At 69.9% G+C, this 219,559-nt stretch carries 218 protein-coding genes, 3 tRNA genes and 5 pseudogenes (1 of these 226 only partly in view); 74 read left to right on the top strand and 152 right to left on the bottom strand.

Features of this window, described 5'->3' with window-relative positions; all coding sequences use genetic code 11:
• Positions 1–50 precede the first annotated feature (50 nt).
• The 12 genes from lptB to HGN31_RS09635 form a co-directional block, all read right to left on the bottom strand.
• Entirely contained in the window at positions 51–815 is a 765-nt protein-coding gene (gene lptB, locus HGN31_RS09690; protein ID WP_168783895.1) for an LPS export ABC transporter ATP-binding protein, read from the bottom strand.
• A 47-nt stretch (positions 816–862) separates the two neighbouring features.
• Positions 863–1,384: a lipopolysaccharide transport periplasmic protein LptA gene (lptA, locus tag HGN31_RS09685; RefSeq protein WP_168783044.1), complete on the bottom strand. Its 522-nt coding sequence runs from the start codon at positions 1,382–1,384 to the stop codon at positions 863–865.
• Positions 1,385–1,457: 73 nt separating this feature from the next.
• On the bottom strand, positions 1,458–2,039 hold the full coding sequence (locus HGN31_RS09680) for a hypothetical protein (protein WP_168783043.1): 582 nt from the start codon (positions 2,037–2,039) through the stop codon (positions 1,458–1,460).
• Between the two features lies 1 nt (position 2,040).
• Entirely contained in the window at positions 2,041–3,000 is a 960-nt protein-coding gene (locus HGN31_RS09675; RefSeq protein WP_036705127.1) for a KpsF/GutQ family sugar-phosphate isomerase, read from the bottom strand.
• Between the two features lie 9 nt (positions 3,001–3,009).
• The gene (locus HGN31_RS09670; protein ID WP_036705129.1) at positions 3,010–3,624 is read right to left on the bottom strand and encodes a ribonuclease D; all 615 of its coding nucleotides are present in this window, start codon (positions 3,622–3,624) and stop codon (positions 3,010–3,012) included.
• A gap of 174 nt (positions 3,625–3,798) precedes the next feature.
• On the bottom strand, positions 3,799–4,722 hold the full coding sequence (locus tag HGN31_RS09665) for an SDR family oxidoreductase (RefSeq protein ID WP_168783042.1): 924 nt from the start codon (positions 4,720–4,722) through the stop codon (positions 3,799–3,801).
• Between the two features lie 90 nt (positions 4,723–4,812).
• Positions 4,813–5,892 carry an AI-2E family transporter gene (locus tag HGN31_RS09660; protein ID WP_052513036.1) on the bottom strand — a complete coding sequence of 360 codons (1,080 nt, stop codon included), beginning with the start codon at positions 5,890–5,892 and terminating at the stop codon, positions 4,813–4,815.
• Between the two features lie 178 nt (positions 5,893–6,070).
• Positions 6,071–10,636, bottom strand: coding sequence for a glutamate synthase large subunit (gltB, locus tag HGN31_RS09655; protein WP_036733513.1), 4,566 nt, complete (start codon positions 10,634–10,636; stop codon positions 6,071–6,073).
• Complete coding sequence (locus tag HGN31_RS09650) at positions 10,633–11,418, bottom strand: hypothetical protein (protein ID WP_211096282.1); 786 nt, start codon at positions 11,416–11,418, stop codon at positions 10,633–10,635. The genes gltB and HGN31_RS09650 overlap by 4 nt, the downstream gene beginning before the upstream one ends.
• 41 nt (positions 11,419–11,459) lie before the next feature.
• A complete protein-coding gene (locus HGN31_RS09645; RefSeq protein WP_036704382.1) occupies positions 11,460–13,019 on the bottom strand; it encodes an NAD(P)-dependent oxidoreductase in 1,560 nt (519 codons plus the stop codon).
• Between the two features lie 181 nt (positions 13,020–13,200).
• Entirely contained in the window at positions 13,201–14,001 is an 801-nt protein-coding gene (locus HGN31_RS09640; RefSeq protein ID WP_168783041.1) for an undecaprenyl-diphosphate phosphatase, read from the bottom strand.
• 18 nt (positions 14,002–14,019) lie between these two features.
• On the bottom strand, positions 14,020–15,006 hold the full coding sequence (locus HGN31_RS09635; RefSeq protein WP_043133303.1) for a complex I NDUFA9 subunit family protein: 987 nt from the start codon (positions 15,004–15,006) through the stop codon (positions 14,020–14,022).
• Positions 15,007–15,250: 244 nt separating this feature from the next.
• On the opposite strand from HGN31_RS09635, the gene HGN31_RS09630 reads away from it, so the two are divergent.
• Positions 15,251–15,335: transfer RNA gene (locus HGN31_RS09630), tRNA-Leu, on the top strand.
• A gap of 76 nt (positions 15,336–15,411) precedes the next feature.
• On the opposite strand, the gene HGN31_RS09625 is transcribed toward HGN31_RS09630, so the two are convergent.
• On the bottom strand, positions 15,412–15,861 hold the full coding sequence (locus HGN31_RS09625) for a YaiI/YqxD family protein (RefSeq protein WP_036733506.1): 450 nt from the start codon (positions 15,859–15,861) through the stop codon (positions 15,412–15,414).
• Positions 15,862–16,042: 181 nt separating this feature from the next.
• Between HGN31_RS09625 and HGN31_RS09620 the strand changes: the two genes are divergently transcribed.
• The 5 genes from HGN31_RS09620 (at position 16,043) to HGN31_RS09600 (ending at position 20,291) form a co-directional block, all read left to right on the top strand.
• Complete coding sequence (locus tag HGN31_RS09620) at positions 16,043–16,687, top strand: DUF1269 domain-containing protein (protein ID WP_168783040.1); 645 nt, start codon at positions 16,043–16,045, stop codon at positions 16,685–16,687.
• Between the two features lie 109 nt (positions 16,688–16,796).
• Complete coding sequence (gene mtgA / locus HGN31_RS09615) at positions 16,797–17,507, top strand: monofunctional biosynthetic peptidoglycan transglycosylase (protein WP_168783039.1); 711 nt, start codon at positions 16,797–16,799, stop codon at positions 17,505–17,507.
• Positions 17,508–17,612: 105 nt separating this feature from the next.
• Positions 17,613–18,293, top strand: coding sequence for an FtsZ-binding protein FzlA (fzlA, locus tag HGN31_RS09610; RefSeq protein WP_036705823.1), 681 nt, complete (start codon positions 17,613–17,615; stop codon positions 18,291–18,293).
• A gap of 67 nt (positions 18,294–18,360) precedes the next feature.
• A complete protein-coding gene (gene queG, locus HGN31_RS09605; protein WP_244961215.1) occupies positions 18,361–19,383 on the top strand; it encodes a tRNA epoxyqueuosine(34) reductase QueG in 1,023 nt (340 codons plus the stop codon).
• Between the two features lie 38 nt (positions 19,384–19,421).
• The gene (locus HGN31_RS09600; protein ID WP_231565779.1) at positions 19,422–20,291 is read left to right on the top strand and encodes a DMT family transporter; all 870 of its coding nucleotides are present in this window, start codon (positions 19,422–19,424) and stop codon (positions 20,289–20,291) included.
• Here the strand turns inward: HGN31_RS09600 and HGN31_RS09595 are convergent.
• The 6 genes from HGN31_RS09595 to HGN31_RS09570 form a co-directional block, all read right to left on the bottom strand.
• Complete coding sequence (locus tag HGN31_RS09595) at positions 20,288–21,190, bottom strand: sugar kinase (protein WP_342355762.1); 903 nt, start codon at positions 21,188–21,190, stop codon at positions 20,288–20,290. The genes HGN31_RS09600 and HGN31_RS09595 overlap by 4 nt on opposite strands.
• Positions 21,187–22,059, bottom strand: coding sequence for a carbohydrate ABC transporter permease (locus HGN31_RS09590; protein ID WP_168783036.1), 873 nt, complete (start codon positions 22,057–22,059; stop codon positions 21,187–21,189). Before HGN31_RS09590 ends, HGN31_RS09595 begins: the two co-directional genes overlap by 4 nt.
• 1 nt (position 22,060) lies before the next feature.
• Positions 22,061–22,996, bottom strand: a complete 936-nt coding sequence (locus tag HGN31_RS09585) for a carbohydrate ABC transporter permease (RefSeq protein WP_074826178.1) — start codon at positions 22,994–22,996, stop codon at positions 22,061–22,063.
• Positions 22,997–23,092: 96 nt separating this feature from the next.
• Complete coding sequence (locus HGN31_RS09580; protein WP_036703701.1) at positions 23,093–24,451, bottom strand: ABC transporter substrate-binding protein; 1,359 nt, start codon at positions 24,449–24,451, stop codon at positions 23,093–23,095.
• Between the two features lie 88 nt (positions 24,452–24,539).
• Complete coding sequence (locus HGN31_RS09575) at positions 24,540–25,598, bottom strand: ABC transporter ATP-binding protein (protein ID WP_168783035.1); 1,059 nt, start codon at positions 25,596–25,598, stop codon at positions 24,540–24,542.
• A 365-nt stretch (positions 25,599–25,963) separates the two neighbouring features.
• Entirely contained in the window at positions 25,964–26,815 is an 852-nt protein-coding gene (locus HGN31_RS09570) for an ureidoglycolate lyase (RefSeq protein ID WP_168783034.1), read from the bottom strand.
• A gap of 204 nt (positions 26,816–27,019) precedes the next feature.
• Here HGN31_RS09570 and HGN31_RS09565 point away from each other — a divergent pair, with 204 nt between their 5' ends.
• The gene (locus HGN31_RS09565; protein WP_269429257.1) at positions 27,020–28,750 is read left to right on the top strand and encodes a long-chain fatty acid--CoA ligase; all 1,731 of its coding nucleotides are present in this window, start codon (positions 27,020–27,022) and stop codon (positions 28,748–28,750) included.
• Positions 28,740–28,907, top strand: a complete 168-nt coding sequence (locus tag HGN31_RS09560; protein ID WP_156113502.1) for a hypothetical protein — start codon at positions 28,740–28,742, stop codon at positions 28,905–28,907. The genes HGN31_RS09565 and HGN31_RS09560 overlap by 11 nt, the downstream gene beginning before the upstream one ends.
• Here HGN31_RS09560 and HGN31_RS09555 read toward each other — a convergent pair.
• Complete coding sequence (locus tag HGN31_RS09555) at positions 28,904–29,836, bottom strand: DMT family transporter (RefSeq protein ID WP_211096281.1); 933 nt, start codon at positions 29,834–29,836, stop codon at positions 28,904–28,906. The genes HGN31_RS09560 and HGN31_RS09555 overlap by 4 nt on opposite strands.
• A 60-nt stretch (positions 29,837–29,896) precedes the next feature.
• Positions 29,897–31,348, bottom strand: a complete 1,452-nt coding sequence (locus tag HGN31_RS09550) for an aldehyde dehydrogenase family protein (RefSeq protein ID WP_168783033.1) — start codon at positions 31,346–31,348, stop codon at positions 29,897–29,899.
• A 215-nt stretch (positions 31,349–31,563) separates the two neighbouring features.
• Here HGN31_RS09550 and HGN31_RS09545 point away from each other — a divergent pair, with 215 nt between their 5' ends.
• Positions 31,564–32,223, top strand: coding sequence for a peroxiredoxin (locus HGN31_RS09545; RefSeq protein ID WP_168783032.1), 660 nt, complete (start codon positions 31,564–31,566; stop codon positions 32,221–32,223).
• A 73-nt stretch (positions 32,224–32,296) separates the two neighbouring features.
• Here the strand turns inward: HGN31_RS09545 and HGN31_RS09540 are convergent, their stop codons facing one another.
• From HGN31_RS09540 to rpmC, 12 genes are all read right to left on the bottom strand, one after another.
• The gene (locus HGN31_RS09540) at positions 32,297–32,584 is read right to left on the bottom strand and encodes an I78 family peptidase inhibitor (protein ID WP_168783031.1); all 288 of its coding nucleotides are present in this window, start codon (positions 32,582–32,584) and stop codon (positions 32,297–32,299) included.
• 227 nt (positions 32,585–32,811) lie between these two features.
• The gene (rpmD, locus tag HGN31_RS09535) at positions 32,812–32,997 is read right to left on the bottom strand and encodes a 50S ribosomal protein L30 (protein ID WP_036707523.1); all 186 of its coding nucleotides are present in this window, start codon (positions 32,995–32,997) and stop codon (positions 32,812–32,814) included.
• 4 nt (positions 32,998–33,001) lie between these two features.
• Entirely contained in the window at positions 33,002–33,619 is a 618-nt protein-coding gene (gene rpsE / locus HGN31_RS09530) for a 30S ribosomal protein S5 (RefSeq protein ID WP_036707525.1), read from the bottom strand.
• A gap of 118 nt (positions 33,620–33,737) precedes the next feature.
• Positions 33,738–34,097 carry a 50S ribosomal protein L18 gene (gene rplR / locus HGN31_RS09525; RefSeq protein ID WP_036707527.1) on the bottom strand — a complete coding sequence of 120 codons (360 nt, stop codon included), beginning with the start codon at positions 34,095–34,097 and terminating at the stop codon, positions 33,738–33,740.
• An 11-nt stretch (positions 34,098–34,108) separates the two neighbouring features.
• A complete protein-coding gene (gene rplF, locus HGN31_RS09520) occupies positions 34,109–34,642 on the bottom strand; it encodes a 50S ribosomal protein L6 (protein WP_168783893.1) in 534 nt (177 codons plus the stop codon).
• Positions 34,643–34,652: 10 nt separating this feature from the next.
• Positions 34,653–35,051: a 30S ribosomal protein S8 gene (rpsH, locus tag HGN31_RS09515; RefSeq protein ID WP_036703719.1), complete on the bottom strand. Its 399-nt coding sequence runs from the start codon at positions 35,049–35,051 to the stop codon at positions 34,653–34,655.
• Between the two features lie 10 nt (positions 35,052–35,061).
• Positions 35,062–35,367: a 30S ribosomal protein S14 gene (gene rpsN, locus HGN31_RS09510; RefSeq protein WP_036703720.1), complete on the bottom strand. Its 306-nt coding sequence runs from the start codon at positions 35,365–35,367 to the stop codon at positions 35,062–35,064.
• A gap of 18 nt (positions 35,368–35,385) precedes the next feature.
• On the bottom strand, positions 35,386–35,946 hold the full coding sequence (gene rplE, locus HGN31_RS09505; protein ID WP_168783030.1) for a 50S ribosomal protein L5: 561 nt from the start codon (positions 35,944–35,946) through the stop codon (positions 35,386–35,388).
• On the bottom strand, positions 35,946–36,251 hold the full coding sequence (gene rplX / locus HGN31_RS09500) for a 50S ribosomal protein L24 (protein WP_168783029.1): 306 nt from the start codon (positions 36,249–36,251) through the stop codon (positions 35,946–35,948). Before rplX ends, rplE begins: the two co-directional genes overlap by 1 nt.
• Positions 36,251–36,619 carry a 50S ribosomal protein L14 gene (rplN, locus tag HGN31_RS09495; protein ID WP_036703723.1) on the bottom strand — a complete coding sequence of 123 codons (369 nt, stop codon included), beginning with the start codon at positions 36,617–36,619 and terminating at the stop codon, positions 36,251–36,253. Before rplN ends, rplX begins: the two co-directional genes overlap by 1 nt.
• Positions 36,620–36,706: 87 nt before the next feature.
• On the bottom strand, positions 36,707–36,952 hold the full coding sequence (gene rpsQ / locus HGN31_RS09490; RefSeq protein ID WP_168783028.1) for a 30S ribosomal protein S17: 246 nt from the start codon (positions 36,950–36,952) through the stop codon (positions 36,707–36,709).
• A 13-nt stretch (positions 36,953–36,965) separates the two neighbouring features.
• Positions 36,966–37,172: a 50S ribosomal protein L29 gene (gene rpmC, locus HGN31_RS09485; protein ID WP_036703728.1), complete on the bottom strand. Its 207-nt coding sequence runs from the start codon at positions 37,170–37,172 to the stop codon at positions 36,966–36,968.
• 447 nt (positions 37,173–37,619) lie between these two features.
• Here rpmC and HGN31_RS16515 point away from each other — a divergent pair, with 447 nt between their 5' ends.
• Together HGN31_RS16515 and HGN31_RS09475 are read left to right on the top strand one after the other, a co-directional pair.
• A complete protein-coding gene (locus HGN31_RS16515; RefSeq protein WP_244960960.1) occupies positions 37,620–38,834 on the top strand; it encodes a Hint domain-containing protein in 1,215 nt (404 codons plus the stop codon).
• 339 nt (positions 38,835–39,173) lie between these two features.
• Complete coding sequence (locus HGN31_RS09475; RefSeq protein ID WP_168783027.1) at positions 39,174–39,800, top strand: MarC family protein; 627 nt, start codon at positions 39,174–39,176, stop codon at positions 39,798–39,800.
• 110 nt (positions 39,801–39,910) lie between these two features.
• Here the strand turns inward: HGN31_RS09475 and rplP are convergent, their stop codons facing one another.
• The 29 genes and pseudogenes from rplP to HGN31_RS09330 form a co-directional block, all read right to left on the bottom strand.
• Entirely contained in the window at positions 39,911–40,324 is a 414-nt protein-coding gene (rplP, locus tag HGN31_RS09470; RefSeq protein ID WP_036704908.1) for a 50S ribosomal protein L16, read from the bottom strand.
• Positions 40,325–40,336: 12 nt separating this feature from the next.
• The gene (gene rpsC, locus HGN31_RS09465; protein ID WP_036704909.1) at positions 40,337–41,062 is read right to left on the bottom strand and encodes a 30S ribosomal protein S3; all 726 of its coding nucleotides are present in this window, start codon (positions 41,060–41,062) and stop codon (positions 40,337–40,339) included.
• A 104-nt stretch (positions 41,063–41,166) separates the two neighbouring features.
• Positions 41,167–41,544: pseudogene (gene rplV, locus HGN31_RS09460) on the bottom strand (50S ribosomal protein L22); the annotation flags it as partial.
• A 5-nt stretch (positions 41,545–41,549) separates the two neighbouring features.
• The gene (gene rpsS / locus HGN31_RS09455; RefSeq protein WP_036704913.1) at positions 41,550–41,828 is read right to left on the bottom strand and encodes a 30S ribosomal protein S19; all 279 of its coding nucleotides are present in this window, start codon (positions 41,826–41,828) and stop codon (positions 41,550–41,552) included.
• A 3-nt stretch (positions 41,829–41,831) separates the two neighbouring features.
• Positions 41,832–42,671 (bottom strand): 50S ribosomal protein L2, encoded by an 840-nt coding sequence (gene rplB, locus HGN31_RS09450; RefSeq protein ID WP_168783026.1) that lies wholly within the window; start codon positions 42,669–42,671, stop codon positions 41,832–41,834.
• 91 nt (positions 42,672–42,762) lie between these two features.
• The gene (locus HGN31_RS09445) at positions 42,763–43,077 is read right to left on the bottom strand and encodes a 50S ribosomal protein L23 (RefSeq protein ID WP_036704918.1); all 315 of its coding nucleotides are present in this window, start codon (positions 43,075–43,077) and stop codon (positions 42,763–42,765) included.
• The gene (gene rplD / locus HGN31_RS09440) at positions 43,074–43,694 is read right to left on the bottom strand and encodes a 50S ribosomal protein L4 (RefSeq protein WP_036704919.1); all 621 of its coding nucleotides are present in this window, start codon (positions 43,692–43,694) and stop codon (positions 43,074–43,076) included. Before rplD ends, HGN31_RS09445 begins: the two co-directional genes overlap by 4 nt.
• Complete coding sequence (gene rplC, locus HGN31_RS09435) at positions 43,691–44,578, bottom strand: 50S ribosomal protein L3 (RefSeq protein WP_036704921.1); 888 nt, start codon at positions 44,576–44,578, stop codon at positions 43,691–43,693. The genes rplD and rplC overlap by 4 nt, the downstream gene beginning before the upstream one ends.
• Before the next feature lie 10 nt (positions 44,579–44,588).
• Positions 44,589–44,897, bottom strand: a complete 309-nt coding sequence (gene rpsJ, locus HGN31_RS09430) for a 30S ribosomal protein S10 (RefSeq protein ID WP_036704922.1) — start codon at positions 44,895–44,897, stop codon at positions 44,589–44,591.
• A gap of 204 nt (positions 44,898–45,101) precedes the next feature.
• On the bottom strand, positions 45,102–45,710 hold the full coding sequence (locus HGN31_RS09425; RefSeq protein WP_168783025.1) for a hypothetical protein: 609 nt from the start codon (positions 45,708–45,710) through the stop codon (positions 45,102–45,104).
• Positions 45,711–45,895: 185 nt separating this feature from the next.
• Positions 45,896–47,071 (bottom strand): elongation factor Tu, encoded by a 1,176-nt coding sequence (gene tuf, locus HGN31_RS09420; RefSeq protein WP_036703025.1) that lies wholly within the window; start codon positions 47,069–47,071, stop codon positions 45,896–45,898.
• 81 nt (positions 47,072–47,152) lie between these two features.
• Positions 47,153–49,276 carry an elongation factor G gene (gene fusA, locus HGN31_RS09415; RefSeq protein ID WP_036703026.1) on the bottom strand — a complete coding sequence of 708 codons (2,124 nt, stop codon included), beginning with the start codon at positions 49,274–49,276 and terminating at the stop codon, positions 47,153–47,155.
• Between the two features lie 9 nt (positions 49,277–49,285).
• On the bottom strand, positions 49,286–49,756 hold the full coding sequence (rpsG, locus tag HGN31_RS09410) for a 30S ribosomal protein S7 (RefSeq protein ID WP_036703027.1): 471 nt from the start codon (positions 49,754–49,756) through the stop codon (positions 49,286–49,288).
• Positions 49,757–49,767: 11 nt separating this feature from the next.
• A complete protein-coding gene (gene rpsL / locus HGN31_RS09405) occupies positions 49,768–50,139 on the bottom strand; it encodes a 30S ribosomal protein S12 (RefSeq protein ID WP_036707536.1) in 372 nt (123 codons plus the stop codon).
• A gap of 279 nt (positions 50,140–50,418) precedes the next feature.
• On the bottom strand, positions 50,419–51,249 hold the full coding sequence (locus tag HGN31_RS09400) for a glycosyltransferase (protein ID WP_244960959.1): 831 nt from the start codon (positions 51,247–51,249) through the stop codon (positions 50,419–50,421).
• Complete coding sequence (locus HGN31_RS09395; protein ID WP_168783024.1) at positions 51,249–52,193, bottom strand: DMT family transporter; 945 nt, start codon at positions 52,191–52,193, stop codon at positions 51,249–51,251. The genes HGN31_RS09400 and HGN31_RS09395 overlap by 1 nt, the downstream gene beginning before the upstream one ends.
• Before the next feature lie 382 nt (positions 52,194–52,575).
• Positions 52,576–56,799, bottom strand: a complete 4,224-nt coding sequence (rpoC, locus tag HGN31_RS09390) for a DNA-directed RNA polymerase subunit beta' (RefSeq protein ID WP_168783023.1) — start codon at positions 56,797–56,799, stop codon at positions 52,576–52,578.
• Positions 56,800–56,894: 95 nt separating this feature from the next.
• A complete protein-coding gene (gene rpoB / locus HGN31_RS09385; protein ID WP_036732065.1) occupies positions 56,895–61,049 on the bottom strand; it encodes a DNA-directed RNA polymerase subunit beta in 4,155 nt (1,384 codons plus the stop codon).
• A gap of 251 nt (positions 61,050–61,300) precedes the next feature.
• Entirely contained in the window at positions 61,301–61,678 is a 378-nt protein-coding gene (gene rplL, locus HGN31_RS09380; protein ID WP_036703039.1) for a 50S ribosomal protein L7/L12, read from the bottom strand.
• Positions 61,679–61,745: 67 nt separating this feature from the next.
• On the bottom strand, positions 61,746–62,261 hold the full coding sequence (rplJ, locus tag HGN31_RS09375; RefSeq protein WP_036703043.1) for a 50S ribosomal protein L10: 516 nt from the start codon (positions 62,259–62,261) through the stop codon (positions 61,746–61,748).
• Between the two features lie 300 nt (positions 62,262–62,561).
• Positions 62,562–63,260, bottom strand: a complete 699-nt coding sequence (gene rplA, locus HGN31_RS09370) for a 50S ribosomal protein L1 (RefSeq protein ID WP_036703045.1) — start codon at positions 63,258–63,260, stop codon at positions 62,562–62,564.
• 5 nt (positions 63,261–63,265) lie between these two features.
• Positions 63,266–63,718 (bottom strand): 50S ribosomal protein L11, encoded by a 453-nt coding sequence (gene rplK, locus HGN31_RS09365; protein ID WP_036703046.1) that lies wholly within the window; start codon positions 63,716–63,718, stop codon positions 63,266–63,268.
• Between the two features lie 73 nt (positions 63,719–63,791).
• The gene (nusG, locus tag HGN31_RS09360) at positions 63,792–64,331 is read right to left on the bottom strand and encodes a transcription termination/antitermination protein NusG (RefSeq protein ID WP_036703047.1); all 540 of its coding nucleotides are present in this window, start codon (positions 64,329–64,331) and stop codon (positions 63,792–63,794) included.
• Between the two features lie 188 nt (positions 64,332–64,519).
• Positions 64,520–64,711 carry a preprotein translocase subunit SecE gene (gene secE / locus HGN31_RS09355; RefSeq protein WP_036703048.1) on the bottom strand — a complete coding sequence of 64 codons (192 nt, stop codon included), beginning with the start codon at positions 64,709–64,711 and terminating at the stop codon, positions 64,520–64,522.
• 252 nt (positions 64,712–64,963) lie between these two features.
• A complete protein-coding gene (locus tag HGN31_RS09350) occupies positions 64,964–65,386 on the bottom strand; it encodes an RrF2 family transcriptional regulator (RefSeq protein ID WP_036703049.1) in 423 nt (140 codons plus the stop codon).
• A 599-nt stretch (positions 65,387–65,985) separates the two neighbouring features.
• Entirely contained in the window at positions 65,986–66,942 is a 957-nt protein-coding gene (locus HGN31_RS09345) for a hypothetical protein (protein ID WP_168783022.1), read from the bottom strand.
• Positions 66,943–66,994: 52 nt separating this feature from the next.
• A tRNA-Trp gene (locus tag HGN31_RS09340) sits at positions 66,995–67,070 on the bottom strand.
• A gap of 103 nt (positions 67,071–67,173) precedes the next feature.
• Positions 67,174–67,548: a hypothetical protein gene (locus tag HGN31_RS09335; protein WP_211096280.1), complete on the bottom strand. Its 375-nt coding sequence runs from the start codon at positions 67,546–67,548 to the stop codon at positions 67,174–67,176.
• Between the two features lie 113 nt (positions 67,549–67,661).
• Positions 67,662–69,554: an ABC transporter ATP-binding protein gene (locus HGN31_RS09330; protein WP_168783021.1), complete on the bottom strand. Its 1,893-nt coding sequence runs from the start codon at positions 69,552–69,554 to the stop codon at positions 67,662–67,664.
• Between the two features lie 156 nt (positions 69,555–69,710).
• Between HGN31_RS09330 and HGN31_RS09325 the strand changes: the two genes are divergently transcribed.
• Positions 69,711–70,211, top strand: a complete 501-nt coding sequence (locus HGN31_RS09325; RefSeq protein ID WP_036704681.1) for a DUF892 family protein — start codon at positions 69,711–69,713, stop codon at positions 70,209–70,211.
• A 73-nt stretch (positions 70,212–70,284) separates the two neighbouring features.
• On the opposite strand, the gene HGN31_RS09320 is transcribed toward HGN31_RS09325, so the two are convergent.
• The 7 genes from HGN31_RS09320 to tuf (HGN31_RS09290) form a co-directional block, all read right to left on the bottom strand.
• Positions 70,285–71,376 carry a Hint domain-containing protein gene (locus HGN31_RS09320; protein WP_168783020.1) on the bottom strand — a complete coding sequence of 364 codons (1,092 nt, stop codon included), beginning with the start codon at positions 71,374–71,376 and terminating at the stop codon, positions 70,285–70,287.
• Positions 71,377–71,672: 296 nt separating this feature from the next.
• Positions 71,673–72,098: a GFA family protein gene (locus tag HGN31_RS09315; protein ID WP_168783019.1), complete on the bottom strand. Its 426-nt coding sequence runs from the start codon at positions 72,096–72,098 to the stop codon at positions 71,673–71,675.
• The gene (locus HGN31_RS09310) at positions 72,095–72,493 is read right to left on the bottom strand and encodes a VOC family protein (protein WP_168783018.1); all 399 of its coding nucleotides are present in this window, start codon (positions 72,491–72,493) and stop codon (positions 72,095–72,097) included. The genes HGN31_RS09315 and HGN31_RS09310 overlap by 4 nt, the downstream gene beginning before the upstream one ends.
• Positions 72,494–72,565: 72 nt before the next feature.
• Positions 72,566–73,183: a CatB-related O-acetyltransferase gene (locus tag HGN31_RS09305; protein WP_168783889.1), complete on the bottom strand. Its 618-nt coding sequence runs from the start codon at positions 73,181–73,183 to the stop codon at positions 72,566–72,568.
• 47 nt (positions 73,184–73,230) lie between these two features.
• The gene (locus HGN31_RS09300; RefSeq protein ID WP_168783017.1) at positions 73,231–73,653 is read right to left on the bottom strand and encodes an HIT family protein; all 423 of its coding nucleotides are present in this window, start codon (positions 73,651–73,653) and stop codon (positions 73,231–73,233) included.
• Between the two features lie 99 nt (positions 73,654–73,752).
• Positions 73,753–74,826: a glycosyltransferase family 32 protein gene (locus HGN31_RS09295; protein WP_168783016.1), complete on the bottom strand. Its 1,074-nt coding sequence runs from the start codon at positions 74,824–74,826 to the stop codon at positions 73,753–73,755.
• A 192-nt stretch (positions 74,827–75,018) separates the two neighbouring features.
• A complete protein-coding gene (gene tuf / locus HGN31_RS09290) occupies positions 75,019–76,194 on the bottom strand; it encodes an elongation factor Tu (protein ID WP_036703025.1) in 1,176 nt (391 codons plus the stop codon).
• 312 nt (positions 76,195–76,506) lie between these two features.
• On the opposite strand from tuf (HGN31_RS09290), the gene HGN31_RS09285 reads away from it, so the two are divergent.
• From HGN31_RS09285 to HGN31_RS09275, 3 genes are all read left to right on the top strand, one after another.
• Positions 76,507–77,493: a DUF533 domain-containing protein gene (locus tag HGN31_RS09285; RefSeq protein WP_244960956.1), complete on the top strand. Its 987-nt coding sequence runs from the start codon at positions 76,507–76,509 to the stop codon at positions 77,491–77,493.
• A 129-nt stretch (positions 77,494–77,622) separates the two neighbouring features.
• Complete coding sequence (locus tag HGN31_RS09280; protein WP_036705484.1) at positions 77,623–78,084, top strand: c-type cytochrome; 462 nt, start codon at positions 77,623–77,625, stop codon at positions 78,082–78,084.
• Positions 78,085–78,094: 10 nt separating this feature from the next.
• Positions 78,095–78,718: a cytochrome b/b6 domain-containing protein gene (locus tag HGN31_RS09275; RefSeq protein WP_168783014.1), complete on the top strand. Its 624-nt coding sequence runs from the start codon at positions 78,095–78,097 to the stop codon at positions 78,716–78,718.
• A gap of 23 nt (positions 78,719–78,741) precedes the next feature.
• Here HGN31_RS09275 and parC read toward each other — a convergent pair whose 3' ends face one another.
• The gene (gene parC, locus HGN31_RS09270) at positions 78,742–81,069 is read right to left on the bottom strand and encodes a DNA topoisomerase IV subunit A (RefSeq protein WP_168783013.1); all 2,328 of its coding nucleotides are present in this window, start codon (positions 81,067–81,069) and stop codon (positions 78,742–78,744) included.
• Between the two features lie 227 nt (positions 81,070–81,296).
• On the opposite strand from parC, the gene HGN31_RS09265 reads away from it, so the two are divergent.
• The 7 genes from HGN31_RS09265 to HGN31_RS09235 all read left to right on the top strand — a co-directional run bounded on the left by HGN31_RS09265 (position 81,297) and on the right by HGN31_RS09235 (position 86,077).
• Complete coding sequence (locus HGN31_RS09265) at positions 81,297–81,620, top strand: SH3 domain-containing protein (protein ID WP_139305918.1); 324 nt, start codon at positions 81,297–81,299, stop codon at positions 81,618–81,620.
• Positions 81,621–81,626: 6 nt separating this feature from the next.
• Positions 81,627–82,445 (top strand): SDR family NAD(P)-dependent oxidoreductase, encoded by an 819-nt coding sequence (locus HGN31_RS09260; RefSeq protein WP_168783012.1) that lies wholly within the window; start codon positions 81,627–81,629, stop codon positions 82,443–82,445.
• Between the two features lie 32 nt (positions 82,446–82,477).
• Positions 82,478–82,678 (top strand): twin transmembrane helix small protein, encoded by a 201-nt coding sequence (locus HGN31_RS09255; protein WP_168783011.1) that lies wholly within the window; start codon positions 82,478–82,480, stop codon positions 82,676–82,678.
• Complete coding sequence (locus HGN31_RS09250; protein ID WP_036709804.1) at positions 82,678–83,250, top strand: cob(I)yrinic acid a,c-diamide adenosyltransferase; 573 nt, start codon at positions 82,678–82,680, stop codon at positions 83,248–83,250. The genes HGN31_RS09255 and HGN31_RS09250 overlap by 1 nt, the downstream gene beginning before the upstream one ends.
• A 141-nt stretch (positions 83,251–83,391) precedes the next feature.
• Complete coding sequence (locus HGN31_RS09245; protein WP_036702474.1) at positions 83,392–84,150, top strand: electron transfer flavoprotein subunit beta/FixA family protein; 759 nt, start codon at positions 83,392–83,394, stop codon at positions 84,148–84,150.
• The gene (locus HGN31_RS09240) at positions 84,150–85,079 is read left to right on the top strand and encodes an electron transfer flavoprotein subunit alpha/FixB family protein (protein ID WP_036733835.1); all 930 of its coding nucleotides are present in this window, start codon (positions 84,150–84,152) and stop codon (positions 85,077–85,079) included. The genes HGN31_RS09245 and HGN31_RS09240 overlap by 1 nt, the downstream gene beginning before the upstream one ends.
• Before the next feature lie 122 nt (positions 85,080–85,201).
• Positions 85,202–86,077 (top strand): 3-hydroxybutyryl-CoA dehydrogenase, encoded by an 876-nt coding sequence (locus HGN31_RS09235; protein ID WP_036702479.1) that lies wholly within the window; start codon positions 85,202–85,204, stop codon positions 86,075–86,077.
• A gap of 135 nt (positions 86,078–86,212) precedes the next feature.
• On the opposite strand, the gene plsY is transcribed toward HGN31_RS09235, so the two are convergent.
• The 5 genes from plsY to HGN31_RS09210 form a co-directional block, all read right to left on the bottom strand.
• Positions 86,213–86,839: a glycerol-3-phosphate 1-O-acyltransferase PlsY gene (gene plsY / locus HGN31_RS09230; RefSeq protein ID WP_168783010.1), complete on the bottom strand. Its 627-nt coding sequence runs from the start codon at positions 86,837–86,839 to the stop codon at positions 86,213–86,215.
• A complete protein-coding gene (gene pyrC, locus HGN31_RS09225; RefSeq protein ID WP_168783009.1) occupies positions 86,832–88,121 on the bottom strand; it encodes a dihydroorotase in 1,290 nt (429 codons plus the stop codon). Before pyrC ends, plsY begins: the two co-directional genes overlap by 8 nt.
• A complete protein-coding gene (locus tag HGN31_RS09220) occupies positions 88,118–88,699 on the bottom strand; it encodes a hypothetical protein (protein WP_168783008.1) in 582 nt (193 codons plus the stop codon). The genes pyrC and HGN31_RS09220 overlap by 4 nt, the downstream gene beginning before the upstream one ends.
• Positions 88,692–89,660 carry an aspartate carbamoyltransferase catalytic subunit gene (locus HGN31_RS09215; protein WP_036702488.1) on the bottom strand — a complete coding sequence of 323 codons (969 nt, stop codon included), beginning with the start codon at positions 89,658–89,660 and terminating at the stop codon, positions 88,692–88,694. Before HGN31_RS09215 ends, HGN31_RS09220 begins: the two co-directional genes overlap by 8 nt.
• A 125-nt stretch (positions 89,661–89,785) precedes the next feature.
• Positions 89,786–90,385, bottom strand: a complete 600-nt coding sequence (locus HGN31_RS09210; protein WP_036709795.1) for a YqgE/AlgH family protein — start codon at positions 90,383–90,385, stop codon at positions 89,786–89,788.
• Between the two features lie 165 nt (positions 90,386–90,550).
• Between HGN31_RS09210 and HGN31_RS09205 the strand changes: the two genes are divergently transcribed.
• The gene (locus tag HGN31_RS09205) at positions 90,551–91,339 is read left to right on the top strand and encodes a protein-disulfide reductase DsbD domain-containing protein (RefSeq protein WP_244960954.1); all 789 of its coding nucleotides are present in this window, start codon (positions 90,551–90,553) and stop codon (positions 91,337–91,339) included.
• Here HGN31_RS09205 and HGN31_RS09200 read toward each other — a convergent pair.
• Together HGN31_RS09200 and HGN31_RS09195 are read right to left on the bottom strand one after the other, a co-directional pair.
• Entirely contained in the window at positions 91,318–92,142 is an 825-nt protein-coding gene (locus HGN31_RS09200; RefSeq protein WP_168783007.1) for a uracil-DNA glycosylase, read from the bottom strand. The two genes, HGN31_RS09205 and HGN31_RS09200, sit on opposite strands and share 22 nt — an antisense overlap.
• 86 nt (positions 92,143–92,228) lie before the next feature.
• Complete coding sequence (locus tag HGN31_RS09195; RefSeq protein ID WP_168783006.1) at positions 92,229–93,191, bottom strand: L-threonylcarbamoyladenylate synthase; 963 nt, start codon at positions 93,189–93,191, stop codon at positions 92,229–92,231.
• A gap of 142 nt (positions 93,192–93,333) precedes the next feature.
• On the opposite strand from HGN31_RS09195, the gene HGN31_RS09190 reads away from it, so the two are divergent.
• From HGN31_RS09190 to HGN31_RS09175, 4 genes are all read left to right on the top strand, one after another.
• Complete coding sequence (locus tag HGN31_RS09190; RefSeq protein WP_036733821.1) at positions 93,334–95,025, top strand: acyl-CoA dehydrogenase; 1,692 nt, start codon at positions 93,334–93,336, stop codon at positions 95,023–95,025.
• A gap of 116 nt (positions 95,026–95,141) precedes the next feature.
• Positions 95,142–96,173: an MBL fold metallo-hydrolase gene (locus tag HGN31_RS09185; RefSeq protein WP_244961213.1), complete on the top strand. Its 1,032-nt coding sequence runs from the start codon at positions 95,142–95,144 to the stop codon at positions 96,171–96,173.
• Positions 96,174–96,305: 132 nt separating this feature from the next.
• Positions 96,306–96,506 (top strand): aa3-type cytochrome c oxidase subunit IV, encoded by a 201-nt coding sequence (locus tag HGN31_RS16715; protein WP_036702505.1) that lies wholly within the window; start codon positions 96,306–96,308, stop codon positions 96,504–96,506.
• Positions 96,507–96,548: 42 nt separating this feature from the next.
• On the top strand, positions 96,549–97,199 hold the full coding sequence (locus HGN31_RS09175; RefSeq protein ID WP_052171800.1) for a type 1 periplasmic-binding domain-containing protein: 651 nt from the start codon (positions 96,549–96,551) through the stop codon (positions 97,197–97,199).
• A 14-nt stretch (positions 97,200–97,213) separates the two neighbouring features.
• On the opposite strand, the gene HGN31_RS09170 is transcribed toward HGN31_RS09175, so the two are convergent.
• The 12 genes from HGN31_RS09170 to HGN31_RS09115 form a co-directional block, all read right to left on the bottom strand.
• Positions 97,214–97,546 (bottom strand): AzlD domain-containing protein, encoded by a 333-nt coding sequence (locus tag HGN31_RS09170; protein ID WP_036702508.1) that lies wholly within the window; start codon positions 97,544–97,546, stop codon positions 97,214–97,216.
• Positions 97,546–98,340 carry an AzlC family ABC transporter permease gene (locus HGN31_RS09165; protein WP_211096279.1) on the bottom strand — a complete coding sequence of 265 codons (795 nt, stop codon included), beginning with the start codon at positions 98,338–98,340 and terminating at the stop codon, positions 97,546–97,548. Before HGN31_RS09165 ends, HGN31_RS09170 begins: the two co-directional genes overlap by 1 nt.
• A gap of 207 nt (positions 98,341–98,547) precedes the next feature.
• Positions 98,548–98,874, bottom strand: coding sequence for a DUF1491 family protein (locus tag HGN31_RS09160; protein WP_168783005.1), 327 nt, complete (start codon positions 98,872–98,874; stop codon positions 98,548–98,550).
• Between the two features lie 3 nt (positions 98,875–98,877).
• On the bottom strand, positions 98,878–99,822 hold the full coding sequence (era, locus tag HGN31_RS09155) for a GTPase Era (RefSeq protein WP_168783004.1): 945 nt from the start codon (positions 99,820–99,822) through the stop codon (positions 98,878–98,880).
• A gap of 113 nt (positions 99,823–99,935) precedes the next feature.
• Entirely contained in the window at positions 99,936–100,634 is a 699-nt protein-coding gene (gene rnc, locus HGN31_RS09150) for a ribonuclease III (protein WP_036709779.1), read from the bottom strand.
• Between the two features lies 1 nt (position 100,635).
• Positions 100,636–101,427 (bottom strand): signal peptidase I, encoded by a 792-nt coding sequence (lepB, locus tag HGN31_RS09145; protein WP_168783003.1) that lies wholly within the window; start codon positions 101,425–101,427, stop codon positions 100,636–100,638.
• Positions 101,428–101,650: 223 nt separating this feature from the next.
• Positions 101,651–102,061, bottom strand: coding sequence for a holo-ACP synthase (gene acpS / locus HGN31_RS09140; RefSeq protein WP_036709776.1), 411 nt, complete (start codon positions 102,059–102,061; stop codon positions 101,651–101,653).
• Entirely contained in the window at positions 102,058–102,927 is an 870-nt protein-coding gene (locus HGN31_RS09135; RefSeq protein WP_168783002.1) for a hypothetical protein, read from the bottom strand. Before HGN31_RS09135 ends, acpS begins: the two co-directional genes overlap by 4 nt.
• Positions 102,928–102,946: 19 nt before the next feature.
• The gene (locus HGN31_RS09130; RefSeq protein WP_036709772.1) at positions 102,947–103,681 is read right to left on the bottom strand and encodes a pyridoxine 5'-phosphate synthase; all 735 of its coding nucleotides are present in this window, start codon (positions 103,679–103,681) and stop codon (positions 102,947–102,949) included.
• Between the two features lie 33 nt (positions 103,682–103,714).
• Positions 103,715–104,527, bottom strand: a complete 813-nt coding sequence (locus HGN31_RS09125; protein WP_036709810.1) for a 4-(cytidine 5'-diphospho)-2-C-methyl-D-erythritol kinase — start codon at positions 104,525–104,527, stop codon at positions 103,715–103,717.
• A gap of 23 nt (positions 104,528–104,550) precedes the next feature.
• The gene (locus HGN31_RS09120; protein ID WP_280529898.1) at positions 104,551–106,596 is read right to left on the bottom strand and encodes a tetratricopeptide repeat protein; all 2,046 of its coding nucleotides are present in this window, start codon (positions 106,594–106,596) and stop codon (positions 104,551–104,553) included.
• 517 nt (positions 106,597–107,113) lie between these two features.
• Positions 107,114–108,769, bottom strand: coding sequence for an electron transfer flavoprotein-ubiquinone oxidoreductase (locus HGN31_RS09115; protein WP_168783001.1), 1,656 nt, complete (start codon positions 108,767–108,769; stop codon positions 107,114–107,116).
• A 322-nt stretch (positions 108,770–109,091) separates the two neighbouring features.
• Here HGN31_RS09115 and greA point away from each other — a divergent pair, with 322 nt between their 5' ends.
• Positions 109,092–109,562, top strand: coding sequence for a transcription elongation factor GreA (gene greA / locus HGN31_RS09110; protein WP_036702885.1), 471 nt, complete (start codon positions 109,092–109,094; stop codon positions 109,560–109,562).
• The gene (locus HGN31_RS09105) at positions 109,555–110,514 is read left to right on the top strand and encodes a hypothetical protein (RefSeq protein WP_244960952.1); all 960 of its coding nucleotides are present in this window, start codon (positions 109,555–109,557) and stop codon (positions 110,512–110,514) included. Before greA ends, HGN31_RS09105 begins: the two co-directional genes overlap by 8 nt.
• 28 nt (positions 110,515–110,542) lie before the next feature.
• Here HGN31_RS09105 and HGN31_RS09100 read toward each other — a convergent pair whose 3' ends face one another.
• From HGN31_RS09100 to HGN31_RS09085, 4 genes are all read right to left on the bottom strand, one after another.
• Complete coding sequence (locus tag HGN31_RS09100; RefSeq protein ID WP_168783000.1) at positions 110,543–111,691, bottom strand: ABC transporter permease; 1,149 nt, start codon at positions 111,689–111,691, stop codon at positions 110,543–110,545.
• Positions 111,688–112,923, bottom strand: a complete 1,236-nt coding sequence (locus HGN31_RS09095; RefSeq protein WP_168782999.1) for an ABC transporter permease — start codon at positions 112,921–112,923, stop codon at positions 111,688–111,690. Before HGN31_RS09095 ends, HGN31_RS09100 begins: the two co-directional genes overlap by 4 nt.
• A gap of 4 nt (positions 112,924–112,927) precedes the next feature.
• Positions 112,928–113,947 (bottom strand): HlyD family secretion protein, encoded by a 1,020-nt coding sequence (locus tag HGN31_RS09090; RefSeq protein ID WP_168782998.1) that lies wholly within the window; start codon positions 113,945–113,947, stop codon positions 112,928–112,930.
• A gap of 214 nt (positions 113,948–114,161) precedes the next feature.
• Positions 114,162–114,626: an Lrp/AsnC family transcriptional regulator gene (locus tag HGN31_RS09085; protein ID WP_168782997.1), complete on the bottom strand. Its 465-nt coding sequence runs from the start codon at positions 114,624–114,626 to the stop codon at positions 114,162–114,164.
• 197 nt (positions 114,627–114,823) lie between these two features.
• Between HGN31_RS09085 and hppD the strand changes: the two genes are divergently transcribed.
• Entirely contained in the window at positions 114,824–115,924 is a 1,101-nt protein-coding gene (hppD, locus tag HGN31_RS09080) for a 4-hydroxyphenylpyruvate dioxygenase (protein WP_168782996.1), read from the top strand.
• Positions 115,921–116,295, top strand: coding sequence for a Rieske (2Fe-2S) protein (locus HGN31_RS09075; protein ID WP_168782995.1), 375 nt, complete (start codon positions 115,921–115,923; stop codon positions 116,293–116,295). The genes hppD and HGN31_RS09075 overlap by 4 nt, the downstream gene beginning before the upstream one ends.
• A gap of 54 nt (positions 116,296–116,349) precedes the next feature.
• On the opposite strand, the gene hmgA is transcribed toward HGN31_RS09075, so the two are convergent.
• Positions 116,350–117,702, bottom strand: coding sequence for a homogentisate 1,2-dioxygenase (gene hmgA, locus HGN31_RS09070; RefSeq protein WP_168783883.1), 1,353 nt, complete (start codon positions 117,700–117,702; stop codon positions 116,350–116,352).
• 107 nt (positions 117,703–117,809) lie between these two features.
• The gene (locus HGN31_RS09065) at positions 117,810–118,289 is read right to left on the bottom strand and encodes a MarR family winged helix-turn-helix transcriptional regulator (RefSeq protein ID WP_168782994.1); all 480 of its coding nucleotides are present in this window, start codon (positions 118,287–118,289) and stop codon (positions 117,810–117,812) included.
• Between the two features lie 310 nt (positions 118,290–118,599).
• On the opposite strand from HGN31_RS09065, the gene HGN31_RS09060 reads away from it, so the two are divergent.
• Positions 118,600–120,468, top strand: a complete 1,869-nt coding sequence (locus HGN31_RS09060) for an extracellular solute-binding protein (protein WP_168782993.1) — start codon at positions 118,600–118,602, stop codon at positions 120,466–120,468.
• A gap of 61 nt (positions 120,469–120,529) precedes the next feature.
• Here HGN31_RS09060 and HGN31_RS09055 read toward each other — a convergent pair whose 3' ends face one another.
• The 6 genes from HGN31_RS09055 to dapF form a co-directional block, all read right to left on the bottom strand.
• Positions 120,530–120,871 (bottom strand): hypothetical protein, encoded by a 342-nt coding sequence (locus HGN31_RS09055; protein ID WP_036702892.1) that lies wholly within the window; start codon positions 120,869–120,871, stop codon positions 120,530–120,532.
• 94 nt (positions 120,872–120,965) lie between these two features.
• Complete coding sequence (locus HGN31_RS09050; RefSeq protein WP_168782992.1) at positions 120,966–121,307, bottom strand: DUF2794 domain-containing protein; 342 nt, start codon at positions 121,305–121,307, stop codon at positions 120,966–120,968.
• A 71-nt stretch (positions 121,308–121,378) separates the two neighbouring features.
• Positions 121,379–122,236 carry a pantoate--beta-alanine ligase gene (panC, locus tag HGN31_RS09045; protein ID WP_168783882.1) on the bottom strand — a complete coding sequence of 286 codons (858 nt, stop codon included), beginning with the start codon at positions 122,234–122,236 and terminating at the stop codon, positions 121,379–121,381.
• Entirely contained in the window at positions 122,233–123,054 is an 822-nt protein-coding gene (gene panB / locus HGN31_RS09040) for a 3-methyl-2-oxobutanoate hydroxymethyltransferase (RefSeq protein WP_168782991.1), read from the bottom strand. The genes panC and panB overlap by 4 nt, the downstream gene beginning before the upstream one ends.
• 166 nt (positions 123,055–123,220) lie before the next feature.
• On the bottom strand, positions 123,221–124,471 hold the full coding sequence (gene mtaB, locus HGN31_RS09035) for a tRNA (N(6)-L-threonylcarbamoyladenosine(37)-C(2))-methylthiotransferase MtaB (protein WP_168782990.1): 1,251 nt from the start codon (positions 124,469–124,471) through the stop codon (positions 123,221–123,223).
• The gene (dapF, locus tag HGN31_RS09030; protein ID WP_036702899.1) at positions 124,468–125,307 is read right to left on the bottom strand and encodes a diaminopimelate epimerase; all 840 of its coding nucleotides are present in this window, start codon (positions 125,305–125,307) and stop codon (positions 124,468–124,470) included. The genes mtaB and dapF overlap by 4 nt, the downstream gene beginning before the upstream one ends.
• Positions 125,308–125,403: 96 nt before the next feature.
• Between dapF and HGN31_RS09025 the strand changes: the two genes are divergently transcribed.
• Positions 125,404–125,479 (top strand) — tRNA-Lys (locus HGN31_RS09025).
• Between the two features lie 171 nt (positions 125,480–125,650).
• On the opposite strand, the gene HGN31_RS09020 is transcribed toward HGN31_RS09025, so the two are convergent.
• From HGN31_RS09020 to HGN31_RS08985, 8 genes are all read right to left on the bottom strand, one after another.
• Positions 125,651–127,447, bottom strand: a complete 1,797-nt coding sequence (locus HGN31_RS09020; RefSeq protein ID WP_168782989.1) for a TniQ family protein — start codon at positions 127,445–127,447, stop codon at positions 125,651–125,653.
• Complete coding sequence (locus tag HGN31_RS09015) at positions 127,444–128,430, bottom strand: TniB family NTP-binding protein (protein WP_168782988.1); 987 nt, start codon at positions 128,428–128,430, stop codon at positions 127,444–127,446. Before HGN31_RS09015 ends, HGN31_RS09020 begins: the two co-directional genes overlap by 4 nt.
• Positions 128,427–130,598, bottom strand: coding sequence for a Mu transposase C-terminal domain-containing protein (locus tag HGN31_RS09010; RefSeq protein ID WP_168782987.1), 2,172 nt, complete (start codon positions 130,596–130,598; stop codon positions 128,427–128,429). Before HGN31_RS09010 ends, HGN31_RS09015 begins: the two co-directional genes overlap by 4 nt.
• Positions 130,595–131,287 (bottom strand): hypothetical protein, encoded by a 693-nt coding sequence (locus HGN31_RS09005; protein WP_168782986.1) that lies wholly within the window; start codon positions 131,285–131,287, stop codon positions 130,595–130,597. The genes HGN31_RS09010 and HGN31_RS09005 overlap by 4 nt, the downstream gene beginning before the upstream one ends.
• Before the next feature lie 210 nt (positions 131,288–131,497).
• Positions 131,498–131,743 (bottom strand): helix-turn-helix domain-containing protein, encoded by a 246-nt coding sequence (locus tag HGN31_RS09000; protein ID WP_168782985.1) that lies wholly within the window; start codon positions 131,741–131,743, stop codon positions 131,498–131,500.
• A gap of 300 nt (positions 131,744–132,043) precedes the next feature.
• Positions 132,044–132,442: a hypothetical protein gene (locus HGN31_RS08995; protein WP_036709458.1), complete on the bottom strand. Its 399-nt coding sequence runs from the start codon at positions 132,440–132,442 to the stop codon at positions 132,044–132,046.
• Positions 132,439–133,212 (bottom strand): hypothetical protein, encoded by a 774-nt coding sequence (locus HGN31_RS08990; protein WP_168782984.1) that lies wholly within the window; start codon positions 133,210–133,212, stop codon positions 132,439–132,441. The genes HGN31_RS08995 and HGN31_RS08990 overlap by 4 nt, the downstream gene beginning before the upstream one ends.
• A gap of 58 nt (positions 133,213–133,270) precedes the next feature.
• Positions 133,271–133,783: a hypothetical protein gene (locus tag HGN31_RS08985; protein ID WP_036709452.1), complete on the bottom strand. Its 513-nt coding sequence runs from the start codon at positions 133,781–133,783 to the stop codon at positions 133,271–133,273.
• A 114-nt stretch (positions 133,784–133,897) separates the two neighbouring features.
• On the opposite strand from HGN31_RS08985, the gene HGN31_RS08980 reads away from it, so the two are divergent.
• Together HGN31_RS08980 and HGN31_RS08975 are read left to right on the top strand one after the other, a co-directional pair.
• Complete coding sequence (locus tag HGN31_RS08980; protein ID WP_036709450.1) at positions 133,898–134,161, top strand: helix-turn-helix domain-containing protein; 264 nt, start codon at positions 133,898–133,900, stop codon at positions 134,159–134,161.
• A 214-nt stretch (positions 134,162–134,375) separates the two neighbouring features.
• A pseudogene (locus HGN31_RS08975) lies at positions 134,376–135,309 on the top strand (IS5 family transposase).
• Between the two features lie 496 nt (positions 135,310–135,805).
• Here HGN31_RS08975 and HGN31_RS08970 read toward each other — a convergent pair.
• Both HGN31_RS08970 and HGN31_RS08965 read right to left on the bottom strand, forming a co-directional pair.
• Complete coding sequence (locus HGN31_RS08970) at positions 135,806–135,934, bottom strand: multicopper oxidase domain-containing protein (RefSeq protein ID WP_164194636.1); 129 nt, start codon at positions 135,932–135,934, stop codon at positions 135,806–135,808.
• Positions 135,935–135,990: 56 nt separating this feature from the next.
• Positions 135,991–136,335: an ArsR/SmtB family transcription factor gene (locus HGN31_RS08965; protein ID WP_036708219.1), complete on the bottom strand. Its 345-nt coding sequence runs from the start codon at positions 136,333–136,335 to the stop codon at positions 135,991–135,993.
• 56 nt (positions 136,336–136,391) lie between these two features.
• Here HGN31_RS08965 and HGN31_RS08960 point away from each other — a divergent pair, with 56 nt between their 5' ends.
• Entirely contained in the window at positions 136,392–137,147 is a 756-nt protein-coding gene (locus HGN31_RS08960; RefSeq protein ID WP_244960950.1) for a cation efflux transmembrane domain-containing protein, read from the top strand.
• On the opposite strand, the gene HGN31_RS08955 is transcribed toward HGN31_RS08960, so the two are convergent.
• From HGN31_RS08955 to HGN31_RS08945, 3 genes and pseudogenes are all read right to left on the bottom strand, one after another.
• Positions 137,134–137,973, bottom strand: a complete 840-nt coding sequence (locus HGN31_RS08955) for a metalloregulator ArsR/SmtB family transcription factor (RefSeq protein WP_036702652.1) — start codon at positions 137,971–137,973, stop codon at positions 137,134–137,136. The genes HGN31_RS08960 and HGN31_RS08955 overlap by 14 nt on opposite strands.
• A gap of 128 nt (positions 137,974–138,101) precedes the next feature.
• Positions 138,102–138,230: pseudogene (locus tag HGN31_RS08950) on the bottom strand (arsenical resistance protein ArsH); the annotation flags it as partial.
• Between the two features lie 241 nt (positions 138,231–138,471).
• Entirely contained in the window at positions 138,472–140,835 is a 2,364-nt protein-coding gene (locus HGN31_RS08945) for a heavy metal translocating P-type ATPase (protein ID WP_211096278.1), read from the bottom strand.
• A gap of 100 nt (positions 140,836–140,935) precedes the next feature.
• Here HGN31_RS08945 and HGN31_RS08940 point away from each other — a divergent pair, with 100 nt between their 5' ends.
• The 5 genes from HGN31_RS08940 to HGN31_RS08920 all read left to right on the top strand — a co-directional run bounded on the left by HGN31_RS08940 (position 140,936) and on the right by HGN31_RS08920 (position 142,884).
• Positions 140,936–141,217 carry a metal-sensitive transcriptional regulator gene (locus HGN31_RS08940; protein WP_036702648.1) on the top strand — a complete coding sequence of 94 codons (282 nt, stop codon included), beginning with the start codon at positions 140,936–140,938 and terminating at the stop codon, positions 141,215–141,217.
• Positions 141,217–141,540: a hypothetical protein gene (locus HGN31_RS08935; RefSeq protein ID WP_136650133.1), complete on the top strand. Its 324-nt coding sequence runs from the start codon at positions 141,217–141,219 to the stop codon at positions 141,538–141,540. The genes HGN31_RS08940 and HGN31_RS08935 overlap by 1 nt, the downstream gene beginning before the upstream one ends.
• A gap of 94 nt (positions 141,541–141,634) precedes the next feature.
• Positions 141,635–142,114, top strand: coding sequence for a DUF411 domain-containing protein (locus HGN31_RS08930; protein ID WP_036702647.1), 480 nt, complete (start codon positions 141,635–141,637; stop codon positions 142,112–142,114).
• A 3-nt stretch (positions 142,115–142,117) separates the two neighbouring features.
• The gene (locus HGN31_RS08925; RefSeq protein WP_168782983.1) at positions 142,118–142,573 is read left to right on the top strand and encodes a c-type cytochrome; all 456 of its coding nucleotides are present in this window, start codon (positions 142,118–142,120) and stop codon (positions 142,571–142,573) included.
• A 38-nt stretch (positions 142,574–142,611) separates the two neighbouring features.
• Entirely contained in the window at positions 142,612–142,884 is a 273-nt protein-coding gene (locus HGN31_RS08920; protein ID WP_101459775.1) for a hypothetical protein, read from the top strand.
• A gap of 28 nt (positions 142,885–142,912) precedes the next feature.
• Here HGN31_RS08920 and HGN31_RS08915 read toward each other — a convergent pair whose 3' ends face one another.
• From HGN31_RS08915 to HGN31_RS08900, 4 genes are all read right to left on the bottom strand, one after another.
• Complete coding sequence (locus tag HGN31_RS08915) at positions 142,913–143,563, bottom strand: L,D-transpeptidase (protein WP_168782982.1); 651 nt, start codon at positions 143,561–143,563, stop codon at positions 142,913–142,915.
• A gap of 81 nt (positions 143,564–143,644) precedes the next feature.
• On the bottom strand, positions 143,645–144,097 hold the full coding sequence (locus HGN31_RS08910) for a DUF305 domain-containing protein (protein ID WP_211096375.1): 453 nt from the start codon (positions 144,095–144,097) through the stop codon (positions 143,645–143,647).
• A gap of 93 nt (positions 144,098–144,190) precedes the next feature.
• Entirely contained in the window at positions 144,191–144,808 is a 618-nt protein-coding gene (locus HGN31_RS08905) for a DsbA family protein (RefSeq protein ID WP_232844894.1), read from the bottom strand.
• A 10-nt stretch (positions 144,809–144,818) separates the two neighbouring features.
• Positions 144,819–146,315, bottom strand: coding sequence for a multicopper oxidase family protein (locus tag HGN31_RS08900; protein WP_036702641.1), 1,497 nt, complete (start codon positions 146,313–146,315; stop codon positions 144,819–144,821).
• A 654-nt stretch (positions 146,316–146,969) separates the two neighbouring features.
• On the opposite strand from HGN31_RS08900, the pseudogene HGN31_RS08895 reads away from it, so the two are divergent.
• Together HGN31_RS08895 and HGN31_RS16775 are read left to right on the top strand one after the other, a co-directional pair.
• Positions 146,970–147,158, top strand: a pseudogene (locus HGN31_RS08895) (Arm DNA-binding domain-containing protein); the annotation flags it as partial.
• A 41-nt stretch (positions 147,159–147,199) separates the two neighbouring features.
• Positions 147,200–147,343 carry a hypothetical protein gene (locus HGN31_RS16775; RefSeq protein ID WP_161596428.1) on the top strand — a complete coding sequence of 48 codons (144 nt, stop codon included), beginning with the start codon at positions 147,200–147,202 and terminating at the stop codon, positions 147,341–147,343.
• 332 nt (positions 147,344–147,675) lie between these two features.
• Here HGN31_RS16775 and HGN31_RS08885 read toward each other — a convergent pair whose 3' ends face one another.
• Entirely contained in the window at positions 147,676–148,107 is a 432-nt protein-coding gene (locus tag HGN31_RS08885) for an Lrp/AsnC family transcriptional regulator (protein WP_036702640.1), read from the bottom strand.
• Positions 148,108–148,267: 160 nt separating this feature from the next.
• Here HGN31_RS08885 and HGN31_RS08880 point away from each other — a divergent pair, with 160 nt between their 5' ends.
• The gene (locus HGN31_RS08880; protein ID WP_168782980.1) at positions 148,268–149,425 is read left to right on the top strand and encodes a type III PLP-dependent enzyme; all 1,158 of its coding nucleotides are present in this window, start codon (positions 148,268–148,270) and stop codon (positions 149,423–149,425) included.
• Positions 149,426–149,500: 75 nt separating this feature from the next.
• On the top strand, positions 149,501–150,556 hold the full coding sequence (locus HGN31_RS08875; RefSeq protein WP_244960948.1) for a DUF2235 domain-containing protein: 1,056 nt from the start codon (positions 149,501–149,503) through the stop codon (positions 150,554–150,556).
• A gap of 496 nt (positions 150,557–151,052) precedes the next feature.
• Here the strand turns inward: HGN31_RS08875 and metF are convergent, their stop codons facing one another.
• Positions 151,053–151,919, bottom strand: a complete 867-nt coding sequence (gene metF / locus HGN31_RS08870; RefSeq protein WP_168782979.1) for a methylenetetrahydrofolate reductase [NAD(P)H] — start codon at positions 151,917–151,919, stop codon at positions 151,053–151,055.
• Positions 151,920–152,004: 85 nt separating this feature from the next.
• On the opposite strand from metF, the gene HGN31_RS08865 reads away from it, so the two are divergent.
• The 3 genes from HGN31_RS08865 to HGN31_RS08855 all read left to right on the top strand — a co-directional run bounded on the left by HGN31_RS08865 (position 152,005) and on the right by HGN31_RS08855 (position 154,944).
• The gene (locus tag HGN31_RS08865; RefSeq protein WP_168782978.1) at positions 152,005–152,916 is read left to right on the top strand and encodes a LysR family transcriptional regulator; all 912 of its coding nucleotides are present in this window, start codon (positions 152,005–152,007) and stop codon (positions 152,914–152,916) included.
• 103 nt (positions 152,917–153,019) lie between these two features.
• Complete coding sequence (locus tag HGN31_RS08860) at positions 153,020–153,811, top strand: inositol monophosphatase family protein (protein ID WP_168782977.1); 792 nt, start codon at positions 153,020–153,022, stop codon at positions 153,809–153,811.
• Between the two features lie 143 nt (positions 153,812–153,954).
• Positions 153,955–154,944: a DMT family transporter gene (locus tag HGN31_RS08855; RefSeq protein ID WP_168782976.1), complete on the top strand. Its 990-nt coding sequence runs from the start codon at positions 153,955–153,957 to the stop codon at positions 154,942–154,944.
• Here HGN31_RS08855 and HGN31_RS08850 read toward each other — a convergent pair.
• Positions 154,904–157,318, bottom strand: a complete 2,415-nt coding sequence (locus HGN31_RS08850) for a lytic transglycosylase domain-containing protein (protein WP_168782975.1) — start codon at positions 157,316–157,318, stop codon at positions 154,904–154,906. The genes HGN31_RS08855 and HGN31_RS08850 overlap by 41 nt on opposite strands.
• Before the next feature lie 132 nt (positions 157,319–157,450).
• Between HGN31_RS08850 and dapA the strand changes: the two genes are divergently transcribed.
• Positions 157,451–158,326, top strand: a complete 876-nt coding sequence (gene dapA, locus HGN31_RS08845; RefSeq protein WP_168783879.1) for a 4-hydroxy-tetrahydrodipicolinate synthase — start codon at positions 157,451–157,453, stop codon at positions 158,324–158,326.
• A gap of 35 nt (positions 158,327–158,361) precedes the next feature.
• Here the strand turns inward: dapA and HGN31_RS08840 are convergent, their stop codons facing one another.
• The gene (locus tag HGN31_RS08840) at positions 158,362–159,483 is read right to left on the bottom strand and encodes a pyridoxal phosphate-dependent aminotransferase (RefSeq protein WP_168782974.1); all 1,122 of its coding nucleotides are present in this window, start codon (positions 159,481–159,483) and stop codon (positions 158,362–158,364) included.
• Between the two features lie 132 nt (positions 159,484–159,615).
• Between HGN31_RS08840 and HGN31_RS08835 the strand changes: the two genes are divergently transcribed.
• A complete protein-coding gene (locus HGN31_RS08835; RefSeq protein ID WP_168782973.1) occupies positions 159,616–160,032 on the top strand; it encodes a hypothetical protein in 417 nt (138 codons plus the stop codon).
• 910 nt (positions 160,033–160,942) lie between these two features.
• Here HGN31_RS08835 and HGN31_RS08830 read toward each other — a convergent pair.
• Both HGN31_RS08830 and HGN31_RS08825 read right to left on the bottom strand, forming a co-directional pair.
• Positions 160,943–162,598, bottom strand: coding sequence for a thiamine pyrophosphate-binding protein (locus HGN31_RS08830; RefSeq protein ID WP_168782972.1), 1,656 nt, complete (start codon positions 162,596–162,598; stop codon positions 160,943–160,945).
• A 66-nt stretch (positions 162,599–162,664) separates the two neighbouring features.
• The gene (locus tag HGN31_RS08825; protein WP_052171907.1) at positions 162,665–163,138 is read right to left on the bottom strand and encodes a potassium channel family protein; all 474 of its coding nucleotides are present in this window, start codon (positions 163,136–163,138) and stop codon (positions 162,665–162,667) included.
• 106 nt (positions 163,139–163,244) lie between these two features.
• Between HGN31_RS08825 and smpB the strand changes: the two genes are divergently transcribed.
• The 3 genes from smpB (at position 163,245) to HGN31_RS08810 (ending at position 165,871) form a co-directional block, all read left to right on the top strand.
• Positions 163,245–163,718 (top strand): SsrA-binding protein SmpB, encoded by a 474-nt coding sequence (smpB, locus tag HGN31_RS08820; protein ID WP_036736105.1) that lies wholly within the window; start codon positions 163,245–163,247, stop codon positions 163,716–163,718.
• A gap of 114 nt (positions 163,719–163,832) precedes the next feature.
• The gene (gene sseA, locus HGN31_RS08815) at positions 163,833–164,687 is read left to right on the top strand and encodes a 3-mercaptopyruvate sulfurtransferase (RefSeq protein ID WP_036703445.1); all 855 of its coding nucleotides are present in this window, start codon (positions 163,833–163,835) and stop codon (positions 164,685–164,687) included.
• Positions 164,687–165,871 carry an amino acid aminotransferase gene (locus tag HGN31_RS08810; protein WP_168782971.1) on the top strand — a complete coding sequence of 395 codons (1,185 nt, stop codon included), beginning with the start codon at positions 164,687–164,689 and terminating at the stop codon, positions 165,869–165,871. The genes sseA and HGN31_RS08810 overlap by 1 nt, the downstream gene beginning before the upstream one ends.
• Positions 165,872–166,000: 129 nt before the next feature.
• Here the strand turns inward: HGN31_RS08810 and HGN31_RS08805 are convergent, their stop codons facing one another.
• Together HGN31_RS08805 and HGN31_RS08800 are read right to left on the bottom strand one after the other, a co-directional pair.
• Complete coding sequence (locus tag HGN31_RS08805) at positions 166,001–166,192, bottom strand: DUF1127 domain-containing protein (protein WP_036703447.1); 192 nt, start codon at positions 166,190–166,192, stop codon at positions 166,001–166,003.
• Between the two features lie 340 nt (positions 166,193–166,532).
• Positions 166,533–167,249: a 16S rRNA (uracil(1498)-N(3))-methyltransferase gene (locus HGN31_RS08800; RefSeq protein ID WP_036736100.1), complete on the bottom strand. Its 717-nt coding sequence runs from the start codon at positions 167,247–167,249 to the stop codon at positions 166,533–166,535.
• A 14-nt stretch (positions 167,250–167,263) separates the two neighbouring features.
• Between HGN31_RS08800 and ubiA the strand changes: the two genes are divergently transcribed.
• The 3 genes from ubiA (at position 167,264) to HGN31_RS08785 (ending at position 171,495) form a co-directional block, all read left to right on the top strand.
• Positions 167,264–168,208, top strand: a complete 945-nt coding sequence (gene ubiA, locus HGN31_RS08795; protein WP_168782970.1) for a 4-hydroxybenzoate octaprenyltransferase — start codon at positions 167,264–167,266, stop codon at positions 168,206–168,208.
• 62 nt (positions 168,209–168,270) lie between these two features.
• Positions 168,271–171,147 (top strand): OmpA family protein, encoded by a 2,877-nt coding sequence (locus HGN31_RS16665; RefSeq protein WP_168782969.1) that lies wholly within the window; start codon positions 168,271–168,273, stop codon positions 171,145–171,147.
• A 90-nt stretch (positions 171,148–171,237) separates the two neighbouring features.
• Entirely contained in the window at positions 171,238–171,495 is a 258-nt protein-coding gene (locus HGN31_RS08785; protein ID WP_168782968.1) for a hypothetical protein, read from the top strand.
• On the opposite strand, the gene HGN31_RS08780 is transcribed toward HGN31_RS08785, so the two are convergent.
• Complete coding sequence (locus HGN31_RS08780; protein ID WP_168782967.1) at positions 171,492–172,406, bottom strand: 50S ribosomal protein L11 methyltransferase; 915 nt, start codon at positions 172,404–172,406, stop codon at positions 171,492–171,494. The genes HGN31_RS08785 and HGN31_RS08780 overlap by 4 nt on opposite strands.
• Positions 172,406–173,080: a peptide-methionine (S)-S-oxide reductase MsrA gene (gene msrA, locus HGN31_RS08775; protein ID WP_168782966.1), complete on the bottom strand. Its 675-nt coding sequence runs from the start codon at positions 173,078–173,080 to the stop codon at positions 172,406–172,408. The genes HGN31_RS08780 and msrA overlap by 1 nt, the downstream gene beginning before the upstream one ends.
• A gap of 174 nt (positions 173,081–173,254) precedes the next feature.
• Here msrA and HGN31_RS08770 point away from each other — a divergent pair, with 174 nt between their 5' ends.
• Positions 173,255–174,229, top strand: coding sequence for a P1 family peptidase (locus tag HGN31_RS08770; RefSeq protein ID WP_168782965.1), 975 nt, complete (start codon positions 173,255–173,257; stop codon positions 174,227–174,229).
• 97 nt (positions 174,230–174,326) lie between these two features.
• Here HGN31_RS08770 and HGN31_RS08765 read toward each other — a convergent pair whose 3' ends face one another.
• Positions 174,327–174,998 carry a DUF1236 domain-containing protein gene (locus tag HGN31_RS08765; RefSeq protein WP_036705561.1) on the bottom strand — a complete coding sequence of 224 codons (672 nt, stop codon included), beginning with the start codon at positions 174,996–174,998 and terminating at the stop codon, positions 174,327–174,329.
• A 238-nt stretch (positions 174,999–175,236) separates the two neighbouring features.
• Here HGN31_RS08765 and HGN31_RS08760 point away from each other — a divergent pair, with 238 nt between their 5' ends.
• Positions 175,237–176,709 (top strand): NAD-dependent succinate-semialdehyde dehydrogenase, encoded by a 1,473-nt coding sequence (locus HGN31_RS08760; RefSeq protein WP_168782964.1) that lies wholly within the window; start codon positions 175,237–175,239, stop codon positions 176,707–176,709.
• A 58-nt stretch (positions 176,710–176,767) separates the two neighbouring features.
• Here HGN31_RS08760 and HGN31_RS08755 read toward each other — a convergent pair whose 3' ends face one another.
• Entirely contained in the window at positions 176,768–178,930 is a 2,163-nt protein-coding gene (locus HGN31_RS08755) for a M10 family metallopeptidase C-terminal domain-containing protein (protein WP_168782963.1), read from the bottom strand.
• A gap of 123 nt (positions 178,931–179,053) precedes the next feature.
• Positions 179,054–180,214 (bottom strand): thiolase family protein, encoded by a 1,161-nt coding sequence (locus tag HGN31_RS08750; RefSeq protein WP_168782962.1) that lies wholly within the window; start codon positions 180,212–180,214, stop codon positions 179,054–179,056.
• A gap of 91 nt (positions 180,215–180,305) precedes the next feature.
• On the opposite strand from HGN31_RS08750, the gene HGN31_RS08745 reads away from it, so the two are divergent.
• Positions 180,306–180,701 (top strand): STAS domain-containing protein, encoded by a 396-nt coding sequence (locus HGN31_RS08745; RefSeq protein ID WP_168782961.1) that lies wholly within the window; start codon positions 180,306–180,308, stop codon positions 180,699–180,701.
• A complete protein-coding gene (locus HGN31_RS08740; RefSeq protein ID WP_168782960.1) occupies positions 180,698–181,597 on the top strand; it encodes an ATP-binding protein in 900 nt (299 codons plus the stop codon). The genes HGN31_RS08745 and HGN31_RS08740 overlap by 4 nt, the downstream gene beginning before the upstream one ends.
• A gap of 665 nt (positions 181,598–182,262) precedes the next feature.
• Here HGN31_RS08740 and uvrC read toward each other — a convergent pair.
• The 7 genes from uvrC to HGN31_RS08705 all read right to left on the bottom strand — a co-directional run bounded on the left by uvrC (position 182,263) and on the right by HGN31_RS08705 (position 192,317).
• Entirely contained in the window at positions 182,263–184,278 is a 2,016-nt protein-coding gene (gene uvrC / locus HGN31_RS08735; RefSeq protein WP_168782959.1) for an excinuclease ABC subunit UvrC, read from the bottom strand.
• Between the two features lie 301 nt (positions 184,279–184,579).
• The gene (locus tag HGN31_RS08730) at positions 184,580–185,311 is read right to left on the bottom strand and encodes an SDR family oxidoreductase (RefSeq protein ID WP_244961211.1); all 732 of its coding nucleotides are present in this window, start codon (positions 185,309–185,311) and stop codon (positions 184,580–184,582) included.
• A 164-nt stretch (positions 185,312–185,475) separates the two neighbouring features.
• Positions 185,476–186,291 carry a S49 family peptidase gene (locus HGN31_RS08725; RefSeq protein ID WP_168782958.1) on the bottom strand — a complete coding sequence of 272 codons (816 nt, stop codon included), beginning with the start codon at positions 186,289–186,291 and terminating at the stop codon, positions 185,476–185,478.
• Between the two features lie 137 nt (positions 186,292–186,428).
• Entirely contained in the window at positions 186,429–187,286 is an 858-nt protein-coding gene (locus HGN31_RS16500) for a cytochrome c1 (RefSeq protein WP_425325337.1), read from the bottom strand.
• Positions 187,287–188,038: 752 nt separating this feature from the next.
• Positions 188,039–189,364, bottom strand: coding sequence for a cytochrome b (gene petB, locus HGN31_RS08715; protein WP_168782957.1), 1,326 nt, complete (start codon positions 189,362–189,364; stop codon positions 188,039–188,041).
• A 9-nt stretch (positions 189,365–189,373) separates the two neighbouring features.
• Positions 189,374–189,952 (bottom strand): ubiquinol-cytochrome c reductase iron-sulfur subunit, encoded by a 579-nt coding sequence (petA, locus tag HGN31_RS08710; protein ID WP_425325316.1) that lies wholly within the window; start codon positions 189,950–189,952, stop codon positions 189,374–189,376.
• 742 nt (positions 189,953–190,694) lie between these two features.
• The gene (locus HGN31_RS08705; RefSeq protein ID WP_168782955.1) at positions 190,695–192,317 is read right to left on the bottom strand and encodes an MORN repeat-containing protein; all 1,623 of its coding nucleotides are present in this window, start codon (positions 192,315–192,317) and stop codon (positions 190,695–190,697) included.
• Positions 192,318–192,544: 227 nt separating this feature from the next.
• Here HGN31_RS08705 and HGN31_RS08700 point away from each other — a divergent pair, with 227 nt between their 5' ends.
• Entirely contained in the window at positions 192,545–194,203 is a 1,659-nt protein-coding gene (locus tag HGN31_RS08700) for an NAD+ synthase (protein WP_036734514.1), read from the top strand.
• On the opposite strand, the gene HGN31_RS08695 is transcribed toward HGN31_RS08700, so the two are convergent.
• Together HGN31_RS08695 and rpsU are read right to left on the bottom strand one after the other, a co-directional pair.
• A complete protein-coding gene (locus HGN31_RS08695) occupies positions 194,200–194,622 on the bottom strand; it encodes an META domain-containing protein (protein ID WP_168782954.1) in 423 nt (140 codons plus the stop codon). The two genes, HGN31_RS08700 and HGN31_RS08695, sit on opposite strands and share 4 nt — an antisense overlap.
• 194 nt (positions 194,623–194,816) lie before the next feature.
• On the bottom strand, positions 194,817–195,023 hold the full coding sequence (rpsU, locus tag HGN31_RS08690; protein ID WP_011748553.1) for a 30S ribosomal protein S21: 207 nt from the start codon (positions 195,021–195,023) through the stop codon (positions 194,817–194,819).
• 100 nt (positions 195,024–195,123) lie between these two features.
• Here rpsU and HGN31_RS08685 point away from each other — a divergent pair, with 100 nt between their 5' ends.
• Entirely contained in the window at positions 195,124–195,795 is a 672-nt protein-coding gene (locus HGN31_RS08685) for a COQ9 family protein (RefSeq protein ID WP_168782953.1), read from the top strand.
• Positions 195,792–196,781, top strand: a complete 990-nt coding sequence (locus HGN31_RS08680; protein ID WP_168782952.1) for an NAD(P)H-quinone oxidoreductase — start codon at positions 195,792–195,794, stop codon at positions 196,779–196,781. Before HGN31_RS08685 ends, HGN31_RS08680 begins: the two co-directional genes overlap by 4 nt.
• An 84-nt stretch (positions 196,782–196,865) precedes the next feature.
• On the opposite strand, the gene HGN31_RS08675 is transcribed toward HGN31_RS08680, so the two are convergent.
• Entirely contained in the window at positions 196,866–197,531 is a 666-nt protein-coding gene (locus tag HGN31_RS08675) for a ribonuclease T2 family protein (protein ID WP_168782951.1), read from the bottom strand.
• Positions 197,532–197,699: 168 nt separating this feature from the next.
• On the opposite strand from HGN31_RS08675, the gene HGN31_RS08670 reads away from it, so the two are divergent.
• Positions 197,700–198,446: a DUF1013 domain-containing protein gene (locus HGN31_RS08670; RefSeq protein WP_036703010.1), complete on the top strand. Its 747-nt coding sequence runs from the start codon at positions 197,700–197,702 to the stop codon at positions 198,444–198,446.
• 18 nt (positions 198,447–198,464) lie between these two features.
• On the opposite strand, the gene mutS is transcribed toward HGN31_RS08670, so the two are convergent.
• Complete coding sequence (mutS, locus tag HGN31_RS08665; RefSeq protein WP_168782950.1) at positions 198,465–201,101, bottom strand: DNA mismatch repair protein MutS; 2,637 nt, start codon at positions 201,099–201,101, stop codon at positions 198,465–198,467.
• A gap of 185 nt (positions 201,102–201,286) precedes the next feature.
• Here mutS and HGN31_RS08660 point away from each other — a divergent pair, with 185 nt between their 5' ends.
• Positions 201,287–202,129 (top strand): 2-keto-4-pentenoate hydratase, encoded by an 843-nt coding sequence (locus tag HGN31_RS08660; RefSeq protein WP_036710361.1) that lies wholly within the window; start codon positions 201,287–201,289, stop codon positions 202,127–202,129.
• 20 nt (positions 202,130–202,149) lie between these two features.
• On the opposite strand, the gene HGN31_RS08655 is transcribed toward HGN31_RS08660, so the two are convergent.
• The 3 genes and pseudogenes from HGN31_RS08655 to HGN31_RS08640 form a co-directional block, all read right to left on the bottom strand.
• Positions 202,150–202,902, bottom strand: a complete 753-nt coding sequence (locus tag HGN31_RS08655; protein ID WP_168782949.1) for an amino acid ABC transporter ATP-binding protein — start codon at positions 202,900–202,902, stop codon at positions 202,150–202,152.
• Positions 202,899–203,549: an amino acid ABC transporter permease gene (locus HGN31_RS08650; RefSeq protein ID WP_168783876.1), complete on the bottom strand. Its 651-nt coding sequence runs from the start codon at positions 203,547–203,549 to the stop codon at positions 202,899–202,901. Before HGN31_RS08650 ends, HGN31_RS08655 begins: the two co-directional genes overlap by 4 nt.
• Positions 203,550–203,727: 178 nt before the next feature.
• Positions 203,728–204,465, bottom strand: a pseudogene (locus HGN31_RS08640) (amino acid ABC transporter substrate-binding protein); the annotation flags it as partial.
• A gap of 178 nt (positions 204,466–204,643) precedes the next feature.
• On the opposite strand from HGN31_RS08640, the gene HGN31_RS08635 reads away from it, so the two are divergent.
• On the top strand, positions 204,644–206,923 hold the full coding sequence (locus tag HGN31_RS08635) for an NADP-dependent malic enzyme (RefSeq protein WP_168782948.1): 2,280 nt from the start codon (positions 204,644–204,646) through the stop codon (positions 206,921–206,923).
• A 26-nt stretch (positions 206,924–206,949) separates the two neighbouring features.
• Here HGN31_RS08635 and HGN31_RS08630 read toward each other — a convergent pair whose 3' ends face one another.
• The gene (locus tag HGN31_RS08630; protein WP_036734501.1) at positions 206,950–207,645 is read right to left on the bottom strand and encodes a Crp/Fnr family transcriptional regulator; all 696 of its coding nucleotides are present in this window, start codon (positions 207,643–207,645) and stop codon (positions 206,950–206,952) included.
• A 199-nt stretch (positions 207,646–207,844) separates the two neighbouring features.
• On the opposite strand from HGN31_RS08630, the gene HGN31_RS08625 reads away from it, so the two are divergent.
• Together HGN31_RS08625 and HGN31_RS08620 are read left to right on the top strand one after the other, a co-directional pair.
• On the top strand, positions 207,845–209,287 hold the full coding sequence (locus HGN31_RS08625) for an aldehyde dehydrogenase family protein (RefSeq protein ID WP_168782947.1): 1,443 nt from the start codon (positions 207,845–207,847) through the stop codon (positions 209,285–209,287).
• A gap of 13 nt (positions 209,288–209,300) precedes the next feature.
• Entirely contained in the window at positions 209,301–210,050 is a 750-nt protein-coding gene (locus tag HGN31_RS08620; protein WP_168782946.1) for an SDR family oxidoreductase, read from the top strand.
• 19 nt (positions 210,051–210,069) lie between these two features.
• On the opposite strand, the gene HGN31_RS08615 is transcribed toward HGN31_RS08620, so the two are convergent.
• The 3 genes from HGN31_RS08615 to HGN31_RS08605 all read right to left on the bottom strand — a co-directional run bounded on the left by HGN31_RS08615 (position 210,070) and on the right by HGN31_RS08605 (position 212,532).
• The gene (locus HGN31_RS08615; RefSeq protein ID WP_168782945.1) at positions 210,070–211,287 is read right to left on the bottom strand and encodes an extracellular catalytic domain type 1 short-chain-length polyhydroxyalkanoate depolymerase; all 1,218 of its coding nucleotides are present in this window, start codon (positions 211,285–211,287) and stop codon (positions 210,070–210,072) included.
• Positions 211,288–211,311: 24 nt separating this feature from the next.
• Positions 211,312–211,698 carry a CopG family transcriptional regulator gene (locus HGN31_RS08610; protein WP_168782944.1) on the bottom strand — a complete coding sequence of 129 codons (387 nt, stop codon included), beginning with the start codon at positions 211,696–211,698 and terminating at the stop codon, positions 211,312–211,314.
• Positions 211,699–211,818: 120 nt separating this feature from the next.
• Positions 211,819–212,532: a glutathione S-transferase C-terminal domain-containing protein gene (locus HGN31_RS08605; protein ID WP_168782943.1), complete on the bottom strand. Its 714-nt coding sequence runs from the start codon at positions 212,530–212,532 to the stop codon at positions 211,819–211,821.
• 104 nt (positions 212,533–212,636) lie between these two features.
• On the opposite strand from HGN31_RS08605, the gene mscL reads away from it, so the two are divergent.
• On the top strand, positions 212,637–213,113 hold the full coding sequence (gene mscL, locus HGN31_RS08600; RefSeq protein WP_052171927.1) for a large conductance mechanosensitive channel protein MscL: 477 nt from the start codon (positions 212,637–212,639) through the stop codon (positions 213,111–213,113).
• A gap of 75 nt (positions 213,114–213,188) precedes the next feature.
• Here the strand turns inward: mscL and ald are convergent, their stop codons facing one another.
• Positions 213,189–214,307: an alanine dehydrogenase gene (gene ald / locus HGN31_RS08595; RefSeq protein WP_168782942.1), complete on the bottom strand. Its 1,119-nt coding sequence runs from the start codon at positions 214,305–214,307 to the stop codon at positions 213,189–213,191.
• 135 nt (positions 214,308–214,442) lie between these two features.
• Between ald and HGN31_RS08590 the strand changes: the two genes are divergently transcribed.
• The 3 genes from HGN31_RS08590 to HGN31_RS08580 all read left to right on the top strand — a co-directional run bounded on the left by HGN31_RS08590 (position 214,443) and on the right by HGN31_RS08580 (position 215,595).
• The gene (locus tag HGN31_RS08590) at positions 214,443–214,907 is read left to right on the top strand and encodes an Lrp/AsnC family transcriptional regulator (protein ID WP_036703609.1); all 465 of its coding nucleotides are present in this window, start codon (positions 214,443–214,445) and stop codon (positions 214,905–214,907) included.
• A gap of 126 nt (positions 214,908–215,033) precedes the next feature.
• Positions 215,034–215,333, top strand: coding sequence for a type II toxin-antitoxin system RelB family antitoxin (gene relB, locus HGN31_RS08585; protein WP_036734747.1), 300 nt, complete (start codon positions 215,034–215,036; stop codon positions 215,331–215,333).
• A complete protein-coding gene (locus HGN31_RS08580) occupies positions 215,320–215,595 on the top strand; it encodes a type II toxin-antitoxin system RelE/ParE family toxin (RefSeq protein ID WP_168782941.1) in 276 nt (91 codons plus the stop codon). The genes relB and HGN31_RS08580 overlap by 14 nt, the downstream gene beginning before the upstream one ends.
• 49 nt (positions 215,596–215,644) lie before the next feature.
• Here the strand turns inward: HGN31_RS08580 and pncB are convergent, their stop codons facing one another.
• A complete protein-coding gene (gene pncB, locus HGN31_RS08575) occupies positions 215,645–216,967 on the bottom strand; it encodes a nicotinate phosphoribosyltransferase (protein WP_081962786.1) in 1,323 nt (440 codons plus the stop codon).
• A complete protein-coding gene (pncA, locus tag HGN31_RS08570) occupies positions 216,964–217,560 on the bottom strand; it encodes a bifunctional nicotinamidase/pyrazinamidase (protein WP_168782940.1) in 597 nt (198 codons plus the stop codon). Before pncA ends, pncB begins: the two co-directional genes overlap by 4 nt.
• 188 nt (positions 217,561–217,748) lie before the next feature.
• Here pncA and HGN31_RS08565 point away from each other — a divergent pair, with 188 nt between their 5' ends.
• Positions 217,749–219,410 (top strand): SLC13 family permease, encoded by a 1,662-nt coding sequence (locus HGN31_RS08565; RefSeq protein WP_211096276.1) that lies wholly within the window; start codon positions 217,749–217,751, stop codon positions 219,408–219,410.
• Between the two features lie 41 nt (positions 219,411–219,451).
• Positions 219,452–219,559 carry the start of an oxygen-dependent tRNA uridine(34) hydroxylase TrhO gene (gene trhO, locus HGN31_RS08560; RefSeq protein WP_168782939.1) on the top strand. The gene runs 795 nt beyond the window's last position, so 108 of the gene's 903 nt are visible here — the first part of the coding sequence; it begins with the start codon at positions 219,452–219,454; the stop codon falls past the right edge of the window.

Genomic DNA, 219,559 nt, shown 5'->3' with positions numbered 1-219,559 from the left:
CCCGCCGGGGCGTCACGGCGCGTGCGCAACGGCGCCCGCGTTCCCCCGCGTCAGCCCATCGAGAAGCCTTCGCCCAGATAGACCTCGCGCACCCGCGGGTCGGCCACAATTTCGGAGGTGGTGCCCGACATCAGCACCGCGCCGTCGTGCAGGATATAGGCCCGGTCCACGATCCCCAGCGTCTCGCGGACGTTGTGATCGGTGATCAGCACCCCGATCCCGCGGGTCTTGAGGTCGTGCACCAGCCCCCGGATCTCGCCCACGGCGATCGGGTCGACCCCGGCGAAGGGCTCGTCCAGCAGCAGGAAGGCGGGGTCCGCGGCGAGGCAGCGGGCGATCTCGACCCGCCGCCGCTCACCGCCCGAGAGCGCCAGCGCGGGCGCCTGCCGCAGATGCCCGATCGAGAAATCCCCGAGCAGCTCCTCGAGCCGGTCGCGGCGGCGGTGCCGGTCCGGCATCGCCACCTCGAGCACGGCGAGGATGTTCTGCTCGACCGTCAGGCCGCGAAAGATCGACATCTCCTGCGGCAGGTAGCCGATCCCGAGTTGCGCGCGCCGGAACATCGGCAGCGCCGAGGCGTCGCGCCCGTCGATCAGCACCCGTCCCGCGTCGGGCATCACCAGCCCGGCGATGCAGTAGAAGCAGGTCGTCTTGCCCGAGCCGTTCGGCCCCAGCAGCGCCACCACCTCGCCCCGCGCCAGCCGCAGCGACACGTCGCGGATCACCGGCTTGTTGCGATAGGACTTGCGCAGCCCCTCGACGTCGAGCCCGTCCTGCCGCCCGTCGCGGGGCGATGCCTCGGTGCGGGGGGTCATCCGCGCGCCCGACTGCGCGTCCCGCGGCGCCAGCGTCGCACCCTGCATCAGTTGCCGCCGGGTTGCAGGACCGAGCGGACGCGGCCCGCGACATTCGCGGTGCCGTCGGTCAGGTTGACCTCGATCCGGTCGCCGGCGAGCACGCTCTGGCCCTGGGTCACGATGGCGTTGCCGGTCAGCACGATGTTGCCCGAGGGGACGTCATAGACCGCCTCGGCGGCCTCGGCGGCGTCGGGGCCGTTGACGAGCGTGACCTTGCCCTTGGCGTTCAGCGACTGGATCTTCTGCTGCCCGCCCGCCGCATAGGTCACCGTGACCGTCTCGGCCGACAGCCGCATCTCGCCCTGCCCGATCAGCACGTTGCCGGCAAAGGTGGCCTGCCCGGTGGACTGGTCCACGCGCAGGCTGTCGGCCGTGACCTCGACGGGGGCCGAGGTGTCGGCCTTGATGCCGCCGAAGGCCACCGTCTGGGCGGCTGCGGGCAGCGCGCCGAGGGTGGCGGCCAGCACGACGCCGAGCAGCGAGGCACGACGGGAAACGAGGGCGCGGCGGGGCAGGACTGGCAACATTCGTGTCTCCCGAAGCCCCGGGGTGCGGCGGCCTGCGCGGGCGGGACGCTCGCACGGGCGCGCGCAGGCGGGGTCAGGGGCGGTATAGCAGACGCACGCCCCGGTTCAATTCAAGAACCTGTCGGCCCTGCGGGTCGGCGGCATAGACCATCCCGCCCGCGGTCAGATCGCCGAAGGGCGCGGTCACGGCCACGCCCTCGTCGGCCACCACCCGGCTGGTGCCGGTGTCGGCGGCGATCCGCGGCGCGGTCAGCCGCCAGCCCGAGGACAGCGCCATGTCCACGTCGCCCGACAGCGTGATCGCCTGTCCGTCCTGCGCGGCCTCGGCGGCGGTCACCCGCGCCTCGACCCCGTCCCGCGCCCGCCAGTCCAGCGCCACCTGCTGCGCCCGCCCGTCCGAGCCCGAGGGGTCGGCGCGCGCGGCCGTCACCGTGACCGTCGCCCCGTCAGGGGTGACGGTCGAATACTCCGGCGCGGTGATGCCGGGACTGCGCGCGAGATCCTCGATCCGGCCCTCGGCATAGGGGATGCGCGCCTCGGGGTCGGGCGAGCGGCCGAGCAGGAACAGCACCGACAGGATCGCCAGCGCCACCAGCGGCAGGATCACCCGCAGCCAGCGGACGATCCGGGTGCGGCGGCCCAGCGCGCCGGGCATCTCAGACCATCCCGGCGCGCAGGCAGTCGTGGATGTGCAGGATGCCGGCCGGGCGGCCGTCCTCCTCGACCGCGAAGAGGCAGGTGATCTTGCGCGCCTGCATCTCGGCCAGCGCCGCCTCGGCCAGCGCGCCGGGGGCGATGGTGCGCGGCGCGCGGGTCATCACCTCGGCCGCGGAATGGGTCAGCAGCCCGTCCATGTGCCGCCGCAGGTCGCCGTCGGTGATGATCCCCGTCAGCCGCCCGTCCGGGCCGGTCACCCCGGTGACGCCGAAGCCGCGGGCGCTGATCGTCAGCAGCGCCTCGGCCATCGGCGCCGCTTCGGGGACCAGCGGCATGTCGTCGTGCATCAGGTCGCCCACCCGCGCCAGCCGCGCCCCCAGCTTGCCGCCGGGGTGGAAGTTGCGGAAATGCTCGGGCGTGAACTTGCGGTGCGCCATCAGCGCCACGGCGAGCGCGTCGCCCAGCGCCAGCGTCATGGTGGTCGAGGTGGTGGGCACGATGCCGGTGCCGCAGGCCTCCTCGGCCGCGGGCAGCAGCAGCGCCACGTCCGACTGGCGCAGCAGGGTCGAGCCGTCGCGCCCGGCGACCCCGATCAGCGGGATCTGGAAGCGGCGGGTGTGGGCCACGATGTCGGCGATCTCGGGCGTCTCGCCCGAGTTCGACAGCACCAGCACCACGTCGCCGCGCGTCACCATCCCCAGGTCGCCGTGGCTCGCCTCGGCGGGGTGGACGAACTGCGCCGGCGTCCCGGTCGAGGCGAGCGTCGCCGCGATCTTGCGCCCGACGTGGCCCGACTTGCCCATGCCCGAGACGACCACCCGGCCGGTGGCATCGAGGATCAGCCGCAGCGCCGCGTCGAAGGGCGCGGCCAGCGGGCCGGTCAGCGCCGCCTCGAGGGCGGCGAGCCCGGCGGCCTCGGTGCGGATCACCCGGCGGGCGGTATCGAGATGCGTTTCCATCGGCCTGATCTAGTGATGGAAGATGTCGCGTTCATCCCCCCAGCCCAGCAGGTCCAGCCGCGCCCGGGTGGGAAGGAAGTCGAAACAGGCCTGCGCCAGCTCGCTGCGCCCCTCGCGCGCCAGCCGCGCCTCGAGCGCGGCCTTGAGCGGGTGCAGGTGCAGCACGTCCGACGCGGCATAGTCGAGCTGCGCCTGCGTCAGCACCTCGGCGCCCCAGTCGCTCGTCTGCTGCTGCTTGCTGACATCGACGCCCACGAGGTCATTGAGCAGGTATTTCAGCCCGTGCCGGTCGGTGAAGGTCCGCACCAGCTTGGACGCGACCTTGGTGCACCACACCGGCGCGGTCGAGACGCCGAACGCACGCTCGAGCGCCGCGATGTCGAAGCGGGCGAAGTGAAAGAGCTTGAGCACCGCCGGATCGGCCAGCATCCGGGTCAGGTTCGGCGCCTCGGTCTGCCCTTGCGCGATCTGCACCAGATGCGCGTCCCCGTCGCCGCCGCTCATCTGCACGAGGCACAGCCGGTCGCGCCGCGGGTCGAGGCCCATCGTCTCGGTGTCGATGGCCACCACCGGCCCGAGGTCGAGCCCGTCCGGCAGGTCGCGGTGATAGAGATGGATGGTCATGGGGGCGTCCCTCGCAGCGCTCAAGCCCCGCGTTTGCCCCCGCGCAAGCCCCGCGTCAACTCGGGCGCGCCGCCGGGGCCCCGGCATGGGCAGGGCGCCGCCGGGCCGGGGTATCGGGGGCGGAAGGACGCGGGGACGCGTCCTTCCGGCCAAGCCACCCTGCGACGCGCCCCCTCAGCCCCCGGTGCCGCTGCCGCCGGTGGCGGCGTAGCACTCGCCGGTGATGTAGCTGGCCTCGTCCGAGGCGAGCAGCACGTAGATCGGCGCGATCTCGACCGGCTGGCCGGGGCGGCCCAGCGGGCTGTCGGCGCCGAACTCGGGCAGCTTCTCCTTGAACTGCCCGCCCGAGACCTGCAGCGCGGTCCAGAACGGCCCCGGCGCCACGGCGTTCACGCGGATGCCCTTGGGGGCGAGCTGCTTGGCCAGCGCCTGCGCAAAGGCCCGGTTGGCGGCCTTGGTCTGGGCATAGTCGAAGAGATGCGCCGAGGGCGAGAACGCCTGCACCGACGAGGTGATGATGATCGAGGCCCCGCGCTTCAGCGACGGCAGCACCTGCTGGGTCATCCAGAACGGCGCGTAGATGTTGGTCTTGATCGTGGCGTCGAACGCGTCCGAGGTGATGTCGGCGATCGACTCCTCCGCCTGCTGGCGGCCGGCGTTCAGGACCAGCACCTCGAGCCCGCCGAGCCCCTTTACCGCGTCGTCGACCACCTTGCGGGCGGCGGTTTCGTCGCGGAGGTCAGCAGGCAGGGCCAGTGCCTTGCGCCCCTCGGCCTCGATCAGGGCGATGACGGATTGCGCGTCGGACTCCTCGTCGGGGTGATAGCTGATCGCCACGTCCGCGCCCTCGCGCGCAAAGGCGATCGCCGCGGCCCGGCCGATGCCGCTGTCGGCGCCGGTGAGCAGCGCCCGCTTGCCGGTCAGGCGGCCGTGACCCTTGTAGCTCGTCTCGCCGTGGTCGGGCAGCGGGTCCATCTTCTCGACCAGCCCCGGCCAGGGCTGCTGGTCGTCGGAATAGGGGTTGAGCGGCAGCCGCGGGTCGCGGATCGCGCCCGAGCGATGCGGCGGCAGGACGGGCTTTGCGTCGTCAGAGGACATGGCGGCGATCCTTTCGCGGTGGGTCGGTTGCGCCGGGCCAACGCCCCTGCCCCGGCCCCGTTCCGCAGGCCAACCTTTGTCAGGCGCGCCTCAGTCCACCCGCGGCGGCGGCGGGGTGGCGGGGGTGCGGCGGCGGCGGATCGCGGCGCGGTACTCGGCGTCGAAGTAGCGCACCACCACCCCCAGCGCCGCCGCCAGCGGCACCGCGAGCAGCAGCCCGGCAAAGCCGAAGAGCGCGCCGCCCACCGCGAGCGCCAGCAGCAGCCCCACCGGGTGCAGCTTGACGCTGTCGCCGACGATCCGGGGGGTGACGATGTTGCCCTCGATCAGCTGGCCGAGGACGAACACCACCGCGACCCCGGCGACCCGCCACCAGTCGCCCCAGAACTGCACCACCGCCACCCCGGTGGCCAGCAGGAACCCCGAGAACGAGCCGAGATAGGGGATGAAGTTCAGCACCCCCGAGGTGATGCCGATCAGAAGCCCGTAGTTCAGCCCCATCGCCATAAGCACCGTGGAATAGAACGTGGCCAGCAGCGCCCCCACGATCATCTGCCCGCGCACGAAGCCGGTCAGCACGTCGTCGATGTCGCGGGCAATGCGGCGGATGGTCGGCGCCCGCTCGGGCGGCAGGCGGCGGTTGACCCCGGCCACCAGCCGGTCCCAGTCATAGAGCAGATAGATCGCCACCGCCGGCGTCGCGATGAAGACGAAGATCGTCCCCACCGCGCTGATGACAGTGGACAGCGTCCCGCCCAGCATCCCCAGCGCTGTCTGGCGCAGCCGCTCGAACGCGTCGGTGATGATGATCCTGAGGAAGCTGCCGTCCTCCATCAGCTCGGGGAAGCGCTCGTTCAGCAGATCGAAGCCCATCCGAACCGTGTGCGGCAGCGCCTCGACCGCCTGGCGCAGCTGGATGAGCAGCGCGGGCAAGAGCCACAGCGCGGCCGCCGCCAACGCCGCGAAGATGGTCAGCGCGATCACCCCCACCGCCCAGCGCCGGCCGAAGCCCAGCCGCTCGAGCCGGTCGGCCACGGGGTCGAGGAAATAGGCGATGGCGGTGCCCAGCACGAAGGGGGTCAGCACGCCGCTGACCCGGCTGACCAGCCAGACGAGAAGGGCGATCCCGAGGATCGCCCAGATCGTGCGCGGCCTGACCATCACCAGCATCTGACGCCCCCTCGGATCGGCGGAACGCTAGCCCAGCGCCTCGGGCCGGGCAACGGGGGACCGGGGGGGACCGGGGCCGTCCGGGGTCACCCCCGACCGGCCCGCCCGACTTGACTCTGGCCCCGAGACCCATCGGCCCGGCCACGCCGCCGCCCCGTCACCGGGGCGACGCGCCGCCTCACTCGGCCGGCACCGCCGCGAGGTCGCCCGTCTCGGCCAGCGGGTGCTTGAGATGCGGCAGCATCTCGCGCGGGCAGAGCTGGACGAAATGCGCCCGCTCGCGGTCCCAGTCGGCCAGGATGTCGGCCGCCCGGCGCGAGCCGGTCTCGGCCGCGTGCCGCTCGATCAGGCCCTTGAGCTGCGATTCCCAGTGCGGCGTCGTGACCGGGCAGGAGACCAGCGTCTCGGCGTTCACATAGTCGAGCGCCACGCCCTCGGGATCATAGAGATACGCCATCCCCCCGGTCATCCCGGCGCCGAAGTTGGCCCCGATCCGCCCGAGGATCACCGCGACCCCGCCAGTCATGTATTCGCAGCCGTTGGTGCCGCAGCCCTCGATCACCACGGTCGCGCCCGAGTTGCGGACCGCGAAGCGCTCGCCCGCGCGGCCGGCGGCGAACAGATGCCCCGCCGTCGCGCCGTAGAGGACCGTGTTGCCGATGATCGTGTTGTCGGCCGCGACCAGCGGGCTGTCCATCGGCGGCTTGACGACGATCACGCCGCCCGACAGCCCCTTGCCCACATAGTCGTTGGCGTCGCCCGACACCTCGATCTTCAGCCCCGGCGCAGCGAACGCGCCCAGCGACTGCCCGGCCGAGCCGGTCAGCCGGATCGTCAGGTGATCGGGTTGCAGGCTGTTCCGCATCCCGAACTTCTGCACGATCAGCGACGAGGTGCGCGTGCCGATGGTCCGATGCGTGTTCCGCACCGCATAGGACAGCTGCATCTTCTCGCCGTCCTCGAAGAACCGCGCCGCATCGCGGGCGATCTCGGCATCGAGCGTGTCGAGCACCGCGTTCCGGGGCTTCGAGCGGTCATAGACGATCTTGTCCGACCCATCGACGGTGATCAGCAGCGGGTTGAGGTCCAGATCGTCCAGGAACGCCGACCCGCGGCTCACCTGCGTCAGCAGGTCCGCCCGCCCGATCACCTCGTCCAGCGACCGCGCGCCGATCGAGGCGAGGATCTCGCGCACCTCCTGCGCGTAGAAGGTGATGAGGTTCACCACCTTGTCGGCCGAGCCGGTGAACATCGCGCGCAGGCGCTCGTCCTGCGTGCAGACGCCCACTGGGCAGGTGTTCGACTGGCACTGGCGCACCATGATGCAACCCATGGCGATCAGCGCCGCGGTGCCGATGCCGTATTCCTCGGCCCCCATCATCGCCGCCATGACGATGTCGCGGCCGGTCCGCAGGCCGCCGTCGGTGCGCAGCGTCACCCGGTCGCGCAGGCGGTTCATCGCCAGCACCTGATGGGCCTCGGTCAGCCCCATCTCCCACGGGAGGCCCGCGAACTTGATCGACGTCGCGGGCGAGGCGCCGGTGCCGCCGTTGTGGCCCGAGATCAGGATGATGTCCGCCTTGGCCTTGGCCACCCCGGCCGCGATGGTGCCGACGCCCGAGCCGGCCACCAGCTTCACCGTGATCTTGGCGCGCGGGTTGATCTGCTTGAGGTCATAGATCAGCTGCGCGAGGTCCTCGATCGAGTAGATGTCGTGGTGCGGCGGCGGGCTGATCAGCGTCACGCCCGGCGTCGAGTGCCGCAGCCGCGCGATCAGGCTCGTGACCTTCATCCCCGGCAGCTGCCCGCCCTCGCCGGGTTTCGCTCCTTGGGCGACCTTGATCTCCAGCTCCTCGCAGGCGTTCAGATATTCCGCCGTCACCCCGAACCGGCCCGAGGCGACCTGCTTGATCTTCGCGCACGGGTTGTCGCCGTTGGGCAGCGGGTGGCTGTGCGCCGGGTCCTCGCCGCCCTCGCCCGAATCGGACTTCGCCCCGATCCGGTTCATGGCGATGTTCAGCGTCATGTGCGCCTCGGGCGACAGCGCCCCCAGCGACATCCCCGGCGTCACGAAGCGCTTGCGGATCGCGGTGATGCTTTCCACCTCTTCGATCGGCACGGGCTTGCCCAGCGGCTTGATGTCCAGCAGGTCGCGGATGTGGATCGGCGGGTTCGCCCGCATCGCGGCCGAGAACTGTTTCCACACCTCGTAGCTCGCCTTTTCGCAGGCGAGCTGCAGCAGCCGCATGGTCGAGGCTTCCCACGCGTGCTTCTCGCCCGAGCGGCGGGCCTTGTAGAACCCGCCCACCGGCAGCAGCTCGGCGGCGTCGGTGTGCCAGCCCTTGTGGTGGATCTCTTCCAGCTTCGCCTGCAACCCGTGCAGGCCGATCCCCGAGATGCGGCTCTGCATCCCCGGGAAATACTCGGCGACCATCGCCCGGCTCAGCCCTACCGCCTCGAAGTTCAGACCGCCGCGATAGGACGACAGGACCGAGATCCCCATCTTGGCCATGATCTTCAGCAGCCCCTGGTCGATGGCGTCGCGGTAGCGCCGCATCGCCTCGACCAGATTGCCGGACAGCAGACCGCGCTCGATCCGGTCGGCGATGGTGTCCTGGGCCAGATACGGGTTCACCGTGGTCGCCCCGCAGCCGATCAGCACCGCGAAGTAATGCGGGTCGATGCACTCGGCCGAGCGCACGTTGAGCGAGCAGAAGGTCCGCAGCCCCTTGCGCGTCAGCCAGCTGTGCACCGCGCTGGTGGCAAGGATCATCGGCAGCCCGATCCGCCCCTCGTCCTGATGCTCGTCGGTCAGCACAAGCTGGCCGGCGCCCGAGCGCACGGCATCCTCGGCCTCGGCGCGGATGCGGGCCAGCGCCTCGCCCATCGCCTCGGGGCCCGCGCCGTCCGCGAAGGTGCAGTCGATCCGCGTCACCGCGTCACCGAACATCCGCTCGACCTCGGCCAGCTCGCCGGTGGCGAGGAACGGCGTCTCGAGCAGCGTGATGTCGGTGTGCTTCGAGCTTTCGTCGAGCACGTTCTTGAGGTTGCCGAACCGCGTCTTGAGGCTCATCACCCGCGTCTCGCGCAAGCTGTCGATGGGCGGGTTGGTCACCTGGCTGAAGTTCTGCCGGAAGAAATGGCTCAGCGGCCGATACTGGGCCGAGAGCACCGCGGGCGGCGTGTCGTCGCCCATCGAGGCCAGCGCTTCCTTCCCGTCCTCGGCCATCGGCGCGAGGACGTTCTCGATCTCTTCGACGGTGAAGCCCGCCGCGATCTGCCGGCGGCGCAGCGCCGCGCCGGTGAACATCACCGGCTCGGGCAGGTTCTCCAGCATCTTGCCGGGGGCGACGACCTTCTCAACCCAGTCCTCGAAGGGCTGGCTGGCGGCCAGGCGGTCCTTCATCTCGCGGTCGTGGTAGAGCCGCCCCTCGCGCATGTCGACGGCGATCATCTGCCCCGGCCCCAGCGCGCCCTTTTCGCGCACCGTCGATTCGGCCACCGGCACCATGCCGACCTCGGACCCCGCGATCAGCAGCCCGTCGCCGGTCACGACATAGCGCATCGGCCGCAGCCCGTTGCGGTCCAGCCCGCCGCAGACCCAGCGCCCGTCGGTCATGGCGAGCGCCGCGGGACCGTCCCACGGCTCCATGATCGAGTTGCAATAGGCGTACATGTCCGCCCAGGGCTTCGGCATGTCGGTCGTGGCCTTCGACCACGCCTCAGGCACCATGATCGTCTTGACCATCGGCGCCGAGCGGCCCGAGCGCACCATCACCTCGAACACCGCGTCGAGCGCGGCCGAATCCGACGACCCGCCCGGCACGATCGGCTTGATGTCCTCGGCCATGTCGCCGAAGGTCGCCGAGGCCATGCGGATCTCGTGGCTCTTCAGCCAGTTGAGGTTGCCCTTGAGCGTGTTGATCTCGCCGTTGTGGGCGAGCATGCGGAACGGCTGGGCGAGCCACCACTGCGGAAAGGTGTTGGTGGAATAGCGCTGGTGATAGATGGCGAAGGCGCTTTCGAAGCGCGCATCCTTGAGGTCGGGGTAGAACTCGGCCACCTGCTCGGCCAGCATCATCCCCTTGTAGATGATCGACCGGCACGACAGCGTGCAGAGATACATCCCGGCGATCTGCGCGGCGATGGCGGCGCGCTCGATCCGGCGGCGGATGATGTAGAGCTCGCGCTCGAACGCCTCGTCGTCGATGTCCTTCTCGCAGCGGATCAGGATCTGCTCGATCTCGGGGCGGGTGGCGTTGGCCTTGTCGCCCAGCACGGCGGTGTTCACCGGGACGTGCCGCCAGCCGTAGATATAGTGCCCCATCCGCAGCACTTCGGTCTCGACGATGGTGCGGCAGCGTTCCTGCGCGGCAAAGTCGGTGCGCGGCAGGAACACCTGTCCCACGGCGATCAGCTTGTCCATGTCGGGCTCGTGCCCGGTCCGGCGCACCTGGTCATAGAAGAACGGCACCGGGATCTGGACGTGGATGCCCGCCCCGTCGCCGGTCTTGCCGTCCGCATCGACCGCGCCGCGGTGCCAGACAGCCTTCAGCGCCTCGATCCCGTGCTCGACCACCTTGCGCGAGGGCTTGCCCTCGATCGAGACGACCAGCCCCACCCCGCAGGACGAATGCTCGTCCTCGGCCCGGTACAGGCTGTGGGCGTCCATCCAGGCGCGGCGGGTTTCCTCGGCCGCGACCCATTCGCTGGCCGGGACGTCGATCTGGTCACGCTGGGTCATGCCTGGGGTTCCTTGCTGACGGTCCCGCGGGCCGCGCCCGTGGGGGAGTGTTCCGGGGCGGCGCGCACCATCTGCGCATCGCAGTCATATTGCGGCTCGACCGAGCCGAAGCCGGGCTGGCCGGGGCGGATGAAGCGGACGGGGGAATCGTTGCTCTCGCCGCGTTCGCCCTGCCAGTCCACGGTCGTCTCGGCCCCGCCGTAGAAGCGGCGGTTCTCGCGGTCCACGAACTGCCCCCCGGTCCGGGTCGAGATCAGGTCGCCCGATTCCGCGAACAGCCGCAGCTCGAACCGCGTCGTGGCCAGCGTCACGCCGTCGATGACGGCCGTGCCGTCCAGCACGTCGTGGCCCACGAACCGCACCCGCTCGCCGCGGTCGGTGACGGTCCAGAAGTCATAGTCGTCGCGCCCGGTGTCGATGAGCGCGGTCAGGCTCGCCGGGTCGGCCTCGCTGTCCAGCGCCTCGGAGACGCCGGCCAAGAGGTCGGTCGATTCCATCCACCGCGTCTCGGCGTCGATGCGCGAGCGGTAGACCTCGCCCTCGCGGGTGAAATAGGTCACCCACTGGTCACCCGGCGCGTCGGCCGCGCAGGTGTAGTGCTGCGCCACGGTGCAGGACCGCTGCTGGACGGTCATCGTCAGCGTGCAGCCCTGCGGCGGGGTGAACACCCCGGCCGCGGCAAGCCCCGGCAGGCCGAGGATCAGGCAGCCCGCCTGACCCATCCGCCGCAGCGCGGCGGCGGTGCGTTCGGCCGGTCGTTCGCATGAACTGTGCATGAACATCGCATGAACCTTGCACGAACGCTGCATGGGTTTCAGATGCCTCACTCGGCGGCCATCCGGCTGGCCCCGGCCAGCTCGGCGGCGATGGCGTCGGCGGCCTCGCGCCCGTCGCGGATCGCCCAGACGACGAGGCTCGCGCCCCGCACGATGTCGCCCACGGCCCAGACGCCGGGCAGGCTGGTGCGGTGGGTGCGGAAGTCGGCCTTGATCGTGCCCCAGCGCGTCACCTCGAGCCCCTCGACCCCCCAGAGCCGCGGGATGTCCTCGGGCTCGAACCCCAGCGCCTTGATGACCAGGTCGGCGGGCTCGTCGTAATCGGCGCCCTCGATCGGCTCGGGCGACTGCCGGCCCGACACGTCGGGCGCGCCGAGCCGCATCCGCGTCACCCGCAAGCCGTTGACGCGGCTCGGGGTTTCGACCGGGACATGCGCGGGGGCGAGGGTCGGGTTGTCGCCCACTCCGTCGCCCGACAGATCGCCGCCGGCGTTCGCCACCGCGCCCTCGTCGGCCTTGCGGGCGACGCCCGGCGCGTGGCCGGCAAAGGCGTTCGGGGCCGAGAGCCAGACGAACTCCACCCCCTCTTCCTCGGCGTTCTGCACCTCGCGCTGGCTGCCCGGCATGTTGGCCCGGTCACGGCGGTAGAGGCACTTGACGCTGACAGCCCCCTGCCGGATCGCCGTGCGCACGCAGTCCATCGCCGTGTCGCCGCCGCCGATCACCACCACGCGCTTGCCCGCGGCGTTCAGCTCTCCATCCTCGAAATCCGGCACCTCGTCGCCCAGGTCCACGCGGTTCGAGGCGGTCAGATAGTCCAGCGCCCGCACCACCCCGCGCTCGGGCGCGTTGTCGATGTCGAGATCACGGGTCTGATAGACGCCGGTCGCGATCAGCACCGCGTCATGCTTGCCGCGGATCGCGTCGAAGCTGATCGTCTGGCCCACGTCGGCGCCCAGCACGAACTCGACGCCCCCCTCTTCCAGCAGGCGGTTGCGGCGCTCGACCACCGGCTTTTCCAGCTTGAAGCCGGGGATGCCGTAGATCAGCAGCCCGCCGGCGCGGTCGTGGCGGTCGTAGACGGTGACCTGGAACCCCATCCGCCGAAGCCGGTCGGCGGCCGCGAGCCCGCCCGGCCCCGCGCCGATGATGCCGACGCTCTCGGCCCGCTCGGCCGCGGGGCGGATCGGCTGGACCCAGCCCTCGTCCCAGGCGGTGTCAGTGATGTATTTCTCGATCGCGCCGATGGTGACGGTGCCGTGGCCGGACTGCTCGATGACGCAGTTGCCCTCGCACAGCCGGTCCTGCGGGCAGATGCGGCCGCAGATCTCGGGGAAGGTGTTGGTCTCCTGCGCGCGCAGATAGGCTTCCTGCGTGCGCCCCTCGGCGGTCAGGCGCAACCAGTCGGGAATGTTGTTATGAAGCGGGCAGTGGCTCTGGCAGTAGGGAACCCCGCATTGGCTGCACCGGCTCGCCTGCTCTTTCGCCTTGGCGTCGGCGAACTCGCGGTAGATCTCGTGAAAGTCTTCGGCGCGCTCGGCAGCCGTGCGCTTGTCGGGCATCTGCCGCGGCACGGTGACGAACTTGAGCATCGTTTGCGTGGCCATCGGCTGCGCCCCCTCGAATCATCCGAAGCCCCCTGTAAAGCAGGGATGAGGGGATAAAAAGTCAGCTCTGTTGACGTATTATGGAGTTTTCCCGATGAGCTGTTTCGTCGTGCCGTAGGGCGGCGGGAATATTAGGACCTATATGAAACCTAATGCCCGCCAACCCATTGGTCCCGTTGGCCTATGAAACGACCCCATACCAGCCGAGCGCCAACAGCAACCCGCCGAAGATGATCCGGTACACCGCAAAGATCGTGAAGCGGTTGGTCTGGATGTAGCCCAGCAGCCACTTGACCGAGACGAACGCGGTCACGGTCGAGACGACGAAGGCGATCCCGAGCGCCGTCCAGTCCTCGGGTGCCGCAGCGCCTCCCCCGCGGAGCCGGTCCAGCAGCTCATAGGCGCTCGCCGCATACATCGTCGGGATGCCGACCAGAAAGGCGAACTCGGTCGCCGCCGCGCGGTTCGAGGTGCCGAGCAGCATCGCCGCAAAGATCGTCGCCGCCGAGCGCGAGGTGCCCGGAAACACCCCGGCCACGACCTGCGCCACCCCGACCGCCACCGCCACCCGCCAGGTGATCGCGGCGCTGTCGGGCAGACGCGCGGCAAAGCGCTCGGCCAGGATCATCCAGACCCCGCCGATCACCAGCGCCCAGGCGATGGGGGTCACCGTCTCAGGCAGCTGGAACCCGGCCTTCTTGACCACCACCCCCAGCACCGCCGTGATCACGAAGGCGGTCAGCAGCTTGGCGAGGTAGTCGCGGCTGCCCGGATCACGCCAGCCTGTCGCCAGATCGGCCAGCCGCCGCCAGTAGATCAGCGTCACCGCGAGGATCGCGCCGGCCTGAATGACGATGTTGTAGGTGTCCGACCGCGCCCCCAGCCAGTGCTGGGCCAGAAGCAGGTGCCCGGTGCTGGAAATCGGCAGGAACTCGGTGATCCCCTCGATCACCCCGAGGATCACGTCGTTGAGATAGCTCACGTATTTCCCTTTGCCGGCTCAGCTTTCGCGCAGGTTCCGGGCCGAGGCCTTGATCGACTCGTACTGCCCCGAGGGGCGGAAGCGCCACAGATACTCGGGCACCACCGCCGCCGCCGAGGACGGCTCGATCCCCAGCTCGGCGAAGCCCATGACGCCGGTGCCGACGCGGTTCGGGCGGCGCATCTGCCGCACCTGGTCGCGGGTCAGCACGCGGTTGGTGACCAGCCCGCCGCTGGCCCACTGGACCGCGTCGAAGCCCCAGCCCATCAGGACGGCGAGGAACGACGGCACGCCCACGATGGCGCGGCGGCGGTCGGTGACGACCGCGACCATGCGGGCGATCTCGCGCATGGTCATCACGTCCGGGCCGCCGAGTTCATAGATGCCGGGCGCAGCGGTGCCCTCGGCCCCCATCATCGCGGCGCGGGCCACGTCCTCGACATAGACCGGCTGCAGCTCGGTCGCGGCGCCGGGCAGCGGCAGGATCGGGCCCAGCCGCATCATCCCGCCGATCTTGTTGAAGAACTTGTCGTCCGGCCCGAAGATCACCGAGGGCCGCAGGATCACCGCGTCGGGCCGGTGCGCCAGCACCGCGGCCTCGCCCCGCCCCTTCGAGGCGGCGTAGCGGCTGTCCGACGCCGGGTCCGCGCCGATCGCGGACAGCTGGACGAAATGCGTGACGCCACGCTCGGCCGAGATGCGGGCGATGCGTCCCGCGGCCTCGTCGTGGATGGCGTCGAAATTGTTGCGCCCCTCGCGCACGAGGATGCCGACGCAGTTGATCACCGCATCCGCGTCCATCATCGCCGCGGTCACCGACAAATCGTCGCGGACGTTGCAGGGCACCGGCTCGACCTGGCCCACGGCGCCATAGGTGCGCACCACCCCGGCCTGGTTCGGACGCCGTACGGCGACCCGAACGCGCCATCCCGCGGCCGCCATCTGCCGCGCGATCTGGCGCCCAACGAAGCCAGAACCCCCATAGATCGTGACCAGCCGTGCCATGCGCGCCCTCCGGGCCAACTCTCGAGCGGGGCGGTTTCCCCGTCCGTTTCGGGTGATAGCGAACCCTCAACGGCGCAGCAAGCGGAACGGGCGCGTCGGACGCACGGGCCGCAAGCGTTTCCGCGCGGCGCTGGCGACCCTGCCCGCGCCCCCTCACCGGCCCGTCGAGATTTTCGCAGCCGGTCCCCGAAAAGCCCGTTGACACCCCCCGCGACCGCCTCTAAATCCCCCCCTCACGCGACCTGCCCAGGTGGCGGAATTGGTAGACGCGCACGGTTCAGGTCCGTGTGCCGCAAGGCGTGGAAGTTCGAGTCTTCTCCTGGGCACCAACCGCATGAACAAACCCCGAGGGTCACTCCTCGGGGTTTTTCATTGTCCGGCCTCCGGCCCTCCCCTCGCCCCGGCTCAGCCCGGCCCGGCGCGGCGCAGGGCGAGGTCCAGCGCCTCGAGGAAGCGCGAGCGGTCGGCCTTGGCGAAGGCGCGCGCCCGCCCCTGCAGGAACGGATCGGCCGCGCGCAGGTCGGCCATCAGGTCGCGCGCGGCGAGGATCGGGCCGATGTTCGCCGCATCCAGCCGCTGCCCGTCGTGCTTGAGCACCTGCGCGCCCCCTTCGATGCAGCGGGCGGCGAGCGGGATGTCGCCGGTGATCACGATGTCGCCCGGACCGGCGCGGGCGGCGATCCACTTGTCAGCCTCGTCCGGTCCCTCGGGGACGATCACCGTCTCGACGAGGGGGTTGGCCGAGGGGCGGATGCCGCCGTTCGACACGATCACAAGCCTGTGCCGGTGGCGGGTCGCGGTCCGCTCGGCCTCGGCCTTCACCGGGCAGGCGTCGGCATCGACATAGATCGTCATTCCCGGGGCCTCCTTTGCTCGCTCCGCCCCGGTCTGCCCGCGGCGCAGGGGTCGCGCAAGCGCTGGCTTGCCGCCCGGCCGCCCCGTGGGCCCACCCCGGCCGACGCGGCGTCGGTTGAACCGCAGCGGCGGGGCGGGCGTTTCCCGCCCGGTTCACCCGGTCAACCAGATGGAGAACACCATGTCCCAACTCATCGTCATCGGCTTCGATTCCGAGGCGGACGCCTTTGCCCTGCGCGACGAGCTTGCCAAGGCGCAGAAGGAATACCTGCTCAAGCTCGAGGATGCGGTCGTGGTGACCCGCCCGACCGAGGGCGAGTACCAGCTGCACCAGGCGCTGAACCTGACCTCGGCCGGGGCGCTCGGCGGCGGGTTCTGGGGCGGGCTGATCGGGCTTTTGTTCCTCAACCCGCTGGCCGGGGCGGCGATCGGGGCGGGGGCCGGGGCGCTGGCCGGGTCGGCCACCGACTATGGCATTCCGGACGACTTCATCCGCCAGATCGGCAAGACGGTGCCGCTGGGCAGCGGCGCGGTGTTCATCCTCGCGCAGGACTTCAACCTCGACAAGCTGCTGCCGCGGCTCGAGAAATACGGCAGCCGGGCGCGGGTCATCCAGACCTCGATGAGCAACGCCGACGAAGAGCGGCTGCGGCACACGCTCGGCGCGGCAGGCTGGCCGGCGGCGAACGCGGCGGCGCACGGGGCCGGGGCTGCGAGTGGCGCGCCGGTCGGCGGCGCGGCGACGGTGGCGGCCGAGGCCGGGCCGATGCCCGACGTCGGCATGGCAAGCGCGGGCCATCACCCGGTTCCGCCTGAAAAGCTCTGACGTTCCGGACAAGTCAGCGCGGCAGCGATGCCACGCCCGGTCGGGCGCAGGCCGCGCGCCGCGCGGGCTTTCTTGACCGCGCGGCCCGCCGCGTGAGACGAGGGCGCCGATGTTCCGGGCGCCCGCCTCCCCCTCGCTGGACGATGCCGACGGCCGCCCGCGGCGCAGCCCGCTGGCTTGGGCCGTGCGCTACGCCGGGCGGCTGGCGGGGCGGGTGGGGCTCACGATGCTGGGGCTCGTGCTGCTCTACGGCTGGGTGGTGAACCCGCCGACAACGCTGACGATCCTGACCGAAGGCACAAGCCTCGACCGCCGCTGGACCCCGGCCGACGACATCGCCCCCGTGATGCTGCGCGCCGTCGTCGCGGCCGAGGACGCCAATTTCTGCCAGCACTGGGGTTTCGACATGACCGAGATCCGGCGTGTCATCGCCCGGGGCGAGACGCGCGGCGCCTCGACCCTCAGCCAGCAGACGGCCAAGAACGTGTTTCTGTGGCAGGGGCGAAGCTGGGTCAGGAAGGCGCTCGAGACGCTCTACACCCCGATGATCGAGGCGGTGTGGACCAAGCGGCGCATCCTCGAGGTCTATCTCAATGTGGCCGAGTTCGGGCCGGGCGTGTTCGGCGTCCACGCCGCCGCGGCGCACCACTTCCGCACCACGCCCGACCGGCTGAGCCCGGCGCAGGCGGCGGCGCTGGCCGCGGTGCTGCCGGCGCCGAAGTCCCGCACCGCGCGCCCCGGATCGAGCCGCGCCCGCGCCATCGCCGACGGGGCCGAGACGATCCGCCGCGACGGCCGCGCCGCCTGTTTCGAGCGGTAAGGCGGCTGAACCCCGCCCCCTCTGGCGGTTGTGCCGGGCGGGCGGGCCGCGTATCACCGACCGACCTCACCCGCCCGTTCCAGACTGCCCCGAAAGGCCCGTTCGATGACGACCCCCTCGACCCCGCGGCTCTATCACACCGCGCTTTCGCCCTATTGCCGCAAGGTGCGGCTGGTGCTGGGCGAGAAGCGCGTCGAGGTCGAGCTGGTCGAGGAACGCTGGTGGGAGCCGGGCTCCGAGATCCTGCGCCGCAACCCGGCCGGCAAGATCCCGGTGCTGCGGATCGACGGCCGGCTGCTCGCCGAGAGCCAGGCGATCTGCGAGTATCTGGACGAGACGATCCCCTCGCCCCCGCTGATGCCCACCACGCCGATCGAGCGGCACGAGGTGCGCCGCCTCTGCGCGTGGTTCGACGACAAGTTCAACGACGAGGTGACGCGCCCGATCCTGTCCGAGCGGGTGTGGAAGAAGGTGATGAAGGCGGGCTACCCCGACTCGCGGCTGGTCAAGTCGGGGCTGCGGGCGGTCAAGGACCACATCGACTATCTCGGCTCGCTGCTCGAGCAGCGGAAATGGCTGGCGGGGAACACGCTGAGCCTCGCCGATTTCACCGCCGCGGCGCATCTGTCGTGCCTCGACTACATCTCGGACGTGGACTGGGACCGCTCGTCGGTGCTGCGGGAGTGGTATGCCACGGTGAAATCGCGCCCGGCGTTCCGCAGCGTGCTGGCCGACCAGGTGTCCGGGCTGGCCCCGGCGCCGCATTATGCGCAGCTCGACTTCTGAGCCGCCCTCGCGCGGGGGCCCGGGGGGCGCTGCCCCCCGCCCGCCTGCGGCGGACTCCCCCCGGGATATTTTCGCAAGGAAGAAGCTGGTCCTCGACCGCGCGCGGGACGAGGGGTTTTCGGGGGTGGGCGTGACCACGCCCGACGCGATCCCGCAGGCGGCGGGGCGGCTTGCGGCGTTTCTGGACGCCGGGCGGCACGGGCAGATGGGCTGGATGGAGGAGCGCGCCGGCTGGCGCGGCGATCCGGCGGCGCTGTGGCCCGCGGCGCGTTCGGTGGTGATGCTGGCCGAGAGCTATGCGCCCGGCCACGATCCGCTGGACGACCTCGGCCGGCGCGACCAGGGCGCGATCAGCGTCTATGCGCAGGGCAAGGATTACCACGACATCGTCAAGCCGCGCCTGAAGCGGCTGGGGCGCTGGATGATCGAGCGCTTCGGGGGCGAGATCAAGGTGTTCGTGGACACTGCCCCGGTGATGGAGAAGCCGCTCGCGCAGGCTGCGGGGCTCGGCTGGCAGGGCAAGCACACCAACCTGCTGAGCCGGGATCTCGGCAACTGGTTCTTCCTCGGCGCGATCTTCACCACGCTCGAGCTGCCCCCCAATGCGCCCGAGGGCGAGCATTGCGGGTCGTGCCGGGCGTGTCTCGACATCTGCCCGACGGGGGCGTTTCCGGCGCCGTTCCAGCTCGATGCGCGGCGCTGCATCTCGTATCTGACCATCGAGCATCGCGGGCCGGTGGACCCTGAGCTGCGGGGGCGGATGGGCAATCGGGTGTTCGGCTGCGACGACTGCCTGGCCGTCTGCCCGTGGAACAAGTTTGCGGTCGCGGCGGCGGACCTGCGCTATCACGGGCCGCACCGGGCGCCGGCGCTGGCCGAGCTGGCGGGGCTGGACGACACCGGGTTCCGGGCGCGGTTCGCGGGCACGCCGGTCAAGCGGATCGGCCGCAACCGGCTGGTGCGGAACGCGCTCTATGCCATCGGCAACAGCGGCATCCCGGCGCTGCGGCCCGTGGCGCAGGGGTTGTGCGAGGACGCCGACCCGGCCGTGGCCGACGCCGCCCGCTGGGCCGTGGGGCGGCTGTCGTGAGCCCGCTCACGGGCATCGCGCTCAAGCTGGGCAGCGTGATGATCTTCACCGTCATGGGCGCGGTGCTCAAGGCCACCGCCGCGACCGTGCCCGCAGGCGAGCAGGTGTTCTTCCGTTCGCTCTTCGCCATTCCGGTGATCCTCGCCTGGCTGGCGTGGCGGGGCGAGCTGGCGACTGGCCTCAAGACCCGCGACCCGATGGCGCACGCCTATCGCGGCATCGTCGGCTCGATCGCGATGGGGACGAGCTTCGCGGGCCTCGGGCTCCTGCCCTTCCCCGAGGCGACGGCGCTGGGATACGCCATGCCGCTGCTGACGGTGATCTTTGCCGGGATGTTTCTGGCCGAGCCGGTGCGCGGCTTCCGGCTGTCGATGGTGGCGATCGGGCTTGTGGGCGTGCTGATCGTCCTGTCGCCGCGGCTGTCGGTCGGCGCCGGGTCGGTGACGATGGCCGAGTCGCTCGGCGCGATGCTGACCCTGACCGGGGCGGCGTTCGGGGCGCTGGCGCAGATCTTCATCTCGAAGATGGTGGCGACCGAGCGGACGGCAGCGGTGGTGTTCTGGTTCTCGGTGACGGCCACGGTGCTGTCGCTCGTCACCCTGCCGTTCGGCTGGGTGGTGCCGGACGCGCGGACCGCGGCGCTGCTGGTCAGTTGCGGGATTATGGGCGGGGCGGCGCAGATCATGCTGACCTCGGCCTATCGCTATGCGGATGCCTCGCTGGTGGCGCCCTTCGACTATGCCTCGATGCTGATGGCGCTGGCGATCGGCTGGTTCGTGTTCGGCGAGGGCGCCTCGGCCCGGATGCTGCTGGGCGCGGCGGTGATCATCGCGGCGGGCGTGGCGATCATCTGGCGCGAGCGGCAACTGGGCATCAGCCGCGCGCGGCGGGCGGGCACCCCGCGCTAGAGCGGCACCAGCGCGCCGCGGTGGGCGATGACCCTGAGGGCGAGGGCGTGGCCGGCGCGGATGGCGGCCTCGGGCGGCTGACCCTGCAGCGCCGCGGCGAGGTAGCCCGCGTTGAAGCTGTCGCCCGCGGCGGTGCTGTCGACCGGCGTGGCGCGCGGCAGGTCCGCCACCACCCCCGCGCCCGCGGCGCCGCCGTAATGCACCGGCCCGCCGCCGGCCTTGACCACCACCGTGCCCGCGCCCGCGTCGAGGTAGCGGGCGATGGTGGCCGGGGGCCCCTCGTCCCCGAACTGCGCGGCCTCGTCGTCGAAGCTGGGCAGGATCAGGTCCGAAAGCCCGGCGAAGCGGGTGATCTGGGCGCGCATCGTCGCCGCATCCTCCCACAGCCGGGGCCGCATGTTGGGGTCGAAGACGACCCGCGCGCCGCCCTCGGACGCGCGGGCCAGCGCCACCGCCAGCCGGTCGCGGCCTTCGGGCGGCAGGATCGCCACGGTGATGCCCGAGAGGTAGAGCGTGGCGGCCTCGGCGAACGCCCGGTCCAGCGCGCCGGCGTCGTCGGCCAGCCCGCGCGCGGCCGAGGCGCTGCGCCAATAGGTGAAGCTGCGCTCGCCGTCGTTGAGGTCGATGGCGTAAAGCCCGACCTCGCGCGCCGGATCGGTTCCGATGTGGTCGGGCACGATCCCCGCCGCGGCGATGAAGTCCCGCAGCCGGGTCGAGAACCCGCCCGTGCCCACGCGGGTCAGATAGCCCACCGCCTGATCCGCGGGCAGCAGGCGGCGCAGGTACCACGCGGTGTTCAGCGTGTCGCCGGCAAAGCCGAGGTGCCACAGCGCGGGGTCGGCGCTGGCCGACAGCTCGACCATCGCCTCGCCCAGCGCCAGGACCGTGAGCCGCCTCACTCCTTCACGGCCCCGGTCATGGACGAGACGTAGTAGTCCACGAAGAACGAATAGAGGATCACCACCGGCAGCGAGCCCAGAAGCGCCCCCGACATCAGCGCCCCCCATTCGTAGATGTCGCCGCGCACGAGTTCGGTCAGCACCCCCACCGGCACGGTCTTGTTCTCGGACGACGAGATGAAGGTGAGCGCATAGATGAACTCGTTCCAGCTCAGCGTGAAGGCGAAGATGCCGGCCGAGATCAGCCCCGGCACCGCCAGCGGCAGCACCACCTTGGTCAGGATCTGCCAGCGGCTCGCCCCGTCGACCAGCGCGGATTCCTCGAGCTCATAAGGGATCGAGCGGAAATAGCCCATCAGCAGCCAGGTGCAGAAGGGGATCAGGAAGGTCGGATAGGTGAGGATCAGCGCAAGGCGCGAATCGAAGATGCCGACCTGAAAGACGATGAACGCCAGCGGGATGAACAGGATCGACGGCGGCACGAGATAGGCGAGGAAGATCATCAGCCCGGTGATGCGCGAGCCGCGGAACCGCAGCCGCTCGATCGCATAGGCGGCCAGCACCGACGCGACGAGCGAGATCGCCGTCGAGGCCACCGACACGATCACCGTGTTCCACATCCAGCGCGGGTAGGTCGTCTCGAACAGCAGGTAGCGCATGTGGTCGAGCGTCGGGCCGACCACCCAGAAGGGGCTGTAGTTCCGGTAGTCGGTGAGCTGGTTGTCCGGCTTCACCGCCGTGATCGCCATCCAGTAGAACGGGAACAGCAGCACGAACACGAACACCGCCAGCGGCAGCCACAGCACGAGGATGCGGCGGGCGGGGGATTCGTACTGCTCGAGCCCGGTGGCGTTGTCCTCTTGCGCCATCTCAGTCGTTCCCTTGCTGCCATTTGCGGCGCTGGAGGCCGAAGAAGCTGAACAGGATCGCGGCCAGAAGGAACGGGATCATCGCCACCGCGATGGCCGCGCCCTCGCCCAGCTGCCCGCCGGGGATGGCGCGCTGGAAGCTGAGCGTGGCCATCAGGTGCGTGGCGTTCACCGGTCCGCCGCGGGTCAGCACGTAGATGAGCTGGAAGTCGGTGAAGGTGAACAGCACCGAGAAGGTCATCACCACGGCGATGATCGGCGTCAGTAGCGGCAGCGTCACGTGCCGGAACCGCTGCCACGGCGTCGCGCCGTCGATGGCGGCGGCCTCGTTCAGAGACTGCGGGATTGTCTGCAGCCCGGCCAGCAGCGAGATCGCCACGAACGGGATGCCGCGCCAGATGTTGGCGGCGATGACCGACCAGCGGGCGTTCCACGGATCGCCGAGGAAGTTGATCGGCCGGTCGATCAGCCCGAGCTGCATCCCGATCCACGACAGGATCGAGAACTGGGAATCGAAGATCCACCAGAAGGCCATGGCCGACAGCACCGTCGGCACCACCCACGGCAGCAGGATGATCGCTCGGAAGAAGTTCTTGAACGGCAGGTGCCGGTTCAACAGCAGCGCGAGCCACAGGCCCAGCGCGAACTTCGCCACCGAGGCGAAGACGGTGTAGAAGAGGGTGTTGAACACCGCGAGCCAGAACACCGGGTCATCGAAGAGCCACTGATAGTTCTCGAGCCCGACAAAGCTGCCCGGCCGCCCGATCTTGGTGTCGGTGAAACCCAGCCAGACGCCCAGTCCCAGCGGGTAGGTCAGGAAGAAGATCAGGAACGCCGCCGCCGGCAGCATGAAGAGAAAGCCCAGCCAGTTCCGGCTCTCGGCGATGCGGCCGAACAGGCCCTTGCGGGGCGGGGCGTCTGCGGGGTGGGTCGGCATGGCGCGGCCTCTCGCGGCAAGGGGTGCGGGCGGTGGCGGGCGTGACGGCGGGCGTCCGAGGGGGCCGGCGGTCACCCGCCGGCCCTCGACGCTTGCTCAGCGGTAGTAGCGGGCCAGCCGCCGCTCGGCGTTGGCGATCGCCTCTTCGGGCGAGCGCTGGCCGGTGACGGCCTCGGCGAACATGTCCACCAGCACGTAATCCGCCATCGCCCCCGCCGACGCCGGCCCCAGCGGCCCGGCGTAGCCGTTCACCCGCAGCGACTCGGACGCCTTGGAATAGGGCGTGTGGATCGGGTTCGAGGTCCAGACCGGGTTCGACGCGAACTCCTTGAGCGGCTGGCAGCAATAGGCCGAGGCGCCCTCGAGCCAGCGGTTGAAGTTGTCCGAGCGGAACATGAACTCGAGATAGGCCTTGGCCGCGTTCGGATACTTGCAGTGGTTGAAGATCGAGACGGTCGAGGTCTGGGCCAGCTCGACCGACTTCCCGACCGGCCCGATCGGCATGTTGGTGGTGCGGATGTCGTCCGCGATCGGCTTGAGCGCCGGGTCCTTCATCGCCGCGTAGTAGAGCGACACCCCGTTCGCCGTCAGCGACACCTCGCCCGCGAGGAAGGCGCGGTTGTTGTTGATGTCGAGCCAGCTTTCCGTGCCGGGGATGAAGGTCGCGTACATCTTGCGGGCATAGTCGATGGCGGCCAGCGTCTCGGGCGAGTTGATGGTGACCTCGCCCGCCTCGTTGACGGCCTGCCCGCCGTGCGACCAGAGCAGCCAGTGGGCATAGTTGTTGCCGTCGCCCACCGCCTTGCCGTGCGGGAAGCCCGCAGGCGTCCCCTTGGCCTTCAGCGCCTCGCAGAGCTTCAGGAACCCCTCGGTGTCCTTGGGGAATTCGTCGAAGCCCGCGGCCTTCACGTGGCTGTCGCGGTAGCAGATGGCGTTGCCGATCGCGCAGAGCGGGGTCGAGATCCACTTGCCGTCCTGCTGGCCGTAGGCGGCGAGGCCGTCGTACCAGCCGCCGTGCCGCTCACCCAGCATGGTGCAGAGGTCGGTCACGTCCACCAGCTTGTCGGGATACTGGAAGGGGTCGTCGAACCAGCTCATCACCATGTCGGGGCCCGAGCCGACGTTGGCGGCGACGGCGGCCTTGGGGCGGACGTCCTCCCAGCTTTCCTGGTCGATGGTCACCTGCACGCCGGTCGCGTCGGTGAAGGCCTTGGTGTTGGCGTTCCACGCCTCTTCCTCGCCCTTGACGAAGGGCACCCAGCGCAGCAGGCGCAGGCTCGCGCCGGCCTCGGGGGTGAAGGTCGCGGCGGGGGCTGCGCCCGCGGCCGGGGCGGCGCCGCCCGCGGGGGCTGCGGCCTGGGCCGCGGCGCTGCGGGCGCCGAACGGCCCGATCAGCGCCCCGGCCGCCGCCATCGCGGCCGAGCCGCGCAGCAGGGTTCTGCGGTCGATGGTCATGGTGGTGGTTCCTCCCCTACAGTCGGCGGTCGCTGCCGCCTGGTGCTTGGTCCGTCCCGCGCCCTCCCCGGCGCGGGCGGCCGGTCGTCTATGCCGTCAGGCGCTGGCCGGTCCCCTCGTCGAACAGATGCACCGCGCCCGGGTCGATGCCGATGTCGAGGACGCCGCCCGGCGGCACCGCCACGCGGTCGCGGAAGACGCCGGTGATCTCGGTCCCGCCCAGGGTGCCGACGACATAGGTTTCCGCCCCGGTCGGCTCGGTCACCTCGACGGCCAGCGGGATCGTCCCGCCCAGCCGCATCGCCTCGGGGCGGACGCCATAGACGAGCGGCTGCCCGGTCCGCGCCCGGCCGGTGTCGCCGACCGGCAGCCGGGTGCCGTCGGCGGCCAGGAACTGGCCGTCCTCGGCCAGCCGCCCCTTGACCATGCTCATCGCCGGAGAGCCGATGAACCCCGCCACGAACAGGTTCGCCGGCCGGTCGTACAGTTCGAGCGGCGCGCCGACCTGTTCCACCCGGCCGTCGTGCATGACCACGATCTTGTCGGCCATGGTCATGGCCTCGATCTGGTCGTGGGTGACATAGACGGTCGTGGTCCTGAGCCGCTGGTGCAGGTTCTTGATTTCGGTCCGCATCGTCACCCGCAGCTTGGCGTCAAGGTTCGACAGCGGCTCGTCGAACAGGAACACCTTCGGGTTGCGGACGATGGCGCGCCCCATCGCCACGCGCTGGCGCTGCCCGCCCGAGAGCATCCGCGGATAGCGGTCGAGCAGATGCGCAAGCCCGAGGATTTCGGCCGCCGGCCGTACCTGCTCGGCGATGCGCGCCCGGCTCTGTCCCGCGAGCTTGAGCGAGAAGCCCATGTTCTCGGCCACGGTCAGGTGCGGGTAGAGCGCGTAGTTCTGGAACACCATCGCGATGTCGCGATCCTTGGGCGGCAGGTCGTTCACCACCCGGTCGCCGATCAGGATCCGCCCCGAGGTGATGTGCTCGAGCCCGGCGAGCATCCTGAGAAGCGTGGACTTGCCGCAGCCCGAGGGGCCGACGAGGACGACGAACTGCCCCTCTTCAATGTCCACATTGACCCCGTGCAGGACTTCGACCGCGCCATAGGACTTGCGGACATCGTCGATCGTCACGGACGCCATGCACACCCCTCCCAAGGTATCCAGTGCGGCCATGCTAGGCACGGGGCCGGGCTTGGCGCAAGCGGTTTCAGTGTCGGGGATTGGGGATCGGGGGCGCGCGGAGGCAGGGGAACAATGTATACGTCCGCCTCACGCGGAGAGGCTGCCGAGCCTGCGCGCCGGACAGGGGTGACGCAGAGGGGCGCAAACGCACCTCGTTCGGCGCAGGGCACGGGTGCCCACGCCGATGCCGCGCCTGTCCGGGCGCGGCGTTTAGTTGTGAGGTTGGAAAGGCGACCCGAGCGGACGCCCCTCAAGCAGGTCACTCTCGCGCGAACCGCGAGCCCGCCCGCGCGCACAGCCTCGCGCGCAGGCGTGACGGCCGGTCAGGCCACGACGCGCTGGGTCTGGGTGCCCAGCCCCTCGATCCCCAGCCGCATGACCTCGCCGCCCTTCAAAAACACCTTGGGGTTCTGCCCCATGCCGACGCCGGGCGGCGTGCCGGTGGTGATCACGTCGCCGGGCATCAGCGTCATGAAGGTCGAGCAATAGGCGACCAGCTCGGCCACCCCGAACACCATCGTCCGGGTCGAGCCGTCCTGATAGCGCTTGCCGTCCACCTCGAGCCACATCGACAGCGCCTGCGGGTCCGGCACCTCGTCGGCGGTCACCAGCCACGGGCCGATGGGGCCGAAGGTGTCGAAGCCCTTGCCCTTGTCCCAGGTCGCGGTGCGCTCGAGCTGCCATTCCCGCTCGCTCACGTCGTTGACGACGCAATAGCCCGCGACGTGGTCGAGGGCGGCCTCGCGCGTGACGCCGGCGGCGGGCTTGCCGATGACGACGCCCAGCTCGACCTCCCAGTCGGTCTTGGTCGAGCCGTGGGGGATGCGGATGTCGTCGTCGGGGCCGACGATGCAGCTCGTCCACTTGTTGAACACCACCGGCTCGGACGGGACCGGCATCCCCGACTCGGCGGCGTGGTCAGCGTAGTTGAGGCCGATGGCGATGAACTTGCGGACCTCGCCCACGCAGGGGCCGAGGCGCAGCCCGTCCTGCGGGGTGCCCTCGACCAGCGGCAGGCTGGCGGGGTCGAGCGCGGCAAGGCGCGCCAGCCCCTCGGGCAGCAGTGCATCGTTGGCGATGTCGGCGACGTGGCCGCTGAGGTCGCGGACCCGGCCCTCGGCGTCCAGCAGTCCGGGTTTCTCGGACCCCGCGGGGCCATAGCGCAACAGTTTCATCGGGACTCCTCGCCAGCATTTCGTCGCCCGCGACGATAGGCCAGCGCGGGGCGGGGTGCAATCTGGCATACCAGAAATCCCCGCCGCAGAGGTCGCCCGGGTCGCCTGCCCCGCTGCGCCCCGATGCCGCAACGTCATGGCCCTTGCGGCCCCGCCGGCGGCGCGCAAGATGGCCCACCACACGGATGAGGGAGGGACGGCGCCATGCTTCTGGGCCGCATGATGCACCAATCGCTGTCGATCGGGTCGCTGATCGACCATGCCGCGCGCTATCACGCCGGGACCGAGATCGTGTCCGCCCTGACCGAGGGCGGGTTCGAGCACACCACCTGGGGCGAGGTCGGCGCCAACGCCCACCGCATCGGCTCGGCGCTGATCGCGCGGGGGATGGAAAAGGGCGACCGCATCGGGACGCTCGCCTGGAACAACCGCCGGCACCTCGAGCTCTACTTCGGCGTCCCCGGCATGGGGATGGTCTGCCACACGGTGAACCCGCGCCTCTCGCCCGAGCAGATGGCCTATATCGTGAACCACGCCGGCGACCGGATGCTGTTCATCGAAAAGACCTTCGTGCCGCTGATCGCCAAGCTCAGGGACCAGCTGACCACGCTGCGCGGCATCGTGCTGCTGGGCGGCCGGGACGAGGAGGCCGCGGCCGCGATCCCCGGGCTTCTGTTCCACGACGAGCTGCTGGCCGAGGGCGACCCGAACGCGCCCTGGCCCGAGCTGGACGAGACCACGCCGTCGTCGCTCTGCTATACCTCGGGGACGACGGGGAACCCCAAGGGCGTGCTCTACACCCATCGCTCGACGCTGCTGCACGGGCTCGCCGTGAACAACACCGACGGGCTGGCGATCGGCGCGGCGGATTCGGTGATGCCGGTGGTGCCGATGTTCCACGTCAACGCCTGGGGCATCCCCTATGCCGCCGCGGCGGTGGGGGCGCGGCTGGTGCTGCCGGGGCCGCGGCTCGACGGTGACAGCCTCGCGCATCTGATCGTGGACGAGGGCGTGACGATGGCCGCCGGGGTGCCGACGATCTGGCTGGGACTGCTGAACGCGCTGGATACCTCGGGGCTGAAGCCGGTGACGCTCAAGCGCACCGTGGTCGGCGGCTCGGCGCTGCCGCCGTCGATGCGGGCGGCGTTCCGCGACCGCTACGGGGTCGAGCTGATCCACGCCTGGGGGATGAGCGAGACGAGCCCGCTCGGCACGCTCAACGCGCCGCTGGCCAAGCACGGCGCCCTGCCCGAGGCCGAGCAGGACCGGATCGGCAACGGCCAGGGGCGGCCGCCCTACGGCGTCGAGCTGAGGATCGTCGGCGCCGACGGCCTCGTGCTGCCGTCCGACGGCCAGACCGAGGGCGAGCTGCAGATCCGCGGCCACTGGATCATCGACAGCTACTTCGGGCATGAAAAGCCCGCGCTGACCTGGGACGGCTGGTTCGACACCGGCGACATCGCCACCATCGACCCGGACGGCTACATGGTGATTCGCGACCGGTCCAAGGACATCATCAAGTCGGGGGGCGAGTGGATCTCGACCGTCGATCTGGAGAACATCGCCGTCTCGCACCCCAAGGTCGCCAACGCCGCCGCCATCGCGGCGCGCCACCCGAAATGGGACGAGCGCCCGGTGATCTGCTGCCAGAAGCGGCCGCAGTCGGACCTGACCGAGGCTGAGCTGCTGGCGTGGTATGACGGCAAGGTGCCGCGCTGGCAGAAGCCCGACCGGGTCGTGTTCGTCGAGACGCTGCCGCTGGGCGCCACCGGCAAGGTGGTCAAGGCCACGCTGCGCGAGGCGCATGGCGACGTGCTGTGGGACGAGGCGATGGCCGAGTTGCAGGCCGAGCAGGCGGCGCTGGCCGCCGAGGGCGCGGCGAACGCGGCCGCCGGGCCGACGGACGCCGGTCTGACGGACGCCGATGGGCGCTGATCCCGCGGCGCTCTGGAAGGCGGCGGCGATCCTCGTGGCCACCGTCGCGGCGCTGGCCAACCTGCGCCGCGCCGGGGCGACCGCGAACCCGACGGTGTTCCGGCTGCTGACCGTGGGGATGCTCGCCGTGGCCGTGGTGGCGGTGCTGGTGATCTAGCCCGTCGCGCGGGCGCGGCGCCGGGCGAGCGCCTCGGCCCGCATGGCGGTGAAGTTGGCGGCGAAGATCACCACCGCCCCGAAGAGCACGGCGGCGCTGATCGGCTCGGCATAGGCGAGCCAGCCGATCACCGCGATCAGCGGCACCCGCAGGAAGTCGATGGGGATGGCGATCGAGGCGTCCATCACCCGCAACGCCTGCGCCATGGTGTAATGCGCGCTGAGGGCGGTGAGCCCCACCACCGCGATCCACGGCAGGTCCGCTGTCCGCGGCGCCACCCAGCCGCCGGTCAGCGCGAGCAGCGCCAGTCCCATCGGCAGTTGCAGCAGCACCATCCACACCACGATCACCGCGGGCGAGGCGCTGCGCGTCAGCCGCTTGACGAACACCGCCGAGGCGCCATAGCCCGCCGCCGACGCCAGCACGAGCAGCGCCGCCGGGTTGATCATCCCCGCGCCGGGCCTGAGCACGATCAGCACCCCCATAAAGCTGACCGCGATGGCCGCGATGCGGATGCGGGTCACCCGCTCCCCCAGCGCGGCCCAGGCGAAGAGCGCGACCCAGATCGGCATGGTGAACTCGAGCGCGAAGACCTGCGCCAGCGGCAGAAGCGCTACGCCCAGCGTCCAGGCGTACTGGGCCGCGAAATGGACGATGTTGCGGGCGAGGTGCAGGGGAAAGTCGCGGTGCCGGCGCAGCTCGGGCCAGAGCCGCGGGGCGAGCAGCGCCGCCACCGCCAGCCCGACGAGCGAGCGCAGCACGAGGATCTGGACGATCGGCATCGCCGTGGAGAGCTGCCGCGAGGCGACCGCCATGCCGATGAACGAGGTGAGGCTGCCGAGCATCCACAGCACGCCCGCCGTGCTGATGGCGGGCGGCGGCAGGACCGGGGCGGCCTGCGCCGGACCCGCGGGGACGGGCGCAGGCATGGGGTCAGCCGCCCCGTCGGGGGCGGCTGGTCCGTCTGGCAGGGGTGACTGCGCTCAGGCTCACGCGTCCTTGTCCCAGCCCGAGATCTGCTTGGAGTCCATGAACTCCTCGAGCCCCCAGACGCCGCCCTCGCGGGCCCGGCCCGAGGCCTTGACCCCGCCGAAGGCCGAGCCGCGGCCGCGGCTGACGCCGTTCATCTCGACCATGCCCGAGCGCAGCTGCCGGGCGAGCCGGTTGCGGCGCGCGCCGTCCTGCGTCTGGACGTAGTTGGTCAGCCCGTAGATCGTGTCGTTGGCGATCCTGACGGCCTCTTCCTCGGACTCGAACGGGATCAGGGCCACGACCGGGCCGAAGATCTCTTGCCGGGCGATGGTCATGTCGTTGGTCACGTCGGCAAAGACCGTGGGGCGGACGTAGTAGCCGCGGTTCACGCCCTCGGGCAGGCCGGTGCCGCCGGCGACCAGCCGCGCGCCCTCGTCGATGCCCTTCTGGATCAGGTCCTGGATCTTGTCCCACTGCTGCTTGCTGACGACCGGGCCGATGTGCTTGCCGGCGTCATGGGCGCTGCCGACCGAGGTTTCCTCGGCCACCTTCTTCGCCGTCTCGACGGCCTTCTCATAGGCGCCGCGCTCAACCAGCATCCGGGTCGGGGCGTTGCAGGACTGGCCCGAGTTGTAGAACACGTGCCGAATGCCGCGCACCACGGCCTTGTCGTCGGCGTCGGCAAAGACGAGGTTTGCGCCCTTCCCGCCCAGCTCCAGCGCGACCTTCTTGACCGTGTCGGCGGCGGCCTTGGTGATGGCGATGCCGGCGCGGGTCGAGCCGGTGAACGAGATCATCTCGACATCCGGGTGGGTCGAAAGCTGCGTGCCGACCCCTGCCCCGTCGCCGTTCACGAGGTTGAACACGCCCTTGGGCAGCCCGGCCTCGTCGATCACCTCGGCAAAGACCATCGACGAGAGCGGCGCGATCTCGGACGGCTTCAGCACCACCGTGTTGCCGGCGAGGATCGCCGGGATCACCTTGAGCGTGACCTGGTTCATCGGCCAGTTCCACGGGGTGATCAGGCCGACGACGCCGATCGGCTCCCACGCGACCATGCTGGTGGGGGCGTGGTCGCCCAGCGGGCGGATGAACTCGAAGTCCCTGAAGCTGTCGATGAAGGTCTCGATGTGGAACGAGCCGGACCCGGCCTGATCCTCTTTCGACATGTCGGTCGGGGCGCCCATCTCGGTCGTCATCGCGGCGGCGATGTCGTCGTTGCGGCGCTTGTAGATCTCGAGGATCTTCTCGACGTATTTCAGCCGCTCGGCGGGCGGGGTCGCGGACCAGCCCGGAAAGGCCGCCTTGGCCGCGGCCACGGCGCGGTCGGTGTCGGCCTGCGCGCCGACCGAGATCACCGCCACCGGCTCTTCGGTCGTCGGGTCGATCACCTCGAGGTCGTTCGGCGTGGCGGGCGCCACCCAGGCGCCGTCGATGTAGAATTTCCGCTTGTCCGCGAGATCGGCCATCAGCGCGCTCCCCCTCATGTCGTTGGTCGGTGTGAACTGTCGGGGGCAGGGTCGCACCGGCGGCAAGGCTCTGCAAGGCCGGCGCGGCCGACGATCCGACCGGGGCGGCGGGCGGATCGACGGCGCGGCACAGGGCCGCCATGCCGCGGCCGGGGGTGGCATTCCGCGCCGGCGCGTCTATGTTTTCGCCTGACCGGCAGCCAAAGGAGCATGTCATGGCCCTGCGCATCAACGATACCGCCCCGGACTTCACCGCCGACACCTCGGACGGCGAGATCAGCTTCCACGAGTGGATGGGCGACAACTACGCCATCATCTTCAGCCACCCCAAGGACTTCACCCCCGTATGCACGACCGAGTTCGGTGCCGTGGCGCAACTCGCCTCCGAGTGGGAGAAGCGTGGCGTGAAGGTGCTGGGCGTGTCGGTGGACAGCGCCGACGAGCACCGCAAGTGGAAGCGCGACATCGAGGCGTTCGCCGGCACCCCGGCCAACTTCGCCATCGTGGACGACACCAGCCTCAAGGTCGCCAAGCTCTATGACATGCTGCCGGCGGACGCCTACATGCCCGACGGGCGCACGGCCGCGGACAGCGCGACGGTGCGGACCGTCTATATCATCGGGCCGGACAAGAAGGTGCGGCTGATGATGACCTATCCGATGTCGGTGGGCCGCAACTTCGCCGAGATCCTGCGCGCGCTGGACGCGGTGCAGGCGACCGACGGCGTGCCGATCGCCACCCCCGCCAACTGGGTGCCGGGGCAGGACGTCATCGCCGCGCTGTCGCTGTCGGACGAGCAGGCCGAGGCGAAGTTCGGCAAGGTGGACCGCAAGCTGCCCTACCTGCGCTACGTCAAGCAGCCCGAGCGCGCCTGAGCGACAGGCCCCCGCGCAATGCTAAACGCCCCGGAGCGATCCGGGGCGTTTCTCGTTTCCGAGGGGGGGGGTGTCAGCCGCAGGTGACCTTCACCAGCTTGCCGGTGCGGTCGTATTCGAAGTTCAGCCGCGACGGGTTCAGGTCCATCGTGACGGGGTCGCCGGTGCGGTAGTGGCGCACGACGGTGCCAGCGGGCACGGTGATGGCGGGCGACTTCTGGCCCACGAACTGCTGGAAGCGGTCGGCGATGCACTCGTTGGCCTGCGGGGTGACGACGACTGTGGTCGAGGGCGGCATCGGCTGGCAGGCGGCGAGCAGCGTCGTGCCACCGACAGCGGCGAGGATCAGGGGAAGGCGCATGGCAGGCTCCTAGGTTGCAAGCTTCATGCCCCGGCAACCACGATCGCCGGCCCCCGGTTCCGCCTTTCCCCTTGCCGGACAGACACATGGCCGCGAGCGGCGGGTGTGGACGGGTGATCTGCAAGGCAGGATGGCCGATGCAGGCGCCCTGCCCCGGTGCCCCCGGCGCGCGGACATCAAAAAAGGGCCGGGTTGCCCCGGCCCTTCGTTCGTCGATCCCGAGGGGATCAGTTCTTCTCTTCGACGATCTGCACCAGGTGCGGGATCGCGTTGACCATGCCGCGGACCGAGGGGGTGTCCTCGAGTTCGCGGGTGCGGTGCATCTTGTTCAGACCGAGCCCCTTCAGCGTCGCGCGCTGTTCCTTGGGCCGGCGGATCGGCGAGCCGATCTGCTTGACGACGATGGTTGCCATGGGATCAGGCCTCCTGCATCTGCGCCGAGGTCACGGTCGCGTCCGTGCCCTTCTGCGATTCCGGCTTGTGGTCGTGGGCCGGCAGGATCTCGGCGACCTTCTTGCCGCGGCGCGAGGCGACCGAACGCGGCGAAGCCTCGGCCTTGAGGCCGTCGATGGTGGCGCGGATCATGTTGTAGGGGTTCTGCGACCCCAGCGACTTGGCCACCACGTCCTGCACGCCCAGCATCTCAAAGACGGCGCGCATCGGGCCACCGGCGATGATCCCGGTCCCCGGAACGGCGGTCCGCATCACAACCTTGCCGGCGCCGTGGCGGCCCTCGATGTCGTGGTGCAGGGTGCGGCCGTCGCGCAGCGGGACGCGGATCAGGCCGCGCTTGGCCTGCTCGGTCGCCTTGCGGATCGCCTCGGGCACTTCCTTGGCCTTGCCCTTGCCGAAGCCGACGCGGCCGCGCTGGTCACCGACCACCACGAGCGCGGCAAAGCCGAAGCGCTTGCCGCCCTTCACGGTCTTGGACACGCGGTTGATCGCCACCAGGCGGTCGGCGAATTCCGGGGTTTCCTCGCGCTCGTCGCGGCGACGGTCGTCGCGGCGGTCACGGCGCTGTTCACGTTCTGCCATGCGGCATTCCTTTTCATCCGGCGCGTGTCCGCGCCCGTTGGATCCGATCCAGGTGGGCGGCCCGCTCAGGGGCAGCCCCCGGATCATCGGGGCGGCAGAGAACCCGCCGCCCGCATCATCAGAACTTCAGCCCGCCTTCGCGCGCCGCGTCGGCCAGAGCCTTGATCTTGCCGTGGAACAGGAAACCGCCGCGGTCGAACACGACCTCTTCGACCCCCTTGGCCTTGGCGCGCTCGGCAATCGCCGAACCGATCTTGGCAGCCGCCTCGACGTTGTTCTTGCCGACGACGCCCAGATCCTTCTCGAGGGTCGAGGCCGAGGCCAGCGTCACCCCGTTCGCATCGTCGATCAGCTGGACGCTGATGTTCTTGGACGAACGATGGACGGACAGGCGCGGACGGCCATTCGCCATCTCGCGCAGTTTGTTCCGGACGCGCAGACGGCGCTTCTGGAACAGCTCTCGTTTGTTCAGTGCCATGTGCGTGATCCTTACTTCTTCTTGCCTTCCTTGCGGAAGACCTGCTCACCCTTGTAGCGGATGCCCTTGCCCTTGTAGGGCTCGGGTTTCTTCCACTCGCGGATGTTCGCGGCGGTCTGGCCGACGGCTTGCTGGTCGATGCCCTCGACGACGATCTCGGTCTGCTTGGGGGCGTTGACCGTGACGCCCTCGGGCGCCTCGAAGTTCACGTCGTGCGAGTAGCCGAGCGCGAGCTTCAGCGTCTTGCCCTGCATCGAGGCGCGGTAGCCGACGCCCTGGATTTCCAGCTCGCGCTTGAAACCCTCGGTGACGCCGGTGACGAGGTTCGCGACCATCGACCGCGACATCCCCCACTGCTGGCGGGCGCGCTTCGACATGCCGCGCGGCTTGACGGTGACGGCGCCGTTGTCCAGCAACAGATCCACGTCGTCGGTCGCGGTGAACGACCGGGTGCCCTTCGGACCCTTGACCGAAATGGTCTGGCCCTTGATCTCGGCCGTGACGCCCGAGGGCAGTTCGACCGGCTTCTTGCCAATACGAGACATCATGCCCTCCTTAGAACACGGTGCAGAGGACTTCGCCGCCGACATTGGCGTTGCGAGCCGCTGCGTCCGACATCACGCCTTTCGGCGTCGAGACGATGGAGACGCCCAGGCCGTTGCGGACCGAGGGCAGCTCACGGGCGCCGGCATAGACGCGGCGGCCGGGCTTCGAGACCCGGGCCAGCTCGCGGATCACCGGAGCGCCTTCGAAGTACTTGAGCGAGATTTCCAGTTCGGCGTGACCGGCGTCGGTCGTCACCGCCTCGTAGCCGCGGATGTAGCCCTCGGCCTTGAGGACGTCCAGAACCCAGGCGCGCAGCTTGCTCGACGGGGTGCGGACGGTGGATTTTCCGCGCATTTGCGCGTTGCGGATGCGGGTCAGCATATCGCCGAGCGGATCGTTCATCGACATGAGTGCCCCCTTACCAGCTCGATTTCACCATGCCGGGGATCTGGCCGAACGAGCCCAGCTCGCGCAGCATGATCCGCGACAGTTTCAGCTTGCGGTAATAGGCGCGCGGACGCCCGGTCAGCTCGCAGCGGTTGTTCAGCCGGGTGGCCGACGAGTTGCGCGGCAGTTCGGCAAGCTTCAGCGTCGCCTTGAACCGCTCTTCCATCGGCTTGGACTGGTCGTTGATGACGTCGTTCAGAGCCGCGCGCTTGGCGGCGTATTTCGCCACCATCCGCTCGCGCTTCTTCTGACGTTCGATCATGGATTTCTTGGCCATATCAGGTTCCTCGCGCGATCAGCTGTTGAAGGGCATGTTGAAGTGCTTCAACAGCGCCTTCGCCTCGGCGTCGGTGTTCGCCGTGGTCGCGATGATGATGTCCATCCCCAGAACCTCATCGACCTTGTCGAAGTTGATTTCCGGGAAAACGATGTGCTCTTTCAGGCCCATGGCATAGTTGCCGCGGCCGTCGAACGCCGTGCCCTTGACGCCGCGGAAGTCGCGGACGCGCGGCAGCGCGATGTTGATGAGCCGGTCGAGGAATTCGTACATCCGGTCGCCACGCAGCGTGACCTTGGCGCCCAGCGGCATCTCTTCACGGACCCTGAAGCCGGCGATCGACTTCTTGGCCTTGGTGATGACGGCCTTCTGCCCGGCGATCAGCGACAGCTCGTCGGCGCCCTGCTTGACCTTCTTGGTGTCCTTGACGGCCTCGCCGATGCCCATGTTCAGGACGATCTTGTGCAGACGCGGGATCTGCATGTCGTTCTTGTAGCCGAACTCTTCCTTGAGCGCGGCCCGGATCTGGTCCTGATAGACCGCCTTGAGGCGGGGCGTGTATTTCGCGTCGTCCAGCATCAGATCACGTCCCCCGTGGTCTTGGCAAAACGGACCTTCTTGCCGTCTTCCATGCGGAAGCCGACGCGGGTCGCGTTGCCGTTCTTGTCGGTCAGGGCCAGGTTCGAGAGATCGATCGGCATGTTCTTGGGCACGCGGCCGCCCTGGCTGGTCTGCGACTGCCGGGTGTGGCGCAGCGCGATGTTCACGCCGTCGACGGTGGCCTTGTTCTCTTTCGGGAACACGGCGGTGATCTCACCCGTCTTGCCCTTGTCCTTGCCGGTCAGGACGACGACGGTATCACCCTTCTTGAGCTTGGCGGCCATCACAGCACCTCCGGCGCAAGCGAGATGATCTTCATGAAGTTCTTCGCACGCAGCTCGCGCACGACCGGCCCGAAGATCCGGGTGCCCACGGGCTCGCCCTGGTTGTTCAGGATGACGGCGGCGTTCTGGTCGAAGCGGATGGACGTGCCATCCTCGCGCTTCACTTCCTTGGCGGTGCGCACGACGACGGCCTTGCGGACGTCGCCCTTCTTCACGCGACCGCGCGGAATGGCTTCCTTTACGGAGACGACGATGATGTCGCCGACCGACGCATAGCGCCGGTGCGATCCGCCCAGAACCTTGATGCACTGCACCCGGCGTGCGCCGGAATTGTCAGCGACATCCAGATTGGTCTGCATCTGGATCATGATATGCTCCCGACCTTTGGGGACCGGTTGCAGTCCCGGCCCCAGGGTTTCGATATGTCAGCGGGCCGTCCTGCGGCCCGCCGGGCGTCACGCTTGCGCGGTCTCGTCCGTCAGGACGGTCCAGCGCTTGGTTTTCGAGATCGGCGCGCATTCGATGATGCGGACGGTGTCCCCGACCTTGAACTGGTTGTTCTCGTCGTGCGCCCGGTACTTCTTGGACGAACGCACGGTCTTGTGCAGCAGCGGGTGCTTGAAGCGGCGCTCGACCAGAACCGTGACGGTCTGTTCGTTCTTGTCGCTGGTGACTTTGCCCTGAAGGATGCGCTTCGGCATGATCCCGGCCCCCTTAGTTCGCGGCGGCCGCGGCAGCGGCCTTCTGGTTCATGACGGTCTTGATGCGGGCGACGTCACGGCGGACGGCGCGCATCCGCGCGGTCGATTCCATCTGGCCGGTGGCCTGCTGGAAGCGCAGGTTGAAGGCTTCCTTCTTGAGCGCGACCAGCTGCTCACGCAGCTGCTCGGGCGTCTTGTCTTTCAGTTCCGCGGCTTTCATGCCGTTGTCCTTTCAACATCACCGGAGGGCCCCTGTCGCGCAGGGAGACCCTGATTCCCGGTGGAGTTCGAGATGAAGGCCGTCCCATACGCGCAAACGCTGGTTGGCGCAACCCTGTTGTGGGCGGTGGGCCTTGAGGTGCGGGTCGAGGCAAGCCGGTCTAGCAGGCCAATTATCAAATGACGGCGCCCGGGTTTCCTTTTGCGCCCGGCTGCGGTATGAATGCCTCAGTTTCGCGCATCGACCACCGAGTCGCGCGGACCTTTCGATTTGGGGCATCCCCGAGTCTGTCACCGAGGTCACGACGCTGCGTCTTGCGCCAACTCTTTGACATTCTCCTGATCCCCTCCCTCGTTGCCGCGGCCCAGCGGCAGCGTTCTGGACGCCGCATAAGCGGCATCCCTGTCTGTAAGGGCCGCCTGAGGGTGGCGCGATAGGAGAAGAGAAATGGCGACGACTTATCCGCCCGAGACGTTAAACTGGGATAGCGTTACGAACACGAACGGCCGGATTGCGAGCGGCACCTCGGTGGATTCCGGCGAGACCAAGATCGTCATCACGACGACTCCGACGAGTGGCACCAGCTATATCGGGTCGACCACTGGTGGTGCGACGGACACCGGCCTGACCGGACGAACCTTCTTGTCGCACGCTACAGGCAGTACGCCCACCAGGACGACTTTCACATTTAACGACGACCCGGCCAATGCCGGGACGGTAAACACCGCTGAGTCGCTGCGGTTTACGCTGTACGGGATCGACAAGTCGATCAAACAGAACGGCTATACTGATGTCGTGACCATCAGCGCGGTGGATGCGGACGGAAACCCGGTGAGGGTCAACGTGACGGAGTCGAGCCCGAAGACGTACTCTGTTACATACAACGCCGACCACACGGTTGCCACCATCACTGGCACCAGTGCATTTTCCAACGTTTCCGCGTCGTCGGCCATCGTCTCCTTCGCGGGGCCTGTAGATAGCCTGACGCTCACGCATAGCGGCAGCGGCGGAATCGCAAATATCTACATGGGTCGGATGACGTTCATCCCCTCATCGTCCATCTGCTTCGTCGCCGGCACCCTCATCCGGACCCCGGCGGGCGATGTGACCGTCGAGACCCTCGAGGTCGGCGACTTGGTCATGACCCGCGACAATGGCGCCCAGCCGGTGCGCTGGATCGACTCGACCCGCCGCGCGCTGCGGGCGGGCAGCCGCCTCGCGCCGGTCCGCATCCGCGCCGGCGCGCTGGGGGACAACCTGCCGGAAGCCGATCTGCTGGTCAGCCCGCAGCACCGGATGCTCGTCCGCTCGGCCATCGCGCAGCGGATGTTCGGGACCGACGAGGTGCTCGTGGCAGCCAAGCAACTCCTGCAGATCGACGGGATCGACATTGCCGATGACCTGGACGAGGTGGTTTACGTCCACTTCATCTTCGACCGGCACGAGATCGTCTATGCGAACGGCGCCGAGAGCGAGAGCCTCTATACCGGCCCCGAGGCGCTGAAGACGCTGCGCCCGCAGGCGCGCGAGGAAATCCTAGCGCTGTTCCCCGAGCTGGCCGAGGACGCGCTGCCCGAGCCGGCGCGGGTGCTGGCCTCGGGGCGGCTCGGGCGCAAGCTGGCCGTGCGCCACGCGCAGAACGACAAGCCGCTGGTCGGCTGACCGGCTGTCCGGAGATCGGGACAAGGGCGGGCCGCGAGGTCCGCCCTTTTTCGTGTCTGCCGCGCCTCGGCATCTGCGCCGCGGGATCGTCAGCGGCGCCTTTTGCACGCCCGCGCGAGGCCAACGCAAATCCTCCGCTCCGCCGGGCGCCGAACGCTGCCCTTCGTTGTCGAACGTCAGCCACAGCGACGCGCCCCAACCGTCCCGCACGCCTGCGGTCTTCCACAGCGGCCACCCCCTCCCGGCAAAGCGTCCTACGGCTCTGCCCGTGGAGCCCACCGTTGCTCACCCGATTGCGGCGGTGTTATCGAGATCTCAGCCGCAGCAGAGACTCCCGCGATGACCGACCTCCCACTGTCGCAACTGGCGCTCCTGCTCTTCATGTCGATGGGGCCGTTCGGCGTCATCGTCAGCTTCGATGCGCAGACGCGGGACCGGCCGCCCGCCGCGCGGCGCCGCATCGCGGTTCAGGCGTTCGCGGTGGCGCTGATCGCGCTGGCGCTGGCGGTGTTCCTCGGCCGGTCGTCGATGGCGCGGGTCGGCACCTCGCAGGGGGCGCTGGTGATCTCGGCGGGGGCGATCCTCGTCGTCACCGCGATGCGGAGTGTGCTGTTCTCGGGCAGCGCGCCGGCCCCTGCCCCGGCACCGTCGCCCGAGGCGCTGCCCGGCTGGATGCCGGCGGTGATGCCGATCGCCGTGCCGGGGATGGTGCGGCCCGTGGCGGTGGCCATCCTCATCCTCTACACGCTCGGCTATCCGGCGACCGAGCAGCGGCTGGCGATCTTCGCCGTCGCCGCGTCCATCCTCGCCATGAACCTCATCGCGATGCTGGCCGCGCGGTCCTTCATGGCGCGGATCGGCATGGCCCCGCTGCTGGTGCTGGGCGCCGTGTTCGGCGTCTTGCAGGTCGCGCTGGGGGTCGAGATGCTGCTGGACGGGCTGCGGATTGCCGGAGTGATTGGGTAAGCCCGCGCATCGGTCGGACACCACAGGGTCCATCCGCCACTCACTCCCCACCACAACGAAAAACCCCGCCGTCTCCGGCGGGGTTCTCGTCGTCTCTGCGGGGACCGGGATTACCAGTCTTCGCGGTGCACGATGCGGGTCAGGACCGGCAGCTTCTGCGCGCCGAGGCGCAGGGCCTCGCGGGCGATGTCGTCCTCGACGCCGTCGATCTCGAACATGATCCGGCCGGGGTGGACGCGGGCCGCCCAGTAGTCGACCGAGCCCTTGCCCTTACCCATCCGCACTTCGGTCGGCTTGGAGGAGACCGGAACGTCCGGGAAGATCCGGATCCAGACCCGGCCCTGACGCTTCATGTGGCGGGTGATCGCGCGGCGGGCCGCCTCGATCTGGCGCGCGGTGACGCGCTCGGGTTCCGTCGCCTTGAGTGCATAGGAGCCGAAGTTCAGGTTGAAGCCGCCCTTGGCCTCGCCATGAATCCGCCCCTTGAACTGCTTGCGGAACTTGGTCCGTTTCGGTTGCAGCATTTCCCTGTCTCCTTAGCGCGCGTGGCGATCGTCGCGATCGCGGCGCGGGCCGCGCGGCGACGGACCGTCCTGGGCCTCGGCGGCCTTGCGGTCCCGCGCCTGCGGGTCGTGTTCCATGATCTCGCCCTTGAAGATCCAGACCTTCACGCCGATGATCCCGTAAGGGGTCGAGGCCTCCGACAGCGCATAGTCGATGTCGGCGCGCAGCGTGTGCAGCGGCACGCGGCCCTCGCGGTACCACTCGGTCCGGGCGATCTCGGCGCCGCCAAGACGGCCGGCGACGTTCACGCGGATCCCCAGCGCACCCATCCGCATCGCGTTCTGCACCGCGCGCTTCATGGCGCGGCGGAACGAGACCCGGCGCTCGAGCTGCTGGGCGATCGACTCGGCCACCAGCTGGGCGTCCAGCTCGGGCTTGCGGACCTCGACGATGTTGAGGTGCAGTTCCGAGTCGGTGAAGTTCGCCAGCTTCTTCTTGAGCGTCTCGATGTCGGCGCCCTTGCGGCCAATGATGACGCCCGGGCGGGCGGCATGGATCGTCACGCGGCACTTCTTGTGCGGACGCTCGATGATGACGCGGCTCACGCCGGCCTGCTTGGCTTCCTCGTGGATGAACTCGCGGATCTTCAGATCCTCGAGCAGCAGGTTGCCATAGTCCTTGCTGTCCGCGAACCAGCGGCTGTCCCAGGTGCGGTTGACCTGCAGACGCATCCCGATGGGGTTGACCTTCTGACCCATTACGCGAGCTCCTCGGCGGCGGCTTCAGGGGTGGTGGTGGCTTCGGCCTGACGGTTCGAAGCCGTGCGCTTCTGCGTCTTGGCGGCCTTCTTCGCCGCTTCGGCCGCAGCCACGTCGATCTCACGCACCGTGATGGTGATTTCCGAGAACGGCTTCATGATCTTGCCGAACCGGCCACGCGCCCGCGGACGGCCGCGCTTCATCACCATGTTCTTGCCGACCCAGGCCTCGGCCACGATCAGGCTGTCCACGTCAAGATTGTGGTTGTTCTCGGCGTTGGCGATCGCCGACTGCAGGCACTTCTTGACGTCGCCGGCGATGCGGCGCTTCGAGAAGGTCAGGTCGGCCAGAGCCTTGTCCACCTTCTTGCCGCGGATCATCGCGGCCACCAGGTTCAGCTTCTGCGGCGAGGTGCGAAGCATCTTGGTCTTCGCCATCGCTTCGTTCTCCGCCACGCGGCGCGGATTTTGTTCCTTACCCATGACGATTACTTCCTTTTCGCTTTCTTGTCGGCGGCGTGACCATAATAGGTCCGCGTCGGCGAGTACTCACCGAACTTCTGGCCGATCATCTCCTCGGACACGTTGACCGGGATGTGCTTGTGGCCGTTGTAGACGCCGAAGGTCAGGCCGACGAACTGCGGCAGGATGGTCGAGCGGCGCGACCAGATCTTGATGACGTCCGAGCGACCCGAGTCGCGCGCCTTTTCCGCCTTCTTCAGGACGTAGGCGTCGACGAAGGGGCCCTTCCAGATAGAACGTGCCATGGATTAACGCCCCTTCTTCTTGGCGTGGCGCGACCGCAGGATGTACTTGTCGGTCGACTTGTTGGAACGGGTGCGCTTGCCCTTGGTCGGCTTGCCCCACGGCGTCACCGGATGACGGCCGCCCGAGGTCCGGCCCTCACCACCGCCGTGCGGGTGGTCGATCGGGTTCATCGCGACGCCGCGGACGGTCGGGCGAACGCCCATGTGCCGCTTGCGCCCGGCCTTGCCGAGGTTCTGGTTCGAGTGGTCGGGGTTCGACACGGCGCCGATGGTCGCCATGCATTCCTGACGCACCAGACGCAGCTCGCCCGAGGAAAGGCGGATCTGCGCGTAGCCGCCGTCGCGGCCCACGAACTGCGCGTAGGTGCCGGCCGAACGGGCCAGCTGGCCGCCCTTGCCGGGCTTCAGCTCGACGTTGTGGACGATCGTGCCGATCGGCATCCCCGAGAACGGCATCGCGTTGCCCGGCTTGATGTCGGCCTTCTGCGAGGCGACCACGCGGTCACCGATCGCCAGCCGCTGCGGCGCGAGGATGTAGGCCTGCTCGCCGTCCTCGTACTTCACCAGCGCGATGAAGGCGGTGCGGTTCGGATCGTATTCGATCCGCTCGACGGTCGCCGGGACGTCGAACTTGGTGCGGCGGAAATCGACGATGCGGTAGAGCCGCTTGGCCCCGCCGCCCTTGTGCCAAATGGTGACGCGCCCGGTGTTGTTCCGGCCACCCGTCTTGGTCAGACCCTCGGTCAGGGTCTTGACGGGGCGGCCTTTCCAAAGCTCCGAACGGTCGATCAGTACCAGCCCGCGCTGGCCAGGCGTCGTCGGTTTATACGACTTGAGTGCCATGGTTTCTGTCTTCCGTTTGCCTTGGACCAAAGGTCCGTTTCAGTCGAATTGCCGAAGGGCGGGCCCGTCGCCGGGACCGCCCCCCTTGGGATCAGAGGCCGGTGTTGACGTCGATGCTGTTGCCAGCCTCGAGCATCACATAGGCCTTCTTCACGTCCGAGCGGACGCCGGGGCGGCCGCGGAAGCGCTTGACCTTGCCCTTGGTGATCGTCGTGTTGACAGCCTTCACCTTGACGCCGAACAGCGCCTCGACGGCCGACTTGATCTCGGGCTTGCTGGCCGACTTCGCCACCTCGAAGGTCACGGCGTTGGACAGTTCGCCCGCCATCGTGGCCTTTTCGGTGATGATCGGCTTGCGGATCACGTCATAGTGCTCCGGCTTGGCGCTGGTTTCACTCTTGCTCATTTCAGGCGAGCCTCCAGAGCTTCGACACCCGCGCGCGTGATCACCAGCGTGTCGCGCTTGAGGATGTCATAGACGTTGGCGCCCATCGAGGGCAGCACATCGATGCCGTCCAGGTTGCGGGCGGCGCGGGCGAAGTTCTCGTTCACCTCGGCCCCGTCGATCACCAGGACGCGCTTCCAGCCGTTTTCGGCCAGCGCCTTGGCGACGGCAGAGGTCTTGGCTTCGGCGAGATCCAGGTTCTCGAGGATCACCAGCTTCCCGCGCGAGGCTTTCGCCGACAGCGCGTGCTTGAGCCCGAGGGCACGGACCTTCTTGGGCAGGTCGAACGCATGGCTGCGCGGAACCGGGCCCTTGTAGACGCCACCCTTGCGGAAGATCGGCGCCTTGCGCGAGCCGTGGCGAGCGCCGCCCGTGCCCTTTTGGCGATAGATCTTCTTGGTCGAGTAGCTGACGTCGGACTTGCCCAGCGTCGCGTGGGTGCCCTGCTGCGCCTTGGCGCGCTGCCAGCGGACCACGCGGTGCAGGATGTCCGCCCGCGGCTCGAGGCCGAAGATGTCGTCGGCCAGCTCGATGTCCCCGGCCTTGCCGGAGGCGAGCGAGATCACGTCGAGTTTCATTTGCTCTCGTCTCCTTCGGGGGCTTCGGGGGCGGCGTCGGCGTTCGGATCGGCCGCGGCCTTGTCGGCCTCGATCGACGCGGCGGCCTCGGCCAGCGCAGCTTCCTGCGCGGCGGCTTCGGCTTCGGCCGCGGCGAGACGCGCGGCTTCTTCCTCGGCGGCGGCCGCGGCGGCAGCTTCCTCGGCCAGGCGCTTGGCCTCACGCTCGGCCGAGCGCAGCGCGGCCGGATAGATGGTCGCGTCGGACATCGGCTTCTTCACCGCATCCTTGATCGTGACCCAGCCGCCCTTCGAGCCCGGCACCGAACCCTTGACCATGATCAGGCCACGGTCGGCGTCGGTCTTGACGACCTGCAGGTTCTGGGTGGTGACGCGTACCGCACCCATGTGGCCGGCCATCTTCTTGCCCTTGAACACCTTGCCGGGGTCCTGGCACTGGCCGGTCGAGCCGTGCGAGCGGTGGCTGATCGACACGCCGTGCGAGGCGCGCAGACCGCCGAAGTTGTGCCGCTTCATCGCACCCGCGAAGCCCTTACCGATCGAGGTGCCCGCGATGTCCACGAACTGACCGGCAAAGTAATGGGCGGCGATGATTTCCTCGCCGACCGGGATGAGGTTTTCCTCGGCGACGCGGAACTCGACGATCTTCTTCTTCGGGGCCACGTTCGCCTTGGCGAAGTGGCCACGCATCGGCGCCGAGACGCGTTTGGCCTTGGCCTCGCCCGCGCCCAGCTGGACGGCGACGTAGCCGTCGGTCTCATTGGTGCGCTGCGCGACGACCTGGAGGTTGTCGAGTTGCAGCACGGTCACCGGCACCTGCCGCCCGTCCTCGAGGAACAGACGGGTCATGCCCAGTTTCTTGGCGATAACACCAGTACGCAGCATGGTCGCCCCCTCAGACCTTGATCTCGACGTCCACGCCGGCGGCGAGGTCGAGCTTCATCAGGGCGTCCACGGTCTGCGGGGTCGGATCGACGATGTCCAGCAGGCGCTTGTGGGTGCGGATCTCCCACTGGTCGCGGGATTTCTTGTCGATGTGCGGGCCGCGCAGAACGGTGAATTTCTCGATCTTGTTCGGCAGCGGGATCGGGCCGCGCACCTGCGCGCCGGTCCGCTTGGCGGTGTTGACGATCTCGAGCGTGCTGGCGTCCAGCACACGATAGTCAAACGCCTTGAGCCGGATACGGATGGTCTGGCTTTGCATCAAAGCATCCCTCGTGACGGGGATTTCAGTCGAGAGGCTGACCGCGCACCACGCGGGGCCAGCGTCGGACCGTGGCAGTATAAAAACCGCAAGGCCGCCCCCTTGGCGGGCGGCCTGCGCGGGTGCCTCCGATTCGATGTGACCGGAGGCGATGGGGGCTTATGGCGGCTGGGGGGCGGGGTGTCAAGCGGGAGCTCAATTAGTTTATAGGTCTCGTCGGCAGCAGTAACGCGCCTTCCTTCCACTCCCGCACGCGCAACCGCGGTTTCCAATTTGCCTCTTCCACTTGGCTCTAAGGCTTTCTAGCGCCTCGAAACCGATGTGACGCATATATACCTTTTCGACGTGTTTCAGATCCTCCTCGCCAGCAACCCCGTCGCTAACCATCCAGCCAACAGAGTTTTCCCTTGTTAGCCGGTAGTAGTTATCATCAATTTCATTATCAATGTGCGCGCCCTCTTGATCCGCAACGCTAAGTACTAGTTGCCACCGGCTAAATATTTCCCGATCAAACGCGCGGAGCACTGGCTCGTCTTTCCACTCCTGAAGCGGAAGTTCCCGCGGGATGGTTGGCCCAAGATCAAGTGCGGGTGCATAAGACACACCCATTGGCCCCATCTTTATCATAGCCAAACTATGCTCTGCTAAAAGGTTATTTGGGTTCAGAGGTTGAGCGTAAGAAATGTAGCCGCTGTCGTCGAGACCCACGGCATCGACAGCAGGGGAGGAATGCTTGGTCCGGTGTAGTAATACACGCAAGGCTACAGCAATTCTACGATACTCTTCAGTATGTCCTTGGTCGAATGATTCCATCGACGCTCTTAGAAATCGGAGTTGAGCCTCGAAGCTTTTTTCAAGGTCGGTCTGCGGAACGGCGCGTTTAGGCTTCTTCACTGTGGTCCCTCGGGATCGCCGGCTATCGTTGCGACAACCCCGCCCCCTTTCGGGGACGGGGCAGAACCGTCGGCTACTAAAGCAGGGTCGCCCCCTGCCCCGCCTTACGCGAGGATCTTCGAGACCACGCCGGCGCCGACGGTGCGGCCGCCTTCGCGGATGGCGAAGCGCAGCTTCTCTTCCATCGCGATCGGGGCGATCAGCTCGACCTCGAACTTCAGGTTGTCGCCCGGCATCACCATCTCGGTGCCTTCCGGCAGCTTGACGGTCCCGGTCACGTCCGTGGTCCGGAAGTAGAACTGCGGGCGGTAGTTCGCGAAGAACGGCGTATGGCGGCCGCCCTCTTCCTTGGTCAGGATGTAGGCCTCGGCCTCGAACTTCGTGTGCGGCTTCACCGAGCCGGGCTTGCAGAGCACCTGGCCCCGCTCGACGCCGTCACGGTCCACGCCGCGCAGCAGCGCGCCGATGTTGTCGCCCGCCTCGCCGCGGTCCAGCAGCTTGCGGAACATCTCGACGCCCGTGCAGGTCGTCTTTTTGGTCGGGCGGATGCCGACGATCTCGAGTTCGTCGCCCACGTTCACCGCGCCACGCTCGACCCGGCCGGTCACGACCGTGCCGCGGCCCGAGATCGAGAACACGTCCTCGATCGGCATCAGGAACGGCTGGTCCACGGCCCGCTCGGGCGTCGGGATGTACTCGTCGACCGCCTTGATCAGCGCCCGGATCGAGTTCTCGCCGATCTCGGGATCACGGCCTTCCAGAGCGGCCAGCGCCGAGCCCTTGATGATCGGAATGTCGTCGCCGGGATAGTCGTACGACGACAGCAGCTCGCGCACTTCCATCTCGACCAGCTCGAGCAGCTCTTCGTCGTCCACCTGGTCGACCTTGTTCAGGTACACGACCATGTACGGGATGCCGACCTGACGGCCGAGCAGGATGTGCTCGCGGGTCTGCGGCATCGGGCCGTCGGCGGCGTTCACGACCAGGATCGCGCCGTCCATCTGCGCCGCGCCGGTGATCATGTTCTTCACGTAGTCGGCGTGGCCGGGGCAGTCGACGTGCGCATAGTGGCGCGCGTCCGATTCGTATTCCACGTGCGCGGTCGAGATCGTGATCCCGCGGGCCCGCTCTTCCGGCGCGCCGTCGATCTGGTCGTAGGCCTTGAACTCGCCGAAATACTTGGTGATCGCCGCCGTCAGCGTCGTCTTGCCGTGGTCAACGTGGCCGATCGTCCCGATGTTGACGTGCGGTTTCGTCCGTTCGAATTTTGCCTTTGCCATTGCAAAGCTCCTTTTCAATGACGGTGCGTGAGATCACGCACCCTACGGGGGGTAGGGTGCGGGGGCTGGCCCCGCACCGCCTCAGGCGTATTTCTTCTGGATCTCGTCCGAGATGTTCTGCGGCACGGCCTCGTAATGGTCGAACTGCATCGTGAACACCGCCCGGCCCGACGACATCGAGCGCAGGTTGTTGATGTAGCCGAACATGTTGGCCAGCGGCACCATCGCGTCGATGACGTTGGCGTTGCCGCGGGTGTCCTGGCCGCGGACCATGCCGCGCCGCGAGGTCAGGTCGCCGATGATCGACCCGGTGTATTCCTCGGGCGTCACCACCTCGACCTTCATGATCGGCTCGAGCAGCTTCGCGCCGGCCTTCTTGAGGCCTTCGCGCATCGCGGCCCGCGAGGCGATCTCGAACGCCAGCACCGACGAGTCGACGTCGTGGAAGGCACCGTCGATCAGCGCCACCTTGAAGTCGATCACCGGGAAGCCTGCCAGCGGGCCCGAGTCCATGACGGACTTGATGCCCTTCTCGACGCCCGGAACGTATTCCTTGGGCACCGCGCCGCCGACGATCTTCGATTCGAACGAGTAGCCCTCGCCCGGCTCGGTGGGATCGATCTGCAGCTTGACGCGGGCGAACTGGCCCGTGCCGCCGGTCTGCTTCTTGTGAGTGTAGTCGATCTCGGCCGGTTGCGAGATGGTCTCGCGGTAGGCCACCTGCGGCGCACCGATGTTCGCCTCGACCTTGAACTCGCGCTTCATCCGGTCGACGAGGATGTCGAGGTGAAGTTCGCCCATGCCCTTCATGATCGTCTGGCCCGACTCGAGGTCGGTCTCGACGCGGAAGGACGGGTCTTCGGCAGCCAGGCGCTGAAGGGCGAGGCCCATCTTCTCCTGGTCGGCCTTCGACTTTGGCTCGACGGCGATCTCGATCACCGGCTCGGGGAAGGTCATGGTCTCGAGGACCACGGGCTTCGCCGGATCGCAGAGCGTGTCACCGGTGGTGGTCTCTTTCAGACCGGCCAGCGCGATGATGTCGCCCGCGAACGCCTCTTCGATTTCCTCGCGGTTGATGGCGTGCATCACCATCATCCGGCCGACGCGCTCGCGCTTGCCCTTGGTCGAGTTCATCATCTGGTCGCCCTTCTTCAGCGCGCCCGAGTAGATGCGCGTGAAGGTCAGCGAGCCGACGAAGGGGTCGTTCATGATCTTGAACGCCAGCGCCGAGAACGGCGCCGCATCATCGGCCTCGCGGGCGATGTTGCGCTCTTCGGTCTCGTCGTCCGGCGAGAAGCCCATCAGCGTCGGCACGTCGGTCGGCGCCGGCAGATAGTCGATGACCGCGTTCAGCAGGGGCTGCACGCCCTTGTTCTTGAACGCCGAACCCGCGAGCACCGGGAAGAACGACATCGACAGCGTGCCCTGACGGATCAGCTTGCGCAGGGTCGCCTCGTCGGGCTCGTTGCCCTCGAGGTACTGCTCCATCGCGTCGTCGTCCATCTCGACGGCCAGCTCGATCATCTTGCCGCGCCATTCGTCGGCCAGATCCTGCAGCTCGGCCCGGATCGGCTGGCGGATCCACGAGGCGCCGACGTCGTCGCCCTTCCAGATCCACTCTTCCATCTTCACGAGGTCGATGATGCCTTCCAGCGTGTCCTCGGCGCCGATCGGCAGGGCCACCGGGCAGGGGGTACCGCCGGTGCGGTCCTTGATCATCGTGACGCACTTGAAGAAGTCCGCGCCGATCTTGTCCATCTTGTTGACGAACACGATCCGCGGAACCTTGTAGCGGTCAGCCTGGCGCCAGACGGTTTCCGTCTGCGGCTCGACGCCGGCATTGCCGTCGAGCAGGCAGATCGCGCCGTCGAGCACGGCCAGCGAGCGCTCCACCTCGATGGTGAAGTCGACGTGGCCGGGGGTGTCGATGATGTTCAGCTTGTTGCGGGCCGACTCGTCGGCCGTGAACTCGGTGTCCTCATGGCGCTGCCAGAAGGTCGTGGTCGCGGCCGAGGTGATGGTGATGCCGCGCTCGGCTTCCTGCTCCATCCAGTCCATGGTCGAGGCGCCGTCATGCGTCTCGCCCATTTTGTGGTTCTTGCCGGTGTAGAACAGGATGCGCTCGGTCATCGTGGTCTTGCCGGCATCGATGTGGGCCATGATGCCGAAGTTGCGGTACCGCTGCAGCGGATATTCGCGTGCCATGATGGCTCCTTACCAGCGATAGTGGCTGAACGCCTTGTTGGCGTCGGCCATCTTGTGGGTGTCTTCGCGCTTCTTCACCGCGGTGCCGCGGTTGTTCACCGCGTCGGCCAGCTCGCCCGCCAGGCGCTCTTCCATGGTGTTCTCGTTGCGCTTCTTGGCAGCGTCGATCAGCCAGCGGATGCCGAGCGCCTCGCGGCGGATCGGACGGACTTCGACCGGCACCTGGTAGGTGGCGCCGCCGACCCGGCGCGAGCGGACCTCGACCGAGGGCTTCACGTTGTCGAGGGCTTCGTGGAAGACCTCGATCGGCTCGCGCTTGAGGCGGCCCTGAACGCGGTCGAGCGCGTTGTAGACGATCTTCTCGGCGACGGATTTCTTGCCGTCCACCATCAGGTTGTTCATGAATTTGGTCAGCACGCGATCGCCATACTTGGCGTCGGGCAGGACTTCGCGCTTTTCAGCGGCGTGACGACGGGACATCTCTCAAACCCTCACTTCGGACGCTTGGCGCCGTATTTCGAACGACGCTGACGACGATCTTTGACGCCCTGGGTGTCCAGAACGCCGCGCAGGATGTGGTAACGCACACCCGGAAGGTCTTTCACCCGGCCGCCGCGGATCAGCACGACGCTGTGTTCCTGGAGGTTGTGCTTTTCACCCGGAATGTAGCTGATGACCTCGAACCCGTTGGTCAGGCGCACCTTGGCGACTTTCCGCATGGCCGAGTTCGGCTTCTTCGGGGTGGTGGTATAGACGCGCGTGCAGACGCCGCGCTTCTGAGGGTTTCCTTGCAGGTGCTGCGACTTGGAGCGCTGCACCTTCGGCTGCCGCGGATTGCGGATCAGCTGCTGGATCGTCGGCATTCGGTTCCCCGTCCTGCGTTTGCGATACTCGCGCCCGGGCATGGCGCGCCACTTCTCGACAGCGCCTCGCGCCCATCGCGAAACGCCAAACCCATCCGGCCCCGGCGAGGCGGGGTAGGACGGGGCGAAACTCCAGAAGGATCGGGGCGCGCGGCCCCGGATCGTGACCGAGGGGGCGACGCCCGCGCGGTTCTGGCCCCCGGCGCTTTCGCGCAGGGGTGCGGGGGCTATAGGTCGAATCGTCGTCCCTGTCAACGTGAGGGTCAGGCGGGGTGAGGGTCAGGCGGGCCCGCCGCCCTCGCCCGCGGCGAGCGCCCGGCGCAGGCCGGGCAGGTCGATGCGGAACCGCCGCTTCATCAGCGCCGCCGGATCGTGGGGCGGGCTGGCCCAGGGGTAGTTCGGCCCCGGCGCGCCCGAGTCGTTGTCGGCGTGGAGGGTGCGCACGAACATCGGCCGGTCGTGGACCGCGACTCCGTTCATGTGGTGCCCGAGCCGCCAGTGCTCGAAGTCGATGGCCGAGCCGGGGTCGCCCGCCCTGACCCAGGTCACCAGCGCCACCCCCGTGGAGTGGACATGGCGCGGCAGCACCTCGACCCTAGCCCCGTCGGCGCGCAGGATCAGGCCCTTGGCATAGTCGCAGGACGCCCGCCCGTCGCGGTTCAGCATCGGGCGCACCAGCCGCAGGTCGCGCCGGGCGCTGGCCACGAAATCCACCGCCACGGCGTCGTCGTCGTCGTGCTTGACGTAGCCCACCACCTCAGCCTGCGGGTCGAGATGCGGCGCGAGCGCCCGGGCGCAGGCGGTGCGGTGATGGTCCATCGGCGGGACGGCCTCGACCACGATCTGCGGGGTCGCGGCGCTGAGCGCCCGCAGCCGCGTGAGGTAGGGCTCGGGCAGGTCCGGCCCGGTCATCACCACCAGCCGGAAGTCGGGGTCGGTCTGCGCCTGCCACGCCGGCAGCGCCACCCGCTCGAACCAGAACCAGCGCCGGGCGAGCCGCGCGGGGTCATAGAGAAACGCCCGCCGTGCCGCGAGCGAGCCATGCTCGACCTGGAACCCCCGGCCGCCGAGATAAGAGAACCGGCAGAGCGCGAGGATCTGCGCCCGCATCACCCGGCCCCCTGCCGCAGCTGCGCCTCGCGCCAGATCGAATAGATGCCGGCCGCCACCACCAGCGCCGAGCCGGCCCAGGTCCAGCCGTCGGGCCAGTCCCCGAACACGACCACGCCCAACAGGATCGCAAACAGCAGCGAGGTATAGCGGAACGGCGAAACGAACCCGACCTCGCCCACCCGCATCACGGCCACCGCGGTCTGGTAGCCGATGGTCAGGAAGCCGGTGGCGATGGCGAGCCCTGCCCACTCGAGCCCGGTGGGCCAGCGCCACGGCGCCTCGGACGGCAGCAGCGGCGCGAACAGCGTGACGCTGAGCGCGGCGGAAAAGGCGATGGTGCTGGTGCGGATCGCGGGCGAGACGCCGCGCGTGGTGATCTCGCGCACCACGATCAGCAGCACCGAGCCGAGGGCGACGAGCGACCAGACGCTGAAGGCGCTCGTGTCCGGCCGCAGGATCATCAGCACGCCGAGCAGGCCCACCCCCACGGCCGTGAGCCGCCGCCACCCCAGCCGCTCGCGGAACACCACCGCCGCGGCGAGCATTACCAAAAGCGGCAGCGACTGCATGATCGCCGACAGGTCCCCGAGCGCGAGATGCTGCAGGGCGAGGAGGTAGAGCACGGTCGATCCCACCTCGGCCACCGCCCGCCAACCGAGCAACCAGCGGTCGCGGGGGCGGTGCGGCCACCAGTCGATGCCCCCGTCGCGCTGCGCCATCACCCCCAGGATCAGGCAGACGGCGAGGCCGCGGATCAGCACCGCCTGAGGCAGCGGCAGGGTCTGGGTCACGTATTTGATCGCCGCGTCGTTGCAGACGAAGGCCGCCATCGACAGCACCATGAGCGCCGCCCCGCGCAGTTTGTCGCCGTCGCGGGTCCGGGCCGGCGGCTCGGACCGCGGCTTGACACGGCGGTTCACGGAGAGAAGGGGCGTGCGCATCGGACCTGGTGGGGCGGAGAGGCTTTCCCAGCGACTACCCCGGCGCGAGACCGGGGGGAAGGGCGGCGGGCGGCCCGTCCCGCTGGGCGGGATTGCCGGGCGCGCCCGGCAGCGTTGCGCCGGTGGCTCCGGGGTTTTGGGTATTTGGGCCAGAAAGAAGCCCTTGCGCGGCGGTGGACGGGGGCGCTCGTTTGTGGCGGTCAAACGAAGCCAATCGCGGTCGTGAGCGGATCGCCGGCCGGCAGCGCTGCGCTCCGCCTCGGGCGGTTTCCACACCCCCGCCGAAGTTCCCGGCTTGCACCACCGCGCCCGGACCAACCGCCCCCCCCAACGCAAAAGGCCCGGCGTTGCCGCCGGGCCCTCTGTTCGCATCAGCGCGCGATCATTCCTCGGGCGAGGTGATGATCTCTTCCGCGTGCTCGATCGGCGTCACCTCGGCGGCCAGCGCCGCCACGGCTTCGGCCTCGGCGCGGCGCATCTCGATGACCTCGTTGTCGCGGTCCTCGGCGATGCGCTTGATCCGCGCGGTGGCCCCGCCGGTGCCGGCCGGGATCAGCCGGCCGACGATGACGTTCTCCTTCAGCCCGACGAGCTTGTCGCGCTTGCCCTGCACCGCGGCCTCGGTCAGCACCCGGGTCGTTTCCTGGAACGACGCGGCCGAGATGAAGCTGCGGGTCTGCAAGCTCGCCTTGGTGATCCCCAGCAGCACCGGTTCCCCGGTCGCCGGACGGCCGCCGCGCGCCTCGATCTTGGCGTTCTCCTCGTCGAACTCGTCGCGGTCCACGTGCTCGCCCTTGAGCAGCGTGGTGTCGCCAGAGTCGAGGATCTCGATCTTCTGCAGCATCTGGCGGACGATCACCTCGATGTGCTTGTCGTTGATCTTCACGCCCTGCAGTCGATAGACGTCCTGCACCTCGTCGATGAGATAGTCGGCCAAGGCCTCGATCCCCATGATCCGCAGGATGTCGTGCGGCGCCGGGTTGCCGTCCATGATGTAGTCACCCTTCTGCACGAAGTCGCCTTCCTGCACCGGGATGTGCTTGCCTTTCGGCACCATGTACTCGACCGGCTCGAGATCCTCGTTCGTGGGCTGCACGATGATCCGGCGCTTGTTCTTGTAGTCCTTGCCGAATTTCACCGTGCCGTCGATCTCGGCGATGATCGCGTGGTCCTTGGGACGACGCGCCTCGAAGAGTTCGGCCACCCGCGGCAGACCACCGGTGATGTCCTTGGTCCGCGCGCCTTCGCGCGGGATCCGGGCCACCACGTCGCCGGCCTTGACCTCTTGCCCGTCCTCGATCGAGAGGATCGCGTCCACCGACATCGGATAGCTGATCGGGTTGCCCTGATCGTTGCGGACCGGCTCGCCGTCCTCGCCCATGATGATGATCTCGGGCTTGAGGTCGTTGCCTTTCGGCGCCGACCGCCAGTCCGTCACGATCTTCTGGGTCATGCCGGTCGCATCGTCGGTCTCGTCGCGGACCGAGAGGCCCGAGAGAAGGTCGACGAACCGCGCCACGCCCGCCTGCTCGGCGATGATCGGCAGGGTGTAGGGGTCCCATTCGAACATCTTCTGGCCGCGCGTCACCTTGTCGCCGTCGCGGACCATGAGCTTCGAGCCGTAGAACAGCTTGTGCGTCGCCAGCGCCGTGCCCTGGTCGTTCATGACGTGCAGCTGCATCGAGCGGCTCATCACGATCAGCTCGCCCGAGGCATTCTCGAGCACCGCCTCGTTCTCGAACTTCACCGTGCCGTCCTGGTTGGCGGCGATGAACGACTGCTGGCCACCCTGGGCGATGCCGCCGATGTGGAAGGTCCGCATCGTCAGCTGGGTGCCCGGCTCACCGATCGACTGCGCGGCGATGATGCCCACCGCCTCGCCGATGTTGACCAGCGTGCCGCGGGCGAGGTCGCGCCCGTAGCACAGCGCGCAGACGCCGTCCTCGGCCTCGCAGGTCAGCGCCGAGCGGATGCGCACGGTCTGCACGCCCGCCGCCTCGATGGCGTCGGCCTTGCGTTCGTCGATCAGCTCGTTGTGGCGCACCAGCACCTCGCCCGAGCCGGGGACGAGCACGTCCTCGGCCGCGACGCGACCCAGCACCCGCTCGGAAAGCGGCGCGATGACCTCGCCATCGTTGACCGCCGCCGAGGCGGTGATCGCCCGGTCGGTGCCGCAGTCATGCTCACGGATGATGCAGTCCTGCGCCACGTCCACCAGACGCCGGGTCAGGTAACCCGAGTTCGCCGTCTTGAGCGCGGTGTCCGACAGACCCTTCCGGGCACCGTGAGTCGAGTTGAAGTACTCGAGCACGGTCAGGCCTTCCTTGAAGTTCGAGATGATCGGCGTCTCGATGATCTCGCCCGACGGCTTGGCCATCAGGCCGCGCATCCCGCCGAGCTGCTTCATCTGGCTGACCGAACCCCGGGCGCCCGAGTGGGCCATCATGTAGACCGAGTTCGGCTCGGCCTCGGCCCCGTTCTCGTCGCGCTTGCTGGACGAGATGGTGGCCATCATGGCTTCGGTCACGCGGTCGTTGCACTTCGACCAGGCGTCCACGACCTTGTTGTACTTCTCGCCCTGGGTGATGAGGCCGTCGAGGTACTGCTGCTCGAACTCCTTCACCTGGTCCTGGACTTCCTCGACGATGGTCCACTTGTTGTCCGGCACCACCATGTCGTCCTTGCCGAACGAGATGCCGGCGCGGAACGCCTCGCGGAAGCCCATGCCCATGATCTGGTCGCAGAAGATCACCGATTCCTTCTGGCCGCAGTAGCGGTAGACGGTGTCGATGACGTTCTGGACGTCCTTCTTGCGCAGCAGGCGGTTGACCAGCTCGAACGGCGCCTTGGCGTTCTTGGGCAAGAGCGCCCCGAGCCGCAGGCGGCCCGGCGTCGTCTCGACGCGGCGGATGACCTCGTTGCCGTCCTCGTCGATCTGCGGGATGCGCGCGGTGATCTTGGCGTGCAGGTGCACCTCGCCGGCGGCGAGCGCGTGCTCGACCTCATCGACCGAGCCGAAGGCCATGCCTTCGCCCTTCATCCCCTCGCGCATCATGGTGGTGTAGTAGAGACCCAGCACCATGTCCTGCGACGGCACGATGATCGGCGCGCCGTTGGCGGGCGACAGCACGTTGTTCGTGGACATCATCAGGACGCGCGCTTCCAGCTGCGCCTCGAGGCTCAGGGGCACGTGCACGGCCATCTGGTCGCCGTCGAAGTCGGCGTTGAAGGCCGAGCAGACCAGCGGGTGAAGCTGGATCGCCTTGCCTTCGATCAGGATCGGCTCGAACGCCTGGATGCCCAGGCGGTGCAGCGTCGGCGCGCGGTTCAGCAGAACCGGGTGCTCGCGGATCACCTCGTCCAGAATGTCCCAGACCTCGGGACGCTCCTTCTCGACCAGCTTCTTGGCCTGCTTGACGGTGGACGAATAGCCCTTGGCCTCGAGCCGCGAGTAGATGAACGGCTTGAACAGCTCGAGCGCCATCTTCTTGGGCAGCCCGCACTGGTGCAGCTTGAGCTCCGGGCCCGTCACGATGACCGAGCGGCCCGAAAAGTCCACGCGCTTGCCGAGCAGGTTCTGGCGGAACCGGCCCTGCTTGCCCTTGAGCATGTCCGACAGCGACTTGAGCGGGCGCTTGTTGTTGCCGGTGATGACGCGGCCGCGACGGCCGTTGTCGAACAGCGCGTCGACCGATTCCTGCAGCATCCGCTTCTCGTTGCGCACGATGATGTCGGGCGCGCGCAGCTCGATCAGCCGCTTGAGGCGGTTGTTGCGGTTGATGACCCGGCGGTAGAGGTCGTTCAGGTCCGAGGTGGCGAAGCGGCCGCCGTCCAGCGGGACCAGCGGGCGCAGTTCCGGCGGGATGACCGGGATCACGGTCAGCACCATCCACTCGGGCCGGTTGCCCGACTCGAGGAACGATTCGACGATCTTCAGCCGCTTGATGATCTTCTTCGGCTTCAGCTCGCCGGTCGCCTCCTTCAGCTCCTCGCGCAGCTGGTCGGCGGTCGCCTGCAGGTCGATGGCGGCCAGCATCTCGCGGATCGCCTCGGCGCCGATGTTGGCGGTGAAGGCGTCCACGCCGAACTGGTCCTGCGCGTCCATGAACTCTTCCTCGGTCAGCAGCTGACCGTAGGTGAGGTCCGTCAGACCCGGCTCGATGACGACGTAGTTTTCAAAGTAGAGGATGCGCTCGAGGTCGCGCAGCGTCATGTCCAGCATCAGGCCGATGCGCGACGGCAGCGACTTGAGGAACCAGATGTGGGCGACCGGGGCGGCCAGCTCGATGTGGCCCATGCGCTCGCGCCGGACCTTCTGCAGCGTCACCTCGACGCCGCATTTCTCGCAGGTCAGGCCGCGATACTTCATGCGCTTGTACTTGCCGCACAGGCACTCGTAGTCCTTGATGGGGCCGAAGATGCGCGCGCAGAACAACCCGTCACGCTCGGGCTTGAACGTGCGGTAGTTGATCGTCTCGGGCTTCTTCACCTCGCCGAAGGACCAGGCGAGGATTTCCTCGGGGCTGGCCAGCGAGATCTTGATCTCGTCGAACTGGCGCGGCGCCGGGACGGGATTGAACGGATTGGTGGAAAGTTCCTGGTTCATGTCGGATTCCTCGTGGGGACGCTGCGGGGAAGGAAAGGCGGTGCGTGGGGACCACGCACCCTACCGCGCGGTAGGGTGCGTGCTGGCACGCACCGTCACTCATCCTCCTCCGCGTCCAGCAGCTCCATGTTGAGGCCCAGACCCCGGACCTCCTTGACCAGCACGTTGAACGATTCCGGCACGCCGGCCTCGAAGTTGTCCTCGCCCTTGACAATCGACTCGTAGACCTTGGTGCGGCCGGCGACGTCGTCCGACTTGACCGTGAGCATCTCCTGCAGGGTGTAGGCGGCGCCGTAGGCTTCCAGCGCCCAGACCTCCATCTCACCCAGACGCTGACCGCCGAACTGCGCCTTGCCGCCCAGCGGCTGCTGGGTGACGAGGCTGTAGGGCCCGGTCGAACGCGCGTGCATCTTGTCGTCGACAAGGTGGTGCAGCTTCAGGATGTACTTCACCCCCACCGTCACCGGGCGGGTGAACTGCTCGCCGGTGCGGCCGTCGAAGACGATCGACTGGCCCGAGGCATCGAAGCCCGCCCGCGTCAGCGCGTCGTTGACGTCCGCCTCCTTGGCGCCGTCGAAGACCGGCGTGGCGATCGGAACCCCGCCGCGCACCGCCTCGGCGTGCTCGACCAGATCCTCGTCGGTCATGTCACCGAACTCGGACGCGAAGGTCTCGTCGCCATAGCCGATCCGCATGGCTTCCCGGACCGGGGTCAGGTCGCCCTTGTCGCGGAACTCCTGCAGCGCCTCGTCGATGCGGATGCCGAGGCCGCGCGCGGCCCAGCCCATGTGCGTCTCGAGGATCTGGCCGACGTTCATCCGCGACGGCACGCCGAGCGGGTTCAGCACCAGGTCGACCGGGGTCCCGTCGGCGAGGAAGGGCATGTCCTCCATCGGCACGACCTTGGACACGACGCCCTTGTTGCCGTGACGACCGGCCATCTTGTCCCCGGCCTGAAGCTTGCGCTTCACCGCCACAAACACCTTGACCATCTTCATCACGCCGGGGGGCAGGTCGTCGCCCTGACGGACCTTTTCGACCTTGTCGTCGAACCGGGCCTCGAGCGCCTTCTTCTGCACGTTGAACTGGTCCTGCAGCGCCTCGACCTCGCGGGCCGCGGCCTCGTCGGCCAGCGCCAGCTGGAACCACTGGCCGCGCGAGAGGCTGCCCAACAGATCGTCGTCGATCACGCTGTTGGCCTTGACGCCCTTCGGCCCCTTGACCGCGGTCTGACCCGAGATCAGCGACTTGAGGCGAGCGTAGATGTTGCGCTCGAGGATCGCCTGCTCGTCGTCGCGGTCGCGCGACAGGCGTTCGATCTCTTCACGCTCGATCTGGATCGCGCGCTCGTCCTTGTCGACGCCGTGCCGGTTGAACACCCGCACCTCGACGATCGTGCCATACGCCCCCGGCGGCAGCCGCAGCGAGGTGTCGCGCACGTCGCTCGCCTTTTCGCCGAAGATGGCGCGCAGCAGCTTTTCCTCGGGCGTCATCGGGCTTTCGCCCTTGGGGGTGATCTTGCCCACCAGGATGTCGCCCGGGCCGACCTCGGCGCCGATGTACACGATGCCGGCCTCGTCGAGGTTGCGCAGCGCCTCTTCACCCACGTTCGGGATGTCGCGGGTGATCTCTTCCGGCCCCAGCTTGGTGTCGCGGGCCGCCACTTCGTATTCGTCGATGTGGATCGAGGTGAACACGTCGTCGCGGTGGATCCGTTCCGAGATCAGGATCGAGTCCTCGTAGTTGTAGCCGTTCCACGGCATGAACGCGACGACCACGTTCCGGCCGATGGCGAGCTCGCCCTGGTCGGTCGAGGGACCGTCGGCGATCACCTGGCCCTTCTGGACCTTGTCACCGACCTTGATCAGCGGCCGCTGGTTGATGGTCGAGGACTGGTTCGAGCGCTTGAACTTGCGCAGGCGATAGATGTCCACGCCCGCGTCGCCGGCGCCGAGATCCTCGGTCGCGCGGACGACGATCCGGCTCGCGTCCACCTGGTCGATCACGCCCCCGCGGCGGGCCATGATGGCCGCGCCCGAGTCGCGCGCGACCGTCGCTTCCATCCCGGTGCCGACGAACGGCGCCTCGGCCCGCAGCAGCGGAACCGCCTGACGCTGCATGTTCGACCCCATCAGCGCGCGGTTGGCGTCATCGTTCTCGAGGAACGGGATCAGCGCCGCGGCGACCGAGACGAGCTGCTTCGGCGACACGTCGATCATGTCGATCGCATCGACCGGGTTCAGGGTGAAGTCGCCGGCCTGCCGGGTCGAGATCAGCTCCTGGGTGAAGCGGCCCTCGTCGTCCAGCTCGGCGTTCGCCTGGGCGATGGTGTGGCGCATCTCCTCGGTGGCCGAGATGTACTGCACCTCGTCGGTCACCTTGCCGTCGACCACCTTGCGGTAGGGGGTCTCGATGAAGCCGTACTTGTTCACCCGCGCATAGGTGGCGAGCGAGTTGATCAGGCCGATGTTCTGGCCTTCCGGCGTCTCGATCGGGCACATCCGGCCGTAGTGGGTCGGGTGAACGTCGCGGACCTCGAAGCCCGCGCGCTCACGGGTCAGACCGCCCGGCCCGAGCGCCGAGAGGCGGCGCTTGTGCGTCACTTCCGACAGCGGGTTGGTCTGGTCCATGAACTGGCTGAGCTGCGACGAGCCGAAGAACTCGCGCACCGCGGCGGCCGCGGGCTTGGCGTTGATCAGGTCCTGCGGCATCACGGTGTCGATCTCGACGCCCGACATCCGCTCGCGGATCGCCCGCTCCATCCGCAGCAGGCCGATGCGGTACTGGTTCTCCATCAGCTCGCCGACCGAGCGCACCCGGCGGTTGCCGAGGTGGTCGATGTCGTCGATCTCGCCCTTGCCGTCGCGCAGTTCCACCAGCCCGCGGACGCAGGCGATGATGTCCTCGTGGCGCAGGGTGCGCTGGGTGTCCGGCGCATCGAGGTCGAGGCGCATGTTCATCTTGACCCGGCCCACGGCGGACAGGTCATAGCGCTCGCTGTCGAAGAACAGCGAGTTGAACAGCACGCTGGCCGCCTCGACGGTCGGCGGCTCGCCCGGGCGCATGACCCGGTAGATGTCCATGAGCGCGCCGTCGCGGTTCATGTTCTTGTCGGCCGCCATGGTGTTGCGGATGTAGGGGCCGACGTTGACGTGGTCGATGTCCAGCACCGGAATGTCGGTGATGTTGTTGTCGAGCAGCGTCTTGAGCGTCCCGCCGGTCAGCTCGGTGCCGTCCTTGGAATACTCCGCGGTGATCTCGTCGCCGGCTTCGGCGTAGATCAGGCCGGTCTCTTCGTTGATGATGTCATGGGCGACGTAGCGGCCCACGATCCGCTCGAACGGGACGAGCAGGTTAGTGACCTCGCCCGACTCCAGCAGCTTCTTGACCAGCCGCGGGGTGACCTTGTCGCCGGCCTTGGTGATGACCTCGCCGGTGTCGGCGTTGACCAGGTCATAGCTCGGCCGGGTGCCGCGCACGCGCTCGGGGAAGAACCGCGTGACCCAGGCGCCAGCCTCGCCCTTCTTGCCCTTCTTGAGCTTGTAGGTGACCGTCTCGTAGAACGACGACATGATCGCGTCCTGGTCCATGCCGAGCGCATAGAGCAGCGTCGTCACCGGCAGCTTGCGGCGCCGGTCGATGCGCGCGAACACGAGGTCCTTGGCGTCGAACTCGAAGTCGAGCCACGAGCCGCGATAGGGGATGATCCGGCACGCGAACAGCAGCTTGCCCGAGGAATGGGTCTTGCCGCGGTCGTGGTCGAAGAACACGCCCGGCGAGCGGTGCATCTGGCTGACGACGACCCGCTCGGTCCCGTTCACGATGAACGTGCCGTTCTGCGTCATCAGGGGCATGTCGCCCATGTAGACGTCCTGCTCCTTGATGTCCTTGACGGCGCGGGTGCCCGAGTTCTCGTCGACATCGAACACGATCAGGCGCAGCGTCACCTTGAGCGGCGCGGCATAGGTCATGTCGCGCTGCTGGCACTCGTCGACGTCGTATTTCGGCTTCTCGAGCTCGTATTTCACGAACTCGAGCGTCGCGGTCTCGTTGAAATCCTTGATCGGGAACACCGACTGGAACACCCCCTGGATGCCCTCGCCGTCGTTGTGGCCGGTGCCTTCGCCCGAGTTGAGGAACAGGTCGTAGGACGCCTTCTGAACCTCGATGAGGTTCGGCATCTCAAGAACTTCGCGAATGTTGCCGTAATAGCGCCGGATGCGCTTCTGACCGACGTAAGCTTGCGCCATGAGGTCCAAATGCCTTTCGTCATCGCGCGCGGGGGATCGTCGGGGCCCGATCCGCGGCGCGCTTGCGAACATCAGGGGGTGCGGCTCAATTCGTGCCGGGCGTCCCACCGCCCCGCTCCCGAACCGCGAACTCGCCCTGAGGGAAACTCGACGCCCCTAGATGGGCACTGATCGAGCGTCCTTCAAGACGGGTTCGGCAGGGACCGGGAAAACCCGGACCCTGCCTGCGAAAAGCGCAATCCCGTGGGGGATTACTTCAGCTCGACCTTGGCGCCAGCCGCTTCGAGCTTCTTCTTCATTTCTTCGGCGTCGGCTTTCGAGGCACCCTCTTTCACCTTGCCGCCGGCTTCGACCAGGTCCTTGGCCTCTTTCAGGCCCAGACCGGTGATGCCGCGCACTTCCTTGATCACGTTGATCTTGTTGGCGCCGGCGTCGGTCAGGACGACGTCGAATTCGGTTTTCTCTTCCTCGGCGGGGGCGGCAGCGCCCGCGGCCGGGCCGGCCATCATGACGGCGCCACCGGCGGCCGGCTCGATGCCGTATTCGTCCTTCAGGATGGTCTTCAGTTCCTGCGCTTCCAGCAGGGTCAGACCAACGATTTGTTCGGCGAGTTGCTTCAGATCAGCCATTGTTCCGTTCTTTCCAGATGTTGTTCCAACGTCGCGGCATCATGCCGCCCGACGGGACGGGATTGCCTCAGGCAGCCTCACGCTCTTCGAGCGTGGTGAGGATGCCCGCGATGTTGCTGGCAGGTGCGCCGATCGCGCCCGCGATGTTCGAAGCAGGGGCGCCGATGGCGGCCACGATCGAAGCGATGAGCTCCTCGCGCGACGGCATCTGGGCCACGGCTTTCACACCGGCCGGGTCAAGGGCCGCGCCGCCCATCGCCCCGCCAAGGATCACGAACTTGTCGTTCGACTTGGCATAGGCGTCCGCAACCTTGGCCGCAGCCACGGGGTCGTCGGAGAAAGCGAGCACGGTCATGCCCGTCAGGTAGTCGGCGATCGAAGCCGCCGGCTTCCCTTCCAGGGCGATCTTGGCGAGCCTGTTCTTGGCAACGCGGACAGCACCCCCCGCCTCGCGCATCTGCGCGCGCAGGGTCTGCATTTCGGCAACCGTCATCCCCTCGTAGCGGGCAACCACCACGACGCCAGAGCTTTCAAAGATCTGGCCGAGTTCCTCGACCACCTGTTCTTTTTGGGCTCTATCCACGGTTCACTCCACATTGGGGGTTTCCCCCCGGCTCTCTTGTCCATGCCGCCAACCGGCGGCACGGGCGGGTCCGCACACGATGGACCCGAGATCGCCCGAAAGGTGGAACCTCACGGAATAACTCGAACTTCCATCTCGGGAAGGACTTAGCGGCGCCAGGCGCCCGCCCTCCGTCTCGGACAGACACCCCGAATCGCTGATCCGGGGTGAAGCCGGCCTGATACTAAGACCAGGACCGGATGGCAAGGGCGGCCGGGCCGGACGCAGGGTCGCGCCCGGTGCCGGCCGCCCGGGTTGGGCTCAGGCCTGGGTGGCCGAGGTCAGGTCCAGCGACACGCCCGGACCCATGGTCGAGCTGATCGAGACCTTCTTGAGATAGGTGCCCTTGGCCCCCGACGGCTTGGCGCGGTTCACCGCCTCGACGAAGGCGCGGATGTTCTGCGCCAGCTTCTCGGGCTCGAACGAGGCCTTGCCGACGCCGGCGTGCACGACGCCCGCCTTCTCGGCCTTGAACTGGACCTCACCGCCCTTGGCGGCCTCGACGGCCGTCTTGACGTCCATGGTGACGGTGCCGACCTTGGGGTTCGGCATCAGGTTGCGCGGCCCGAGGATCTTCCCCAGCCGGCCGACCAGCGGCATCATGTCCGGCGTGGCGATGACCCGGTCGAAGTCCAGGTTGCCGCCCTGGATGCTTTCCACCAGATCCTCGGCGCCCACGACCTCGGCGCCGGCGGCCTTGGCCTCGTCAGCCTTCGGACCACGGGCGAACACGGCGACGCGGACGTCCTTGCCGGTGCCGTTGGGCAGCTGGACCACGCCGCGGACCATCTGGTCGGCGTGGCGCGGGTCGACGCCCAGGTTCATCGCGATCTCGACCGTCTCGTCGAACTTGGCGGTGGCGTTGGCCTTGACCAGCGCGATCGCCTCTTCGACGGGCAGGTAGGTCTTGCCCTCGAAGGCGGCGCGGGCGGCGGCTTTCTTCTTTGCGATCTTGGCCATCTGGATCAGCCCTTCACTTCGATGCCGATGGAGCGGGCCGAGCCGAGGACGATCTGCATCGCGGCCTCGATGTCGTTGGCCGACAGGTCCTTCATCTTGGCTTCGGCGATCTCGCGGACCTGCTTGGCGGTCACGGTGCCGGCGGTCGCACGGCCGGGCTTTTCCGAGCCCTTGGCGCGGTTGCGCTTGCCGACCGGCTTCAGCCCCGCGGCCTTCTTGAGCAGGAACGACGCCGGCGGCGTCTTGGTCTCGAAGGTGAACGACTTGTCCGCGTAGTAGGTGATGACGACCGGCGTCGGCGCGCCCGGCTCCATCTCCTGCGTGCGGGCGTTGAACGCCTTGCAGAATTCCATGATGTTGATCCCGCGCTGACCCAGCGCCGGACCGACGGGCGGGGAGGGGTTCGCCTGACCCGCCTTGATTTGCAGCTTGAGGCTGCCGACGACTTTCTTGGCCATCTGGCCTTCTCCTTTTCATCACGCCCCGCGAGGGGCCGATATAGCGGTGCGGCTCACGCCTCCCGCCGTGCCATCACGCGGTCTTGGCGACCTGCGTGAATTCCAGCTCGACCGGCGTCGGCCGGCCGAAGATCGAGACGGTGACCTTGATGCGGCTCGACACGTCGTCGACCTCTTCGACCATGCCCGAGAAGCCCTCGAACGGGCCGTCGGTCACGTTGACCTTCTCGCCGACCTCGAAGCGGATCAGGTTGCGCGGCGCCACCTCGGCCCCGCCCTGCCCGCTGCGGCTCAGCATCGCGTTCACCTCGTCGTCGCGCATCGGCATCGGCTTGCCCTGCGCGCCGAGGAACCCGGTGACGCGGTTGATCGAGTTCACCAGGTGATAGGTCTTGTCCGAGAGGTCCATGTGGACCAGCACGTAGCCCGGCATGAAGCGCCGCTCGGACGTCACCTTCTTGCCGCGGCGGATCTCGATCACGTCCTCGGTCGGGACCACGACCTCGTCGATTTCATCCTCGAGGCCCTTTTCGGCCACCGCCTGCCGGATCGCCTCGGCGACCTTCTTTTCAAAGTTCGACAGGACGCTGACCGAATACCACCGCTTTGCCATCGCCTGAGACGTCCCCTGCTGTTCTGATTCGCGCCACCCTCGTGCGGCGCATGGCCCGAAAACTCAAACGGCGCGCATACCGAATCGATGCACGCCGATCTGCCGGGCAAGGTCGGGCGGACATATCGCCGCCCCGTCCGGATTGCAAGCCGCCACGCGCCGGGCACGGACGCCCGGCGGACGCGCGATCAGCTGACCGCCTGCAGCACCATCGTCAGGCCGCCGCGGATCAGCAGGTCCACGACGAAGAAGAACAGGCTGAACACCGTCGCCATGATGAACACCATGATCGTGGTGGTCGTCACCTCGCGGCGGTTCGGCCAGATGATCTTGGCCGCCTCGGCGCGCACCTGGCTGATGAACTGGGTCGGGCTGGCCATCTCGGCTCCTTCGGGCTGCAGCGGTGCAGATAGGCCCCCGGCCCCGCAAAGGCAAGGCCGGAGGGGCGGGAGGCTGGGAGCGGGGCGTTTGGGTCTGGGCGACCTGCGTGGGGGACAATGCGGCGATGCCGGGCACCCTTTCGTCCCCTTGCTTTGGTTACCGTGCCAGCTCTGGGGCCTGGCTCGTCTCGGCATCGGCGGGAATCGTCAGCACCGCCTCGGCCTACGCCTCCGCGGCCGACCCAACCCGGCTCACACCGGCGCCAGCACCCCGGCGAGTGCGTCGGCCAGCGAGGTTCCCTCGAGCCGCGCGGCGGTCGCGTCGCGCACGGCGATCAGCACCGGCCGGATCTCGCAGGTCTCGATCGAGCGGCAGTCGGGACAGGGCCGGAACGCGGTCTGGCTGGCGCAGGGCGCGAGCGCGAGCGGTCCGTCGATCGCCCGCAGCACCTCGGCAAAGCTGATCTCGGCCGCGGGCTTGGCAAGCACGTAGCCGCCCGACGGCCCGCGCTTGCCGACCACCAGCGCCCGCGCCTTGAGTTGCGCCATGATCTGTTCGAGGAACTTGCGCGGAATCGCCTCGGCCTGGGCAATCTCGGCGGCCGTGGTGCTGCCGGTCTGGCGCGCCAGATACAGCATCGCGTGCAGGGCGTGGCGGGACCGCTGGGAAAGCATCCCTAGGCTGTAGGCCCCTCGCCTCTTCCGTGCAAGGCGCTGAGCGGGCGGGGCGGTTGGGGCGGGCGAGCCGTGCCGGCGGTCGCGCCTTCAGCTGCGCGTCGACCACCGCGCGGTGTGAAGTCGTCGCGCCAAGCCTGAGCCTTGGTCTAGAGGCGCCCCACGTTGATCGCTAACGCGCCGCGTCCGGCCGCGGGCCGCGAGGCGATTTCGGTTGAGGGGCGCGAGACACCCTTGGTCGCCTCGGGCTCGCACCGGGCGCCCTTCTTCCTCTTCCATTGCAGATGGCTGGGGCCGATACCCTCCCGGCGGTCCGTTTCAGCGGCTGTGGACTGGAGTGGCCGTGCCGCAGGCGCAGGCGCTGCGAGGTGGAGGTGCATCGGCAGGGATAATGGCCTGCCCCTGCTCTCACCCGCGGCGTCGCCCGCCGCCTAGCGCCTCCGGCGCAGAACCGGCTGTTCCGTCAGAAACAGCGCTGCACGTCGTGTTTTCCTCCATCAGGCCCTGACATTCTCGCCCGGCGGTTCTCGGGTTCGCGCAGGAGCAGTGCGACCGCGGAGTGATCTCGCCGACCGATCCCGGCGAACTCAGCCTCCCCGTTAGCCCACCTCCGCCCCGCTCGACACCGCCCCCGTGACCGCCCCGGTTCGGCCGTTCCCTCGCCTCACCCCCCGGACTGGCGCCCCGATCACTTCGACCCCGTCGAGTCCCGCGAGGCGGGCGAGGTCCTCGGCATGGGCCGCGGCCACGCGCGCCACCGCCGCGGGCGGCGCGAATTGCGGCGGAGGGGCTCCGCGGCGGCGCGGGAACTGCGCCTTGGCGGCACGTGCCACCTCGGCGAGGTCGGCGTCGGGGTCGCTCTCGCGGCGGCGGCGGATCTCGTCCCAGGCCTCCTGCGAGAGGCCGACGATGGCGCGCCGCGGGTTGGGCGCGCGCGCCGCCAGCGCCTCGGGCAGCATCGCGCGCAGCACCTCGGGCCGGGCGCGCGGATAGTCCTCGTGGCGCCACACGACCAGCCGCGCCACACCGCGCACCGACAGCAGTCGCTCGGCGAGGCCAGACCACGACAGCGCCGCCGGGTCGAAGCCCCCGATGTAGTCCGCAAACTCGGTCTCGTGCCCGCCCACGACCTGCATCGAAAAGGCCGAGCCGAGAAACGACAGCGGATCGCGCACCGAAAGGCAGACCACCGCCGGCCGCCGCCGCGCGATGTTGCAGAGGCGGTCCATCCGCCGCTCGGCCTCGGGATAGATCAGCCCGCCGTCGCCCATCAGCGCCCCCCGCCGCAGCGAGCCGAGGGCGTTCTCCTCGGACAGCAGCAGCGTTGGCCAGACCTCGGCCGCGCGGTCCATCCAGCGCCGCCACGGCCCGCGCCGCCGCGCCGCCTTCGGGCCGTTGTCGAGCGACAGGTCAAGCCGGCCCGATCCCCGCCGCAAGGTGACGGGGTCGAGATACAGGATGCCCTCGCGGACCATCGCCCCGGTCAGGGCACGCAGCGTCTGTTGCAGGTGGGTGCTGGCCGTCTTGTGCGCGCCGATGTGGAGGGTGAGGGCCATGCGGCGCACTCCTCTGGGCGGCTGGCCCCCGGGCGGTTGACCGCCGGGCGACTGGCAGGGGTTGGGGGACTCGAACCCACGACCCTCGGTTTTGGAGACCGATGCTCTACCAACTGAGCTAAACCCCTAGGCCGGGCCTCCGATTACGGCATGACCGCCCGCAGCGCAAGGGCCGAGCGACGACCGCGACGACTCGACCTGCCCGACCCCTCCACTGCCGCGCGACGTTAGTCAGCGCCGGAAGCGGATGTTGCACTTCTTGCGGGCGTTGGCCTGCTCGATCGCCTGCATCTCGCCCTTGAGGCGCGCCACCTCGGCCGCCCCGGCGCCGTCGCCCTTCATCATGAACAGCGCCGGCCAGAACAGCACCGTGGCCACCCCGACGGCCACGGCATCGTCGTTGGCCTTCTTGTCCTGCGCCGCGCTCGCCTGCGCGGCCCGGTTGGCGACCGTCTGCGCCTCTTCGGCAAGCTGCGGACAGGAGAGATTCGCATACATCCCGGGCGAGACATAGCTGGCACCGATCTGGTCGGACTTGTCGGCACAGGCGGCGAGCGCCGCGCAACAGGCCATCACGCCTGCGGCGCGGGGAAGACGAGAAAACACCGGACATACTCCCTGATTGATCCGCCGCCGGTTATGGCAACGAACCATGAACATCCGCTTAACTGGCCCCAGGGCTCAGCGCGGAAGTTCCAGAGGGTTTTATCGACCGCCGTTCAGGTGGCCGCCGAAGTCAGGGGCGCGCCGGCCGCCTCGTCGCCCTCGACATCCGCCGCCAGGAACCCGCCCGACTGCCGCGCCCACAGCCGCGCATAAAGCCCGCCCTGCGCCAGCAGCTCGGCGTGCGTGCCCTGCTCGACGATCCGCCCGGCATCCATCACCACCAGCCGGTCCATCGCCGCAATGGTCGAGAGCCGGTGGGCGATGGCTATCACCGTCTTGCCGGCCATCAGCCGCTCGAGCTGGGTCTGGATCGCGGCCTCGACCTCGCTGTCGAGCGCGCTCGTCGCCTCGTCCAGCACGAGGATCGGCGCGTTCTTCAGCGCCACGCGGGCGATGGCGATGCGCTGGCGCTGGCCGCCCGAGAGTTTCACACCGCGCTCGCCGACATGGGCCTCGAACCCCCGCCGCCCCTCGCTGTCGGCAAGGCCGGGGATGAACCCCAGCGCCTCGGCCGAGCCGGCGGCGTCGGCGATCTCGGCCTCGGTCGCCTCGGGGCGGCCATAGGCGATGTTGTCGCCGACCGAGCGGTGCAGCAGGCTCGAATCCTGCGTCACCACCCCGATCGCCGCCCGCAGACTGTCCTGCGTCACCTGCGAGACATCCTGACCGTCGATCAGGATGCGCCCCGATTCGACGTCGTGGAACCGCAGCAGCAGGTTCACGAGCGTGGACTTGCCCGCCCCCGAGCGCCCGACCAGCCCGATCCGCTCGCCCGGACGGATGTCGAGCGTCAGCCGGTCGAGCACCGCCATCGGCCGCGCCGCCGGGTCGGCGTCGTAACGGAAGGTGACGTCCTCGAACCGCACCGCCCCCGCGGTCACCGACAGCGGCCGCGCGCCGGGCGCGTCGGTGATGATCCGCGGCAGGGCGAGGCTGCCGATCCCGTCGCGCACCGTGCCGACGTTCTCGAAGAGGGCCGCGAACTCCCAGATGATCCAGTGGCTCATGTTGTTGAGCCGCATCGCCAGCGGCACCGCCACGGCCACCGCGCCGATGGCGACGTCGCCGCGGCTCCACAGCCAGAGGCTCAGCCCGGTGACCGAGCCGACGAGCGCGGCGTTGAGCAGGTTCAGGGTGATGTCCTGCGCGGCCGCGATCCGCATCTGCCGGTGCACGGTGCCGAGGAACTGGTCCATCGACTGCCTGGCGTGCGCCTCTTCCCGCGCGGCGTGGCTGAAGAGCTTGACGGTGGCGATGTTGGTGTAGGCGTCGACGATGCGCCCGGTCATGCCGGCCCGCGCCCCGGCCTGCGCCTCGGCCGCGCGCCCGAGCCGCGGGATCACCAGCCGCAGAAGCGTCGCATATCCCAGCGCCCAGGCCACGAAGGGCAGCGCCAGCCGCCAGTCCTGCTGTGCGGCGACCACCAGCGCGCCGGTGAAATAGACCAGCACGTAGACGGCGACGTCCATCACCTTCATCGCCACCTCGCGCACGGCGAGGGCGGTCTGCATCAGCCGCGTGGCGATCCGCCCGGCGAACTCGTCCTGGAAGAACCCGACCGACTGGCGCAGCAGATAGCGGTGCGCCTGCCAGCGGATGCGCTGGGGAAAATTGCCGAGCAGCGTCTGGTGCATCAGCAGGGCAGAGAAGATGTTCAGCGCCGGCAGGATCACCAGCAGCAGCACCGCCATGCGCATGAGCCGCGGGCCCTCGGCGGCCCAGAAGGCGTCGGGCCCGGTCTCGGACAGCCGGTTCACCAGGTCGCCGAGATAGCCGAACAGCACCACCTCGCCGGCCGCGATCAGCCCCGATCCGATCGCCAGCAGCACCAGCCACGGCAGCGCGCCGCGGGAATAATGCAGGACAAACGCCACGAGGCCCCGCGGCGGCATCTGCGGCGGGTCGTGCGGATAGGGGTCAAGCTGGCGCTCGAACCAGGCAAACATCGCGTTCCCCTTGCAGACCGGACCCCGGACGGGTCGCCCCCGGGGCGGCGAAAGTCAAGCCGACCGGGGGACCGGACGGAACGCGCGGCCCGGCCGCGGGTTGGGTGCCCGGACACGCCCCCTGCGGCAGGGGGTACTCAGGGAAAGGACTTCACGATGGCTGCGATCAAGAACCTCAAGGACCTCTATCTCGACGGCGTCAAGGACCTGTACTCGGCCTGCAAGCAGGCGGTGCCGGTCACCGAAGAGCTGGCGGCGGCGGCGAAGAACGCCGACCTCAAGCAGGCGCTCGAGGCGTCGGCCAAGGGCACCCGCGACGGCATGGCGCAGATGGAGAAGCTGGCCAAGTCGCACGGCGAGGACGCCTCGGGCGAGCATTGCAAGGGGATGGAGGGGCTGGTGACCGAGGCCCGCAAGCACGCGCTCGAGGCCGAGTTCGCCGATGACGAGGTGCAGGACGCAGCGATCATCGCGCAGTACCAGCGCCTCGCCCATTACGCCATCACGGGCTACGGCACGCTGAAGGCGTGGGCCAAGCGGCTCGACCTCGCCGAGGATGCCAAGGTGCTGGATGAGTGCACCGCCTCGACCTACGAGGGTGACGAGGACATGACCAAGATCGCGGTCAAGGGTGGGGTCAACAAGGCCGCGCTGTAAGGGTTTTGTCGGTCAACCGGGGACGGGCGCCTGCGAGGGCGCCCGTTTCTCGTTGCGGCGGACGGACCGTCGCTCAGGCGCAGAGGCGCACGGCGTTCGCCTCATGACGCCGCACCATCTGCCGGGCCTTGTGGCCGGTTGCAAAGGGACGCGCTGCGGCGGGCGGCGCAACACAGTCTCCCGCCCCCCCGGCGAAGGCCGGGAACAGCGCCGCGAACTCCGCCAGTGCCGCGGGTGAGAGCGCCCGCAGCCCCTCGGGGCCGAGATAGAAGGACTCGGTCTCGGCCCCGTTCGAGGTCAGGATCTCGTGGCGGTCGAAGACCAGATGGAAGTAGGTCACCCCGTTCAGGTCCGAGGCGACAGAGATGCCCGGGTGACCGAGCAGTTGATGCGCGGCCACCAGCACCTCGTCCGCGTCGAACATCCGCCGCGCGATGCGCGAACGCACCAGCACCCGATGCTGCGGTGAGAGGACCAGATCCTGAGACGGCATCCCCTGCCCCAGCGCGCCCTTGCCGATGCGGATCGGCTGCAAGGCCGGGGTGCGGCGCAGCTGCCCCGGGCTGACCGCCGCCACCAGCGCCAGCCGCAGCGGGACGAGGCCGTGGTCGCGGGTCTGCACGAGATCGCCGGGCTTGAGCGTCTCAACCGCCCGCGCGCCGCGGTCGGTCAACAGCAGGGTCCCGGCTGCGAAGCACGGGGTCAGCGACGCGGGGAAGAACGGATGGAAGTGGCTCGTGCCGCCCTTGTATTCGGCGGTGAAGGTCGGGACGGTGACCGGCTCGAGGGTGATGAGATAGGCATTCCGGCTCGACTCGATCCCGCGCCCGTCCACGGCAAAGGCAACCGTCGGATCGGGGTTGGTCACGCCGTTGGCAGTGTAGTCCACGTCGAAGGTGCCGAGATAGCCCGCGTTGGTGCTGAGGTTGAAGCTGCTGTTGTACTGGTGGAGCGCGATCCGCAGTTCGTCGCCGTCGACCTGGTTCGGCGCGCCATCCGCCTCGTCGATGATCACGAGATCGTAGCCCGTCGGGTGGGTGGCGTTGAATTCGGCCTGGGTGCCGAACCACACATCCACCCTGGTCGAGGTCTGCGTGGTCCATGTCGTGGTGGTGCCGTTGGGTCGGGTGATGTGGGTGAGGTACCAGGTGACTTCGATGGCCATGTCGCACGCTCCAGCCGCGGTCTGAGACACACTCATCAAATGATGTGCGCCGTGTGACGTAGCGTCAAAAGCTGTTAATGGTCGCCGGAGGCGCAGGAGCATTTTGCAACTTGGCCGGGCAAACCTGACCGGGTGGGTCGCGGCGGCGGCAACCCGAAGTTGCAGTCGGACTGAGGCGCAAGATTGCGCGGGCACGTGTGGCCCGACACGGAGGCCGAATCATGCGCCGAGGGCGATTCGTTTCGCCCACGCAGCGCCAGGTCGCCGCCTGTATCAGTGACGCGCCACAGCGCCGTTCAGAGGTGCCGCGCCTCGGGGGCGGGGTTGAACCAGTCGTCGGCGGCTCCGTTCATCGTCCGCACCGGGGCCGCGACAAGCGCCTTGACCGGCACATCGTCCAGCGCGGCGACCGAGACCATCGCCACCGCCCCGCCCAATTCGGGGATGGTGCCCGTGGTCCAGAGCCTCGTCCCGCAGCGGGCACAGAAGACATGGTGCAGGTCCATCGGCTCGGCCCCGTCCGCCGCGGGGCGCAGCGGCGTTTCGGCCAGCGCCTCGGCGCCGGACAAGACGTGCAGCCCGGCCGGGTCGGGCAGCGGCATCTCCCAATAGCGCATCTTGCGGCAGAACGAGCAGTTGCAGCGGCTCGTCCCCGCCGACAGGTCGCCCTCGGCGGTGAAGCGCACCGCGCCGCAGTAGCAACTGCCCCGATAGGTGGTCACGAGGCGGCCTCGGGCGTGTGGCACACCGCCTCGACATTGTTGCCGTCGGGGTCGAGCACAAAGGCGCCGTAGTAGTTCGGGTGATACTCGGGCCGCAGCCCCGGCGCGCCGTTGTCGGTACCCCCGGCGGCCAGCGCGGCGGCGTGGAAGGCATCCACCGTGGCGCGGTCCCGGGCCGCGAAGGCGACGTGGACGCCGGTGGTCGCCGGCTTCCCCGACGAGATCCAGAAATCGGGCGACTCGGGCGTCCCGAAGCCCAGATGGGCGCCGTGGCCGCCGGTCATCGCGTCGGTGACCTCCATCTGCACGGCCGCCCCCAGGGGCGCGAGCGCAGCCTCATAGAACGCCCGGGACCGGGCGAGGTCGGCGACGGGCAGTCCGAGATGGTCGATCATGCTCTGTCCTTTCGTGAGCGGGTCCGACCCCAGACTAGCCCCGCCCTGCTGCCAGATCGTGACAGCAGGCCGTCAGGCGGCCCCGATCCGCGCCAGCGCGTCGACGTCACCCTGCGCCAGCGCGTCGGTGGCGGCCGCGATCCGCTCGACCGGCCAGTCCCACCAGCGCAGCGCCATCAGCCGGGCTACGTCGGCCGGCGCAAACCGCATCCGCAGCACCCGCGCCGGATTGCCCGCGACCACCGCATAGTTCGGCACAGTGCCACCCACGACGGCGCCCGCGCCGACGATCACCCCACTGCCGATCCGGGCGCCGGGCAGGATCACCGCCCCGTCGCCCAACCACACGTCGTGGCCGATCACCGTGTCCGGCAGGCCAGTGATCTGCTCGATATACGCCCCGACCCGCGCAGGGTCGAAGATGGCGAACGGATAGGTCGAGATCCCCGCCATCGGGTGATTGGCGCTGGCCGTGATGATCCGCACCCGGTCGGCGATCTGGCAGAACCGCCCGATCCGCAGCCGCTCCGGCGCGCCGGGATAGGTATAGGGCGCCAGCCGCGCCGCCCAGTCCGCGGGCGGGTCGAAGCTGCTGGCATAGGTGAAGTCGCCCACCTCGATGTTCGGATGGTCGATGGCGCGGGCAAGTTGGACGAGCCCCCGGTTCTCCCGCCCGTCCGCGAACCGCATCGGGTAGAGCGCGGCGGCGTCAAGGAACCCGGCCGGCCGCACGACGCTCAGCCCTCGGCCAGCTGCCGGGCGATGGCGGCCATCTCGGCGTCGGGCAGGCGCGGCGGGACCGCGTAGCTGCCCGGCCCGTCGGCGAGATAGGCCGCCGAGGTCACGTCATGGACGTCGTGCATCGGCACCACGTGGGCATGGGCGTGCGGGACGTGGACGCCGGTGAAGAACAGCGCCACCCGCTCGACCGCGTAGAGCCGCTTCTGCCGCCGCGCGATCTCTTGCGCCACGGTCAGCACCTTGGCGGCCAGCGGCGCGGGCACGTCCTCGAACCAGACGTGGTGGGCGCGCGGGATCACCAGAGTATGGCCGGGGCGGATCGGATGCAGGTCGAGGAACGCCAGCGTGTCCGCGTCCTCGTGGACGACGTGGGCGGGCAACTCGCCCGCAGCGATGCGGCAGAACAGGCAGTCGGTCATGGCGGTCCTCCTGCGGGGGAGGATGCGGGTCGGGGGAATGGGTGGCAAGGGGCCAGCCCATGCGGGTCGGAGCCAGCCAAGGTGTGTGTCGCCGCACCGTTATCCCACGATCAGCGGCGTCCGAACCTCGCTGTAGTGGGTGCCGGACAGCTTCCGGGCCGCGCGCACGGCCCGATAGACGAACCCCTCAGCCTCCGCGTCGATGAGCCGATGCGGATGGGCGTCGCGCAGCGGTGCGATGGCGAGCGTATACGCGATGGGACCGGCGAGTCGCAGGACGGCCCGCTGCCCCCCGCCGTGCCGCTCGAGGACATAGCTGTCGATGTTGCGCAGCACCGCGTTGACGACGGCTTCGAGGAAAGGATGCCCCGCCGCCGCGATGACATGCCATTGTTGGAGCTCGCCGCCCGGAAGATGGGCCAGTGCGTCATGACGGCCAAACCTTGCCAGCCGGCCTGTCCAGTGCGACAGAAGGTAGCCTGCGTCGTGCGGAACGACCTCGGACAGGGGTCTGCGGCAATCGGACTTCATGTCCAAATACACACCCCCCAACCGGTAGAGGCACAGATAGCGGAAGAAATCCGCCCGCGCGGCGCCATAGGCGGGGCTGATCCGCTCATATTGCCGCAGCATGTCCATGCCGTAGGCGTCGCGGATGAGATCGGTGGCGGTGTCGTCGCGCCACAGCGTGTGGACATGGTCGGGGTTCCGCGCCGCCAGCGACTGCGCCATGGCGCTGAGTTGGGCAGGAACCTCGGGCCCGAGGTACACTTGGTGGATAAGGCGGGGGATCTCCGCCGACGGGGCCCAGCGGGGCGTCGTCAGCGGCCGCGGCCGGGCGAGCAATTCGGCGGCTGCAGCGGGGCGATAGAGCTCCCACGCCCGGGCGCGGCCGCGCGAGACCGACACCGCGCCATGTGGCTCGGCTGTCGCAAACAGACCCTCGGGCGCGCGCAATGCGATGCGGCCTTCCGTGCGCGCCGCCACCTCGAGGTCCAGGTGCACCGGACTGTCGCCGGTCGCGTCGGGGGGCCATGCGACCAGACCGCCCTCGCGAAGCGAAAAGATCGCAGGTGCGGCCTCGTCTGGCGGGGCATGGGTCAGCAGGCCCTGCGGGGTGACCGAGAGTAGCGTGCGCCAGTGGGTCTCGAGTGTGAACAGGGACGGCAGCATGGTCTCGGTCGACTTGTCCGGCGCGATCGCCGCGCAACCCGTCCCTAGCGGCAGCGGGCGGCCCGCTTCAACCGGAAACCCTTCGGCCCCCCAGCGCCCTGCAACGAAAAACCCGCCCCCTTTCGGGAGCGGGCTCTCGTCTGGTTGGCTCGGCGTAGGGTGCGTGCTTGCACGCACCCCGACCCGCGACCCTTACGCGAGGATCTTCGAGACCACGCCGGCGCCGACGGTGCGGCCGCCTTCGCGGATGGCAAAGCGCAGCTTTTCTTCCATCGCGATCGGCGCGATCAGCTCGACCTCGAACTTCAGGTTGTCGCCCGGCATCACCATCTCGGTGCCTTCCGGCAGCTTGACGGTCCCGGTCACGTCCGTGGTCCGGAAGTAGAACTGCGGGCGGTAGTTCGCGAAGAACGGCGTGTGACGGCCGCCTTCTTCCTTGGTCAGGATGTAGGCCTCGGCCTCGAACTTGGTGTGCGGCTTCACCGAGCCGGGCTTGCAGAGCACCTGGCCCCGCTCGACGCCGTCACGGTCCACGCCGCGCAGCAGCGCGCCGATGTTGTCGCCCGCCTCGCCGCGGTCCAGCAGCTTGCGGAACATCTCGACGCCCGTGCAGGTCGTCTTCTTGGTCGGGCGGATGCCGACGATCTCAAGCTCGTCGCCCACGTTCACCGCGCCACGCTCGACCCGGCCGGTCACGACCGTGCCGCGGCCCGAGATCGAGAACACGTCCTCGATCGGCATCAGGAACGGCTGGTCCACGGCGCGCTCGGGCGTCGGGATGTACTCGTCCACCGCCTTGATCAGCGCCCGGATCGAGTTCTCGCCGATCTCGGGATCACGGCCTTCCAGAGCGGCCAGCGCCGAGCCCTTGATGATCGGGATGTCGTCGCCGGGATAGTCGTACGACGACAGCAGCTCGCGCACTTCCATCTCGACCAGCTCGAGCAGCTCTTCGTCGTCCACCTGGTCGACCTTGTTCAGGTACACGACCATGTACGGGATGCCGACCTGACGGCCGAGCAGGATGTGCTCGCGGGTCTGCGGCATCGGGCCGTCGGCGGCGTTCACCACCAGGATCGCGCCGTCCATCTGCGCCGCGCCGGTGATCATGTTCTTCACGTAGTCGGCGTGGCCGGGGCAGTCGACATGCGCATAGTGGCGCGCGTCCGATTCGTATTCCACGTGCGCGGTCGAGATCGTGATCCCGCGGGCCCGCTCTTCCGGCGCGCCGTCGATCTGGTCGTAGGCCTTGAACTCGCCGAAATACTTGGTGATCGCCGCCGTCAGCGTCGTCTTGCCGTGGTCAACGTGGCCGATCGTCCCGATGTTGACGTGCGGTTTCGTCCGTTCGAATTTTGCCTTTGCCATCATGGCCTCCTGGGTCGTCGGGCGGCCGGCTGGGACGCGCCTCGCGGAATGATCGCCGCGATCTATAAGCGCGGGCGGGGAAAATCAAGGCGCGGCGATGGCGATCCGCCCCGCGGAACGCGCGCGTGGCCGCGGGTGAGGGCGCTTGCGGCCACACCCGCCAGGGTAGCGCAACCGACTGGCACGGTTGCGCTTTCCCGCCGAGCGACCGGCACCCGCCGGAACTGCCGGCGGCAGGGGCGCGTTCTTGCCCTCGAAACAGGCAGGCACGGTGCCCGCCCCAAGGTTTCTTCGGAGGAATCGATGTCTCTCATGAAATCCCTCGCCCGCGTGGCCGCCGGCGTGATGCTGGCCAAGGGTGTCGGCAGCATGGTCCGGCAGAGCCAGGCCCGCGCCGGCCAGTCCGGCCCGCAGACCCGTGGCCGCCAGACCGGCGGCGGCATCCTGGGCGACCTGCTCAACACCGGGCTCGGCGGCGCGCTGGGTGACGGGATGGGCGGCGGCATGGGCGGCAGCGCCCAGCGCGGCACCACCGCCTCGGGCGGCGGGCTCGGCGACATCCTCGGGCAGGTGCTCGGGGGCGGTCAGCCGGGCACGACGGGCGGGCGCGGCCGGCCCTACGGCGGGCCGAACTCGCCGGGCGCGCAGGGCGGTCTCGGCGGACTTCTCGACCAGCTGACTCGCCAGACCGGCGCCTCGACCCGGGGCACGGCGACCCGCACCGGGACCACCGGCGGCGGCGGCGGGCTGGGCGACATTCTCGGCGGACTCGTCGGCGGGGCTGGCGCGGGTGCCGCGGCGGGCTCGCTCGGCGGGCTTCTGGGCGGGCTCCTCAACGGTCCGGCCCAGCGCGGCGCGCAGCAGCAGAACGACGCGAGCTTCGGCGAGCTGTTCAACGACGCCCTCGCCCGGCAGGACGAACCCGAGGTCACCCCGACGGCGGAACAGAACGCCATCGCCGGGCTGATGCTGCGGGCGATGATCCAGGCCGCCAAGGCCGACGGCAAGATCGACGAGGCCGAGCGTGAGCGGCTGCTGGGGCAGATGGGCGACCTCGACGACGAGGACCGGGCCTTCATCCGCGAGCAGATGGCGGCGCCGGTCGACGCGCAGGCGCTGGCGCGCGAGGTGCCCAAGGGGCTCGAGCCGCAGGTCTACATGATGTCGCTGATGGCGATCGATTTCGACAACCGGACAGAGGCCGAATACCTCAACAGCCTCGCGCAGGCGATGGGGATCGACCGGCAGGTGATCAACCAGATCCACCAGCACGTCGGCGTCCAGGACCTGTATTCCTGAGCCGGGCGGCCGGCAGGCAGAGTTGCCTGACGGGGCCGTGAACGCGGGGCGGGATTGCGGGGTTGATCGCCCCGCGCCCGCCCCGCTACGCTTCAGCAACCACCGACCACCCAACAGCAAGGACCAGCCATGCGCCTGATGTTCGTCGCCGCGGCGTTCACCGCCGCCCTGCCCGTCGCCGCCGCCTTCGCCGACGACACCCCCGAAGAGGTCGCGCTCGAGGCGCGCAAGGGCTTCTACCAGATGCTCGGCTACAACATGAACCGCCTGGCGGGCATGGCCAAGGGCGACATCCCTTATGACGAGGCCGCCGCCGTCGCCGCCGCGACCAACATCAACGCGCTGAGCCGCTACGACGTCACCGAGCACTTCATCCCCGGCACCTCGACCGCTGAACTGGGCACCGAGACCGAGGCGAAGCCCGAGGCGATCACCGACAAGGCCGGGCTGTCGGCCAAGTACGCCGACCTGCAGAAGGCCGCGGACGGCATCCCCGAGGCGGTGAAGGGCGGCCAGGCCAACGTGGGCCCGGTGGTCCAGGCGCTCGGCGCGGCCTGCAAGGGCTGCCACGACAGCTACCGCGCCAAGTAAGGCGCGCGTGATGCCCGCCGCCCCCCCGCCGCCCGGCCGCGACGCGCCCGGCGCCCTGCTGCCCGTGCGGACCCGGATCTGGGACCCGCTCTTGCGCAGCTTTCACTGGCTGCTGGCGGCGGCGGTCATCACCACCTGGCTGCTTGCCAAGGTCGGCCCGGCCAAGATGACGCTGCATTTCTGGCTGGGCTACTTCATCCTCGGGCTGCTGGCGTTCCGGCTGGTCTGGGGCTTCGTCGGCCCGCCCGAGGCGCGGTTCGCGCACTTCCTGCGCGGGCCCGGCGCCGTCACCCGCTACGCCCGGCACATGTTCTCGCGTGAGCCGAGCTACTGGCCCGGCCACAACCCGCTGGCCGCGCTGTCGGTGATCGCCATGCTGGGCCTTCTGGCCGCGCAGGCGACGAGCGGGCTCTTCATCGACGCCGACGACTACATCAACGTCGGCCCGCTGGCGAGTTCGGTGAGTTCCGCCACCCGCAAGGCGATGCTGAGCTGGCACCACCTCGGCGGGACGCTGATCCTGCTGCTCGTGCTGCTGCACGTGGGGATCATCCTCTTCTACCGCTTCTGGAAGGGCGAGGACCTCATCCGGCCGATGCTGAATGGGTGGAAAGAGGTGCGCCGCCGCGACTGAGCGCCCCCCCCCTCTCACTGCTGTCAGCCGAAGCGGTTGTCGCGCGGGAAGCCGCGCGGCGCCATCCGCCCGGCGGTGGCACGCTTGCCCAGCCACTCGGTCAGGTCCGGCTCGCTGCGCGTCCGCCCCGCCGGGTCGAGCCACGACAGCCCCACCGACAGCGTCACGCATTTCGCGTCGGCGAGCCCGCCGTCCTTGAACTTCTGCAGCCGCACGCCCTTGCCGCGCGCCATCTCGGGCAGCTCGGAGAGCGGGAAGACCAGCAGCTTGCGGTTGTCGCCGACGGTGGCGAGGTGGTCGCCCTCGACCCGCCGCACCAGCAGCGCCTCGCCGTTCAGCACCTGCTTGCCGGCCCGCGTCTGGGCCAGGATGTCGGACGCGCCGACGATGAACCCGTCCCCGGCCTTCGAGGCCACCACGAACTGCTGGTCCTCGCGCCACGGGAACAGGTCCAGCACCGCCGCGTCGTTCGGCAGGTCGATCATCAGCCTGAGCGGTTCACCCAGGCCCCGCCCGCCGGGCAGGGTGTTGGCGGGCACGGTGTAGAACCGGCCGTTGGCGCCAAAGACCATCAGCTTGTCGGTCGTTTCGGCGTGGAGCGCGAGGAACGGGCCGTCGCCGTCGCGGAACTTCACCTCGGCGTCGAGCGGCTGGTGCCCCTTCACGGCCCGGATCCAGCCCATGCGGGACAGGATCACGGTGACCGGCTCGCGCTCGATCATCGCGTCCATGTCGAGCGGCTGGACCTCTTCGCTGGCGGTGATCTCGGTCCGCCGGACGCCGGCGGGGGTGGACTTGCCGAAGAGCCCGCGCACCTCGCGCAGCTGCTCGGCGATGCGCGCCCACTGGCGGCCCTCGTCTGCGGTCAGCGCCAGCAGGCCCGCGCGTTCCTCGGCCAGCCGGTCACGCTCGGCCCGCAGCTCGATCTCTTCCAGCCGGCGCAGCGCGCGCAGGCGCATGTTCAGGATCGCCTCGACCTGCGCCTCGGTCAGCGCGAACTCGGCCATCATCACGGCCTTGGGGTCGTCCTCGTAGCGGATGATCTCGATCACCCGGTCGAGGTTCAGATAGGCCACGATATAGCCGTCCAGCACCTCGAGCCGCTGGGCGATCTTCTCCAGCCGGAACGCGGTGCGGCGCAGCAGCACCTCGCGCCGGTGGTCGAGGAAGGCGCGCAGCACCTCGGTCAGCGAGCAGACGCGGGGCACCCGCCCGTCGATCAGCACGTTCATGTTGAGCCCAAACCGCACCTCGAGGTCCGAGACGCGGAACAGCGCCGCCATGAGCTGCGCCGGGTCCACCGAGCGCGCCCGGGGTTCGAGGACGATGCGGATGTCTTCGGCCGATTCGTCGCGGATGTCGGCGAGGATCGGGATCTTCTTGGTCGTGACCAGCTCGGCCAGCCGCTCGATCAGCTTCGACTTCTGCACCTGATAGGGGATCTCGGTCACGATGATCTGCCAGGTGCCGCGGCCCAGGTCCTCGACCTGCCAGCGGGCGCGCAGGCGCAGGCTGCCGCGGCCGGTGCGATAGGCTTCGGCCAGCGTCGCCGCGTCCTCGACCAGCACCCCGCCGGTGGGGAAGTCGGGGCCGGGCATGATCGCCATCAGCGTCTCGTGCCGTGCCTCGGGCGACTTGATGAGATGCAGGCAGGCGTCGACGACTTCGTGCAGGTTGTGGGGCGGGATGTTGGTCGCCATCCCCACCGCGATGCCCGAGGCGCCGTTGCAGAGCAGGTTCGGGAACGCCGCCGGCAGCACCACCGGCTCGGTCAGCGTGCCGTCGTAGTTGGGGCGGAAATCGACCGCGTCCTCGGCCAGCCCCTCCATCAGCGTCTCGGCGGCGAGCGTCAGCCGCGCCTCGGTATAGCGGCTCGCGGCCGGCGCATCGCCGTCGATCGAGCCGAAGTTCCCCTGCCCGTCCACCAGCGGGTAGCGCATGGCGAAGGGCTGGGCGAGGCGCGCCATCGCGTCATAGATCGCGCTGTCGCCGTGCGGGTGATAGTTCCCCATCACGTCGCCCGAGATCTTCGCCGACTTGCGGAACGCCCCGGTGGGCGAGAGCCTGAGTTCGCGCATCGCATAGAGGATGCGGCGGTGGACCGGCTTCAGCCCGTCGCGGGCATCGGGCAGGGCCCGGTGCATGATCGTGGACAGCGCATAGGTCAGGTAGCGCTCGCCGATCGCGCGGCTCAACGGCTCGGACACCTCGGCCGCCGCACGCGCGGCGGCCTCGGGCCGCGCGGGGGCGGGGCCGCGGCGGCGGGGGCCGCGCGGGGCCCCTCGGCCCTCGGGCGCGGCGCGGTCGGGGTCGAGGTCGGGGCGGTCGGGATCGTCGGGGTCGGTCGTCATCCGGCCTGACTACTGGCCCCGCCCCGCCCGGTCCAGCCCCGCCCGGCCGGGCTTGGCCGCGCACCGCCGGCGGCCCGCCGCACCCCGCCGGACCACCATCTGGCAAAAACATCACATCACACGGCTGCAATATGACGTGACGACGAAATGGGGAACGACTCGCGCCGCGCAGGGGTTGGGGCCGCATCATCGACGCCCTGCACCTGACTGTTACCCCAATGTTACGCGTGATTTCTGCCTCTCTCGTCGCCGGTTTCGCCCTTCTGGGGGTGATGGGAACCGATGCGACCCCCGCCTACCGACAGGCCGGCATCATGCTGCTGCCGCAGGCGGCCGAGAGGGGGCTGACGCCGGGCGGCCGTTACGCGCTCAAGATCGACGCCGCGCTGATCGCCGACCCGCTGCCCGATTCGCACCCGCTGTCCGAACTGCCCGCCGGTACGCAGGTGATCCTGCTGGCCGCGGCCGCGCCCGACTTCGCGCTGGTGCGCGACTCGGACGGGCGCACCGGCTACGTCGCCCGCACCGCGCTCGCCGCGCGCCAGCCCTGAGCGCGGGTGCCCACGGTCCTCATCACCGGCTGCTCGTCGGGCATCGGCCTTGACGCCGCCCGCCACCTGCACGCGCACGGCTGGACCGTCCTCGCCACCTGCCGCACCGAGGCCGACCTCGCCGCCCGCCGGGCCGAGGGCCTGACCGCCCTGCCCCTCGACCTCGCCGACGAGGCCAGCGTCGCCGCCTGCGCGGCCGAGGCCATCGCCCGCGGCCCGGTCGACGCGCTCGTCAACAACGCCGCCTTCGCCCTGCCCGGCGCGGTCGAGGACCTGCCCCGCGGCGGGCTGCACGCGATCTTCGAAACCAATCTCTTCGGCACCCACGACCTCACCCGCCGCCTGATCCCGCATTTCCGCGACCGGGGCGCGGGCCGGATCGTCAACGTCAGCTCGGTGCTCGGCCTCGTCGGCATCCCGTGGCGCGGCGCCTATGTGGCCAGCAAGTTCGCGCTCGAGGGACTGACCGACGTGCTGCGCCTCGAGATGCAGGGGACGGGGATCGAGGTCGCACTGGTCGAGCCGGGGCCCATCACCAGCCGCATCCGCGCGAACTCCATCCCCCACTTCGAGCGCTGGATCGACTGGCAGGCAAGCCCGCGCTTGGCGCAGTACCAGTCCAGTCTCCTAAAGCGCCTCTATGAACCCTCGGGGCCGGACCGTTTCGAGCTGCCGCCCGCGGCCACCAGCCGCGCCATCGCCCGCGCGCTCGAGGACCGCCGCCCCCGCGCCCGCTACGGCGTCACCCGCCCGACCACGCTGGCCGCCTATGGCCGCCGGCTGCTGCCCACCGCAGCGCTGGACTGGTTCGCCCGGCGCAGCTAAGCTCGTCCATCTCGCGTGCGGCGGAGCCGGTGATGCAAGACAAACCCCTGTTCCTGATCGTCGCGGTCTCGGCGCTGGTCGTCACGGCGATCCTCGCCACCGGCATCGGCGGCTTTGCCCGCGGCGGCGAGTTCAACCGCCGCAACGGCAACCGGCTGATGCGCTGGCGGATCATCGCCCAGGCCATCGCCGTCATCATCATCATGGCCGTTGTGGCGATAAGGGGACACTGATGGTCGTTCTGAACAGGATCTACACCCGCACCGGCGATGCGGGCGACACCGCGCTGTCGGACGGCACCCGCGTGCCGAAGCACGACCCGCGGGTCGAGGCCTACGGCACCGTGGACGAGCTGAACGCCACCCTCGGCCTCGCCCGGCTTCACGCCGAGGGGCCGATGGCGGCGCAGATCGGGGTGATCCAGAACGAGCTCTTCGACCTCGGCGCCGACCTCTCGCGCCCGCGGATGGAGGCGGATGGCGAGGCCCCCTATGAGGTCCTGCGGATGATCCAGACCCAGGTGGACCGGCTCGAGGCCGAGATCGACGCGATGAACGCCGCACTCTCGCCGCTGCGCAGCTTCATCCTGCCCGGCGGCACGCCGCTCGCCACGCATCTGCACCTGAGCCGCACCGTGGCCCGGCGGGCCGAGCGGCGGGCGGTGGAGCTCGCCGCCGGGGGGGACGCCAACCCGGTCGCGGTGCGCTACCTCAACCGGCTGTCGGACTGGCTCTTCGTCGCGGGCCGGGTGGCCAACGCGAACGGGGCCGACGACGTGCTCTGGGTGCCGGGCGCCTCGCGCTAGCGCTAGCAGCCGCCGAGGCGCCCCGAGGGGCGCGCCAAGACGCGGCGTTCCGCGCCGGAATGTCGCATTTTCCCCTGTCCCTGCCGGGCGGGGGCCGTTATCCCGTCCTGCGAACGGACGTAACTGTGTGGGAGTGAGCCGATGAAGGTTCTCGTGCCGGTCAAGCGCGTGATCGACTATAACGTCAAGCCGCGTGTGAAGGCAGACGGGTCCGGGGTGGACCTGTCGAACGTCAAGATGTCGATGAACCCCTTTGACGAGATCGCCGTCGAAGAGGCGATCCGGCTGAAGGAAAAGGGCGCCGCGACCGAGATCGTGGTGGTCTCGATCGGGGTCAAGCAGGCCGCCGAGACGATCCGCACCGCGCTGGCGATGGGGGCCGACCGCGGCATCCTGATCGTCGCCGCCGACGACGTGCACCAGGACATCGAGCCGCTGGCCGTCGCCAAGCTGCTCAAGGCCGTCGTGGACGAGGAAAAGCCCGAGCTGGTCATCGCCGGCAAGCAGGCCATCGACAACGACATGAACGCGACCGGCCAGATGCTCGCCGCGCTGCTCGGCTGGGGCCAGGCGACCTTCGCCAACTCGGTCGAGATCGACGGCGGCGCCGCCAAGGTCTCGCGTGAGGTCGATGGCGGCCTGCAGACGATCAGCGTCAAGCTGCCGGCGGTCGTCACCGCCGACCTGCGCCTGAACGAGCCGCGCTACGCGTCGCTGCCCAACATCATGAAGGCGAAGAAGAAAGAGCTGACCGAAAAGACCGCCGCCGACTACGGCGTCGACACGACCCCGCGCCTGAGCGTGGTCAAGACCTCGGAGCCCGAGGGCCGCAAGGCCGGGATCAAGGTCGGCTCGGTCGATGAGCTGGTGGCGAAACTGAAAGAAGCGGGGGTGGTGTGATGGCCGTTCTTCTGGTTGCCGAACTCAACAACGGGCGTGAACTCGCGGTGGACGCCACCGCCAAGGCCCTGACCGCCGGCAAGAAGCTGGGCGACGTGACGGTGCTGGTCGCCGGCCACGACTGCCACGGCGCCGCCGACGAGGCCGCCAAGCTTGACGGCGTGTCCAAGGTCATCTGCGTCAGCTCGCCCGCCTTTGCGCATGGGCTGGCCGAGCCGGTGTCGGACCTGATCGTGAAGATGGCGGGCGATTTTAGCCACATCGTCATGCCCTCGACCGCGAGCGCCAAGAACATCGCCCCGCGGGTCGCGGCGCTGCTGGACGTGATGGTGATCTCGGACGTGATGGAGGTCGTGGACGGCGACACCTTCGCCCGCCCGATCTATGCCGGCAACGCCATCCAGACCGTGAAGTCCTCGGACAAGGTCAAGGTGCTGACCGTCCGCACCGCGTCGTTCGACGCGGCCGGCCAGGGCGGCTCGGCGACGGTCGACCACAACGAGGAAGCGGGCGAAAGCGCGCTGTCGTCGTGGGTCGAGGACAAGGTGGCGGCCTCGGACCGCCCGGAACTGACCTCGGCCAAGCGGATCGTCTCGGGCGGCCGCGCGGTCGGCTCGAAGGACGGGTTCCAGATCGTCGAAAAGCTGGCCGACAAGCTGGGCGCCGCCGTCGGCGCGTCCCGCGCGGCGGTCGATTCGGGCTATGCCCCGAACGACTGGCAGGTGGGCCAGACCGGCAAGGTCGTGGCGCCTGACCTCTACATCGCGGCCGGCATTTCGGGGGCGATCCAGCACCTCGCCGGGATGAAGGATTCCAAGGTGATCGTGGCGATCAACAAGGACGAAGAGGCGCCGATCTTCCAGGTCGCCGACTACGGCCTCGTAGGCGACATCTTCACCATCCTGCCCGAGCTGACCGAAAAGCTCTGAGGCGCCGACCCGCGCCAGTGACAGACCGCCCGGACGCCCCCGCGCCCGGGCGGTTTTGTCATTGAGGCCCGCCGCGCTTTCCGCCTATCGTCCGGCAGGATAAGGGGGAAGGGTCGCGGGACATGGCAATCCAATCGGTCGGAATCGTCGGCGCCGGGCAGATGGGCAACGGGATCGCGCATGTGTTTGCGCTGGCCGGGTATGACGTGCTCTTGAACGACGTCAGCGCCGAGGCGCTGGACAAGGCGATGGCGACCATCGACCGCAACCTCGAGCGGCAGGTCAGCCGCGGCAAGGTCTCGGCCGAGGACAAGGCCGCCACCATGGCCCGCATCCGCACCACCTCGAACGTCGAGGACATCGCCGGCACCGACCTCGTGATCGAGGCCGCGACCGAGCGCGAGGACATCAAGAACAAGATCTTCGAGGCGATCGTCCCGCATCTGGGGCCGGACACCATCCTGACCTCGAACACCTCGTCGATCTCGATCACGCGGTTGGCAAGCCGCACCGACCGGCCCGAGAAGTTCATGGGCTTCCACTTCATGAACCCCGTGCCGGTGATGCAGCTGGTCGAGCTGATCCGCGGCATCGCCACCGACGAGGCGACCTACAAGACCTTGGTCGAGGTGGTTGAGAAGCTGGGCAAGACCAGCGCCAGCGCCGAGGATTTCCCGGCCTTCATCGTCAACCGCATCCTAATGCCGATGATCAACGAGGCGGTCTATACGCTCTACGAGGGGGTCGGATCGGTCAAATCCATCGACGAGTCGATGAAGCTTGGCGCCAATCACCCGATGGGGCCGCTGGAGCTTGCGGATTTCATCGGGCTCGACACCTGCCTTGCCATCATGAACGTGCTGCACGACGGGCTGGCCGACACCAAGTATCGCCCCTGCCCGCTTCTGACGAAATACGTCGAGGCCGGGTGGCTGGGCCGCAAGTCGGGCCGCGGCTTCTACGACTACCGCGGCGAAACCCCGGTGCCGACGCGCTGAGTTGCGCTGCCGGACCGGGGGCTGTCTGCCCCCGGGCCGCTGCCGCGGCCTTCCTCACTGAAAACAGTCCACCGGACTGTTTTCCGGGCGTTCGGAAGCCGAGGATACTTGCATCCAGCCCGAGGAAGGGGGGCGCTAACCCTTGCTGCCGATCCGCGGTTCGGTGCCGGCGAGGATGCGGGTGATGTTAGCGCGGTGGCGGATGATGATCAGCACCGCCATGAAGGCGGTGGCTGCCGCCAGCCCGCGCAGCCCGAAGATCAGCGCAAAGACCGGCGCCCCGGCCGCGGCGACCAGCGCCGAGAGGGACGAGATGCGCGTGATCGCCGCCGTGGCGAGCCACAGGCCGCAGGCGATCAGCCCCACCGGCAGGAATAGCGCCAGCGTGGTGCCGAGGAAGGTGGCCACCCCCTTGCCGCCCCGGAACCCCAGCCAGGCCGGGAACAGGTGGCCGAGGAACGCCGCCGATCCCGCGACCAGCGCGGCCCACTCGCCCGCCAGCTCGCGCGCCACCAGCACCGCGATGGCGCCCTTGCCGCTGTCGAGCAGCAGCGTCGCCAGCGCCGCGCCCTTGTGGCCGGTCCTGAGCACGTTGGTGGCGCCGATGTTGCCCGAGCCGATGGCGCGCAGGTCGCCCAGGCCCAGCGCCCGGGTGATGACCAGCCCGAACGGCACCGACCCGAGCAGATAGCCGCCCAGCGCGGCCAGCAGCAGCGTGACCGCGGCGGCCGCGGGCAGGCTGGCGATCAGCACCTCATTCATCGCGGCCCCCGGCCTCGTTGGCGTCGAACACGCGGCGTCCGCCGACCCAGGTGCCGATCACTCGCCCCTCCATCCGGGCGCCGTCGAAGGGGGTGTTCTTCGACTTCGAGCGCAGCGCGAAGCGGTCGAGCACGAAGGGCGCCTCGGGGTCGAACAGCACCAGATCCGCCGGCGCGCCGACCGACAGCCGCCCGCCCGGCAGACCCAGCCGGTCGGCGGCGTTGAGGCTGAGCGCCCGCCAGAGCTGCGGCAGCGTCACCCCGCCCTGATGGTAAAGCCGCATCGCTGCCGGCAGCAGCGTCTCGAGCCCCACGGCGCCCGGCGCGGCGACCTCGAACGGCAGGCGCTTGGCCTCTTCGTCCTGCGGGGTGTGGAAGCTGCCGATCACCTCGATCCGCCCCTCGGCCACCGCCTCGACCAGCGCCATCCGGTCGTCCTCGGACCTGAGCGGCGGGGTGAGGCGGAAGAAGGTGCGATAGTCGCCGACGTCGAACTCGTTCAGCGTCAGGTGGTGGATCGAGGTCCCCGCGGTCACGTCCAGCCCCGCCGCCCGCGCCCGGTCCAGAACCGGCAGCGCCGCGGCGGTGGTGATCTGGTCGGCGTGCCAGCGCACCCCTGTCGCCTCGACCAGCGCGAGGTCGCGCTCGAGCCCCATGCGCTCGGCCAGCGGGCTGACCGCCGGGATGCCGTAGAGCGAGGCGAACTTGCCGCTCGTCGCCGCCGCCCCGCGCGAGAGGCCCGCATCCTGCGGATGGCCGACGATCAGCGCCCCCAGCCCCTTGGCGTAGCTCATGCAGCGCGACAGCAGCTTGGTGTTCTCGACCACCCGCACCCCGTCGGTGAAGGCCAGCGCGCCGGCATCGAGCAGGAACCCCATCTCGACCATCTCGCGCCCCTCGCGGGCCCGGGTCAGCGCCGCCTGGTGGCGGATGCGCACCGGCTGGTCGGCGGCGCGGCGGGTCACGAACTCCAGCGCCTCGGGCGCGTCGATGGGCGGCAGCGTGTCGGGCCGGGCGATGATCGTCGTCACGCCCCCCGCCGCCGCAGCCAGCGCCGCCGAGCGCATCGATTCGCGGTGCCGCTCGCCCGGCTCACCGATCTTGACGCCCCAGTCGACGATGCCGGGGGCCAGGCACTTGCCGCCGCCGTCGATCACCGTCGCCCCCTCGGGGGCATCGCCGTCGAGCGCAACGATGCGCCCATCCTCCACGGTGAGGCTGCCCGGCTCGGCCGACAGGGCCTGCGGGTCGATCAGCCGGGCGTTCTGGAAATGCAGGATCATGCGGACACCTCGCGGCCTTCGCGGATAGCGCGGGCGCGTTGCAGGGCGGCGGCAAACAGCCGGTGCTGTTCATCGCGCGGGATATGCCTGATCAGGGGTCGGCCGCGCCGGTCGGGTCGGTTGATCCGCAGCTGACCATACTGGATGACAGGCTCACCCGGTTCGAGCGGGACCTCGGCCGCACGGGTGCGCGCGAGGAACAGAAGCCGCCGCTGGGTCAGCGCATAGGCGACTGCGGGACCAGCCTCTCCGCCAAGCATCGCGTCCACCCCATCGGCGCTGCGATGCTGGCCGCCGAGACGCAGCGCGAGCGGAACGCCGACCACCGCGACAAACACCAACGCCGCCCACGATGCGCGCGCAAGCCGTGGGGGAAGATCAGGCTCGTTGAGCAGGGCCCAGGCTGCGGTGCCCCCGAGCGCCACAAGCAGCAGACTGGTCGCGGCTGGCCAGACCCAGGCCGGATACCCGTCCCCCGCCATCGCAGGGCGCCAGAACCACATCAGTCGCTCACCCGGCCCGAGCAGCGCGGCGGCCGCTCTGGCATCGGGCAGGTCGTCGGGCGGGGCGTCAGACATAGACCCCCTCCCCCGCCGCCCTCGCCCCACGTGCGGCGCGCAGGTTCCGTGCCAGCAGGTCCATCGCGGCCATGCGGACGGCGACGCCCATCTCGACCTGATCCTGAATGACCGAGCGGTTGATGTCGTCGGCGAGCGTGCCGTCGATCTCGACCCCCCGGTTCATCGGCCCGGGGTGCATCACGATCGCATCCGGCGCGGCCAGCGCCAGCTTCTCGGCGTCCAGCCCCCAGCGGTGGTAATACTCGCGCTCGGAGGGGATGAAGCCGCCGTCCATCCGCTCCTTCTGCAGCCGCAGCATCATCACCACGTCAGCGCCCTTGAGGCCCTCGGCCATGTCCTCGGTGATCTCGCAGCCCCAGTCGGCGGCGCCCGAAGGCATCAGCGTGGCGGGGCCGACCAGCCGCACCCGGTTCTCCATCTTGCCGAGCAGGATGAGGTTCGAGCGGGCGACCCGCGAATGGGCGATGTCGCCGCAGATCGCCACCGTCAGCCGGTGTAGCCGCCCCTTGGCGCGGCGGATCGTCAGCGCGTCGAGCAGCGCCTGCGTCGGGTGCTCGTGCCGCCCGTCGCCGGCGTTGATGACGGCGCAATTCACCTTCTCCGCCAGCAGGTTGACGGCGCCCGAATGGGGGTGGCGCACGACCAGCAGGTCGGGCTGCATGGCGTTCAGCGTCAGCGCCGTGTCGATCAGCGTCTCGCCCTTCTTCACGCTCGACTGCGCCACGGCCATGTTCATCACGTCCGCGCCCAGACGCTTGCCCGCCAGCTCGAAGCTCGACTGCGTCCGCGTCGAGTTCTCGAAGAACAGGTTGATCTGGGTCAGGCCTTCGAGCGCGTCGCCGTGCTTCACCGTGCGGCGGTTCAGCGCCACGTAGCTTTCGGCAAGGTCGAGAAGGGTGGTGATCTCGGCCGGGGCCAGCGGCTCGACGCCAAGCAGGTGGCGGGCGCGGAACGTCATGGCGGGCCTCCGGATGGGCGGGTGCGGCCTCTATCGCAAACCGGGGCCGAGGGGGCAAGCGCGCCCGCACCGCGTCGCGGGGGAGTGCGGCGCGCCGGGGCCGCCGCCGTCCGGCGGCACCCGCGTCAGGCGTGCCCGGCGGCCGCCGACAGCATCAGCGGGTCCACGCCCAGCGAGCGCAGCGCATCCTGCCACTTGCGGGCGTTGTCGGGGCCGAACACCAGCTCGTCCCCCGCCTCGGCGGTCAGCCAGCCATTGGCCAACATCTCACGCTCGAGCTGGCCCGCGTCCCACCCCGCATAGCCGAGCGACAGCACCGCGCGGTCGGGCCCGCGCCCTTGGGCGATGTCCTCGAGGATGTTGCGGGTCGTGGTCATGGCGAGGCCCGCCTCGCCGATCCGCATCATGCCCTCGTCGTCGTCCTCGGCCGCCGCGCCCTCGGGCAGGCGGTGCAGCACGAAGCCGCGCCCCGGCTCGACCGGGCCGCCGAAATGCACCGGCACGGCGGGCGGGGTGCGGTCGGGCGCGATCCCGAGCTGGTCGAGAAGCTCGGCGAACGCCACCCCGGGCAGCGGCTTGTTCAGCACGATCCCCATCGCACCCTCGTCGCCGTGGGCGCAGATCAGCACCACCGACTGGGCAAAGCGCGGATCGGCCATGCCGGGCATGGCGATCAGCACCTTGCCGGTGAGGTTGTCCGGGGCGGTGGCGAAGGCGTCGTTCATGGGCGGTGTCCTTTCCGCCCCTACATCGGCATCCGCCCCGCCGATGACAAGGTTGCCGCGGCGCGGACACGGCGCGGACACGGCGCGGACACGGCGCGGACACGGCGCGCGCCGTGGCGGGGTTGTGACTTCCCCCCGGCCGGCGGGGCGACTAACTCAAGGGGCATGACACCTGCGCTTCGCCCGCTCGCCTTTGCCCTCGCGGTCCTCGCCGCGCCCATGCCGCTGGCGGCCGGCGATCTGCCGCCCGGACTCGTCGCGGCCGAGTTGCTGCCCGCGGCGCCCTCGGCCGACGGCAAGGTGATGACCGCGCTGCGCCTCGAGCTGGCGCCGGGGTGGAAGACCTACTGGCGCAGCCCCGGCGAATCCGGCGTGGCACCGCAGTTCGACTGGTCGGGCGCCCCCGGCATCGCTGCCGCGCGCGAGATCTGGCCCGAGCCCGAGGTGATCGACTCGGACGGCACCCGCACGCTCGGCTATCACGACGCGCTGGTGCTGCCGATCGAGCTGACGCTGGCCACCCCGGGCGCACCGCTGTCGGGCCAGTTGGCCGTCGATCTGGGGCTCTGCCTCAACATCTGCGTCCCGGCGCATCTGGTGCTGCCCGCCCCCGCGCAGGCCGCCTTGCCCGATCCGCGCATCACCGCCGCGCTGGCCGCGGCCCCGCGCGCGGGCACCGCCCCCGTGACCTGCACCGTGGGTGAGATCGCCGACGGGCTGCGGGTCGCGGCAAGCGTGGACGAGACCGCCCCCGAGGCCGCGGCGATGGAGCTGGCGCTGCCCGGCATGTGGTCGTCGGAGGCCGAGATCGCCGTCGAGGGCGCCCGCGTGACCACCACGGCCGAGTTCGTCGGCCCCACCGGCAAGCCCTTCGCGCTCGACCCCGCGGCGCTGCGGCTGACGCTGATCGGTGCGGACGGGGCGGTCGAATATCAGGGCTGCACGCTCTCCTGACCCCGGGCCAGCAGCCGCGCCTTGAGCGACAGCAGGTCGGCCCAGGCCTCGCGCTTGGCGACCGGGGTGCGGAGCAGATAGGCCGGGTGGGTCATCGGCAGCGCCGGGCGGCCGAAGGCTTCGGTCCATTGCCCGCGCAGCCGCAGGATACCCTGCCGCCCCAGCGCCGCCTGACAGGGCGTGTTGCCCATCAGCACGATGAACTCGGGCGCCGCCAGCGCGACGTGGCGGGCGACGAAGGGCAGCATCGCGGCGATTTCCTCCGCCTCGGGGCGGCGGTTGCCGGGCGGCCGCCACGGCAGGATGTTGGTGATGTAAAGCGCCGCGGCGGCATCCTCGGCCGAGCGCGAGAGACCGATGGCGGCGAACATCTGGTCGAGCAGCTGCCCGGCGCGGCCGACGAAGGGCCGCCCCTCGCGGTCCTCGTCCTCGCCCGGCGCCTCACCGATGACCATCACCCGCGCGGCCGGGTTGCCGTCGGCAAAGACGAAGTTCCGCGCCCCGCGGCGGATCTCGAGCCCCTCGAACCCCGCCTGCGCCTCGGCCAGCGCCGCGAGCGTCCCGGCGCGCGCCGCCAGCGCCTCGGCCTGCCCGGCCAGCCCGCCGGCCGCGGGCGGCAGCGTGGGTGCCGCGACCGGCGCCGGATCGGCAGCGGCCGCTGACGGCCGGATCGATTCGGCGAACCGGTCGAGCGGCGCATCGAGGATCGCCTCGTCCACGCCCATCTCGCGCTGCCACTCGAGCAGCGCCAGCGCGGTCGCGGCGTCGAGCGCGACATCCCTCCAGGTCGGATCGGCGGTCATGCGCGCGAGGCTAGGCGGGGCGAGGGGACCGTGCAAGCCGCGGGTTGCGCGGCCGCGCCGTGGGGATTCGGGCCAGAACGACGCCCTCAGCCCTCGCGCGGGGCGGCGGCGCGGGCGAGGCGGTCGTTGATGGCAAGGCCGAGCCCGTGGCGCGGAATCGGCGCGACCGCGATGGGGCGGCCGAGCCGGTCGGCCGCGCGCAGCAGATCGAACAGCCGCGCCGCCGCCTCGGTCAGGTCGCCCGCGGGCGAAAGGTTCAGCGCGGCGGGGCCGGGGCCGAAGCCGATCAGCGTCTCGTCCGCGGCCGCCTCGGTGGCGTCCAGCCGCAGCCGGGCGGCGGGGGCGTAGTGGCTGGCAAGCTGGCCGGGCGAATCGGGGGACGCGGTCGCCCCGGCGTGGTCCAGAGGGGCGCCCAGCGCCGCCTCGATCGCCTCGGCCGGGATGCCGCCGGGGCGCAAGAGCGTGGCCCGCCCGTCGCGCCAGCCGACGATGGTGGACTCGACCCCGACCGGGCAGGCCCCGCCGTCCAGCACCGCCGCGATGCGCCCGTCGAGCCCGCCGCCCGCGTCGAGCACATGGGCAGCCGTGGTCGGGCTGACCCGCCCCGAGGCGTTGGCCGAGGGCATCGCCAGCGCCAGCCCTGACTGCCGCAGCACCGTCTGCGCGACGGGATGGGCGGGCACCCGCAGCCCGACGGTGCCCAGCCCTGCGGTCACGATCCCGGCGATCCCCGCCTCGGGGCGCAGCGGCACTACCAGCGTGAGCGCGCCGGGCCAGAAGGCGGCGGCCAGGCGCTCGGCCTCGCCCGCGATCACGCCCACGCGGGCGGCGGCTTCGGCGTCGGGCAGATGCACGATCAGCGGGTTGAAGCTGGGGCGCCCCTTGGCCGCATAGACCCGCGCCACCGCCGCGCCGTTCCGGGCATCTGCGGCGAGGCCGTAGACCGTCTCGGTCGGCAGGGCGACGGTCTCGCCGTCGCCGAGCAGCCGGGCGGCATGGGCGATCCCCTCGGCATCGGGACGCAAGGTCAGTGTCGCGCTGGGGGCCATCTTCACGGTTCCGGGTTGCGGTCGGGCGGGCGCTCAGACAGTTTGTCCGCCACGGGTTTGGGACATACGCGCGGGCGCCCGATTTGCAACCGCCCGGATTGCAGACGACATCCGCGCGATGCCAATTTGGGGGAGACCGATCATGGCCTATCGCGCGCCGGTGGACGACATCGCATTCATCCTCGACGCGGTGGTGCCGCTGGCCCCCGTTGCCGCGACCGACCGCTTCGCCGAAGCGAGCGAGGACACCGTCACCGCGATCCTGACCGAGGCCGGGCGGCTGTCGACCGAAGTGCTGGCGCCCTTGAACCGCGGCAGCGACCTGACCCCCTCGCGGCTGGAAAACGGCGCCGTGCGCTCGTCGCCGGGGTTCGACGCAGGTTTCCGCGCCATCGCCGAAGGCGGCTGGGTGGGGCTCTCGGCCAACCCCGAGCATGGCGGCGCGGGCCTGCCGCAGACGCTGAACGTCGCCGTGGGCGAGATGCTGGCCGGCGCCTGCCTGTCGCTGCAGCTGAACCCGCTGCTGACCCAGGGCCAGATCGAGGCGCTCGAGCATCACGCCTCGGACGAGCTGAAGGCGACCTACCTGCCCAAGCTGATCTCGGGCGACTGGAACGGCACGATGAACCTGACCGAGCCCGGCGCCGGGTCGGACGTGGGCGCGCTCACCACCCGCGCCGAACGGGCCGAGGACGGCACCTACCGCGTCACCGGGCAGAAGATCTTCATCACCTGGGGCGACAGCGACGTGACCGAGAACACCTGTCACCTCGTCCTCGCCCGCCTGCCCGACGGCGGCGCGGGCACCCGCGGCATCAGCCTGTTCATGGTGCCGAAATACATCCCCGACGAATCCGGCAAGCCGGGCGTCGGCAACAGCCTCAAGGTCGTCTCGCTCGAGCACAAGCTGGGCATCCACGGCTCGCCCACCTGCGTGATGAGCTTCGAGGGCGCGACCGGCTGGCTCGTGGGGCAGGAGCACAAGGGCATGGCGGCGATGTTCACGATGATGAACAACGCCCGCCTCGCGGTCGGGATGCAGGGCGTCGCGGTGGCCGAGGCTGCGCTGCAGCACGCCGCCGCCTATGCCGCCGAGCGGGTGCAGATGGGCCCGATCATCCGCCACGCCGACGTGCGCCGGATGCTCGCCACCGGCCGGGCCGAGGTGTTCGCCGCCCGCGCCATCTGCCTTGCCTGCGCGCAGGCGCTGGACATGGCGACCGCCACCGGCGACGCCGACTGGCAGGCCCGCGCGGCCTTCCTGACCCCGATCGCCAAGGCCTGGGGCACCGACGTCGGCTGCCGCGTCGCGGACATGGGCGTGCAGGTCCACGGCGGCATGGGCTTCGTCGAGGAGACCGGCGCCGCCCAGTATCTGCGCGACGTGCGGATCACGCCGATCTACGAGGGCACCAACGGCATCCAGGCCATGGACCTCGTCGGCCGAAAGATGATGGACGGGGGCGAGATGGCCACCCGGATGATCGAGGAGGTGCTGGACGGCGCCAAGGCCGCGCAGGCCGCAATGCCCGACCTCGCCCGCGCCGTCTGGGACGCCGCCGAGACCCTGCGCGAGGCGACCTCGGCCATGCTCGAGGCCGAGGCGCAGGACCGCTTTGCCGGCGCCGTGCCCTATCTCGCGGCCTTTGCCCGGGTGCTGGGCGCGCATTACCACCTGATCGCGGCGCAAAAGGGCGACGACGCGCGCAAGACGCTGGCGAGGGTGTTCATCACCCGCGTGCTGCCCCGCAACGCGGGCGATCTCGCCGAGGCGCGGGCCGGTGCGGGCGATCTCGACGCGCTGCCCGACACGGCCTTTGCCGGGGCGGCGTGACCGCCCCCTCCCCGCGCCCCGCGGCGGCCGAGGCCGCCGCCGAGCCGACGCTCGACGCCGCGCTTGATTCGGCGCAGGTTCCGGGCCCGGCGCGGCCCGAGCCGGCCGAGACCGGCATCGCCCACCCCTGGGCCGCGCCGCCCGCCGAAGGGCAGGCGATCGAGGTCGCCGAGGGCGTGCTGTGGATGCGCCTGCCGCTGCCGATGCGGCTCGACCACGTCAACGTCTATGCGCTGCGCGATGCGGACGGCTGGACGGTCGTGGACACCGGCTTCGACAGCACCCGCAGCCGCGCGGTCTGGGCGGCGCTGAAGGACGGCCCGCTGGCAGGCGCCCCCATCCGCCGGGTGCTCGCCACCCACCAGCACCCCGACCACATCGGCCTTGCCGGCTGGTTCATGGAAAAGGGCGCCGAGCTGCTGACCAGCCGCACCGCCTGGCTCATGGCGCGGATGCTGGCGCTCGACGTGCAGGAGCGTCCGACGCCCGCGCAGGTCGCCTATTGGCGCCGCGCCGGGATGCCGGCCGAGATGCTGGAGCGCAAGGCGGCCGAGCGGCCGTGGAACACCACCGATGTCGTCCACCCCCTGCCCCTCGGCTACACCCGGCTGCGCGACGGTGACCGGCTGCGTCTGGGCGGGCGCGACTGGCGGGTCTGGACCGGCAACGGCCACGCGGCCGAGCACCTGACGCTGTGGTCCGAGGACGACGACCTCGTGATCGCCGGCGACCAGCTTCTGCCGGGGATCTCGCCCAACCTGGGGGTCTACGCGACCGAGCCGGGGGCGAACCCGGTGGCCGAATGGCTCGAGAGCTGCGACCGCTTCGCCGCGCTGGCCGAGGACCGACACCTCGTCCTGCCCGGCCACAAGCTGCCCTACATCGGCCTGCCCGCGCGGCTGGTCCAGCTGGCCGAGAACCACCGCACCGCGCTCGACCGGCTCGCGGCCTCGCTGGCCGATCGGCCGCGCACGGCGGCGGATTGTTTCGATCTGCTCTACCGCCGGCGGATCGGCGAGGGCGAATACGGCCTCGCCCTGGCCGAGGCGATCGCCCATGTGAACGCGCTCGCCGCCGCGGGCCGCATCCGCGTCGTGGGCGAGACCGGGACTGGCGGGCTGATCTGGGGCGCCCCCGCGGACAGGTGACCGCAGAGGGGCGTGACAGGTCGCCGCATTTCTGATAGCACCGGTCGAGGCTGCGCCTGCCGACCGGAGAGAATGTCCGGCGGCGCGGGTGGCAGCGCGCCAGCAGATAGCTCAGGACAGGACAGGCGAGAGATGGCCACGACCCGCACCACCACCACCCATGCCCCCGCTCACGCCCGCGCGCACGCCGTGCATGACGCCCCCCACCACGAGCACGGCACGATGGACATCGTCGAGCACGAGCGCACCTTCGACGGCTTCGTCCGCTTCATGACGTGGTCGGCGGTGCTGACGATCCTGGTGCTGATCTTCCTGGCGCTGACCAACGCCTGATTGCGGAACCGCCCGGCAGACGGCGGACGAGGGACAAGACAGATGCAAAGGCGAAGCTTTCTCGCGCTGGCGGTTCCCGCAGCGCTTGCAGGGTGTGGCGCGGTCTCGGTGTGGGACGACGATGCGACGGTGCGGGCCGCGCGGTTCACCTCGAACGAGCCGCCGTCGATCACGCTGTTCACGGTGATCGGCATCCCGCGCGGCGAGGGCGGGCATTCGGCGCTGATGGTGAACGGCAGCCAGCGGGTGATCTACGACCCGGCCGGCAGCTGGGAACACCCCCGCATCCCGGAACGCAACGACGTGCTTTACGGGATCACCGACAACTTCAAGCACTTCTACATCGACTACCACGCCCGCTCGACCTACTGGGTGGCCGAGGACACGATCCAGGTCAGCCCCGCGGTGGCCGAGGCCGCGATCCGCGCGGTCGAGGCGCAGGGCGCCTCGCCCAAGAGCTTTTGCGCGGTGAACACCGGGCAGGCGCTGCGCCACGTGCCGGGGTTCGAGGGTGCGCCGACCGGGTTCAGCCCGCTCAAGCTGCGCGAGTGGTTCCTGACCCTGCCGGGCGTGACGTCGAAGCGGCATCAGGACGGCGATCCGGCCAACAACCATGACGTGCTGCTGCGCCAGAAGGACGGCTCGATCGAGGGCTACCAGAACGGCCACCTGATCCGCCGCCCGGGGGCCTGACACCCGCCGCGCGGCTAGAGCCCGAGCGCGAACCCCAGCGCCAGCGTCACCCCGCCGCCGACGATCGCGGCGAGGGTGTTGCGGGTCAGAAGCCCCATCCCCAGCGTCACCGCGGCCGCAGCGAGCCGCGCCGGATCGGGCGTCCCGCCGGTGGCGGGGGGCCAGATCACCTGCGGCGCGACCAGCGCCGGCAGCACCGCCACGGCGGTGTAGCGCAAGACGCGCTGCGCCCACTCGGGCACCGGGCGGTTGCCGACCGCGCCGAGGAACGACCAGCGGATCAGGAACGTCCCCACGCCCAGCGTGAGGATCACCCCCCAGATCGCCGCATCCGACCAGCCCGGCATCACCGCCTCGCCTGCGGGCGCGGCGGATTGCCGGGTGGCAGCGCGCCCCGCGCCCGGCGGCGGACGAGCCACGTCTCGGACAGCGCCCCCGCGGCCATGCCGAGCGGCCCAGCGACCAGCACGCCCGTGCCCGGCGGCATCCCCGTCAGCGCCAGCGCGCTGAGGATCGCCACGCCCGCGGCGATCACATGGGGCAGCGTCCGCAGCATCGGCGCGATCATGGCGAGGAAGGTGATCGGCACGGCAAAATCCAGCGGCCACTCGGCCGGGATCAACTGGCCCGCCGTCGCGCCGACATAGGTGAACCCCACCCACGGCAGGCACAGCACCGGCGTCGCCCCGGCCAGATAGGCCATCCGCTGCGCCACGCTGAGGCGCGGATAGCGCTCGAACCGCTGGATGGCGAGGCCGTAGGTCTGGTCGATGAGCACATAGGCCAGCAGCGCCCGCTGCCACGCCGGCGCCGCGCCCACGTAGGGCACCAGCGAGGCCGAATACATCGCCATCCGCAGGTTGATCGCCAGCGCCGAGGCGAGCACGACCAGCACCGCCGCGTGGTCGGTCATCAGCTGCACCGCCGAAAACTGAGAGGCCCCGGCCAGCACGAGGATCGAGGACCCCATCACCTGCGCGATGTCCAAGCCGGCGGCGGTCGCCACGACCCCGAACAGCAGCGCGAACGGCACCAGCACCAGCAGGAACGGCAGCGCCTGCATGAAGCCGTCACGGGCCGCGCGGCCGAGGCTCTGCTCATGCAGCACCGGCGCAGGCGAACGGGCGAAGGGGCGAGGCATGGGGAATCCTGGGCTGCGAAAAGCTGCCGCGGCACCATTGCCAACCCGGCCTGCCGCCGCAACCCGAGGGCGGCGCCGGATGCCTCCGGCGGGGATATTTTTGTCCAGCCCGAGGCGGGCGCGCCGCGCTCAAGGCGTCGTTCTTGCCCAGATCCCCCGGCCCGGCCGAGGCTCAGGGGCGCCTCGCTCACCCAAGGCGCGGGGTTGTCAGTCGGCGAAATCCGCGACCGCCTCGTCGTCCCTCAGCTCCAGCTCGATCACCCAGAGGTCAGGGTCGGCGGCGCGGCGGCGGGCGATGGCGGCGTCGATCTCGCGCGGGGTGCCGGTGGCCTGCGCGACCCATCCGCGCTGGTCGGTGCCAAAGTCATACTCCTGTGCCCAGAGCTCCGCCTGCCCCCCCGGACGCACCACCGACACGGCAACCGCCCCGGCCGTCTCGTCCCCGCGGTGGACCACATAGGCCCCCCGCCCGGCCAGGTCGGCGCGCCTGAGCAGCGCCGCGACCCTCAGGCCGGCGGTCAGCCGCGGCTCCACCCGTCAGTCCCCGTCGCGGAAGTCGAGGCCCATCTCGCGGTAGCGCTCAGCCTCGTCCAGCCAGTTCTCGCGCAGCGCCACGCGCAGGAACAGATGCACCGGCCGGCCCATGAACTCGGCCAGCTCCTCGCGCGCGGCCCGGCTCACGGCCTTGATCGTCTCTCCGCCCTTGCCGACGACGATGCCCTTGTGCCCCTCGCGGCTGACGTAGATCACCTGGTCGATGCGGGCCGAGCCGTCCTCGCGCTCCTGCCAGCTCTCGGTCTCGACGGTGAGCTGATAGGGGATTTCCTCGTGCAGCCGCAGGGTCAGCTTCTCGCGCGTCATCTCGGCGGCGATCTGGCGCATCGGCAGGTCGGCGATCTGGTCCTCGGGGTAGAGCCACGGCCCCTCGGGCAACTCGGCGGCAATCCAGTCCATCAGGTCGGCGGTGCCGTGCCCGCGCTCGGCCGAGATCATGAAGGTCCGCGCGAACGGATAGGCCGCGTTGAGCGCCTGCGAGAGTTCCAGCAACTCCGGCGCCTTGACCCGGTCGATCTTGTTGATCGCCAGCGCCACCGGAGCCTGGCCCTGACGGGCCTTCAGCGCGTCGAGGATCGCCTGCACCCCGTCGGTCAGGCCGCGATGCGCCTCGACCAGCAGCACGACGATGTCGGCATCCGCCGCCCCGCCCCAGGCGGCGGCGACCATCGAGCGGTCGAGCCTGCGGCGCGGGCGGAAGATGCCGGGGGTGTCGACGAAGACGATCTGCGCCGGGCCGTGCAGGGCGATGCCGCGGATGCGGGCACGGGTGGTCTGGACCTTGTGGGTGACGATCGAGACCTTGGCCCCCACCAGCCGGTTGAGCAGCGTGGACTTGCCGGCGTTCGGCTCGCCGATCAGGGCGACGAAGCCCGCGCGGGTCGGGGCGTCCGGCGTGTCTTGGGTGGTCTCGGTCGGGTCGGTCATCGGCCTCTCACGGCTGGTGTGGTGTTCATGCAGCGTTCATGCAGGGTTCATGCACAGTTCATGCGAACGGCGGGCGGATGGTTCCATCGGCCGCCCTCATGGCCGTGCCCGCGCTACGCGCCCGCGTCCAGCGCGTCGAGCATCGCCTGTGCGGCCAGCTGCTCGATGCTGCGCTTGGTGCCGGTGCCCGCGGCCTCGGCGCTGCGGCCGTCGTCGAGCGTCACGGTGATGCGGAACTGCGGCGCGTGGTCGGGGCCGCTGCGGTCGGTGATCTCGTAGCGCGGCGGCGTCATGCCCTTGGCCTGCGCCCATTCCTGCAGGACGGTCTTGGGGTTGTGCGAGGCCGCCTCGGCCCCCTCGATCCGGTCGCCCCAGAGCCGCAGGATCAGCGCCCGGGCGGCGTCGAACCCGGCATCGACATAGACGGCGGCCAGCACCGCCTCCATCGCGTCGCCCAGCACCGCCTCTTTCCGGCGCCCGCCGGTCAGCATCTCGGACCGGCCGAGCTTCATCACCTCGCCCAGCCCGATCTCGCGGGCGATCTCGGCGCAGGTCTCGCCGCGCACCAGCGCGTTGAGGCGGGGCGCGAGCTGCCCCTCGGTCGCGCCGCGGTCGTGGTGGAACAGCGCCTCGGCGATGGTGAGGCCGAGCACCCGGTCGCCCAGGAACTCGAGCCGCTGGTTGTCGGGCCGGGTCGGCGACGAGAGGCTCGAGTGGGTCAGCGCGCGGATCAGCAGCGCCGGGTCGGCGAACTGGTGGCCCAGCCGCCGCTGAAAGGCGACCAACTCGGCCGAGGGCCGCGGCCCGGCCATGTCAGTGGATGGCGCGGAAGAAGCGGTCCGCGCGCCAGGTCCAGAAGTAGAGCAGCGACGACCCCGCCGACGAGAACATCACCCGGTCGGCGCGGCCGATGAGATACTCGGCCGGCACGAAGCCCAGCCCCCCGGCGATGGCCGGCACGCGGCTGTCCTCGGAGTTGTCGCGGTTGTCGCCCATGAAGAAGTAGTTGCCGGCCGGCACCGTGAACACCGGCGTGTCGTCGAGCGGCCAGCCGTCGAGGATGTTCAGCACGTCATGGGCCACGCCGTTGGGCAGCGTCTCGGTGAAGCGCTGCTTCTCGCAGGTCCCGCCTTCGGGCACCGGCTCGTTCCAGCAGCGCGGCAGGGTGCGCCCCGGCCCCTGCGGCAGCTTCGGTTCGCTGAAGACGCCGTTCGGGGTCTGCGGCAGCGGCTGGCCATTCAGGATTACCTGCCCGCCCACCAGCTGCACCGTGTCGCCCGGCAGGCCGATCACCCGCTTGACGAAATCCACCCCGCGGGTCGGATGGCGGAACACCACCACGTCGCCGCGCTCGGGCGCGCGCTCGAGGATGCGGCCCGTGATCGGGCAGAGCGAGAACGGGCAGGAGTGGCGCGAATAGCCGTAGGCCATCTTGTTGACGAACAGGAAGTCGCCGATCAGCAGCGTGTCCTTCATCGAGCCCGAGGGAATCCAGAAGGGCTGGAAGAACAGCGTCCGGAAGACCCCGGCGATCACCAGCGCCCAGAACACGGTCTTGACCGTTTCCCAGATGCCGCCCTGTTCCTTGGCCGTGCTGCGCGCCATGTGTGCCCCGTGTCGCTGTCGTGGATGCCCGCGACAGGCGCGGGATTGTGGTGCGGGTTCTTGGGCAGGCAAGGCGGCGGAAGTCAAGCGGTGCGGGGCCTGAGCGCCCCTTGGCAGCGCCGCCCGGCCGCTCGCGCCGCCCCTCGGGCTGGACCCAAATATCCCCGCCGGAGGCAGCCGGCCGCACCACCCTCGCCAACGTCAGCCGCGGGGCGCTGCGCGCTCAGCCTGCGGACACGGCAGGCAGTGCCTCGATCACGACGAAGGCCTGCGCCCAGGGGTGATCGTCGGTCAGCGTGACGTGAACCACCGCGCGGTGCCCCGGCGGGGTCATCGCCGCGAGCCGCTCGGCCGCCCAGCCGGTCAGCGCCATCGTCGGCTGCCCCGAGCGCAGGTTGGTCACCGCCATGTCGCGCCAGGCGATGCCCATGGCGAGCCCGGTGCCGAGCGCCTTCGAGCACGCCTCCTTCGCCGCCCAGCGCTTGGCGAGGGTCGCCGCCTCATGCGGGCGGCGGGCGGCGCGGGCGAGTTCGGTCTCGGTGAACACCCGCTGGCGGAAGCGGTCGCCGTGCCGGTCGAGCACCGCGGCGATGCGGTCGATGTTGCAGAGGTCGGTGCCGATTCCGAGGATCATGGTGCTGCGCCCGTGGCCGAAGGGGTCCGGGTATCCGGGCCAGAAAGAAGCCCCTCGGGGGGCAGAGGCGCCGCGGCGGGGGCGTCCTCGCCGAAGGCCTGGTCCCAGAGCCCGCCGAGCCAGCCCGCGCCGCGCCCATAGGCGGCCGCCGACAGATCCGGCAGGTCGTCGTAAAGCCCCTGCGCCCCGGCCCAGACCGCGCCGGGGCTGGCGCGGACCTTCTCCCACAGCTCGGCGCGGGTCGGCACCTCCATCCCGCAGACCTCGTCCTCGCGCACCGGGTCGTCGGGGTTGAAGGCCGCATCGAGCGCCCGCATCTCGCCCATCATCGCGCAGGCGTCGGCGAGCTCCCACGCCGTCGCCGCGGCGATCACGCCGATGCCGATCACCGGCAGCGCCTCGCCCGCCATGCTGGCCACGTTGCGGGTGGTGGCGATGGCGGTGCGGCGCGAGACGCGGGTGGCGGTGTCCTTGACCGCCTCGCGTGCGGCCATGCGGCTGCCGCGATAGGTGACGGGCGCGTCGGCGAGTTCGCGCGCAAGGCGGGCGTTGGCGGCGCGGCTGTCGGCCAGCTCGCGGGCGAGGTTGTCGGCGCGACCCGTCGCCGCCCGCCGCTCGGCCGCCTCGGTGGCGGCGCGGGCCTGGACCCGGGCCAGATCGTCGGACTGCCGCGTGGCGAGGGATCGCAGGCCGGTCACCCCCTCGACCACGCCCGCGACGGCGGAAAACACCGCCGGCACCATCGTCATGGCAATGCTCAGCGCCAGCGAGCCGGCCATGACCAGCATCATCAGCACCGACCAGATCCCGCCCAGCGCGGCGAGGGTCAGGCGCAGGGCGCGGGTGATCCGGCGCAACAGGCTCATGGCGCGCGCACCGGGCGGGTCATCCCCGCGCGGCGTCCATCCGCCGGCGCATCTCCTCGATCGCGGGGCCGAGGCCGGTGAAGATCGACTCGGCGATCAGGAAATGGCCGATGTTCAGCTCGGCGAGTTCCGGGATCGCGGCGATGGGCCCGACGGTGTCGAAGGTCAGGCCGTGGCCGGCGTGAACCTCGAGCCCCAGCGACGCCGCAAGGCGCGCGCCCTCGGCCAGCCCGGCCAGCTCGGCGTCGCGCAGGTCGTGGCGGCCCTCGGTGTCGTAGTCGCAATAGGCGCCGGTGTGCAGCTCGACCACGGCGGCGCCGATGCGGGCGGCGGCCTCGATCTGGCGCGGGTCGTGGCCGATGAAGAGCGAGACGCGCGCCCCCGCCGCGCGCAGGGGCGCGATGTAGTCGGCCAGCCGCGCGGCGTCGGCGGCCACGTCCAGCCCGCCCTCGGTGGTCCGCTCTTCGCGCTTTTCGGGGACGAGGCAGACGGCGTGCGGGCGGTGGCGCAGCGCGATGGCCTGCATCTCGGGCGTGGCCGCCATCTCGAGGTTCAGCGGCACGCTGAGCGCATCGGCCAGCCGGGCGATATCGTCGTCCGAGATGTGGCGCCGATCCTCGCGCAGATGGGCGGTGATGCCGTCGGCGCCGGCGGCCTCGGCCAGCAGCGCGGCGCGCAGCGGGTCGGGCCAGGGGGTGCCGCGCGCGTTCCTGACGGTGGCCACATGGTCGATGTTGACGCCCAGTCGCAGCATGGCGGTCCCCCCGGCTTGGTCGTGCGGGGCAGGTTAGCCGCGGGGCGCGGCGGGGGGTAGCCCCGCGATGCTGCGCGTGGCCTCGACCCACCAGCCGGGGCGGGCGGCGGCGATGGCCACGGCGGCGGCGCGGGCGGCCGGGGCGTCGGGAAAAAGGCCGAAGCAGGTCGCGCCGGACCCCGACATCCGGGCGATCTGCGCGCCTTGGGCGGCGAGCGCGGCAAGGGTGTCGCCGATCACCGGGGCGAGGCGCAGGGCGGGCGGCTCGAGGTCGTTGCGGGTCGCCGTGAGCCAGCCCGGCCAGTCGCCGTCGGCGGGGAACGGGGGCAGGCCGGGGTTCTCGCGGCTGGTCAGGGCGGCGAAGACGGCGGGCGTGGGGACCTCGACCCGCGGGTTGACCAGCACGAGGTGCAGCGCCGGCAGGGTGACGGGGGTCAGGATCTCGCCCACCCCCTGCATCCGCAGGCTGCGGCTCATCAGGCACGCGGGCAGGTCGGCGCCGAGTGCCTCGGGCCGCGCAGGGGTGCGGCCGAGCGCGCGCAGCACCGCGGCGGCGTCGGCCGTGCCGCCGCCGATCCCCGACGCCGGCGGCAGGCGCTTCTCGAGGGTGATCGCGGCCTCGGCCCCCACGGCGCGGGCCGCGCGCAGGCACAGGTTGTCGTCGCCGGGCGGAACGACGTCGGCGAAAGGCCCGGTGAGGGTCAGCGACAGCGGCCCGGGGGCGAGGGCCACGCGATCGCCCAGCTCGGTGAAGACGACCAGCGAATCGAGCAGGTGATAGCCGTCCGTGCGCCGCCCGGTGACGTGCAGCGCGAGGTTGATCTTGGCCGGCGCGGGTTCGCGCACGACCGCAGCCCGGTCGGCGGAGGTCACGGGCGCGGCGGCACCGGTTCGCCGTCGTCGGCGCCGGGCGGGGCCGGGCTGTCGGGCTCGGGCGCGGTGTCCACGGGCGCCGCATCCGCCGGGGCGGCGGCGGGCTCGGGCGCCGCTTCAGGCGTCGGCTCGGGCTGGCCCCAGCCCTCGGGCAGCTTGCCGCCGTTGGCCTTTTCCGCCGCCAGCACCTCGTCCAGCCCGCGTTCGAGCTTGGCACGGACGCGGTTCAGGTCGGTGTCGGTGTCGGCGGGCTTCCACAGGCTCAGCGCCCGCTTCCACTGGATCTCGGCCTCGCGCTTGCGGCCGACCATCCAGTAGATGTCGCCCATGTGGTCGTTCACGAGGCTGTCGTCAGACATCGCCGAAACCGCCTTTTCCATCGGCTCGACCGCATCCTGATAGCGGCCCAGCCGGTAATAGGCCCAGGCCAGCGAATCGAGGATGTAGCCGTCGTCCGGGCGCAGCGCGACGGCCTTCTTGATCAGGTCCAGCCCCTCGTCCAGCCGCACGTTCCGGTCCACCCAGCTGTAGCCGAGATAGTTGAGGATCGGCGCCTGCTCGGGCTGCAGGTTCAGCGCCGCCTGGAAATCCGCGTCGGCGCGGTCGAACTGGCCCGAACGTTCCAGCGCGATGCCGCGGGCGTAGAGCGCGAACCAGCTCGCCTGCGGATCGGTCTCTTTCGCCAGCAGCTCGAGCGCCCGGTCGTAGACCGGCACCGCCTCGGCGAACTTGTCCTGCTGGCGCAGCAGGTCGCCCAGCGCCACCCAGGCCGAGGGCAGCTCGGGCCAGGTCTCGGTCAGGGCGCGGGCGGCGGCCTCGGCATCGGCGCGGCGGTCGGCGCGGGCGAGCGCGTCGATCCGCGCCAGCTCGGCCGCGGGGCGCAGGTCGCCCTTGGCGCGCAGGCCCTGGAACTCGGTCTCGGCCAGGTCGAACTGCCCGGCGCTCTGCAGAAGCTGGGCGACCAGCAGCTGCGCCTCGGCCATGTCGGGGGCGAGGTACTGGCCGATGCGGGCGTAGATCAGCGCCAGCGGGTCGGTATCCTCGCCGCCCATCAGCGCCCCGCCGAAGGTGACGAAGACCTGCGCGAGGCCCTCGGCCGGGCTCTTGATCACGTCGAAGGGCAGTTTCTCGCCCGCCGCCAGCCGGTCGCGCAGCAGCTTGAGCGCCGGTTCGGACTCGAGCGCGTCGAGATCGTCGAGCAGCTTGACCGCGTCGGCATTGCGCTCGAGCTGCGAGAGCACCTGCACGCGGGCGACGATGCCCATCAGGTGCCCGGCGCTCTCGGGATCGGCGAGCGCGGCCTCGGCGCCCTCGTAATCGCCGACGCTGGCCTTGGCGAGCGCGAGCTGGAAGCGCGCGATGCCCGCCGCGCCGCGCTGACGCTCGAGCTTCTGGAAGGTGGCGAAGGCGTCCGAGGCGCGGCCGTCGCCCATCTCGGCCCAGGCGCGGGTCATGCCGTCCATCAGCGGCCCGGCCCCGCCAGGGGTCGAGGGCATCTTGTCGAGCATCGCCAGCACGCCCGCCCAGTCGCCCTTGCGGGCCAGCGCGGCGCGGGTGACGAGCCCCGCCAGCTCGGTTGTGCGGCCGCCGTCGACGAGGCCCTGCGCCATGGTCGCGGCGTCATCCATCTGCCCGGCCGAGACCATCGAGACGAGCGCCCCGTCCTGCAGGAAGAGGTCGGTGCGGTCATGGGCGACGGCGGCGCGGAAGTAATCGGCGGCGACGGCGAAATCGTTACGCGAGGCGGCGAGGCGGGCGGCGAGATAGGGGCCCGCGCGGCCGGGGATCGGCTGGATGCGGGTGGTATGGCCCGAGGGCGGCACCGGCGCGTCGCTGATGAGCTGCGCCTGCCGGGGCGTGGCGTCAGAGGCCGGGGCGGCGGGGTCCGCAGTCTGGCCGGGGACGGCGACGGGGGCGGCCTGCGCGACCCGCACGGCGGCGGGCTGCGCCGGGGCGGCGGGGGTCGAGAGGTCCAGCATCAGCGCGGCGACGGCGGTGGCCGAAACTCCGGCGGCGGCGGCGAGGATCAGGATCGGCTTCATCGCAGGCTTCATCGCAGCGGGGGCCCCGGTTGTCGGTGTCATGCCGCCGGACCCTATCCGCTGGCGCAGGCGGCGGCAACGCCGCCGGGCGCCCCGGTCCCCGGCGGGCGGTCACGGTCCGGGGAGGTCGCCGGGTATTTGGGCCAGAGAGACGCGGTGGAGGTGGGGCGTGGGGTGCCCGCGCGGCGTTGGGCGGCAACCGAAGGGTGAGGCAAGCTGTGCGGATGGGAGCGGCCGCGACTGGCGCTTGGCCAGACGCAGCCCTCTAGTAAACCAGCGAACAGGGCGGCGTGTGGCGCAACGCGCCTGCCCGCGGCCGCGACAGGCCCTTGGCAAGACGCAACCGCAGCGGCGAACAGGACGCGGCCCGAAGCCTATCGCGCGCCTCACCCGCAGCCCTCACGACCCGCAAACGGGACGGCCCGCAGACCGCCCTCCTCATTCTTCCTTGCTGAAGTATCCCGGGGTCCGGGGCAGAGCCCCGGTCCGGCGGCGCCGTCACGCGCCGCCCCCGGATTTACATGTTCGGATAGTTCGGACCGTCGCCGCCCTGCGGGGTCGTCCAGACGATGTTCTGGCTTGGGTCCTTGATGTCGCAGGTCTTGCAGTGGACGCAGTTCTGGAAGTTGATGACGAAGCGCGCGCCCTCGGGGACGCTCGCGTCCTCGACCACCTCATAGACCCCGGCCGGGCAGTAGCGCTGCGCGGGTTCGGCGTATTCGGGCAGGTTGACCCGGATCGGCACCGAGGGGTCCTTGAGCTTCAGGTGCGAGGGCTGGCTTTCCTCGTGGTTGGTGAAGCTGAAGGCGACGTTGGTCAGCCGGTCGAAGCTCAGCTTGCCGTCCGGGCGGGGGTAGTCGATGGGCTTGTACTTCGCGGCCTTGCCGGTGGCGGCGGCGTCGGACTTGCCGTGCTTCCACGTCCCCAGGATGTTGCGGTTGAAGAGGTTGGCGAACCACATGTCCGCCCCGCCCAGCATCAGCGAGCCGATCATGCCGGTGCGCGACCAGCTCGGCTTGACGTTGCGCACCCGCTTGAGGTCGCGGGCGATCGGGCCCGAGCGCAGGTCGCTCTCGTACTCGGTCAGCTCGTCGCCCTCGCGGCCGGCCGCGATGGCCGCCGCCGCCGCCTCGGCCGCCGCGATCCCCGACAGCATCGCGTTGTGGTTGCCCTTGATCCGCGGCACGTTCACCAGCCCCGCCGAGCAGCCGAGCAGGATCGCGCCCGGCACCGTGAGCTTCGGGATCGACTGCCAGCCGCCCTCGCTGATCGCCCGGGCGCCATAGGCCACGCGCTTGCCGCCCTCGAGCAGCTCGGCCACCATCGGGTGGTGCTTGAAGCGCTGGAACTCGGCGTAGGGGTAGAGATAGGGGTTGGCGTAGTTCAGGTGTACCACGAAGCCGATGAACACCTGGTTGTTCTCGGCGTGATAGATGAAGGACCCGCCGCCGGCGGCCTTGCCCAGCGGCCAGCCCATGGTGTGGACGACCGTCCCCTCCTTGTGCTTGGCGGGGTCGATCTCCCAGATCTCCTTCATGCCGATGCCGAACTTCTGCGGCTCGTGGCCCTCGGACAGGCCGTAGTTCTCGATCAGCTGCTTGGCGAGGCTGCCGCGCACGCCCTCGGCGATGAAGACGTACTTGCCGCGCAGCTCCATCCCCGGCTCGTAGGAGGGGCCGGGCGAGCCGTCCGGCTCCTTGCCCATCTCGCCCGCGACCACGCCGGCGACGCGGTTGCCGTCCATGACCAACTCGGACGCCGCCATGCCGGGGAAGATCTCGACCCCCAGCGCCTCGGCCTGCTCGGCCAGCCAGCGGCAGACGTTACCCATCGAGACGATGTAGTTGCCGTGGTTCGACATCAGCCGCGGCATCGGCCAGTTGGGGATGCGGAACTGCCCGCCCTCGCCCAGCACCACGAACTTGTCGGTGTGGACCTCGGTCTTGACCGGGGCGCCCTTTTCCTTCCAGTCGGGGATCAGCGCGGTCAGCCCCGAGGGGTCCAGCACCGCGCCCGAGAGGATGTGGGCGCCGACCTCCGAGCCCTTTTCCAGCACCACCACGTTCAGCTCGGGCTCGATCTGCTTGAGCCGGATCGCGGCCGACAGACCCGCGGGTCCGGCCCCGACGATCACCACGTCGTATTCCATCGATTCGCGTTCGATTGCGGACATGGCGTCTCCCCTTCGGCCTGGCTGCTTGCGCGGTCGCCCTGTGACATATGCGGTAACCGGCCGCGAAACAATCGTGACGCGGTGTGCGGGTCGCACGCAATTCCCTGTCGCGCGGCTGTGTCGCAGGGCGGGGGCGCGGGCGGGGGGAAGAACGGCGGCGCGCACGGGTGCACCGGGACGGCGGCGGGGGGCCGCGCACGGCGGCGGGGCCGCTTGCGTCACGCGCCCGGCTGCGCCACGATGCGCGCGAACCAGACGCCCCCTGCGTGACCGCCGGGGGCGTTTTGACACGGCTGGCGCCCGTCGGGCGCATGGGGACGAGATGGAAAAGATACCGATGACGCGGGCGGGTCACGCCCAGCTGGACGAGGAACTGCGCGAGCTGAAGGCCGTCGAGCGCCCGGCGGTGATCCGGGCCATCGCCGAGGCGCGCGAGCACGGCGACCTGAGCGAGAACGCCGAATACCACGCCGCGCGCGAGAAGCAGTCGTTCATCGAGGGCCGCATCAAGGAGCTTGAGATGATCATCTCGCGGGCCGAGGTGATCGACACCTCGAAGCTCTCGGGCAGCGTCAAGTTCGGCGCCCGCGTGACCGTGGTGGACGAGGACACCGACGAGGAAAAGAGCTTCCAGCTCGTGGGCGAGCAGGAGGCCGACCTCGAGCGCGGGCTGCTGAACGTGCGCTCGCCGCTGGCGCGCGCGCTGATCGGCAAGGACGAGGGCGACAGCGTCGAGGTGACGACCCCGGGCGGGCAGAAATCCTACGAGATCCTGTCGATCCGCTATGAATGAGCTGATCGGCCGGCTGCAGGCCGAGCTGCGCGGGTGGCGGACCGGGACCGGACACGACGCGGGGGACCGCGCGGTGCTGGTCGGGGCGGTCGTCTCGGCGCTGTGGCTGGTGCTGGTGCTGCTGTTCTGGGCGCTGGGGCCGGCGGATGCGCCGCAGCCGGGCGGGCTCGCGCGGCTCGCCGCAGCGGTCGCGGTGATCCTGCCGCTGGTGCTGGTGTGGATCGCCGTGGGCCTCGCCCGCGCCATCGCCGAGTTGCGGGCCGAGGCGGTGCTGCTGCGCACCCGGATGGAGGCGCTGCGTCCCGCCGAGCGTGCCGCGGCCGAGCGTGACGCCCGCCTGCCCGAGGCCCCCGGCCGGGCCGCGACCGCGGCGCTGCGCCCTGCCCCGGCGCGGGCCCCCGCCGCCCGCCCGGCCGAGCCGCGCACGAACGAGCGCCAGCCCGACCTGCCGCTCGACCAGCCGCCGCCAGTGCGGCTTGCGCCCGCCGACCTCGTCGCGGCGCTGAACTTTCCCGACGGGCCCGACGACCACGCCGCCATCGCCGCGCTGCGCACCGCGCTCGGCGACGCCGACACCGCGCGCGGCATCCGCGCCGCGCAGGACGTGGTGACGCTGCTGGCCAAGCACGGGCTCTACATGGACGACCTCGCCCCCATCGACGCGGACGCGCCGGGCTGGGGGGCGGGCTGGCGGCGGTTCCTCGACGGGCAGCGCGCCGGCACGCAGGGGCTGGCGGGGATCGAGGATGCCGACGCGCTCGCCATCGCCACGGCGCTGATGCGCAGCGACGAGGTGTTCCGCGACGCGGCCCACCATTTCCTGCGCCAGTTCGACCGCATCCTGACCCGCGCCGCGCCGGGGATGGACGACCGCACGCTCGGGGCGGCCGCCGACACCCGTTCGGGGCGGGCGTTCCGGCTGCTCGCGCAGGTCACGGGGATGTTCGGCTGACGCGACGCGCGCCGCGACGGCGACGGCCTCAGCCGTCGGCGACGGTCCGGGGCGGGACGGTTGGCGCCAGCATGTGCCGGGCGGCGAGCGTCAGCGCCCCGTAGACCCCGGCCAGCACCCACAGGTGCCGCACCGCCGGGGCGATGTCGGCCCAGCTGCCGCCCATCGCGGCCAGCCGCGTGTAGCCCTCGATCATCGGCACCGCGGGGATCGCGCCGGCGGCCATCTGCAACGGCGCCGGGATCGCCTCGATCGGCCACGAGAAGCCGGACAGGAAGAACAGCGGCAGGCCCATCGCCAGCAGCACCGGCTGAACCAGCTCCGCCCGCCTGAGCACCGCCGCGACCATCTGCGCCAGCATCCCGGTGGCCAGCACGAACGGCAGCCCCAGCGCCGCGAGCAGTCGCAGGTCGCCGAGCCACGGCAGGCCGTAGACCTGCGGCAGCGCCACGAGGAACAGCGGCAAGAGCCCAGCATAGAGGAGCAGCCAGACCGCGGCCTGCCCCAGCAGATCCTCGGCCGGCAGGCGCAGCGAGCGGGGGCGCCGCACCGCCACCAGCGCCAGCCCCATGACCTGCGTCTGGTGCAGGATCAGCACCAGCGCCGCGGGCAGGATGTAGGTGGCGTAGCCGCCCGAGGGGTTGAACAGCGGCACCTCGACCAGCTGCGTCGGATTGGCCATCGCCAGCGCCTGCTCGGCCCCGAGCTGCTGGCCGGCCATCAGCCGCCCGGCGGCGATTCGGGCGCCGATCTGGCGGACCGGCACGGCGATGCCGGTCAGCACCTTCTGGTAGACGAGGAAATAGCTCGCGTCGCCATAGACGGCGATGGGGCTGGGCCGGCCAGAGAGGAGCGCACGCTCGAAATCCTGCGGGATAACGACGATGCCGTAGGCCTCGCGCCGGTGGACGAGCGCGGTGGCGGCGGCCATGTCGGGGACGTGGGCGGCGATGCGCACCGATTCGGCGGCATCGACGGCGCGCAGCAGCTCGCGCGCCGTCTCGCCCCCGTCGAGGTCCACGGCCACCACCGGCACGTCGCGCAGCAGTTCGGTCTTGTAGGGGGCCGGATAGATCACCCCATAGATCGCCAGCGCGAGGATCAGGATCATGGCGATCTGCGGGTCGCGGAAGATCCCCGCGAGTTCCGCCCGGAAGCCGCCTGCGATGCCCCTCATGCCCGGCCCTCCGGCGTCACGGCGGCGGGCACCGGGGCGGGGCCGGGCGGCGCCGCGGCGGCGGCGGCGGCCCGGCGGCCGAGCACGCCCATCCGCGCGACGAGCCCCGCGGCCAGCACCGCCACGATGGCGAGCAGCGCCAGAAGCGGCGTCAGCGCCAGCTCGACCGGGGTGGCGCGCAGGGTCTGGTCGATGCGCAGTTCCAGATACCAGGTGCCGGGCAGCACGCTGCTCCAGACCTGGGCGAAGGGGGGCATGGCGTCGCGCGGAAAGCCGATGCCCATGTAGCCGAAGGCCGGGGCCATCACCATCGCCACGAAGCTGATCGCCGAACCGAAGTCGCGGGCGAGCGAAAAGGCTACCGCCCCGAAGAGCAGCGCCGAAAAGATGAAGAGCGCCGTCCCCGCCGCAAGGATCGCCACCGATCCGCGCAGCGGCACCCCGAGGATGCCGAAGAGCACGAGGTCGGCCAGCGCGATGACGGTGCCGAAGATCAGCGCATAGGGGATCAGCTTGCCCAGCATCACCGGCACCACCCCGCCCCCGGCGGCCAGCAGCGCCGGGAAGGGCGAGGGCGCGTCGGGCGTCGGCCGCGCGAAGTCGAGCGCAAGGGCGAAGGTCACGGCGGCGGCGGCCATGATCTGCACCAGCGCCGGCACCAGCGCCGAGAGCAGGAAGTCGATGTAGCTGAAGGCCGGGTTGAAGAGCGGGTGGATCTGGATCGGAATCGGCTGGACCAGCGCCGCCACGGCGCGCGGCGCGGCGCCCTGCGCCCTCAGCATCCCCATCTGCGCCCCGGCGGTGAAGCCGTTGATCGCACTGCGCGCGCCCCGCGCGGCGACGGCGCCCGCGGTCATGTGCTGGTTGTCGTAGAAGAGCACCACCTCGGGGCGGCGGCGGTCGAGGAGGTCACGCTCGAACTCGGCCGGGATGAGGACCGTGGCCCGCGCCTCGCCGCGGCGGATCGCGTCGCTCGCCTCGGCCAGACCCAGCGCGGGGCGGGTCACCAGCTCGGGCGTCGCGTCGAGCAGCCGCGAGAGGCTGCGGCTCGTCTCGGTCCGGTCGAGGTCGACGACGGCGACCGGCAGCCCGGTGGGCGTGCCCTGCAGGAACACCGCGGCCAGCAGCGCCAGCAGCACCAGCGGCAGGATCGTGGTCAGCAGCGCCAGCGCCGGGTGCCGGGCGATGAGCGTCAGCTCGCGCCGCGCCACGAAGGCGATGCCGCGCAGCATCGCCTTACAGCCCGTGCGCGAGCAGCGCCGACATCCCCGGTCTCAGCCCCGGCACCGGCTGCACCGGCGTGGCCCGCAGCTCGAAGCTGCGCAGGTCGAAGTCGCCGGTCGCCCGCGTCGCCCGCCAGCTGGCAAAGTCGCCCTGCACGTTGATCAGCGTGACCTTGGCCTCGACCGTCGTGTCGAGCGCCGGGATGGTGACGTTGAGCGTGTCGCCGACCGCGACCCCGTGCAGCTGATCCTCGCGGATGTTGAAGGTGAACCAGGCGTTGGCGGGCTGGACGAGGGTGAAGAGCGGCGCGCCGGGACCGATGTTCTCGCCGATCTCGATCATCCGGCCGGTGATCTCGCCGTCCATCGGCGCGATCACCTCGAGGTCGTCGAGGTTGGCCTGCTGCTGGGCGAGCGCCGCCTCGGCCTGCGCGGCCTGCGCTTCGGCTGCGGCGCGCTGTTCGGGGGTGGCGCCGGCGCGCACGAGGTCAAGCTGCGCCTCGGCGGCGTCCACCTGCCGCTCGGCCGCCTCGAGGTTGCGGGTGCCCTGCTCGACCACCGCCTGCGAGCGCACGCCGCGGCTTTCCAGCGCGGTGTTGCGGGCGTCGGCCTCGCGGGCGAGCGCCACGTCGGCCTTGGCGGCGGCGACCTGCGCCTCGGCGGCGCGGACGTTCTCGGGGCGGACCACGGCGACGGCGGCGGCGTTGTTCTTGGCGGCCTGCAGCGCCGCCTCGGCCTGGCCGTAGGCGGTGAGAAGCTGCGGGTTCTCGAGCCGGACGAGGCGCAGGCCCTTGGTCACCCCGTCGCCGGTGTCGGCGCCGATCTCGACCACCCGGCCCGAGGTGCGGGCGCTGACATCGACGCGCGGCGCCGCGACCTCGCCCTGGATCACCACCGGGCCCGGGCGGGTGAGCGACCAGACGCCATAGCCCGCCGCGGCGACGAGCAGGACGAGCACGAGGTAGAAGAGCCGCGACCGGCGCCGGTCGGCGGCGGGGGTGTAGGCTTCGGGGGTCTGGGTGGTGTCGCTCATCAATCTGCCCGCCTCGGTGCTGCGCCGCCGCCGCGCCGCAGGGCGTCGGGGGTCCGGGTGCAGACTATCACGCTTTGCCGGGCCGCCAACCGGCCGCTGGCGTCCGGGTTTTACATATCACTCGATATGTGTTGTTCAAGGCGGTTGCTGTGTTCGGACGGACGACCACAGCCGCTCCAGCGGTGACGCGGGTGACCGGCCGGGGCCGTGGCCGCTATCTGACCGGCAGCCGCCCCGAGGCCTTGACGGTGTTGAGCACGATCGAGGTGCAGACCCGCGTCACCGTGGCGTGGCCAAGGAGCTTGCGGTTCACCAGGTCCTGCACCCCGGCGAGGTCGGGGACGATGGCCTTGAGCAGATAGTCCTTTTCGCCGCTGAGGGCATAGGCCTCCTGGATATAGTCGGTGCGGCGCAGGATGTCGTGGAAATCGGCGGCGGTGGCCTGGCTGTGGGCGACGAGATTGACCTCGACGAAGACGGTGATGTTGAGGCCCAGCGCCTCGGGCGACAGCTCGGCGCGGTAGCCGCGGATCAGCCCGTCGCGCTCCAGCGCCATCCGCCGACGCGAGCATTGCGAGGCGGAGAGGCCGACGCGCTCGCCCAGCTCGGCGTTGGTCAGGCGGGCGTCGTCCTGAAGGGCGGCGAGAAGGCGGCGGTCGAAGTCGTCGAGGTCGAACATGGGCGCTCTCTGTGCGCAAAGCTGTGCTGCGATGCAGCGTGAGGCGCGGCTGAACGCGCCCGGCCAAAGCTATCATGCACCGCTTGAACCTACCATGCACAACTCATGCGCTGCGCCTCTCCCTACGCCCCCTTTCGCACACACCGCGCATGGCGCCGAATGTATGATCGTTGCAACCGCAACCATGGGAGGGAATCATGGGCCCGTTTCCGCATGACGCGCCGCGCGCGACGATCACCGCCGCCAACCCGGCCGGCACCGACGGCTTCGAGTTCGTCGAGTTCGCCCACCGCGACCCGAAAGAGCTCGAGACCCTCTTCCAGCGCATGGGCTTCACCGAGGTCGCGCGGCACAAGAGCAAGGACATCTCGCTCTATCGTCAGGGGCGGGTGAACTACATCCTCAACCGCGAGCCCGGCAGCCATGCCGCGCGCTTCGTGGCCGAGCACGGGCCCTGCGCGCCGGCGATGGCGTGGCGGGTGGTGGACGCGCAGGTGGCGCTGCAGCGCTGCCTCGACTACGGGGCCGAGGAGTATACCGGCGCCGACAAGACGCTGGACGTGCCGGCGGTGATCGGGATCGGCGGCTCGCTGCTCTACCTGGTCGAGACCTACGGCGAGAAGGGCTCGCCCTACGCGGCCGAGTTCGACTGGCTGGGCGAGGCCGACCCGCAGCCGAAGGGGGTGGGGTTCTACTACCTCGACCACCTGACCCACAACGTCATGCGCGGCAACATGGACACCTGGTACAGGTTCTACGCCACGGTCTTCAATTTCCGCGAGATCCGCTATTTCGACATCGCCGGGAAGCAAACCGGGCTGACCAGCCGGGCGCTGACCTCGCCCGACGGCAAGATCCGCATCCCGATCAACGAAAGCGCCGACGCGCACAGCCAGATCGAGGAATACCTGCGCGAGTACAAGGGCGAGGGCATCCAGCACATCGCCTGCGGCACCGACGACATCTATGCCGCCACCGACGCGCTGGCGGCCAACGGGCTCGAGTTCATGCCCGGCCCGCCGTCGATCTATTACGACAAGTCGTTCGAGCGGGTGACCGGCCACGAAGAACCGATCGAGCGGCTGGAAAAGCACGGCATCCTGATCGACGGCGAGGGCGTGGTGGACGGCGGCGAGACGCGCATCCTGCTGCAGATCTTCTCGAAGACCGTGATCGGGCCGATCTTCTTCGAGTTCATCCAGCGCAAGGGCGATGACGGCTTCGGCGAGGGCAACTTCAAGGCGCTGTTCGAGTCGATCGAAGAGGACCAGATCCGCCGGGGCGTGCTGACCGCATGAGCGAGGGCAAGGGGCCGGCGTGGCGCGGCTATCGCGGCGCGCCGGCCGTGGGCGCGGTGATCTGCCGGCTGGACGAGGTGCCCGATCCGGGCACCCGTTGCCTGCGAATGGGCGGGTTCCCGCTCGTGGTGGCGCGGAGCGGCGCGGTGCTGCGCGCCTATGTCAACGCCTGCCCGCACCAGTTCCTGCCGCTTGACCAGCGCGGGCCGCAGGTGATGAGCGCCGACGGCACCCGGCTGCGCTGCACCAACCACGAGGCGGCCTTTCGGCTGACCGACGGCGTGGGGGTCGAGGGGCCGGCCGCGGGCGAGGCGCTCGACCCGATTCCGGTGCTCGTGACCGAAGCGGGCGAGGTGGTGATCGCGGAGTAGTCGCGGCGAAAGGCGTATGCACCGCCCGCCTGCCCCGTCACGCCGCTCACCTCGCTATTTCTCCCCCGGCGTCCCGTCGAACTTCTTCTCGAGGCTCGCCCAGCAGTCGGCATAATCCTGCTGCAGCGGCATCTCGGTCGCGGCCCACTCGGTCAGGTGCTGCGGGAAGCGGGTCTCGAACATGAACTGCATCGTCTCGGTCTGCCGCACCGGGACCATCGGCTCGGTCGAGCCATGCTCGAACGCCGCCCGGTCCGGCCCGTGCGGCAGCATCATGTTGTGGAGGCTGACGCCGCCCGGCACGAATCCTTGCGGTTTTGCGTCGTAGACGCCGTGGATGTTGCCCATCAGCTCGGACATGATGTTCTTGTGATACCAGGGCGGGCGGAAGCTGTGCTCGGCCACCATCCAGCGGTCGCGGAACAGCACGAAGTCGATGTTGGCCGTCCCCTCCTGCCCCGAGGGCGCGGTCAGGACGGTGAAGATCGACGGGTCCGGGTGGTCGAAGAGGATCGCCCCGACCGGCGAATAGGTCCGCAGGTCGTATTTGTAGGCGCAGTAGTTGCCGTGCCACGCCACCACGTCGAGCGGGCTGTGGTCGATGAAGCTTTCGTGGAACTGGCCGCACCACTTGATGACCACGCGGCTTCGCACCTCGCGGCCCTCGAACGCCGCCACCGGGCATTTGAAGTCGCGCGGGTTAGCGAGGCAGTTGGCGCCGATCGGGCCGCGGCCGGGCAGGTCGAACTTCTGTCCGTAGTTCTCGCAGACGAAGCCGCGGGCGGGGCCGTCCAGCAGCTCGACCCGATAGACGAGGCCGCGCGGCAGGATGGCGATCTCTTGCGGGGCGAGGTCGATGACGCCGAGCTCGGTGGCAAAGCGCAGCCGCCCCTCTTGCGGGACGACCAGCAGCTCGCTGTCGGCGGAATAGAAATACTCGTCCTCCATCGAGCGGGTGACGAGGTAGATGTGGCTCGCCATGCCGACCTGGGTGTTGACGTCGCCGGCGGTGGTGACGGTGCGCATCCCGGTGAGCCAGGTCAGCGGCTCGTCGCCGTGCGGGACCGGGTCCCAGCGGTACTGGCCAAGGCTGATGACGCCCGGCAGGACGTTCGGCGCCGATTTCCAGTGCGGCACGTCGATGGGGGCGAAGCGCCCGACGTGCTGGACCGAGGGGCGGATGCGGTAGCACCAGGTCCGCTCGTTCTGGCCGCGCGGGGCGGTGAAGGCGGTGCCCGAGAGCTGTTCGGCGTAGAGCCCGTAGTTCACCTTCTGCGGGCTGTTCTGGCCCTGTGGCAGGGCGCCGGGCAGGGCCTCGGTCTCGAAGTCGTTGCCGAAGCCGGGCATATAGCCCTCATGCGCGGCGGTGCCGTTGCGGGTCTCGGCGCGCACCCGCGCCCCGGTCATCGGTCCGGTTCCCTGGTCCGTCATGTCGCGGCCTCCCTCGCCCCCATCGCGCGCCCCCTACCCCGGCGCCGATCCCTCACCAGACTATCGTTTCATATGCAACGATGTCAATCGGCGGTCGGGTCACCGCTCGCCGCCCCGCCGCCCTCGCGCCGGGCCGCGACCCGCGCCACGGCGCCGTCCAGCGCCGCGATCCCGGCGGTGAGCGTCGCCCGCTCGGCCTCGGTCATCTCGGACAGGATCTCGTCGGCGCGGGCGCGGACCTCGGCGAAGGCCTCGGCAAAGAGCGCCTGCCCCGCGGGGGTGATGGCATAGTGCCTGAGCCGCCGGTCCGAGCCCAGCACCGCGCGGGTGATCAGCCCCTTCCCCTCAAGCCGCGCTGCCGCCCGGCTGACCTGCACCTTGTCGAGCGAGGTCCGCTGCGACAGGCTGAGCGAGTCGATCTCGCCCGCGTCGTCGAGCAGGAACAGCAGCCGCCATTCCTCGCGCGTCAGGCCATAGGCGCGCAGGTAGACGGCGACGAGCTGGCGCGAGAACGCCTCGGCCGTGACCGCGAGGCGGTAGGGAAAGAAACCCTCGATCTCCATCGTCGTCCCCCGGCTGGGCCTGCGCGACGGGCAGGCGGCTGACGGCGGGCAGCTAAGACGCGGCCCGCCGGCCGGGTCAATCATGCCGCACCTGACCCGCTGGGCCGAGGGACAAAAAAAGACGCCCGCACGAAGCGGGCGCCAAGTCATGAGGCAGGTTTCATACAGGCAAGAAACCTATCGAGCAGTGCTCTTGATATACGCTTGAAACCCCTTGCCGCCAAGCCCCCCGGTTTGCCAGCCGCCCGGGGGGCCGATAGATTGGCGCCAAGACCGGGCGACACGATCCCGGCGCGGGGGCGGGGCAGCGATGCGAATCTTCAAATTCTCTAACGATTCCGCGATCACTCGCCTTGCGCGTGTGGCGGTGTTGGCGCTGACACCTGTTGCAGCGATGCCGCTGGCAAGTGCCGCCGCAGCGTCGGACGGCCCCGCCCATGCCCTTGCAATGTATGGAAAACCGGCGCTTGCGGCCGACCTGACCGGCTTCCCTTACGTCAATCCCGACGCGCCCCGCGGGGGGACGATTCGCTTTGCCGAGCCGGGGGGCTTCGACTCGCTCAAACCGTGGGTGCTCAAGGGCAATGCGGCGTGGGGCGTGGGCGTCCACGTCACCGAATCGCTGATGCTGCGGTCGATCGACGAGCCCTTCACCCTCTACTGCCTGCTCTGCGAGACGGTCGAGACCGACCCCGAGCGCAGCTGGGTCGAGTTCACCCTGCGCCCCGAGGCGAAGTTCTCGGACGGCAGCCCGGTGACGGTCGAGGACGTGATCTGGTCGCTCGAGACGCTGGGCACCAAGGGACACCCCCGCTACGCCGGCGCCTGGGCCAAGGTCGCCTCGGTCACGCCGGTCGGCGAGCGGGGGCTGCGCATCACCTTTGCCGAGAAGGACCGCGAGCTGCCGCTGCTGATGGGGCTGCGCCCGATCCTCAAGAAGGCGCAGTGGGAGGGGACGGATTTCGCCGCCTCGTCGCTGACCCCGCCGATCGGCAGCGGCGCCTATGTGGTGGACCGGGTCGATCCGGGCCGCGCGATCAGCTTTCGTCGCAACCCCGACTACTGGGGCAAGGACCTGCCGCTGACCCGCGGCCTGTGGAACTTCGACACCATCCGCTACGACTATTTCGCCGACAGCAACGCCATGTTCCAGGCCTTCAAGGCCGGCGAGGTCGATGTCTGGCGCGAGCTGAACGGGGTGAAATGGGCTAAGGAGTACAACTTCCCCGCCATCACCTCGGGCGCGGTCGTCAAGGAAGAGATCCCGCACCAGCGCCCCTCGGGCATCATCGGGCTGGTGATGAACACCCGCTCGCCGCTATTTGCGGACTGGCGGGTGAGGCAGGCGATGATCCTGGCCTTCAACTACCGCTTCATCGACATGACGCTGTCGGGCGGCACCGATCCGCGCATCGCCAGCTATTTCTCGAACTCGCCGCTGGCGATGGCGGCGGGGCCGGCGACGGGGCGCGAGGCTGAGCTGCTCGCCCCCTTCGCCGCCGACCTGCCCCCCGGCACGATCGAGGGCTATGCCCTGCCCGAGGGGTCCGAGAAGCTGCTCGACCGCAAGGCGCTGCGCGAGGCGGTGGGGCTGCTGGGCGAGGCGGGGTGGACCGTCGCGCCGGACGGGGTGCTGCGCAACGCGGGCGGCGACGCCTTCGCGCCCGAGATCCTGCTGAACCAGTCGGGCAGCGCCATGCGCTCGGGCGCCGAGGTGCAGCAGATCGTCGACATCTACGTCGAGGCGCTGAAGCCGCTGGGGATCATGCCGCGGGTGACGGTGCTCGACAGCGCGCAATACGTCGAGCGGACCAACCGCTTCGCCTTCGACATGAGCTGGTACGAGCGCGGGCTGTCGCTGTCGCCGGGCAACGAGCAATCGCTCTACTGGGGCAGCGCCAGCGCCGGGCAGGAAGGGTCGAAGAACTGGATGGGGGTCCGCTCGCCCGCCGTGGACGCGATGATCGACGAGGCGGTGAATGCCGCATCGGCCGAGGATCACGTCGCCGCGGTCAAGGCGCTGGACCGGCTGCTGACGGCGGGACGCTATGTGATCCCGGTGAGCTATCCGCAGGTCAGCCGGATCGCCCACGCCCGCCGCCTGCACCACCCTGAGCGGCTGCCGATCTACGGCGACTGGCCGGGGTTCCTGCCGGATGTGTGGTGGTCGGCCGAATAGCCCGCAGTCCGACGGCGTGAGTTTTCGCCGGCCCGGGCAGCAGGCCCCCGGTCAGGCTCGGTCAGCGGTCGCCGTCGTCGGGATAATCGTCGTCGTCCCCGAAGCGCGAGTCGTCGGCGTATTCGTCCTCGCCCTCGCCCACGTATTTCCCCGACAGCGCGATCGAGTGGTTGTCGTGGGTCGGGTCCATGACGACGTCCGAGGGGATCTCGCCCGCCAGCCACTCCTTGATGTCGGCGCGGGCTTCCTCGGGGTCCATCTCGGTGATTTCGGCGATGTAGCGGATGAAGGCGCGCTGGTCGCCGTCGATCTCGTCCAGCATCGCCTCGTCGGCGTCTTCCCATTTTTCCTGGATCGCCTCGTAGAAGGCGGTCCAGTTTTCCTGCACGTGCGACCAGCGCATCGACGTCTCCTTGTTCGATCACCCAGCCAACGACGCAACCCGGACCCGGTTCCCGCGAGCCGCGGCGTCGGCGCTCCGCGCAAGACCGGGCGGGTCAGACCGGGCGGATCAGCTTGCGCTCGAGCACCCGCAGCACGGTGGGCAGGTCATGGCCGCGCTTGAGCACCTGCCCGTCCATGCCGACGACCGCATACATCCCCTGCGCCGCCCTGAGCCGCGGCCGCTTCTCGATCCGGTAGAGCGGGTTCTCGGCCGCCCGGCGAAAGACCGAGAACACTGCCATCTCGCGCAGGACCGACATCCCGTAGTCGCGCCACTCGCCCGCCGCGACCATGCGGCCGTAGAGCGACAGGATCACCCCCAGCTCGGCCCGGTCGAAGGCCACGACCTCGGCGGCGGGGGGCGGGAAGATCGGCTGGATCGGCTGGATCGTCATGGCGTCAGGTTGGCACCGCGCCGCCCAGCGATCAACGGCTATTCCGCGATGCGGCCGCGGCGTCCCGTGGGTCACGCGTCCGCCGGTGCCGGAACCTCGACGTTGTCGATCAGCCGCACCGGCCCCAGCCAGGCGGCGGCGAGCAGCCGGGCCGGCCCCTCGGCGCAGGTCAGGGGCGCCAGCGTCTGGGGGTGGCGCAGGTCGAGATACTCCACCCGCGAGAAGCCGCAGTCGATCATCGCGGCGCGGGCGTCGTCCAGCACCCGCCCGACCTCCGCCCCCGCGGCCAGTTGCGCCGCCGCGCGCGAGAGCGCCGCATAAAGCACCGGCGCGGTGGCACGGTCGGCCACCGACAGCCGCGCGTTGCGCGACGAGAGCGCGAGCCCGTCCGCCTCGCGCAGCGTCGGGCAGGCGGTGATGACGATGGGGATGTTCAGGTCCGCCACCAGCCGGCGCACGATCTGAAGCTGCTGCCAGTCCTTCTCGCCGAAGAACGCCCGGTCGGCGCCGGTCATCAGGAACAGCTTGGTCACGATGGTGGCCATGCCGTCGAAATGCCCGGGGCGGAAGTCGCCGCACATCCCCTCGCTGAGCCCGGCGACGTGGATCGAGGTCGCAAAGCCCGGCGGATAGACCTCGTCCACCCCCGGCGCGAAGAGCAGGTCGACCCCGGCGGGGCCCAGCACGTCGCGGTCGCGGTCCTCGGTGCGGGGGTAGTTCAGCAGGTCTTCGGCGCGGTCGAACTGGCGCGGGTTCACGAACAGCGTGACGATCACCCGGTCGCAGGCCGCGCGGGCTGCGGCGACAAGCGACAGGTGGCCGTCATGCAGCGCGCCCATGGTGGGGACCACGGCGACGGTCTCGCCCGCCGCGCGCCAGTCGGCCACGGCGGCGCGCAGATCGGAGACGGAGCGGGCGACCTGCATCAGCGGACCTCATCGGCAAAGACGTGCTCGGGACCGGGGAAGCGGCGGTCCCGCACGTCGGCGGCATAGGCGGCGATCGCCTCGGCGGCGGTGGCGCCCAGCTCGGCGTAGCGGCGCACGAAGCGGGGGCGGAAGTCGGTGAAGAGACCCAGCATGTCGTCGATGACGAGGATCTGCCCGTCGCAGGCGGCCGAGGCGCCGATGCCGATGGTGGGAACCGCGATCTCGGCCGTGATCCGGCGGGCCAGGCTGTCGGGCAGCTTTTCCAGCACCACGGCAAAGGCCCCCGCCGCGGCGACCGCCGCCGCGTCGGCAGCGATGCGGGCGGCGTCGGCGCCGCGGCCCTGCACCTTGTAGCCGCCGAGCGCGTTGACCGCCTGCGGCGTCAGCCCGACATGGCCCATGACCGGGATGCCGCGGGCGGTGAGGAAGCGGATGGTGTCGGCCATGTGCGCCCCGCCCTCGAGCTTGACCGCCCCGGCGCCGGTCTCGGCCAGCACCCGCGCGGCGGTGGCGAAGGCCTGGGCGGGGCTTTCCTCGTAGCTGCCGAAGGGCAGGTCCACGACGACGAGCGCGCGGGTGGCGCCGCGCATCACCGCCTGCCCGTGGGCGATCATCATGTCGGTCGTGACGCCGAGCGTCGAGGGCAGGCCATAGACCACCATCCCGAGGCTGTCGCCGACGAGGATCACGTCGCAGGCCGCATCCGCGAGCCGCGCCACCGGGGTGGTATAGGCGGTGAGGCAGACGAGGGGCTGGCCGCCCTTGGCGGCCGAGATGTCGGGCGGGGTGATCCGCCGGACCGCTGCGCTGACGCTCATGGCAAACCCCCTCCTCGCCGGACCGTTGCGGGGTTCTAGCGGGATCGCGGCGAAAAGACAGGGTGTCGTTGCGGCGGGATGGCGTCTGCGCCGCGGCGGGGGTTCGCCCGGTGGACGGAGGCGTTCGCCCCTTCAGGATATTTGTGCAGGAAAGAACGGGGCGTGGTCAGGCGGCCAGCCGGGCGCCATCGTGGGCGCGGATGGTGACCTCGATCAGCGCGCCCTCGGGCTGGTCGCGGTCAAAGGCGACCTCGGTGAACTGTTCGGTGCGTCCAAGGCGCGGGCCTTCGGTCAGGACACTGTGGCGCTGGCCGACCTGGGCGGAGAGGTGGGCGGCCAGCGCCGCCGCGCCCGCCGCCCGCAGCCGTGCGGCGCGGTCGCGGATCGCCGGGCCGGGGACGGCCGGCATCCGCGCCGCCGGGGTGCCCTTGCGGGGGCTGTAGGGGAAGACGTGCAGGAAGCTCAGCCCGCAGTCGTCCACCAGCCGCAGCGAGTTCTCGAAATGCGCCTCGGTCTCGGTCGGAAAGCCGGCGATGATGTCGGCGCCGAAGACGATGCCGGGGCGCAGGCGGCGCGCCTCGTCGCAGAAGCGGATGGCATCGTCGCGCAGGTGGCGGCGCTTCATCCGCTTGAGGATCAGGTCGTCGCCGTGCTGCAAGGACAGGTGCAGGTGCGGCATGAGCCGCGGCTCGGTGGCGATCGCCTCCATCAGCTCGGGGTCGGCCTCGATCGAATCGATCGAGCTGATCCGGAGCCGCGGCAGGTCCGGCACCATCCGCAGGATGCGCCGCACGAGGTTGCCCAGCCGCGGCGTGCCCGGCAGGTCGGCGCCCCACGAGGTCAGGTCCACCCCGGTCAGCACCACCTCGTTGAAGCCGCGGTCACGCAGGCGGCGGATCTGGTCCACGACCACCCCCGCCGGGACCGAGCGCGAGTTGCCGCGTCCGAAGGGGATGACGCAGAAGGTGCAGCGGTGGTCGCAGCCGTTCTGGACCTGCACATAGGCGCGGTGGCGGCCGAAGCCGTCGATCAGGTGGCCGGCGGTTTCCCGCACCGACATGATGTCGTCGACCATCACCCGCTCGGTGCCATAGTCGGGCGCGGCGAGGCCCGCCCAGGTCGCGGGCTGCATCTTCTCGTGGTTGCCGATGACGCGGGCGACCTCGGGCATGGCGGCGAAGGTCTCGGGCTCGGTCTGGGCCGCGCAGCCGGTGACGATGATCGGCGCGCCGGGGTTCTCGCGCGCTAGGCGGCGGATTTCCTGGCGGGCCTTGCGCACCGCTTCGGCGGTGACGGCGCAGGTGTTGACGATCACCGCACCGGTGAGCCCGGCGCTTTCGGCCATCTCGCGCATCGCCTCGGATTCATAGGCGTTGAGGCGGCAGCCGAGGGTGGCGAGGATCGGGGCGCCGCTCATCGCGTGGCCTCGGCCAGCCAGTCGGCGGTCAGCGTGCCCTCGAACACCGTGGCCACCGGCCCGGTCAGCCACACCCCGTCGTCGCGCAAGTCCACCCCCAGCGTGCCGCCGTCGAGGTCGAGCGTCACCCGCCGCCCCGTCAACCCGCGCCGATGCGCCGCCACCGCGGTCGCGCAGGCGCCCGAGCCGCAGGCGAGCGTGACGCCGGTGCCCCGTTCCCACACCCGCATCCTGAGCCGGTCGGGGCCGGTGAGGCTGGCGAACTCGACATTGGTGCGCTGGGGGAACAGCGGGTCGTGCTCGACCTGCGGCCCGAGGGTGGTCAGCGGCGCGGCCTCGGCGTCGGGGACGAAGAAGACCGCGTGCGGGTTGCCCATGCCGACCGCCGCCGGGTCGCCGTCGAGCGGCAGGCGGGCGGTGTCCACCGCGCGCGCCAGCGGCACGGCGTCCCAGTCGAGCTGCGGGGCGCCCATGTTGACCCAGACCGCGCCCCCCTCGCGCACCGCCGTCAGCATCCCGCGCCGCGTGGCAAAGCGCAGGCTGTCGCGGCCCAGCGCCTCCATCATCCGCGCCGCCACGCAGCGCGAGGCATTGCCGCACGCCCCCGCCTCGGACCCGTCGGCATTCCAGAACACCAGCCGATAGTCGGCGTCGGGGTCGGGCAGGATCTCGGCCAGCTGGTCGAACCCCACGCCGCGGTGGCGGTCGCCGATGGCCCGCGCCAGCGCCGGGCTCACCCGCCCGGCGCCCGGCGCGCGGGCGTCGATCACGACGAAATCATTGCCCGCTCCGTGCATCTTGACGAAGGGCAGGCCGGGGGTGGGGCGGTGGTTCATCGCGGCGATATACGGTCGCCGTCGTGATTCCGCCAGTGGGCCGCGATTTTCCCCTTGACCCCCCCGTGCACCATCCCTAATCAGGCGCCCTGTGTTGGGCCCATAGCTCAGTTGGTAGAGCAACTGACTTTTAATCAGTGGGTCACAGGTTCGAATCCTGTTGGGCTCACCACTGTTCCCCTTGTGTCAAGCGACACGTGTAGTTAACTCAAACGACCGTGAAACTATCTCAAACGACACGCGAGATTAACTCAACGCGGCTTTGGCCCCGCTCGGGTGGGGTTCGGCGGGCGTGCGAACGCCCCGCCGAACGCGTCGACGGGGCGGATGCCTTGAGCCGTGATCAGATCGAGATGACCGGGATTACTGCGTCACGCAGATAGATCTTGCTGCAGTGGTCCGGCAGGGGAATCGGCCGCACCGTGGCCTTGTCGAGCCGTGCCGCGACATGCTTCGCCTGTGTTCCCAGTTGATGGGCGATCAGCCCGAGCGGGAGATGTTTCGAAAGAAACCTGCTCAGGTCCGCCGGCTCGACCAGCGTCAGCGGCTGACGCGAGCGGGGATGGCGCACCTCCCGGCTCATGATCATCCCCTCTTTCAACAGCAGGCTCACGGTGGAACTGTTGACATGAAGCCGTGCCTTGAGGTCGGCGCGTGTCAGGCCGGTCAGCGGCTTGCCTTCGAACAGGTCCAGCACTTCGGACAGGTCGAACAGCAGGCCCGGCATCCCGTCAGGATCGCGCAGCCGGCAAGTCTTTCTGAGCCGGCCTGCGATCTGCGCGCGCAGCAGATCACCGCTCGTCACCTTGGCCTTATTGCAGACCAGCCGGATCGGAAAGGACCCTTTGGGCGCGGTGTCGACCACTTGAGCATGAACGCTGACTGCGGAGAAGAAGGCATCGACGTCGTGTGGCAGGAACAGCTTGTCCAGCCCTGGCAGCGCGATTCCGTGCCGCAGCAGCCCGACCTCCGCCAGACCGTCGACTGCCGACGGGTGGACGTCCAGCCTCCGGGCCGCCGCCTTACGGTCGAGGCCGGACGACAGGGCCGTCAGTTCGGCATGATATGCATCCGGCGCCACCCGCCGCAGCGCGTCACCTTCGATCCCGGCGGCGTGCTGAAAGCGGGTGATGCGGCCGGTACTGAGGCCGTAGGCGCGGCCCAGCTCCGACCAAGTGAACCAGCGCCGCTCGGTGGAGGTCTCGCCCAACACCTGCTGACCGGGCGACAGGGGATAGTTGTCGAAGACGAAGGTTCGGAAATGGTCCAGGACGGGTCGATACCGGTCAGGATGGGAAAGCCTCTGTAACCAGCGAGCAAAGAACCCGAAGTCGCTGTAGAACCCGCCGCGGTCGCTCGTCGATCGCCTGCGCACGGTGTCGTAGGCAGCGGACAACGCATCGCTGCCCTGAGCACAGATCGCGAAGCCGCACCCGCCCGCAGTGGCTCGCTCCCTGCCGGACAGGGCCTGCGGCCGCGGATCCGGACCCGAGGTGACCAGAATGCCCAGATTCTCACAGAGGCGGGCAGCCACATCGACAGGAAGGCGATCCAGCAGAGTAAGGCCTGTCCGATTCGTATCCTGACAGAGCCGGGCCCTGATATAGCGTATAAAGTCCGTGGCATCGTGTCCGAGTTCCTCTGGCTGGTTGACTGGGCCTGGCGCGCCGAGCGCCCCGAGGCGACCCGCGAAGTCATGCGGACAGCGCGGGTAAGTTGGTGCAGGCAGCACGTCCAGGAGCGTGCCGTGATCCGGACAGACCCTAAGTGGGTCGATCTGCCACAGCGCGCGCCCGTAGCCCCTGCCGTGCCGGTCCCTGTCGCCGGTCAGGCAGACCGGGCAGTATCTGAGCGCCGAGCGATCGAGGAAGGACAGGGGAAGCTCATGGTCCCGGAACCGGAAGAAGCCATCGCCCACCGGCGCAAAGCTGTGCGCGACGAGGTCCGGCACTGCGATCCCCGTCAGTTCGGACAGGTCCCGAACCGTGTCGGGATCGAGTTGCAGGACTCGCCGCCAGGACAGCCCCATGTCCTGGGCAAAATCCTGCACATGAGACGCACCGTTCTTTGCTGCGAGATACGAGACGCAGGACGGCAGCGTCTCTCCGGGCAGGATGGGGAGGCGGAGACCGATTCTCATCTGCGCCCTGCCTTTGGCCCGGGACCAGGCTCGGTCAGCAGCAGCCTGCGCACATCGAGGGCGCGGAAATCGTCGGCGATGAACGGGTTGAGACCGTCAGGGACGCCCGCGCGCTTGCCGAAACAGGCTGCGAACGACCGGACAGACAGGCTGTCTGCGTTCGACAGCAATGCCTCACCGATCGCCTCGCAGATCAGTTCGACGAGGATTCCGAAGCAATGATCCGCCGCATGGATCAGCCGCTTGATGAATCGCGTCTGGGCAAGCTCATCGTCGACGGTGATCCCGGCCACGGATGCGTATTGCCGAAGGGCAGACAGCAGCATCGGCCCGTCGACACTGACGCTGAGTGCTCGGTGCGTGATGGGCTTCAGACGCCGGGCGAGCTGAGGGTCCATGTTCACCAGGTCGAGCAGTTCGGGCATCCCGCTGAGGATCAGGCCGACCGGCCACTGGGGAGACTGCATCAGCGACTTGAGCGTGCTGATCACCGCCTGCTGGTCGGCACGGTTGTTGTGGCGGCTGAAGTCCTGCGCCTCGTCGAGATGCAGGAACAGCACCTGCCGCTGCGCGAACTGGGCCTTCACCAGCTGCCAGATGATATGGGCAGAGCGATCCCGACGCAGCGGATAGCGGAGCGCCTCCAGTATGCTGAGGCCGACACCCTTGGGTGTCGCCGGCGAGGGCACCGTCATGCTGACAACGTCCGCACGCTCGTCGTCATCTGTCAGCAGGCGCAGGCCGGACGGGTGGTGCCGAAACGCATTCCGGATGAGCGTAGTCTTGCCGGCGCCCGATGGCGCGACGACGAGCAGGCCACGCGCCTCCGGTTGTCGCCCGTCCTCAGCACTGGCCCGGCGCTGAGCCAGCAGGAAGTCGAACTCCTGCTGGAATTCGCGATAGGTGGGCGTCTGAAACAGCCGTCCCTTCAATTCCGTCACCCGCCTGGCGACCTCTGCGATCCGATCGGGGGACGCGGTCATCGGCCGTCCTCCAGAAGCCAGGTGTCGTCAGGTTGGATCGGAGCTTGGTCCTCGTCCTGCCCCTTGTCCGGCAGGCTAAGCGGGATGCTGGTGGCTGATGGTGTCGGCACCTCGATCTCAGTGGCTGGCAGGATCTCCCTGCCGACGCCGTCGGGAGCCTCCTCCAGCCGGGTGTCGATCTCGTCCCGGAAGCGGAACCCCTCGAACAGGGTTTTATGCAGTTTCTGCACGTACTCGACCGAATGGCCAAAGGGGGTCGCCTCTCGACGACGCAACCTCGCCCGGGCGTCCGACGCGATCGCCCGAATCGTGCGGGCAGCGTTTGCCCGCAGATGAGCGGACAACTCGGCCTCATGCTTGTAACGTTCGCGGAGTCTGCGACACTCCTCGACCCACTCGGGCAGGCTGATCCCCTCCATGTCCTTCGTGTGCGGCCTGGCGGGCACCCATTTCCCGCCGACCTCCACGGCCACCATGCCCAGGTTGGCGGTATCGATCCGAACCCGCAGGCTTCGGTCGATGCCCGTGGCGTAATGCTCTCGCAGCTCTGGACAGCTGTAACGGTTACCAAAGACAGTAACGCCTTGCTTGCCCACGCGCAGCTGAAGCTCGATGCCGAGCGCGGCACAGCGGGTGAGGCGGTCAACCGGGGGCTGGAGGAAACCGGTTTCCTGTTCCAGATCGCGCCACCGCCTGGAGGGCGTTTGCCCTCCCAGCCCGTCGTGAGGCGTATGATGATATTCATCGACGATGTAGCAGACCAGAATCCTGATCAGGTCGTCGTCATCTAGGCAGGCATTCGCCTCGGCATCGTAATCGCCACGCTTTGTCGGGTTGGATTGGGTGTGTCCCGGCAGGCGAGGTGTCAGGGTTCTGTTGAGGGTCCCGAACCAACGTTCGATCATCGCGCGCAGTTCGGCACATTTGACCGCCGCATACTGGAGGGCAGAACCCAGATCGATCACGCGCTCCATTGAGTCACTCGCCACGAAGCTGGCGCCAGTGTCTGTCGCGATGATCACCGGGCGGCCGCATTGATGCCACGTGCCGCTGGCGCCGCAGGCACGCGCCAGCTCGGTCTTGTCAGACACCACCATCTCCAGGAGCTTTCGGAATTCTTCTGCTGACGGGGTCGCAGCAATCCGGATACCCAGGATACACCGCGATGCCCTGTCGATCGCGACGGACACCCATCTCCTGCCGGCGGGAAGCTTCTCGACTATGTCTTCGGAGAGGAGCGAAAGGAGTCCCAAGTCCCTGAACAGGGTGATCAGATCGACTTCCCAGTCGTCGATCTCCACGACTTCGAGCAAGCACACCCCGGCAGGACCGCTCAGGTATGAGCTGAACCGGTGCCGAGCCTTGTCGATACCCTCCTGGGCGCAGATTCGTTCGAAGGCCGACAACCCGGCGATCATGCGTTGGACCTGTCGCCGACTATAGATGTAGAGCGGCGCTTTCCGGTCTGAGCGGCGTTGACTATTGATCTCCTGCAAGCGGGAGACCACCTCGCGCGCAGGCGCCGAGAGGCCCCGCGTCTCGGGTGTGAGTGCCTCGCGTATCAGCTGGTAGGTCACCTCGCGGCTCTCTGCACACGCCGCCCGGCGGTTGTGCTGCACCCGGGGCTGCTTGGGCTTGTGCGCCAGCACATCGCCCACAGCCTCGCGGAAGATCCGGTAGTGTCTGCGCAGCGTACTCGGGCTCGGAACCGTGAAATCGAATATCCCGCGTCGCAGTTCCTCAGGCACGAACCGTGCGATCTGCTTCGGATTCTGATCGATCTCCCACTGCACCCTTTCCCGGAATGCCGCGAGCGAGGCGTCGGAAAGTGTGGTGGAAGCAGCAACGATCTCGCGGTGAAGCCGATCTGCGAAATAGTGCATCTTCAGCGCGTGGAGCCGTTGCCGAGGCGATGCAAGCGCCAGCCTGGCCTCAGCGTTCTGCCCACGACGCGGATGCTGCGCATCGTAGTAGCCGCGATCGTGGCGCCAGGCCGGCGTCGTCATCAGCGTATCCAGCTCCTCCTGACTGAGGATCCGCACATGCTCGTCGTCATCCTCGGCAGCGAAGTAATAGTCACCGCAATGTGCGTCTTGCTTGATCAAGCGGTAGGTCTTTGCCCCGATCGTAAAGCGATCGGAGCGCTTGAAATCATACGGAAGGGTCATTCCACCCTCCCTACGAACGATGCCGGCGTGATCTGACCACGCGACAGGTGGCGCAACATGCCGGCATAGACCGCGCGAAGAACCGCCCCGAACATGCGGCCACCAAGGTGACCGGCTTGCGCGCTCAGGGCGCGGATCTGGACGCGGCCGTGAAGATCGGTGCACAGATGCGTCAGCGCGGCGTCGGCTTCCGGATCCGGGTTCTGAGTGGCGTAGTAGTACCGCCGCGCATCCCTTGCAGCCTCGGGTGTATAATCGCGGTCAGTAACCAGCACGACCTTGTCGCAGAACCCCGGGACGGCAGCCCGGGCGATCAGGGCAAGTTCGCGATCGAAACCTTTTGCGATCGCTCGATCGTATGGCCTGACCGCCCTGGCGATCCGGGTGCCGTCGACCATCGTGAACAGGAAGTCAAAGGTATGCAGGCGCCGGCGCCCGTCGGACGCCTCGTAGGCAACAGGGCCTGCCTGTTCCCACACATCGTGAACCTGGCCCGTCGCCAGGGTCAGGAAGAGGCAGTCGGCTTCTCCCTTCGATTCGAGCCCGATCAGGCGCGGACGGCCTCCATCCGCTGGAACGCCGATTGGCAGGAATGTCCGGACACTGGTTCTTGAACGGGGACTGATCCGACGGGTTGCCCTGCTGGGCAGGGCCTGGGTGAAAACGCCTTGGACAGATGCACCGTGCATCCTGATCCTCCTTGATCCGATAAAGTGTGACACCCCCTCTGCGGGCGAGCCGCAGAGGGTTGACATCAGCGCGGAAAAGAGGGAGCCAAGGAGATGCAAGGGTCTCCAGAGATCCATGACGGGGCTTGTCGGTGCAAACGACAGGTCCCGTTTTCTTTTCCGGGGAGCGGGTGATCGCTCCGGAAATGGCCGAGTGCTATGTGCGTCAGGTCATCGTCGGGCCCCCCTGCTGGTGTAAAGGCCGGGGAAGAGGTCGTCGACCGACGTGTTCAGCACGGTCGCGACATACTCCGCCACCCGCCGGGAGCGGCGCTCGCCCTTGACCACGATGGATACGGTAGAGCCACTGACGCCGAGCGCCTTGCCGACGTCTGCAAGCGTCAGCCCGCGCAGCCGAAGCGCGTATTTGATGGTTTCGCGCTGGTTGCCATCGGCATGAAGCTGTTCATGAAACATGGGCTGCTTGCATCCATCCGTGAGACAGGATGGGCAAAGCTTAGGCGACCGCGAATCACCCTGTCAATGTCACTTGAAAGGACATGCGAAAAAAGCCGCGAAAAGCAGCTTGTCATGTCCATCTCTAAACTCAAATCGCCAGTCCTGTCAATCGTTGTTCCGGCACTTGTGGAGTGGAGAAATGCGCAAGCTCCAGCCGCCGCGCGGCGCGCGACGGAACAGCAATGCTCGTCAAGTCCGCCTCAGGGGCAGGGTTTGGAACATGCCGGCCGCAGGTCCGGTAAAAGGGGTGGCGCAGCCTCAGGAGAATAGCGGTCGGTCGCCCCACCAACGGGCCTCCACATGCCGCAGATGCGTCCGCGGCAGAGTCCGAAGAAAGGCTTCGGAGACGACCCATTTCTTCAGCACCCGCGGCATCGGCTCCTGCGCCAGCTGCAGCAGTCCGCCGTCTTCCTGGCTCAACCTGCGAACCTCGGCCACGAGCGCCTCGGCGCGTGGATCGAGATCGACAACCTGAATTGTCGGACGGTTACTGGTCCGCTGACCCGGAGGCAGGGCCACCACGCGTGCGGTCGCATAACCGGCCACCACCAGCGACACGGCTGCGTCGCGGGCAACCCAGCCGCGCAGGCTGATCAGGCACGCCGCGAGCTTGAGAAGCTCGTTCTCGCTTACCGCCGAGATGTCATCGTCGGTCACAGCTTCATGTCCGACGGCTTGACGGTCCCATCGGCGACCGCGGCTTTGATCTGCCGGTCCGTCTCAGCGACGTCCATCCGGGCGAGGTCGAGATCATACAAGTCAAAGCTCAGCGACGACTGCCCTGCCTTGCTGTGATATTGCATGCTCAGCACCGCGAGACATTCGGGGTGTTCGTCCGGCGGACGCTGGTCATCGAACGCATAGCCGTCATAACCGGTATAGCCGCAGGGTTGTTCGGTTTGCTGTGGCATCTGCCCGTCCTTGGTCCAGACATACATGGCCTCGAGTCCGAAGGTGCCATCGGGCAACAGCCAGGTCGGCTCGCCGTAAAGCTCGGCCAGTTGGGCCAGCACCTCCGCCAGTTCCGGCAACTCGGCATTGGGCTTGCGGATGCGGCGCGCGATCGAGATGACGCGCCCGTCCAGAACCGGTGTGCCGGTGATCAGCTTGACGCTCTCAAAGGGCTCATCTCCCATGGTCGTGTAGATCGACACTGCTGCGGTTTCGTAACCGACCGTCAGATCGGCCTCGAACTGACGGCCGTTTGGCGCGGTGACGACCTGCTGCCTGACCATCGGAGACAGCTCGCCACCCAGATGGCTCTCAATCTGCGGGATCACCTCGGTAGAGATCTGTCCCGGCTGGATGTCGAGAATTCTGTAAGGATAGGGACGCGGCGCGGGGGGCGGCAGGGGCGTCAACTCGTCGGCATGAACCGGTGCAATGCTCACGGCAAGCACGGTGGAAACCACGGACACGATACGCATGAAAAAGTGCTCCCAGATTATAGAAAGGGGTAAAAATGACTCCCGGCCAAGCGTGGAGTCAGGCGTTGGCTGCAGCATCATCGTGGCCGGCCCGCGCCCATTCGGTGAGCACCTCGGATAGGTATTCCGCCCGGCGCAGGCTGAGATCGCGGGCGACGACGATCGGCTTCGAACCGCGATAGAGCACCACCCGATGGCTGGTCCGCGCCTGCTCGTCGCGCAAGGCGCGTCTCAGGCCGCGCTCTCGTCCCGTCGGCTGACTGGATTGATCCACGGCGATTTCGCTGAGTTCGTCACGGGACCAGCGGCTGTCCCCTACGACGAGGTAGTGCGGGGTCAGCCGCAGCGTTTTCGCGCGGTGGATGCGGCGTTTTAGCATCCAGAAGCCGAGCGGGACCAGCGGCAGGAGAAACGGGGCATAGGCAAGAACGGGGAAAGAGAGGCCCAACACCGCGATCCCGAGCGCGGCCCAGCTCGCGGCCCCCCAGCTTTCGGGCTGCCAACGCAACTCCACCTCGCCCGGCGCGATCTCGGAGCGCTTGAAGCCGTAATCCTCGGATGTGAGTGGCATACATAGCTCCGGACTGGTGCACGCAGGCCGCTGGGCCGGCCCCTTGTTCGTACTATAGTAAAATCACTACTATAGTCGTTGGATCCATTCTTCAAGCTCTCCGACAAGGGTCGGATGGAGCGTCGCAATGAAAAGCTGGTCGCTGCGTTTGCCCAAGTGCTCCGTCGGCGCCGCAAGCAGGCTGGCCTCTCGCAAGAGGAACTGGCTTATCGAGCAGGCGTCTCGACCAGCTACATGTCGCTGCTGGAGACCCGCAATCGGCAACCCAGTCTAATTGTGATTGACGCCATCAGCAGGGAACTAGGGACGAGCATGAGCGACCTGCTCGGCGAGGTTGAGCAAACGGCATCCCAACATACGCAGGGTTCTCAAAGCTGACGTTCGGACATTACCTGCGCTGCGAGGCAAATGAGCTACCCCCCGGAAATCGGACAGTGACGGAAGCTACGATCTGACGTCTGCTGGTCTCCAAGAGCGAGGAGATCAGAACATGAAGAAACGCCGGAACCATGATGCTGGGTTCAAGGGGCGTTGTTGCAGAACTCTCCCCGTGAGGATTCACCTCGCGAATCCATGCGGTTAGAGGGGTTGCATGAGCAAGCCGAAGCCCGCCCGCTACCGCACCACGAACTGGTCTGCCTACAACGCTGCGCGCTCAGGAAGCGCGGGTCACTGCTGATCTGGCTGGACAAGGAGATGGACTGGCATGCGCCGCATGAGGGCCGTGCGGGGCGCCCGCCGGTCTTCTCGAATGTGGCGATCCAGTTCTGCCTGTCGATCAAGGTGCTGTTCAAGCTGCCGCTCAGGCAGACCGCCGGGATGATCGCAAGCCTGCTGCACCTGGCGGGGCTGGACTGGCCCGTTCCGGACTACTCGACGCTGTGCCGCAGACAGAAGACCCTGAAGGTGCAGATCCCTTATCGCCGTGCAGACGGGCCGGTGAACCTGCTGGTGGACAGCACCGGCATCAAGTTCTTGGGCGATGGGAATGGCAGGCCCGCAAGCATGGCGTTCAGGGCCGCCGTCAATGGCGCAAGGTGCATCTGGCCATGGACACCGCCACCTCGGACATTCGCGCGGTAGAATTCACCCCCAGCCGGGAGGGCGACAGCCCCGTCCTGCCGGACCTGCTTGGCCAGATCCCGCAGGACGAGGACATCGGCACCGTGACCGCGGACGGCGCCTACGATACCCGCCGTTGCCACAGCGCCATCATCGCACGCGGTGGCACGGCTATCATCCCGATCCGCAAGAACGGTCGCCCGTGGAAGGAGGACTGTCCAGCCGCCCGGGCCCGCAACGAAACCCTGCGCGCCACACGTCACTACGGCCGGGCGTTCTGGAAACGCTGGGCAGGATACCACGCCCGCAGCCGCGCCGAGGCCAAGATGCGCTGCCTCAAGTCCTTCGGCGAGCGCATCGCCGCGAGAGACCCCGACCGCCAGACCGCCGAAATCCACATCCGCGTCGCACTCATCAACCGCTTCAATGCCCTCGGCTCCGCCGAGATCGTCCGCGCGGCCTGAGCTTGAAGGGGAAGGGGGCATTCAAGCCTCAAGCCGCCATTCTGCAACAATGCCCATGGCCTTCGCCCGCGTTCCAAAAACCTATCAAAACAGGTTAGGTTTCGGAACGGGGTTTTGCAACAGAGTTCAGAGCTGCGTCGCCGGTGTTTCAATAACGCTCGTTTATAGAACAGAGTCATAGACTGGAACGACAGCCCCTGTCATTTTTCACAAATAAGTTCAGCAGCCTGTCACAGACGGTTCAGTGAACGGCCGCAGCGTCGAAGCAGCCGTTCGCGCAGATCGCAGCGAACGGCTTGAGGGAGCCCTTTTTGACGAATGCTGCCGAGCGACTGGACGGCCGCTTCGGCGGACCCGCAGCTTAGCGAGGTGTTCTCCGTTCGGGTCTAGACATACTCCGTAATGCGTTTCAACAAGGCGACACCGGCACCTGATAGAACGCCGCAAGAAGACGTAAGCTCTTGACGACGCCCGGTGTCGAGCGGGTGGGGTCCTGTTATGTGACCGTAAACTGCCCCATCATGCCCGCATCCTCGTGTTCGAGGATGTGGCAGTGATACATGAATGGTGTCTCTTCCGAAGCCAGCTTGTCGAACCTCAGCAGGATTCCGGTCGGACCCTGCACACGGACAACATCTTTCCAACCGATCTGCGCCGAGTCGACCGGCCGTCCGTTCTGACTCACGCCTCACGATAATTGTCACACGCCTCAACACCCTTTGCGACCACGTCGAGAAGTGCGTCCACATCGTTCAGAAGGACCGTGATGCGCGGGTTGCTGATACGGTAACGGATGAAGCGCCCTTCGCGGTCGCTGGCGACAAGCCCGCAGTCCAGCAGGCACCTCAGATGGTTGGAGACGTTGGGTTGCGATAGTTCGGTCCGCTCGACGATCTCGTGAACGGCCAATGGCTCGTTGCAAAGTGCACCGAGGATGGCCAGGCGGCTCGGGTCCGCGAAGCCGCGGAACAGCTTCGCCCGTCGCTCGATGGTCGCGCTCTTGCGGTCATCGACGATTTGGGCCATATCACTCCTCGCTGATACGTCGTTCTTCGATTCATCCTAGCAGGAATAGCGCGACCATGGCCAACACCGAAAATGCCGGATCGACGGCAGATGTCCCGCCCGTCCGTTACCGGGTTTCCGGTATGGATTGCGCCAAGGATGCCGCGCAGATCGAGCGGGCGGCACAGGCAGCCGGGGTCGCGCCCGGCGATGTGAAAGTGTCGGCCGCGACGCACATCATGACACTGACTGCACCCGAAGTGCGCCTGCCGGACATCGAAAAGGCAGTCGCGGTGACAGGCTATGGCTTCGACCGGATCGAGGGCGATGAAGACATTCCGCCGAATCCCGCCCATCAGGACCCGGCCTACCGCCGTGCCCTCTGGATCGTCGTGATCCTGAACGTGGGATACGGGGTCCTCGAAATGATCGGCGGTTTCATTTCCGGATCGCAGGCCGTGAAGGCCGATGCGCTCGATTTCATCGGCGACGGCGCGATCACCTTCCTTGGCCTGCTGGCCATCGGCTGGAGCCTCGCCTGGCGGGCACGGTCGGCCTTGATCCAAGGCATCTTCCTCGGCCTGCTCGGCCTTGGCGTCCTCGGCACGACCATCGTGCGAGTCTTCGAACGGACGACGCCGGATGCAGGTCTAATGGGCCTGCTTGGCATGATCGCCCTTGTCGTCAACGTCATCTCCGTTCTGCCGCTGCTGCGGTTCCGCAAGGGCGACGCGAACATGCGGGCCGTCTGGCTATTCTCGCGCAACGACGCCATCGGCAATGCGGCGGTTGTCGTTGCCGCCGGTCCGGGGCATGATCTCAGTCTTCCTTGAGGGCTTCGGTGTCTATGTCGTCGACGCGGTTTTGCAGCGATAGCCGGTTAAGGGTTGCGAAGGGCAAGGAAATGAACGTTTCGATCCTGCGACGCAGCGCACCATAGGTCTGGGCGAATACCAGTGCCTTTTCGGCGTCGGTACCCATGGCTTTTACCGGGTCCGGCAGGCCCCAATGGCCGGTAATCGGCTGGCCGGGCCATGGCGGGCATTCCTCGGCGGCGGATGTGTCGCAAACTGTAAATACGAAATCCATGACGATGGAGTCAGGCTGCTGGAACTCGGACACATGCTTGGATCGCAAGCTTGAGGTGTCATGGCCATTTCGCTCAAGCACCTCCAGCGCGAAGGGATTCAGCGCAGTATTGGGGCGGGTGCCGGCCGAAAAGGCCTGAAACTTCCCTTTGCCAAGATCGCGCAACAGGGCCTCGGCAAAGATCGAGCGGGCGGAATTTCCTGAACAGATGAAGAGCACGTCGAAGTCGGTATCGTCCATGGCGGGATCCTTCTGAGCCGACAGGGAGGGAGAAATGAGGTCAGGTCGGGCGCGGCCTACGTCTAGCGCGAGATAGTCGATCAGCGCCTCGGTGAGTTGGCGGTTCGCGGAGTAGAAGAGTGACCGCCCTCGCCGTTCGACACTCGCGAGCCCTGCCGACGCAAGGTCCGAGAGATGGTGCGACAGCGTATTGGCCTTCAGACCTAGCGCCTCGGCAATCTCGGTCGGGCGCACGCCACGCGGGGCAAAGCGCATCAGCAGCCTGAAGACGGCGAGGCGGTCAGGGTGACCGAGGGTGGCGAATGCATGGGCGGCGCTGTTTTTTTCCATAATTCCGGAATACAGGAATTAACAATGCTGTCCAGTGAAGTTTTTATGACGCAGCCTGATCGGGCCACTCCATCCATTCGCGCAGGCTCACCCCTGCGGACTTCTGCGTCCACCGGTCGCAGTGTGCACTAGGTCGAGGCCGAGAGATTGACCCGCCGCGTCAGGGCCTCCGCGCTTTCCTTGCGCTCGGAGAAGCGATCAACAGGATAGTCAGCCCGGTCGCGGGTCAGCAGGGTGAACTTCATCAACTCCTCCAGCCACAGCGGCAGGCGAACGGGATGGCGGCCAGTACCGGGATCAAGTCCCCTCAAGTGAGGCGGGAACGGCTTCAATGCAATCGGCGCCGCCCAAATCGAGCGCGACACATGAACTCAACGGGGAGGGGGAAACCTTGGTCAAAGGCCAAGTATTGCAACTATGTCGAGCATAGGCGCCACTGATGGTGGGAGTTTCAGATCTTCGCAATGCTGTCTTTGCAATGTTACATGGCCTGCTGTGTCACAGATCGACCCGTTTCAGCCGTAGCGCGTTGGCGATGACGGACACCGAGGACAGCGACATGGCCGCCGCCGCGATCATCGGCGACAGAAGAAGGCCAAAGATCGGATAGAGCAGCCCCGCCGCCACCGGGATGCCGGCGGCGTTGTAGATGAAGGCGAAGAACAGGTTCTGGCGGATATTGCGCATGGTGGCCACGGCAAGCTTGCGGGCGCGGACGATGCCGGTCAGATCGCCGCCCAGCAGGGTCAGCCCGGCGCTTTCGACCGCCACATCGGCGCCGGTGCCCATTGCGATGCCCACATCCGCCGCCGCAAGGGCTGGCGCATCATTCACCCCGTCGCCCGCCATGGCGACCTTGTCCCCCTTGCCGCGCAGCCCGTCGATCAGGTCCTTCTTACCCTCGGGCAGCATCCCGGCGCGGACCTCGTCGATGCCCAACCGGCTGGCCACGGCCAGCGCCGTGCGTTCATTGTCGCCGGTTGCCATGATCACCTTGATTCCCAGATCATGCAGGTCACGTATCGCCGCCTCGGCCGTTGGCTTGATCGGGTCGGCAACGGCGACAAGCCCCGCCAGCCTGCCATCCAGCGCCACGAACATCGCCGTCTTGCCCTCGCCGCGCAGGCGGTCGGCGCTCTCCTCGCCCGTGTCGCAGTCGATGCCAAGCGACGTCATCAGCGCGTTATTGCCAAGCGCCACATCGCGTCCATCGACCTTGCCAATCACCCCCTTGCCGGTTACGGCCTCGAACTCCTCGCCATTGCCAAGGCTCAGCCCACGCGCCTTGGCACCCTCGACGATTGCCTCGGCCAGCGGGTGTTCGGAGGCGCGTTCCAGCGCGGCGGCGGCGGCCAGCAACTCATCCTCGGGCACATCGCCGAAGCTGGTCACATCGGTCAGTGCAGGCTTGCCTTCGGTCAGCGTGCCGGTCTTGTCGACGATCAGCGTATCGACATCGGCCATCAGTTCCAGCGCCTCGGCATTCTTGACCAGCACGCCGGCCTGCGCGCCGCGTCCCGCTGCCGTGGTGATGGAAATCGGCGTCGCCAGCCCAAGCGCACAGGGACAGGCAATGATCAGCACCGAGACCGCAGATGCGACGGCAAAGACATAGGACGGGCTGGGACCGAAGATCAGCCAGACGACAAAGGCCGCGATGGCGATCACCACCACCGCCGGCACGAAGATTGCCGAGACCCGATCAGCCAGCCCCTGAATCGGCGCCTTGGACCGCCGCGCCCCGGCCACCATCTGGACGATCTGCGACAGAACCGTATCGGCGCCGACATCTGTGGCGCGGATCGCCAGCGTCCCGTTCTTGTTGATCGTGCCGCCGGTCACGCGATCGCCCTGCACCTTCTCGACCGGCACCGGCTCGCCCGTGATCATGCTTTCGTCTAAGGACGACCGCCCCTCGACCACCTCGCCATCCACCGGCACGCTGTCTCCGGGACGCACGCGCAAGAGATCCCCGGCCACGATGTTTTCCAGCGGCGCGTCATATTCGCTGCCATCGGGCAGGATGCGCCGCGCCGTCTTGGGTGCCAGATCCATCAGCGCCCGGATCGCATCGCCGGTGCGTTCCCGCGCCCTGAGTTCCAGAACCTGTCCGACAAAGACCAGGGCAACGATGACCACGGCAGCCTCGTAATAGGTGCCGACCATGCCGCCCATCCGGTATTCTTCGGGAAAGATGCCCGGCAGGAAGGTCGCAAACAGCGAATAGAGATAGGCCGCGCCGACCCCCAGCGAGATCAGCGTCCACATGTTCGGCGAGCGGTTTTTGAAGGAATCCAGCCCGCGCTGAAAGAAGGGCCGCGCCGCCCACAGCACGATGGGCGTAGCCAGCAGGAATTCCAGCCAAGCGGCGGTGCGGTGCCCGATCCAGTCGCGGACCGGAATGCCCACCATCTCGCCCATGGTCAGGATCAACAGCGGCACGGCGGCGGCCACGCTGACCCAGAGCCGCCGGGTAAAATCGGTCAGTTCATGGCTGGGCTCGTCCGAGGGAATCATCGGCTCCAAGGCCATGCCGCAGATCGGGCAGGCGCCAGGTTCGTCGCGGACGATCTCGGGATGCATCGGGCAGGTCCACTGCGTGCCTGCCGGGGCGGATTTTTCGACCTTGACCGCCGCGCCCGAGGCGTAGAACCACGGATCGCCGTCGAACTTCGACTGGCAACCGTCCGAGCAGAAATAGAAGGTCTGTCCCTCATAGTCGCGCTGGCGTGCCTCGGGCTTGATCGTCACCTGCATGCCGCAAACCGGGTCGATGGCCTTACCGGGATCAGCCTGTGCCGGTGCGCCACCGTGTGTCCCGTGATCGTGCTGCCTATGCGAATGATCGTGCTTGTGGTCCATGAATCTCTCCCGGCAGATACCTATAGGGGGTATATCAGACTTGCTCTATACCCCTTGAGGGTATAGCACAAGCTGCAGATGTTGAAGTTCGGAGCCCTCCTTGGCGCATGACAAGCAGAACCGAGACGCGATCCTGAAGCGGCTTTCCCGCCTGAACGGTCAGGTGCAGGGCGTGTCGCGCATGGTCGAGGACGGGCGCTATTGCGTCGATATCCTGAACCAGACCGCCGCCATCCGCTCGGCCCTGCGCGGGGTCGAGCGCCTGTTGATCGAGGATCATGCGCGAAGCTGCATGGAAGACGCGATCCAATCTGGCGATCAGGACCGGCAGAGGGTGATGTTCCGTGAGGTGGTTGAATTGATGGACAAGGTGCGCGACTGATGCGGTTCCTGCTGTCGGCTCTGCTTGCTGTCATGCTGGCGGTGACGATGCCGCTGGCCCTGACCGGCGCCGCAACGGCGGAAGCGTCGCAGACGGCCTCGATAGCCGAAACATCCGTGCCGCCGGCCGCGCATGAATGCTGTACCCCACAGCCGGACTCTCAGCATGGCGACTGCACAGCCTGTGCCGCCATCGGCCATGCCGAAGTCACGCCGAACGCGGCCCGTTTGCCACGCCGCATCCGGCACATTCCCGCGTTGCAGGATATGAAATCCGCCAGGCCGCGTTTGCCGCTGCCCCCTCCGCGACCCGTTGCTCTCTGACGCCGCCTGGCCCGATGGGCCTGCAAGCTGATCAATTGCGCCACGAGAGGGGCGAATGCCCCTACGGCGCGCAATATCCTGAAGGACATCAGATATGAGCAATCCCAATTTCTCGCGTCGCGGGGCGATCCTGGCGGTCGCGGCGATGCTGTCGACAACCTCTACCCTTGCCTTTGCCGCCACCGGCTCGGACGAAAAGCCGAACCTGCTGAGCATCACCAAGGACCCCGGCTGCGGCTGCTGCGGCGCCTGGGCCGATCTGGCCATCGAGGCGGGGTTCGAGGTGGAGATCACTGAGGCCAGCGACTATGTCGGCATGAAGCGAGACGCCGCTGTGCCCGAAAACCTGTGGTCCTGCCACACGACCCGGATCAGCGGCTATATCATCGAGGGCCATGTGCCCTTCGCGGCCATAAGGCAGCTTCTGGAACAGCGCCCCGACATTAACGGGATCGCCGTGCCGGGGATGCCCGCCGGCTCGCCGGGCATGGGCGGCGGGGTCGAGGCCACCGCCGAGGTCATCGCCTGGGGTGGCATTGCCGGCGACGGACGCGCCTTCCCGCTGGACGGGTAACAGATGACGCGCAACGCACTCATCCTCATCGCGGCGGTCGGTCTGGCCGCTGCGATCCTGATCCTCTGGCGCGGCAGCGCGGCGACGGAGGCAGCCGTGCAGGATCAGGCCGTGATCGCGCTTGGCCAGCGGCTCTACGCCGAAAACTGCGCCAGTTGCCACGGCGCCGATCTGGAAGGCCAGCCGGACTGGCAGACCCCGCTGGAAAATGGCCGCTATCCGGCGCCCCCGCATGACGAGACCGGCCACACATGGCATCACGCCGACCCGCTGCTGGAACGGATCATTCGCGACGGCACGGCCGCCGTGGTCGGCGATGGGTATGAAAGCGACATGCCCGGTTTCGGCGATGTCATGAGTGACGCCGAAATTGCCGCCGTTCTGGCCTATATCAAATCTACCTGGCCGGAACGCGAGGGCGCAATCCAGAGCCGCATTACCAAGGACAGCGCGCCGTAACACCCCGGCGCATCACCACCATAGCCAAGGAGTTTCCCATGCAGAAAAGAACCGCCGCCATCGTCCTGACGCTTCTCATCCTCGCCGGATGCGCAGCCCAGACGCCCGATATCGCCGCCGAGGAGGCCTCGCCCTATCCGATCCCAAACGAGGTCGTCGCCATTGCTGGCCCTAATCAGGACCTGACAACAGCGCGCCTCGATCCGGCGGATGACTGCTATTGGTACTACTACGCAGGGCCGGTCGAAACGACGCTGGTGCCGCTGCGCGCCGCAAATGGCAACCAAATCTGCAACGCAAAACCGGTCTGACCCATCAGGATCGCCGGAGGGCAGCCTTCTAGCTGACGGCCGACACGCTGCCTTCCGGCGAATAGAGATATGCGGTCGCGCCGATCTGGACCCGCGGATACAGTTCGTTGATGTGGGCCATGACCATGCGGACGCAGCCGGAACTGGCGCGGCTGCCGATCGAGGTTGGAAACGGCGTGCCGTGAATGCGCAGATATGTATCGCGGTCGCCGAGATAGAGATACAGCGCACGCGAACCCAGAGCGTTCCGAGGGCCGGGTTCCATGCCGTCCTCATATTGCGCATAGACCTCGGGTTCGCGCTCGATCATGTTGCGCGTCGGGGTCCAATGCGGCCATTCGGCCTTGCGTTTGATCGTATAGGTGCCCGGCTCGTAAAGATCGCCCCTGCCGATGGCCACGCCGTAACGCATCGCCGTGCCGCCCTCTTCGATGTGATAAAGGTATCGGGCGACCGCATCGACATGAATGTCGCCCGGCACCAGCCCTGCGTTCGCAGTGACTCGCTGCGGCAGGAAGCGCGGATGCAGACTCCAGGGATTGGGGCCACCGGCTTCCACCTCGGCATCCCAAGCGGCCTTTTGCGCCGTGTCGGGCCAGGTTGAGGCCATGACCGGCGTGGCGGCGGCCGCCGAAAACAGCGCCGTCGTCGTGCGGATGAAATGTCTGCGTGTCAGCATGTGATTGCTCCTTGTCCTTTCCTTGTATCTTCAGATGGAAGCGGCAAGCGCAGCGACTTCTGCGATTGCCGTGCCGTATCTTCAGCGCCCATCGACCTCTGGCGTCGCCGCTGGCCCGCCTTCCAGATCGGCGATCAGCGCCTTCATCTCCGCGATTTCCAGAGTCTGCGCCTCGATGATGCTGTCCGCCAGCGCCCGGACGCGAGGATCCGAGATATCCGCACGGGTGGATGTCAGGATCGCAATGGAATGATGCGGAATCATCGCCTTCATCCAGGCGGTATCATCGACCGTTGCCTGACTGCGGACCAGAAACAGGCCAAGCGCAAATGCCAGAATCGAAACGCCCGCGACGATCAAGTTGGCACGCGGACTGCGATACATCCCCAGCATGAAGGCCAACATGATCAGCGCCATGGCACCGCCCATGTAGAGCGCCATCCACATCCGGGTCTGGCTGAAAAAGACGTGATCCATCGCCCAGGTGTTCAGATACATCAGCCCGAACATGATCACCGTCGAGGTAGCGATCATCGCCGCAAAACGGCCATAGCTTCCGCCGCTCTGGCTTCCGTGGCTATTGTGTCGATCAGAATTATCCATAGCGTTGTCCTTTCGTGAAATGCTTCAATTGCCACGCGAGGCCGCAACCAGTTCGGCCAGTTCAGTTGATGAAATGGCGCCAAAGCGCGAATCCGATCCGGCGATGAAGGTGGGTGTGCCGACAAGCCCCATCGCCTCGGCCAGCGCATTGGACTGCTGGATATGTTGGGCAATCTCCGGGCCGCCCATATCGCGCTGCAACTGCTGAGTGTCTAAACCCATGGATCGCGCAACACGCAGGACGCTGGCCCTTTCGGCCCGGGGTTTCTGACTCATCAAGGCGCGATGAAAGTCGGCGTAGCGGCCCTGCTTGCGCGACGCCAGCGCCGCGCGGGCCGCGAAAACCGAACCCTCGCCAAAGACCGGCCATTCCCGCATCACCATCCGCAAGCCGGGATCGGCTCCTAACACGGCATCCACCACTGGCATCATCGCACGGCAGAACTGGCAGTTATAGTCGAAGAACTCGATCAGAGTCGCATCGCCGTCAGGATTGCCGAAGATCGGCGCATTCGCGTCATGTTCAAGCTGCCTGCGGAATTCGGGTGGAAGCGAATGACCAGCCCAAGATAGGCGCGGTGCGATGGCCATCGCCGGTGCGGTAAGGGCCAGGGTCAGGATCATGCGTCGCTGAAACATCATGTCACTCCCTTCACGCCGAGACCGCGAACGTCGTCATCATGCCGCTGGCAAGATGCGGCATATGGTGACAATGCAGCATCCATTCCGCCGCCTCGCCCGCATCCAGCGCCACCGTGACCATTGACATGGGCGGCACATAGACCGTGTCACGCAAAGCGCCGACGAACCGCTTGCCATTGATCGCGACGACCTGGAAATGATGGCCGTGCAGATGCATGGGATGGCCCATCATCGACATGTTGTGAAACATGATCTCGACCCGCTGGCCTGTTTTGGCCGTAACCGGAATCCGATCCTCGAACACGCGGTCGTTGATGGTCCAGCGATAGGGCTGCATCTGCCCGCCCAACATCACCATGGGTGAGGCATCGGCAGCTCGTTCCGTCAGCGGAGCAACGGCCCGCAAGGCGGCTTCCTGCGCAAGGTCGATATCGAATGCAGGTGCCGCATCGTCCGCCATTCCGAGAATGACCGGCACGTTGGCGCCGGAAGTGGCAAGGATAAGGCCGGTGCGCTCATGCGCGCCTTCGCGCAGAGCAAGGATCGGCCATGCGCCGCCTCCGGCGGGCAGGTCAAGTTCGATATCCAGGCGCTGACCCATGGCCAGACCGAAGCGCGTTCCCGACAAGGGCTGCACCGGCTGGCCATCCACAGCGACAAGCCGACCCGAAACCTCGCCGCTATCGAGCCAGAACACCGTGGCAGCAGCCCCGTTGATGACCCGCAGCAGGACCCGGCCACCCTTTTCTACCCGCACAACTTCCGGGTCGCCCAAGGTGCGGTCATTCACCAGATAGGCATCGAAATCGAAGTCGTTCAGGTCCATCTGCATCCCGGCCATACCGGGCATGGACATGCCGCTCATTTCCGACATCCCGTTCATGGCCATACCGCCACCCATGTCATGGCCCGCATGGGGATCGGCTGGTTGCGACATATCGGCTTCGGCGGCCTCGTCATGCCCCTTTCCCGAGCGGATTTCGTCCAGCACCTCTTCCGGCGGGCGGAAGGAAAAGTCGTGAAGGAACATGGTGACCTCTTGCCGATCAGCTCGCAGATCCTCGGGGCGGCGGACGATCAGGGGTGCGGCCAGCAACTGCATCTCCTGGATGGGCACATGGCTGTGCATCCAGTGCGTGCCTGCTGCGGCCTCAAAATCATAGGCACGCGTCTCTCCTTGCTGCAGCAGCGGCAGCGGCATGTCGGGAACACCGTCCTGCGCGTTCGGCGGGATCTGTCCATGCCAATGAATGATCGTCGGCTCGGTCAGATCATTGGTCAGGTCCAGCAGGAAACGCTGGCCCGGATCCAGCGTCAGCCCAGGGGTTCCGTTGCCGTTGATCAGGCCAAAAACAGTCGCGGCGCGGCCATTGATGTCAAGCGTGCGCGTCGTTGCCTGCAATGCCAGCGCGGCTGGCTGCGCAAAGCCCGCGCGAGGGATGACAAAAGCTGCGGCCATGGCAGCGGATGCGGTCAGAAAGCCGCGGCGATTCAGTGTGCAAGTCATATGAATAATCCATCAGACCCCGTAGGGCGAACCATGTTCGGCACCTTGAAAGGTGCGGCAAGCAAGTGTTCAGATGGATTTCGGAGGGCGGTATCCGGGGCTGACCAGACGGCCCTCACGTGTCACTGCTATAGAGTGCCATTTCAGCGAATGCTCGGTCTCAACAGGCGCAAGTTGTGCGGCAGCAAGCCAGGGCGTAGGTGTGCCGACACATACAATCGCACAGGCATCGGTCATATCGTGCCGAGAAGGCTCTCCCGAATAACCGTGCTCATGCCCGGCTGTGTCGCCGGGATGGCTGATCGAAGCGACAACGTGATCGGTCGGCAGTCCGGCTGGGCCAGCACTTTGCCCATGCTGCGTCGCGCCCGCCAACACGAGCAGGACAACAAGCAGAGAACATATCGCGCGGCACATCATATGGTTGAGTTGGAACCTATGAAACTAGCTTGACAATAAGCAGGACAGGCTCTCGTTGCAATTCACGGAGCAATCAACAGAGGGTGTAGGTTTTTCCCTTCTGAGCCATTGACCGGCACGCCTCCCCCTAGGTTCCGCCACCTTCCGCCTCCCTGCCGGTCTGACTGGCGATGTATGACTTGCTATGCGCGCGAGGCTGAGCCTTGCGTGGGGTGCAAGAAGGAGGTGCTGGGCATGGTGAAGCGATTGAGACTGAACGAAAAATCGGTGCGGGAGGCGGCGCCGGAACCTGGTCGGGACTATCAGATCTTTGACAGCGAAGTGCGGGGATTTGCGATCTGCATCTACCGCTCCGGCAACCGGGCCTTCACGCTGGATTACCGCCATGCCGGGCGGCAGCGGCGGATGACGCTTGGGCGCTGGACAGCATCCGCGCAAAGCTGTCCTCGCCGCCCCTGACAACCGTGGATCTGCATCTGGCGCAGGTTGCGACTCTGGCGGTCGAACTGCTTCTCGACAGTCAGAACGGAGCGCCGCCCGAGCTAGCGCATCCCTTGCCGAGCCTCTTGCCGCGACGCTCGACCTGTCGTTCGAATACAGACGAGTAGCCATTCATGCCGGACCGTCCGATTGCAACGAATTTTCCCCCTCTTGCCTCCACAACGCTTCTACGGGCCGTGAAAAAGCAAACGCCGTCCGTGAGCGCGGAAGCTTAAAGGGCTGGAAAGCAAAGGAATTTGGCTCTAGAGACGAGGATTAAACCTTGGCAGTGAGCCGAATTGAGATGATTTCGCATGTCGTCTGAGATAAATAGTGATGTCGCGATGTAAAAATATTGTAACGAAATCAATTGGATAAATTTTGACTTGAGATAGCAGCCGATGTCGTCTGACACCTTGTCATCCGCAGGTGTACGCGCACCGCCCGTTCGGGCCGCCGGTCACACCGCGCGGTCGAACTTGGTGGACAGGTGCACGAGGCTCTCGGACGAGCGCACGCCGGTCAGGTGGCCGATCTGATCCAGCACCTCGTCCAGCTCGACCGTCGAGGCGCAGGCGAGCTGCAGCAGCAGGTCCACCCGCCCGCTCGTCGAATGCACCCGCTCGACCGAGGGGATCGCCTTGAGCCGGCCGAGGATCGCCGGCTGGGCGCGCGGCTCGATGGTCAGCAGGCAGGTGGCGCGGATGCGGGTGACGCGCGCGGCCTCGCCCAGCTTCAGCGTATAGCCCGCAATCGCGCCCGAGGTCTCGAGCCGCTCGAGCCGGGCCTGCACGGTCGAGCGCGCCAGCTTGAGCCGCCGGGCGAGCACCGCCACCGACATCCGGGCGTCCTGTCCCAGATGCGAAAGGATCGCGCGGTCGGTGTCGTCCAAGGCTTGCCTCATCCTTGCCGGTTTCACCGACGATCCGCCGGTCCTGCCGGTCAGATTAACGCCCCCAGCGCGACATTCCACCCTTTTCATCGCTGAAATTGCGCCGCATAGCGCCGATCCTGCGTTGGCTGGCAACGCACCGCGACCGAAAGGATCACGCATGGGACTGACCGAGGGCCATCAGGCCAAGACCGTCTGGGAAAATCCGGCCGAGATCGTCCGCAGTCTCAGGCCCGAGAACCCGGTGCTGGTCTTTGCCCCCACGGTCCTGCAGGACCGTGCGCGCCAGTTCCTCGCCGGTTTTCCGGGGCTCGTCACCTATGCGGTCAAGTCGAACCCGGACGAGGCGGTGATCACCAACCTCGTCGCCGCCGGCATCCGTGGCTTCGACGTGGCCTCGCCCTATGAGATCGACCTGATCACCCGCCTCGCCCCGCAGGCGGCACGCCACTACCACAACCCGGTCCGCTCGACCGCCGAGATCGCCCACGCGGTCGCCGCGGGGATCAAGGCGTGGTCGGTGGACAGCCGGTCCGAGCTCGACAAGCTCTTTGCCCAGGTGCCGACCGAGCGCTGCGAGATCTCGCCGCGGTTCAAGCTGCCGGTGGTGGGCGCGGCCTATGACTTCGGCTCGAAGTTCGGCGGCACGCCCGAGCTGACCGCCGAGCTGCTGCGCGAGGTCGCGGCGCGTGGCTACATCGCCTCGCTGACCTTCCACCCCGGCACGCAATGCGTCGATCCCGGCGCGTGGGAGCATTACATCCGCACCGCCCGCGACATCGCCGATCTCGCCGGGGTCATGCCGAAGCGGCTGAATGTCGGCGGCGGCTTCCCCTCGTGGCGCGTCCACGGGGTCGAGCCCGACCTGCCCGCGATCTTCGAGCGGATCGGCGCGACCACCGCCGAGGTCTTCGGCGCCGACGCGCCCGAGCTGGTGTGCGAGCCCGGCCGCGGCATCTGCGCCGACGCCTTCGCCATCATCGCGCGGGTCAAGGCGGTGCGGGACGGCGGCGCGGTGTTCCTGAACGACGGGGTCTATGGCGGGCTGAACGAACTGCCGGTGATCGGCAACCTCGACCGGCTCGAGGTGCTGACCCCCGAGGGGCGGCGCCGCACCGGCCCGGACGCGGGCCGCGTGGTCTTCGGGCCGACCTGCGATTCGGTCGACCGCCTGCCGGGCGAGCTGATGCTGCCGGGCGACATCGCCGAGGGCGACTATCTCGTCATCAACGGCGCGGGCGCCTATTCGGTCGTGACCAACACCCGGTTCAACGGCTTCGGCGAGATGCGGCAGCTCACCGTGATGGGGTTCGCCTGACCTTTCGGTCAGGTTCGGGGCGGGCCACGCGGAAACGTTAGCCGATCCGCAACCTATCGGGTGCATCATGGTCCCATGAGCACCCGCGCCCCGATTCCCCACGTCATCCTGATGGATGGCACACTCGCCACGCTGGGCGGGCCGCGGTCGAGCCATATCGCCACGATCCGCCGGCTGGTCCGCAAGGCCGGCCCGGTGCGGGTCCATTACGCCAGCGGCCTGCACTGGGACAGCTGGCGCAGCGCGCGGGCGGTGTTCACCGGCCAGGGGATCGAGGACCGCATCGCCGCCGCCTACGGCTGGCTTGCCAGCAGCTGGCGGCCGGGCGACCCGATCTTTATCTTCGGCTACTCGCGCGGCGCCTTCACCGCGCGCTCGCTCGCCGGGATGATCGGGCGGGTCGGGCTGCTCACCCCGCGCCACGCGACCGAGCGCAACACCCGGCTTGCTTGGCGGCTCTATCAGCGCGGGGGGCAGGAGCGGACGCTCGCCGGGTTCCGCCGCCGCTGCCATGCGGAGGTGGCGATCGAGATGGTCGGGGTCTTCGACACCGTGGCCGCGCTCGGCGTGCGCCTGCCGCTGGTGTGGATGCTGACCGAGGGGCAGCACCGCTTCCACGACCACCGGCTGGGCGGGCACGTCCGATTCGGCGCGCAGGCGCTGGGGCTGGACGAGACCCGCGCGGTGTTCCAGCCGATCCTGTGGGACGCGGCCGAGGCCGACCGGGTCGAGCAGCGCTGGTTCCGGGGCTGCCACGCCGACATCGGCGGGCAGCTGAACGGGCACGAGGCGGGGCGGCCGCTCGCCAACATCCCGCTGGTCTGGATGCTCGACCACGCCGCGGCGCGCGGTCTGCCGCTGCCCGAGGGCTGGCCGGCGCAGTTCCCCCGCGACGTGACGGCGCCATCGGTCGGCTCATGGGCGGGCTGGGGGATGGCGTTCCTGCTGCGGGTCCCGCGCACGGTGGGAACCGCAGGCGACCTGCTGCACCCCTCGGTCCCGCTGCCGTACCGCGGCCCGGCGCTGATCGTCGACGAGACCCGCCGCCGCCCCCTCCGCCGGCTGCGCCGCCCCCGCGCCGAGCCGCTGCGCCGGGGTGTGCGACGCTGGTCGCGGGCGCAGGGGGAGTGAGGGGGGGGTCAGTGGGATGCCCGATGGCGCGAGGCTTGCCGAGAAGGGTCTGACGGCCCCGTGGCGTGCGGTTTCCGACGATGAACCGGGCTTCTGCGCAATCGCGAAATGGACTCGCGCTCGAATGACAGACGTCCGGCCCTGCGATTTACGGCCGGAGTCAGGATCGGCCCGCTGGGCAGGACGCCGGCTAGCCACGGTTGGTGTGGTTGCGCGGCAAGCGTATGAGCGGCGGGCCCTCTGCTCCACGGGCGGCGTAAGGGAGCAACGAGAATCCGAGATCGCGCCGTGACGGCGCAACGCATCGATCCCGTGATGGATATCCCGGCCTCGGTGCCAGCCGACCGGGGAAGCTCGGCCGGTGTCGTCGCCAGAGCGGCGATTCACTCGCACAGCGGGGCCGCGCCGCACCGAACCGACGCTGCGTCAAAGCTGGTCGCAGGATTGCACGCTCGGGCGGCGCAACACCTCAAGCCGCAGCCCGCCCCCACCGCCCTCAGGCGGCAGCCTCGGTCGCCTCGATCCCCAGCGCGGCGCAGACCTCGGCGGTCAGCTCGGGGCGGTTCAGGGTGTAGAAATGCAGCCGGTCCACCCCGCCCTCGATCAGCCGCGTGCAGAGCTCTACCGCGATGTCGCGGGCCAGCGCGGCCTCGCCCGGCTTGCCGGCGCGGGCAAAGGCGTCCTCGGCCCAGGCCGGCACGCTGGTTCCGCAGCGGGCGGCGAAGCGCTTGGCGCCGGCCCAGCTCTGGATCGGCAGGATGCCGGGGATCACCGGCGCCGCGATGCCGGCCGCCGCGCAGGCGTCGCGGAAGCGGAAGAACGTGTCCGGGTCGAAGAAGAACTGGGTGATCGCGCTCGTCGCGCCCGCGTCCACCTTGCGCTTGAGGAACGCCACGTCGGCGGCGCTGTCGGGGCTATCGGGATGCGGCTCGGGGTAGGCGCCGCAGCGGATGGTGAAGCCGCCGCGGGCGGAGATCGCCTCGATCAGCTCGACCGAACTGGCGAACCCCTCGGGGTGCGGGGTCCACGCGGCCGCGCCCTGCGGGGCGTCGCCGCGCAGGGCCACGATCTCGCGCACCCCGGCGGCGGCATAGTCGTCCACGATCTGCATCGTCTCGGCGCGGGTCGCCTCGACGCAGGTCAGGTGCGCCGCGACGTTCAGCCCGTAGTGGGTGGCGAGCGCCGTCACCGCCTCGTGGGTCAGCTGCCGCGTGGTGCCGCCGGCGCCATAGGTCACCGAGACGAAATCCGGGCCCAGCGGGGCCAGCGCGCGCGCCGTCTCCCACAGCCGGAACGACTGGTCGAGCGTCTTCGGCGGGAAGAACTCGAAGCTGACGGCGGGGACGGTGCGGCGAACGGACATGGCGATTCCTCTTTGTCCGCGCTTGTGCCACGCGTTCCGGCGTGAAACAAATTCATATCATGCAAGGTCAGGATGAGCCGCGCTCATGCATCTGGAACTGCGCCACCTGCGGACGATCCGCGCGGTCCATGACCACGGCGGGCTGGCCCGTGCGGCCGAGGTGCTGAACATCACCCAGTCCGCCCTCTCGCATCAGGTCCGCGCGATGGAGGAGCAGGCCGGCACGCCGCTGTTCCTGCGCCAGACCCGGCCGATGCGGCTGTCGCCCGCCGGGATGCGGCTGCTGGCGCTGGCCCGGCAGGTGCTGCCGCTGGTCGAGGCGGCCGAGGCCGAGATGCGCGGTGTCACCCGCGGCCAGGTCGGGCGGATGCACATCGCGATGGAGTGCCACGCCTGTTTCAACTGGCTGCTGCCGGCGCTCGACCGGTTCCGCCACGCCTGGCCGCAGGTCGACATCGACGTGCGCGCCGGGCTCGCCTTCACCGCCCTGCCGGCGCTGCTGCGGGGCGAGGCCGACATGGTGATCTCGTCGGACCCCGAGGACCTGCCGGGCGTCACCTTCGAGCCGCTGTTCGACTATCATCCGCTGCTGGCGGTGCCGGCCACGCACCGGCTCGCCGGCCGGGCCCATGCCGAGCCGGGCGACCTCGCGCCCGAGACGCTGATCGCCTATCCGATGGACCGGGCGCGGCTCGACGTGTTCTCGCATTTCCTCGACCCGGCGGGGGTGGTGCCCGCCGCCGTGCGCGAGGTCGAGCTGACGGACGTCATCCTGATGCTCGTCGCCTCGGGCCGCGGGGTGGCGGTGCTGCCCGACTGGGTGCTGGCGCGCGAGGCCGCCAACCCCGACATCGCCACGCTGCGGCTGGGACGGCCGGGGGTGACGCGGCGCCTTTATGCCGCCGTGCGGGCCGAGGACCGCCCGCTGCCCTTCGTGCAGGAGATGCTGCGCCTGGCCCGCGCCGCCTGGACGCCCGCCGAGGCCGGGGCGGGCTGAACCCCGGCAGGCAGCGGGAGGCCCGTGCGGCGTGGGCTGATCGCTTTTCTTTTCCGGCGCGTTCGCTTAAGCTCACGGGTCAGCCCGAAAAGGATTCCCCGCCATGGCCTCCGCCAATCTCAACGTCATGATCAAGGCCGCGCGCAAGGCTGGCCGCAGCCTCGTCAAGGACTTCCGCGAGGTCGAGAACCTGCAGGTGTCCTCGAAGGGGCCGGGCGACTTCGTCACCCGCGCCGACCGCGAGGCCGAGCGGATCATCAAGGAGGAGTTGCGCGGCGCCCGCCCGAACTACGGCTGGTGCGGCGAGGAGACCGGGACCGAGGACGGCGAGGACCCGACCCGGCGCTGGATCGTCGATCCGCTGGACGGGACCACGAACTTCCTGCACGGCCTGCCGCACTGGGCGGTGTCGATCGCGCTCGAGCACAAGGGTGAGGTCGTGGCGGCGGTCGTCTTCGACCCGGCCAAGGACGAGCTGTTCACCGCCGAGAAGGGCGACGGGGCCTTCGTCAACGACAAGCGCCTGCGGGTGTCGGGGCGGCGCGACATGAACAGCGCGATCTTTGCCACCGGCGTCCCCTTCGGCGGGCGCGGGACGCTGCCCGCCACGCTCCGCGACCTCGCGCGGCTGATGCCGGTCTGCGCCGGGGTGCGGCGCTGGGGGTCGGCCTCGCTCGACCTCGCCTATGTCGCCGCCGGCCGCTACGACGGCTATTGGGAGCGTGGGATCAATGCCTGGGACGTGGCCGCCGGCTGGCTGCTGGTGCGCGAGGCGGGCGGCTTCGTCGAGCCGCTGCGCCCCCATGAGGGCGCCGGCGTGGACGCGGGCGACATCGTCGCCGCCAACGCGCAGTTGTTCGCGGGCTTTGCCGAGATCGTCCGCAGCCGCGACTGAGGCTCATGCGCGGGGCGCCATGCAGCCCCGGCATGGCTGCCCTGAAATCATCCCCTCCGGGCCTGCGGCGGGCTGACGCGGCTTGACAGGTGCGGCGGGCGTCGTGACGGGTTGGTATACCATCCAACCGCTCGGCCCTGCCCATGACCGCCCCCTGTCCTGCCCCCTCGCCGGGCCTTTCCGCGCCCGTCGCAGCGCCGCTGCCGCCGCCCGTGGCGATCCCCCCGGTCGTGCCGGTCGCCGCCCCCGAGGCGGCGGCGGTGCGCGACGGCCAGCGCGCGGGCGTGCTGATGATCTGTGCCGCGAGCCTGATCTTTGCCGTGCAGGACGCGGTGTCGCGCCATCTGGGCGCGATCTACCCGCCCGTCTACGTCACCATGCTGCGCTACTGGTTCTTCGCCGTCTTCGCGGTGGTGCTGGTCGCGCGCAGCCCCGGCGGCGTCCGGGCCGCGCTGCGTTCGCCCCATCCGGTGGCGCAGACGCTGCGCGGGCTGATCCTCGTGGCCGAGGTGGTGCTGATGCTCACCGCCTTCGTCAAGCTCGGCATCGTCGAGACGCACGCCGTCTTCACCGTCGCGCCGCTCATGGTGGTCGCGCTCTCCGGCCCGATCCTCGGCGAGAAGATCGGCTGGCGGCGCTGGCTCGCGGTCGGGGTGGGGTTCGCCGGCATCCTCGTCATCCTGCAGCCTGGGCTGCGGGTGTTCTCGCCCTGGGCGGCGCTGCCGCTGATCTCGGCGCTGATGTTCGCGGTCTATGCGCTGCTGACCCGCAAGGTGTCGGCCGACGACAGCGCGATGGTCAGCTTCTTCTGGACCGGGGTGGCGGGGGCGGTCGGCATCACCCTCGCCGGGATCTGGTTCGCGGTACCGATCGCGCGGGCCGACTGGCCGTGGATGGCGGCGCTGTGCCTGACCGGGGCGGCCGGTCACTACCTGCTGATCCGCGCCTATGCGCTGGCCGAGGCCTCCAGCCTGCAACCCTTCGCCTACACCCAGCTCGTCTGGGTCAGCCTGATCGGGGTTTTCTGGCTGGGCGAGACGCTGCGGCTCAACGTGCTGATCGGCATGGTCATCATCGTCGGCGCGGGGCTGTTCACCTGGTGGCGGACGCTGCGCCGGGCCCGGACGGGCTGACCGGATCGGCCTGAGAGAGCGCCTCGGGCCGCGCTGCCGGGACCGGGCGGCGGGGGGCGGGCGCGGGTGCCGGTGTTGCGGGAGTCTGCGGAGTCGCGGCAGGCGGAAGGGCCGCAGGCCGCGGCAGGCTGGCGGCGACCTCGGCGATCTGCGCCTCGGGCTGGGGCGGCAGGGCGACCTCGGGTCCGTCCGCCGGGGCAGCCGCGGGGGCTGACAGCGGGGCTGCCTCAGGGGGCGCGCCGCTGGCCGGGATCGCCGGTGCGGCCGCCCCGGGCCGCGCAGCATCCACCGGCACGGCGGCCAGCCGGCGCGCCGCGCCCGCGGCGTCGCGCACCCACGGCGCGGTGCCGCGCGGGCGATCCGACAGCGCCAGCACCAGCGGCGAGATCGCAGGCGGCGGCAGCGAGACGCCGCCGCGCAGGTCCCAGGTCGGGACCAGCGGCACCGGATGCCCGGCGATCCGCGCCCGGTACATCGGCAGCGATTCCGCCACCCGCATCACATAGGTCCGCGTCTCGTCGAAGGGGATCATCTCGACCCAGTCCACCGGGTCGGCCCCGGCCCGCCCGGCGATCCGCAGGTCGCCGAAGTCCCTGAGCCAGCGGGCCGAGCGCCCCGGCCCCGCGTTATAGCCGGCGGCGACCAGCGCGATGGACGGCCCGAAGCGGTCGCGCAGCCCGTGCAGATAGGCCGCCCCCAGCCGGGCGTTGTATTCGGCGTCCTGCGTCATGCGGGGCTGGTCGAACGGCTCGCCGATCACGCGGGCCATCTGGCGGCCGGTGTCGGGCATGACCTGCATCAGCCCCAGCGCCCCGGCGGGCGAGCGGACGGTGTGGTTGAACTCGGACTCGCGCCGCGCGATCGACAGGACCAGCTCGGGCGGCAAGCCCAGATCGGCCCCCTCGAGCCCCGTGAGCGGATAGTAGATCGCCGGCCAGACCCCGCCCTTGCCCGCCGCCGCCTTGCCCAGCCGCAGCGCGTCCCAGGGCCGGTGCAGCTCGAGCATCAGCCGCGCCATGCGGGCGATGTCCTCGGCCGGGGCCGTCTCGGCGAGGTGCAGCAGGAACCGCTGCGCCTGCGCCGGGTCGCCCGCCGCGATCAGCCACAGCGCGGCCTGGAACACCCGCGCCTCGCCCAAGCTGGCGCCGCGCCAGTCGGGCAGGCTGTCGATCGCCGGCCCCGGCAGCGCCAGCTCGGGGCGCATCGGGGCGCCGATCTTCTCGGCGGCGAGTTGGCCGTACCAGGCGGTCTGGTGGCGCGCGGCCTCGGCGTATTCGGTGCGGGCGGTGGCGGCGTCGCCCAGCGCCTCGGCGGCGCGGCCGCGCCAGTAATGCGTGCGCGACAGCGTGATCGGCCCGCTGTCGATGTCGGGCAGCAGCGCGAACAGCGCCCGGGCGCGGTCCGCCGCCCCGGCCCGCAAGGCCGCGTAGCCCGCGATCCAGTCGAGCTCATAGGCATCGACGCCCGCGGGCAGGAAATGGTTGGCGGCCAGCCGCTCGGCCAGCGCCCAGTCCCCGGTCCTGAGCGCCGCGCGGGCATAATCCTTCCGCCGCGCGGCCCAGCCTGCGGGATCGCGCAGCGCCTCGGCCGAGGTCGAGCGCTCGAGCATCAGCGCCCGCGCCAGATCACCCTGCTTCGCGGCCACCCGCCAGCGGAACCGGTCGAGCGCCAGCCCGGCGTCATCGCGCTGCGCCTGCGGCAGGGCGAGGATCAGCGCATCGACCCCGGTCCGCCGCGCCTGCACGGCGATGCGGGCGCGGGCGAGGTCGGCCTCGGGCCCCGCGGGGACCAGCGGCAGCAGCCGCTCGGCCGCCTGCCACTCGCCCGCGTCGAGCAGCATCTTCAGCCGCGCCGGGTGATGGGGCGCCAGCGCCGGGCCGTAGGCGGCGATCAGCGCCGCCTCGCCCGCCGCGTCGAGCGCGGTGATCCCGGTCCACAGCCGTTCCAGCGCCGCCGGGCGGTCGGCCTGAGGCTGGGCCGCGATCCATGCCTGTGCGCCGGCCAGCGACTGCGGCAGGCGGTCGCCGAACCAGGCCAGCACCTCGGCCGCGGGAAGGTCGGGGCGCAGCACCGCCTCGCCCCGGCGCCAGAACAGCTCCATCCCCGGCCAGTCGGGGTTGCGGCGGGCAAAGTCGCGGTATTCCGGCCAGCTGCCCTGCCCCGCACGCAGCCGCTGCCACAGCACCAGATCGACGGCCAGCGGCCCCGAGCGCGCCGCCGCCGCATCCGCCCCCGCCCAGTCGCGCGCCCCCGCCGCCGCCAGCGCGCGGGCGATCAGCGTCGCATCCTCGCCCCGCGCCGGGGTCAGCGTCAGGGCAAGGCCGAGGGGCAGCACCGCCATCAGCGCGGCGAGGGAAAGGCGGGCATGGGTCATTGGGGCAATCTGGGGGCTCGACCGGCGCGGGGCAATTCACATCGGCGGCAGGCCGCCGCTCGTCCGGGTTGGCATCGCCCCGCGCCGGTCGTATAGCCGGCCAAACCGCCCCCGCAGATGGACCCGCGCGTCATGTTCAAAGGCTCGATGCCCGCCCTCGTCACCCCCCTTCGTGCGGATGGCGAAATCGACTGGCCGGCGCTCGAGCGGCTGGTCGAATGGCAGATCGAGGAGGGGAGCAGCGCGCTCGTCCCCGTCGGCACCACCGGCGAAAGCCCGACGCTCAGCCATGCCGAGCACGAGGCGGTGGTCGAGGCCGTGGTGCGGCTGGCCGCCGGCCGGGTGCCGGTGATCGCGGGCGCGGGGTCGAACAACACCCGTGAGGCGATCGGGCTTGCGCAGCACGCCTGCCGGGTCGGGGCCGACGGGCTGCTGGTCGTGACGCCTTACTACAACAAGCCCACGCAAGAGGGGATGATCGCGCATTTCACCGCCGTCCACGACGCGACCGACAAGCCGATCATCATCTACAACATTCCCGGCCGCTCGGTCGTGGACATGACGCCCGAGACGATGGGCGAGCTGGCGAAGCTGCCGCGCATCGTCGGCGTCAAGGACGCGACCGGCAAGCTCGAGCGGGTGTGCTGCCAGCGGATCACCTGCGGTCCCGACTTCCTGCAGATCTCGGGCGAGGACGCGACCGCGCACGGCTTCAACGCCCAGGGCGGGGTCGGCTGCATCTCGGTCACTGCGAACGTGGCCCCGGGGCTCTGCGCGCAGATGCAGGCGGCGTGCGCGGCGGGCGACTATGCCGAGGCGCTGCGCCTGCAGGACCGGCTGATGCCGCTGCACATCGCCATCTTCATCGAGCCGGGGCTGGTCGGGGCGAAATACGCGCTCTCTAGGCTCGGCCGCTGCACCGACGCGGTGCGGTTGCCGCTGGTGCCGCTGACCGCCCCCACCCGGGCGCGGATCGACGCGGCGATGGCCCACGCCGGGCTGCTCTGACCGACGGGCCGCGCCGCTGAGACCGCCTGAGGGTCTCAGCCGCGGGCGGCGGCAAGGGCCTCGGGCAGCGCGGCGGCAAAGGCGTAAAGTTCGGCCTCCGGTCCGCAGCTGACGCGGATGCAGCGGTTCTGCGGCGCCACCCACGGCATCCGCACGAACACCCCCCGCGCGCCCAGCGCCTCAAGCACCCGCCGCGCCAGCGCCCCGTCGCTGCCGCAGTCGAGGCTGACGAAGTTGGTGGCCGAGGGCAGCGGGGTCAGCCCGTTCTCGCGCGCAATCGCCGCGATCCGGTCGCGGGCCGCGGCGACCTGGCCCACCACCTGCGCCAGATGCGCCGCGTCGGATAGCGCCGCAAGCGCCCCCGCCTGCGCGATCCGGTTCACGCCGAAATGGTTGCGCACCCGGTTGAAGGCCCGCACCACCTCGGGCGCGCCCAGCGCCCAGCCGACCCGCGCCCCGGCCATCCCGTAGGCCTTGGAGAAGGTCCGCATCCGCAGCACCCGCGGGTCGTCCGGGTCGATCCGCGGCAGGGCGGGGGCGAACTCGGCATAGGCCTCGTCGAGGATCAGCAGGACGTCGTCAGGCAGGGCTGCGACGGCGGCCTCGATCACCTCGGGCGGGTGCCAGCCGCCCATCGGGTTGTCGGGATTGCAGAGATAGACCATTCGCGCCCCCGTCTCGGCCGCCCGCGCCACCAGCGCCGCCGGGTCCTGCCGGTCGGCCGCGTAGGGCACGCGGTCCAGCGTCCCGCCGAAGCCGGTGACGTGGAAATCGAAGGTCGGATAGCCGCCGGCCGAGGTCACCACGCGGTCGCCCTCGGCCACCATCAGCCGCACGGCGAGGCCGAGCAGCGCGTCGATCCCCTCGCCCACCACGACATTCTCGGGGCCGACCCCGCAATGAGTGGCGAGCGCGGCCTTGAGGTCGTGGTTGGTCGGATCGCCGTATTTCCAGACCTCGGCGGCCGCGTCCCGCATCGCCGCGACGGCGCGGGGCGAGGGGCCGAAGCCGTTCTCGTTGGCGCCCAGCCGCGCGGCGAAGGGCGCGCCGCGCTGGCGTTCGAGCGTCTCGGGGCCGACGAAGGGGACCGAGTCGGGCAGGCCGGCGGGCAGCGGGGCGAGATGCGTGGCGGGGCGGGCAGAGGGACGGTGTTCCATGCCCGCAGATGAGCCAGAACCCTGCGCGGCCGCAAGAATTTTTGCCGTTGCGCGGGCTGTGCGGCCGGGCTGGCAACGCTTCGTCAAGGATTTGCTGCGAACGTTGCGGGAACGGACCAGAAGGGACTCGCCATGATCCTTGACCGCTTCCCCGCCTGCCGCCTGTCGCCGCTGGACCAGCTGCGCGCCGTGGCGAACCTGATGCTGGTGCTGGGCGACTGCATCGCCGAAGAGCAGGTGCTGCGCCGCAACGGCGTCCGCATCACCCCGCAACTCAGCCTCAGCGTATTCGCCGAGCTCGAGGTGGTCGCGGGGATGCTGGACCGCGACCTCGGGCGCGAGCTGCTGGCGGTGCGCGACCACTTCGCCGACACGCCGACGACGACCGGCGCCCGGCGGGCGCCGAACCCCGCCGTGGGGCAGAGCCTCGCCCTGGCCCGCGCCATCGCCGGGCAACTGGTCGAGGCACTCTCGGTCAGCGTGATGACGCGCCAGCCCGAGCGGTTGGAGAAGGCCCGGCGGATCGTGGCGGCGCTGCGGGCGGGGTGAGGCGGGGTGACGGTGGGTGGGGAAGTGCCCGCGTGCTTTGCGTGGGCGTTTGGGTTAGTGTTGGGACGGGCCGGAACTGCGCCGCCTGGGCGGGCGGTGCGGTGGTGACGCCCTTATGAGTCGCGGGTTGTCGCCTGTCCGAAGGGGGAGAGGGTCATGCCGCTCGTCCTGTCTCGGGTGGCGGTCTCTCTCGATCCGCGCCAGCCTGCCCGCCTGGTCGTTTGGTGCCTTGGCCCCGAGCTCAGCTCTTTAGCCGTCACAGCGACCGCGCCTGGACCGCTCAGCGTCTCGTCAGTCGTCAGGGGTTCGGGATGAGGCAGCTTGCGGCATCCGCGCCAACCCGGCCCGCTTTGACGCTTTGCCGCCTTTGCCCTCGCCCGGATTTTGCCCGGTGCTACGCCGCTTGTCCCTGTCTCGGGTGGAGGTCTGACTCGATCCGTGCCAGCCAGCCCGCCTAACTCTTTGTCGCCTCGGCCCGAGCTCACCTCTAGCCGTCACAGCGACCGCGCGTGGACCGCTCAGCGTCTCGCCGTTCGTCGGGGTTCGGGCTCGAGGCGTAGCGACACCCGCGCCAACCCGGCCCGCTTGACACTCTGCCTCCTCGGCCATCGGCGTCCTCGGCCTTGTCGCCCGCGGCGGCCACCGGGTCGGCGACGGTCGTGGTGTGGTGGCCGGGGCAGGCGCCGGGGCGGCGGTCTGCCTCGCACGGATTTTGCCCGGTGCATCGCCGATTGGTAATGCCCCGGAGTCGAGGCACAGTTCGATCAGCGGCAGCTTGCGCGAGCGCGGCAGCACCAGATCGCCCAAGCTCCAGTGCCGCCTGAGCGCCCGCGCGTGTCCAGCTCTGCATCTCGTCGGTCGTTCGGGATCCCTTGGCCCAAGCCTCAGAGGCCCCCGCCAACCCTCCCCCCTACCCCTTCGCCGCCTCGGCCGCGGCACGGGTTTCGCTCAGCGTCGCCCCGGTGGTCAGGGCCTCGGGGTCGAGGCGCAGCTCGATCAGCGCCAGCCTGCCGCTGTCACGTGCCCGGGCAAAGGCTGCGGCGAACTCGGCGCCGTCGGTCACCAGCTCGCCATGGCCGCCGTAGGCGCGCACCAGCGCGGGGAAGTCGGGGTTGAAGAGGTCGGTGCCCGATACCCGGCCGGGGTAGTGCTTCTCCTGGTGCATGCGGATCGTCCCGTAGCGGCCGTTGTTGGCGACGATGACGATCACCGCGGCGCCCTCCTGCGCGGCGGTGCTCAGCTCGTTCACCGTCATCTGCAGGCAGCCGTCGCCGGCCATGCACACCACGGTGCGGTCCGGGTGGGCGATCTTCGCCGCGATGGCGGCGGGCAGGCCGTAGCCCATCGACCCCGAGGTCGGCGCGATCTGCGTCCGCGCCCGCTTGAAGCGGAAGTAGCGGTGCAGGAAGGCGGCATAGTTGCCCGCGCCGTTGGTGACGATGGCGTCCTCGGGCAGGTTGGCTGAGAGCCAGCAGACCACCTCCTCCATCCGCACCGCGCCGGGGGTGGGTTTCGGGGTCTGCCACGTCTCGTAGTGGGCGCGCAGCCGGGCGGTCCAGTCGTCCCAGCGGCGCGGCGCGGGCGTCTCGGCCAGCGCGGCGAGCGCCGCCTTGGGGCAGGCGGCGATGCCGGGATCGGCGCGCCACAGGTGCCCGATCTCGTCGGGGTCGGGATAGACGTGGATGATCCGCCGCCCCTGCTCGCGCGGGTTCATCAGCTCATAGCCCGCGGTCAGCGAATCGCCCAGCCGCGCGCCGAGCGACAGGATGCAGTCGGCCTCGCGCAGCGCCTCGCCCAGCCGCAGGTTCATCCCCACGCCCAGGTCGCCCGCGTAGTTCGGGTGCCGGTTGTCCATGTAGTCCTGCCGGCGGAAGGGCACCGCGACCGGCAGCCCCCAGCCCTCGGCCAGCCGGGTCAGCGCGTCCGCGTCGTCCTGCGACCAGAGCGACCCGCCCGGCACGACCAGCGGCCGCTCGGCGGCGGCGAGCGCGTCGCGGATCGCCGCCACCTGCGACTCGGACACGCCCGGCACCGGGCGGGGGGCGGGCGCGAGGTCGGGGACGTCGGCCTTGGCCGACAGCATGTCCTCGGGCAGCGCCAGCACCACCGGGCCGGGGCGCCCGGCGCGGGCAAGGTCGAAGGCACGCGCGACGTATTCGGGGATGCGCTCGGTCTGGTCGATCTCGGCCACCCACTTGGCCAGCCCACCGAACATCTGGCGGTAGTCGACCTCCTGAAACGCCTCGCGGTCGCGGTCGGACCGGGCGATCTGGCCGACGAACAGGATCATCGGGGTCGAGTCCTGCTTGGCGACGTGGATGCCGGCGCTGGCGTTGGTGGCGCCGGGGCCGCGGGTGACGAAGCAGACGCCGGGCCGGCCGGTGGTCTTGGCCCAGGCCTCGGCCATCATCGCGGCCCCGCCCTCCTGCCGGCAGACGGTGTTGGGGATGCCCACGTCGTAAAGCCCGTCGAGCGCCGCGAGGAAGCTTTCGCCGGGGACCGAGAACACCCGCTCGACCCCGTGCAGCGCCAGCGCATCCGCAAGAATCCGTCCGCCATGCCGCATCGCCCTATCCCCCTTGCCCTGATTGCCGGGGGCAGACTGCGGCAACGGCGGAGGGGCTTCAACCCGTCAGCGACGGGCGCGGCGCCCCTCGTGCCGGGCATCCTGCCGGGTCTGATGGCGCATCTGGGCCACGCGCACGTCGCGCACCGTCTCGACCAGGATCGCTGTGATGAGGCCGAAGTTCAGCAGCCCGCTCGCCGCCGTCAGCCCGCCCATGATCCGCCATTCCTGCGGCAGCAGCAGGTCGCCGTAGCCGAGCGTGGTGAAGCTGACGAGCGAGAAATAGACCGCGTGCTCGAGGTCCGGAAAGGCGCCGAGCCGCCAATAGGCCATCGCCCAGATCCAGACGCCGAGCGTCAGGTCCACCAGCGCCCAGACGCTGACCATCATGATGACCGCAACCAGCTTGGCCCAGACGCGGCCGCCCAGCACCCAGGGGCGGGCGGCCTGCAGCATCACCTCGATCACGTAGAGCGAGGCGCCGCTGCTGGCGAGCGTCAGCAGCATCAGCAGGGTTCCGACGGTGATCTGGACCAGCATGGGGCACCGCGTTGGCGGGGGGACACCCGCCCCATAGCCCGCCGCCCGCCGGCGCGAAAGCCGCCGGCTTTACTTGCGCCGCCGCGGACCCTATCTCGACCCGATCATGTCGCAGGCAAAATCCGATCCGAACTACAAGGTGATCGCCGAGAACCGGCGGGCGCGCTTCGATTACTTCATCGAAAGCGACCTCGAGGTCGGGATCATCCTCACCGGGTCCGAGGTCAAGGCGCTGCGCACCGGCCAGTCGAACATCGCCGAATCCTACGCCAGCGTTGAGAACGGCGAGCTGTGGCTGATCAACGGCTACATCTCGTCGTACAAGCAGGCCGGCGTCTTCGGGCACGAGGAGCGGCGCCACCGCAAGCTGCTGGTCAGCCGCAAGGAACTCGCGCGGCTCTGGCAGGCGATCGGGCGCGAGGGCATGACGCTCATCCCGCTGGTGATGTATTTCAACCACCGCGGCATCGTGAAGCTGAAGATCGGCATCGCCAAGGGCAAGAAGAACCACGACAAGCGCGCGACCGAGGCCAAGCGCGACTGGGGCCGCGAAAAGCAGCGCCTGCTCAAGCAGGGCTGAGGCGCCGAGCCGCGGGTTCCGCCAAGATGGCCCCGCCCCAAGCGGGGCAGCGATTGCAGGCCTTGCGGGGGTCCGGTAAAGCCGTCAGGACCGCATCCGTTTGGGGGGAAGGCCATGCGCGACGATCCGAAGACACTGGTGTCCACCGAGTGGCTGGCCGCGCATCTGAACGATCCCGACCTGCGCATCCTCGACGCTAGCCTGCACATGGCGGCCACCGGGCGCGATGCACGGGCCGAATACGAGGCCGCGCATATCCCCGGCGCCCGGTTCTTCGACATCGACGCGATCTCGGACAGCCGCAGCGAGCTGCCGCACATGGCGCCGCCGCCCGAGCTGTTCGTGAGCCGCCTGCGGGCCATGGGGATCGGCGACGGGCATCAGGTCGTCGTCTATGACAACTCCGACATCCACTCGGCCGCGCGGGTCTGGTGGCTCTTCCGGCTGATGGGCAAGACCGACGTGGCGGTGCTGGATGGCGGCTTCGCCAAGTGGCAGGCCGAAGGGCGCGAGGTCGAGGACATGGCCCCGATCACCCGCGACCGGCACATGACGGTGCAGCGGCAGGCAGGCCTCGTGCGCGATGTGACGCAGGTCGCGGCGGCCTCGAAGCTCGGCGATCACCAGATCATCGACGCCCGCAGCCCCTCGCGCTTCCGCGGCGACGAGCCCGAGCCGCGGCCCGGCCTGCGCGCCGGCCACATCCCCGGCGCCCGCAACGTCCCCTTCGCGACCCTCTACAACCCCGACGGCACGATGAAAGAGCCGGACGCGCTGCGCGCCGCCTTCGAGGCCGCGGGCGTGGACCTCGACCGACCCGCCATCACCACCTGCGGCTCGGGGATCACCGCGGCCACGCTCGCCCTCGCGCTCGAGCGGATCGGCAAGCGGGACTGGTCGCTCTACGACGGCAGCTGGACCGAATGGGGCAGCTACCCCGACCTCAAGATCGCAACCGGAGACGCCTGATGTTCGGCCAGCTCAAAGCCCAAGCCCCCGACAAGATCCTTGCCCTGATGGGCGAATTCCGTGCCGACACCCGGCAGGGCAAGATCGACCTCGGGGTCGGGGTGTACAAGGACCCGACCGGGCTGACCCCGGTGATGCGTGCCGTCAAGGCCGCCGAGCAGCGCATCTGGGAGGCCGAGACGACCAAAAGCTACACCGCGCTCGCCGGTGAGCCCGCCTATCTCGCGGCGATGAGCCGGATGGTGCTGGCCGACACGCTGGACGAAGGGCGCACCGCGGCGCTGTCCACCGTGGGCGGGACCGGCGCGATCCGGCAGGCGCTCGAGCTGGCGCGGATCGGCAACCCCGATCTGACCGTCCACGTCTCGAACCCGACCTGGCCGAACCACGTCTCGATCCTGCAGTTCATGGGCCTGCCCCATGTCGAATACCGCTATTTCGACGACGCCACCCGCGGGGTGGATTTCGAGGGGATGAAGGCCGACCTCGCCCGGGCAAAGAAGGGCGACCTCGTGCTGCTGCACGGCTGCTGCCACAACCCGACCGGCGCCAACCTGACGCTGGACCAGTGGCGCGAGGTGTCCGCGATCCTCGACAAGACCGGCGCCGTGCCGTTCGTGGACCTCGCCTATCAGGGCTTCGGCGACGGTCTGGACGAGGATGCGGCCGGCACCCGGCTCATCGTCGGCGCGGCGCCCGAGGCACTGGTGGCGGCGTCCTGCTCGAAGAACTTCGGCATCTACCGTGAGCGGACCGGCGTGCTGCTGGCCAAGGTCGAGACGCCCGCCGCGCGCGATCTGGCGCAGGGGACGATGGCCTACCTCAACCGGCAGACCTACTCCTTCCCGCCCGACCACGGGGCGCGGATCGTGCAGACGATTCTCGACGATGCGGAACTCTCGGCCGACTGGAAGGCCGAGCTGGAGGAGGTGCGGCTGGGGATGCTCGCCCTGCGCGAACAGCTTGCGGGTGAGCTGCGCAGCCTGACCGGCACCGACCGCTTCGACTTCATCGCGGCGCACCGCGGGATGTTCTCGCGGCTGGGCGCGACGCCCGAGCAGGTGAAGAAGATCAAGGACGACAACGCAATCTACATGGTCGGCGATTCGCGGCTGAACATTGCCGGGCTGAACCGGGACTCGGTGCCGATCCTCGCCCGCGCCATCGTCGAGGCGGGGGTCTGATCTCCCGCTGACAGCCGAGAGGGACGCCGAAAGGGCAGCAAAAAGGGCCGGGGGAAACCCCGGCCCGAAGTCGTTCTGGCGGATGTCGGGCGCCGCCGTCTGCGGCGCTGCGACCGTGCGTGCGGGGCCTCAGAGGCCGCGGGCGACGTGCTCGATGTCGGCGCGCGACAGGCCGATGTCGGTCAGCTCGCGGTCGGTCAGGCGGTTCAGCTGGCTGCGGGTCTCGCGGACTTCGGCCCAGTGGGCGAAGGCGGCGCCAAGACGCGACAGCAGGCCCGGACGCGACGCGGCGGGAAGGCGGAGGGTTTCGACTGCGGACATGATATCACCTTTGTTCTTGCGGCCCTGTCCGGCGGGGACAGGAGGGGGATCAATTCGATGCCCAATTACATAGTCGATTGCCGGTTTTTCAGCCACGGACGGAACCGAATTGCCGCCATGCTTGCGGCGCAGACGTCAGGCCGGCCATCACCTGACGTCATGGCTGACGTTTCCGTGGGACGGCTAATATTCCGGTGGATAAGACCGATTTGGTCGAAGTTCCGTGCGTTCTTCCCGAACGTCCGCGCAGATTTCTTCACTGAGCCGCGTCAAGCCGCAAGATCGTGAAAATTGCCTCAATCCTGTGACAGTCCGCCCAGCAGGCAGCCTGCCACCCGAATCACCAGTCGCCGAGCGCCGCCTGCCACAGCGCCAGTGCCGCCACCGCCGCCGTGTCGGCGCGCAGGATTCGCGGCCCAAGGCTGACCCGCGTCACCCCCTCGAGCGCCCCGAGACGGGCCCGTTCCGCGGCGCTCCACCCGCCTTCGGGGCCGATGAGGATCGCCCACGGCCCGCGCGGCAGCGTGGCCAGCGTCGCCGCCGGTCCCGCCAGCGCCTCGTCCGCCCAGAGGATGCGCCGACCCGTGTCCCAGCGGTCGAGCAGCCCCGACAGCGGCGCGAGCGCCGCCACCTCGGGGACGAAGGTGCCGCCGCATTGCTCGGCCGCCTCGACCGCGTGGGCCTGCAGCCGGTCGCGGGCGATGCGCTCGGCGTTGGTGTGGTCGGTCTGGACCGGCAGGATGCGCGCCGCGCCCAGCTCGGTCGCCTTTTCGACGATGAAATCGGTGCGCGCCTTCTTGATCGGCGCGAACATCAGCCAGACGTCGGGCGGATCGCGCTGCGGCGCGGCCTGCGCGACCAGCGCCAGCGAGCCGCCGCGCTTGCCCACCGCCTCGATCTCGGCCGTCCAGGCGCCGTCGCGGCCGTTGAAGACCTCGATCCGCGCCCCCGGCCCCAGCCGCATCACCGCGCCGAGGTAATGCGCCTGCGCCGGCCCCAGCGGGACGGGTTGTCCGGGGGCGAGCGGGTGCTCTATGTAAAGCCTGACCTGTCCCATATCGGCGCGACCCTATGCAGTCCCGGCCCCTAGCGCCATCGGTTTCCGACGCCCCCCGGGGCAACTGGGTGGACCGGCTGGCCCCGCCCGCGTGGCGCCCGCTTCTGCGGCTGAGCCGGGCCGACCGGCCGATCGGGACGTGGCTTCTGCTGTTGCCCTGCTACTGGGGGACCGGGCTCGCGATGCTGGTGGACCGGCCGCGCTGGGTGGACCTGTGGGTGGTGGTGGTCTGTACGCTGGGCGCCGCGCTGATGCGCGGGGCGGGCTGCACCTGGAACGACCTGACGGACCGCGAGTTCGACGCGATGGTGGCGCGCACCCGCTCGCGCCCGCTGCCCTCGGGGCAGGTCACGGTGCGGGGGGCGTGGATCTGGATGGCCGCGCAGGCCGGGCTGGCGGCGGTGCTGCTGTTCACGCTGAACGGCACCGCCATCGCGCTGGGGATCGCGTCGCTCGCGCTGGTCGCGGTCTATCCCTTCGCCAAGCGCTTCACCTGGTGGCCGCAGGTTTTCCTGGGCCTTGCCTTCAACTGGGGGGTTCTGGTGGCCTTTGCCGCGCATGGCGGCACGCTGCACCCGGCGGCGATGCTCGCCTATGCGGCGGGGATTTCGTGGACGCTGTTCTACGACACCATCTATGCCCATCAGGACACCGAGGATGACGCCCTGATCGGGGTCAAGTCCACCGCCCGGCTGTTCGGCGCCGACACGCCGCGCTGGCTGCTCGGGTTTGCCGCGGGCGCGGTGCTGCTGCTGGCGATGGCGGTGGCGGCGACGCGGCCCGGTACCGGGGCGGCGCTGGTGGCGATGCTCGGGGTGGCGGGCTTTGCCGCGCATCTGTGGTGGCAGCTGCGCAGCCTCGACACCGCGAGCCCCGACGTCTGCCTGCGGCTCTTCCGCAGCAACCGCGACGCGGGGCTGATCGTTGCGCTGTTTCTCGCCGTTGCCGCGCTGGTGTGATTGGACCCTCGGCGCGGGGTGACTACATCTCCGCCAGCCGTTGCCATCCGAGAGCCCTCCGCATGACCCCGCCCCGCGACCCCAACAGCCCCCGCCCCCGCCGCCTGCGCGCCGGTCTCAGCGCGCTGGCGCTGCTGGCCGCCGGCGGGGCCGGGGCGTGGGTCGCGGCCGACTGGGGCATCGGGCAACTGGAACAGCGGACCGAGGCCGCCGTGGCCGGGGCACTGGCCGAGGGCGGGTTCGGCTGGGCGCGGGCCTCGGCCGACGGGCTCATGCTGCGGCTGACGGGCGAGGCGCCCGACGAGCTGACCCATTTCCGGGCCCTGAACGCGGCCGCGGCGGTGGTCGGGCCCGACCGCATCGCCGATGCCATCGTGGTCCCGCCCCCGCCCGAGGCCGTGCCACCGTCCTTCCGGCTCGAGATCCTGCGCAATGACGAGGGCAGCTCTGTCATCGGCCTCGCCCCCGTGACGCTCGACCGGGCGGCGCTCGTGGCCCGGCTGGCGCGGATGGGGGGCACGGCCGCTGCCGGTCGCCCCACCGACCTGATCGAGACCGCCGACTACCCCGCCCCCGCCGCGTGGGACGCGGCCGTGGCCGTCGCCCTGCGCGCCGCCGAGCTGGCGCCGCGCGCCCGCATCTCGGCCGCGCCGGGGCGGGTCGAGGTCACCGCGCTGGCCGATGGCGCCGCCGACAAGGCGCGGCTCGAGCAGGCGCTGCGCGACATCACCCCGCCCGGGATCACGCTCGCCGCCACCGTCTCGGCCCCGCGTCCGGTCATCTCGCCCTTCGCCCTGCGCCTCACCCGCGCGCCCGGCGAGCCGGCCCGGATCGAGACCTGCGCCGCCGACAGCGCCGCCGCGCGCGAGCGCATCCTCGCCGCCGCCGCAGCCGCCGGCGCCCCGGTCGGGGACGAGGTTTGCCCCGTCGGCCTCGGCGCGCCCACCCCGCAATGGGGCGATGCCGCGGTCGCGGCGATCACCGCGCTCGCGGCCCTGCCGGCGGGCAGCGTGGCGATCACCGACACCAGCGTGACGCTTGACGCGCCCGCCGAGGTGCCGCCCCCGGCCTTCGACGCCGCCGCCGCGACCCTGACCCGGGCGCTGCCGCGGGTCTTCACCCTCACCGCCACGCAGGCGCCGCCCGACACCCCCGCCCCTGCCGGGCCGGTCAGCTTCGTGGCGAGCGCGGTGGGCGACGGCATCCGCCTGCGCGGCGCGGTCAGCGACGAGCGGATGCGCGCCGCGGTCGAGAGCTTTGCCCGCGCCCGCTTCGGCACCGTGGACAGCGTGCTGAGCGTCGATCCGGCCGCGCCCTCGGGCTGGACGCCGCGGGTGCTCGCCACGCTCGAGGCGATGGCCGGGCTGCGCCGCGGCTCGGCCACGGTGACGCCCGAGGGGCTGCGCATCGCCGGGGCCTCGGGCGACAAGGCGGTGGGCGCGGCGCTGGCCGCGCAGCTCGGGCGCAGGCTCGGTGCGGGCGTGCCTTACGAGCTGGCGCTGACCTATGACCCGCGGCTCGACCCGGCGCTCGACCTGCCCACGGGCGAGACCTGCGTGGCGCGGCTGAACGACGTGATGGCGCAGTCCGAGATCGGGTTCGAGACCGCCCGCGCCGCCATCGCCGGCGACCCGGGCCCGACGCTCGCGAAGCTGGCCGAGGTGATGGGCGACTGCGGCGACTTCCGGATCGAGCTGGGGGCGCACACCGACTCGCAGGGCTCGGACGCCTTCAACATGGAGCTGTCGCAGGACCGGGCCGACACCGTCCGCACGGCGATGGCGGGGGCGGGGATCGACACGGCGCTGCTGGCGGCGCGCGGCTATGGCGAGACCCGCCCGGTCGCCGACAACGCCACCGACGCCGGGCGCGAGGCCAACCGCCGGATCGAGTTCCGGCTGCTCTCCCCCTTCCCCGTCGCCGGCGAGGCCGCCGCCGCGGAGGTGACGCGGGGGGTGACAGAGGCGCAGCCGCCTGAGGTGGCGGGTGGTGATGGGGAAGGGGCTGTCAGCGCGGCTTCGGGGGTGAGTGGCGCGCCTGCGGCGGGCGAGACGTCTGCGCCGGCGGGGGCGGTTGCCTCATCCGAGACGCAGGGGGTGGGGGCGGGAGACGCTGCTGCAGCACCTGCTGCCAATGGGGTTGAGACCGGAGCCGCCATGGGCAACGCCGCTCCCGCGTCGGATGCAGCCACTCTGGGCGCCACCGCCCCGGACGGGGCCGGGACCGGAGGGCCCGATGCAGCGTCCCCGGACGCCGGAACGACCGATGCCGCGCAGGCGGAGGGCAAGGACAATGCGGCGATCGCGAGCGAGGCAACCGAACCGAACCCGGCACCACCTGTTGCCGATGAGAACGACGCTTCAGGAACAGACACAGCGGGCACCGACGCCATCGAGACGGTGGGGATAGACGCCTCGGGGACAGGTGCTTCGGAGACAGCCGCTCCGGGCACGGGCGACCCCGGCCCTGACGCCAACGCCACGAGCTCAACGGACGTCGACTCAGACGACTCGGAGGCGGACGCCTCGGGCCCCGGCGCGGCAGGGACCGACGGGCTGGCCCCCGACGCTGCACCCGCAGCCCCCGATGCCACCGCCGCCGTTACCACAGACGCGACCCCCGCAGCCCTCGGATCGGCCCAGCCCGGCGAAGCGCCGGACGCAGCCCCCGCACTCCCGCTGACCGGCCGGTTGACTGGACCGCCTCCGGCGCTCAGCGGCGGCGATCTGACGCTGCCGCCGCTGCCGGCGTTGACCTCGGACGCCGAGACCGCCGATGAGTTGCTCGCCGAAGAGGGCATAGCGCTGCGGCCCGACAGCATCACCGTGCAGGGATCGCGGATCTCGACGCCCGTGCCGCCGCCGCTGCCGCAAGGGTCCCCGACCGCCCCGCCGCCCCCCGACGGCAGCGCCCGGCCGACGCCGCGCCCGGAGCGGTGAGCCGCGCCCGCCGCCGAAACGGCGCTGCGCTGAAGCCGAGCCGCGCATGGCCTCTCGCCTGATGCCGCCGGGCGGATTATCCTGCGCGCCATGACCCACGACACGCTCATCCTCGTGGCGGCCGGCGCCCTGTTCGTGGCCTTCCTGCTCGGCGGCCTCGCCGGCTGGCTGGTCCTGCGCGCCGCCTCCCCCGCGCCCGTGGCCGCCGGGCCGACCCCCAGCGACACCGCCGAGGCCGCACAGGCGCGCGAACGCGCCGCGGCGCTCGAGGCCGAGTTGCACGAGGCCCGGATCGAGATCGAGGAGCTGCGCGACTACATCGATCGCCGCCGCGCTCGCGAGGGTTAGGCGCGCTGCACGACCAGCGTGCTCCAGTCGCCCAGATCGTCGCGCGCCGAGAGCGGCATTCCGGCCTCGGCATAGGCGGCGGCGACCTCGTCGGCCTGGGTGGTCAGGATACCCGACAGGATCGCCCGCCCGCCCGGCGCCAGCTGGCGCGCCATGTCGGGGGCGAGGTCGATCAGCGGCTGCTTGAGGATGTTGGCGAACACCAGGTCATAGGGCCCGGCGTCGTGCAGCAGCGGATGCCCGAACCCCTCGGCCATCACACACTCGACCCGTCCGGCCAGGCCGTTGGCGAGGACGTTCGCCTCGGCCGTCTCGACCGCCACCGGGTCGATATCCGAGGCGAGCACCACGCCCGGCAGCACCCGCGCCGCCGCCATCGCCAGCACCGCGGTGCCGCAGCCGATGTCGGCCACCCGCGCCGGCGCCTCGCCCGCCGTGAGCAGGCGGTCGAAGGCCAGCAGGCAGCCGCGGGTGGTGTTGTGGTGGCCGGTGCCAAAGGCCATCGCGGCCTCGATGCACAGCGCCTCGGCGCCCTCAGGCACCTTGTCGGCGTCGTGGCTGCCGTGGACGAAGAAGCGCCCGGCCTCGACGGGGGCGAGTTCGCGGCGGACATGGGCCACCCAGTCGGTCTCGGGCACCTCCGAGACGACGAAGGGTTGCGCCCCTTTGGCGGCCGCCAGCAGCGCGAGCGCGATCTCGTCGGGGGCCTCGGTGAACCAGGCGCCGACTTCCCAGCGGTCGCTGCCGTCCTCGATCTCGAAGACCCCGGTGCCGACGGGCTCGGGGTCGAGGTCCTCGCAGGCCTCGGCCAGCGCCTCGGCGGCAGCGCGGCCCTGGGTCTGGGTCAGCGCGGCCCAGGTCGCGGCGTCGTCGTCGCGCGCGTCGTCGGCGCTGTCCTCGGCCTCGGCCATCACGCCGCCCCGCCAGCGCCGGCGACGACCGAGCTGCCGCCCGACGAGGACGGCGACGGCTCGGGGTTGCCGTCGCCCTCGCCCGTCACGGCCTCGTGGACGGCGGCGGCGCTGGACGCCTGCACCCCGGTGCCGCGCAGGCCGCAATAGCCGTTCGGCACCTTGTGGAGGTACTGCTGGTGATCCTCCTCGGGCGCCCGGTAGAACCGGGTGAGCGGCGCGATCTCGGTGGTGATGCCGCCGAACCCCTCGACGGCGAGGCGGTTGTCGTAGTCGGTGCGGCTCGTTTCGGCCGCGATGCGCTGGCTGTCGGTGGTGGTGAAGATCACCGAGCGATACTGGTCGCCCACGTCGTTGCCCTGGCGGTTGCCTTGGGTCGGATCGTGGTTCTCCCAGAAGATCTTGAGGATCTGCTCGATGCTGAGCCGGCTCGGGTCATAGACCACGCGCACGACCTCGGCATGGCCGGTGCCGCCGGCGCAGACCTGCTTGTAGGTCGGGTCCGGGGAGGTGCCGCCGGCAAAGCCGACCTCGGTCAGCCAGACGCCGTCCTGCTGCCAGAACAGGCGCTCGACGCCCCAGTAGCAGCCCATGCCGAGCACGATTTCCTCGTACCCCCGCGGCACGGGCGCCCCGAGCGGGCGGCCGAAGATGGCGTGGACGGGCTCGGTCATGGCGAAACTCCTTGGCGTGGGGGCGCGGTGCGAGGGATGTAGGAGCGGCGAGGGTGCAGCGCAACGCCCCGCACCCGCAGGGGGTTGCGCGGCGCGCGCGCTGCGGGCTGACTGGCGCGGGTGGACCGGGGCGCTGCCCCGGACCCCGGGATATTGGAACAGGGCAGAACGACGATGCGGCCGGGACCTCGCAATCTCATCACCGATGTGGCCGGGCTGAGGGTCGGCAATGCCGCCGACGCGGCCCTGAAGTCCGGGGTCACGGTGCTGACCGCGGACGCCCCCTTTGCCTGCGGGGTGCACGTCATGGGCGGCGCGCCCGGCACGCGCGAGACCGACCTGCTGGCCCCCGACCGGCTCGTCGAGCAGGTCGATGCGCTGGTGCTGGCGGGCGGGTCGGCCTTCGGCCTCGGGGCTTGCGACGGGGTGATGGCAGGGCTGCGCGCCGCCGGGCGCGGCTTTGCGGTGGGGCCGGTGCGGGTGCCGATCGTGCCGGGGGCGATTCTCTTCGATCTGCTGAACGGCGGCAACAAGGACTGGGACGAGAGCCCCTATCCCGCCCTCGGGCGGCGCGCGTACGAGGCCGCGGGGCCGGAGTTCGCGCTCGGCTCGCACGGGGCGGGGACGGGGGCGCTCACGGCGCAGTGGAAGGGCGGGCTCGGCTCGGCCTCGGCGGTGCTCTCGGACGGGACGACGGTCGGGGCGCTGGTGGCGGTCAATGCGCTGGGGTCGGTGACGGCGCCCTCGGGGCAGTTCTGGGCGGCGCCCTATGAGATGGGGGCCGAGTTCGGCGGCCTCGGCCTCGGCGGGCCGTTCGCGCCCGAGGACGAGCCGGGGCCCGAGAAGCGGCTGGGCGAGGCGACGACGATCGGCATCGTCGCCACGGATGCGGCGCTGACCAAGCCGGGGCTGACCCGGATGGCGGTCGCGGCGCATGACGGGCTGGCCCGCGCGATCGTGCCGTCGCACACGCCCTATGACGGCGACCTGGTGTTCGCCGTCTCGACCGGCGCTCGCCCCGCGCCCGACCCGTTCCGGCTGGGCCATGCCGCGGCCGCCGTGCTCGCCCGGGCCGTGGCGCGGGCCGTCCATGCGGCGACCCCGGCGCCGGGTGACCTGCAGCCTTGCTGGTCGACGCGCCGGCCATGAAGAAGGGGCGAGGCCTTGCGGCCCCGCCCCCGATGTCGCGGCTGGCGGTGAGGGACTCCGCCGGGCCGCGACCCTTACTCGTCAACAGAAGTCATTGTTACCGATAGACGTAGACGATCCGGCGGTCGGCCGGGTTCACGAGCACCGGCTGGCCGTTCACGATCACGTACTTGAAATCCTTCTGGTCGGGGATTTCGTACAGCGTCACGCTGTCCGGGATGCCGGCGCCGACGACCACTTCGCCGTCGAGAACGACCGCGTCATGCGGGTTGGCGTCGATGTAGGTGCGGACCTCCGGGGCGGGCGTCAGGCTGGCCGCCGCGCCGGCCGAGCCGCCGATGGCCGCGCCGACCAGCGCGCCGACCGGGCCGCCGACGACCGCGCCGACCGCAGCACCGGTGGTGCCGCCCACGGCGGTGTCCATCGCCTGCTTCTGCTCATCGACCTTGGGCGCCTCGATCACGGTCACGCCCACCGCCTGACGGTTGGGGTAGAGCGCCTCGACCTTGTCGCCGACCTTGGTGGTCAGGTAGTCGCCGTAGGCCCAGCCCTTCTGGTCCTTGTAGGTGACCTCGCACCAGTTGGCGCTCTCGATGCAGCCGGCGACCGAAACCTCGTCGCCGTTGGCGATGACGGTCACGACCGACGCGGTCGATTGCGGGGCCGACCGCAGGTTCAGGTCGGTGGCCGCGGTGGCCATGGTTTCGGCCGAGGCGGCGCCGGCAAAGGCGAGCGCGGCGACGGTGGTCGTGGCAAGCAGCTTCTTCATGTCGGTCAGTCCTCTGGTTTTTGGTCGGGCCCGGTTCGGGTCCGTCGCGGCATGAACGGCGGGATCGCCCCGCGTGTTTCAACACGGCGGATCACAACTAGTTTTGTCAGGCGAGGCCCCGCGCCGCGCCGCCGCCGCTTTGACAAGCGCCGGGTGGCGTGGTGAGCATGGGCCGAAACCGGCGCCCGCAGCCCGTGCGACGCCGCAGCCCCCCGCCGCCGAGAAGGAGCCCCGTGCCATGACCGCCCGCCCCACCGACCTCAAGATGCTGCTGCGCGACCCGTCGCTGATGGAAACCCGCGCCTTCGTGGCCGGGGAATGGGTCGATGCGGACGACGGCAAGACCTTCCCCGTGCGCAACCCCGCCCGCGGCGACGTCATTGCCGAGGTCGCCGACCTCTCCCGCGCCGAGGTCAGGCGCGCCATCGAGGCGGCCCACGCCGCGATGAAGGGCTGGCAGGCGAAAACCGCCAAGGACCGCGCGCAGGTCATGCGCAAGTGGTTCGACCTGATGATGGAAAACCAGGAGGACCTGGGCAAGATCCTGACCGCCGAGCAGGGCAAGCCGCTGGCCGAGGCCAAGGGCGAGATCGCCTATGGCGCGTCCTTCATCGAGTGGTTCGGCGAGGAGGCCAAGCGCGTCTATGGCGAGACGATCCCCGGCCACCAGCCCGACAAGCGCCTGACCGTGCTGCGCCAGCCGATCGGCGTGGTCGGCTCGATCACGCCCTGGAACTTCCCCAACGCGATGATCACCCGCAAATGCGGCCCGGCGCTGGCGGTCGGCTGCGGCTTCGTCGCCCGCCCGGCGGCCGAGACGCCGCTCTCGGCGCTGGCGCTTGCCGTGCTGGGCGAGCGGGCGGGGCTGCCCAAGGGCATCCTGTCGGTCGTGACCTCCAGCCGGTCCTCGGACATCGGCAAGGAGTTCTGCGAGAACCCGCTGGTGCGCAAGCTGACCTTCACCGGCTCGACCGAGGTGGGCCGCATCCTGCTGCGGCAGGCCGCCGACCAGGTGCTGAAATGCTCGATGGAGCTGGGCGGCAACGCCCCCTTCATCGTCTTCGACGACGCCGATCTGGATGCCGCGGTCGAGGGCGCGATGGCGTCCAAGTTCCGCAACAACGGCCAGACCTGCGTCTGCGCCAACCGCATCTACGTGCAGGCCGGGGTCTATGACGCCTTCGCCGACAAGCTCGCCGCCGCGGTCGAGAAGCTGCGCGTGGGCGACGGGCTCGAGGACGGGGTGACGACCGGCCCGCTCATCAACGAGGGCGCGATCGAGAAGGTCGAGGAGCATATCGCCGACGTGCTCGACCACGGCGGCGCGGTGGTGACCGGCGGCAAGCGCAAGGACGGGCTGTTCTTCGAGCCGACGGTGATGACCGGCGTGCGCGACGACGCCAAGGTGGCGACCGAAGAGACCTTTGGCCCCCTCGCCCCGCTCTTCCGCTTCGAGACTGAAGAGGAGGCGATCGACAAGGCCAACGCCACGATCTTCGGCCTCGCGTCCTATTTCTACGCCCGCGACATCGGCCGCATCACCCGGGTGCAGGAGGGGCTCGACTACGGCATCGTCGGCGTGAACACCGGGATCATCTCGACCGAGGTGGCGCCGTTCGGCGGGGTCAAGCAGTCGGGGCTGGGCCGCGAGGGCTCGCGGCACGGGATCGACGATTATCTCGAGCTGAAATACGTCTGCCTGTCGGTCTAAGACGCCAAAGGCCCGGGGGATGCCCCGGGCCTTCCCATTCAGGGGGGGCGTGGCCCCCTCAGGCCAGGATCAGGTCATCGCGCAGGTCGGCGACCGAGATCCCCTCGATGCGGATCGCGGCGCCCGCGATGGTCAGGTCCACGCCGCCGGCGCTGTCGCGGGCGGTGGCGAGGATGCCTTCGGCGCTCAGCCGCGCATGGACGCCGGCGTTGATGGTCAGCACGTCGACGTCGTTCTGGAAGTCCTCGATCCGCCCCGCCTGCCCGGCCGAGAAGACGAACACATCCTCGCCGCCACCGCCGGTCATCACGTCCGCCCCGCCGCCGCCGATCAGGACGTTCGCGGCATCGTTGCCGACCAGCTCGTTGGCCAGCCCGTTGCCGGTCACCTTGACCGCGTTGCCGCCGGTGACGACCACCCGCTCGAGGTTCGCGCCCAGCACCAGGTCGGTCGCGGTCAGGACGGTGTCGATGCCCGCGTTGGCGACCTCGACGATGGTGTCGAGGCTGTCGCGCTGGTAGGTGTCGTTGCCCAGGCCCCCGACGAGCCGGTCGGCCCCGGCGTTCCCGGCCAGCGTGTCGTCGCCGGCCATGCCGAAGATCGTGTCGTTGCCGGCCCCGCCCGACAGGTAGTTGACCTGGCTGTTGCCCACGACCGTGTTGGCGACGGCATTGCCGGTCCCGAACTTGGCGAAGGACTGGATCAGCAGCAGCGCCTCGAAGTTGGTGCCGAGCGTATAGTCGAAGGTGGCGCGCACCCGGTCGATCCCCTGCCCGGCCAGCTCGACCAGCGTGTCCAGACGGTCGATGATGTAGAGGTCGTCCCCGACCCCGCCCGCCAGCCGGTCCGCACCCGCCCCGCCCTCGAGCGTGTCGTTCCCGCTCCACCCGCTCAGCGTGTCGTTGCCGGCCATCCCGGCGAGCCAGTTGCCCGCCGTGTTGCCGTTGACCCGGTCGTTGCCGTGACCGGCCAGCACGTTCTCGATCACCGTGCCCTCGGCGATCGAGAGGTTGCCGGTCTTGCCATAGACGCTCGACACCGATCCGCCGGCGAGGTTGATCACCTGCGCGGCGCGGTCGCTGCCCACCCGCAGCCAGTCGGTCCCGCCCTGGTCGAAGATCGTGCAGGTCACCATCTGCCCCGTGGTCAGCATCCGGTTGGCCAGCCCGAAGGCGCCGCCGACGTTGCAGCCCTCGCCCCAGGTCGAGTTGGTGCCGTTGATGTTCTGCGGCAGCCCGTAAAGCTGCTGCATCGCCAGGATGTCGGCGATCATCGGGGTGACGACGAAGCCGTAGCTCGCGTTGACCGTGGTGTTGTCGGTCTGGCTGAAATACGACATCACCGTCGCCTGCCAGCTGTCGTTGACATAGGCGTTGTCGCGCCCGTACGTCGCCGAGCCGTTGTAGGGGCCGCCGTGGCCGAGCCCCAGCGCGTGGCCGATCTCGTGGATGTAGGTCTGGTAGTAGTAGCTGGCGAAGCCTTCGCCCGGCTGGTCGCGCCAGTAGAGCGGGATGTTGACGGTCGAGCGCGTGACCGTGCCCCCCGACATGGCGTCGGCCGTGCAATAGGCGCCCGCCTGATCGTCGTTGGTAAAGCGGATATGCGCCCCCGACCCGGCGGTCGAGTTGGTGTTGAAGCGGATCCCCGTGACCTCTGACCAGGCGTTCAGCGCCATCACCGCGACCGAGCGCTCCGCCGCGCTGAGGTCGGTCAGGTCGCAGTTCAGCACCCCGCCCTGCGCCACGTCATAGGCGCGCGGTCTCTCGCCCATGTCGCGCCAGAAGCCGTCGCTGAGATAGGTGGCGATCTCGTCGTTGGTCCAGGGCCGGGGCTGGTCGTAGCTGACCGTATAGGTTCCGGTCTGGGACGAATAGGCGCGCGCGGCGATGTAGTAGGTGCCGCCCCGCGTCGCGGTATAGCTGAACTGCGAATGGTTGATGCGGCCCGAATCGTCGTTGAAGGCGACGATGGTGCCGCTGGCGTTGCGCAGTTCGAGGTAGCTGTCGCTCAAGGACACCCCATCCATGGTGAAGTTGTAGGTCTGACCGGCCGTGAGGCTGACCCGAATCCAGTCGGTGTCGTAGCTGGACCCGATGCTGCCGCTGAAGCTGTTGCCCGGCGTCAGCACATAGGGGGTCGTGGCCCCCGAGGGGGCGTCCCGGCCCTCGACGGCGGGGGCGGCAAGCGGCAGGGCGGTGTCAAAACGGGCATGAGCGGTCATGGCAAAACCCTGAAGCTGCGGGTGGGGGTTAACGATCCCTTAATGCAGCCGTGCCCGCCCGGGCAATCGCCGATTGCGATGGGCCGCGGACGGGCGCGCGGTGTTGCGCCCGCAAGCCGCCGCTCACACCGTCTCGACCGCGATCGCGGTGCCCTCGCCGCCGCCGATGCAGATCGCGGCCACGCCGCGCTTGAGGCCGCGACGGCGCAGCTCGTGGATCAGCGTCACCACGATCCGCGCCCCCGAGGCGCCGATGGGGTGGCCCAGCGCGCAGGCCCCGCCGTTCACGTTCACCCGCTCGGGCGACAGGCCCATCTTCTGCATGAAGGCCATGGGCACGACCGCGAAGGCCTCGTTCACCTCCCACAGGTCCACGTCGTCCTTGTCCCAGCCGATCCGCGCCAGCAGCTTCTCGGCCGCAGGCACGGGCGCTGTCGGAAACTCGGCCGGGGCCTGCGCATGGCCGGCATAGCCCACGATCCGGGCGATGGCGCCCTCGGCCGCGTCCGACAGCACCAGCGCCGACGCCCCGTCCGAGATCGACGACGAGTTCGCCGCCGTCACCGTTCCGTCCTTGCGGAAGGCGGGCTTCAGCGTCGGGATCTTGTCGGGCCGCGCGTTGCCGGGCTGCTCGTCGGTGCCGACCTCGGTGTCGCCGCCGCGGCCCTTGACCGTCACCGCCACCACCTCGTCATCGAAGCGCCCGGTCTCGATCGCCTCGCGCGCGCGGGTGAGCGAGCGCAGCGCGTATTCGTCCTGCGCCGCCCGGGTGAACTGGAACGCGCTCGCGCAATCCTCGGCGAAGGTGCCCATCAGCCGGCCCTTGTCATAGGCGTCCTCGAGCCCGTCGAGGAACATCGAATCCTTGACCTCGGCGTGGCCGAGCCGCGCCCCCCCGCGCATCTTCGGCAGCAGATAGGGGGCGTTGGTCATGCTCTCCATCCCGCCCGCGACGATGGTGCGGGCCGAGCCGGCGCGGATCGAATCCGAGGCCGACATCAGCGCCTGCATCCCCGAGCCGCACATCTTGTTCAGCGTGACCGCCGGCACCGACTCGGGCAGCCCGGCGCCCAATGCCGCCTGCCGCGCGGGCGCCTGGCCCTGACCCGCGGGCAGCACGCAGCCCATCAGCACCTCGTCGACCGCCTCGGCCCCGGCGCCGGCCCGGTCGAGCGCCGCGGCGATGGCCGCCGCCCCCAGCTCGGGCGCGCTGAGCGGCGAAAGCGCCCCCTGCATCCCCCCCATCGGCGTGCGGACGGCAGAGCGGACATAGACTTCGGTCATCGGAACTCTCCGGTTTTTCTGAACGGCGCTTACGGTTTGGCAAGGTTTGGCAGGTAAGGATCAAGGCACGGATTCGGCACGGGGGGCAAGTATGGGTTTCACGATCGAGGATTTGGCCGACGGCGTGCTGGTCCGGGTGCTCGACGCCCGGCTCGACGCCGCGCAGGCGATCCGGTTCAAGGATCGGCTGCGCGAGGTCGTGGCGCGCGACGGGCCGCGGATCGTGCTGGACCTGAGCCGTGTCGAGTTCATGGACAGCTCTGGGCTCGGCGCGATCCTGGCGATCCGGCGCGGCCTGCCCGAGACCCACCGGCTCGAGGTGGCGGCGCTGGGGCCGAACGTGGACCGGGTATTCCAGCTCACGCGGATGGAAACGGTGTTCACCATCCACAAGGCAGCCCCGCCCGCGACCCCGCGCCCGGCCCCGTCGCGGCCCGCGCCGGCCGAGGCAGGCGCCGCCGCGGCAGCGCAAGGGGGTGCGGCATGAGCCGGCAGCGGACGCCCCAGGGCGCCCCGGCCGCCGGCAACCCCGGCGCGCCGATGTTCCACCGGGTGATGGAGGCGACGCTCGCCAATGTCCGCGAGGCGCTGATCGACCTGCGGCGGCGGTTCGACGGCCGCACTGACCCCGACGCGCTGTCGCGGCTGGAGCTGGTGCTGGCCGAGGTGCTGAACAACATTACCCTCCACGGCCCCGAGGGGTCGGGCGGCCACGGTCCGAAGGATGCGGCCAGCGCCGAGGGTTCGGCCGCGACCGAGCAGCCGTGGGGCGCCAAGCTGCGCCGCGCGGCCCACGGCGCCGCGTCGGCTGGCGAGGGGCGGGGCGAGGCTGGTTCGGTCCACGTGATGGGCGAGACGGGCAGGGATGCGGCCGGGGTCGTCAGAGCCGGTCGTCTGGAAGCGCCGGAGACGCCCTCGGGCGTGGCGCAAGCGACGGTGACGGAGCCGGATGTTCTGGGGTGGGACGTGCCCGGACAGGACGACAGCCTGCTCACCGCAAGCGCATCAAGCGCCGCCGACGCAGGAGTGTCCGAACGCGAGGCCAGAGACGCAACCGCCTCCCAACCGGTGCTCGTCCACCTGACGGTCACCCAGCACACGGGCGGGCTGGCCTGCGCGGTGATCGACGACGGGCCGCCGCTGCCCGAATCGTGCCTCGTCTTCCCCGAGGCGCGCCCGGCGCCCGAGTTGTCGGCGCTCAGGGCGGGCGGCTTCGGCTGGTTCATCATCCGCGACCTGACGCGCTCGCTGTTCTATTTCCGCGAGGAGTCCCGCAACGTGCTCTGCTTCAACATCCCCCGCCGCGGCGCCCGGCGCGCGCGCGACCGAGAGCCCCCGCGCGCCACCCGCCCCCCCGGCCCCCCCGCCGCCGGCGCGGCGTGACGGGCGGGCGAGCGTGCGAGTGGGAGATGGTCGCCGTATCGCGTGGGGATGGCCAAACGGCGTGAGCCACCTCGTTGTGCGGGGATGCTTACGCGGGGCGAGGTCGCGGGCGAGGCAACGTGCCGCGGGTCGCCTCGTTGCGCGGGGATGGTCACATGGCGGGGGTCGCCTCCTTGCGCGGGCACAACCATGCGACACGGATCGCCTCATTGTCCGGGGTCAGGAACGCGGCGCGCGGGCTTGGCATCGCGGCGCTGGCCGTCTCCCCTCCCGCACAACTCCGTTCGTCGAACGGCGGAACCGCCTGATGACTCTGTTTCGGCGTAGGGGGGACGGCTTACGCGAAGCTCTGGGCGCCGCTCAGGCACACACGGTGGCGAAGCGCAGCGCAGGACCATGGCCGGCACACCAAACCGGTCAGGCCCAATGACCTAGCGCTGACCGACCACACCCGTCACCCCGGCGTTTCTGGCGGCTGGGCCAGCGTCCGTAGGTCCGCCGTCAACTGGCGAGACCCAGCTCAGCCGGCCGCCGGCACCTGGGGTTGGATCACTTGGCGGCTCGGCCGTGCGTCCGTAGCTTCGCCCTCACTCGCAGCGACCCATCTCAGCCGGCCGCCGGAGCGTAGGGTGCGCCCCCAACCGGGCACCCCCCACGCGCCGCCCTCACCCGCCCTCGGGATGAAAGTGATCATGGATGCTCTTCGCCATGGTGGCCGAGATCCCCGGCGCCGCCATCAGGTCAGCGAGCCCCGCCCGCGCCACCGCCTTGGCGCTGCCGAAATGGGCCAGCAGCGCCCGCTTGCGGGCCGCGCCCACGCCGGCGATCTCGTCCAGCGGGTTGGCCAGCGCCTGCTTGGTCCGCCGCGCCCGGTGGGTGCCGATCGCCCAGCGGTGGGCCTCGTCGCGCAGGCGCTGGACGAAATACAGCACCGGGTCGTTCATCGGCAGGGCGAAGGGGCGGCGGCCGGGGCGGTGGAACTCCTCCTTGCCGTGGTCACGGTCCTGGCCCTTGGCGACGCCCACCAGCGGGATATCCTCGACCCCCATCTCGGCCAGGATCCCCGCCACCGCCGAGACCTGCCCCGCGCCCCCGTCGATCAGCAGCAGGTCCGGCCACGCCTCGGTCTGCCGGTCCGGGTCGTCCTTGAGCAGCCGCGCGAAGCGCCGGGTCAGCATCTCGCGCATCATCCCGAAGTCGTCGCCGGGGGTGATCTCGGTGCCCTTGATGTTGAACTTGCGGTACTGGTTCTTCACCCAGCCGTCGGGCCCGCTGACCACCATCCCGCCGACCGCCGCCGTCCCCTGGATATGGCTGTTGTCGTAGATCTCGATCCGCCGCGGCGGGGCGGGCAGGTCGAACGCCTCGGCCAGCCCCTCGAGCAGGCGCCGCTGGGTGGCGCTCTCGGCCAGCCGGCGGGCGAGGCTCTCGCGGGCGTTGCGCAGCGCGTTCTCGACCAGCTCGGCCTTTTCGCCGCGCTGCGGAACGCCCATCGCCACCCGCCGCCCGGCCCGCTCGGACAGCAGCGCCGCCAGCAGGTCCATGTCCTCGACCGGATGGCTCAAAAGCACCAGCCGGGGCGGCACCTTGTCGTCGTAGAACTGGGCGACGAAGGCCTGCATGATCTCGGCCGGCGACTCGGACCCGCCGGTGCGGGGGTAGAAGTCGCGGTTCCCCCAGCTCTGGTTGCCGCGGATAAAGAAGACCTGCACGCAGGCCTGCCCGCCATCCAGATACAGCGCGATGACATCGGCCTCGGCCACCCGCTTGGGGTTGATCGCCTGCACCGACTGCACGGCGGTCAGAGCCTTGATCCGGTCGCGCAGCGCCGCCGCGCGCTCATACTCCATGTCCGCCGCCGCCTGCGCCATCTCGCCCGCCAGCCGCGCCTGCACGGCGGTCGAGCGGCCCTGCAGGAAGCGCTCGGCATCGGCGACGAGGCCCGCATACTCGACCTCGCCGATCCGCCCGACGCAGGGCGCGCTGCAGCGCTTGATCTGGTAGAGCAGGCAGGGCCGGGTCCGGGCCGAGAACGTCGCATCCGTGCAGGACCTGAGCAGGAACACCCGCTGCAACTGGTTCAGCGTCCGGTTCACCGCCCCGGCGCTGGCGAAGGGGCCGTAGTAGTCGCCCTTTTCCGACCGCGCGCCGCGGTGCTTCTTGATCTGCGGAAAGGGGTGGTCCTTGGCGACGAGGATGTTCGGGAACGACTTGTCGTCGCGCAGCAGCACGTTATAGCGCGGCTTGAGCTGCTTGATGAGGTTCTGCTCGAGCAGCAGCGCCTCGGTCTCGGTCCTCGTGGTCAGGAACATCATCGACGCGGTGTCGCGGATCATCCGGGCGATGCGTCCCGAATGACCGGACGGGCGGGCGTAGTTCGAGACCCGCGCCTTGAGGTTGCGCGCCTTGCCGACATAGAGCACCGCGCCCTGCGCATCGAGCATCCGGTAGACGCCGGGGCTCGAGTCGAGCCGGCGGCAGTAGTCCTGAATCAGCCGATGGCCGGTGAGCGCCGGCCGTGCCGGGGCCGGATCGGCGGCGGGGGCGGCCGTGATCTCGGCCGGGCTGTCGGGGCTCGGGGACGGCTCGACGACCTCACCCGCGCCGTCGCCCGGCGCGGTCGTCGGATCGGCCTCGGCGGGCCCGATTTCGGGGTCGTGGGCGGGCGATTTGGCGGTCATGGCGGCGGCTCGAGTGATTCCCTGATCCCCCGGCAATCGGAGGGTAATTGCAACCCCGGAGTGTTCCACGGTTTCTGTGGATAACCCTGTGGAGCGGCTGCGGAGCGATGATGCCCCGGCCAGCGAATCCAAGGCGGCAAACGGTTTGATTAATATTTAGGCACGTTTGCAGGTATTTGTTTTGGTTGATTATTTTATCAGCCTGCGACAAACCCCTGATTCCGCGACAAGATTCATGACGGCCCGGTGACGACCCCGTGAGGGGTGGACAAAACGTCGCGCTGCGACTCGGCGGCGGCCCTCATGGCACCGGCTCGCCGAGGATATCGGGCGTCTGCCAGCCCAGATGCTGGCCGCCGTCGACGCAGATCAGCTGCCCCGTGACCGCCCGCGCGTCGAGCAGATAGAGCAGCGCGGCGACGATGTCGTCGGCATCCGCCCCGCGCTCGAGGATGGTCGCGGCGCGCTGGCGGGCGAAGTGCGAGGCACTCTGCCGCGCGCCCTGCATCGTCGGCCCCGGACCGATGGCGTTGACCCGGATGCGCGGCGCGAGCGCCTGCGCCGCGGTCCGGGTCAGCGCCCAGAGCCCGGCCTTGGCCAGCGAATAGGTCATGAACTCGGGCGTGGGCTTAAGCACCCGCTGGTCCACCATGTTGACCACCAGCCCGTGCGCCTCGGGCTCGCCCGTCACCGGCGGCGGCTCGGGCAGCTGGGCGGCGAAGGCCTGGGTCAGCACGAAGGGCGCCCGCAGGTTCGAGCCAACGTGGCGGTCCCAGCTTTCGCGGGTGGCGCTTGCCAGCGTGTCGTATTCGAAGATCGAAGCGTTGTTGACCAGCACCCCGAGCGGGCCCAGTTCTGCCGTGACGCGAGGCACCAGCGCGGCGGTCGCCGCCTCGTCCAGCAGGTCGGCCTGAAACACCGCCGCCCGGACACCGAGGGCGCGGGCCTCGGCGGCGGTGGCCTCGGCCTCGGCGGCCGAGCGGTCGTAGTGGATCGCCACGTCGTGGCCGCGCCCGGCCAGCGCCAGCGCCATCGCCCGGCCGAGCCGCCGGGCGCCGCCGGTCACCAGCGCCGCGCCCTCAACGGCCACGGGGCAACCCCAGCAGACGCGCCATCAGCCGGCGGAAGCCCGGCCCGAAGGCCAGCGCCATCGCCGCCATGATCAGCAGGAACAGGATCACCGCCTTGAGCATCGCCTCATCCCCCCGGCGTCAGCCGCGCATAGGACGCGCGCGCGGCGGCGGCGTCGATGAAATCCTCGGCCGAGATGCCGAAGCGGCGCAGGAACGGCACCCGCTGGCTGTAGCTGCGGAACCGCACCCGGTCCCCGAAGAGCCCGCGCATGGTGGGTTCGAGATGCCCGATCCCGTCGGCCAGCCCCAGCGCGACGGCCTCGGACCCGACCCAGACCTCGCCGTTGAAGAGGTCGCGGTCGGCGGCCAGCCGGTCGCCGCGGCGGGCGCGGACCTGGGCCTTGAAACTCTCGTGGATCGGTTCGAGCAGCCGGTTCAGCCGCGCCACGTCCTCGGGCGTCTCGGGGCGGAACGGGTCGAGCCAGGACTTCGAGCGCCCGGCGGTGTGGACGCGCCGCTCGATCCCGTGGCGCTGGATCAGGTCGGCGAAGCCGAACCCGGCCGAGATCACCCCGATCGAGCCCAGCACCGACGAGTCGTCCGCCCAGATCGTGTCGGCCGCGGTGGCGAGCCAGTAGCCGCCCGAGGCCGCGACGTCCTCGACGAAGGCATGGACGGGAACGTTCGTCTCTTCGGCCAGACGCCGGATGCGGGCGGCGATCAGCGCCGACTGCACCGGCGAGCCGCCGGGCGAGTTGAGCGCGATGGCGACGGCGACCGGCTTGCCGCGCCGGAACGCGCGCTCAAGCAGCAGCGCGAGGCCGGCATCCGACAGCCCGGCCGCGCCGTGGCGCGCGGGAATGCCGATCGCGCCCTGCAGGCGGATCACCGAAACCACGGGACGGGACGGCCAGAGCCGCGAGAGAAGGGGGACGGGCATGGCTCGCAGATAGGCGCGGGCAGGCCGCGCGGCAACCCGCCCGCGCGCAGATCGCGGGCCGCCTCCCAAACGCAAACACGCCCCGCGAGGGGGCGTGTCCGCACATCGTGTCGGCAGTCGGCGAAGGTGCCGCCCGCTCAGCGCCCGTCGCCGGGCACGTCGTCGCGGTGCTTGATCGGCCACCAGATCCGCTTGTTGGTCAGGTACAGCAAGGCCGACAGCACGATCAGGAACAGCACCGAGACCAGACCCGCCTGCTTGCGCGCCATCATCTTCGGTTCGGCCGTCCACATCAGGAACGCCGAGATGTCCTTGGCGGCGCTGTGCAGGTCGGCGGGCGAGCCGTCCTCGAACGTCACCTGATCGTCCGACAGCGGCGGCGGCATCGAGATCCAGCCGCCGGGAAAGGCGGTGTTCTCGTAGAAGGTGGTGCCGGCCTGCTCTTTCGTCTCGCCGGTATAGCCGGTGAGGATCGAATAGATGTATTCCGGCCCGCCGATGCCGTTGAACAGCTGGCTGATCCCGGTGCCGTAGGGCCCGTGGAAGCCGGCGCGCGCCTTGGCCATCAGCGACAGGTCCGGCCCCATGCCGTCGCCGGTCACGGTCGGGAACATGTCGGTGGGTTCGCGCGGACGCTCCTCGCCGGTTTCAGGATCGACGATCGTCAGCGCACCGGCATAGGCGCGCATCTGATCCTCGGGCAGGCCGGGGCCGCCGTCGTCGTGCAGCGTGCGGATCGGCACGAACTTCATGCCGTGGCAGCCGGCGCAGACCTCGGTATAGACCTGCAGGCCGCGCTGCAGCTGGAACTGATCGTACTTGCCGAACGGGCCTTCGAAGCTGAAGGCGACGTCGCGGATGACCTGGTGGGGCGCATGGGCCGCGGCGGCGTCCTCTCCCGGGGCGGCGTGGCCGTCGGCGGGGGCGGCCGCCTCGGTCGCGGCACCGGTGTCGTTCGCGGCCGGCTCGACCTGCGCGGTCTCGCCCGACTGGATCGCGGCCGGCGCCTCTTCGGCGGGAACCACCGCCGTTTCGGTCGCGGGGGCCGCCGGGGCGTCCGCGGCGGGGGCTGCGGCCGCGGGCTCGGCCGGGGTGGCCGTGGCCGGGGCGGCCTCGCCCGTCACCGGCGGGGTGACCGGAACCGGCGCGTCGACCTGCGCGGCCGTGGCGTCCGAGGGCAGGCCCTCGCCCGGCGCGGCCGGGGGTTCACCCGCGGTGGGGGTGGCGGTGGGGGTCGCCGGCGACATCTCGGTCGCGGCGGTGCCGGTCTCGGTGGTCGCAGCAGCCTCGGCCGGGTCGGCGGCCTTGGCAGGCACCTCGGCCGTCGCGCTGGTGGCGGCGTCGGCGGTGGCGCCCGGGCTAGCCGGGGTCACGCCGCCGGCCGGGACCGGCTCGGCGGTGGTCGGCGCCACCGGGGTGACAGGCGCCGAGGCGCCGCGTTCGACCACCACGCCGGGCGGGGTCGCCGCCGGGGCGGCGTCGGCCACCGGAGCGGTGGTGGTCACGGCCGGCGGGGTCGCCGGCTCGACCGCAGCCGGCGCGGGCGCCGACGGGGTGGTGGTGACGGTCTGGGCGCCGTCGGTCACCGTGACCGTGGTTCCGGGACCCGCGGGCGCCGGCGCCGCGGCGCCGGGCTCGGTCAGGGGGACCGTGATCGTGGTCGTCTGGGCGTGCGCCGCCATCCCGAAGGACAGGGCCGCGACCGCCGTGAGCGTAACGTTTCTCAGGGACATCTCGCGCCTTCTCCTTATTCGGCGGGGTGAGCGGCAGGCCCGTAATGGGCGTCGAAGTCTTCCTCGATCGAGGCCGGCATCGGCTCGGGCCGCTCGACCACGCCGAGGATCGGCAGGATCACGAGGAAGTAGGCGAACCAGTAGGCCGCCCCGGCCAGCGCGATGTAGGGATAGATCCCCTCGGCCGGCTGCGCCCCCACCCAGGTCAGGATGACGAAGTCGATCGCCAGCAGCCAGAACCACCACTTGAACTGCGGCCGGTAGCGGCCCGAGCGGACGCGGCTGGTGTCGAGCCACGGCACCAGCGCCAGCACGATGATCGCGCCGAACATCGCCAGCACGCCGAAGAACTTGGCGTCGATGATCCCGAACGAGAGGAAGTTGACCGCCTGCACCACCCACACGTCGGCGGTGAAGGCGCGCAGGATCGCGTAGAACGGCAGGAAGTACCATTCCGGCACGATGTGCGCGGGCGTCGCCAGCGGGTTCGCCTCGACGTAGTTGTCGGGGTGGCCGAGGTAGTTCGGCATGAAGCCCACGACGGCGAAGAACACCACGAGGATCACGACCAGCGCCAGCAGGTCCTTGATCACGAAGTAGGGCCAGAACGGCACGGTGTCGCGGTCGGCCTCTTCACGCGAGGTGCGGCGCACCTCGACCCCGGTGGGGTTGTTGTTGCCGGTGGTGTGGAAGGCCCAGAAGTGGACGACGACCAGCGCCGCGATCACGAAGGGCAGCAGGTAGTGCAGCGAGAAGAAGCGGTTGAGCGTGGCGTTGTCCACCGCCGGCCCGCCGAGCAGCCATTCCTGGATCGACGGCCCGATGCCCGGGATGGCCCCGAAGAGGCCGGTGATCACCGTGGCGCCCCAGAACGACATCTGCCCCCAGGGCAGCACGTAGCCCATGAACGCCGTCGCCATCATGGCGAGGTAGATCAGCATCCCCACGATCCAGGTCACCTCGCGCGGCGCCTTGTAGCTGCCGTAATAGAGGTTGCGGAAGATGTGGATGTAGACGGCGAGGAAGAACAGCGAGGCGCCGTTCGCGTGCAGGTAGCGCAGCATGTAGCCGCCGTTCACGTCGCGCATGATGTGCTCGACCGAGCGGAAGGCGAGGCTGACGTGCGGGGTGTAGTGCATCGCCAGGACGATGCCGGTGACGATCTGCAGCACGAGGCAGAAGGTCAGCACGATCCCCCAGATCCACCACCAGTTGAGGTTCTTGGGGGTGGGGAGGGTGACGAAATCGACGATCAGGCCGACGACGGGCAGGCGGCGGTGCAGCCAGCGCTCGAACCCGGACTTGGGCTCGTAGTGATCGGAGGGAATACCGGCGGACATTGTCGCTCCTCAGCCCAGCTTGATGGTGGTGTCGTTCACGAAGGACGCGACGGGGATATGCAGGTTCTGGGGCGCCGGACCGCGGCGGATGCGGCCCGAGGCGTCATAGTGCGACCCGTGGCAGGGGCAGAACCAGCCGCCGAAGTCGCCGGCCCCGTCCCCGATCGGCACGCAGCCGAGGTGGGTGCAGACGCCGATCATCACCAGCCACTTGCCTTCCTCGTCGAGGGCGCGGTTGGCATCGGTGGCGGGCTCGCCCGGCTTGTTGGCGTTCTCGGCCAGGGGGTCGATCAGCGCGGCGTCGTCGTCGGCGCGGGCGCGCTCGATCTCGTCGGCGGTGCGGTGGCGGATGAAGACCGGCTTGCCCAGCCATTTCACGGTCAGCTGCGTGCCCTCGGCGACGGCGCTGATGTCCACCTGGATCGAGGACAGCGCCTGCACGTCGGCCGAGGGGTTCATCTGGTTGATCAGGGTCCAGCCGGCCGCGCCCGCCGCAACCACGCCAGCGCCGGCGGTCGCGTAATAGAGGAAGTCCCTCCGGGTGGCGCCGTGGTCTCCTGCGGGATGGTCTGCGTGGGACACGGTCATTCTCCAATTCGGGGCCGGGGCGGTGGGCCCTGCCTCAATCGACAGTCGGGCCGCCCACAGGCAGCCTTCGCAGCCGCGGTTCTAGCGATCAAGATTGTGTCAGTCCAGCGGCCTGCGGGCTGTTTGCTGACGCATTTGGCCGCAGGTGTGGGATTTGGGACGCTGTGTAAGGCGCGCGCGGCCGGGCGGGCGCGGCGAGGTTGGGGCGGGGCGGTTGGGCCATGGTTCGAGCGGGTTTCTGTGGTGGCCGCGGAAGGACTGCATCGCCGCTTGGCCGATTCTGCGCCGCAGGAAGAGGTCGAGGGATCGGCGTTGGCCCCGAGTGCGCCGGCGCCGCCGGCAGCTCTGCCAATCGAGGGGCTGTCAGGTGGGCTAGCGGGCCGCGCCGGTACGGGCCCGCAGCGCAGTTCTCAGCATCACGGTCGCCGTCCACGACATGGGCATGGATGGAGGCGTCCGGCTCGATCTGCCGGTGAAGCGTTGGCGGGGCTCGAACGGCTGGCTGTTGGCCGGGTGAATGGTGAGCATCGCCGTGTCAGGGCCGCGATGGTTGGGCTGCGCTCCTGCGCTCGCTTGTGCAGCGCAGCGCACCCGCTGGCCCGCACCCCACACCGCGTACGGAAAAAGGAACTGGCCCGGCGCCGAGTATCGCCCGGCGGTAGCCCTTGCCACCGGCACACCTACCCGCTGCCGGTCACACACTCCCGCGGCCAGCGGCGCGCACCCACCATCGGCCTCACAATCACCCCCGCGGGTCGGCGTTCGGATCGGCGGGCTCGGTCGCGGCCGGTCCCGCGTCGCTGCCGGGCGAGGGCGACGCGGCGGGGCCGGCCGCCCCCTCACCGCTATCCTGCGTCGCACCCGCGCCCGGCCCCGGCGCAGGGGCCTCCGGCTCGGCGCTCGAATCCGGCGTCGCCTGCGTCGCCTCGTCCGTGGCCGCGCCCGCGGCGGGCGCGCTGCCCTCGGGCGGCGTCAGCTTGTCGTCCTGCCAGGCGCCCTCGGCCACCCGGCCCGAGGCATAGCGCATTGTGCCCTGGCCCTGCCGCTTTCCGCCCACGAAATGCCCGGTGTAGACGTCGCCGTTGGTGTAGGTCGCGGTGCCCTCGCCGTCGATCTCGCCGTCCTTCCAGCCGCCCTCGTAGCGGAACCCGTCCTTGGTGATCAGCACGCCCTGCCCCTCGCGCTGGCCGTCGACGAAGCTGCCGGTGTAGGCGGTGCCGTCCACGTAGCTGGCCTGCCCCTCGCCGTGGCGTTTGCCGTCCTTCCAGGCGCCGTTGTAGAGATAGCCGTCCGGGTTGCTCATCCGGCCCTGGCCCTCGTTGCGCCCGGCGCGGAAGCCGCCCTCGTAGACCAGCCCGTTGGCGTAAAGCGCCTTGCCCTGCCCCTCGATCGCGCCGGCGACCCAGTCGCCCTCGTAGCTGGCGCCGTCGGGGTAGGTGATCTTGCCCTTGCCGTCCGGCTGGTCGGCCTTGAGCGTGCCCTCGTAGACCGAGCCGTCGGGGTACTGGATGCGGCCCTGCCCCTCCATCCGGCCGTCCACCCAGCCGCCCTGGTAGACATAGCCGTCGCGGCCGCTGAACACGCCCTCGCCGTGCCGCTTGTCGGCGCGGAAGCCTCCCTCGTAGAGGTCACCGTCGGCGTATTCCGCCCGGCCCTGCCCCTCGCGGCGGTTGGCGACCATGGTGCCGTCGTAGATGTCGCCGTTGGCCTGCACCAGCCGGCCGCGGCCCGACATCTGCCCGGCCGCCCAGCCGCCCTCGTAGACAAGCCCGTCGGGCATGGTGAGCTTGCCCTGCCCGGCACGCAGGTCGCCCAGCATCCCGCCCTCGTAGACCGAGCCGTCGGGATAGGTGATCTTGCCCGTCCCCTCCTTGGCGCCGTCCACCCAGTCGCCGTCGTAGCGATAGCCGGTGGACTGCACGAGCAGCCCCTTGCCGTGGTGCAGCGCCTTGCGGAACCCGCCCTCGTAGGTCGAGCCGTTGGCATAGACGGCCTTGCCCTGCCCGGTGATCTCGCCGTCGAGCCAGTCGCCCTCGTAGGTGCCGCCGTCGGCATAGGTGATCTTGCCGCGCCCGTTCGGCTTGCCCTTGGCAAAGGCGCCCTCGTAGACCGAGCCGTTGGGATAGACCGCGCGGCCCTGGCCCAGGATCTCGCCGTCCACCCAGTCGCCCTCGTAGCGGTAGCCGGAGGGGAGCGTGTAGCTGCCGCGCCCGTGCTGGCGGCCGTTGCGGAAGGTGCCCTCGTACACGCCGCCGTCGTCGTAGGTCTTGGTGACGACCGCGGCGTCCTGCGCGGTGGCGGGGGCCGGGACCTGGCCCAGCGACAGCCCGGCGGCCAGCGCCGCGGCGATCAGTGCAGGTTTCATCGCCCTTTGCCCTTGCTGCTCGCGGGTCTGGCGCCCGCCGTCCCTGCGGGATGTAACCGAAAGGGCGGCTGGACGCAAAGGCCGGGCGCGGTGCGGACGGCGCGGCCGGACGCCTCCGGCGGGGGTATCCGGGCCAGAAAAGATGCAGGGATGCGGGACACTCCGGCCGGGCTTTCGCTCGGCCGGCGCCCGACCTAGTCTCGCGCCGAGAATTGAGGGACCCGCCGATGACCGACCGTTTCCGCCTGACCATGGGCCAGCTCAACGCCACCGTGGGCGACCTGGCGGGCAACGCCGCCAAGGCGCGCGCAGCCTTCGCCGCCGCGCGCGCGGCGGGCGCCGACATGCTGGCGCTGCCCGAGATGTTCATCACCGGCTACCAGACCCAGGACCTGGTGCTGAAGCCCGCCTTCCTGCGCGACGCCATGGCGGCGGTCGAGCGTCTTGCCGCCGACTGCGCCGACGGCCCCGCGCTCGGCATCGGCGGCCCGTGGGTCGAGGGCGAGAAGCTCTACAACTGCTACCTGATCCTGCAGGGCGGCCGGATCACCGCGCGGATCACCAAGCACGAGCTGCCCCACAAGCAGCTTTTCGACGAGCTGCGGCTGTTCGATCCCGGCCCGATCAGCGGGCCCTATGTGGTGAACGGGGTCCGCATCGGCTCGCCCATCTGCGAGGATGCGTGGTGGCAGCCGGTGACCGAGACGCTGGCCGAGACCGGGGCCGAGATCCTCATCGTGCCGAACGGCAGCCCCTATCACCGCGACAAGCTGGACCTGCGGATGGGCCACATGGTGGCCCGCGTGCACGAGAGCGGGCTGCCCTTGGCCTATGTCAACATGGTCGGCGGGCAGGACGATCAGGTCTATGACGGCGCGTCCTTCGTGCTGAACCCCGGCGGGCACAAGGTCGTGCAGATGGCCCCCTTCGACGAGGGGCTGGTCCATGTCGATTTCACCCGCACCGCCGAGGGCTGGCGGGCCGAGCGCGGCGAGATGATCCCCCAGCCCGATGCGTGGGAACAGGACTACCGCGCGATCTGCGTGGGCCTCGGGGATTACCTGCGGAAGTCGGGCTTCTCGAAGGTGCTGTTGGGCTTGTCGGGCGGGATCGATTCGGCGCTGGTCGCCACCATCGCCGCCGACACGCTGGGGCCCGAGAACGTGCGCGGGGTGCGGATGCCCTCGGAATACTCGAGCCAGCATTCGCTGGACGACGCCGAGGATCTGGCCCGCCGGCTCGGCATCCGCATGGACACGATCCCGATCGACGGTCCCCGCGCCGCCGTCTCGGACGCGCTCGCCGGGGTGATGGCCGGCACCCGCCCCGACGTGACCGAGGAGAACGTCCAGTCCCGCCTGCGCGGGCTGCTGCTCATGGCGATCTCGAACAAGTTCGGCGAGCTTCTGCTGACCACCGGCAACAAGTCCGAGGTCGCGGTCGGCTATGCCACCATCTACGGCGACATGGCGGGGGGCTATAACCCCTTGAAAGACCTCTACAAGACCCGCGTGTTCGAGACCTGCCGCTGGCGCAACGCCAACCACCGCCCGTGGATGGCGGCGCCCGCGGGCGAGGTCATCCCGCCCGGCGTCATCACCAAGCCGCCCTCGGCCGAGCTGCGCCCCGACCAGAAGGACGAGGATTCGCTGCCGCCCTATCCGGTGCTCGATTCGATCCTCACCGGGCTGATCGAGCGCGACCGCTCGGTGGCCGACCTCGTGGCCGAGGGCCACGACCGCGACACGGTGAAGAAGGTCGAGCGGCTGATCTACATCAGCGAGTGGAAACGCTATCAGGCCGCGCCCGGGCCGCGGGTCTCGCCGCGCGCCTTCTGGCTCGACCGGCGCTATCCGCTGGTCAACCGCTGGCGCGACGAGAGCTAGCGCGCCGCGTCGAAGATCATCCGGCGGGCGGGGCCTGCAAGCTCCAGCCCGCCCTTGACCGGATCGGCGCGGGTGACCTGCGCCAGCGCGGCCAGGAACGCCGCCTCGCCCCCCTCGATGAGGCAGGCGCGGCGGGTGGTGGCGATGGGGGCGAGATCGACCGCAGGCCAGTCGGCGCGGTTGGTGGTGTGATAGAGGTTGCACGGCCCCTGCCCCGACACCGCCTGCCCGGCGATGGTCAGATCGGCGGTCCCCGCGATCGGCACCCCGACGATTTCCCTCAGCGTATAGGTGCCGTCGAACCCGGCGCCCGCCCCGCCGCCTCCCGCGACCCCGCCGCCCGCGCAGGCGGCGAGCACGGCGAGGGCCAGGGGCGCCAGCACGACCGGGTGGGACACGAGTTGTTGGGTGAGACGCATGGGGCAGGCTCCGCTGACTGGCGCCACGGTGCCCCGGCCGGGCCGCGCTGTCACGACGCAACTGCGTGATTTCGCGTGATGAAAGACCCCCGCGGCCGGGCCACGGGGGTCTTTCTGATCCTTCGGCTTTCGCTGTCGCCGGACCGGCGTGTCCCCGAACGGTCGGGAGACCTCGCGGCCCGCCGGACGCGCCCTTACAGCGCGCCTTCGCGCTGGGCCTTTTTACGGGCCAGCTTGCGGGCACGGCGCACGGCCTCGGCCTTTTCACGGGCCTTCTTGACCGACGGCTTCTCGAAATGCTGCTTCAGCTTCATTTCGCGGAAGACCCCTTCGCGCTGAAGTTTCTTCTTCAGGGCACGAAGCGCCTGTTCGACGTTGTTGTCGCGAACGCTCACCTGCATGTGGTTGTCACCACCTTCCTAGGTTAGAGTTGATCGAATTGCAGGACCGGGGCGCCTTAGCGCAGCCGGTCGCCCTTGTCCACCCTGAGGAGCCTTGCCCATGCAAGACGACCGCGACCGGCTGCTCGACGCGGCGCTGACCCATGTCCCGTTCGAGGGGATGAACGACCGCGCGCTGATCGCCGGCGCCCGCGACATCGGCATGGCGCCGGAACTGGCCCGGGTGCATTTCCCCTGCGGCGGGGCGGCGCTGGCCGCGGCCTATCACCGCCGCGCGGACGCCGCACTGGCGGCAGCGCTGGCCGCGCACCCGCCGCAGGGCCGCATCCGCGACCGGATCGCGGCGGCGATGCGCCAACGCCTCGAGCTTGCCGACCCCGAACTGGTGCGCGCCGGGGCCGCGGTCCTGTCGCTGCCGCCGAACGCGCCGCTCGGCGCCCGGCTGGTGTGGGAGACGGCGGACACGATCTGGACCGGGCTCGGCGATCCGTCCGAGGACGTGAACTGGTGGACCAAGCGCGCCACGCTCGCCTCGGTCTGGGGGGCGGTGGTGCTCTACTGGCTGGGCGACAGCTCGGAAGGCAACCTCGACACCGCGGCCTTCATCGACCGCCGCATCGACGGGGTGATGCGGTTCGAGAAGCTCAAGGCCGGGGTCCGCAAGCTGCCGGGGGTGGGGGCGATGACCGACCTCGCCACCGGCTGGATCAGGAAACCCGCGCCGCAGCCGGCGCCCGGCTACCGCGCCGAGACCCCGCGGGGTGACGCATGAGCCTCCCGCACGAGATGGACGTGGTGGCCATCGCCCAGCCGGGCGGGCCGGGGGTGCTCGACCTCCGCCGCCGGCCGGTGCCGGCGCCGGGGCAGGGGCAGATCCTGATCCGCGTGGCCTATGCCGGGGTGAACCGGCCCGACGTGCTGCAGCGCATGGGCGCCTATGCCCCGCCGCCCGGCGCCTCGGACCTTCCGGGGCTCGAATGTTCGGGCCATGTCGCGGCCATCGGTCCCGGCGTGACCCGCTGGGCGGTGGGGGACGCGGTCTGTGCGCTGCTGCCGGGCGGCGGCTACGCCGAATACGCGCTGACCGCCGCCGACCACGCCCTGCCGGTGCCCGAGGGGCTGGGCCTGGCCGAGGCCGCCTGCCTGCCCGAGACCTGCTTCACCGTCTGGTCCAACGTCGTCATGCGCGGCGGGCTGCGGGCGGGCGAGCGGTTCTTCGTCCACGGCGGCTCGTCGGGGATCGGCACCACCGCGATCCAGATCGCCCGCGCCCTCGGCGCCCGCGTCTGGGCCACCGCCGGATCGGCCGAGAAATGCGCCGCCTGCGCGACGCTCGGCGCCACCGCCATCAACTACCGCGAGGCGGATTTCGTCCAGGTCCTCGCGGCCGAGGGCGGGGCCGACCTTATCCTCGACATGGTGGGCGGCGACTACATCGCCCGCGACCTCAAGGCGCTGGCCGACGACGGGCGGCTGGTGTTCATCGCCTTCCTCGGCGGCCCCAAGGCCGAGATCAACTTCGCCCCGCTGATGACGCGCCGGCTGACCATCACCGGCTCGACGCTCCGCCCGCAGTCCGACCTTGCCAAGGCGGGGATCGCGGCCGAGCTGGCCCGGCACGTCTGGCCGATGGTCGCCGCAGGGCAGCTGCGCCCGGTGATGGACCGCGAGTTCCCGCTCGCCGATGCCGAGGCCGCCCACCGCCGGATGGAGGGCGGCGACCACATCGGCAAGATCGTGCTCAAGGTGGCCGGATAAGCTGACAGCACGGCGGCCGTCCTCAGGCGCCGCCGTGCCGCCTCGGGCTGGACCCAAATATCCCCGCCAGAGGCTCCCGCCCGCTCAGCCGGGCGCCTCCATCAGCATCGGCGCGCGGCAGTCGCGCCGCGAATCGGGGGCGCAGGCGCGGGGCTGAAGGTCGCGGGTCAGGCAGATGCGCACCTCGTCCACCCGCCCGCCGTCGCAGGTCACGGTGATCCCGTCGCGCCCCATCGCCGGGTTCACGGCGATGAACGCATCCTCGACCACCGGCGCGGGCAGGCGCACGTCGCGCGGCAGCATCCGGAACACCGGCGGGATCGTCACCGCCGCCGCCGCATCGCGCACCGCCTGATAATAGCCCTGCGCCGACAGGCCCGAGCAGCGCCCGTGCTTCTGCCACTGGTACCAGGCGAGCCCGCCCGACCCCATCACATCCGCCATCGCCTGGCTTTCGCGGCGCGAGGGGTCGCGCTCGGGCGTGGCGCAATTGGCGGGCCAGCCGCGCTCGTACTGCGGCCAGAGCCCGTGGACGACGAAGCCGGTCCGGCGGCGCGGGTCGCATTGCGGCTCGTTCCGGCCCTGGCCGTCGGTCGCGCACCACGAGGGCGACCAGCTGAGCGCGAGGACGTAATAGTCGAACCGCCCCGCCACATCGCCCGCGTGGGCGGCGGGCGCGGTCAGGACGGGCGCGGTCAGGGCGGCAACAGCGGCCAAGGCCGCCGCGGCGAGGGGGAAACGGGCGTTCATCCCGTCAGCCTAGGCGGGGCGGGGGCGTTGAAAAAGGGGGTTCAATCCGCCGCCGTGAAATCCTATATGGGACGGCAATTCCCCCGAGATTGAGGAATGGCCGCGACCCCGGCACCCGGGCGGGCCGCCCCGGTTTCCCGGTCGATGGTTATTGCGAAGGAGCAACCGATGAACAAGCCGCTGATGGCCAAGGCCACCGCCGTCTGGCTGGTCGACAACACCACCCTCAGCTTCAAGCAGATCGCGGATTTCTGCGGGATGCACGAGCTCGAGGTCCAGGGCATCGCCGACGGCGACGTGGCGGCGGGCGTCAAAGGCTTCGACCCGGTCGCCTCGAACCAGCTCGACGAGGGCGAGATCGAGAAGGGCCAGAAGGACCCGGCCTACAAGCTCAAGCTCAAGCACAACCCCGCCGCCGAAGGCGAGGAAAAGCGCCGCGGCCCGCGCTATACGCCGCTCTCGAAGCGTCAGGACCGCCCGGCCGCGATCCTGTGGCTGGTCAAGTTCCACCCGGAACTGACCGACGCGCAGATCAGCCGCCTCGTCGGAACCACCAAGCCGACCATCGCCGCGATCCGCGACCGCAGCCACTGGAACATCCAGAACATCCAGCCGATCGACCCGGTCGCGCTCGGCCTCTGCCGGCAGTCGGAACTCGACGCGGCGGTGCAGAAGGCCGCGAAGTCCAAGCCCGAGGTCATGTCCGACGACGAGCGGCGCAAGCTCGTCTCGACCGAATCGAGCCTCGGGATGACCGAAGAGCCGCGCCTGCCCTCGTCCATCGCCGGGCTCGAGAACTTCACCCTCACCCGCGACGACAAGCCCGAGCCGTCGGTCGATGCCGACAGCTTCTTCAACCTGCCCGAAGGCGACGACGCGGGCGAGGACGACGAGGACGAGGACGGCCGCCGCTGAGGTCGAAGCCGCGCGAGGCTACCCCTCCGGCGGCAGCGCGGCCACCAGCGCATAGACCAGGTCCAGCGCCTCGCGCGGCGAGAGCGCGTCGGGGCTGACTTCGCGCAGCCGCGCCTCGACCACCGAGGGCGCCGCGCGCACCGGCGCGGCGGCCGGCGGCGGGGCCGCGGCGAACAGCGGCAGGTCGTCGATCAGCGCGGCGGGGCGTCCCTTCCCCTCGCGCGCGCCTGATTCGAGCGCCGCGAGGATCGCCCGCGCCCGCTCCACCACCGAGGCGGGCAGCCCCGCCAGCCGCGCCACCTGCACCCCGTAGCTGCGGTCGGCGGCGCCACGCACGACCTCGTGCAGGAATACCACCTCGCCGTCCCACTCGCGCACCGCCACGGTGGCGTTCTCGACCCCCGGCAGCCGCGCCGCCGCCTGCGTCAGCTCGTGGTAGTGGGTGGCGAACAGCGCCCGGCAGCGGTTCTGCGCGTGCAGATGCTCGAGCACCGCCCAGGCGATCGACAGCCCGTCCCAGGTCGCCGTGCCGCGGCCGATCTCGTCCAGGATCACCAGCGCGCCGGCGTCGGCCTGATTGAGGATCGCCGCCGTCTCGACCATCTCGACCATGAAGGTCGAACGTCCACGCGCGAGGTCATCCGCCGCACCCACGCGGCTAAAAAGCTGCGTCACCAGCCCGATCCGCGCCCGCGCCGCGGGGACGAAGGCGCCCGCCTGCGCCAGCACCGCGATCAGCGCGTTCTGCCGCAGGAAGGTCGATTTCCCCGCCATGTTCGGCCCGGTCAGCAGCCAGATCGCCGGGGTCTCGCCCGCGGTCAGCGCGCAGTCGTTGGCCACGAAGGGCTCGCCCTTGCGGCGCAGGGCGCGCTCGACCACCGGATGCCGCCCCGCCTCGACCTCGAAGGCGCGGCTGTCCTCGACCACCGGCCGGGTCCAGCCCTCGCCCGTCGCCAGATCGGCCCAGGCGGCGGTCACGTCGATCTCGGCCAAGGCCCGCGCCGTCACCCCGATCCGCCCCGCCTCGCCCAGCACCGCGCCGACCAGACGGGCGAAGATGCCGCGCTCGATCTCGAGCGCCCGGTCGCGGGCGTTGAGGATGCGGGTCTCCAGCTCCGACAGCTCGACCGTGGTGAAGCGGATCTGGTTCGCGGTGGTCTGGCGGTGGATGAAGCGGGCGTTGAGCGGCGGGGCCAGCATCCGCTCGGCATGGGTGGTGGTGGTCTCGATGAAATAGCCCAGCACGTTGTTGTGCTTGATCTTCAGGCTGGCGATGCCGGTCTCGGCGGCATAGTCGGCCTGCATCCGGCCGATCACGCCGCGGCCCTCGTCGCGCAGGGCGCGCGTCTCGTCCAGATCGGCGTCGAACCCCGGCGCCACGAAGCCGCCGTCGCGGGCGAGCAGCGGCGGCTCGGCCACCAGCGCCGCGTCAAGCAGCGCCACCAGCGCCTCGTGCCCGCCCAGATCACCCGCCGCGGCGTCGAGCGCGGGGTCCCCTGCGCCCGGGATGTCGGCGATCCGCGCCGCCGCCGCCAGCCCCGCCCGGATCGCGCCCAGATCGCGCGGCCCGCCGCGGTCGAGCGCCAGCCGCGAGAGCGCCCGGTCGAGGTCGGGCACCGCCGACAGCGCCGCCCGCAGCGCCTCGGCACGGCCGGGATCGTCGGCCAGCGTCGCCACCGCGGCGTGGCGGCGCCGGATCTCGGCCAGATCGCGCGAGGGCGCGGACAACCGCCGCTCGAGCAGCCGCGCGCCGGCGGCCGTCACCGTCCGGTCCACCGCGGCCAGCAGCGAGCCCTCGCGCCCGCCCGACAGCGCCTGCGTCAGTTCGAGGTTGCGGCGGGTGGCGGCGTCGATCGCCATCGTCCCGGCGCCGCTTTCGCGCACCGGCGGGGCCAGCCGCGGCATCCGCCCGCGCTGCGTGAGGTCGAGGTAATCCGCGATCGCCCCCAGCGCCGCCAGCTCGGCCCGGGTGAACTGGCCGAAGCCGTCGAGCGTCTCGACCCCGTACAGCGCCGTCAGCCGACGCACGGCAGCGGTCGAATCGAAGCTGCCGGGCGCAAGCTCGGTCAGCGCCGCCCCGGCCTCGCGGGCGATCTCGTCCAGCCCCGAGCCCTCGACGGCCAGCAGCTCGCGCGGGGCGTGGCGGGCAAGCTCCGGCCCCAGCCGCGCGGGCGCGCAGGGCGCGACCCGCAGCGCCCCGGTCGAGATGTCCGCCCAGGCCAGCGCCGCCTCGTCGCGGACCACGGCGAAGGCGGCGAGGAAATTGTGCCGCCGCGCCTCGAGCAGCGAGTCCTCGGTCAGCGTGCCGGGCGTGACCAGCCGCACCACGTCGCGCGCCACCACCGACTTCGAGCCGCGCTTCTTCGCCTCGGCCGGGTCCTCCATCTGCTCGGCGATCGCGACGCGGAAGCCCTTGCGGATCAGCGTCAGCAGATAGCTTTCGGCGGCGTGCACCGGCACCCCGCACATCGGGATGGGCTTGCCCTCATGCGTGCCCCGCGCGGTCAGCGCGATGTCCAGCGCCGCCGCCGCCGCCACGGCGTCGTCGAAGAACATTTCGTAGAAATCGCCCATGCGATAGAACAAGAGCGCGCCCGGATGCTGGGCGCGGATCGCCAGATACTGCGCCATCATCGGGGTCGGCTGGTCGGTCATCGGGGCGTCCGGGGCGGCTGGGTGGGGTTTCACCGCTTCTAGTGCCGCGCCGGGGCAAGGGAAACCGAGTGGCGTCGTTCCGGCCCAAATACCCGGCAGCACCCGCCCGCCGCGCGGCGCTGTAGACAGAGGCGCCCCGCCCTGCCACCACTCATCCACCATCCGCGAAGTGAGGAGGCTTCCCGATGACCCCGACGAAACTCGCCCTGACGCTGGCGGCGGCGCTCGCCGCCGGCCCCGCCCTCGCCGTCTGCCCGCCGCCGCCGGTGGTGGCGGATGCGGCGCACGGCTGGCTGAACGGCCAGCGGGTGGGCGACCTGCATCTCAACAGCATGGCCGACGCCGGCTGCGCCTACGCCACCTACCGCGCCACGCTGGCGGGCGCGATGGGCAAGCCGGTCGGCTGGAAGGTCGGCTTCACCTCGAAACCCGCGCAAGAGAAGTTCGGCGTCACCGCCCCCGTCGCGGGCCAGCTGTTCGCCGACATGATCAAGACGGACGGCGCCGCGGTCTCGATGAAGGGCTCGCGCGCGCCGTTCTTCGAGGCCGACCTGATCGTGACCGTCAAGGACGCCGCGATCAACAGCGCCAAGACGCGCGAGGAGGCCGCGGCCGCGCTGGACGAGGTGGTGCCGTTCATCGAGCTGCCCGACATGGCGCTGACCAGGGGGCTCGCGCCGACCGGCCTGCTGATGGCGGCCTATGGGGTGATGCCGTGGCGCGGGGTCGAGGGGACGGGCGTCAAGATCGCCGATCTCGCGGACCCGGTCGCCGACCTCGCGGCGCTGACCGTGGACCTCAAGGAAGGCGGCAAGACCGTGGCCGAGGGCAAGGGCGAGATGCTGCTCGGCCACCCCCTGGACGTGGTGCTGTGGCTGGTCGGCCAGGGGGTGACGCTGGCGCCCGGCGACGCGATTTCGCTCGGGTCGCTCTCGGCGCTGACGCCGGCGAAGCCGGGGCAGTCGCTCAGCGCCGACTACAGCGTCGGCGGCAAGACCATGCACGTCGCGGCGACGCTGACTGACTGACGGTCGCGGACTGAGGCGCCCTACAGCACCCGCTGCAGGAACGCCTGCGTGCGCGGATCGCGCGGCGCGGAAAAGATCAGCTCCGGCGGCCCTTCCTCGACGATGCGGCCGCCGTCCATGAACACCACCCGGTCGGCGATCTCGCGCGCGAACTGCATCTCGTGGGTGACGACCACCATCGTCTGTCCGCCCTCGGCCACGCGCCGCATCAGGGCCAGCACCTCGCCCACCCACTCGGGGTCGAGCGCCGAGGTCGGCTCGTCCAGCAGCATCAGGTCGGCCTCGAGCGCCATGGCGCGGGCGATGCCCACACGCTGCTGCTGGCCGCCCGACAGCGCCGAGGGATAGGCGTCGCCGCGGTCGCCCAGGCCGATGTCGCGCAGGATCGCGTCGGCGCGCGCCTCGGCCTCGTCGCGCGGGACGCCGCGGACCACGACCAGCCCCTCGGCGATGTTCTGGCGCGCGGTGCGGTTGGCAAACAGCGCATAGCTCTGGAACACGAACGAGGTGCGGCGACGCAGGGCGAGGATCTCGGGGCGGCGCGCGGTGGCGGCGTCGAGGGTCAGCCCGCCGACCGACACCTGCCCCGCGGTGGCGCGCTCGAGAAAGTTCCAGCAGCGCAGGAGCGTGGACTTGCCGGTGCCCGACGGCCCGATCACCGCCACGCACTCGCCGGGCGCCACGCTCAGCGTGATGCCGTTGAGCACCGGGCCGGCGCCGAAGTGCTTGACCAGCCCGGTGACGGCGGCGGCGGGCTGCGGCGCGCCGCTCATGCCCGGACCCCCCGGCCCAGCCGGACCTCGAGCGCCTTCTGCACCCGGCTCAGCGCCTCGACGATGACCCAATAGATCACCGCGACGGTCAGGAACGCCTCGAGATAGCGAAAGCTGCCCGCGGCCTCTTTCTGCGCCGCGCCCATCATCTCGGTCACGCCGAGGGTGAAGGCGAGCGAGGTCGATTTCAGGATGTCCACGAAATAGTTGATCAGCGTCGGCGCCGCGACCCGGGCCGCCTGCGGCAGGATGATCCGGCGCATGGTCTGAACCTCGGTCATGCCGACCGAGCGCGCGGCCTCCCACTGGTCGCGGGCGACGCCGAGGATCGCGCCGCGCAGGCTCTCGGCCATGTAGGCCGAGAAGTGCAGCGTCAGGCCCAGCATTGCCGCGGTGATCCCGTCGATGCGGGTGAAGAAGGCCACCGCCTGCGGCAGCCCGTAGTAAAACAGGAACAGCTGCACGAGCAGCGGGGTGCCGCGGAAGAAGCTGATGAACACCCCCGCAACCTGATGCGCCACCGGGACGCGCAGCACCCGGATCACCGCGAGGATCGACGACAGGACCAGCGCCCCCGCCATCGATCCCGCCGCCATCGCCACGGTCAGCGGCACATAGCCGAGGATGACCGGGAACAGCCCTGCCATGTAGCCGAGGTCGATCACCCGGTCCGGTCCGTCAGTTGGTCGCCGCCGGAGCGGTCCCCGCCGCCGGGGCCGGGGCCGGGGTGGCAGCCGGCGCTGCAGCCGGGGCCGCCTCGGCGGCGGGCGCCACCGCGTCGCCCTCGGCCGGGGCCACGGCGTTGTCGGCGCCGGTCGCGGGGCGGGTGATGTCGGTGCCGAACCATTTTTCGCTGATTTCGGTGAGCGTCCCGTCCGCCGCCAGCGCCTCGAGCGCGCCGTCCACCTTGTCGCGCATCGCCCGCCCGGCCTCGTCGCTGCGGAACGGCAGGGCGTTGCGGATCTCGCTGAAGGGGGCGCCGGCGAGTTGCAGCGGCAGCCCGCTTTCGCGGATCAGCTGGACCGAGCTCACCCGGTCCATCACGAACGCATCGACCCGGCCCAGCGCGGTTTCCTGCGCGATGTTGCCCTCGTAGGTCTTGATCTCGATGTCGGCCGCGTCGGGCCGCTCGCGCATCAGCTGCTCGTAGTTCGAGCCGAGGTCCACCGCGACGGTCTTGCCCGCCAGGCTCTCGACCCCGGTCACCGCGTCGTTGCCCTTGCGGGTCACGACCTGCGCGCCGTCATAGACATAGGGCCGGGTGAAGGTGAAGCGCGCCTCGCGCTCGGGGGTGATGGTGATCTGGTTTGCGATCGTGTCGATCCGCCCCGAATCGAGCGCCCCGACCAGCCCCGAGAATCCCATCGTCACGAACTCGACCGTGTCGCCGGTGCGGGCGCCGACGGCGTTCAGCACGTCCACCTCGAACCCCTGCAGCTGGTTGTTGCGGGTGAAGGTGAAGGGGAAATACTGGCCCGACATCCCCACGCGGATCGTCTCGGCCGAGGCCGTGCCAGCCAGCAGCACCAGGATCGCCGTGGCCGCTTTCAGGGATTTGATCATGCTGTGGTCCTCTGTCTCGCGCGGCCGGCCGCGCAGTCTCTTGCGTTGCCTGTCTGTTACCGCAAACTGTCAGGCAGCGACAGGCCTTCCGCGCCGTCGGCGTTCGAGAGGACCGGATAGCATTTGCCGACGCCCCCGCCGCCGCAGTAAGCGGAAGCCAGCATCAGGGGGGACCACCATGACCGAAAGCCACGGCAGCACGCGCGCCCGCATCACGCCCGAGGAGGCGCTCGCCTATCACCTCGAGCCGCGGCCGGGAAAGTTCGACGTGGTGCCCTCGACGCCCATGGCGACCCAGCGCGACCTGTCGCTGGCCTATTCCCCCGGCGTCGCCGTCCCGGTTGAGGCGATCGCGGCCCGCCCCGAGACCGCCTATGACTACACCACCAAGGGCAACCTCGTGGCCGTCATCTCGAACGGCACGGCGATCCTCGGCCTCGGCAACCTCGGCGCGCTCGCCTCGAAGCCGGTGATGGAGGGCAAGGCGGTGCTCTTCAAGCGCTTCGCCGACGTCAACGCCATCGACATCGAACTGGACACCGAGGACCCCGACGAGATCATCCAGGCGGTGCGGCTGATGGGCCCCACCTTCGGCGGCATCAACCTCGAGGACATCAAGGCGCCCGAGTGCTTCATCATCGAAAGCCGCCTCAAGGAGCTGATGGACATCCCGGTGTTCCATGACGACCAGCACGGGACGGCGGTGATCTGTGCGGCGGGGCTGATCAACGCGCTGGAAATCTCGGGCAAGCGGATCGAGGACTGCAAGATCGTGCTCAACGGCGCGGGCGCGGCGGGGATCGCCTGCCTCGAGCTGATCAAGGCGATGGGGGCGCGGCCCGAGAACTGCATCATGGCCGACACCAAGGGCGTGGTCTACCAGGGCCGCACCGAGGGCATGAACCAGTGGAAATCCGCCCACGCCGCGGTGACCGAGGCGCGGACGCTGGCCGATGCGATGGTCGGCTGCGACGTGTTCCTGGGCGTCTCGGCCAAGGGGGCGGTGACGCCCGAGATGGTGCGCTCGATGGCCCCGAACCCGGTCATCTTCGCCATGGCCAACCCCGACCCCGAGATCACCCCCGAGGAAGCCCACGCCGTCCGCCCCGACGCCATCGTGGCCACGGGTCGGTCGGATTATCCCAACCAGGTCAACAACGTGCTGGGGTTCCCCTATCTCTTCCGCGGGGCGCTGGACATCCATGCCCGCGCGATCAACGACGAGATGAAGATCGCCTGCGCCGAGGCGCTGGCCCGGCTCGCGCGCGAGGACGTGCCCGATGAGGTGGCGATGGCCTATGGCCGCAAGCTGACCTTCGGGCGCGACTACATCATCCCGACGCCCTTCGACCCGCGGCTGATCCACGTCATCCCGCCCGCCGTCGCCAAGGCCGGGATGGACACCGGCGTCGCCCGCCGCCCGATCATCGACATGGAGGCCTATGAGCAGACGCTGCGCCAGCGCATGGACCCCACGGCGGCGATGGTGCAGTCGATCCACGCCCGCGCCCGGCGCAGCCAGTCGCGGATGATCTTCGCCGAGGGCGACGACCCGCGCGTCCTGCGCGCCGCCGTGGCCTGGCAGCGCGGCGGCTTTGGCCGGGCGCTGGTCGTGGGCCGCGACGGCGACGTCGCCGAGAAGCTGACCGCCGCCGGCCTCGCCGACGCGGTGGCCGAGATCGAGGTGGTGAGCGCCGCCAAGACCCCGCATCTGCGCGCCTATCACGAGACGCTCTATGCCCGCCTGCAGCGCAAGGGGGTGGACCGCGAGGACGCCTTCAAGCTCGCCAACCGCGACCGCCACATCTTCGCCGCGCTGATGCTGGCGCACGGGCACGGCGACGGGCTGGTGACCGGGGCCACGCGCAAGAACGCCCATGTGCTGGCCCAGATCGGCCATGTCTTCGACGTCCGCCCGCAGGACGGGGCGGTGGGCATCACCGCGGTGCTGCACAAGGGCCGGATCGTGCTGATCGGGGACACGCTGGTCCACGAATGGCCCGAGGCCGAGGATCTCGCGCTCATCGCCACCCGCGGCGCGCAGGTCGCCCGCGGCCTGGGGATGGAGCCGCGGGTCGCGTTCCTATCGTTCTCGAACTTCGGCTATCCGCTGTCGGAACGCGCCATCAAGATGGCCGAGGCGCCCAAGGTGCTCGACCGCATGGGCGTGGACTTCGAGTATGAGGGCGAGATGACGGTGGACGTCGCCCTGAACCCCGAGCAGGCGGCGAAATACCCGTTCTCGCGGCTGACCGGCCAGGCCAACGTGCTGGTGGTGCCGGCGCGGCACTCGGCGTCGATCTCGGTCAAGCTCTTGCAGGAGATGGCGGGCGCGATGGTGATCGGGCCGATCCTCACGGGCGTGCCGAAGCCGATCCAGATCCTGTCCACCAGCTCGACCGTCAACGACATCCTGCACATGGCGGCCATCGCCGCGGGCGGGCTGTCGGTGCGCTGAGCCTCAGGCGCGCCGAGGCCGGGGACCTAGCGCAGCCACGGCTTCGCCGGGTCCTCGGCCGCCAGTTCGCGCAACGCCTCGATGTCATCGATATGGGCGACGGCGGCCTCGATCCGCACGCCATGCTGGCGCAGCCGGGCGAAGGCGCGCGACAGGCTTTCGGGCTTCATCCCCAGGCGCCCGGCGATCAGCGTCTTGTTGTAGGGCAGCGCCACGGTGCAGGCCCCGTCGCCGGCGGCGAGGTCCAGCAGGAACTCGGCCACCCGCTGCACGCCCGAGCGCGCCTTCAGGTGCTCGACCTGCTCGACGAGCTGCTGCAGGTGGACATAGGTCGCCGCCAGCATCGAGGTCGCCAGCGTCGCATCGCTCTCGAGCAGGTGGCGCAGCCGTACCCCGTCCAGCCGCAAGAGCCGCGCCGGGGTGATCGCCTCGGCCGAGACCGGGTAGATGCCGCCCTTGAGCGCCACCGCCTCGCCGAAGCTGCGGCCGCGGGTCATCACGCTCACCACCGCCTCGGCCCCCGAGGGCGCCACGCGGTAAAGCTTCACCCAGCCGTCGAGCAGGATGAACACCGCCGCCGCCGGATCGTCCTGCAGGAACAGCGTCTGCCCCGTCTCGGCGGTCAGCACCACAGCGCCGTCCAGAAGCTTGTCCTGCACCGGAGGCCCGAGCCGCGCGAGCAGGGGGGACTGGCGGGCGGTCTGCTGGTCGGCGGGGGTCATGCAATGCTCCTGACGCAGGCGCGACGTGCGGGCCAGTGCATCTGCTACGCAAGCCCGGCCGGGGTTGCAACCGCCCGGGCAGGCGGTGCGGCGGCGGCAGGTCGGGCGGTCGGCGGGCGTGGTATACCAGCCCTTGCGCCCGGTCGCCGGTCTGGCCAATCTGGCCGCGACCCGCCGTTCCCCCCGAGAGGCCCGTGCCATGACCACCCCGACCCTGCCCCGGCCGCTGAATCTCATCGCGGGCGACTGGGTTCCGGCGCGGTCGGGCGCGCGCATGGCGGTCGTCTCACCCCGCGACGGGCAGGGCTTCGCCGAGATCGCGGACTCGGACGCGGCCGACATCGACGCCGCCGTGGCCGCGGCCCGCGCGGCGCTCGAGACCGGCGAATGGAGCCGCCTCAGCGCGGCCGAGCGGGGCCGGCTGCTCATGCGCTACGCCGCCGCGATCCTGGCCGACGCCGACGCGCTCGCCGCGATCGAGACGCGCGACAACGGCAAGCCGCTGGCGCAGGCGCGCGCCGACATGGTGCTGACGGCGCGGTATTTCGAATATTACGGCGGCGCCGCCGACAAGGTGCATGGCGAGGTGATCCCGTTCCAGCCCGGCACCACGGTCGCCGTGACCCGCGGCCCGCATGGCGTCACCGGCCATATCGTGCCCTGGAACTACCCCGCCCAGATCTATGGCCGCTCGGTCGGGGCGGCACTGGCGATGGGCAACGCCTGCGTCCTGAAACCGGCGGAGGATGCGTGCCTCTCGATCCTCCGGCTGGCCGAGATCGCGCAGGGCATCCTGCCCCCCGGCGCGCTCAACGTCGTGACCGGGCGCGGCGAGGTGGCGGGCAAGGCGCTCTCCGAACACCCGGGCGTCGACTTCCTCAGCTTCACCGGCTCGCCCGAAGTGGGCCAGATGATCCAGATCGCCGCGGCCAGGAACTTCATCGGCTGCACGCTGGAGCTGGGCGGCAAGTCGCCGCAGATCGTCTTTGCCGACGCCGATCTGGACGCCGCCCTGCCGGTGCTCGCCAACGCCATCATCCAGAACGGCGGGCAGACCTGCTCGGCCGGCTCGCGGGTGCTGATCGAGCGCCCGATCTGGGACGACCTGACCGCCCGCCTCGCCGAGCGGTTCCGCGGGGTCGAGGCGTCCGACGCCCCCGACGCCATCCTCGGCCCGCTGATCTCGGCCCGCCAGAAGGCGCGGGTGGAACGCTACATCGCCGAGGCCGGCGCGCCGGAACTCGCCCGCGGCCGGGTCGCCGGCAACGCGCCGTCCGAGGGGTTCTACGTCCCGCCCGTCCTCTTCGGCCCGGTCGATCCCCAAAGCCCCCTCGCCCAAGAGGAAATCTTCGGCCCCGTCCTCTGCGCCATCCCCTTCGACACCGAGGCCGAGGCGATCGCCATCGCCAACGGCACCGACTACGGCCTCGTCGCCGGGATCTGGACCCGCGACGGCGCCCGCCAGGCGCGCGTCGCCAACGCCATGCGCTGCGGGCAGGTGTTCATCAACGGCTACGGCGCCGGCGGCGGGGTGGAACTGCCCTTCGGCGGCATCCGCAAGTCCGGCCACGGCCGCGAAAAGGGGTTCGAGGCGCTCTACGAGTTTTCCACGATCAAGACGATCGTGAACCATCACGGCTGAAGGGGGAGACGCCATGAGACTGCAGGGCAAGACGGCGCTGGTGACCGGCGCGGCATCCGGCTTCGGCCGCGGCATCGCCGAGACCTTCGCGCGCGAGGGCGCCCGCGTCGCCATCGTGGACCTGAACGCCGAGGGCGCGCGCGAGGTCGCGGGTGCCATCGGCGGCGCCGCCATCGCGCTGACCTGCGACGTCTCGAAGGCCGAGGACGTGAACCGCGCGGTCGAGGACACCCGCGCGGCCTTCGGCGGGCTCGACATCGTGGTGAACAACGCCGGCTGGACCAACCCCAACCGCCCGCTGATGGAGACGGACGAGGCCACCTTCCGCAAGATCTACGACATCAACGTGCTGTCGATCTTCCACATGGTGAAGGCGATGGTGCCGCACTGGCGGGCCGAGGGTGGGGGCGTGATGATCAACATCGGCTCGACCGCCGGCATCCGGCCGCGGCCGGGGCTGACGTGGTACAACTCGTCGAAGGGCGCGGTGAACCTGATGAGCCGCAGCCTCGCGGCCGAGCTTGCGCCCGACAACATCCGGGTCAACTGCATCGCCCCGGTGATGGGGGCGACGGCGCTGCTCGAACAGTTCATGGGGGTGCCGGACGCGCCCGAGAACCGGGCGAAGTTCGTGGCCACGATCCCACTGGGGCGGATGTCCACGCCCCGCGACATCGCCAACGCGGCCCTCTATCTCGCGTCCGACGAGGCGGATTTCATCACCGGCGTCGTGCTCGAGGTGGACGGCGGGCGGACCATCTGAGGGCCGCCCCGCGCAGGCGTCACGACAGGAAGAACCGCACCATCTCGGCGCTGGCGTCCGGCCCCCTGGGGTCGGCATAGCTGCCGCGCGGATCGCCGCCCGACCAGGCGTGGCCGAGTCCATCGACGACCCAGTGCTCGGCCATCACCCGGTCTTCGGCATCGCCGAGCCGCGTGACCCGCCAGGGCCGCCCGGTCAGCCCGTGCGCGGCGGTCTCGGTCGCGCCGCGCAGCCCGGCGCGGGCGGCGGAGAGCACCGCCTCGCCGTTCGCCGGCGCCACGGTCGCGTCGGCGCTGCCGTGAAAGGCGATGGTCCGCGCCCGGATCGGCCGGGCCGCGCCGCGCGCCCCCTTCATCGCGGCAAAGGCCCCGGCCATGTCCTGCGCCGCGCCCGCGGGCAGGCCCGAGTGGACGCCGACCGCCGCAAAGACCTCGGGATGCGCCGCCCCCAGGATCGCCGCCATCGCGCCCCCGGCCGAGAGCCCCGCGGCGAACACCCGCCCCTCGGGCACGCCATGCTCACGCGCCACGCGGGACGCCAGCGCCGCGAGCAGCGCGGCCTCGCCCCCCTGCTGGTCGCCGGGGCGGAACCAGTTCCAGCAGAGCTGCGGGTTGTCGCCGCGCCCCTGCTCGGGGACGAGAAGGATCAGCCCGGCGCGCTCGGCCTCGGCGATCATCCGGGTGCCGGTGACGAAATCCTCGGGGTTCTGGGTGCAGCCGTGCAGCAGCAGGACCAGCCCGGAAGGCGGGGCGGGGTTCGCCGGCAGGTACAGCCGATAATCCCGCGCCCCCTCGGCCGAGGCCCAGTGTAGCCGCTGCCAGCGCCCGCCCTCGGGGTGCTCGGGGTCGGCGGCATCGCCCCCGGGCAACCCGCCCGGCAGCGGCAGCCGCCCCACCCCCTCGCGCAACCGCGCCACCACCTCGCCCAGCCGCCCGCGCAACCCGAACGGCCGCGGCCCGCCGGGTGCCGCGCCCCCCTCGGGCTGGACGGAAATATCCCCGCCGGAGGCATCCGGCGCCGCCACCCGCGCGCCCCGGTCGGCCTTGGGCGCCGCCCCGGGCGAGACCCGGCGCGCCGTCCCCTCGATCACCGCGCCCCCCGGCGTGGGCGCCGCGTCGCCGCCGGGCGCCGGGGTCAGGCCCAGCACGCCCTGGATGGTCCGGGTCGCCCCGGCCGGATCGCCCTTGCGGGTCTGTTCCAGCGCGCGGCGCATGGCATCGGCAAAACTCTGGTCCATGAAAGCGGTCCTTTCGGGAAAATCTCAGCGGGTGCGGTCGCGCAGCGCGGCCTTGACGGCGGCGGGGGCCTGCAACGCCCCCAGCACGGTGATCGAGCCGATCGCCGCCCGCGCCAGCTCGGGCGACACATCGGCGGCGATGCGGGCAAGGCCCACGACGCGGATATGCAGCGGCCCTGAGGCCGCGGCGGCCTCGAGCTCGGCGCGGGTGATCTCGCGCAGCCCCAGGTCGAGGCTGTGGCGCGCGATGGACCGCGCCACGGCGTCGTTCTGCGCGGTCAGCTGGTTGCGGATCGCGGTGCGGATGAAGTCGCTGCGGTTGGCATAGAACCCCTCCTGCACCAGCAGGTCGATGCGGCCCAGATCGACATGGCCGAGGTTCAGGGTGATCTTCTCGTTGTCCCGTTCCATGCCGAATCCATCCAGGCACCATCCGTATGGATGTAACATGGATGCTGCACCGCAGCATGACAAGGGCCACGGCCACGGCTCAACAAAGATCAGCCGATGCGGGGCACGCGACGGTGCGCCTCACGCCGCCGGCGCGGCCCCGACCAGCATCCCGCGCTGCACCGCCGGGCGGGCAAGGAACCGCTCGACCCACGCGCCCACACGGGCGAACTCGTCCAGCCGCAGCAGCTTGCCCGCCTTGTAGCCCGTTGCGAGGGTGTTCACCCACGGCGCGATGGCGATGTCGGCGATGGAGTATTCGCCGGTGATCCACTCCCGCCCGTCGAGCTGCCGGTCGAGCACGCCCAGCAGCCGCCGGCTTTCGGCCACGTAGCGGTCGCGCGGGCGCTTGTCCTCGATCTCGCGGCCCTTGTAGGCGTGGAAGAACCCGAGCTGCCCGAACATCGGCCCGACGCCGCCCATCTGGAACATCAGCCATTGCAGCGTCTGATAGCGCGCCGCCCCCGCCGCGGGCAGGAAGCGCCCGGTCTTGTCGGCCAGCCAGATCAGGATGGCGCCCGACTCCCACAGCCCCATCGGGGCGCCGTCCGGCCCGTCCGGGTCGAGCATCGCCGGGATCTTGTTGTTGGGGTTGAGCGACAGGAACTCGGGCGTCATCTGGTCGGCGGCCTCGCCGATGTCGATCCGGTGCGCGTCATAGTCGAGCCCGCATTCCTCGAGCATGATCGACGCCTTGACGCCGTTCGGGGTGTTCAGCGTGTAAAGCTGGATCACGCCCGCGCGCTTCGGCGGCCAGCGCCGCGTGACGGGAAATCCCCCGAGGTCGTCAAACATCAGTCAATCCTCTTGCCTTAATTGCCGCTGAGGGCCGTTTGTGCTAGCGGCGGGGCCATGCGCTGGCGGCGAGCCGGCATCCAACATCAAGGGATGGCCCCCCCATGCTTAAAGAGTTTCGCGACTTCATCGCCAAAGGCAATGTCATGGACATGGCCGTCGGCATCATCATCGGCGCGGCCTTCACCGCCATCGTGACCTCGCTCGTCGGCGACATCATCAACCCGCTGCTCAGCATCATCACCGGCAACACCGACTTCTCGGCCAACTACATCGTGCTGCGCGGCACCGCCCCCGAGGGCGCCTCGCTCGAGGCCGCGAAAGAGGCCGGGGCGACGGTCTGGGCCTATGGCTCGTTCATCACCGCGGTCATCAACTTCCTGATCATCGCCTTCGTCGTGTTCCTGCTCGTGAAGGGCGTGAACAAGATCAAGGAAACCGCGATGCGCAAGGAAGAGGCGCAGGCTTCGGCGGCGGGCCCCTCGCAAGAGGCGCTGCTGGCCGAGATCCGCGACCTGCTGGCCGCCCAGCGCGGCGGGGTGGCGGTCGACCCGACGCTCGGCGCGCCGCGCCAGTACTGAGCGCAGCCCGCCTCGCCTGACCCGACACGGCCCCCGCACGGGGGCCGTTTTCGTTTCGGTTTTCGTTTCGGGCGGTCAGAGGCCCAGCAGCGCCTCGGGCGTCACCGCCTCGAGCCCCAGCGCCTCACCCACCGGCGGCGACGCGAGCCGCCCTTCGTGCGTCGCCAGCCCCGCCCGCAGATGCGCGTCGTCGGTGGCTGCCTGCCGCCAGCCCTTGTCGGCCAGCGCCACGACGAACGGCAGCGTGGCATTGCCCAGCGCCTGCGTCGCGGTGCGCGCCACCGCGCCGGGCATGTTGGCCACGCAGTAGTGCATGACGCCGTCCACCTCGTAGATCGGGTCCTGATGGGTGGTCGGGCGCGAGGTCTCGAAGCAGCCGCCCTGGTCGATGGCCACGTCCACCAGCGCCGCGCCGGGCAGCATGGTGGCGAGCTGGTCGCGCCGCACCAGCTTGGGTGCCGCGGCCCCCGGGATCAGCACCGCGCCGATCACCATGTCGGCGGTGGTGAGCAGGTCGGCGATGGCGGCCTCGCTGGAATACTGGGTGGTCAGCTTGCCCATGAAGATGTCGTCGAGATAGCTGAGCCGCGGCACCGAGCGGTCGAGAACGGTGACGTTCGCCCCCATCCCCACCGCCACCCGCGCCGCCGCCGTGCCCACCACGCCGCCGCCGATGATGACCACGCGCGCCGGCCGCACGCCGGGCACCCCGCCCAGCAGCACGCCGCGCCCGCCGTTCGCCTTCTGCAGCGTCCAGGCGCCGACCTGCGGGGCGAGCCGCCCGGCGACCTCGGACATCGGCGCCAGCAGCGGCAGCCCGCCGTGGCGGTCGGTCACCGTCTCATAGGCGATCGCGGTCACGCCCGAGCCGAGCAGGTCGCGGGTCTGGTCGGGGTCCGGCGCGAGGTGCAGATAGGTGAAGAGCACCTGCCCGGCGCGCAACATCGCCCGCTCGGTGGCCTGCGGTTCCTTCACCTTCACGATCATGTCGGCGTCCGCGAACACCGCCGCGGCGTCGGGGGCGATCTCGGCACCGGCGGCGCGATAGGCCTCGTCGGCGAAGCCCGCGCCGGTGCCCGCGCCCTCCTGCACCAGCACGGCGTGGCCATGCGCGACCAGCTCGCGCGCGGCGTCAGGGGTCAGGCCGACGCGGTATTCCTGCGGCTTGACCTCGGTGGGGCATCCGATCTTCATCGCGTCCTCCGTGCGAGTCGTCTGGAGGCGATGCTGACACCCTTCCCGCGCAAGATACCGTCTTTTCTGCGGCCGGCGGACGGGGTAGCGTCACGCAATCTTGCGCGGATCGCTTTCTACAGGAAGGTTTCTTTCATGGCCGAGGCTCTCGACGCAACCGATCGGCGCATCCTTGCGGTGCTGCAGAAGGAAGGCCGGATTTCCAACGCCGACCTCGCGCAGCGGGTGAACCTCTCGGCCAGCGCCTGCCACCGGCGCGTCCAGCGGCTCGAGGAAAGCGGCTTCATCGCAGGCTACGTGGCGCTCCTCGACCCCCGCAGCCTCGGCCGCACCACCACGGTCTTCGTCGAGATTACCCTGTCCGGTCAGGGGGATGCGACGCTCGAGGCGTTCGAGCGCGCGGTCCGCACCATCCCCGACGTGCTCGAATGCCACCTGATGGCGGGCTCGGCGGACTACCTGCTCAAGGTGCTGGCCGAGGACACCGACGACTTCGCCCGCATCCACCGCCAGCACCTCGCCCGCCTGCCGGGGGTGGCGCAGATGCAGTCGTCCTTCGCGCTGCGGATCGTCCAGCAGACCACGGCGCTGCCGTTGTGAAAACCGTGCAGCGTTCGTCTGATGTTCGTGCGATGTTCATGCACAGTTCATGCGAACGCCTTGACTAACAGCGGGGTCCGACCCAACGTATCTCAAACGAGATACATGCGTGCGAAAGGTGCCGCGATGCCCCGTCAGTCGACCATGCTGCACGTTCGCGTCGACGAGCGGCTCAAGGCCGAGGCCAGCGCGACGCTTGCGGCGGTCGGGCTGAGTGTCTCGGATGCCGTACGGATCATGCTGACCCGCGTGGTCAGCGAGGGCGGGCTGCCCGCGGGGCTGGCCACCGATCCGGCCGCCTATGACGCCTGGTTCCGCACCAAGGTGCAGGAGGCGCTGGACGATCCACGACCCGCGCTGCCCCACGATGGGGTGATGGCCGAGACAGACGACCTCATCGCACGCAAGCGTCGTGCCGCCGGTTGAGTGGTCGCTGGCCGCCCGGGCTGACCTGATCAGGATCGTGGATTACGTCTCGGACCACAGCCTGCCGGCGGCCGAGGCCCTGCGCGATGCGCTGCGCGCCAAGATCGACCGCCTGCCCGAGCGGCCCCGGGCCTATCGCAAGGGTCGCGTGGCAGGCACCCGCGAGATGGTGGTGGGCCGTCACTATGTCGTCGTCTACCGCGAGACGCCGCAGGCGATCCGCATCCTGCGCGTGCTGCACACCTCGCGGCGATGGCCGTGAGTGCCCACCCCGCCTCTTCTTCCCTGCCCAGATATCCCGGCCCGGCGGGTCAGACCCGGACGGCCTGCGCCTCTTGCGCGCCGACGCCGAAGACGCGCTTGTAGTGCTCGATCAGCTCCGCGGGGCCGGTCGCCTTGGCGGGGTTGTCCGACAGCTTCACGGTCGGCTCGCCGTTCGCGGACACCGCCTTGCAGACGAGGCTGAAGGGCGCCAGCCCATCGCCGGGGACCAGACCGCGGAAGTCGTTGGTGAGCAGCGTGCCCCAGCCGAAGCTGACCTTCACCCGGCCGCGGAAGCGCTCGTAGAGCGAGGTGATCTCGGGCACGTCGAGCCCGTCGGAAAAGATCACCAGCTTCTGCGAGGGATCCTCGCCGCGCTGGCGCCACCACTCGATCGCGTATTCCGCCGTCGCCACCGGGTCGCCGGAATCGACCCTGAGCCCGGTCCAGCCGGCCAGCCAGTCCGGCGCGTGGTCCAGGAAGCCGCGGGTGCCGTAGGTGTCGGGCAGCATGATCCGCAGGTTGCCGTCATGCTCTTCGTGCCAGTCGGCCAGCACCTTGTAGGGGGCCTGCCGCAGTTCCGCGTCGGTCTCGGCCAGCGCGGCATAGACCATCGGCAGCTCGTGGGCGTTGGTGCCGATCGCCTCGATGTCGCGGCGCATGGCGATCAGGCAGTTCGAGGTGCCGGTGAAGGCGCCGCCCTGGTCGGCGATGCCCAGGCCCTCGATCATCGCCTGCACGCACCAGTCCTGCCACAGGAAGCTGTGCCGGCGCCGCGTGCCGAAATCGGCGATCCGCAGGCCGGGGCCGAGCGTGCGCAGCGCCTCGATCTTTTCCCACAGCCGGGCCATGGCGCGGGCGTAGAGCACCTGAAGCTCGAACCGGCCCATGTCCTTGAGGACTGCGCGCGAGCGCAGCTCCATGATGATCGCCAGCGCCGGGATCTCCCACAGCATGACCTCGGGCCAGCGGCCGTGGAAGGTCAGCTCGTACTGGCCGTCGCGGCGGGTCAGCTCGTATTCGGGCAGTTGCAGGGCCTCGAGGAACTCCATGAAGTCGGGGCGGAACATCTGCCGCTTGCCGTAGAAGGTGTTGCCCCGCATCCAGGTGGATTCGCCGCGGGTCAGCCGCAGGCTGCGGACGTGGTCGAGCTGTTCGCGCAGCTCGCCCTCGTCGATCAGGTCGGCGAGGCGGATGGACCTGGTGCGGTTGATCAGGCTGAACTCGACGTCCACGTCGGGGCGATTGCGGAACACCGACTGGCACATCAGGAGCTTGTAGAAGTCGGTGTCGATCAGCGACCGGACGATGGGGTCGATCTTCCATTTGTGGTTATAGACGCGGGTGGCGATGTCGACGGTCGGGATCATCATGCGAGGGTCACCCCCGCGTCGCGCATCGCCGCCTGCGCCGCGGCGCGCGAGCCGTCGAGGTCGATGGCGCGGGTGGCGGCCTCGATCACCGTCGCCGCGAAGCCGAGCCGGGCCGCGTCCATCGCCGACCACGCCACGCAGAAGTCATGCGCGAGGCCGACGAAGGTCAGCGCGTCGATCCCGCGGTCGCGCAGGTAGCCGGCCAGCCCCGTGGGCGTCGCGTGGTCGTTCTCGAAGAACGCCGAGTAGCTGTCGATGCCGGGGCGGAAGCCCTTGCGGATCACCAGGTCGGCCACGTCGGTCGCCAGCCCCGGGTGGAACTCGGCGCCGGGCGTGCCGATCACGCAATGCGCGGGCCACAGCACCTGCGGGCCATAGGGCATCTGCACCTGCGAGAACGGCGCCGCGCCCGGGTGGTTGGCGGCGAAGCTGGTGTGGTCGTGCGGGTGCCAGTCCTGGGTCAGCACGACGGCGTCGAAATCGGGCATCAGGTCGTTGATCGGGCCGACGATCTCGTCCCCCCGCGCGACCGCCAGCGCCCCGCCGGGGCAGAAGTCGAGCTGCATATCCACGACGATCAGGGCGTTGGCCATCGGCGCCTCGCGTTCACGGTCCTGCGACCAGCAGATACGGAGCGCGGCGGACGAGGTCAACGCGACCCCCTGTCCACAGCCGCGTGCCGCGGGTCGCTGGGCGCCCGCGAGGCCCCGCAACGCACGGCGGCGTGACCTCGGGGCGCATCCGCGCTAAGCCTGTCCCATTCATCCACGGAGGAGATTTCATGCAGCCACCGCAGGAGCAGCCGCCCCGAGAGATGCCGCGTCATCAGGGCCAGTATCACGAATCCGGCCAGGTGCCGACCAATCCGGGCCTCGTCTGGGGCTTTCGCGCCGCCGGCCTGATCGCCGCGGCGCTGGTCTATGTCCTGCTCGGCGGGTCCGAGGGCCTGACCCCCGACGCCCGCTGGGTCGCCTCCATCGGGACGCTGATGGCGGTCTGGTGGATGACCGAGGCGATCCCGCTGTCGGCCACCGCGCTGCTGCCGATCGTGCTGATCCCCATCGCCACCGATCGCACCGTAGGGCAGGCGGCGGCGCCCTATGCCAGCTCGATCGTGTTCCTGTTCCTCGGCGGCTTCCTGATCGCCATCGCGATGGAGAAATGGAACCTGCACCGGCGCATCGCGCTGGCGACGCTGGCGCGCGTCGGCGTGCAGCCGCGGCGCATCGTGCTGGGGCTGATGCTGGCGACCGGGTTCCTGTCGATGTGGGTGTCGAACACCGCCACCACGCTGATGATGCTGCCCATCGGCCTGTCGGTCCTGACGCTGGTGGTCGAGCGCAGCTCGCGCCGCCAGGGCGCCGCCGACATCGAGGAGGCGCTGGCCGGCGGCGCGACCATCACCGAGGCGGTGAAGAACCCCGACATCCGCGCCTTCGGCGTCTGCCTTGTCCTCGCCATCGCCTGGTCGGCCAGCATGGGCGGGCTCGGCACGCTGCTGGGCAGCCCGCCCAACGCCATCGTGGCGGGCTATGCGCGCGATGAGCTGGGGATCGAGATCGGGTTTTTGCAGTGGATGATGATCGGCCTGCCGCTGGCGCTGACCTTCATCCTGATCGGCTGGGTGCTGATGACGCGGGTGCTCTATCCCTTCAACCTCGCCGAGATCCCCGGCGGGCGGCAGATGATCGACGAGCAGATCGCCGGCCTCGGGCCGGTCGGCCAGGGCGAGCGGATGGTGATGATCGTGTTCGGGTCGGCCGCCTTCCTGTGGGTGGTGCCGGGGCTCTTGAAGAGCCTCGTGGGGCTGGACCTCGGGCCGCTCGGCTCGCTCGACGATACCGCCATCGCCATTGCCGCGGGGATCGCGCTGTTCCTGCTGCCCGGCGAGGGTCGCGGGCGGATGGTGCTCGAGTGGAAGGACGCCGAGGACGGGCTGCCGTGGGGCGTGCTGCTGCTGTTCGGGGGCGGGCTGTCGCTCGCCTCGGCGGTGGCGGCCTCGGGGCTCGACCAGTGGTTCGGGGCGCAGGTCTCGGGGCTCGGGACGCTGCCGGTGCTGCTGCTGATCGCGGCGGTGGTGACGCTGATCCTGTTCCTGACCGAGGTCACGTCGAACACCGCGACGGCCGCGACCTTCATCCCGGTGCTGGGGGGTGTGGCGATGGGGATCGGGGCGGACCCGATGTCGCTCTTGATCCCGGCGGCGTTCGCCGCGACCTGCGCCTTCATGCTGCCGGTCGGGACGCCGCCGAACGCCATCGTGTTCGGGACGGGCTATGTCACCATCGGGCAGATGGCGCGGGGCGGGTTCGTGCTGAACCTGCTGGGCATCGCGCTGATCACCGGGTTCATCTACCTGCTCGGCGGGCTGGCGCTGGGGATCACCTTCGGTCCCGAGGCGGTGCCGGTCACGGCCCCGGTGACTGCCCCCGTCTCGGGCTGAGGGGCTTGACGCCAGCCGGCGCGGCGGCGAGGGGGAGCCTCATGCTCACCGTCGCCGCGCTCTATCACTTCGCCCCCCTGCCCGACCCCGCCGCACTGCGGGCGCCGCTGCTGGCGCTGTGCGAGGCCGAGGGGGTGCGGGGCACGATC

Source organism: Paracoccus sanguinis (assembly GCF_012689545.1).
In the GTDB taxonomy this organism is placed as follows: Bacteria; Pseudomonadota; Alphaproteobacteria; order Rhodobacterales; family Rhodobacteraceae; genus Paracoccus; species Paracoccus panacisoli.
The sequence above is the reverse complement of the archived record's forward strand: the minus strand, read 5'-3'. Positions and strand labels throughout refer to the sequence as shown.

Excerpts from the sequence above, each read along its gene's own strand:
- HGN31_RS08825 (WP_052171907.1), bottom strand. The coding sequence starts at position 163,138 with ATGCTGGTCCAGATCACCGTCGGAACCCTGCTGATGCTGCTGACGCTC.
- plsY (WP_168783010.1), bottom strand. The coding sequence starts at position 86,839 with ATGAATGAGGTGCTGATCGCCAGCCTGCCCGCGGCCGCCGCGGTCACG.
- HGN31_RS08620 (WP_168782946.1), top strand. The coding sequence starts at position 209,301 with ATGAGACTGCAGGGCAAGACGGCGCTGGTGACCGGCGCGGCATCCGGC.
- HGN31_RS09010 (WP_168782987.1), bottom strand. The coding sequence starts at position 130,598 with ATGACCCTTCCGTATGATTTCAAGCGCTCCGATCGCTTTACGATCGGG.
- HGN31_RS09670 (WP_036705129.1), bottom strand. The coding sequence starts at position 3,624 with ATGACCATCCATCTCTATCACCGCGACCTGCCGGACGGGCTCGACCTC.
- HGN31_RS09275 (WP_168783014.1), top strand. The coding sequence starts at position 78,095 with ATGCCCGCCGCCCCCCCGCCGCCCGGCCGCGACGCGCCCGGCGCCCTG.
- HGN31_RS09245 (WP_036702474.1), top strand. The coding sequence starts at position 83,392 with ATGAAGGTTCTCGTGCCGGTCAAGCGCGTGATCGACTATAACGTCAAG.
- HGN31_RS08860 (WP_168782977.1), top strand. The coding sequence starts at position 153,020 with ATGGCCTCCGCCAATCTCAACGTCATGATCAAGGCCGCGCGCAAGGCT.
- HGN31_RS08615 (WP_168782945.1), bottom strand. The coding sequence starts at position 211,287 with ATGGACCAGAGTTTTGCCGATGCCATGCGCCGCGCGCTGGAACAGACC.
- HGN31_RS08610 (WP_168782944.1), bottom strand. The coding sequence starts at position 211,698 with ATGGAACGGGACAACGAGAAGATCACCCTGAACCTCGGCCATGTCGAT.
- dapA (WP_168783879.1), top strand. The coding sequence starts at position 157,451 with ATGTTCAAAGGCTCGATGCCCGCCCTCGTCACCCCCCTTCGTGCGGAT.
- HGN31_RS08905 (WP_232844894.1), bottom strand. The coding sequence starts at position 144,808 with ATGATGTTTCAGCGACGCATGATCCTGACCCTGGCCCTTACCGCACCG.
- HGN31_RS08680 (WP_168782952.1), top strand. The coding sequence starts at position 195,792 with ATGAGCCTCCCGCACGAGATGGACGTGGTGGCCATCGCCCAGCCGGGC.
- parC (WP_168783013.1), bottom strand. The coding sequence starts at position 81,069 with ATGACGACCGACCCCGACGATCCCGACCGCCCCGACCTCGACCCCGAC.
- HGN31_RS09590 (WP_168783036.1), bottom strand. The coding sequence starts at position 22,059 with ATGGCGCAAGAGGACAACGCCACCGGGCTCGAGCAGTACGAATCCCCC.
- HGN31_RS09195 (WP_168783006.1), bottom strand. The coding sequence starts at position 93,191 with ATGGCCCCCAGCGCGACACTGACCTTGCGTCCCGATGCCGAGGGGATC.
- HGN31_RS08770 (WP_168782965.1), top strand. The coding sequence starts at position 173,255 with ATGCGGCCGGGACCTCGCAATCTCATCACCGATGTGGCCGGGCTGAGG.
- HGN31_RS09020 (WP_168782989.1), bottom strand. The coding sequence starts at position 127,447 with ATGAGAATCGGTCTCCGCCTCCCCATCCTGCCCGGAGAGACGCTGCCG.
- HGN31_RS08865 (WP_168782978.1), top strand. The coding sequence starts at position 152,005 with ATGCATCTGGAACTGCGCCACCTGCGGACGATCCGCGCGGTCCATGAC.
- HGN31_RS09255 (WP_168783011.1), top strand. The coding sequence starts at position 82,478 with ATGCAAGACAAACCCCTGTTCCTGATCGTCGCGGTCTCGGCGCTGGTC.
- HGN31_RS08980 (WP_036709450.1), top strand. The coding sequence starts at position 133,898 with ATGGAGCGTCGCAATGAAAAGCTGGTCGCTGCGTTTGCCCAAGTGCTC.
- HGN31_RS09650 (WP_211096282.1), bottom strand. The coding sequence starts at position 11,418 with ATGTTCATGCACAGTTCATGCGAACGACCGGCCGAACGCACCGCCGCC.
- rplN (WP_036703723.1), bottom strand. The coding sequence starts at position 36,619 with ATGATCCAGATGCAGACCAATCTGGATGTCGCTGACAATTCCGGCGCA.
- HGN31_RS08915 (WP_168782982.1), bottom strand. The coding sequence starts at position 143,563 with ATGCTGACACGCAGACATTTCATCCGCACGACGACGGCGCTGTTTTCG.
- HGN31_RS09565 (WP_269429257.1), top strand. The coding sequence starts at position 27,020 with ATGCTTCTGGGCCGCATGATGCACCAATCGCTGTCGATCGGGTCGCTG.
- rpoC (WP_168783023.1), bottom strand. The coding sequence starts at position 56,799 with ATGAACCAGGAACTTTCCACCAATCCGTTCAATCCCGTCCCGGCGCCG.
- rplR (WP_036707527.1), bottom strand. The coding sequence starts at position 34,097 with ATGGCACTGAACAAACGAGAGCTGTTCCAGAAGCGCCGTCTGCGCGTC.
- HGN31_RS08965 (WP_036708219.1), bottom strand. The coding sequence starts at position 136,335 with ATGGCCCAAATCGTCGATGACCGCAAGAGCGCGACCATCGAGCGACGG.
- rpsG (WP_036703027.1), bottom strand. The coding sequence starts at position 49,756 with ATGTCCCGTCGTCACGCCGCTGAAAAGCGCGAAGTCCTGCCCGACGCC.
- HGN31_RS08605 (WP_168782943.1), bottom strand. The coding sequence starts at position 212,532 with ATGTTTGACGACCTCGGGGGATTTCCCGTCACGCGGCGCTGGCCGCCG.
- HGN31_RS16715 (WP_036702505.1), top strand. The coding sequence starts at position 96,306 with ATGGCCACGACCCGCACCACCACCACCCATGCCCCCGCTCACGCCCGC.
- acpS (WP_036709776.1), bottom strand. The coding sequence starts at position 102,061 with ATGATCCTCGGAATCGGCACCGACCTCTGCAACATCGACCGCATCGCC.
- HGN31_RS08685 (WP_168782953.1), top strand. The coding sequence starts at position 195,124 with ATGCAAGACGACCGCGACCGGCTGCTCGACGCGGCGCTGACCCATGTC.
- petB (WP_168782957.1), bottom strand. The coding sequence starts at position 189,364 with ATGTCCGCCGGTATTCCCTCCGATCACTACGAGCCCAAGTCCGGGTTC.
- HGN31_RS09210 (WP_036709795.1), bottom strand. The coding sequence starts at position 90,385 with ATGAACGACGCCTTCGCCACCGCCCCGGACAACCTCACCGGCAAGGTG.
- HGN31_RS09215 (WP_036702488.1), bottom strand. The coding sequence starts at position 89,660 with ATGACGTTCCGCGCCCGCCACCTGCTTGGCGTCGAGCCGCTGGCCCCG.
- HGN31_RS09620 (WP_168783040.1), top strand. The coding sequence starts at position 16,043 with ATGTCCCAACTCATCGTCATCGGCTTCGATTCCGAGGCGGACGCCTTT.
- HGN31_RS08920 (WP_101459775.1), top strand. The coding sequence starts at position 142,612 with ATGCAGAAAAGAACCGCCGCCATCGTCCTGACGCTTCTCATCCTCGCC.
- HGN31_RS08760 (WP_168782964.1), top strand. The coding sequence starts at position 175,237 with ATGACCGCCCGCCCCACCGACCTCAAGATGCTGCTGCGCGACCCGTCG.
- HGN31_RS09395 (WP_168783024.1), bottom strand. The coding sequence starts at position 52,193 with ATGCGCACGCCCCTTCTCTCCGTGAACCGCCGTGTCAAGCCGCGGTCC.
- HGN31_RS09475 (WP_168783027.1), top strand. The coding sequence starts at position 39,174 with ATGACCGACCTCCCACTGTCGCAACTGGCGCTCCTGCTCTTCATGTCG.
- rplK (WP_036703046.1), bottom strand. The coding sequence starts at position 63,718 with ATGGCCAAGAAAGTCGTCGGCAGCCTCAAGCTGCAAATCAAGGCGGGT.
- HGN31_RS09310 (WP_168783018.1), bottom strand. The coding sequence starts at position 72,493 with ATGATCGACCATCTCGGACTGCCCGTCGCCGACCTCGCCCGGTCCCGG.
- HGN31_RS09660 (WP_052513036.1), bottom strand. The coding sequence starts at position 5,892 with ATGCTGGTGATGGTCAGGCCGCGCACGATCTGGGCGATCCTCGGGATC.
- HGN31_RS08565 (WP_211096276.1), top strand. The coding sequence starts at position 217,749 with ATGCAGCCACCGCAGGAGCAGCCGCCCCGAGAGATGCCGCGTCATCAG.
- HGN31_RS09170 (WP_036702508.1), bottom strand. The coding sequence starts at position 97,546 with ATGCCGGGCTGGTCGGATGCGGCGATCTGGGGGGTGATCCTCACGCTG.
- HGN31_RS09190 (WP_036733821.1), top strand. The coding sequence starts at position 93,334 with ATGGCCTATCGCGCGCCGGTGGACGACATCGCATTCATCCTCGACGCG.
- rplF (WP_168783893.1), bottom strand. The coding sequence starts at position 34,642 with ATGTCTCGTATTGGCAAGAAGCCGGTCGAACTGCCCTCGGGCGTCACG.
- HGN31_RS08730 (WP_244961211.1), bottom strand. The coding sequence starts at position 185,311 with ATGGCGCTGGCGCTGGCCGGGCGCGGCCACGACGTGGCGATCCACTAC.
- tuf (WP_036703025.1), bottom strand. The coding sequence starts at position 76,194 with ATGGCAAAGGCAAAATTCGAACGGACGAAACCGCACGTCAACATCGGG.
- HGN31_RS09130 (WP_036709772.1), bottom strand. The coding sequence starts at position 103,681 with ATGCTGCGACTGGGCGTCAACATCGACCATGTGGCCACCGTCAGGAAC.
- HGN31_RS08990 (WP_168782984.1), bottom strand. The coding sequence starts at position 133,212 with ATGCGTATCGTGTCCGTGGTTTCCACCGTGCTTGCCGTGAGCATTGCA.
- secE (WP_036703048.1), bottom strand. The coding sequence starts at position 64,711 with ATGGCCAGCCCGACCCAGTTCATCAGCCAGGTGCGCGCCGAGGCGGCC.
- rpmD (WP_036707523.1), bottom strand. The coding sequence starts at position 32,997 with ATGGCAACCATCGTCGTCAAGCAGATCGGCTCGCCGATCCGCCGGCCC.
- HGN31_RS08910 (WP_211096375.1), bottom strand. The coding sequence starts at position 144,097 with ATGATCGCTACCTCGACGGTGATCATGTTCGGGCTGATGTATCTGAAC.
- era (WP_168783004.1), bottom strand. The coding sequence starts at position 99,822 with ATGACCGACCCGACCGAGACCACCCAAGACACGCCGGACGCCCCGACC.
- rpoB (WP_036732065.1), bottom strand. The coding sequence starts at position 61,049 with ATGGCGCAAGCTTACGTCGGTCAGAAGCGCATCCGGCGCTATTACGGC.
- HGN31_RS08650 (WP_168783876.1), bottom strand. The coding sequence starts at position 203,549 with ATGGCAGGGCTGTTCCCGGTCATCCTCGGCTATGTGCCGCTGACCGTG.
- tuf (WP_036703025.1), bottom strand. The coding sequence starts at position 47,071 with ATGGCAAAGGCAAAATTCGAACGGACGAAACCGCACGTCAACATCGGG.
- fzlA (WP_036705823.1), top strand. The coding sequence starts at position 17,613 with ATGACGACCCCCTCGACCCCGCGGCTCTATCACACCGCGCTTTCGCCC.
- HGN31_RS08875 (WP_244960948.1), top strand. The coding sequence starts at position 149,501 with ATGAGCACCCGCGCCCCGATTCCCCACGTCATCCTGATGGATGGCACA.
- pncB (WP_081962786.1), bottom strand. The coding sequence starts at position 216,967 with ATGATGATCCCGACCGTCGACATCGCCACCCGCGTCTATAACCACAAA.
- rnc (WP_036709779.1), bottom strand. The coding sequence starts at position 100,634 with ATGGCCGGGCCGCGGCCCTCGGCCGAGTTGGTCGCCTTTCAGCGGCGG.
- HGN31_RS09400 (WP_244960959.1), bottom strand. The coding sequence starts at position 51,249 with ATGCGGGCGCAGATCCTCGCGCTCTGCCGGTTCTCTTATCTCGGCGGC.
- HGN31_RS09095 (WP_168782999.1), bottom strand. The coding sequence starts at position 112,923 with ATGCTGCGCGGCATCGCCTTCGTGGCGCGGCGCGAGCTGACGCTCATC.
- HGN31_RS08700 (WP_036734514.1), top strand. The coding sequence starts at position 192,545 with ATGACCGACCGTTTCCGCCTGACCATGGGCCAGCTCAACGCCACCGTG.
- HGN31_RS09090 (WP_168782998.1), bottom strand. The coding sequence starts at position 113,947 with ATGAGCGACACCACCCAGACCCCCGAAGCCTACACCCCCGCCGCCGAC.
- HGN31_RS08800 (WP_036736100.1), bottom strand. The coding sequence starts at position 167,249 with ATGGGACAGGTCAGGCTTTACATAGAGCACCCGCTCGCCCCCGGACAA.
- HGN31_RS08705 (WP_168782955.1), bottom strand. The coding sequence starts at position 192,317 with ATGAAACCTGCACTGATCGCCGCGGCGCTGGCCGCCGGGCTGTCGCTG.
- rplC (WP_036704921.1), bottom strand. The coding sequence starts at position 44,578 with ATGCTGCGTACTGGTGTTATCGCCAAGAAACTGGGCATGACCCGTCTG.
- HGN31_RS09580 (WP_036703701.1), bottom strand. The coding sequence starts at position 24,451 with ATGACCATCGACCGCAGAACCCTGCTGCGCGGCTCGGCCGCGATGGCG.
- rpsS (WP_036704913.1), bottom strand. The coding sequence starts at position 41,828 with ATGGCACGTTCTATCTGGAAGGGCCCCTTCGTCGACGCCTACGTCCTG.
- HGN31_RS09135 (WP_168783002.1), bottom strand. The coding sequence starts at position 102,927 with ATGAGCCTGTTGCGCCGGATCACCCGCGCCCTGCGCCTGACCCTCGCC.
- HGN31_RS09060 (WP_168782993.1), top strand. The coding sequence starts at position 118,600 with ATGCGAATCTTCAAATTCTCTAACGATTCCGCGATCACTCGCCTTGCG.
- HGN31_RS09445 (WP_036704918.1), bottom strand. The coding sequence starts at position 43,077 with ATGAGCAAGAGTGAAACCAGCGCCAAGCCGGAGCACTATGACGTGATC.
- ubiA (WP_168782970.1), top strand. The coding sequence starts at position 167,264 with ATGCAGTCCCGGCCCCTAGCGCCATCGGTTTCCGACGCCCCCCGGGGC.
- HGN31_RS09575 (WP_168783035.1), bottom strand. The coding sequence starts at position 25,598 with ATGGCGTCCGTGACGATCGACGATGTCCGCAAGTCCTATGGCGCGGTC.
- pncA (WP_168782940.1), bottom strand. The coding sequence starts at position 217,560 with ATGGCCAACGCCCTGATCGTCGTGGATATGCAGCTCGACTTCTGCCCC.
- HGN31_RS08805 (WP_036703447.1), bottom strand. The coding sequence starts at position 166,192 with ATGTCCGCAGTCGAAACCCTCCGCCTTCCCGCCGCGTCGCGTCCGGGC.
- HGN31_RS09005 (WP_168782986.1), bottom strand. The coding sequence starts at position 131,287 with ATGCACGGTGCATCTGTCCAAGGCGTTTTCACCCAGGCCCTGCCCAGC.
- metF (WP_168782979.1), bottom strand. The coding sequence starts at position 151,919 with ATGTCCGTTCGCCGCACCGTCCCCGCCGTCAGCTTCGAGTTCTTCCCG.
- HGN31_RS09165 (WP_211096279.1), bottom strand. The coding sequence starts at position 98,340 with ATGCCTCGCCCCTTCGCCCGTTCGCCTGCGCCGGTGCTGCATGAGCAG.
- HGN31_RS08765 (WP_036705561.1), bottom strand. The coding sequence starts at position 174,998 with ATGAAGAAGCTGCTTGCCACGACCACCGTCGCCGCGCTCGCCTTTGCC.
- mtgA (WP_168783039.1), top strand. The coding sequence starts at position 16,797 with ATGTTCCGGGCGCCCGCCTCCCCCTCGCTGGACGATGCCGACGGCCGC.
- HGN31_RS09115 (WP_168783001.1), bottom strand. The coding sequence starts at position 108,769 with ATGTCCGCAATCGAACGCGAATCGATGGAATACGACGTGGTGATCGTC.
- HGN31_RS08835 (WP_168782973.1), top strand. The coding sequence starts at position 159,616 with ATGATCCTTGACCGCTTCCCCGCCTGCCGCCTGTCGCCGCTGGACCAG.
- HGN31_RS09000 (WP_168782985.1), bottom strand. The coding sequence starts at position 131,743 with ATGTTTCATGAACAGCTTCATGCCGATGGCAACCAGCGCGAAACCATC.
- HGN31_RS08850 (WP_168782975.1), bottom strand. The coding sequence starts at position 157,318 with ATGACCCATGCCCGCCTTTCCCTCGCCGCGCTGATGGCGGTGCTGCCC.
- HGN31_RS09570 (WP_168783034.1), bottom strand. The coding sequence starts at position 26,815 with ATGAAACTGTTGCGCTATGGCCCCGCGGGGTCCGAGAAACCCGGACTG.
- HGN31_RS09235 (WP_036702479.1), top strand. The coding sequence starts at position 85,202 with ATGGCAATCCAATCGGTCGGAATCGTCGGCGCCGGGCAGATGGGCAAC.
- HGN31_RS08780 (WP_168782967.1), bottom strand. The coding sequence starts at position 172,406 with ATGGCCGAGGCCGAGGACAGCGCCGACGACGCGCGCGACGACGACGCC.
- HGN31_RS09540 (WP_168783031.1), bottom strand. The coding sequence starts at position 32,584 with ATGCGCCTTCCCCTGATCCTCGCCGCTGTCGGTGGCACGACGCTGCTC.
- HGN31_RS08945 (WP_211096278.1), bottom strand. The coding sequence starts at position 140,835 with ATGGACCACAAGCACGATCATTCGCATAGGCAGCACGATCACGGGACA.
- relB (WP_036734747.1), top strand. The coding sequence starts at position 215,034 with ATGCCCCGTCAGTCGACCATGCTGCACGTTCGCGTCGACGAGCGGCTC.
- HGN31_RS09240 (WP_036733835.1), top strand. The coding sequence starts at position 84,150 with ATGGCCGTTCTTCTGGTTGCCGAACTCAACAACGGGCGTGAACTCGCG.
- HGN31_RS09350 (WP_036703049.1), bottom strand. The coding sequence starts at position 65,386 with ATGCTTTCCCAGCGGTCCCGCCACGCCCTGCACGCGATGCTGTATCTG.
- HGN31_RS09560 (WP_156113502.1), top strand. The coding sequence starts at position 28,740 with ATGGGCGCTGATCCCGCGGCGCTCTGGAAGGCGGCGGCGATCCTCGTG.
- HGN31_RS09665 (WP_168783042.1), bottom strand. The coding sequence starts at position 4,722 with ATGTCCTCTGACGACGCAAAGCCCGTCCTGCCGCCGCATCGCTCGGGC.
- HGN31_RS09320 (WP_168783020.1), bottom strand. The coding sequence starts at position 71,376 with ATGGCCATCGAAGTCACCTGGTACCTCACCCACATCACCCGACCCAAC.
- lptA (WP_168783044.1), bottom strand. The coding sequence starts at position 1,384 with ATGTTGCCAGTCCTGCCCCGCCGCGCCCTCGTTTCCCGTCGTGCCTCG.
- HGN31_RS16665 (WP_168782969.1), top strand. The coding sequence starts at position 168,271 with ATGACCCCGCCCCGCGACCCCAACAGCCCCCGCCCCCGCCGCCTGCGC.
- rplA (WP_036703045.1), bottom strand. The coding sequence starts at position 63,260 with ATGGCCAAGATCGCAAAGAAGAAAGCCGCCGCCCGCGCCGCCTTCGAG.
- fusA (WP_036703026.1), bottom strand. The coding sequence starts at position 49,276 with ATGGCACGCGAATATCCGCTGCAGCGGTACCGCAACTTCGGCATCATG.
- HGN31_RS09075 (WP_168782995.1), top strand. The coding sequence starts at position 115,921 with ATGAGCGAGGGCAAGGGGCCGGCGTGGCGCGGCTATCGCGGCGCGCCG.
- HGN31_RS08745 (WP_168782961.1), top strand. The coding sequence starts at position 180,306 with ATGGGTTTCACGATCGAGGATTTGGCCGACGGCGTGCTGGTCCGGGTG.
- HGN31_RS09675 (WP_036705127.1), bottom strand. The coding sequence starts at position 3,000 with ATGGAAACGCATCTCGATACCGCCCGCCGGGTGATCCGCACCGAGGCC.
- HGN31_RS09635 (WP_043133303.1), bottom strand. The coding sequence starts at position 15,006 with ATGGCACGGCTGGTCACGATCTATGGGGGTTCTGGCTTCGTTGGGCGC.
- HGN31_RS09175 (WP_052171800.1), top strand. The coding sequence starts at position 96,549 with ATGCAAAGGCGAAGCTTTCTCGCGCTGGCGGTTCCCGCAGCGCTTGCA.
- HGN31_RS08655 (WP_168782949.1), bottom strand. The coding sequence starts at position 202,902 with ATGAGCGGCGCGCCGCAGCCCGCCGCCGCCGTCACCGGGCTGGTCAAG.
- rpsU (WP_011748553.1), bottom strand. The coding sequence starts at position 195,023 with ATGCAGGTGAGCGTTCGCGACAACAACGTCGAACAGGCGCTTCGTGCC.
- HGN31_RS09065 (WP_168782994.1), bottom strand. The coding sequence starts at position 118,289 with ATGGAGATCGAGGGTTTCTTTCCCTACCGCCTCGCGGTCACGGCCGAG.
- msrA (WP_168782966.1), bottom strand. The coding sequence starts at position 173,080 with ATGACCGAGCCCGTCCACGCCATCTTCGGCCGCCCGCTCGGGGCGCCC.
- HGN31_RS09545 (WP_168783032.1), top strand. The coding sequence starts at position 31,564 with ATGGCCCTGCGCATCAACGATACCGCCCCGGACTTCACCGCCGACACC.
- HGN31_RS09205 (WP_244960954.1), top strand. The coding sequence starts at position 90,551 with ATGACACCTGCGCTTCGCCCGCTCGCCTTTGCCCTCGCGGTCCTCGCC.
- petA (WP_425325316.1), bottom strand. The coding sequence starts at position 189,952 with ATGACCGTGTCCCACGCAGACCATCCCGCAGGAGACCACGGCGCCACC.
- HGN31_RS08900 (WP_036702641.1), bottom strand. The coding sequence starts at position 146,315 with ATGACTTGCACACTGAATCGCCGCGGCTTTCTGACCGCATCCGCTGCC.
- HGN31_RS08755 (WP_168782963.1), bottom strand. The coding sequence starts at position 178,930 with ATGACCGCTCATGCCCGTTTTGACACCGCCCTGCCGCTTGCCGCCCCC.
- HGN31_RS09425 (WP_168783025.1), bottom strand. The coding sequence starts at position 45,710 with ATGGAATCATTCGACCAAGGACATACTGAAGAGTATCGTAGAATTGCT.
- HGN31_RS08840 (WP_168782974.1), bottom strand. The coding sequence starts at position 159,483 with ATGGAACACCGTCCCTCTGCCCGCCCCGCCACGCATCTCGCCCCGCTG.
- HGN31_RS09585 (WP_074826178.1), bottom strand. The coding sequence starts at position 22,996 with ATGCCGACCCACCCCGCAGACGCCCCGCCCCGCAAGGGCCTGTTCGGC.
- mtaB (WP_168782990.1), bottom strand. The coding sequence starts at position 124,471 with ATGAGCGGCGCCCCGATCCTCGCCACCCTCGGCTGCCGCCTCAACGCC.
- HGN31_RS09055 (WP_036702892.1), bottom strand. The coding sequence starts at position 120,871 with ATGCGCTGGTCGCACGTGCAGGAAAACTGGACCGCCTTCTACGAGGCG.
- lptB (WP_168783895.1), bottom strand. The coding sequence starts at position 815 with ATGACCCCCCGCACCGAGGCATCGCCCCGCGACGGGCGGCAGGACGGG.
- HGN31_RS08750 (WP_168782962.1), bottom strand. The coding sequence starts at position 180,214 with ATGACCGAAGTCTATGTCCGCTCTGCCGTCCGCACGCCGATGGGGGGG.
- HGN31_RS09600 (WP_231565779.1), top strand. The coding sequence starts at position 19,422 with ATGATCTTCACCGTCATGGGCGCGGTGCTCAAGGCCACCGCCGCGACC.
- HGN31_RS08855 (WP_168782976.1), top strand. The coding sequence starts at position 153,955 with ATGACCGCCCCCTGTCCTGCCCCCTCGCCGGGCCTTTCCGCGCCCGTC.
- nusG (WP_036703047.1), bottom strand. The coding sequence starts at position 64,331 with ATGGCAAAGCGGTGGTATTCGGTCAGCGTCCTGTCGAACTTTGAAAAG.
- HGN31_RS08830 (WP_168782972.1), bottom strand. The coding sequence starts at position 162,598 with ATGCGGCATGGCGGACGGATTCTTGCGGATGCGCTGGCGCTGCACGGG.
- HGN31_RS09300 (WP_168783017.1), bottom strand. The coding sequence starts at position 73,653 with ATGACCGACTGCCTGTTCTGCCGCATCGCTGCGGGCGAGTTGCCCGCC.
- HGN31_RS08930 (WP_036702647.1), top strand. The coding sequence starts at position 141,635 with ATGAGCAATCCCAATTTCTCGCGTCGCGGGGCGATCCTGGCGGTCGCG.
- HGN31_RS09555 (WP_211096281.1), bottom strand. The coding sequence starts at position 29,836 with ATGCCTGCGCCCGTCCCCGCGGGTCCGGCGCAGGCCGCCCCGGTCCTG.
- HGN31_RS09085 (WP_168782997.1), bottom strand. The coding sequence starts at position 114,626 with ATGTTCGACCTCGACGACTTCGACCGCCGCCTTCTCGCCGCCCTTCAG.
- HGN31_RS09015 (WP_168782988.1), bottom strand. The coding sequence starts at position 128,430 with ATGACCGCGTCCCCCGATCGGATCGCAGAGGTCGCCAGGCGGGTGACG.
- HGN31_RS08810 (WP_168782971.1), top strand. The coding sequence starts at position 164,687 with ATGTTCGGCCAGCTCAAAGCCCAAGCCCCCGACAAGATCCTTGCCCTG.
- HGN31_RS09285 (WP_244960956.1), top strand. The coding sequence starts at position 76,507 with ATGAAATCCCTCGCCCGCGTGGCCGCCGGCGTGATGCTGGCCAAGGGT.
- HGN31_RS08880 (WP_168782980.1), top strand. The coding sequence starts at position 148,268 with ATGGGACTGACCGAGGGCCATCAGGCCAAGACCGTCTGGGAAAATCCG.
- ald (WP_168782942.1), bottom strand. The coding sequence starts at position 214,307 with ATGAAGATCGGATGCCCCACCGAGGTCAAGCCGCAGGAATACCGCGTC.
- HGN31_RS09645 (WP_036704382.1), bottom strand. The coding sequence starts at position 13,019 with ATGGCCACGCAAACGATGCTCAAGTTCGTCACCGTGCCGCGGCAGATG.
- HGN31_RS09325 (WP_036704681.1), top strand. The coding sequence starts at position 69,711 with ATGGCTGCGATCAAGAACCTCAAGGACCTCTATCTCGACGGCGTCAAG.
- HGN31_RS09280 (WP_036705484.1), top strand. The coding sequence starts at position 77,623 with ATGCGCCTGATGTTCGTCGCCGCGGCGTTCACCGCCGCCCTGCCCGTC.
- gltB (WP_036733513.1), bottom strand. The coding sequence starts at position 10,636 with ATGACCCAGCGTGACCAGATCGACGTCCCGGCCAGCGAATGGGTCGCG.
- rpsJ (WP_036704922.1), bottom strand. The coding sequence starts at position 44,897 with ATGCAAAGCCAGACCATCCGTATCCGGCTCAAGGCGTTTGACTATCGT.
- rpsL (WP_036707536.1), bottom strand. The coding sequence starts at position 50,139 with ATGCCGACGATCCAGCAGCTGATCCGCAATCCGCGGCAGCCGAAGGTG.
- rplE (WP_168783030.1), bottom strand. The coding sequence starts at position 35,946 with ATGCTGGACGACGCGAAATACACGCCCCGCCTCAAGGCGGTCTATCAG.
- HGN31_RS08925 (WP_168782983.1), top strand. The coding sequence starts at position 142,118 with ATGACGCGCAACGCACTCATCCTCATCGCGGCGGTCGGTCTGGCCGCT.
- HGN31_RS08630 (WP_036734501.1), bottom strand. The coding sequence starts at position 207,645 with ATGACCCCCGCCGACCAGCAGACCGCCCGCCAGTCCCCCCTGCTCGCG.
- HGN31_RS09345 (WP_168783022.1), bottom strand. The coding sequence starts at position 66,942 with ATGGCCCTCACCCTCCACATCGGCGCGCACAAGACGGCCAGCACCCAC.
- smpB (WP_036736105.1), top strand. The coding sequence starts at position 163,245 with ATGTCGCAGGCAAAATCCGATCCGAACTACAAGGTGATCGCCGAGAAC.
- lepB (WP_168783003.1), bottom strand. The coding sequence starts at position 101,427 with ATGGCGCGCAGCACGGCCAAGGAACAGGGCGGCATCTGGGAAACGGTC.
- HGN31_RS08955 (WP_036702652.1), bottom strand. The coding sequence starts at position 137,973 with ATGGAAAAAAACAGCGCCGCCCATGCATTCGCCACCCTCGGTCACCCT.
- HGN31_RS08985 (WP_036709452.1), bottom strand. The coding sequence starts at position 133,783 with ATGCCACTCACATCCGAGGATTACGGCTTCAAGCGCTCCGAGATCGCG.
- HGN31_RS08625 (WP_168782947.1), top strand. The coding sequence starts at position 207,845 with ATGACCACCCCGACCCTGCCCCGGCCGCTGAATCTCATCGCGGGCGAC.
- HGN31_RS09295 (WP_168783016.1), bottom strand. The coding sequence starts at position 74,826 with ATGCTGCCGTCCCTGTTCACACTCGAGACCCACTGGCGCACGCTACTC.
- rpmC (WP_036703728.1), bottom strand. The coding sequence starts at position 37,172 with ATGAAAGCCGCGGAACTGAAAGACAAGACGCCCGAGCAGCTGCGTGAG.
- HGN31_RS08675 (WP_168782951.1), bottom strand. The coding sequence starts at position 197,531 with ATGAACGCCCGTTTCCCCCTCGCCGCGGCGGCCTTGGCCGCTGTTGCC.
- uvrC (WP_168782959.1), bottom strand. The coding sequence starts at position 184,278 with ATGACCGCCAAATCGCCCGCCCACGACCCCGAAATCGGGCCCGCCGAG.
- rpsQ (WP_168783028.1), bottom strand. The coding sequence starts at position 36,952 with ATGCCGAAGCGCATCCTTCAGGGCAAAGTCACCAGCGACAAGAACGAA.
- HGN31_RS08935 (WP_136650133.1), top strand. The coding sequence starts at position 141,217 with ATGCGGTTCCTGCTGTCGGCTCTGCTTGCTGTCATGCTGGCGGTGACG.
- HGN31_RS09680 (WP_168783043.1), bottom strand. The coding sequence starts at position 2,039 with ATGCCCGGCGCGCTGGGCCGCCGCACCCGGATCGTCCGCTGGCTGCGG.
- rpsN (WP_036703720.1), bottom strand. The coding sequence starts at position 35,367 with ATGGCCAAGAAATCCATGATCGAACGTCAGAAGAAGCGCGAGCGGATG.
- HGN31_RS09305 (WP_168783889.1), bottom strand. The coding sequence starts at position 73,183 with ATGCGGTTCGCGGACGGGCGGGAGAACCGGGGGCTCGTCCAACTTGCC.
- rpsE (WP_036707525.1), bottom strand. The coding sequence starts at position 33,619 with ATGGCAGAACGTGAACAGCGCCGTGACCGCCGCGACGACCGTCGCCGC.
- HGN31_RS09100 (WP_168783000.1), bottom strand. The coding sequence starts at position 111,691 with ATGAGGGGCATCGCAGGCGGCTTCCGGGCGGAACTCGCGGGGATCTTC.
- HGN31_RS09250 (WP_036709804.1), top strand. The coding sequence starts at position 82,678 with ATGGTCGTTCTGAACAGGATCTACACCCGCACCGGCGATGCGGGCGAC.
- rplX (WP_168783029.1), bottom strand. The coding sequence starts at position 36,251 with ATGGCCGCCAAGCTCAAGAAGGGTGATACCGTCGTCGTCCTGACCGGC.
- HGN31_RS08590 (WP_036703609.1), top strand. The coding sequence starts at position 214,443 with ATGGCCGAGGCTCTCGACGCAACCGATCGGCGCATCCTTGCGGTGCTG.
- rplB (WP_168783026.1), bottom strand. The coding sequence starts at position 42,671 with ATGGCACTCAAGTCGTATAAACCGACGACGCCTGGCCAGCGCGGGCTG.
- panB (WP_168782991.1), bottom strand. The coding sequence starts at position 123,054 with ATGAGCGTCAGCGCAGCGGTCCGGCGGATCACCCCGCCCGACATCTCG.
- HGN31_RS08960 (WP_244960950.1), top strand. The coding sequence starts at position 136,392 with ATGGCCAACACCGAAAATGCCGGATCGACGGCAGATGTCCCGCCCGTC.
- HGN31_RS09105 (WP_244960952.1), top strand. The coding sequence starts at position 109,555 with ATGAATGAGCTGATCGGCCGGCTGCAGGCCGAGCTGCGCGGGTGGCGG.
- sseA (WP_036703445.1), top strand. The coding sequence starts at position 163,833 with ATGCGCGACGATCCGAAGACACTGGTGTCCACCGAGTGGCTGGCCGCG.
- HGN31_RS08785 (WP_168782968.1), top strand. The coding sequence starts at position 171,238 with ATGACCCACGACACGCTCATCCTCGTGGCGGCCGGCGCCCTGTTCGTG.
- HGN31_RS08660 (WP_036710361.1), top strand. The coding sequence starts at position 201,287 with ATGACCCCGACGAAACTCGCCCTGACGCTGGCGGCGGCGCTCGCCGCC.
- HGN31_RS09330 (WP_168783021.1), bottom strand. The coding sequence starts at position 69,554 with ATGTTTGCCTGGTTCGAGCGCCAGCTTGACCCCTATCCGCACGACCCG.
- dapF (WP_036702899.1), bottom strand. The coding sequence starts at position 125,307 with ATGAACCACCGCCCCACCCCCGGCCTGCCCTTCGTCAAGATGCACGGA.
- hmgA (WP_168783883.1), bottom strand. The coding sequence starts at position 117,702 with ATGACCGGGGCGCGGGTGCGCGCCGAGACCCGCAACGGCACCGCCGCG.
- pyrC (WP_168783009.1), bottom strand. The coding sequence starts at position 88,121 with ATGATCCTGCATTTCCAGAACGCCCGGCTGATCGACCCGCAGGCCCTG.
- HGN31_RS16515 (WP_244960960.1), top strand. The coding sequence starts at position 37,620 with ATGGCGACGACTTATCCGCCCGAGACGTTAAACTGGGATAGCGTTACG.
- HGN31_RS09200 (WP_168783007.1), bottom strand. The coding sequence starts at position 92,142 with ATGACCGCCGATCCGACCTGGAGGGATGTCGCGCTCGACGCCGCGACC.
- rplL (WP_036703039.1), bottom strand. The coding sequence starts at position 61,678 with ATGGCTGATCTGAAGCAACTCGCCGAACAAATCGTTGGTCTGACCCTG.
- hppD (WP_168782996.1), top strand. The coding sequence starts at position 114,824 with ATGGGCCCGTTTCCGCATGACGCGCCGCGCGCGACGATCACCGCCGCC.
- HGN31_RS09550 (WP_168783033.1), bottom strand. The coding sequence starts at position 31,348 with ATGGCCGATCTCGCGGACAAGCGGAAATTCTACATCGACGGCGCCTGG.
- mscL (WP_052171927.1), top strand. The coding sequence starts at position 212,637 with ATGCTTAAAGAGTTTCGCGACTTCATCGCCAAAGGCAATGTCATGGAC.
- rpsC (WP_036704909.1), bottom strand. The coding sequence starts at position 41,062 with ATGGGTCAGAAGGTCAACCCCATCGGGATGCGTCTGCAGGTCAACCGC.
- HGN31_RS08695 (WP_168782954.1), bottom strand. The coding sequence starts at position 194,622 with ATGCGTCTCACCCAACAACTCGTGTCCCACCCGGTCGTGCTGGCGCCC.
- rplD (WP_036704919.1), bottom strand. The coding sequence starts at position 43,694 with ATGAAACTCGACGTGATCTCGCTCGCCTCCGGCAAGGCCGGGGACATC.
- HGN31_RS08670 (WP_036703010.1), top strand. The coding sequence starts at position 197,700 with ATGAACAAGCCGCTGATGGCCAAGGCCACCGCCGTCTGGCTGGTCGAC.
- rpsH (WP_036703719.1), bottom strand. The coding sequence starts at position 35,051 with ATGTCGATGAACGATCCGCTCGGCGATATGCTGACCCGCATCCGCAAC.
- HGN31_RS08635 (WP_168782948.1), top strand. The coding sequence starts at position 204,644 with ATGACCGAAAGCCACGGCAGCACGCGCGCCCGCATCACGCCCGAGGAG.
- HGN31_RS09050 (WP_168782992.1), bottom strand. The coding sequence starts at position 121,307 with ATGACGATCCAGCCGATCCAGCCGATCTTCCCGCCCCCCGCCGCCGAG.
- HGN31_RS09120 (WP_280529898.1), bottom strand. The coding sequence starts at position 106,596 with ATGAAGCCGATCCTGATCCTCGCCGCCGCCGCCGGAGTTTCGGCCACC.
- HGN31_RS09220 (WP_168783008.1), bottom strand. The coding sequence starts at position 88,699 with ATGTCTGACGCCCCGCCCGACGACCTGCCCGATGCCAGAGCGGCCGCC.
- HGN31_RS08740 (WP_168782960.1), top strand. The coding sequence starts at position 180,698 with ATGAGCCGGCAGCGGACGCCCCAGGGCGCCCCGGCCGCCGGCAACCCC.
- HGN31_RS09625 (WP_036733506.1), bottom strand. The coding sequence starts at position 15,861 with ATGACGATCTATGTCGATGCCGACGCCTGCCCGGTGAAGGCCGAGGCC.
- HGN31_RS08725 (WP_168782958.1), bottom strand. The coding sequence starts at position 186,291 with ATGCCCGTCCCCCTTCTCTCGCGGCTCTGGCCGTCCCGTCCCGTGGTT.
- rplP (WP_036704908.1), bottom strand. The coding sequence starts at position 40,324 with ATGCTGCAACCGAAACGGACCAAGTTCCGCAAGCAGTTCAAGGGGCGG.
- greA (WP_036702885.1), top strand. The coding sequence starts at position 109,092 with ATGGAAAAGATACCGATGACGCGGGCGGGTCACGCCCAGCTGGACGAG.
- mutS (WP_168782950.1), bottom strand. The coding sequence starts at position 201,101 with ATGACCGACCAGCCGACCCCGATGATGGCGCAGTATCTGGCGATCCGC.